The 226,007-nt window shown below is 60.2% G+C and carries 210 protein-coding genes, 6 tRNA genes, 12 pseudogenes and 1 riboswitch (2 of these 229 only partly in view); of the genes and pseudogenes, 124 read left to right on the forward strand and 104 right to left on the reverse strand.

Going from position 1 to position 226,007, the window contains the following annotated elements; genetic code table 11:
• The 11 genes and pseudogenes from QF045_RS06440 to sctU all read left to right on the forward strand — a co-directional run.
• A protein-coding gene (locus QF045_RS06440) for an HrpJ domain-containing protein (RefSeq protein WP_306491509.1) crosses the window boundary here: on the forward strand, positions 1–617 show its 3' portion. 448 nt of this gene lie to the left of the window's left edge; only the last 617 of its 1,065 coding nucleotides appear in the window; its start codon lies off the left edge, out of view; the stop codon is at positions 615–617.
• A pseudogene (gene sctV, locus QF045_RS06445) lies at positions 614–2,708 on the forward strand (type III secretion system export apparatus subunit SctV). The gene QF045_RS06440 and the pseudogene sctV overlap by 4 nt, the downstream one beginning before the upstream one ends.
• A gap of 37 nt (positions 2,709–2,745) precedes the next feature.
• On the forward strand, positions 2,746–3,645 hold the full coding sequence (locus QF045_RS06450; RefSeq protein ID WP_306494861.1) for an FHA domain-containing protein: 900 nt from the start codon (positions 2,746–2,748) through the stop codon (positions 3,643–3,645).
• Entirely contained in the window at positions 3,642–5,000 is a 1,359-nt protein-coding gene (locus tag QF045_RS06455; protein WP_306491510.1) for a FliI/YscN family ATPase, read from the forward strand. The genes QF045_RS06450 and QF045_RS06455 overlap by 4 nt, the downstream gene beginning before the upstream one ends.
• Positions 4,987–5,415 (forward strand): YscO family type III secretion system apparatus protein, encoded by a 429-nt coding sequence (locus QF045_RS06460; RefSeq protein WP_306491511.1) that lies wholly within the window; start codon positions 4,987–4,989, stop codon positions 5,413–5,415. The genes QF045_RS06455 and QF045_RS06460 overlap by 14 nt, the downstream gene beginning before the upstream one ends.
• On the forward strand, positions 5,412–5,870 hold the full coding sequence (locus tag QF045_RS06465; protein ID WP_306491512.1) for a type III secretion system HrpP C-terminal domain-containing protein: 459 nt from the start codon (positions 5,412–5,414) through the stop codon (positions 5,868–5,870). The genes QF045_RS06460 and QF045_RS06465 overlap by 4 nt, the downstream gene beginning before the upstream one ends.
• Positions 5,867–6,881, forward strand: a pseudogene (locus tag QF045_RS06470) (FliM/FliN family flagellar motor switch protein). The gene QF045_RS06465 and the pseudogene QF045_RS06470 overlap by 4 nt, the downstream one beginning before the upstream one ends.
• Positions 6,878–7,532 (forward strand): annotated as a pseudogene (gene sctR, locus QF045_RS06475) (type III secretion system export apparatus subunit SctR). Before QF045_RS06470 ends, sctR begins: the two co-directional pseudogenes overlap by 4 nt.
• Positions 7,533–7,539: 7 nt before the next feature.
• Positions 7,540–7,803, forward strand: coding sequence for a type III secretion system export apparatus subunit SctS (sctS, locus tag QF045_RS06480; protein ID WP_306491513.1), 264 nt, complete (start codon positions 7,540–7,542; stop codon positions 7,801–7,803).
• 10 nt (positions 7,804–7,813) lie between these two features.
• On the forward strand, positions 7,814–8,602 hold the full coding sequence (gene sctT / locus QF045_RS06485) for a type III secretion system export apparatus subunit SctT (RefSeq protein WP_306491514.1): 789 nt from the start codon (positions 7,814–7,816) through the stop codon (positions 8,600–8,602).
• Complete coding sequence (sctU, locus tag QF045_RS06490) at positions 8,599–9,696, forward strand: type III secretion system export apparatus subunit SctU (protein ID WP_306491515.1); 1,098 nt, start codon at positions 8,599–8,601, stop codon at positions 9,694–9,696. The genes sctT and sctU overlap by 4 nt, the downstream gene beginning before the upstream one ends.
• On the opposite strand, the gene QF045_RS06495 is transcribed toward sctU, so the two are convergent.
• The 17 genes from QF045_RS06495 to QF045_RS06575 all read right to left on the reverse strand — a co-directional run bounded on the left by QF045_RS06495 (position 9,697) and on the right by QF045_RS06575 (position 24,057).
• Positions 9,697–9,963: a hypothetical protein gene (locus QF045_RS06495; protein ID WP_306491516.1), complete on the reverse strand. Its 267-nt coding sequence runs from the start codon at positions 9,961–9,963 to the stop codon at positions 9,697–9,699.
• A gap of 95 nt (positions 9,964–10,058) precedes the next feature.
• Complete coding sequence (gene hrpT, locus QF045_RS06500) at positions 10,059–10,262, reverse strand: HrpT family type III secretion system protein (protein ID WP_306491517.1); 204 nt, start codon at positions 10,260–10,262, stop codon at positions 10,059–10,061.
• A complete protein-coding gene (gene sctC, locus QF045_RS06505; protein WP_306491518.1) occupies positions 10,259–12,403 on the reverse strand; it encodes a type III secretion system outer membrane ring subunit SctC in 2,145 nt (714 codons plus the stop codon). Before sctC ends, hrpT begins: the two co-directional genes overlap by 4 nt.
• A gap of 13 nt (positions 12,404–12,416) precedes the next feature.
• Positions 12,417–12,809, reverse strand: a complete 393-nt coding sequence (locus QF045_RS06510; RefSeq protein WP_306491519.1) for a type III secretion protein — start codon at positions 12,807–12,809, stop codon at positions 12,417–12,419.
• A gap of 1 nt (position 12,810) precedes the next feature.
• On the reverse strand, positions 12,811–13,026 hold the full coding sequence (locus tag QF045_RS06515; RefSeq protein WP_306491520.1) for a hypothetical protein: 216 nt from the start codon (positions 13,024–13,026) through the stop codon (positions 12,811–12,813).
• 107 nt (positions 13,027–13,133) lie between these two features.
• A complete protein-coding gene (gene sctL, locus QF045_RS06520) occupies positions 13,134–13,709 on the reverse strand; it encodes a type III secretion system stator protein SctL (protein WP_306491521.1) in 576 nt (191 codons plus the stop codon).
• Between the two features lie 567 nt (positions 13,710–14,276).
• A complete protein-coding gene (gene sctJ / locus QF045_RS06525) occupies positions 14,277–15,098 on the reverse strand; it encodes a type III secretion system inner membrane ring lipoprotein SctJ (RefSeq protein ID WP_306491522.1) in 822 nt (273 codons plus the stop codon).
• A 453-nt stretch (positions 15,099–15,551) separates the two neighbouring features.
• Complete coding sequence (locus tag QF045_RS06530) at positions 15,552–15,737, reverse strand: hypothetical protein (protein ID WP_306491523.1); 186 nt, start codon at positions 15,735–15,737, stop codon at positions 15,552–15,554.
• Positions 15,738–15,924: 187 nt separating this feature from the next.
• Positions 15,925–16,842 (reverse strand): sigma 54-interacting transcriptional regulator, encoded by a 918-nt coding sequence (locus tag QF045_RS06535; RefSeq protein ID WP_306491524.1) that lies wholly within the window; start codon positions 16,840–16,842, stop codon positions 15,925–15,927.
• Positions 16,843–17,144: 302 nt separating this feature from the next.
• Positions 17,145–18,245, reverse strand: coding sequence for a redox-regulated ATPase YchF (ychF, locus tag QF045_RS06540; RefSeq protein ID WP_306491525.1), 1,101 nt, complete (start codon positions 18,243–18,245; stop codon positions 17,145–17,147).
• 21 nt (positions 18,246–18,266) lie between these two features.
• On the reverse strand, positions 18,267–18,851 hold the full coding sequence (gene pth, locus QF045_RS06545) for an aminoacyl-tRNA hydrolase (RefSeq protein ID WP_003188350.1): 585 nt from the start codon (positions 18,849–18,851) through the stop codon (positions 18,267–18,269).
• Between the two features lie 166 nt (positions 18,852–19,017).
• Positions 19,018–19,620 (reverse strand): 50S ribosomal protein L25/general stress protein Ctc, encoded by a 603-nt coding sequence (locus QF045_RS06550; protein WP_306491526.1) that lies wholly within the window; start codon positions 19,618–19,620, stop codon positions 19,018–19,020.
• Positions 19,621–19,757: 137 nt separating this feature from the next.
• Positions 19,758–20,699, reverse strand: coding sequence for a ribose-phosphate pyrophosphokinase (locus QF045_RS06555; protein WP_003208392.1), 942 nt, complete (start codon positions 20,697–20,699; stop codon positions 19,758–19,760).
• Positions 20,700–20,745: 46 nt separating this feature from the next.
• Positions 20,746–20,820: transfer RNA gene (locus QF045_RS06560), tRNA-Gln, on the reverse strand.
• A 37-nt stretch (positions 20,821–20,857) separates the two neighbouring features.
• Positions 20,858–21,709, reverse strand: a complete 852-nt coding sequence (gene ispE, locus QF045_RS06565) for a 4-(cytidine 5'-diphospho)-2-C-methyl-D-erythritol kinase (protein ID WP_306491527.1) — start codon at positions 21,707–21,709, stop codon at positions 20,858–20,860.
• Between the two features lies 1 nt (position 21,710).
• Positions 21,711–22,328, reverse strand: coding sequence for a lipoprotein insertase outer membrane protein LolB (gene lolB, locus QF045_RS06570; protein WP_065891723.1), 618 nt, complete (start codon positions 22,326–22,328; stop codon positions 21,711–21,713).
• A 4-nt stretch (positions 22,329–22,332) separates the two neighbouring features.
• Complete coding sequence (locus QF045_RS06575; protein WP_306491528.1) at positions 22,333–24,057, reverse strand: tetratricopeptide repeat protein; 1,725 nt, start codon at positions 24,055–24,057, stop codon at positions 22,333–22,335.
• 310 nt (positions 24,058–24,367) lie between these two features.
• Here QF045_RS06575 and hemA point away from each other — a divergent pair, with 310 nt between their 5' ends.
• The 6 genes and pseudogenes from hemA (at position 24,368) to QF045_RS06605 (ending at position 29,722) form a co-directional block, all read left to right on the forward strand.
• A complete protein-coding gene (gene hemA, locus QF045_RS06580; protein ID WP_306491529.1) occupies positions 24,368–25,657 on the forward strand; it encodes a glutamyl-tRNA reductase in 1,290 nt (429 codons plus the stop codon).
• Positions 25,654–26,736 carry a peptide chain release factor 1 gene (gene prfA, locus QF045_RS06585; protein WP_124385032.1) on the forward strand — a complete coding sequence of 361 codons (1,083 nt, stop codon included), beginning with the start codon at positions 25,654–25,656 and terminating at the stop codon, positions 26,734–26,736. The genes hemA and prfA overlap by 4 nt, the downstream gene beginning before the upstream one ends.
• Positions 26,737–27,567, forward strand: coding sequence for a peptide chain release factor N(5)-glutamine methyltransferase (gene prmC, locus QF045_RS06590; protein ID WP_306491530.1), 831 nt, complete (start codon positions 26,737–26,739; stop codon positions 27,565–27,567). It begins immediately after the preceding gene.
• Positions 27,561–28,317 (forward strand): annotated as a pseudogene (locus tag QF045_RS06595) (molybdopterin-synthase adenylyltransferase MoeB). The gene prmC and the pseudogene QF045_RS06595 overlap by 7 nt, the downstream one beginning before the upstream one ends.
• Positions 28,310–29,104, forward strand: coding sequence for a glutamate racemase (murI, locus tag QF045_RS06600; protein ID WP_306491531.1), 795 nt, complete (start codon positions 28,310–28,312; stop codon positions 29,102–29,104). The pseudogene QF045_RS06595 and the gene murI overlap by 8 nt, the downstream one beginning before the upstream one ends.
• 99 nt (positions 29,105–29,203) lie before the next feature.
• Positions 29,204–29,722, forward strand: coding sequence for an acyloxyacyl hydrolase (locus QF045_RS06605; RefSeq protein ID WP_306491532.1), 519 nt, complete (start codon positions 29,204–29,206; stop codon positions 29,720–29,722).
• A gap of 66 nt (positions 29,723–29,788) precedes the next feature.
• Here QF045_RS06605 and QF045_RS06610 read toward each other — a convergent pair whose 3' ends face one another.
• The 12 genes from QF045_RS06610 to QF045_RS06665 form a co-directional block, all read right to left on the reverse strand.
• Positions 29,789–30,094 (reverse strand): YkgJ family cysteine cluster protein, encoded by a 306-nt coding sequence (locus QF045_RS06610; RefSeq protein ID WP_306491533.1) that lies wholly within the window; start codon positions 30,092–30,094, stop codon positions 29,789–29,791.
• A gap of 54 nt (positions 30,095–30,148) precedes the next feature.
• Positions 30,149–30,658 carry a DUF2878 domain-containing protein gene (locus QF045_RS06615; RefSeq protein ID WP_306491534.1) on the reverse strand — a complete coding sequence of 170 codons (510 nt, stop codon included), beginning with the start codon at positions 30,656–30,658 and terminating at the stop codon, positions 30,149–30,151.
• Positions 30,651–31,922 (reverse strand): cyclopropane-fatty-acyl-phospholipid synthase family protein, encoded by a 1,272-nt coding sequence (locus QF045_RS06620; protein WP_306491535.1) that lies wholly within the window; start codon positions 31,920–31,922, stop codon positions 30,651–30,653. Before QF045_RS06620 ends, QF045_RS06615 begins: the two co-directional genes overlap by 8 nt.
• A complete protein-coding gene (locus QF045_RS06625; RefSeq protein WP_306491536.1) occupies positions 31,909–32,718 on the reverse strand; it encodes a DUF1365 domain-containing protein in 810 nt (269 codons plus the stop codon). Before QF045_RS06625 ends, QF045_RS06620 begins: the two co-directional genes overlap by 14 nt.
• The gene (locus QF045_RS06630; protein WP_306491538.1) at positions 32,715–33,962 is read right to left on the reverse strand and encodes an NAD(P)/FAD-dependent oxidoreductase; all 1,248 of its coding nucleotides are present in this window, start codon (positions 33,960–33,962) and stop codon (positions 32,715–32,717) included. The genes QF045_RS06625 and QF045_RS06630 overlap by 4 nt, the downstream gene beginning before the upstream one ends.
• Positions 33,959–34,741, reverse strand: a complete 783-nt coding sequence (locus QF045_RS06635) for an SDR family oxidoreductase (RefSeq protein ID WP_306491539.1) — start codon at positions 34,739–34,741, stop codon at positions 33,959–33,961. Before QF045_RS06635 ends, QF045_RS06630 begins: the two co-directional genes overlap by 4 nt.
• The gene (locus QF045_RS06640; RefSeq protein WP_306491540.1) at positions 34,738–35,160 is read right to left on the reverse strand and encodes a nuclear transport factor 2 family protein; all 423 of its coding nucleotides are present in this window, start codon (positions 35,158–35,160) and stop codon (positions 34,738–34,740) included. Before QF045_RS06640 ends, QF045_RS06635 begins: the two co-directional genes overlap by 4 nt.
• A complete protein-coding gene (gene phrB, locus QF045_RS06645) occupies positions 35,153–36,595 on the reverse strand; it encodes a deoxyribodipyrimidine photo-lyase (protein ID WP_306491541.1) in 1,443 nt (480 codons plus the stop codon). Before phrB ends, QF045_RS06640 begins: the two co-directional genes overlap by 8 nt.
• Positions 36,596–37,525, reverse strand: a complete 930-nt coding sequence (locus QF045_RS06650) for a MerR family transcriptional regulator (RefSeq protein WP_306491542.1) — start codon at positions 37,523–37,525, stop codon at positions 36,596–36,598.
• A gap of 3 nt (positions 37,526–37,528) precedes the next feature.
• Positions 37,529–38,488: a DUF523 and DUF1722 domain-containing protein gene (locus QF045_RS06655; protein WP_306491543.1), complete on the reverse strand. Its 960-nt coding sequence runs from the start codon at positions 38,486–38,488 to the stop codon at positions 37,529–37,531.
• A gap of 112 nt (positions 38,489–38,600) precedes the next feature.
• Positions 38,601–38,816, reverse strand: coding sequence for a TIGR02450 family Trp-rich protein (locus QF045_RS06660; RefSeq protein WP_306491544.1), 216 nt, complete (start codon positions 38,814–38,816; stop codon positions 38,601–38,603).
• On the reverse strand, positions 38,813–39,799 hold the full coding sequence (locus tag QF045_RS06665) for an NAD(P)/FAD-dependent oxidoreductase (protein ID WP_306491545.1): 987 nt from the start codon (positions 39,797–39,799) through the stop codon (positions 38,813–38,815). The genes QF045_RS06660 and QF045_RS06665 overlap by 4 nt, the downstream gene beginning before the upstream one ends.
• 212 nt (positions 39,800–40,011) lie before the next feature.
• On the opposite strand from QF045_RS06665, the gene QF045_RS06670 reads away from it, so the two are divergent.
• Positions 40,012–40,911: a TIGR01777 family oxidoreductase gene (locus tag QF045_RS06670; protein WP_306491546.1), complete on the forward strand. Its 900-nt coding sequence runs from the start codon at positions 40,012–40,014 to the stop codon at positions 40,909–40,911.
• 14 nt (positions 40,912–40,925) lie between these two features.
• On the forward strand, positions 40,926–41,951 hold the full coding sequence (gene hemH / locus QF045_RS06675) for a ferrochelatase (RefSeq protein WP_306491547.1): 1,026 nt from the start codon (positions 40,926–40,928) through the stop codon (positions 41,949–41,951).
• Between the two features lie 128 nt (positions 41,952–42,079).
• On the opposite strand, the gene QF045_RS06680 is transcribed toward hemH, so the two are convergent.
• Together QF045_RS06680 and algW are read right to left on the reverse strand one after the other, a co-directional pair.
• Positions 42,080–44,176 (reverse strand): TonB-dependent siderophore receptor, encoded by a 2,097-nt coding sequence (locus tag QF045_RS06680; RefSeq protein WP_306491548.1) that lies wholly within the window; start codon positions 44,174–44,176, stop codon positions 42,080–42,082.
• Between the two features lie 111 nt (positions 44,177–44,287).
• On the reverse strand, positions 44,288–45,448 hold the full coding sequence (algW, locus tag QF045_RS06685; protein WP_124385052.1) for a Do family serine endopeptidase AlgW: 1,161 nt from the start codon (positions 45,446–45,448) through the stop codon (positions 44,288–44,290).
• A gap of 101 nt (positions 45,449–45,549) precedes the next feature.
• Here algW and QF045_RS06690 point away from each other — a divergent pair, with 101 nt between their 5' ends.
• The 4 genes from QF045_RS06690 (at position 45,550) to cysN (ending at position 49,882) form a co-directional block, all read left to right on the forward strand.
• Positions 45,550–46,308, forward strand: a complete 759-nt coding sequence (locus QF045_RS06690; RefSeq protein WP_306491549.1) for a Nif3-like dinuclear metal center hexameric protein — start codon at positions 45,550–45,552, stop codon at positions 46,306–46,308.
• A gap of 258 nt (positions 46,309–46,566) precedes the next feature.
• A complete protein-coding gene (cysD, locus tag QF045_RS06695; RefSeq protein ID WP_124385055.1) occupies positions 46,567–47,484 on the forward strand; it encodes a sulfate adenylyltransferase subunit CysD in 918 nt (305 codons plus the stop codon).
• 104 nt (positions 47,485–47,588) lie between these two features.
• Positions 47,589–47,930 carry a four helix bundle protein gene (locus QF045_RS06700; RefSeq protein WP_306491550.1) on the forward strand — a complete coding sequence of 114 codons (342 nt, stop codon included), beginning with the start codon at positions 47,589–47,591 and terminating at the stop codon, positions 47,928–47,930.
• A gap of 53 nt (positions 47,931–47,983) precedes the next feature.
• Positions 47,984–49,882 carry a sulfate adenylyltransferase subunit CysN gene (gene cysN / locus QF045_RS06705; RefSeq protein ID WP_306491551.1) on the forward strand — a complete coding sequence of 633 codons (1,899 nt, stop codon included), beginning with the start codon at positions 47,984–47,986 and terminating at the stop codon, positions 49,880–49,882.
• 115 nt (positions 49,883–49,997) lie between these two features.
• Here cysN and QF045_RS06710 read toward each other — a convergent pair whose 3' ends face one another.
• The 3 genes from QF045_RS06710 to QF045_RS06720 all read right to left on the reverse strand — a co-directional run bounded on the left by QF045_RS06710 (position 49,998) and on the right by QF045_RS06720 (position 53,395).
• Positions 49,998–50,894 (reverse strand): acyltransferase, encoded by an 897-nt coding sequence (locus QF045_RS06710; protein WP_306491552.1) that lies wholly within the window; start codon positions 50,892–50,894, stop codon positions 49,998–50,000.
• Positions 50,895–52,994 (reverse strand): phosphate acetyltransferase, encoded by a 2,100-nt coding sequence (gene pta / locus QF045_RS06715; RefSeq protein ID WP_306491553.1) that lies wholly within the window; start codon positions 52,992–52,994, stop codon positions 50,895–50,897. It lies immediately after the preceding gene.
• 80 nt (positions 52,995–53,074) lie between these two features.
• A complete protein-coding gene (locus tag QF045_RS06720) occupies positions 53,075–53,395 on the reverse strand; it encodes a DUF3565 domain-containing protein (RefSeq protein WP_306491554.1) in 321 nt (106 codons plus the stop codon).
• On the opposite strand from QF045_RS06720, the gene QF045_RS06725 reads away from it, so the two are divergent.
• A complete protein-coding gene (locus tag QF045_RS06725; protein ID WP_032886172.1) occupies positions 53,364–53,849 on the forward strand; it encodes a peptidylprolyl isomerase in 486 nt (161 codons plus the stop codon). The genes QF045_RS06720 and QF045_RS06725 overlap by 32 nt on opposite strands.
• Positions 53,850–54,125: 276 nt before the next feature.
• Here QF045_RS06725 and rpsT read toward each other — a convergent pair whose 3' ends face one another.
• Positions 54,126–54,404, reverse strand: coding sequence for a 30S ribosomal protein S20 (rpsT, locus tag QF045_RS06730; protein ID WP_306491555.1), 279 nt, complete (start codon positions 54,402–54,404; stop codon positions 54,126–54,128).
• 253 nt (positions 54,405–54,657) lie between these two features.
• On the opposite strand from rpsT, the gene murJ reads away from it, so the two are divergent.
• The 6 genes from murJ (at position 54,658) to ispH (ending at position 62,113) form a co-directional block, all read left to right on the forward strand.
• Complete coding sequence (murJ, locus tag QF045_RS06735) at positions 54,658–56,196, forward strand: murein biosynthesis integral membrane protein MurJ (RefSeq protein WP_306491556.1); 1,539 nt, start codon at positions 54,658–54,660, stop codon at positions 56,194–56,196.
• A gap of 119 nt (positions 56,197–56,315) precedes the next feature.
• Positions 56,316–57,254 (forward strand): bifunctional riboflavin kinase/FAD synthetase, encoded by a 939-nt coding sequence (gene ribF, locus QF045_RS06740; protein ID WP_306491557.1) that lies wholly within the window; start codon positions 56,316–56,318, stop codon positions 57,252–57,254.
• Positions 57,255–57,268: 14 nt separating this feature from the next.
• Positions 57,269–60,100, forward strand: coding sequence for an isoleucine--tRNA ligase (gene ileS, locus QF045_RS06745; RefSeq protein WP_306491558.1), 2,832 nt, complete (start codon positions 57,269–57,271; stop codon positions 60,098–60,100).
• 7 nt (positions 60,101–60,107) lie between these two features.
• Positions 60,108–60,617 carry a signal peptidase II gene (gene lspA, locus QF045_RS06750; RefSeq protein ID WP_124385062.1) on the forward strand — a complete coding sequence of 170 codons (510 nt, stop codon included), beginning with the start codon at positions 60,108–60,110 and terminating at the stop codon, positions 60,615–60,617.
• A gap of 7 nt (positions 60,618–60,624) precedes the next feature.
• A complete protein-coding gene (locus QF045_RS06755) occupies positions 60,625–61,065 on the forward strand; it encodes a peptidylprolyl isomerase (RefSeq protein WP_306494862.1) in 441 nt (146 codons plus the stop codon).
• Positions 61,066–61,165: 100 nt separating this feature from the next.
• Entirely contained in the window at positions 61,166–62,113 is a 948-nt protein-coding gene (gene ispH, locus QF045_RS06760; RefSeq protein ID WP_306491559.1) for a 4-hydroxy-3-methylbut-2-enyl diphosphate reductase, read from the forward strand.
• Between the two features lie 19 nt (positions 62,114–62,132).
• On the opposite strand, the pseudogene QF045_RS06765 reads toward ispH, so the two are convergent.
• Positions 62,133–62,648 (reverse strand): annotated as a pseudogene (locus QF045_RS06765) (GspH/FimT family pseudopilin); the annotation flags it as partial.
• A gap of 205 nt (positions 62,649–62,853) precedes the next feature.
• Here QF045_RS06765 and pilV point away from each other — a divergent pair.
• The 5 genes and pseudogenes from pilV (at position 62,854) to thiO (ending at position 66,164) form a co-directional block, all read left to right on the forward strand.
• Positions 62,854–63,339, forward strand: coding sequence for a type IV pilus modification protein PilV (gene pilV, locus QF045_RS06770; RefSeq protein WP_306491560.1), 486 nt, complete (start codon positions 62,854–62,856; stop codon positions 63,337–63,339).
• Positions 63,336–64,044, forward strand: a pseudogene (locus tag QF045_RS06775) (PilW family protein). Before pilV ends, QF045_RS06775 begins: the two are co-directional and overlap by 4 nt.
• Before the next feature lie 4 nt (positions 64,045–64,048).
• On the forward strand, positions 64,049–64,579 hold the full coding sequence (locus tag QF045_RS06780) for a PilX N-terminal domain-containing pilus assembly protein (protein WP_373424407.1): 531 nt from the start codon (positions 64,049–64,051) through the stop codon (positions 64,577–64,579).
• Positions 64,580–64,590: 11 nt separating this feature from the next.
• The gene (locus QF045_RS06785) at positions 64,591–64,992 is read left to right on the forward strand and encodes a type IV pilin protein (protein ID WP_306491561.1); all 402 of its coding nucleotides are present in this window, start codon (positions 64,591–64,593) and stop codon (positions 64,990–64,992) included.
• 62 nt (positions 64,993–65,054) lie between these two features.
• Entirely contained in the window at positions 65,055–66,164 is a 1,110-nt protein-coding gene (thiO, locus tag QF045_RS06790) for a glycine oxidase ThiO (RefSeq protein WP_306491562.1), read from the forward strand.
• On the opposite strand, the gene QF045_RS06795 is transcribed toward thiO, so the two are convergent.
• Together QF045_RS06795 and QF045_RS06800 are read right to left on the reverse strand one after the other, a co-directional pair.
• Positions 66,151–66,384: a PP0621 family protein gene (locus QF045_RS06795; protein ID WP_124385069.1), complete on the reverse strand. Its 234-nt coding sequence runs from the start codon at positions 66,382–66,384 to the stop codon at positions 66,151–66,153. The two genes, thiO and QF045_RS06795, sit on opposite strands and share 14 nt — an antisense overlap.
• A gap of 126 nt (positions 66,385–66,510) precedes the next feature.
• Positions 66,511–67,536, reverse strand: coding sequence for an outer membrane protein assembly factor BamD (locus QF045_RS06800; RefSeq protein WP_124356980.1), 1,026 nt, complete (start codon positions 67,534–67,536; stop codon positions 66,511–66,513).
• 149 nt (positions 67,537–67,685) lie between these two features.
• On the opposite strand from QF045_RS06800, the gene rluD reads away from it, so the two are divergent.
• The 7 genes from rluD (at position 67,686) to QF045_RS06835 (ending at position 72,783) form a co-directional block, all read left to right on the forward strand.
• Positions 67,686–68,648, forward strand: a complete 963-nt coding sequence (gene rluD / locus QF045_RS06805; protein WP_016976299.1) for a 23S rRNA pseudouridine(1911/1915/1917) synthase RluD — start codon at positions 67,686–67,688, stop codon at positions 68,646–68,648.
• Positions 68,645–69,370 carry a peptidoglycan editing factor PgeF gene (gene pgeF, locus QF045_RS06810; RefSeq protein ID WP_306491563.1) on the forward strand — a complete coding sequence of 242 codons (726 nt, stop codon included), beginning with the start codon at positions 68,645–68,647 and terminating at the stop codon, positions 69,368–69,370. The genes rluD and pgeF overlap by 4 nt, the downstream gene beginning before the upstream one ends.
• Positions 69,371–69,501: 131 nt before the next feature.
• Positions 69,502–72,066 (forward strand): ATP-dependent chaperone ClpB, encoded by a 2,565-nt coding sequence (gene clpB, locus QF045_RS06815; RefSeq protein WP_306491564.1) that lies wholly within the window; start codon positions 69,502–69,504, stop codon positions 72,064–72,066.
• 303 nt (positions 72,067–72,369) lie between these two features.
• A tRNA-Asn gene (locus QF045_RS06820) sits at positions 72,370–72,445 on the forward strand.
• A gap of 9 nt (positions 72,446–72,454) precedes the next feature.
• A tRNA-Pro gene (locus QF045_RS06825) sits at positions 72,455–72,531 on the forward strand.
• Positions 72,532–72,536: 5 nt separating this feature from the next.
• Positions 72,537–72,612 (forward strand) — tRNA-Lys (locus tag QF045_RS06830).
• 94 nt (positions 72,613–72,706) lie between these two features.
• Positions 72,707–72,783, forward strand: a tRNA-Pro gene (locus tag QF045_RS06835).
• 166 nt (positions 72,784–72,949) lie between these two features.
• On the opposite strand, the gene QF045_RS06840 is transcribed toward QF045_RS06835, so the two are convergent.
• Genes QF045_RS06840 through QF045_RS06850 form a run of 3 tightly spaced genes read right to left on the reverse strand, consistent with a single transcriptional unit; the run spans position 72,950 to position 75,164 of the window.
• Positions 72,950–74,248, reverse strand: coding sequence for an NAD(P)/FAD-dependent oxidoreductase (locus QF045_RS06840; protein ID WP_306491565.1), 1,299 nt, complete (start codon positions 74,246–74,248; stop codon positions 72,950–72,952).
• Between the two features lie 60 nt (positions 74,249–74,308).
• Entirely contained in the window at positions 74,309–74,482 is a 174-nt protein-coding gene (locus tag QF045_RS06845) for a DUF3094 family protein (protein WP_306491566.1), read from the reverse strand.
• A 52-nt stretch (positions 74,483–74,534) separates the two neighbouring features.
• Positions 74,535–75,164: a DUF1780 domain-containing protein gene (locus QF045_RS06850; protein ID WP_306491567.1), complete on the reverse strand. Its 630-nt coding sequence runs from the start codon at positions 75,162–75,164 to the stop codon at positions 74,535–74,537.
• A 216-nt stretch (positions 75,165–75,380) separates the two neighbouring features.
• Here QF045_RS06850 and QF045_RS06855 point away from each other — a divergent pair, with 216 nt between their 5' ends.
• Entirely contained in the window at positions 75,381–76,052 is a 672-nt protein-coding gene (locus tag QF045_RS06855) for an energy-coupling factor ABC transporter permease (protein ID WP_373424408.1), read from the forward strand.
• Positions 76,053–76,115: 63 nt separating this feature from the next.
• Positions 76,116–76,331 carry a hypothetical protein gene (locus QF045_RS06860; RefSeq protein WP_003171680.1) on the forward strand — a complete coding sequence of 72 codons (216 nt, stop codon included), beginning with the start codon at positions 76,116–76,118 and terminating at the stop codon, positions 76,329–76,331.
• Here QF045_RS06860 and yacG read toward each other — a convergent pair.
• From yacG to QF045_RS06880, 4 genes are read right to left on the reverse strand one after another with little or no spacing between them, the layout of a single operon-like run.
• Positions 76,328–76,528, reverse strand: coding sequence for a DNA gyrase inhibitor YacG (gene yacG / locus QF045_RS06865; protein ID WP_306491569.1), 201 nt, complete (start codon positions 76,526–76,528; stop codon positions 76,328–76,330). The two genes, QF045_RS06860 and yacG, sit on opposite strands and share 4 nt — an antisense overlap.
• Positions 76,525–77,148, reverse strand: a complete 624-nt coding sequence (gene coaE / locus QF045_RS06870; protein WP_306491570.1) for a dephospho-CoA kinase — start codon at positions 77,146–77,148, stop codon at positions 76,525–76,527. The genes yacG and coaE overlap by 4 nt, the downstream gene beginning before the upstream one ends.
• Complete coding sequence (locus QF045_RS06875) at positions 77,145–78,011, reverse strand: A24 family peptidase (RefSeq protein ID WP_306491571.1); 867 nt, start codon at positions 78,009–78,011, stop codon at positions 77,145–77,147. The genes coaE and QF045_RS06875 overlap by 4 nt, the downstream gene beginning before the upstream one ends.
• Positions 78,008–79,216, reverse strand: a complete 1,209-nt coding sequence (locus tag QF045_RS06880) for a type II secretion system F family protein (RefSeq protein WP_306491572.1) — start codon at positions 79,214–79,216, stop codon at positions 78,008–78,010. The genes QF045_RS06875 and QF045_RS06880 overlap by 4 nt, the downstream gene beginning before the upstream one ends.
• A 198-nt stretch (positions 79,217–79,414) precedes the next feature.
• On the opposite strand from QF045_RS06880, the gene QF045_RS06885 reads away from it, so the two are divergent.
• The 3 genes from QF045_RS06885 to QF045_RS06895 all read left to right on the forward strand — a co-directional run bounded on the left by QF045_RS06885 (position 79,415) and on the right by QF045_RS06895 (position 80,448).
• Positions 79,415–79,828, forward strand: a complete 414-nt coding sequence (locus QF045_RS06885) for a pilin (protein ID WP_306494864.1) — start codon at positions 79,415–79,417, stop codon at positions 79,826–79,828.
• 64 nt (positions 79,829–79,892) lie between these two features.
• Positions 79,893–79,968 (forward strand) — tRNA-Thr (locus tag QF045_RS06890).
• 174 nt (positions 79,969–80,142) lie between these two features.
• Positions 80,143–80,448 carry a DUF6388 family protein gene (locus QF045_RS06895; RefSeq protein WP_306491573.1) on the forward strand — a complete coding sequence of 102 codons (306 nt, stop codon included), beginning with the start codon at positions 80,143–80,145 and terminating at the stop codon, positions 80,446–80,448.
• A gap of 119 nt (positions 80,449–80,567) precedes the next feature.
• Here QF045_RS06895 and nadC read toward each other — a convergent pair whose 3' ends face one another.
• Complete coding sequence (nadC, locus tag QF045_RS06900) at positions 80,568–81,416, reverse strand: carboxylating nicotinate-nucleotide diphosphorylase (RefSeq protein ID WP_306491574.1); 849 nt, start codon at positions 81,414–81,416, stop codon at positions 80,568–80,570.
• Between the two features lie 246 nt (positions 81,417–81,662).
• On the opposite strand from nadC, the pseudogene QF045_RS06905 reads away from it, so the two are divergent.
• The 6 genes and pseudogenes from QF045_RS06905 to QF045_RS06925 all read left to right on the forward strand — a co-directional run bounded on the left by QF045_RS06905 (position 81,663) and on the right by QF045_RS06925 (position 87,990).
• Positions 81,663–83,820, forward strand: a pseudogene (locus tag QF045_RS06905) (DUF1631 domain-containing protein).
• 61 nt (positions 83,821–83,881) lie between these two features.
• Positions 83,882–84,446: pseudogene (gene ampD, locus QF045_RS06910) on the forward strand (1,6-anhydro-N-acetylmuramyl-L-alanine amidase AmpD).
• Complete coding sequence (gene ampE / locus QF045_RS06915; RefSeq protein ID WP_306491575.1) at positions 84,443–85,279, forward strand: regulatory signaling modulator protein AmpE; 837 nt, start codon at positions 84,443–84,445, stop codon at positions 85,277–85,279. Before ampD ends, ampE begins: the two are co-directional and overlap by 4 nt.
• Positions 85,280–85,424: 145 nt before the next feature.
• Positions 85,425–86,324, forward strand: a complete 900-nt coding sequence (locus QF045_RS27705) for a hypothetical protein (RefSeq protein WP_373424409.1) — start codon at positions 85,425–85,427, stop codon at positions 86,322–86,324.
• A 407-nt stretch (positions 86,325–86,731) separates the two neighbouring features.
• Positions 86,732–87,436: a methyl-accepting chemotaxis protein gene (locus QF045_RS27710; RefSeq protein WP_373424473.1), complete on the forward strand. Its 705-nt coding sequence runs from the start codon at positions 86,732–86,734 to the stop codon at positions 87,434–87,436.
• A gap of 125 nt (positions 87,437–87,561) precedes the next feature.
• Positions 87,562–87,990: a hypothetical protein gene (locus QF045_RS06925; protein ID WP_306491576.1), complete on the forward strand. Its 429-nt coding sequence runs from the start codon at positions 87,562–87,564 to the stop codon at positions 87,988–87,990.
• Here QF045_RS06925 and QF045_RS06930 read toward each other — a convergent pair.
• Together QF045_RS06930 and cra are read right to left on the reverse strand one after the other, a co-directional pair.
• Entirely contained in the window at positions 87,937–88,713 is a 777-nt protein-coding gene (locus QF045_RS06930; RefSeq protein WP_306491577.1) for a TatD family hydrolase, read from the reverse strand. The two genes, QF045_RS06925 and QF045_RS06930, sit on opposite strands and share 54 nt — an antisense overlap.
• Before the next feature lie 2 nt (positions 88,714–88,715).
• The gene (gene cra, locus QF045_RS06935) at positions 88,716–89,711 is read right to left on the reverse strand and encodes a catabolite repressor/activator (protein ID WP_306491578.1); all 996 of its coding nucleotides are present in this window, start codon (positions 89,709–89,711) and stop codon (positions 88,716–88,718) included.
• Positions 89,712–90,005: 294 nt separating this feature from the next.
• On the opposite strand from cra, the gene ptsP reads away from it, so the two are divergent.
• Genes ptsP through QF045_RS06950 form a run of 3 tightly spaced genes read left to right on the forward strand, consistent with a single transcriptional unit; the run spans position 90,006 to position 95,509 of the window.
• On the forward strand, positions 90,006–92,864 hold the full coding sequence (ptsP, locus tag QF045_RS06940) for a phosphoenolpyruvate--protein phosphotransferase (RefSeq protein ID WP_306491579.1): 2,859 nt from the start codon (positions 90,006–90,008) through the stop codon (positions 92,862–92,864).
• Positions 92,865–93,785, forward strand: coding sequence for a 1-phosphofructokinase (pfkB, locus tag QF045_RS06945; RefSeq protein WP_306491580.1), 921 nt, complete (start codon positions 92,865–92,867; stop codon positions 93,783–93,785).
• Positions 93,786–93,796: 11 nt separating this feature from the next.
• Positions 93,797–95,509, forward strand: a complete 1,713-nt coding sequence (locus QF045_RS06950) for a PTS fructose-like transporter subunit IIB (protein ID WP_306491581.1) — start codon at positions 93,797–93,799, stop codon at positions 95,507–95,509.
• Positions 95,510–95,640: 131 nt separating this feature from the next.
• Here QF045_RS06950 and QF045_RS06955 read toward each other — a convergent pair.
• Positions 95,641–96,790, reverse strand: a pseudogene (locus QF045_RS06955) (integrase core domain-containing protein).
• Between the two features lie 194 nt (positions 96,791–96,984).
• On the opposite strand from QF045_RS06955, the pseudogene QF045_RS06965 reads away from it, so the two are divergent.
• Positions 96,985–98,527 (forward strand): annotated as a pseudogene (locus QF045_RS06965) (alkaline phosphatase).
• A 133-nt stretch (positions 98,528–98,660) separates the two neighbouring features.
• Here the strand turns inward: QF045_RS06965 and QF045_RS06970 are convergent.
• Positions 98,661–101,186, reverse strand: a complete 2,526-nt coding sequence (locus QF045_RS06970; protein WP_306491584.1) for a sulfite reductase flavoprotein subunit alpha — start codon at positions 101,184–101,186, stop codon at positions 98,661–98,663.
• A gap of 135 nt (positions 101,187–101,321) precedes the next feature.
• Positions 101,322–103,613: a TonB-dependent siderophore receptor gene (locus tag QF045_RS06975; RefSeq protein ID WP_306491585.1), complete on the reverse strand. Its 2,292-nt coding sequence runs from the start codon at positions 103,611–103,613 to the stop codon at positions 101,322–101,324.
• Between the two features lie 205 nt (positions 103,614–103,818).
• Here QF045_RS06975 and QF045_RS06980 point away from each other — a divergent pair, with 205 nt between their 5' ends.
• Together QF045_RS06980 and QF045_RS06985 are read left to right on the forward strand one after the other, a co-directional pair.
• Positions 103,819–104,499 (forward strand): Fe2+-dependent dioxygenase, encoded by a 681-nt coding sequence (locus QF045_RS06980; RefSeq protein ID WP_306491586.1) that lies wholly within the window; start codon positions 103,819–103,821, stop codon positions 104,497–104,499.
• A 1-nt stretch (position 104,500) separates the two neighbouring features.
• Positions 104,501–105,250 carry a tetratricopeptide repeat protein gene (locus tag QF045_RS06985; RefSeq protein WP_306491587.1) on the forward strand — a complete coding sequence of 250 codons (750 nt, stop codon included), beginning with the start codon at positions 104,501–104,503 and terminating at the stop codon, positions 105,248–105,250.
• Between the two features lie 71 nt (positions 105,251–105,321).
• Here the strand turns inward: QF045_RS06985 and QF045_RS06990 are convergent, their stop codons facing one another.
• The 5 genes from QF045_RS06990 to QF045_RS07010 form a co-directional block, all read right to left on the reverse strand.
• Entirely contained in the window at positions 105,322–106,485 is a 1,164-nt protein-coding gene (locus QF045_RS06990) for a type III PLP-dependent enzyme (RefSeq protein ID WP_014716890.1), read from the reverse strand.
• A 474-nt stretch (positions 106,486–106,959) separates the two neighbouring features.
• A complete protein-coding gene (locus tag QF045_RS06995; protein ID WP_005784718.1) occupies positions 106,960–108,117 on the reverse strand; it encodes a betaine/proline/choline family ABC transporter ATP-binding protein in 1,158 nt (385 codons plus the stop codon).
• The gene (locus tag QF045_RS07000; protein ID WP_306491588.1) at positions 108,114–108,767 is read right to left on the reverse strand and encodes an ABC transporter permease; all 654 of its coding nucleotides are present in this window, start codon (positions 108,765–108,767) and stop codon (positions 108,114–108,116) included. Before QF045_RS07000 ends, QF045_RS06995 begins: the two co-directional genes overlap by 4 nt.
• Before the next feature lie 11 nt (positions 108,768–108,778).
• The gene (locus tag QF045_RS07005) at positions 108,779–109,675 is read right to left on the reverse strand and encodes a glycine betaine ABC transporter substrate-binding protein (RefSeq protein WP_306491589.1); all 897 of its coding nucleotides are present in this window, start codon (positions 109,673–109,675) and stop codon (positions 108,779–108,781) included.
• A 19-nt stretch (positions 109,676–109,694) separates the two neighbouring features.
• Positions 109,695–110,411 carry an ABC transporter permease gene (locus QF045_RS07010; protein WP_124385112.1) on the reverse strand — a complete coding sequence of 239 codons (717 nt, stop codon included), beginning with the start codon at positions 110,409–110,411 and terminating at the stop codon, positions 109,695–109,697.
• Between the two features lie 330 nt (positions 110,412–110,741).
• On the opposite strand from QF045_RS07010, the gene QF045_RS07015 reads away from it, so the two are divergent.
• From QF045_RS07015 to QF045_RS07035, 5 genes are all read left to right on the forward strand, one after another.
• Positions 110,742–112,325 (forward strand): peptide chain release factor 3, encoded by a 1,584-nt coding sequence (locus QF045_RS07015; protein ID WP_306491590.1) that lies wholly within the window; start codon positions 110,742–110,744, stop codon positions 112,323–112,325.
• Positions 112,326–112,618: 293 nt separating this feature from the next.
• Entirely contained in the window at positions 112,619–112,864 is a 246-nt protein-coding gene (locus QF045_RS07020; protein WP_306491591.1) for a hypothetical protein, read from the forward strand.
• Between the two features lie 94 nt (positions 112,865–112,958).
• Positions 112,959–113,216: a hypothetical protein gene (locus tag QF045_RS07025; RefSeq protein ID WP_306491592.1), complete on the forward strand. Its 258-nt coding sequence runs from the start codon at positions 112,959–112,961 to the stop codon at positions 113,214–113,216.
• 233 nt (positions 113,217–113,449) lie between these two features.
• Positions 113,450–113,746 (forward strand): transposase, encoded by a 297-nt coding sequence (locus QF045_RS07030; RefSeq protein ID WP_306491413.1) that lies wholly within the window; start codon positions 113,450–113,452, stop codon positions 113,744–113,746.
• On the forward strand, positions 113,743–114,576 hold the full coding sequence (locus QF045_RS07035; protein ID WP_306491412.1) for an IS3 family transposase: 834 nt from the start codon (positions 113,743–113,745) through the stop codon (positions 114,574–114,576). Before QF045_RS07030 ends, QF045_RS07035 begins: the two co-directional genes overlap by 4 nt.
• Before the next feature lie 70 nt (positions 114,577–114,646).
• Here QF045_RS07035 and QF045_RS07040 read toward each other — a convergent pair whose 3' ends face one another.
• The 11 genes and pseudogenes from QF045_RS07040 to QF045_RS07090 form a co-directional block, all read right to left on the reverse strand.
• The gene (locus QF045_RS07040) at positions 114,647–115,618 is read right to left on the reverse strand and encodes a peptide ABC transporter ATP-binding protein (RefSeq protein ID WP_124361269.1); all 972 of its coding nucleotides are present in this window, start codon (positions 115,616–115,618) and stop codon (positions 114,647–114,649) included.
• Complete coding sequence (locus tag QF045_RS07045) at positions 115,618–116,586, reverse strand: ABC transporter ATP-binding protein (RefSeq protein WP_306491593.1); 969 nt, start codon at positions 116,584–116,586, stop codon at positions 115,618–115,620. Before QF045_RS07045 ends, QF045_RS07040 begins: the two co-directional genes overlap by 1 nt.
• Before the next feature lie 10 nt (positions 116,587–116,596).
• Positions 116,597–117,508, reverse strand: a complete 912-nt coding sequence (locus QF045_RS07050) for an ABC transporter permease subunit (RefSeq protein WP_306491594.1) — start codon at positions 117,506–117,508, stop codon at positions 116,597–116,599.
• A gap of 10 nt (positions 117,509–117,518) precedes the next feature.
• Positions 117,519–118,529 carry an ABC transporter permease subunit gene (locus QF045_RS07055; protein ID WP_124385119.1) on the reverse strand — a complete coding sequence of 337 codons (1,011 nt, stop codon included), beginning with the start codon at positions 118,527–118,529 and terminating at the stop codon, positions 117,519–117,521.
• 75 nt (positions 118,530–118,604) lie between these two features.
• A complete protein-coding gene (locus QF045_RS07060) occupies positions 118,605–120,203 on the reverse strand; it encodes an ABC transporter substrate-binding protein (protein ID WP_306491595.1) in 1,599 nt (532 codons plus the stop codon).
• Positions 120,204–120,283: 80 nt separating this feature from the next.
• Entirely contained in the window at positions 120,284–121,678 is a 1,395-nt protein-coding gene (locus QF045_RS07065) for an OprD family outer membrane porin (protein WP_306491596.1), read from the reverse strand.
• Positions 121,679–121,849: 171 nt separating this feature from the next.
• Positions 121,850–123,455, reverse strand: a pseudogene (locus QF045_RS07070) (ABC transporter substrate-binding protein).
• A gap of 307 nt (positions 123,456–123,762) precedes the next feature.
• Positions 123,763–125,391 (reverse strand): ABC transporter substrate-binding protein, encoded by a 1,629-nt coding sequence (locus QF045_RS07075; protein ID WP_306491597.1) that lies wholly within the window; start codon positions 125,389–125,391, stop codon positions 123,763–123,765.
• Between the two features lie 258 nt (positions 125,392–125,649).
• Positions 125,650–127,251 (reverse strand): ABC transporter substrate-binding protein, encoded by a 1,602-nt coding sequence (locus QF045_RS07080; protein ID WP_306491598.1) that lies wholly within the window; start codon positions 127,249–127,251, stop codon positions 125,650–125,652.
• A 100-nt stretch (positions 127,252–127,351) separates the two neighbouring features.
• Entirely contained in the window at positions 127,352–130,147 is a 2,796-nt protein-coding gene (locus QF045_RS07085) for a hypothetical protein (protein WP_306491599.1), read from the reverse strand.
• Between the two features lie 236 nt (positions 130,148–130,383).
• Positions 130,384–131,097, reverse strand: a complete 714-nt coding sequence (locus QF045_RS07090; protein ID WP_306491600.1) for an SIMPL domain-containing protein — start codon at positions 131,095–131,097, stop codon at positions 130,384–130,386.
• 204 nt (positions 131,098–131,301) lie between these two features.
• Here QF045_RS07090 and QF045_RS07095 point away from each other — a divergent pair, with 204 nt between their 5' ends.
• The 3 genes from QF045_RS07095 to QF045_RS07105 all read left to right on the forward strand — a co-directional run bounded on the left by QF045_RS07095 (position 131,302) and on the right by QF045_RS07105 (position 134,941).
• Positions 131,302–132,564, forward strand: a complete 1,263-nt coding sequence (locus QF045_RS07095; RefSeq protein ID WP_306491601.1) for an ATP-binding protein — start codon at positions 131,302–131,304, stop codon at positions 132,562–132,564.
• Complete coding sequence (locus QF045_RS07100) at positions 132,557–133,117, forward strand: response regulator transcription factor (RefSeq protein ID WP_003171731.1); 561 nt, start codon at positions 132,557–132,559, stop codon at positions 133,115–133,117. Before QF045_RS07095 ends, QF045_RS07100 begins: the two co-directional genes overlap by 8 nt.
• Positions 133,118–133,216: 99 nt before the next feature.
• Positions 133,217–134,941 (forward strand): ABC transporter ATP-binding protein/permease, encoded by a 1,725-nt coding sequence (locus QF045_RS07105; RefSeq protein ID WP_306491602.1) that lies wholly within the window; start codon positions 133,217–133,219, stop codon positions 134,939–134,941.
• Positions 134,942–135,134: 193 nt separating this feature from the next.
• On the opposite strand, the gene QF045_RS07110 is transcribed toward QF045_RS07105, so the two are convergent.
• On the reverse strand, positions 135,135–135,572 hold the full coding sequence (locus tag QF045_RS07110) for a YhcB family protein (RefSeq protein ID WP_003171734.1): 438 nt from the start codon (positions 135,570–135,572) through the stop codon (positions 135,135–135,137).
• 146 nt (positions 135,573–135,718) lie between these two features.
• On the opposite strand from QF045_RS07110, the gene QF045_RS07115 reads away from it, so the two are divergent.
• From QF045_RS07115 to zapE, 3 genes are all read left to right on the forward strand, one after another.
• On the forward strand, positions 135,719–136,348 hold the full coding sequence (locus tag QF045_RS07115) for an alpha/beta hydrolase (protein ID WP_306491603.1): 630 nt from the start codon (positions 135,719–135,721) through the stop codon (positions 136,346–136,348).
• Between the two features lie 24 nt (positions 136,349–136,372).
• Positions 136,373–137,728 (forward strand): tryptophan--tRNA ligase, encoded by a 1,356-nt coding sequence (locus QF045_RS07120; protein WP_306491604.1) that lies wholly within the window; start codon positions 136,373–136,375, stop codon positions 137,726–137,728.
• 79 nt (positions 137,729–137,807) lie between these two features.
• On the forward strand, positions 137,808–138,902 hold the full coding sequence (gene zapE, locus QF045_RS07125; protein WP_306491605.1) for a cell division protein ZapE: 1,095 nt from the start codon (positions 137,808–137,810) through the stop codon (positions 138,900–138,902).
• A gap of 67 nt (positions 138,903–138,969) precedes the next feature.
• On the opposite strand, the gene QF045_RS07130 is transcribed toward zapE, so the two are convergent.
• Positions 138,970–139,890 (reverse strand): GlxA family transcriptional regulator, encoded by a 921-nt coding sequence (locus QF045_RS07130; RefSeq protein ID WP_175538057.1) that lies wholly within the window; start codon positions 139,888–139,890, stop codon positions 138,970–138,972.
• 220 nt (positions 139,891–140,110) lie between these two features.
• On the opposite strand from QF045_RS07130, the gene QF045_RS07135 reads away from it, so the two are divergent.
• Entirely contained in the window at positions 140,111–141,247 is a 1,137-nt protein-coding gene (locus QF045_RS07135; protein WP_306491606.1) for an acyl-CoA dehydrogenase family protein, read from the forward strand.
• 112 nt (positions 141,248–141,359) lie between these two features.
• Here the strand turns inward: QF045_RS07135 and QF045_RS07140 are convergent, their stop codons facing one another.
• Complete coding sequence (locus tag QF045_RS07140) at positions 141,360–142,400, reverse strand: NADP(H)-dependent aldo-keto reductase (RefSeq protein ID WP_306491607.1); 1,041 nt, start codon at positions 142,398–142,400, stop codon at positions 141,360–141,362.
• Positions 142,401–142,650: 250 nt separating this feature from the next.
• Here QF045_RS07140 and rplM point away from each other — a divergent pair, with 250 nt between their 5' ends.
• From rplM to QF045_RS07180, 8 genes are all read left to right on the forward strand, one after another.
• A complete protein-coding gene (gene rplM, locus QF045_RS07145; protein WP_003188508.1) occupies positions 142,651–143,079 on the forward strand; it encodes a 50S ribosomal protein L13 in 429 nt (142 codons plus the stop codon).
• A gap of 14 nt (positions 143,080–143,093) precedes the next feature.
• Positions 143,094–143,486 (forward strand): 30S ribosomal protein S9, encoded by a 393-nt coding sequence (gene rpsI / locus QF045_RS07150; protein ID WP_002555064.1) that lies wholly within the window; start codon positions 143,094–143,096, stop codon positions 143,484–143,486.
• Between the two features lie 267 nt (positions 143,487–143,753).
• A complete protein-coding gene (gene petA / locus QF045_RS07155; RefSeq protein ID WP_034118089.1) occupies positions 143,754–144,347 on the forward strand; it encodes a ubiquinol-cytochrome c reductase iron-sulfur subunit in 594 nt (197 codons plus the stop codon).
• Positions 144,347–145,558, forward strand: a complete 1,212-nt coding sequence (locus tag QF045_RS07160) for a cytochrome bc complex cytochrome b subunit (protein WP_306491608.1) — start codon at positions 144,347–144,349, stop codon at positions 145,556–145,558. Before petA ends, QF045_RS07160 begins: the two co-directional genes overlap by 1 nt.
• Positions 145,558–146,337: a cytochrome c1 gene (locus tag QF045_RS07165; protein ID WP_306491609.1), complete on the forward strand. Its 780-nt coding sequence runs from the start codon at positions 145,558–145,560 to the stop codon at positions 146,335–146,337. The genes QF045_RS07160 and QF045_RS07165 overlap by 1 nt, the downstream gene beginning before the upstream one ends.
• A 147-nt stretch (positions 146,338–146,484) precedes the next feature.
• Positions 146,485–147,102 carry a glutathione S-transferase N-terminal domain-containing protein gene (locus QF045_RS07170; protein ID WP_084376331.1) on the forward strand — a complete coding sequence of 206 codons (618 nt, stop codon included), beginning with the start codon at positions 146,485–146,487 and terminating at the stop codon, positions 147,100–147,102.
• A gap of 17 nt (positions 147,103–147,119) precedes the next feature.
• Positions 147,120–147,536 carry a ClpXP protease specificity-enhancing factor gene (locus QF045_RS07175; protein WP_306491610.1) on the forward strand — a complete coding sequence of 139 codons (417 nt, stop codon included), beginning with the start codon at positions 147,120–147,122 and terminating at the stop codon, positions 147,534–147,536.
• Positions 147,537–147,695: 159 nt separating this feature from the next.
• Positions 147,696–148,445: a FadR/GntR family transcriptional regulator gene (locus QF045_RS07180; protein ID WP_306491611.1), complete on the forward strand. Its 750-nt coding sequence runs from the start codon at positions 147,696–147,698 to the stop codon at positions 148,443–148,445.
• 124 nt (positions 148,446–148,569) lie between these two features.
• On the opposite strand, the gene QF045_RS07185 is transcribed toward QF045_RS07180, so the two are convergent.
• Positions 148,570–149,727, reverse strand: a complete 1,158-nt coding sequence (locus QF045_RS07185) for a phospholipase (RefSeq protein WP_306491613.1) — start codon at positions 149,725–149,727, stop codon at positions 148,570–148,572.
• Between the two features lie 235 nt (positions 149,728–149,962).
• Between QF045_RS07185 and kdgD the strand changes: the two genes are divergently transcribed.
• The 5 genes from kdgD to QF045_RS07210 all read left to right on the forward strand — a co-directional run bounded on the left by kdgD (position 149,963) and on the right by QF045_RS07210 (position 156,589).
• Positions 149,963–150,874 carry a 5-dehydro-4-deoxyglucarate dehydratase gene (kdgD, locus tag QF045_RS07190; RefSeq protein ID WP_306491614.1) on the forward strand — a complete coding sequence of 304 codons (912 nt, stop codon included), beginning with the start codon at positions 149,963–149,965 and terminating at the stop codon, positions 150,872–150,874.
• A gap of 54 nt (positions 150,875–150,928) precedes the next feature.
• The gene (locus QF045_RS07195) at positions 150,929–152,374 is read left to right on the forward strand and encodes an aldehyde dehydrogenase family protein (protein WP_306491615.1); all 1,446 of its coding nucleotides are present in this window, start codon (positions 150,929–150,931) and stop codon (positions 152,372–152,374) included.
• A 168-nt stretch (positions 152,375–152,542) separates the two neighbouring features.
• The gene (locus tag QF045_RS07200) at positions 152,543–153,907 is read left to right on the forward strand and encodes an MFS transporter (RefSeq protein ID WP_306491616.1); all 1,365 of its coding nucleotides are present in this window, start codon (positions 152,543–152,545) and stop codon (positions 153,905–153,907) included.
• Positions 153,908–153,917: 10 nt separating this feature from the next.
• The gene (garD, locus tag QF045_RS07205) at positions 153,918–155,471 is read left to right on the forward strand and encodes a galactarate dehydratase (RefSeq protein ID WP_306491617.1); all 1,554 of its coding nucleotides are present in this window, start codon (positions 153,918–153,920) and stop codon (positions 155,469–155,471) included.
• 176 nt (positions 155,472–155,647) lie between these two features.
• Positions 155,648–156,589 carry an AEC family transporter gene (locus QF045_RS07210; RefSeq protein ID WP_306491618.1) on the forward strand — a complete coding sequence of 314 codons (942 nt, stop codon included), beginning with the start codon at positions 155,648–155,650 and terminating at the stop codon, positions 156,587–156,589.
• Between the two features lie 16 nt (positions 156,590–156,605).
• On the opposite strand, the gene QF045_RS07215 is transcribed toward QF045_RS07210, so the two are convergent.
• The 5 genes from QF045_RS07215 to gatC form a co-directional block, all read right to left on the reverse strand.
• Entirely contained in the window at positions 156,606–157,652 is a 1,047-nt protein-coding gene (locus QF045_RS07215; RefSeq protein WP_306494865.1) for a calcium/sodium antiporter, read from the reverse strand.
• Between the two features lie 59 nt (positions 157,653–157,711).
• The gene (locus QF045_RS07220; protein WP_306491619.1) at positions 157,712–158,083 is read right to left on the reverse strand and encodes a septal ring lytic transglycosylase RlpA family protein; all 372 of its coding nucleotides are present in this window, start codon (positions 158,081–158,083) and stop codon (positions 157,712–157,714) included.
• A gap of 158 nt (positions 158,084–158,241) precedes the next feature.
• Positions 158,242–159,687: an Asp-tRNA(Asn)/Glu-tRNA(Gln) amidotransferase subunit GatB gene (gatB, locus tag QF045_RS07225; RefSeq protein WP_306491620.1), complete on the reverse strand. Its 1,446-nt coding sequence runs from the start codon at positions 159,685–159,687 to the stop codon at positions 158,242–158,244.
• 10 nt (positions 159,688–159,697) lie between these two features.
• Positions 159,698–161,149, reverse strand: coding sequence for an Asp-tRNA(Asn)/Glu-tRNA(Gln) amidotransferase subunit GatA (gene gatA / locus QF045_RS07230; RefSeq protein WP_306491621.1), 1,452 nt, complete (start codon positions 161,147–161,149; stop codon positions 159,698–159,700).
• Between the two features lie 16 nt (positions 161,150–161,165).
• Positions 161,166–161,453, reverse strand: coding sequence for an Asp-tRNA(Asn)/Glu-tRNA(Gln) amidotransferase subunit GatC (gene gatC / locus QF045_RS07235; RefSeq protein ID WP_124385147.1), 288 nt, complete (start codon positions 161,451–161,453; stop codon positions 161,166–161,168).
• A gap of 210 nt (positions 161,454–161,663) precedes the next feature.
• Between gatC and mreB the strand changes: the two genes are divergently transcribed.
• From mreB to tldD, 8 genes are all read left to right on the forward strand, one after another.
• Positions 161,664–162,701, forward strand: a complete 1,038-nt coding sequence (mreB, locus tag QF045_RS07240; protein WP_002555108.1) for a rod shape-determining protein MreB — start codon at positions 161,664–161,666, stop codon at positions 162,699–162,701.
• 139 nt (positions 162,702–162,840) lie between these two features.
• Positions 162,841–163,944 carry a rod shape-determining protein MreC gene (gene mreC, locus QF045_RS07245; protein ID WP_306494866.1) on the forward strand — a complete coding sequence of 368 codons (1,104 nt, stop codon included), beginning with the start codon at positions 162,841–162,843 and terminating at the stop codon, positions 163,942–163,944.
• Positions 163,944–164,432 (forward strand): rod shape-determining protein MreD, encoded by a 489-nt coding sequence (mreD, locus tag QF045_RS07250; protein ID WP_043048570.1) that lies wholly within the window; start codon positions 163,944–163,946, stop codon positions 164,430–164,432. The genes mreC and mreD overlap by 1 nt, the downstream gene beginning before the upstream one ends.
• A 50-nt stretch (positions 164,433–164,482) precedes the next feature.
• Positions 164,483–165,079, forward strand: coding sequence for a nucleoside triphosphate pyrophosphatase (locus QF045_RS07255; RefSeq protein ID WP_306491622.1), 597 nt, complete (start codon positions 164,483–164,485; stop codon positions 165,077–165,079).
• A 71-nt stretch (positions 165,080–165,150) separates the two neighbouring features.
• Positions 165,151–166,608 (forward strand): ribonuclease G, encoded by a 1,458-nt coding sequence (rng, locus tag QF045_RS07260; RefSeq protein ID WP_065885774.1) that lies wholly within the window; start codon positions 165,151–165,153, stop codon positions 166,606–166,608.
• Between the two features lie 76 nt (positions 166,609–166,684).
• Positions 166,685–170,500, forward strand: coding sequence for a YhdP family protein (locus tag QF045_RS07265; RefSeq protein ID WP_306491623.1), 3,816 nt, complete (start codon positions 166,685–166,687; stop codon positions 170,498–170,500).
• Positions 170,501–170,548: 48 nt separating this feature from the next.
• Positions 170,549–171,403 (forward strand): carbon-nitrogen hydrolase family protein, encoded by an 855-nt coding sequence (locus tag QF045_RS07270; protein ID WP_306491624.1) that lies wholly within the window; start codon positions 170,549–170,551, stop codon positions 171,401–171,403.
• Between the two features lie 10 nt (positions 171,404–171,413).
• Positions 171,414–172,856, forward strand: a complete 1,443-nt coding sequence (gene tldD, locus QF045_RS07275; RefSeq protein WP_306491625.1) for a metalloprotease TldD — start codon at positions 171,414–171,416, stop codon at positions 172,854–172,856.
• Positions 172,857–172,901: 45 nt separating this feature from the next.
• On the opposite strand, the gene yjgA is transcribed toward tldD, so the two are convergent.
• Complete coding sequence (yjgA, locus tag QF045_RS07280; protein ID WP_025856302.1) at positions 172,902–173,423, reverse strand: ribosome biogenesis factor YjgA; 522 nt, start codon at positions 173,421–173,423, stop codon at positions 172,902–172,904.
• Between the two features lie 108 nt (positions 173,424–173,531).
• On the opposite strand from yjgA, the gene pmbA reads away from it, so the two are divergent.
• From pmbA to QF045_RS07310, 6 genes are all read left to right on the forward strand, one after another.
• On the forward strand, positions 173,532–174,878 hold the full coding sequence (pmbA, locus tag QF045_RS07285; protein ID WP_306491626.1) for a metalloprotease PmbA: 1,347 nt from the start codon (positions 173,532–173,534) through the stop codon (positions 174,876–174,878).
• Between the two features lie 196 nt (positions 174,879–175,074).
• Positions 175,075–175,422 carry a FagA protein gene (locus QF045_RS07290; RefSeq protein WP_306491627.1) on the forward strand — a complete coding sequence of 116 codons (348 nt, stop codon included), beginning with the start codon at positions 175,075–175,077 and terminating at the stop codon, positions 175,420–175,422.
• Positions 175,415–176,788 carry an aspartate ammonia-lyase gene (locus QF045_RS07295; protein WP_306491628.1) on the forward strand — a complete coding sequence of 458 codons (1,374 nt, stop codon included), beginning with the start codon at positions 175,415–175,417 and terminating at the stop codon, positions 176,786–176,788. Before QF045_RS07290 ends, QF045_RS07295 begins: the two co-directional genes overlap by 8 nt.
• 27 nt (positions 176,789–176,815) lie before the next feature.
• Positions 176,816–177,244 (forward strand): hypothetical protein, encoded by a 429-nt coding sequence (locus tag QF045_RS07300; RefSeq protein WP_306491629.1) that lies wholly within the window; start codon positions 176,816–176,818, stop codon positions 177,242–177,244.
• A 1-nt stretch (position 177,245) separates the two neighbouring features.
• The gene (locus QF045_RS07305; RefSeq protein ID WP_306491630.1) at positions 177,246–177,857 is read left to right on the forward strand and encodes a superoxide dismutase; all 612 of its coding nucleotides are present in this window, start codon (positions 177,246–177,248) and stop codon (positions 177,855–177,857) included.
• A 32-nt stretch (positions 177,858–177,889) separates the two neighbouring features.
• On the forward strand, positions 177,890–178,783 hold the full coding sequence (locus QF045_RS07310; RefSeq protein WP_306491631.1) for a ZIP family metal transporter: 894 nt from the start codon (positions 177,890–177,892) through the stop codon (positions 178,781–178,783).
• Positions 178,784–178,808: 25 nt separating this feature from the next.
• On the opposite strand, the gene QF045_RS07315 is transcribed toward QF045_RS07310, so the two are convergent.
• The 10 genes from QF045_RS07315 to QF045_RS07360 form a co-directional block, all read right to left on the reverse strand.
• Positions 178,809–179,081 (reverse strand): HPr family phosphocarrier protein, encoded by a 273-nt coding sequence (locus tag QF045_RS07315; RefSeq protein WP_306491632.1) that lies wholly within the window; start codon positions 179,079–179,081, stop codon positions 178,809–178,811.
• A 16-nt stretch (positions 179,082–179,097) separates the two neighbouring features.
• The gene (gene rapZ, locus QF045_RS07320) at positions 179,098–179,955 is read right to left on the reverse strand and encodes an RNase adapter RapZ (protein WP_306491633.1); all 858 of its coding nucleotides are present in this window, start codon (positions 179,953–179,955) and stop codon (positions 179,098–179,100) included.
• 2 nt (positions 179,956–179,957) lie between these two features.
• The gene (ptsN, locus tag QF045_RS07325; protein ID WP_306491634.1) at positions 179,958–180,422 is read right to left on the reverse strand and encodes a PTS IIA-like nitrogen regulatory protein PtsN; all 465 of its coding nucleotides are present in this window, start codon (positions 180,420–180,422) and stop codon (positions 179,958–179,960) included.
• Positions 180,423–180,432: 10 nt separating this feature from the next.
• The gene (gene hpf / locus QF045_RS07330) at positions 180,433–180,738 is read right to left on the reverse strand and encodes a ribosome hibernation-promoting factor, HPF/YfiA family (protein ID WP_003171804.1); all 306 of its coding nucleotides are present in this window, start codon (positions 180,736–180,738) and stop codon (positions 180,433–180,435) included.
• A gap of 75 nt (positions 180,739–180,813) precedes the next feature.
• Entirely contained in the window at positions 180,814–182,307 is a 1,494-nt protein-coding gene (locus tag QF045_RS07335; protein WP_306491635.1) for an RNA polymerase factor sigma-54, read from the reverse strand.
• Between the two features lie 184 nt (positions 182,308–182,491).
• Positions 182,492–183,217, reverse strand: a complete 726-nt coding sequence (gene lptB / locus QF045_RS07340; RefSeq protein WP_003171806.1) for an LPS export ABC transporter ATP-binding protein — start codon at positions 183,215–183,217, stop codon at positions 182,492–182,494.
• Entirely contained in the window at positions 183,217–183,750 is a 534-nt protein-coding gene (gene lptA, locus QF045_RS07345) for a lipopolysaccharide transport periplasmic protein LptA (RefSeq protein ID WP_306491636.1), read from the reverse strand. The genes lptB and lptA overlap by 1 nt, the downstream gene beginning before the upstream one ends.
• On the reverse strand, positions 183,737–184,309 hold the full coding sequence (gene lptC, locus QF045_RS07350) for an LPS export ABC transporter periplasmic protein LptC (RefSeq protein ID WP_124385163.1): 573 nt from the start codon (positions 184,307–184,309) through the stop codon (positions 183,737–183,739). The genes lptA and lptC overlap by 14 nt, the downstream gene beginning before the upstream one ends.
• Before the next feature lie 8 nt (positions 184,310–184,317).
• On the reverse strand, positions 184,318–184,842 hold the full coding sequence (locus QF045_RS07355; RefSeq protein WP_306491637.1) for an HAD family hydrolase: 525 nt from the start codon (positions 184,840–184,842) through the stop codon (positions 184,318–184,320).
• Positions 184,842–185,816: a KpsF/GutQ family sugar-phosphate isomerase gene (locus QF045_RS07360; RefSeq protein ID WP_306491638.1), complete on the reverse strand. Its 975-nt coding sequence runs from the start codon at positions 185,814–185,816 to the stop codon at positions 184,842–184,844. The genes QF045_RS07355 and QF045_RS07360 overlap by 1 nt, the downstream gene beginning before the upstream one ends.
• Before the next feature lie 309 nt (positions 185,817–186,125).
• Here QF045_RS07360 and QF045_RS07365 point away from each other — a divergent pair, with 309 nt between their 5' ends.
• The 10 genes from QF045_RS07365 (at position 186,126) to hisC (ending at position 194,157) form a co-directional block, all read left to right on the forward strand.
• Entirely contained in the window at positions 186,126–186,935 is an 810-nt protein-coding gene (locus QF045_RS07365; protein WP_306491639.1) for an ATP-binding cassette domain-containing protein, read from the forward strand.
• Complete coding sequence (gene mlaE, locus QF045_RS07370) at positions 186,935–187,732, forward strand: lipid asymmetry maintenance ABC transporter permease subunit MlaE (RefSeq protein ID WP_124385165.1); 798 nt, start codon at positions 186,935–186,937, stop codon at positions 187,730–187,732. Before QF045_RS07365 ends, mlaE begins: the two co-directional genes overlap by 1 nt.
• Positions 187,732–188,199, forward strand: coding sequence for an outer membrane lipid asymmetry maintenance protein MlaD (gene mlaD / locus QF045_RS07375; protein WP_003171814.1), 468 nt, complete (start codon positions 187,732–187,734; stop codon positions 188,197–188,199). The genes mlaE and mlaD overlap by 1 nt, the downstream gene beginning before the upstream one ends.
• Positions 188,200–188,210: 11 nt before the next feature.
• Positions 188,211–188,858, forward strand: a complete 648-nt coding sequence (locus tag QF045_RS07380; RefSeq protein ID WP_306491640.1) for a phospholipid-binding protein MlaC — start codon at positions 188,211–188,213, stop codon at positions 188,856–188,858.
• The gene (locus tag QF045_RS07385; RefSeq protein WP_306491641.1) at positions 188,855–189,160 is read left to right on the forward strand and encodes a lipid asymmetry maintenance protein MlaB; all 306 of its coding nucleotides are present in this window, start codon (positions 188,855–188,857) and stop codon (positions 189,158–189,160) included. The genes QF045_RS07380 and QF045_RS07385 overlap by 4 nt, the downstream gene beginning before the upstream one ends.
• Before the next feature lie 115 nt (positions 189,161–189,275).
• Positions 189,276–189,515: a BolA family protein gene (locus QF045_RS07390; protein ID WP_003188597.1), complete on the forward strand. Its 240-nt coding sequence runs from the start codon at positions 189,276–189,278 to the stop codon at positions 189,513–189,515.
• A 23-nt stretch (positions 189,516–189,538) separates the two neighbouring features.
• Complete coding sequence (gene murA / locus QF045_RS07395) at positions 189,539–190,804, forward strand: UDP-N-acetylglucosamine 1-carboxyvinyltransferase (RefSeq protein WP_306491642.1); 1,266 nt, start codon at positions 189,539–189,541, stop codon at positions 190,802–190,804.
• Between the two features lie 213 nt (positions 190,805–191,017).
• Complete coding sequence (hisG, locus tag QF045_RS07400) at positions 191,018–191,653, forward strand: ATP phosphoribosyltransferase (RefSeq protein ID WP_083360118.1); 636 nt, start codon at positions 191,018–191,020, stop codon at positions 191,651–191,653.
• A gap of 128 nt (positions 191,654–191,781) precedes the next feature.
• Positions 191,782–193,101, forward strand: a complete 1,320-nt coding sequence (hisD, locus tag QF045_RS07405) for a histidinol dehydrogenase (protein ID WP_306491643.1) — start codon at positions 191,782–191,784, stop codon at positions 193,099–193,101.
• A gap of 3 nt (positions 193,102–193,104) precedes the next feature.
• Complete coding sequence (gene hisC, locus QF045_RS07410; protein ID WP_306491644.1) at positions 193,105–194,157, forward strand: histidinol-phosphate transaminase; 1,053 nt, start codon at positions 193,105–193,107, stop codon at positions 194,155–194,157.
• Positions 194,158–194,368: 211 nt separating this feature from the next.
• Here the strand turns inward: hisC and QF045_RS07415 are convergent, their stop codons facing one another.
• Together QF045_RS07415 and upp are read right to left on the reverse strand one after the other, a co-directional pair.
• Entirely contained in the window at positions 194,369–195,643 is a 1,275-nt protein-coding gene (locus tag QF045_RS07415) for a uracil-xanthine permease family protein (RefSeq protein ID WP_306491645.1), read from the reverse strand.
• 2 nt (positions 195,644–195,645) lie between these two features.
• Positions 195,646–196,284: a uracil phosphoribosyltransferase gene (gene upp / locus QF045_RS07420; RefSeq protein WP_003188608.1), complete on the reverse strand. Its 639-nt coding sequence runs from the start codon at positions 196,282–196,284 to the stop codon at positions 195,646–195,648.
• Positions 196,285–196,447: 163 nt separating this feature from the next.
• On the opposite strand from upp, the gene QF045_RS07425 reads away from it, so the two are divergent.
• From QF045_RS07425 to QF045_RS07435, 3 genes are all read left to right on the forward strand, one after another.
• The gene (locus QF045_RS07425) at positions 196,448–197,005 is read left to right on the forward strand and encodes a hypoxanthine-guanine phosphoribosyltransferase (protein WP_306491646.1); all 558 of its coding nucleotides are present in this window, start codon (positions 196,448–196,450) and stop codon (positions 197,003–197,005) included.
• Between the two features lie 3 nt (positions 197,006–197,008).
• Positions 197,009–197,476: a WbuC family cupin fold metalloprotein gene (locus tag QF045_RS07430; RefSeq protein WP_306491647.1), complete on the forward strand. Its 468-nt coding sequence runs from the start codon at positions 197,009–197,011 to the stop codon at positions 197,474–197,476.
• Positions 197,477–197,685: 209 nt separating this feature from the next.
• Positions 197,686–197,973 (forward strand): PA4642 family protein, encoded by a 288-nt coding sequence (locus tag QF045_RS07435; RefSeq protein WP_306491648.1) that lies wholly within the window; start codon positions 197,686–197,688, stop codon positions 197,971–197,973.
• Between the two features lie 103 nt (positions 197,974–198,076).
• Here the strand turns inward: QF045_RS07435 and mqo are convergent, their stop codons facing one another.
• A complete protein-coding gene (gene mqo, locus QF045_RS07440) occupies positions 198,077–199,615 on the reverse strand; it encodes a malate dehydrogenase (quinone) (protein WP_306491649.1) in 1,539 nt (512 codons plus the stop codon).
• A gap of 701 nt (positions 199,616–200,316) precedes the next feature.
• Positions 200,317–200,550 (reverse strand): hypothetical protein, encoded by a 234-nt coding sequence (locus tag QF045_RS07445; protein WP_306491650.1) that lies wholly within the window; start codon positions 200,548–200,550, stop codon positions 200,317–200,319.
• A 182-nt stretch (positions 200,551–200,732) separates the two neighbouring features.
• On the opposite strand from QF045_RS07445, the gene QF045_RS07450 reads away from it, so the two are divergent.
• Positions 200,733–201,317 (forward strand): YajG family lipoprotein, encoded by a 585-nt coding sequence (locus tag QF045_RS07450; protein ID WP_057724591.1) that lies wholly within the window; start codon positions 200,733–200,735, stop codon positions 201,315–201,317.
• A 55-nt stretch (positions 201,318–201,372) separates the two neighbouring features.
• Here the strand turns inward: QF045_RS07450 and QF045_RS07455 are convergent, their stop codons facing one another.
• Positions 201,373–201,582: a hypothetical protein gene (locus QF045_RS07455; RefSeq protein WP_306491651.1), complete on the reverse strand. Its 210-nt coding sequence runs from the start codon at positions 201,580–201,582 to the stop codon at positions 201,373–201,375.
• A gap of 182 nt (positions 201,583–201,764) precedes the next feature.
• Here QF045_RS07455 and QF045_RS07460 point away from each other — a divergent pair, with 182 nt between their 5' ends.
• Positions 201,765–202,022 carry a hypothetical protein gene (locus tag QF045_RS07460; RefSeq protein ID WP_306491652.1) on the forward strand — a complete coding sequence of 86 codons (258 nt, stop codon included), beginning with the start codon at positions 201,765–201,767 and terminating at the stop codon, positions 202,020–202,022.
• 123 nt (positions 202,023–202,145) lie between these two features.
• Here QF045_RS07460 and QF045_RS07465 read toward each other — a convergent pair whose 3' ends face one another.
• Positions 202,146–203,309, reverse strand: coding sequence for a 1-acyl-sn-glycerol-3-phosphate acyltransferase (locus tag QF045_RS07465; protein ID WP_306491653.1), 1,164 nt, complete (start codon positions 203,307–203,309; stop codon positions 202,146–202,148).
• Between the two features lie 132 nt (positions 203,310–203,441).
• Between QF045_RS07465 and QF045_RS07470 the strand changes: the two genes are divergently transcribed.
• The 4 genes from QF045_RS07470 (at position 203,442) to QF045_RS07485 (ending at position 205,491) form a co-directional block, all read left to right on the forward strand.
• The gene (locus QF045_RS07470) at positions 203,442–203,624 is read left to right on the forward strand and encodes a CPXCG motif-containing cysteine-rich protein (RefSeq protein WP_306491654.1); all 183 of its coding nucleotides are present in this window, start codon (positions 203,442–203,444) and stop codon (positions 203,622–203,624) included.
• A gap of 15 nt (positions 203,625–203,639) precedes the next feature.
• The gene (locus QF045_RS07475; RefSeq protein WP_083360103.1) at positions 203,640–203,900 is read left to right on the forward strand and encodes a putative signal transducing protein; all 261 of its coding nucleotides are present in this window, start codon (positions 203,640–203,642) and stop codon (positions 203,898–203,900) included.
• 37 nt (positions 203,901–203,937) lie between these two features.
• Positions 203,938–204,558, forward strand: a complete 621-nt coding sequence (locus QF045_RS07480; RefSeq protein WP_306491655.1) for an SOS response-associated peptidase — start codon at positions 203,938–203,940, stop codon at positions 204,556–204,558.
• A gap of 111 nt (positions 204,559–204,669) precedes the next feature.
• A complete protein-coding gene (locus QF045_RS07485) occupies positions 204,670–205,491 on the forward strand; it encodes a M48 family metallopeptidase (protein WP_306491656.1) in 822 nt (273 codons plus the stop codon).
• Positions 205,492–205,504: 13 nt separating this feature from the next.
• On the opposite strand, the gene QF045_RS07490 is transcribed toward QF045_RS07485, so the two are convergent.
• The 3 genes from QF045_RS07490 to QF045_RS07500 all read right to left on the reverse strand — a co-directional run bounded on the left by QF045_RS07490 (position 205,505) and on the right by QF045_RS07500 (position 208,381).
• Positions 205,505–206,125, reverse strand: coding sequence for a TMEM165/GDT1 family protein (locus QF045_RS07490; RefSeq protein WP_373424474.1), 621 nt, complete (start codon positions 206,123–206,125; stop codon positions 205,505–205,507).
• Between the two features lie 92 nt (positions 206,126–206,217).
• A riboswitch (yybP-ykoY riboswitch) is annotated at positions 206,218–206,337 on the reverse strand.
• Positions 206,338–206,388: 51 nt separating this feature from the next.
• The gene (locus QF045_RS07495) at positions 206,389–207,387 is read right to left on the reverse strand and encodes a class I SAM-dependent methyltransferase (RefSeq protein WP_306491657.1); all 999 of its coding nucleotides are present in this window, start codon (positions 207,385–207,387) and stop codon (positions 206,389–206,391) included.
• Positions 207,388–207,418: 31 nt separating this feature from the next.
• Positions 207,419–208,381, reverse strand: a complete 963-nt coding sequence (locus QF045_RS07500) for a 2-hydroxyacid dehydrogenase (protein ID WP_373424413.1) — start codon at positions 208,379–208,381, stop codon at positions 207,419–207,421.
• A gap of 87 nt (positions 208,382–208,468) precedes the next feature.
• On the opposite strand from QF045_RS07500, the gene QF045_RS07505 reads away from it, so the two are divergent.
• From QF045_RS07505 to QF045_RS07525, 5 genes are all read left to right on the forward strand, one after another.
• Positions 208,469–209,101 (forward strand): LysE family translocator, encoded by a 633-nt coding sequence (locus QF045_RS07505; RefSeq protein ID WP_014716957.1) that lies wholly within the window; start codon positions 208,469–208,471, stop codon positions 209,099–209,101.
• A gap of 267 nt (positions 209,102–209,368) precedes the next feature.
• Positions 209,369–211,051, forward strand: coding sequence for a fatty acid--CoA ligase (locus QF045_RS07510; RefSeq protein WP_306491658.1), 1,683 nt, complete (start codon positions 209,369–209,371; stop codon positions 211,049–211,051).
• Between the two features lie 334 nt (positions 211,052–211,385).
• Positions 211,386–213,248, forward strand: coding sequence for a DUF1302 domain-containing protein (locus QF045_RS07515; RefSeq protein WP_306491659.1), 1,863 nt, complete (start codon positions 211,386–211,388; stop codon positions 213,246–213,248).
• Between the two features lie 42 nt (positions 213,249–213,290).
• Positions 213,291–214,655, forward strand: a complete 1,365-nt coding sequence (locus tag QF045_RS07520) for a DUF1329 domain-containing protein (protein WP_306491660.1) — start codon at positions 213,291–213,293, stop codon at positions 214,653–214,655.
• Between the two features lie 253 nt (positions 214,656–214,908).
• A complete protein-coding gene (locus QF045_RS07525) occupies positions 214,909–217,638 on the forward strand; it encodes a LuxR C-terminal-related transcriptional regulator (protein ID WP_306491661.1) in 2,730 nt (909 codons plus the stop codon).
• A 12-nt stretch (positions 217,639–217,650) separates the two neighbouring features.
• Here QF045_RS07525 and QF045_RS07530 read toward each other — a convergent pair whose 3' ends face one another.
• The 4 genes from QF045_RS07530 to QF045_RS07545 are packed head-to-tail and all read right to left on the reverse strand — an operon-like array spanning position 217,651 to position 221,099.
• Positions 217,651–218,211: a membrane integrity-associated transporter subunit PqiC gene (locus QF045_RS07530; RefSeq protein ID WP_306491662.1), complete on the reverse strand. Its 561-nt coding sequence runs from the start codon at positions 218,209–218,211 to the stop codon at positions 217,651–217,653.
• Between the two features lie 14 nt (positions 218,212–218,225).
• Positions 218,226–219,887, reverse strand: coding sequence for an intermembrane transport protein PqiB (locus QF045_RS07535; protein WP_306491663.1), 1,662 nt, complete (start codon positions 219,885–219,887; stop codon positions 218,226–218,228).
• Positions 219,868–220,512, reverse strand: a complete 645-nt coding sequence (locus QF045_RS07540) for a paraquat-inducible protein A (protein ID WP_306491664.1) — start codon at positions 220,510–220,512, stop codon at positions 219,868–219,870. Before QF045_RS07540 ends, QF045_RS07535 begins: the two co-directional genes overlap by 20 nt.
• A complete protein-coding gene (locus tag QF045_RS07545) occupies positions 220,509–221,099 on the reverse strand; it encodes a paraquat-inducible protein A (protein WP_306491665.1) in 591 nt (196 codons plus the stop codon). Before QF045_RS07545 ends, QF045_RS07540 begins: the two co-directional genes overlap by 4 nt.
• Before the next feature lie 159 nt (positions 221,100–221,258).
• Between QF045_RS07545 and QF045_RS07550 the strand changes: the two genes are divergently transcribed.
• A complete protein-coding gene (locus tag QF045_RS07550) occupies positions 221,259–221,906 on the forward strand; it encodes an MBL fold metallo-hydrolase (protein WP_306491666.1) in 648 nt (215 codons plus the stop codon).
• A 246-nt stretch (positions 221,907–222,152) separates the two neighbouring features.
• On the forward strand, positions 222,153–222,926 hold the full coding sequence (locus tag QF045_RS07555) for an OmpA family protein (protein WP_124385191.1): 774 nt from the start codon (positions 222,153–222,155) through the stop codon (positions 222,924–222,926).
• Between the two features lie 68 nt (positions 222,927–222,994).
• On the opposite strand, the gene QF045_RS07560 is transcribed toward QF045_RS07555, so the two are convergent.
• From QF045_RS07560 to QF045_RS07575, 4 genes and pseudogenes are all read right to left on the reverse strand, one after another.
• Entirely contained in the window at positions 222,995–223,576 is a 582-nt protein-coding gene (locus QF045_RS07560; RefSeq protein WP_124385192.1) for a BON domain-containing protein, read from the reverse strand.
• The gene (locus QF045_RS07565) at positions 223,573–224,166 is read right to left on the reverse strand and encodes a phosphoheptose isomerase (RefSeq protein ID WP_007904374.1); all 594 of its coding nucleotides are present in this window, start codon (positions 224,164–224,166) and stop codon (positions 223,573–223,575) included. The genes QF045_RS07560 and QF045_RS07565 overlap by 4 nt, the downstream gene beginning before the upstream one ends.
• A gap of 92 nt (positions 224,167–224,258) precedes the next feature.
• Positions 224,259–224,630 carry a YraN family protein gene (locus tag QF045_RS07570; RefSeq protein ID WP_306491667.1) on the reverse strand — a complete coding sequence of 124 codons (372 nt, stop codon included), beginning with the start codon at positions 224,628–224,630 and terminating at the stop codon, positions 224,259–224,261.
• Positions 224,630–226,007, reverse strand: a pseudogene (locus QF045_RS07575) (penicillin-binding protein activator); it runs 435 nt beyond the window's last position. The gene QF045_RS07570 and the pseudogene QF045_RS07575 overlap by 1 nt, the downstream one beginning before the upstream one ends.

Genomic DNA, 226,007 nt, shown 5'->3' on the forward strand with positions numbered 1-226,007 from the left:
AGGCCGGCCTCAATATCGCCTTGGCATTGAAAGAAGCCAGCGCTGACCCGCAGGAACGTCAAGATGTGCGTGCGCTTTATTACGCCTGCGTGGTGGTCCGTCAATCGCTGGCATTGATGCTGCAAACGCTGTTGAAGATGTATGGCTTGGCCGAGTTTTCAAGAGGCGTCGACCTGATGACGCAGGCGCTCAATGGCGACATCGCGGCGCATACGCAGTCGGTGCCTACGGAAAAATTGCGCCTGCTGCTAAAGGGCTTGGCCCAGTGTCGCGAATTGCGCTCGGTGCTGGGCAACTGTGAGGCGTTGATCAAGCGCTTGAACGTCGATCAGGATGCGGTGAATTTGTTGCAGCGTTTTCTAGGTTACGCCAGTACCGGCATCGATTCGGCTGAGGTGCAAAGGCTGGCCAGTGAGTTTGGTGGCACGCTGCTTGCCGCCCGACTGCAATCGCTCAACGAATTGGCCACGCAGATAAAAGCGCTGCCCAAGGCCTGGTGGCTTGATGCTCAAGCCCAGGCGTCCGCCGTGAAAACCTTCAAGGACGTCATGGTTGAGTGGGCACGCGAAGACCGCGGTCACCTGAATTCTCCCGGCGAGACGAGGACGTACGGGTGACACTGCTGTCATCGATCAATGGCTTACTGCTCAAGGTCGCGCGGCGTGCCGAAGTGCTCGGCGCGGTGGTGGTCCTGGCCATCGTGTTCATCTTCATTGTGCCGCTGCCTACCTGGCTGGTGGACATCCTGATCGCGTTGAATATCTGTATTTCCTGCCTGTTGATCGTACTGGCGCTGTACTTGCCGGGGCCGTTGGCGTTCTCGTCGTTTCCCTCGATCCTGCTGCTGACCACCATGTTTCGTCTGGCCCTGTCGATTGCCACCACGCGCCTGATTCTACTGGAGCAGGACGCAGGCGACATTGTGGAAGCGTTTGGCAATTTCGTGGTGGGCGGCAACCTGGCAGTGGGTCTGGTGATCTTCATGATCCTGACCATCGTCAACTTCCTGGTGATCACTAAAGGTTCGGAGCGGGTCGCCGAAGTGGCTGCCCGCTTCAGTCTGGATGCGATGCCGGGTAAGCAGATGTCGATCGACAGCGATCTGCGCGCCGGTTTGATCGATGGTGCGCAGGCTCGCGACAAACGTGAGCAGCTGTCGCGCGAAAGCCAGCTGTTCGGGGCCATGGACGGGGCCATGAAGTTCGTCAAGGGCGACGCCGTTGCTGGTTTGATCATCGTGGTCATCAACCTGCTGGGGGGCTTTTCGACCGGCATGTTCCAGCACGGGATGAGCGCTGGCGAGTCAATGGCGCTGTATTCGGTACTGACCATCGGTGACGGCCTGATCGCGCAGATACCTGCGCTGCTGATTTCCCTGACGGCCGGCATGATCATTACCCGGGTGGCGCCGGACGGGCGCAAAGGCGTCAGCAACATGGGCGCCGAAATTGCGCGGCAAATGACCAGCGAACCCAAGAGCTGGATGATCGCGTCGGTGGGTATGTTGGCCTTTGCGACGCTCCCCGGCATGCCTACCATGGTGTTCATTCTGATTTCGCTGATGACCGGCAGCCTGGGTTACTACCTCATGCGCCAGCGTCAGCGCGAGGAGTCCCCAGAGGCGCCGGACGAGACAGCGGTCCGTCCGGAAGAGAACGGTGATGAAGACCTGCGTGGCTTCGACCCATCGCGGCCATATCTGCTGCAATTCAACAGTGAGAAGTATGGCGCTCCTGAAGTCATCGACATCGTTCATAAGATTCGTCAGACCCGCAATGCGCTGGTTGCCAATATCGGTTTGACGCTGCCGCCGTTCGAAGCCGAGTTCAGTGAGTCGCTGGCGGTCGATGAGATGCGCTTTTGCGTGCATGAGGTGCCAGTGGTGAAGGCAACGCTCAGCGACCGGGTGGCTGTCGAATACGCCGCCCTGGAGCCGCCCCCGGACAGGGGTGAACGAGGGCTGCCTGAGCGGGACGAAGCGGACTGGTTGTGGTTGGAGTCGGATGACCCGCTGCTTGAGGACCCCCAGGTTGAATATTTCACCGCACAGAGCCTGATCATCGAAGCGCATGAAGCGGGCAATGCTGCTGAGCGGGCCGCGGTTCCTCGGCATCCAGGAAAGCAAGTCGATCCTCAGCTGGCTTGAACACAACCAGCCGGAGCTGGTGCAGGAGCTGCAGCGCATCATGCCGCTTTCGCGCTTTTCGTCTGTGCTTCAGCGCCTGGCGGGCGAGGGCGTGCCACTGCGCGCCGTGCGCTTGATCGTGGAGTCATTGATCGAGTACGGCCAGCATGAGCGCGAACCGGACGCCCTGGCCGATTACGCACGTATTGCCCTCAAGTCCCAGATCTATCACCAGTACAGCGAGGCCGACGGCCTGCACGCGTGGCTGCTGTCGCCACAGACCGAGAACATACTGCGCGAAGCGTTGCGCCAGACCCAGAGCGGCGTGTTTTTCTCCCTCGATAACGACAGCAGTGCCGCCTTGGTCGGCCTGCTCAACCAGGCCTTTGTGCTCCGCCCGAAAGCCAAGAGCGTGCTGTTGGTGGCTCAGGATTTGCGCAGCCCGTTGCGCGCGCTTTTGCTGGATGAGTTCCACCATGTGCCAGTGATGTCGTTTGCCGAATTGGGGAGCAACTCCAAGGTCAAGGTCCTGGGCCGTTTCGACTTGGGTCAGGACGAACCGATGCGAGGAGCGGCGGCATGAGCGCTCAGTTCTTATCCGGATCGAGGGCGGCCCCATGATGTTCGAACTGCGGGTGCTGGATGGCTTGCATCAAGGCGCCGCGCTGCCGTTGTTTGGCGAACAGTGGAGCCTGGGTGCCAACGCGGACGCTGATCTGCTGTTGAACGATCCTGGGGTTGCTGAGCATCACGCGCGTTTACAATTGGCCGATGGCCGCTGGTCGGTGCAGGCCGAGGCGGGACTGCTTAAAGACAGCAATGGGCAAGTGCTGGCGCAGATCGGCGGGCTTGCGCTGAACACGGTCTTTTCGATCGGCTCCGTGCGCTTGTGCGTCAGCGCTGCCGATCAGCCTTGGCCACCGGCACCCGCACCTGCACCGCACGCTCCTGAGCCTGCGAGCCAGGCGCCGCTCGCCCTGACGCTGTCATCGATCCCAGCGTCCCAGCAAAAACGTCTGATTAGTCTGGTGCTTGCGTTCGCCGTGCTCACGGCGGTGGCTGGGATTATCTTCAGTGGAGAACGCAAGGCTCAGGCATCGCTGATGCCGCCAGTGATTCAGAAGCCCGAGCTGGGCTCGCCATTCGAGGTGCGCCAGCAACTGTTAAAGATGCTCAGTGAGCGCGAGTTGACCTCGCGGGTCAGCTTGCAAGTCATCAACGGCCAGATTTCGCTGAGCGGTGATGTTTCCCAGGATGACGCGGATCTGGTTGCGCGCATGCTCGACCGATTTGCCGGGCAGTTCGAAACCGCTGTGCCGGTGATCAGCCGCGTACGCATGCGCGACGGCGCATTGCCGTTCAAGATCGTGCAGATCATCAGCGGCCCGAACGGCCATGTTGTGCTGGACGAGGGTACCCGGCTGTTCGTGGGCGACGAAGTGAATGGTTTGCGCCTGGTGCTGATCGATAACAGCAAAGTGGTGTTCGACGGGGCGCAGCGCTATGAGGTGCGTTGGTGAGCGGCTCGTTGCAAGAGCGCCTGGAGGCCTGGCAACGCCGACAATTGGCGACGTTGGACGGCTTTGCGCCGGTCACGATGCGCGGTCGCATACAACGCGTCAACGGCATGCTGATGCAGTGCCGTCTGCCCCAGGCGCGCATTGGCGATCTGTGCGAAGTCGAAAAACAGCCCGGTGAGTACATGCTCGCCGAAATTATCGGTTTTGATCAACAGGATGCCGTACTCAGTGCCCTGGGCAATCTGGAAGGCGTGAGCGTGGGCGCCGGCGTAGAGCGCCTTGGCGTGCCGCACAGGGTTCGCGTGGGGGATGATTTGCTGGGCCAGGTGCTGGACGGTTTCGGTCGGCCGATTGGCGGCGACGGCCCCAGTGCGTTCGCCGAAGCGGATACGCCCGACGCAACCCCGGTACTGTGCGAGGCGCCGCTGCCCACGGAGCGACCGCGGATCAACCGCGCGTTGGCCACGGGGGTGCGTTCGATCGACGGCCTCATGACGCTGGGGGAAGGTCAGCGCGTCGGGCTATTCGCGGGGGCAGGTTGCGGGAAGACAACCTTGTTGGCCGAGATCGCCCGTAACGTGGAGTGCGATGTGATTGTGTTCGGTTTGATCGGCGAACGAGGCCGCGAGTTACGCGAGTTTCTTGACCATGAATTGGATGATCAGTTGCGTGCCAAGGCGGTGCTGGTGTGCTCCACCTCCGACCGTTCCAGCATGGAGCGTGCCCGCGCTGCATTTACCGCAACGGCGCTCGCCGAAGGCTTTCGACGTAAGGGCCAGCGTGTGCTTTTGCTGATCGATTCCTTGACGCGTTTTGCGCGGGCGCAGCGTGAGATCGGCCTGGCTGCGGGCGAGCCGCTGGGGCGCGGCGGCCTGCCGCCTTCGGTGTACAGCCTGTTGCCGCGCCTGGTGGAGCGCGCCGGGTTGACGCGTGAGGGCGTGATCACCGCGATCTACACGGTGCTGATCGAGCAGGACTCGATGAATGATCCGGTGGCCGACGAAGTTCGCTCGCTGCTGGACGGGCACATCGTGCTGTCACGCAAGTTGGCCGAGCGCGGTCATTATCCGGCCGTTGACGTGCTGGCCAGCCTGTCGCGAATTCTCACCAATGTCGCCGAGCCCAGGCATATTCAGGCCGGTACGGCATTGCGGCGCTTGTTGTCGGCCTACCAGCAGATCGAGCTGATGCTCAAGCTGGGCGAATACCAGGCGGGCAACGATGCCTTGACCGACATGGCGGTGAGCAGTCGTCAGGCGGTGGATAGTTTCCTGCGCCAAGACCTGCGTGAGCCTTCTGCGATCGATACGACCCTGGACCAACTGACGGAGCTGACTGCCTATGTCCCATTCTGAAATGTTGCCCGGTGAGTTCGAAACCTTGCGGCGTTTGCGGCGATACCGTGCCGATCGCGCCGAGCGTGCGCTGCGCGAGGCCAAACGGTTGCAGCAAGCGCTGGTGACGGACATCCAGCAGGCGCAAGACACGCTTGAGGAAACTCGTCGGGAAGAGGCGCGCCAATGTGCCCAACTGTTAAGCGAGCACCAGGGGCAGGTCGTGAGCTTTCAGGCGTTGAAGTACTGGAGCCTCAAGGAGCAGAGCCTGTCGGCCGGTACCCGGCGTGACGAAGGTCAGTTGCAACAGCTGCGAGGGCAGCAAGAACAGCGTGAAGCACAGGTAGGTATCGCGCAAAAGCACGCCACCCTGTGCCTGCGCCAAGTAGAAAAACTGCAGGAGCTGGTCAATTTACTCACCCAGGAACCGATATGACTCCCACCTCGGCCGGCACGCCTGAGCGCCAGCAGCGACGCGACCTTCGCGAGGACCGTGTCCACGAAATGGCTTCCCCGGTGCCTTGGGAGCAACGGCAGCTCTTTACCCAGTTGTTCTCTGATGACGAGCAGGACTTCGGCCGTAGCGCTTCACTGGCCGCAATCAAGGCATCCGGCGATGTTGCCATGGTCGAGGCGCTCACGGAGCAGTTGGTACCTCGTCTGCAAAGCCCTTCAACGTCTGCGCTGACGATGGCCATTTATTTTCCACGCCTGGGGCGGATCAACGCCCGTATCCGCCAGGAAAGGGCTGGGTGGAATATCGAGCTTGAGGCGGAACAGAAAGCCACAGCGCACTGGCTCTGTGGCGTACGCCATCAGTGTGAGCAACGGCTTGCCGCGAGTCTGGCGCTACCCGTGGCGCTATCCGTGGCGAATTTGGCGCCGGCATGATGTTGCCATCTCTGGCGTTGCGGACTGTGAGGGCTGATGCAGTGGCTGCCCGTCAGCGGCTGGGGCGTGGGTTACGTTTGCCATTCCAGGTCGCCGAGCAGTGTGGTGAATTACGTCTCGAGCCCGGTGTCGAGCCGGCTGGCGCTCAGTCGCTGTGCTTCGAAACCACGTGTGGGGTATTGGCGTTCAGCGAGCCGGGGGCCGCAGTTGAGCTTGATGGGCGAATGCCCGGTGACATTGGCCCAGGCCGGCAACGATCCGGAGTCGTGGTTCTGGGCATTGTTTCAGCATTACCTGAGCCCGCAGATACGTGATCTGTTCGGCTATGTGCGGCTGCTGGAAACCGATCGCCCCGACGAATTCGGTTGCCGACTCAGCGTTACCTTGGGGGCTTCGCGAGTCATGGGCTATGTGTGGCTGGCTCCTGAAAGTTTCCTGGCGTTGTGCGACGCCGCTCCATGGTGCTCTATCGCAGCCCCCTTGCCAGCGCAGTTCCAAGTGGCGGTTGCCGTCACCCTGGGGCGCATGCGCCTGGCGATCGCGCAAGTGCGCGGCCTGCGCGCCGGTGATGTGCTGGTTCCCGAACTCGCGCTGTTTCAGGCGCAGGGCAGTGGTTATGTCCAGGCGGGCAGACATCGGCTGCGGGGCAGTATTGACGATGAAAACGGGACTATGAGCCTGACCCTTTCTTCTATCGAGGACACGTCCGTGGACGAGAATTTTGCAGCGCAAGCCCACTCCGAGGATGCACAGGATGAACCGGTGGTGGATATCTTTGGCCACGAGCCATTTGACGAGTTGAGTATGGCGCTGAACGTTCGCTGCGGCACACTCAATCTTACGCTGGGCGAGTTGCGCAATCTGGGCCCTGGCTCCGTGCTGGGCATTACCGGTTACGCGCCTGGCCTGGCAGGCCTTTACTACGGCGATCGGCCAATTGGACAGGGTCAGTTGGTGGAAGTCGACGGCCGCCTGGGCTTGCAGCTGTCCCGCGTGCTTTTCGGTCGATGATACTTCAGGGGCTGGACCCCCTCGTTTTGGCACTGTTTCTGGCCACGCTGACGCTGATGCCGATGCTGTTGATCATCTGCACATCTTTTTTGAAGATCGTGATTGTGCTGATGATTACCCGTAATGCCATCGGTGTGCAGCAAGTGCCGCCAAGCATGGCTATCAACGGCATCGCATTGGCCGCGACCGCTGTTTATCATGGCGCCGGTGGGCTATGAGATCGCTGAAAGCCTCAAGACCACTCCGCTGGACACGAGCAGCTTACAGATGGTGCTGCAGACAGGCGCAGAAGCCATAAAGCCGTTGCGTGCATTCATGCTGCGCAATGTCGACCCCGACGTGCTCACTCACTTGCTGGACAACACGCACCGCCTCTGGCCTGCGCAAATGGCCCAGGAGGTCCAGCGTGAGGACCTGATCCTGCTGGTCCCTGCTTTTGTCTTGTCGCAACTGCAAGCGGGGTTCGAGATCGGGTTTCTGATCTACATCCCCTTTATCGTGATTGACCTGATTGTTTCCAACCTCTTATTGGCGCTGGGCATGCAGATGGTTTCGCCCATGACTATTTCCCTGCCGCTCAAATTGCTGCTGTTTGTGATGGTATCCGGCTGGTCGCGGCTGCTCGACAGCCTGTTCCTTTCTTATCTCTGAGCCGACTATGGAACCGATCCTATTGTTCAAGCAGGGCATGTTGCTGGTCGTGGTATTGACTGCCCCACCGCTGATCGTGGCTGTGGTGGTGGGCGTGCTGACCTCGCTGGTCCAGGCGCTGATGCAGGTGCAGGATCAGACGCTGCCGTTCGGCATCAAGCTAGTGGCGGTGGGGGTTACGCTTATCATGACCGGACGATGGATTGGCCTGGAGTTGATCCAACTGATCAACCTGACGTTCGACATGATCGGCCGCTCGGCCCTCCATTGAGGTTGCTCCTGTGCTGCTGTATCTCGAATTTCTGCCCAGTCTGCTGATCTCCATGGCGCGTATTTATCCCTGCGCTTTTCTGGTCGCAGCATTCAGTTTTCAACATATTCGTGGCATGCCCCGGCACACGATCGTGATGGTTATTGCACTGATCCCCGCACCAGGCATCCATGCAGCATTGGAGGGAATGGATTACTCGGCGCTCATGCTCGCCGCCCTGGCGCTCAAGGAGTTGGCCCTTGGGGTGTTGCTGGGCGTATTGCTGTCAATGCCGTTCTGGATGTTCGAGTCGGTGGGCGCGCTGCTGGATAACCAGCGAGGCGCGTTGGCCGGGGGCCAGCTCAACCCATCGCTGGGCCCGGATGCGACGCCGATCGGACACATGCTCAAGCAACTGGCGATTTTTCTGTTGATGATCAGTCTGGGGCTTGGCGCGCTGACCCAGGTGATCTGGGACAGCTACCTGATCTGGCCACCGACGGTGTGGTTTCCGCTGCCGGGACCCAATGGGTTCAGCGTATTTATCGCGCTGATCGGGGATACGTTCACGCACATGATGCTTTACGCCGCACCCTTTATCGCCGTGCTGCTGTTGCTGGAATTCGGCATCGCGCTGCTGGGGGTCTACAGTCAGCAATTGCAGGTGAGTACGCTGGCTCCGCCAATCAAGAGCCTGGCGGGTATCGGTGTCCTCTTGCTGTATTTTGCGTTGCTGCAAGACCTGATCGTCGGGCGCATGAGCCTGCTGGGTGACCTCAAGCATTCCCTTGGGCTGTTGTTCAAGGTCGCGATGCCATGAGTGACTCGGGAGAGAAAAAACACCCTGCCTCGGCCAAAAAACTGCGTGACCAGCGTAAGAAAGGCCAGGTTTCCCAGAGCCAGGATGTGGGTAAGTTACTGGCGCTGACAGCTATCAGCGAAATCGCGTTGTATACCGCCCAACGCAGTTTGCAACGCTTCGAACAGCTGATGGTGTTACCGATCTCACGCATCAATCAGCCCTTTGTGCGAGCGCTGGAAGAAGTGCTGTTCGACGCGATGGTGGTATTTTTATCGTTCGCCCTGTTGATGGCTGGGGTGGCAATTGCCATGAAGCTGATCAGCAGCTGGATGCAGATCGGCTTTCTGTTTGCCCCGGACGCCCTCAAGCTCGATTTCAATCGGGTCAACCCCATGACCCAGCTCAAGCAGATGTTCTCCGCCCAGTCGGTGATGAACCTGCTGATGAGCGTGGTCAAAGCGTTCCTGCTGGGGCTGGTTGTGTACCTGGTGGTCTGGCCCTCTCTGGGCGCTCTGATTAATCTGGCCAACAGCGATCTGCAAAGTTACCTGTTGGCGCTGATTGCGCTGTTTCGCTATCTGCTTCATGCCTGTCTCGGGTTGCTGCTGGTGTTGGCACTGATCGACCTGACAATGCAAAAGTACTTTTTCGCCAAGCGCATGCGCATGACCCAGGTCGAAGTGGTCAAAGAGTACAAGGACATGGAAGGTGACCCTCACGTCAAGGGACAGCGCCGCTCGCTGGCGTATCAGCTGGCGCAGGAAGAACCCAAGGTCAAGTTGCCCAAGCTGGAGGAGTCGGACATGCTGGTCGTCAACCCGACTCACTTTGCCGTCGCCTTGTATTACCGTCGCGGCAAGACGCCGTTGCCGCAGTTAGTGGCCAAGGGTACGGATGCACAGGCGCGCAAGCTGATCGATCGCGCCAAGGCGGCGGATGTTCCGGTCATTCAGTGCGTTTGGCTGGCCCGCACAATTTACGAGAAAAAGCTCGGTGCGCCGATTCCCCGCGAGACGTTGCAGGCCGTGGCGTTGATCTACCGCACCTTGCGTGAGCTTGACGATGAAGCCAAACGTGAAACCCTCACGCTGCCTGAACTCGATAAGCGCTGATCAGGGTGTAGCCCAGAGGTCCAGCGCTTGTAGGTTGGCCAGCGTCAGCATCCGGCTGAGGGTCTTGAGCACTGCCTGGCGCTGGGTGGGCAAGGCATGCCAGATAACCAGTGCGTCCGGTTTGTCCAGATAGAGGTAACAGCCGTCAAACGCCAGCGCCTGTTCAAAGCGACGCTCCAATACCCGTTCCAATTGCCCGGATTGCAGGGCCATGCTGGTGATTTGCAATGCCACGCCCTTGCGCGTGCCGACATCGCATGAACGCACTGTGACCCCCGCGCACAACTGCTGGTGAGCGGGGTGCCCGCTCACTAAGTCGTCGATGAGCATCTGGCGAGCGAGATGCTCATCTTTCCCCACACTCATCTCTCCAGAGACACGGTCTGATAGTCCGAGCGCCCTCCGGCCGGGCCCGGTTCGACGCGCATCTGTGGTGGCCACCAGATCACCATCTGGTCTTTGCTCGATTGCGGGCGAGAGCAGGAGTCGCCTTTGCAGGTCGGTGTACAACCGGAAACAAGCAGTACGGCAGCCATCAGCATGGCATGCAACAGTCGGTGGTTCATGGTGAAGGTGTCCGGGTTGGGGTTGGGGCGATCAGGGAAGGACGTGGCACGCTCAGATGCTCATCCTTGATGACGGGACGCATGGCGATAAACACTTCGGCTTCTTCACCAGGCTTGAGCCAGGCACGCGGCCAGACGGTGACGGCCAGCGTTTGCGAATTGCTGCATTCCTTCTCATCGATGCGCACATTGCGCTTGAACTGGTTGCGCAGAACCACTACCGCCACGTTGTACTGTGGGCCTGCATACCATTGGCTGCGTTCTGTATTGAGCGCCAGCAAATCGCGGGTGCTGCACAACGTGTTCAGCCCCAGCGGCATAGGCTCGGCTTTGAACGCCTTGGGCACCTCGCCGCTGACCAGATGGGCCAGGGTGTTGGTGATGTCGCTGCGGTTGATCACCGGCTGATGCGGGGCGTGGCGCCGCGCCAAGGGCTTGAGCGCGGCCTGCAACTCGAGTTGGTCGTCCTGAGGTAGGTAGCGCGAAGGATCAGACTGATCGCCGATCACTCGCGGAGTCAGGATGAACAGTCGCTCACGCCGATTGTTCTGCCGTTCGGTCGAGGAGAACAGTGCCTTGCCCAGCAACGGTATGTTGCCCAGCACAGGCACCTTGTTTTGTTTGTCGTTGCTTTCGGTGACGTGGAACCCACCCACTACCAGCGAACGTTTTTCTGCCATCACGGCTTGGGTGCTGACCTTGCCTCGGCGCACATCCGGGCCGAGGCGCTCGGGGTTGGACTCGTCGAAGTTACCGTCTTCGATGTCTATCGCCAGGTGAATCTGATGACCACCTCGACTGGTGATCACCCGAGGAACCACCTGAAAGCTGGTGCCCACGGTGATGGGCAGGATCGTCGCGTTCTCAGTACCGGCAGTCAGGTATTGAGTACGGTTGAAATCGATGACCGCTGGTTGGTTTTCCAGGGTCAGCACTGAGGGGTTGGATACCATGGTTGCCAGGCCGCGGGATTCCAGCGCGCGGATATCGGCATAAAAGCGATCACGGTGTCTGATCGATAATTGCGACGCGGTACCGGGCGCCATATTGACGTCGCCACGAAAACGACTGTTTTGAAAGCCCCACTTGATACCGAACTCATTTAATTGCGTGCGCTCGATGTCGAGAATGATCGCGTCGATTTCCACCAGCTTGCGCGCGACATCGAGTTGGCTGATCAACTCGCGATACATTGCTTGTCGCTCCGGCAAGTCATAAATCAGGATGGCGTTGTTACGCACATCCGCCTCTACGCGGATCCGGCTGGTGCCCACTGGCGCCCGAGGCGTAATCGACATGCCGGAATCCGGGGGCGTAGGCGCGCTGAGCATCTGCCCCAGCAGCGGGTTGCCCAGGCGTGCAAAGTTGGGCGTGATAGGTGCGGGCTGGGACTGGGATGGCGAACGTTGAGCCAGGCCGGAAAGCGTCGTGGCAGAGCGCGGCTCCAATAGCCCGCGCAGTATGCTGGCGACGCCAGGGATAACGATTTTTTCGCTGCGGTACTCTGTTTGGCGGTCCGCGGCATTGGCGAACTTCAGCGGGAATGTCAGCACGCTCTGTTTCTCATCCGGAGAGCGACGCTGGCTGCTGAATTGCTTGATCTGTTCGATGTAGCTTTTAGGACCGGAGACCAACACGATGCCATCTTCCGGCAACTCGCCCCAGCCGAATCGGCTATCGAGCAAGCCGATATCGGTGAGCGCTTGCTTGAGGTCGGAAACAGTCTCCGAGGACACTTCCAGGCGCGCGGATTGCTGTTGGTCCAGTGTGCTGACGAATAAGGTGTTGTTGTAGAGATACCACTGGAAGCGGTGCTCCACGGCCAGTCTGTCCAGCAACGATTGCGGCGTGTTCGCTCGGATCTTGCCGTTGACGTCCCCCTCCAGCAGGCCCTCTATTTGCAGTTGCGTTCCAAACGTCTGAGCGAAGTCTTCGAGTACTTCCCGTAGAGGTTTATGTTCGGCTTCATAGGCGTAGGCGGTGTTTTTCCATTCGGAGGGAATCGCCGCAAGAGAATGGTGCACCGGGGCCAGTGTGCAAGCGAAAAGAAACAGGACCGTGTATTGCCAGTTGGCGCGTTTGGATGAAGTTTCAGGCGGAACAATGTGCAAGCAGCTGTGCTTGTAGATGTTGTCATGCATAGGACTTTCCTGATTAGGGCCGCAACGAGCGTAGCAAGGTCGGTTGAAGCTGACGGACTGGCTTTTTCAGGCGTGCGTAAACGGCGCGCCAGGTATCACGTTGGTGAAGCAGCGATTCGATGCTACCGAGCACGCGAGGCGCTTCAGTTGCATCCTGAGGCCTTTGGATAATCCAAAGTGCGCCACTGCTGGGTGCTCGCGCCAGTGCGCCCTGAAAGTGCGTCAGACTCGCAGCGCCGAGCCGCACCCAGCTTTGCAGTTCGGTATTGCTAGGTGAGGTCGAAGTCAACGTGGCGCACATCAACACCTTATTACCTTGAAGGCGGAAGACAATTTCGTCTTGGTCTTCAAGCAGGATGAGATGCTCGTCGCCGCTCTTGAGCCAGTGAATAATGAGCTCTTTCAAGTCACTGAAAACTTTCGATGGTTGTTTTGATCATTTCATGTGCAAGGCGGCCTTGCTCAAAATAGGCAAAGTTGGCGAAGTCTTGCTTTATCATTAATGAATAGAATGCCTCAATGTCTTCCGATGTTGCAGAGTCCTCACCTGCTTGCGCGACTTTCTGGTTGGCGGTGTTGCTGCTTCTGGCAAGTTGCTCCGGTAAGCCGTTATAAAAGCGCATGATGATTCCTCAATGGTTTTTTGTGTTGTGGTTTGTAACCATCAGTCAGTTCCATGCACGCGAAACTATTTGATGCTAAGTGAACCATTGAGCAGGCGCTTTTAGTTTTATCGACTTTGTTTGATAAACATGTCGAGCATCGAGCGCCAGTTGATAACAAAATCTCCCTCATCCGTTCTTAGTGTCAGGGTTTGAGGGGGAACCGCGATGTCTGGCTGCAGCTTCCAGAGTGTCGCGCCGCGAGCAGCAAGGTTCTGCTTTACCTGCTCAAATTCGCTTGGGCAGCAGAGCAGGGTTGCGTTGACCGGCGGTATTTGGCTGGCCAGCAGCTGCTTTATGAGTGCCCCTAGGCGCCGCGGCTCGATCGCCTCATCAAATATGTGATTAATGGCCTGGTTAATGACCGCTGTTGCGTGGTGTTCAAGGCTTTCCAGCATTGCCTCACGCTCGTGCTCCCAAAGCTTGAGTTGCTTATCGGCGCGCTGCCAGATTTCCACGGCGGCTTTTTTCTGCATCGCCTCACATGCCTCCCCCGCTTTTCTTATCAGTTCGTCAGCCTCCGCTTGCGCATGCGTCAGCAGCTGATTGGCATTTTCGACATCTGCGAGTACTTCTCGAGGGATCAAGGCGTTTGGAGCGCTGGCAGCGCTCTGGTGCAACTCAATTTTGCGCAGTCGCAGCATCACCAATTTCCTGGCGTGTGCGTGTCAGGAAGCGTGTCATGGTCAGTCTTTGATGTGACACGCCAGACCACGGCTTGCCAGAGCGTGATCAATCGGCTGCACGCGTTTTCGAATACTGGAGATCGTTCTTCCACTGCCAGTACCCGCTCAAAGGGAAAGCGCAATCGAAGCCGCAGCCAGACAGTGGGCGACACCCAATTACAGAGTAATTGCAAAGGGTCTTCGGGAAGAAGCATGTCAGGTGAGAGAGCTTTGGAAAGGCTCATGCACCATAGGTCATCGCCTTCGCTCAAAGCGGGTGCGGATTCGGGAATGACAGTAAGGTGAATCAATTGGAGTGCGAGGTTGAGTTGTTCCGTTGAGGCAAGTGCCAGCCGAAGCACGGCAAACTGAGGTCGGGGAGGCAAGCAGGGGGCTGCACCTGCAAGCTCGTTCTTTATCAAGGCCTCACAGCAGTGAATCAACGCCATCTCAGGGTAAAAAAATCTCCAGCTTTCGTGGGACGCTCTCCATGGAAATGCCCACCACTGAGCCCAAGCCAGATGTTCACTCATTGATGGAGAATGGCTAATGATCACGCGCAGGACCTTCGTTTACTTCAGGTACAGGTATTACCTGCTTCAACCGCTGTCGCCGATTAAACAGGAACAGCGAGCCGGCCGCCGTCAAAATCAGGCCGCCAGGTACAATGACGAAGATGATCCACCAAAAATTGCGGTCATCTGCCGGAATCAGAAAAGGCCCGAAGTAGACCAATCGCCTTTGTTCTTGGTAAACGGCAGCAGGCACAAATATGACGGTGAGTTTTTGTTGGTTATCCACTGCCGTCGTCATCCCCGGAATACTGCTCGCGACCATTCGGCGCACACGCGCTCGGATATTATCGGGATCAAGGCGCGGGTCGTGTTTGATAAAAACGGAGGCGGATGCAGGCTGCACTGGCTCCCCTGGTGCAACGCGCTCGGGAAGCACGACGTGCACGCGGGCAACGGTGACACCATCGATGTTTGACAGGGTGGCTTCAAGCTCCTGAGATAAGGCGTAGATGTAGCGGGCGCGCTCTTCCAGTGGTGTAGAGATAACACCCTCTTTTCGAAACGTATCGCCTAGTGTGGCGCGAGCGAGTCTGGGCAGGCCTACAGCCTCCAAAGTGCGAACAGCTCGGCCTATGTCGCTGGTGTCGACACTTACCGTTACACCATCCTTGGCAGGAGTTTTTTGCGCTCGAATATGTTTGTCTGCCAGTTCAGCAATGACTTCATTGGCCTCTTGCTCGGAGAGTTGTCGATGCAGTTCGACACGGTCCCCGCAGCCACTCAATAGAAAGACGACGGTGAGCGCCAATAGACGGGATTGCGTAAAGCGTCTGGTTGCTACTGCAGATTGCATATTTTATCGATGCACTGAGTTGTTTTGCCGAGGGTTTTTACGAGGAAATGCGACATGAGCATTCCATTGGAAAGGTCATTTGGATATCTACGTAGTGCCTCTCGGTCGGTGCTTTTGCTGATTCTACTGAGGTCTCTCGTTATCTTGTTTTTTGTCGTGTCTAGCGCCGCTGCAGCGTTCGTTAGCACATTCATCGTTTCAAGTCGTGCTGTGGGCCTAGCCGAAATTGGACGTTCAAGTAGTGAGGCAAAAAAGTCAGCATCATTACTTGACGTTGAACGATCGGACGTCTGAACGGTGCTGTTAATAAGGCTCGCAGGTGCGATTGAGTTATCGTTTTCTACAAGCATTGGTGATCTCGATAGGTGAGGAATGGGGCTTTACGTTGGCTTGAAAATATTCGCTCAATATCAGAAACACCCCCTCGGCTGATGAGCCGAGGAGGTGCTTGCATTATCGCCTTTTCTCAGCAGCTGATTTAACGTTGCTATCTTGCGTGGCGTCGTTGCTCATCCTCAAGCCGTCTGCCTGTATCTGCTTCGCCCGCAGGGCTTCGGTATCGAGTGCAGGATTGTTGACGGTGTCGCCGGTGCCGTAGCTATAAGGGTTAGGGGAAGGGTAACCATTGATCTGAGACATTGATCTTCTCCACTTCATTAGTTCGAGGTGTGTTGCGTTACTAAGAACCCATGTATTTTCTTCGGTGTACAACATGGGGGGGCTTGCGCTAAGTGTGTGGCACTTGACAGTTAAGTGGTTCCAATTAATTACGAAAAAATCGACGGTCCCCAATACTGCTTGGCGCGCAACGGTTTCAAGTATCCGCTCAGCTAATCCCCAGTTGTTTCATCCGGTAATAAAATGTGCGTTTAGCAACCCTCAAATCAGCTGCTGCCAGATCCACATTGCCGCTGTGTCGGTGCAATGATTCTTCAATCAGTGATTTCTCAATACGTTGTAAGCGTTCCTTGAGGCTTGCTCCAGATACCACACGGTCTCTGCCGCTAACCGATAGTGGAGGAAGTCCCAATACAAATCGTTTAGCCGTAGAACTCAGCTCGCGAACGTTGCCAGGCCAGGGGTGGCATAACAATTGTTGAAACAACGAGCTTGGCGGCTGGGGAGGGGGGCATTTAAAGGACTCTGCTTCGTGTCTGATCATGGTCAGAAAAAGCGGAATTATTCGGTCTCTGCACTCTCGCAAAGACGGAAGCTGAATGTTAACGACACTCAAACGAAAATACAGGTCGCGCCGGAAGGTTCCTCGCTCCACCATTTCATACAACGATTGTTGGGCCGATGCGACGACTCGCATGTCTACTGGGATAAATCGGGTTGAACCCAGGCGCTCGACGCCACGCGACTCCAATGCCCGAAGTAGCTTGGCTTGTAGAGAAAGCGGCATGCTGTCGATTTCATCCAGGTACAGGGTGCCCAAGTGAGCGGCCTCGATAAAGCCCGCCCTGGACTGCACGGCGCCGGTGTATGCCCCGCTGTTGACGCCGAATAACTCGCTTTCCGCGAGCGTCTCTGGAATGGCCGCACAGTTCACTGCGACGAAGTTACCTCGTCGTCCTGATAAACGATGAATTCGCCGCGCCAGGGTGTCCTTGCCGGTGCCGGTCTCTCCCAGCAATAGAATGTCAATATTGAGCGGGGCCGTGCTGCTCAAGATACTTTCAATATCAGGGCCTTCAGGCAGCGAAATATCCGCGACATTAGCCATATGGTCAGAGGCCGACATTGAGTGATTACTCCATAATCGCTACTGCGTCACTATTGATGTGTAGGCCCTGTCTAGTAAATCGAAGATTACAAGTTTTGTCACTTGCCCTGAGTGAGGCTAAGTGTCTGTTCAATGTAGGAGAAATTTGTTTTTTAGTGATATATGGTTATTGTGATGAGTAATGAATAGAGTACATAGGATGATTCTGAAGTTGATCTGGCTTTTAGGTGAGGGCGTTCTTGATTTGGTGATCAGTCACCCACAAAAAAGCCGATGCATTGCATCGGCTTTTTATGGGTGGCGTATGCCGAAATTAATATTTATACGTTGAACCGGAAGTGCATCACATCGCCATCTTTCACGATGTATTCCTTACCTTCCAAACGCCACTTACCCGCTTCCTTGGCCCCCGCTTCACCCTTGTACTGAATGAAATCGTTGTAAGCGATCACTTCTGCGCGGATAAAGCCTTTTTCGAAGTCGGTGTGAATCACGCCGGCCGCCTGTGGCGCCGTGGCGCCGACCTTGACGGTCCAGGCACGTACTTCTTCGACACCGGCGGTGAAGTAGGTCTGCAGATTAAGCATCTCATAGCCAGCGCGGATCACGCGGTTCAGGCCAGGTTCTTCCAGGCCCAGGGCCTCAAGGAACATGTCCTTCTCTTCGCCGTCATCGAGTTCGGCGATTTCCGCTTCGATTTTGTTGCACACCGGTACCACGATGGCGCCTTCTTCGTCGGCGATGGCCTTGACCACGTCGAGCAGCGGGTTGTTCTCGAAGCCGTCTTCAGCGACGTTGGCGATGTACATCACGGGCTTGGTGGTCAGCAGGTGGAAACCCTTGATCACGGCCTTCTCGTCAGTGCCCATGTTCTTCATCAGGCTGCGAGCCGGCTTGCCTTCGGTGAAGTGAGCGATCAGTTGTTCCAACAGGCCTTTCTGGACCACCGCGTCTTTATCACCGCCCTTGGCGTTGCGCGCGACTTTCTGCAGTTGCTTTTCGCAGCTGTCGAGGTCAGCGAAGATCAGTTCCAGGTCGATGATTTCGATGTCGCGTTTAGGGTCGACGCTGTTGGAGACGTGAATCACGTTCTCGTCTTCGAAGCAGCGGACCACATGAGCGATGGCATCGGTTTCGCGGATGTTGGCCAGGAACTTGTTGCCCAGGCCTTCACCTTTCGACGCACCGGCGACCAAGCCCGCAATGTCGACGAATTCCATGGTGGTCGGCAGGATGCGCTTGGGGTTGACGATAGCTGCCAGCGCGTCCAGGCGTGGGTCCGGCATTGGCACGATACCGCTGTTGGGTTCGATGGTGCAGAAGGGAAAGTTCTCCGCCGCGATACCGGACTTGGTCAGGGCATTGAAAAGGGTGGATTTGCCGACGTTGGGCAGGCCGACGATGCCGCAATTGAATCCCATGGTGTTTCCCCTCGGTAAAAGTCAGGCCTTCTGGCTGTGCAGGTTTTTCATCGCACGGTTCCATTCACCGGCGAAGATATCCGGCAGCACGCCGAGGGCAAAATCGATGCTGGCATCGAGCTTTTCCTGTTCGGCGCGTGGCGCACGACCCAGGACGAAATTTGAAACCATACTGGCAACGCCTGGGTGGCCAATGCCGAGCCGCAGACGGTAGAAATTATTCTGATTACCCAGCTGCGCGATGATGTCGCGCAGGCCGTTGTGCCCGCCATGCCCGCCGCCCAGCTTGAGTTTGGCAACGCCGGGTGGCAAGTCCAGTTCGTCATGGGCCACCAGGATTTCTTCGGGCTTGATCCGGAAGAAGCCCGCAAGCGCCGCGACAGCCTGGCCGCTGCGGTTCATGTAGGTGGTGGGAATCAGCAGACGAACATCCTGACCCTGGTGCGAGAAACGCCCGGTCAGGCCAAAATATTTGCGATCGGCCACAAGATTGATGCCTTGGGCGTGGGCGATGCGCTCAACAAAAAGGGCCCCCGCGTTATGCCGGGTCTGTTCGTATTCGGCGCCTGGATTTCCCAGGCCAACGATCAGTTTAATGGCAGTCACGACAGGGGCCCTTCCTTTGGAGTTGTGGATAAGATCGCCAGACGGAGTGCGGCGAAAGTGGACAACACTACATCATTTACTCAAGAGTAAACGCCGCGTTATCGCCCGCTTTCTCGCTACGTTTCGGTCCGCGATGTTTCCTCAAGCTCCGACGTTACAGAGAGTATTACTCTGCAGCGGTTTCGCCTGCTTCATCTTCAGCTACAACACGTGGCGCGTGGACGTTGGCAACAGCCTTGTCATCGTTGTGAGCCAGTGCAACGAACTCAACGCCTTTAGGCGCTTTGAGGTCGGACAAGTGAATGATGGTGCCGATTTCAGCTGCCGACAGGTCGACTTCGATGAACTCAGGCAGATCTTTCGGCAGGCAGGTCACTTCGATCTCGGTGGCAGTGTGGGAAACAACGCCGCCTTTCTTGACCGGAGCTTCTTCACCAACAAAGTGCACAGGCACGATAGCGGTCAGTTTCTGGCCAGCTACAACGCGAACGAAGTCAGCGTGCATGATGAACTGCTTGGAAGGGTGACGCTGCATTGCTTTGACGATCACGTTCTGCTTGGCGCCATCGACGTTCAGCTCGATAACGTGGCTGTAGGCCGCTTCGTTTTCGAACAGCTTGGCGATTTCCTTGGCCAGAATGGTCACGGATTCAGCAGGCTTGTTACCACCGTAAACAACGGCTGGGATGTTGGCGGCGTGACGCAGGCGGCGGCTCGCACCTTTCCCCAGGTCAGTACGCGCTTGGGCGTTCAGAGTAAAATCGTTCATGTTGTATCTCCAATATAGCCATCATCGAGGGGCGTTTGCGACCAGCGCCGAACTCGACATGGGCAAAAAAGCCCCGCCCCAGCGGAATGCTGGGGCGGGGCGCTTTTCGTCAGTAAGATGCTCCGAAGGTTTGACCCTTAGCGGAACATCGCGCTGATCGATTCTTCGTTGCTGATGCGGCGAACCGCTTCGGCAACTACCGGTGCGATATCCAGTTGACGGATACGCGAACAGGCTTGAGCTGCAGCGGACAACGGGATGGTGTTAGTCACCACCAGTTCGTCCAGCATGGAGTTCTCGATGTTCTCGATCGCTCGGCCCGACAGCACAGGGTGTGTGCAGTAGGCGAAGACTTTTGCGGCACCGTGCTCTTTCAAGGCTTTCGCCGCGTGGCACAGAGTGCCGGCGGTGTCGACCATGTCATCAACCAGAATACAGGTACGCCCTTCGACATCACCGATGATATGCATCACTTCAGAGTGATTGGCTTTCTCGCGGCGTTTGTCGATGATACCGAGGTCCACGCCCAGGGATTTGGCAACAGCCCGTGCACGCACGACGCCGCCAATGTCCGGGGACACGATCATCAGGTTTTCAAAGCGCTGGTCTTCGATGTCATCCACCAGAACGGGGGAGCCGTAGATGTTATCTACCGGAATATCGAAGAACCCCTGGATTTGGTCAGCGTGCAGGTCAACCGTGAGAACACGATCGATACCTACCACGGTCAGCATGTCAGCAACGACTTTCGCGCTGATAGCCACACGTGCGGAGCGCGGACGGCGATCCTGACGGGCATAACCAAAGTAAGGGATTACAGCTGTGATTCGAGTCGCTGAGGAGCGGCGGAAGGCATCAGCCATCACGACGAGTTCCATCAGGTTATCGTTGGTCGGAGCGCAGGTCGGCTGAATAATGAAGACGTCTTTACCGCGAACGTTTTCATTGATCTCGGCTGTAATTTCGCCGTCGGAGAACTTACCGACAGAGATGTCACCGAGAGGGATATGCAGCTGACGTACGACACGTCGAGCCAGATCGGGGTTGGCATTCCCCGTAAAGACCATCATCTTGGACACGCGCAGTACCTAGAGGCTGAGGGTAACCTGGATGAGTATTAGAAAATGGCAGGGGCGGCTGGATTCGAACCAACGCATGGCAGGATCAAAACCTGCTGCCTTACCGCTTGGCGACGCCCCTGTATCTGTTGCAACGAGTGCCTAACACTCGATTCCTTTTAGAGCAGACTTTGCAGCTTGCGATGCAACATCGAAACGTTGCTTCCCTTTGCTACAAACCCTGTAAGGGTCTCTGTAAGAAGGGCCGAGACTTTATCAGCTTCAGCTTTGCTTGGGAAGCCCCCAAACACACAACTTCCAGTTCCGGTTAATTTTGCTTCGGTAAATTTACCTAACAAATTCAAAGCGTTACGTACCTCTGGATAACGCCTTGCTACAACCGGTAAGCAGTCATTTCGACTGTTTCCCTTGGGAACGGGGCGCACTTTAATGGGAGAAGAGTTACGTGTCAACAACGGATCTGAAAAAATTTCTGCTGTACTTACAGATACTTGCGGCACAAGCACGAGATACCACGGCTCCTCGGGCTCTACGGGGGTGAGTTTCTCACCCACACCCTCAGCAAATGCGGCGTGCCCGCGCACGAAAACCGGGACGTCGGCACCGAGTGTGAGGCCCAGTTCGGCGAGGCGATCATGGTTCCAGCCGAGCTGCCACACGTGGTTGAGACCGAGCAATGTGGTCGCGGCATTCGAGCTGCCGCCACCGATACCGCCGCCCATGGGCAGGATTTTATCGATCCAGATATCGATGCCGAGCGGGCAACCGGATTGCTGCTGAAGTTTTTTTGCGGCCTTCACGATCAGATTGCTGTCGTGGGGCACGCCATCGAATTCGGTATGCAGCTTGATCACGCCATCGTCACGCACGGCGAAGGTCAGTTCATCGCCGTAGTCGAGAAATTGAAACAGCGTCTGCAACTCGTGGTAGCCGTCTTCACGGCGCCCCAGGATGTGCAGCATCAGGTTTAGTTTGGCGGGGGAGGGTAGCGTGAGTTTTGCGACGGTCACGTTATTGCCCCAATTTACGCGGTTGCCAGTCCTTGATCACCAGCGTGACGTCAAGGTCGGTGCCGTGCAGTTTGATGCGCTCGGGCAGCCAGTAACCGTTCTGTTGTACGTAGCTCAAGTACTCGACCTGCCAGCCATCCTGCTCAAGGGACGCCAGGCGACTGTCGCCATTGAGGCTCAAGCGGCTCTTGCTATCAGGCGCCGGCAGGCCGCGCACCCACCAGACCAGGTGCGACACGGGCAGTTTCCAGCCGATCTGTTGCTCCAGCAGTTCTTCCGGGGATGTCGCTTCGTAGCGCCCCTGGTTGGCCACTTCCAGGCTGACTTGTCCCGGCCGGCCGGTCAGGCGAGCCGCACCGCGACCCAGCGGGCCAGACAGACGGATATCGTAATAGTCCTGGCGTTGCAGCCAGAACAGGGTGCCGCTGCCGGAGTCCTTGGGTGCACGCACCCCGACCTTGCCCTCGATCTGCCAGCCGTCGATGCTGCTGAGCTGATCCTTGTGTTGTTGCCATTGTGCCGGGTTGCCCTGGCCTTCAACGGATTCGCGGGAGCCAAAACCCGCGCAACCGGCGAGCAGGGCGATGAAGCTGAAAACGATAACGTGGCGCAGGAACATAAGCTTATAGGGTCTCGGATCCGGTCAGGCGCTTGATGGTGCCGCGCAGGATAGGGCTTTCGGGTTGTTCCTTGAGGAACTTCTCCCAGATTTGTCGCGCTTCGCGTTGCTTGCCATTGGCCCACAGCACTTCGCCCAGGTGCGCAGCGACTTCCTGGTCTGGAAAGCGCTCCAGCGCCTGACGCAGCAAACGCTCGGCCTCGTCGAGGTTGCCCAGGCGGTAATTGACCCAGCCCAGGCTGTCGAGCACGGCCGGATCTTCTGGGTTGAGCTTGTGGGCTTGTTCGATCAACACCTTGGCTTCAGCGTAGCGCGTCGTGCGGTCGGACAAGGTGTAACCCAAGGCGTTGAGGGCCATGGCATTGTCCGGGTCGCGCTTGATGATCAGGCGCAGGTCTTTTTCCATCTGTGCCAGGTCATTGCGTTTCTCTGCCTGCATGGCACGGGTGTAGAGCAGGTTCAGGTCGTCGGGGTATTGCAGCAAGGCTTGTTGCAACAACTTCCAGGCGCGTTCGCCCTGGTTATTGGCCGATAAGGTTTCCGCCTGGATCAGATACAGCTGGATCGCGTAGTCGGGTTCGGCATCACGGGCCGCGGCCAGGCGTTTCTCCGCCTCGTCCGTACGACCGTTGCTCATCAGAATATCGGCTTGGCGCAACTGGGCCGGCAGGTAATCATTGCCCGGGCCTACCTGGGCGTACTCAAGCAATGCGGCCTGCGGGTCGTTGCGCTCTTCAGCGATGCGGCCCAGGTTCAGGTGCGCCGAGTCCACATGGCTTTCGCGCGCAACCAACTCTTGCAGGTAACCCTTGGCCTCGTCCCACGCCTTGGCTTCCAGGCATACCAGTGCGAGGGAATAGCGCAGTTCGTCGTCATCCGGGTACTGCTGGACCAGATTGGCGAACTGCACTTTGGCGTCTTCCATGCGGTCTTGCTCAACCAGCATCCGTGCGTAAGTCAGGCGCAGACGCTTGTCGTCCGGATATTTCTTGATGCTTTTTTCCAGCAGCGGAATCGCTTCCTTGCCGCGGTTGAGGTTTTGCAGCAGGCGTGCGCGCAGCAGGATCGGTGCGATCTCACCTTCATCCGGCGGGTTCTGCTCCAGCAGCTTGAGCGCGGCGTCGGCTTCATCGTCCTGTTGCAGCAGCAAGGCCTTGCCGAAAATCAGTTGGCTGTTCTTGGGATGCTTTTGCAGCAGGCGGTCGAAACTCTTCATCAGGCCGTTGCGCGTGTCCTGATCGGTATCGGCGGCTGACAGCGCAAGGAAGTCGAAATGCGTGTCGCCCTTGCCCTGCAGGACTTTTTCCATATAGACCATGGAGTCGTCATAGCGCCCGGCGCGTGCCAACTGCACGGCGGCCGCACGTTGGGCTTCGAGATCTTCCGGGGCGTTTTTCGCCCAGATCAGCGAAGCGTCCAGCGCGGCCTGGTCTGCGCCCAAGTACTCGGCGATGCGAAACGCTCGCTCCGAGATACCGGGATCCTGGGTATTGATCGCCTGGGTGACGTAGTTATCCAGCGCGATATCGAAGCGGTTACGCTGGCCGGCGAGTTCCGCGGTCAGCAGGCTATAGACCGTTTCTTCGCTGAACGAGGAATAGACCTTGGGCTTTTCAGGGGCGGGCGTGTTGTCTTCCACCGGCGGTGTACTGTCCGGCGACACGGGGGCCATGGCCTGGCAGCCGCTGAGGAAGACAAAAGCAAGGAGCAACGCGGAAGATCTATTCATATAGGAAGAGGACGACTAACCTGCGGTCGGATCATCATGACACAAGCCTTCGGCCAAACATAACCGGGGCACTCGGAATACGACTATTGCTGCCTTTTGCCTTTGTAGGAGCGAGCTTGCTCGCGAAGAGGGTCAACGATAACGCGGGAAGCCTGGCACTCAGCGGTGTTCCTCGGTTTTTCGCGAGCAAGCTCGCTCCTACAGGGGGCCTTTATAGGCACAACGTATAGGGACAATAGACGACGGTGGTTGTTCTGGATCTTTCGAAGTAGGACAATTGTCGGCTTCCCGACATCATCAGCGATAGTGAATGGCCTTTCTCGCACTCGGTATTAACCACAAGACTGCCTCGGTAGACGTGCGCGAGCGCGTAGCGTTTACGCCAGAGCAGTTGGTTGAGGCCTTGCAGCAGCTCTGCCGGCTTACCGACAGCCGCGAAGCTGCAATCCTTTCGACCTGCAATCGCAGCGAGCTTTATATAGAGCAGGAACACCTGTCCGCGGACGACGTGCTGCGCTGGCTGGCCGATTACCACCATTTGAGCCTCGATGAGCTGCGCGCCAGTGCTTATGTGCATGAAGAGGATGCGGCCGTTCGTCACATGATGCGTGTGGCCTCCGGTCTCGACTCGCTGGTCCTGGGCGAGCCGCAGATCCTTGGCCAGATGAAATCAGCCTATGCCGTGGCTCGCGAGGCCGGCACGGTCGGCCCGCTGCTGGGCCGCCTGTTCCAGGCCACGTTCAATTCCGCCAAGCAGGTGCGCACCGACACCGCCATTGGCGAAAACCCGGTTTCCGTGGCGTTTGCCGCCGTCAGCCTGGCCAAACAGATCTTCAGCGACTTGCAGCGCAGCCAGGCGTTGCTGATCGGTGCCGGTGAAACCATTACCCTGGTTGCGCGGCACCTGCACGACCTGGGCGTGAAGCGTATCGTGGTGGCCAACCGCACGCTTGAGCGCGCGAGCACCCTGGCCGAGCAGTTCGGCGCGCATGCCGTGCTGCTGTCGGACATCCCGGCCGAGCTGGTGCGCAGCGACATTGTCATCAGCTCCACTGCCAGCCAGTTGCCGATCCTGGGCAAAGGCGCGGTCGAGAGTGCGCTGAAGCTGCGCAAGCACAAGCCGATCTTCATGGTGGACATTGCCGTTCCCCGAGATATCGAGCCTGAAGTCGGCGAGTTGGACGACGTTTACCTCTACAGCGTCGACGATTTGCACGAAGTGGTCGCCGAAAACCTCAAGAGTCGCCAGGGCGCTGCCCAGGCCGCAGAGGAGATGGTCAGCACCGGCGCTGAAGACTTCATGGTGCGCCTGCGCGAACTGGCGGCGGTGGATGTGCTCAAGGCGTATCGTCAGCAGGGCGAACGCCTGCGCGATGAGGAGCTGATCAAGGCCCAGCGCTTGTTGGCCAATGGCAGCAGCGCCGAAGACGTGCTGATGCAACTGGCCCGTGGCCTGACCAACAAACTGCTCCATGCTCCCAGCGTACAACTGAAAAAATTGACTGCCGAAGGCCGCCTCGATGCGCTGGCCATGGCTCAGGAACTCTTTGCCCTCGGTGAGGGCGCGTCAGATAGCTCTTCGGATAAAAAACCGCAATGAAAGCGTCACTGCTCAATAAACTGGATGTGCTCCAGGACCGTTTCGAAGAACTGACCGCCTTGCTCGGCGATGGTGAGATCATCTCCGATCAGACCAAGTTCCGTGCTTATTCCAAGGAATACGCCGAAGTCGAGCCCATCGTGGCCACCTACAAGAATCTGCTCAAAGTGCAGGCCGACCTCGAAGGCGCCCAGGCGCTGCTCAAGGACAGCGACCCCGACATGCGCGAAATGGCCGTGGAAGAAGTGCGCGAGGCCAAGGAAAAACTCGTCGAGCTCGAAGGCGACCTGCAACGCATGTTGCTGCCCAAAGACCCTAACGACGGGCGCAACGTGTTCCTCGAAATTCGCGCCGGCACCGGTGGCGACGAGGCGGCAATCTTTTCCGGCGACTTGTTCCGCATGTACTCGCGCTATGCCGAGCGTCGCGGCTGGCGGGTGGAAATCCTGTCCGAGAACGAAGGCGAGCACGGCGGCTATAAAGAAGTCATCGCCCGGGTTGAGGGCGATAACGTCTACGGCAAGCTGAAGTTCGAATCCGGCGTGCACCGTGTGCAGCGTGTTCCGGCGACCGAGTCCCAAGGCCGTATCCATACGTCGGCGTGCACCGTGGCCGTGTTGCCCGAGCCGGACGAGCAGGAAGCGATCGAGATCAACCCGGCGGACTTGCGGGTCGACACCTACCGCTCGTCGGGCGCGGGCGGCCAGCACGTCAACAAGACTGACTCGGCAATCCGTATCACCCACTTGCCGTCGGGCATCGTGGTGGAGTGCCAGGAGGAACGTTCCCAACACAAGAACCGTGCACGGGCGATGTCCTGGCTGTCGGCCAAGCTCAATGACCAGCAGACCAGCGCCGCCGCCAACGCGATTGCCAGTGAACGCAAGCTGCTGGTGGGTTCGGGCGACCGCTCCGAGCGCATCCGTACCTACAACTTTGCCCAGGGCCGGGTCACCGACCATCGGGTCAACCTCACCCTGTATTCCCTGGATGAAATCCTCGCCGGTGGCGTTGATGCGGTGATCGAGCCGCTGCTCGCCGAGTACCAGGCCGATCAATTGGCGGCAATAGGTGAATAAATGACCATCATCGCCAGCCTGCTGCGTGCCGCCGACTTGCCCGACTCGCCCACCGCGCGCCTGGATGCCGAATTGCTGCTGGCCGCTGCCTTGGGAAAATCCCGCAGCTACTTGCACACCTGGCCGGAAAAGATCGTCAGCAGTGAACACGCACTGACGTTTGCCGGCTTCCTGCAACGCCGTCGCGGCGGTGAGCCGGTGGCGTATATCCTCGGCCAGCAAGGCTTCTGGAAGCTGGACCTGGAGGTCGCTCCCCACACGCTGATCCCGCGTCCGGATACCGAGTTGCTGGTGGAAGCTGCCCTGGAATTGTTGCCGGCCATGCCCGCTCAGGTCCTGGACCTAGGCACCGGCAGCGGCGCCATCGCCTTGGCTCTGGCCAGTGAACGCCCGATGTGGCAAGTCACGGCCGTCGATCGCGTGATGGAAGCCGTGGCCCTGGCCGAGCGCAACCGCCAGCGGCTCCACCTCAATAACGCGGTGGTACTCAATAGCCATTGGTTCAGCGCGCTGCAAGGCCAGACCTATGACCTGATCATCAGCAACCCGCCGTACATCGCCGCCAACGATCCGCACCTGGTTGCGGGCGACGTGCGCTTCGAGCCGTCCAGCGCCTTGGTGGCCGGCGATGATGGCCTGGACGACCTGCGCCTGATCATCAAACAGGCCCCGGCCCATTTGAAGGCCGGTGGCCGCTTGTTGCTCGAGCATGGTTACGACCAGGCCCCAGCCGTGCGCGACCTGCTGCTCACTGAAGGCTTTGACGAGGTACACAGCCGCATCGACCTCGGCGGCCATGAACGCATCACCCTGGGACGCCGCCCGTGCTGACCGACCACGAACTGTTGCGCTACAGCCGACAGATTCTGCTGCAGCACGTCGACATCGAAGGCCAGTTGCGCTTGAAAAACAGCCGCGCCTTGATCGTCGGCCTGGGGGGGCTGGGTGCGCCAGTTGCGCTGTACCTGGCCGCTGCTGGGGTCGGCGAGTTGCATCTGGCGGATTTCGACACGGTCGACTTGACCAACCTGCAACGCCAGATCATTCACGACACCGACAGCGTCGGGCAGACCAAGGTCGATTCGGCCATGCGTCGACTGGTCGCCATCAATCCCGAGATCGCGCTGCTCGCCCATCGCACCGCGCTGGATGCCGATTCGCTGGCAGCGGCCGTCGCCGCCGTCGACGTGGTGCTCGATTGCAGCGACAACTTCTCAACCCGCGAAGCGGTCAATGCCGCTTGTGTCGCCGGCGGCAAACCGTTGATCAGTGGCGCGGCGATTCGCCTGGAGGGGCAGCTGTCGGTGTTCGATCCGCGTCGCCCCGACAGCCGCGTGCTACCACTGCTTGTACGGGCATGGCAGCGACACCGAACTGACCTGCAGCGAAGCTGGCGTCGTCGGGCCCTTGGTGGGCCTGGTCGGTAGCCTGCAGGCGTTGGAAGCCTTGAAGCTGCTGGCTGGCTTCGGTGAGCCGTTGGTGGGGCGCTTGTTGCTGATTGACGCATTGACCTCGCGGTTCCGTGAGTTGCGCGTCAAACGCGACCCGGGATGCAGCATATGCGGGACGCGACATGGTTGAGGACGCGCCCATCGGTGTGTTCGATTCCGGCGTCGGCGGCTTGTCGGTACTGGACGAAATCCAGCAACTGTTACCCCATGAGTCACTGCTGTACGTGGCCGACTGCGGGCATATTCCCTATGGCGAGAAAACCCCGGCCTTCATCCGCGAGCGCTCCCGCCTGGTCGCCGAGTTTTTTCGCGAACAGGGGGCCAAGGCGTTTGTGATTGCCTGTAACACCGCGACGGTCGCCGCCGTGGCCGATGTGCGCCAGGACTACCCCGACTGGCCCTTGGTCGGCATGGAGCCCGCGGTAAAGCCGGCGGCGGCTGCGACTCGCAGCGGCGTGGTCGGCGTGCTGGCCACCACCGGCACCCTGCAAAGTGCCAAGTTCGCCGCCTTGCTCGACCGCTTTGCCACCGACGTGCGGGTGATCACCCAACCGTGTCCTGGCCTGGTAGAGCTTATCGAAACCGGCGACCTGAACAGCCCGGCCCTGCGCCAGCTATTGCAGGGCTACATCGAACCGCTGCTCAGTGCCGGCTGCGACACCATCATCCTCGGCTGCACCCACTACCCCTTCCTCAAGCCACTTCTGGCGCAGATGCTACCGCCGAGCATCATCCTGATCGACACCGGCGCCGCCGTCGCACGCCAGCTCAAGCGTTTGCTGGGCGAACGGAGCTTGCTGTCCAGCGGCACGCCCGTGCCTGCGCAGTTCTGGACCAGCGGCGACGTGTATCACCTCAGAAATATCCTACCGACACTTTGGAAACATCCTGGAGTTGTGCGAAGCTTCGGCTCGTGAAAATTTCGTGAAATCTCGCTGAACTTCTGACTCTACGCAAGCTTCTATAGCGAGATGGCCTGTAAATAACCAACAACTTCGTTCGCAAAGGTAGGTTCTATGAAGCGCTTGTTCTGTGTGGCTGCGATTGCGGCTGTGATGTTGGGACACTCTATGACAACCCAGGCCGCCGGCCTGGAGTTCGGCCTTGGCAGCACCAGCGATTCAACGCTGACCTACCGTCTGGGCCTGACCTCGGATTGGGATAAGAGCTGGATGCAGAGCAATGTCGGTCGCCTGACGGGCTACTGGAGCGGCGCTTACACGTATTGGGAAGGGGATGACCGCGCAGGCGCCAGCAGCCTGTCGTTTTCGCCGGTGTTTGTGTATGAGTTTGCCGGGGAGTCGGTCAAGCCTTACATCGAGGCCGGGATCGGTGTGGCGTTGTTCTCCCGCACCCGGCTGGAAGACAACAACATTGGCCAGTCCTTCCAGTTCGAAGACCGTCTGGGTTTCGGCCTGCGGTTTGCCGGTGGGCATGAAGTGGGTATTCGTGCCACCCACTATTCCAACGCCGGGATCAGCAGCAATAACGATGGGGTAGAGAGCTACGCGCTGCACTACACCATGCCGCTGTAGGGCACAGCAAATCCATGTGGGAGGGGGCAAGCCCCTCCCACATTGGGATCTCTACTCATTTGAATATCAGCGATAGACCGTGGCAATGCCTGCGCGCTCTTCCAGGCACTCCGACGCTCCCATCTCGAACTCCCGACATATCAACGGCCGAAGCTCATAGATCGTGCACATCATCGTGTCCCGGTCCAGCGCCGCGCACCAGCCATCGTCCAGGCGCAGCATCACTTCACCACCCCAGTCATCGGTATCGATATAGCGCTGCGGCACGCCGGTGTCGGTGATCAGCATCACTTCCAACTGGCAGCAGCAGGCCGCGCACGTCGAGCAGGTGACGGCGGGTTCGGTGATCTGAGTGTGAGGGATGTTGGTCATAGGGCGGCAGCTTCAAGCTTTAAGCGGCAAGCTGCAAGCAGAAGCCGACCGGCTTCATCTTTTACGTGCCGTGCGAAATTCGCCGCGTGTAGCTGCCCCCGCCAGCAGCGTGAACACCACTGCCCAAAGTAGCGCCAGCCCGGCCATCGTGGGCACCAGGCCATAACCAAACTGCACGCCAGCCAATTGGCTGCCCGCGTAATACGACAACGGCCCACCGACGGCCCCCAACAGGGCGGCGCGCCACCAGGGGCGGGCGCTCCAGGCCAGGCAGTGACGCAACGTGGTCGCCAGCAATGCCCACAGCAGCATCAACCAGAATGGAATCAGCGGCCCCGGCTCGCTGAAGTGGAAAACCCCCAGCGTGCGCAGCAGTGTGTCCTGCACCGTGCCGGCGAGTGTCACGCTGACGATCAGGGCACCGTCATCGGCCAGCGAACTTATCCACAGCAGGTTAATGACCAGCACCGCCAGTCCCACCAGCAACCACGGGCCATCGCCGCCGAGCACGCAGGCGAACCAGCCGCATTGAAACAGCGCGGCATTCGCCAGGGTTTTAAGCACTGAAACGCCCTAGCAACGGCGGGTTGATTGCCGCCGGCTTGGCCAGCAGTAACTGCGCGGTGCCAATCGTGCGCTCCATGAAGCCGCCCTCGCAGTAGCACAGGTAGAACTCCCACAAGCGCAGGAAGTACTCGTCGTAGCCAAGCTCGGCAAGACGGCCATGGGCGCGGCGAAAGTTCTCATGCCACAGGCGCAGGGTTCGCGCGTAGTGCAGGCCGAAATCCTCCATGTGCAGCAGGTTCATGTCGGTGTCGCGGCAGACGATCTGCAGCATGTTTTGCACGCTGGGCAGGGCGCCGCCAGGGAAGATGTAGCGTTGGATGAAGTCGACGCTGTTCTTGGCCTGCTCAAAGCGCTGATCGCGGATAGTGATGGCTTGCAGCAGCATCAGGCCGTCGGGCTTGAGCAGGTGCGCGCACTGCTTGAAATACGTAGGCAGGAAGCGATGGCCGACCGCTTCGATCATTTCGATGGACACCAGCTTGTCGTACTCACCGGTAAGGTCGCGGTAGTCCTGCAGCAGCAATGTGACCTGATCCTGCAGGCCCAACGCCTCGATGCGCTTGGCGGTGTAGGCAAACTGCTCTTTGGACAAGGTGGTCGTAGTCACCTTGCAGCCGTAATGCTGCGCCGCGTACAGCGCCATGCTGCCCCATCCGGTACCGATTTCCAGCAGGTGATCGCTGGGTTTGAGCGACAATTTCTGGCAGATGCGTTCCAGCTTGTTCAGTTGCGCCTGTTCCAGGGTGTCGTCGGCGGTCAGAAATTGCGCCGCCGAATACATCATGGTCGGGTCAAGAAACTGCTCGAACAGGTCGTTGCCCAGGTCGTAATGGGCGGCGATGTTTTTCTGCGAGCCCTTGCGCGTATTGCGGTTGAGCCAGTGCAGGCCCTGGGTGAGCGGTCGCGCCAGACGTGCCAGGCCGCCCTCCATCGCATCGAGTACGTCCAGGTTGCTGACCATCACACGCACCACAGCGGTCAGGTCCGGGCTGCTCCAGTAGCCGTGGATAAACGCTTCGCCGGCACCGATCGAACCGTTGGCGGCCACCAGGCCCCACACCGCCGAGTCGAGGATCTGGATTTCCCCGAGCAGATGCGCTTCCCGTGCGCCAAACACTTGTCGCTCGCCGTCCTCGACGATCACCAATTGGCCATGGCGCAATTGGCTGAGTTGGCGCAACACGCCCTTGCGCAGCAGCGCGGCGGTCATGCCGTTGACGTTCAGGCGATTAGCCTTGACCGATAAGCTAGGGGATTTCATGGCGGCGATCCTTGGTATACCCGACTGCGGTGCTGGAGGCGCCATCGGCGGCCCGGTGGGAAAAAATCGGTGTGCGTTTGAGCAACAGGCGCAAGGCCTGCCAGTAAATCGCGAGGCAGGTCTTGGCGGTCATCCAGGGGAAGCGCCAAAGATAGCGATGCAGGCTGGCGCGGTTCAGGGCTTCCTTCTGCAAGCTCAAGGTTGCGTCGAAGACTTTATGCGCGCCTTGCCAGTCGGCCATGTGCACGCCGAGCCTGGCGGCGGGCGGGCTGAAGCTCATGCGGTATTCCAGATCACGCGGCAAGAAGGGCGACACATGGAACGCCTTGGCCACGGCAAAATGCTGATGCTCATCGCCAGCCTGCGCCTGGGCCGGCAGCACATAGTGATAGCGCTCGCGCCACGGTGTGTTGGTGACTTCGCACAGGATCGCCGCCAACTGCCCGTCGGCCTCGAAACAATAGAAAAAGCTCACCGGATTGAACGCCAGGCCCCAGCTGCGGGCCTGGGTCAGCAGGCAGATAGCGCCTTGCGGCGTGCGCCCAAGGGCCTTGCCGACTTCCTGGCGCACCGCGTCGCTCAAGCTCATGCCGTGGCGTGTGAATTGGCGCAGATAGTCCTGCTGGCGAAAGCCGAACGGCGCCAGGCGACTCGCGCCGGCCAGGGGCGAGAGCCCGAGCACGGCGTCCTGTTCGCTGAGGTCCAGGTACAGCAGGCCGATGCGGTAGCGAAAGGCATGGGCCTTTGGCGAAAACCGACGATGGGCGATCCAGCCGCTGTACAGGGCGCTGTTCACAGGGTTTCCCCAAAGGCCTGGGCCACGCGCAAGGCGCTGACCACGCCGTCTTCATGGAAACCGTTGGCCCAGTAGGCGCCGCAGTAGAACGTATTGCGCGCGCCATGCAATTCTTCCCAGCGCGCCTGTGCGGCCACCGCCGCCAGGCTGTACTGCGGATGAGCGTAGGTGTAGCGCGCCAGGATTTTCAGCGGGTTGATCATCGGCGTCTGGTTGAGGCTGACGCAAAAAGTGGTGGCGCTGTCGATGCCTTGCAGGATGTTCATGTCATAGGTGACGGCGGCTTGATGTTGCTGACTGCCGGTCAGCCGGTAATTCCAGCTGGCCCAGGCCAGCTTGCGGTCGGGCAGCAGTCGCGTGTCGGTGTGCAGCACCACGTCGTTGTCGGCGTAGGGCAGGGCACCGAGGATTTGCTGTTCGGCCTCGCTTGGGTCGTCGAGCAAGGCCAGGGCCTGGTCGCTGTGGCAGGCGAAGACCACGCGGTCGAACGTCTCGCTGCCCGCCGGGCTGTGGATAACCACGCCGTCATCGGTGCGCTGCACCTTATGCACAGGGCAATTGAGGCGTACCTGATCGCGAAAGCTGCGGCTCAGCGGTTCGATATAGCTGCTGGAGCCCCCTTCGATCACGCACCATTGCGGACGATTGCTCACCGACAGCAGGCCGTGATTCTTGAAGAAGCGCACGAAGAATTGCAGCGGAAAGCCAAGCATGTCGGCCAGCGACATCGACCAGATCGCCGCACCCATCGGCACGATGTAATGCTGGATAAATCGAGGGCCATAACCGCCGGCTTCGAGATAGTCGCCAAGGGTCATGTCCGCCTTGATGCGCTGCTCTTGCAGGTCCAGCGGCGCCTGGCGGTTGAAACGCAGGATATCGCGCAGCATGCCCCAGAACCCCGGCGACAGGATGTTGCGGCGCTGGGCAAACAAACTGTTGAGGTTATTGCCGTTGTATTCGAGGCCGGTGCTCTGGTCGCACACCGAAAAACTCATTTCGGTGGGTTTGAACCGCACCCCGATCTGCCCCAGCAAGCGGATGAAATTCGGGTAGGTCCAGTCGTTGAACACGATGAAACCGGTGTCCACCGCATAGCGCTTGCCCTCGACCGTTACGTTGGCCGTATGCGTGTGCCCGCCCAGGCAGTCACCCGCTTCGAACAGCGTAATGTCGTGGCGCCGACTGAGCAGGTAGGCGCTGGTCAGTCCGGCGATGCCGCTGCCGATAATGGCGATCTTCACAGGTCGTCCTTTTTCGGCGGCGGGCTGCGCAACATGCGCTTGCCGATGATCAGTTGTGCACGGTTAGGCAGCTTCGACAGCGGCCATAAGGTGGCGATGAACAGGGCCGGAAAGGCAATCTCCAGCGGGCGTTTTTCCAGCTTGGCGAAGATATGCCTGGCCGCCTTGTCGGCGGGCCAGCTCAGCGGCATGGGGAAGTCATTGCGTTCGGTCAGGGGCGTGTCGACGAACCCCGGGCTGATCACGGTAACGTCGATGTTCTCCGGTGACAGGCCAATGCGCAGGGATTCAAACAGGTAGCGCAGCCCCGCCTTCGATGCACCGTAGGCCTCGGCCCGTGGCATGGGCAGGTAGGTCACGGCGCTGGCCACGCCCACCAGATGCGGCGTATGCCCGGCACGCAAGAGTGGCAGCGCGGCTTCAATGCAATAACTGCTGGCCAGTAGGTTGGTGCGCACCACGTGTTCGATGATCGAGGCATCGAACTGCCTGGCGTCGACGTATTCACAGGTACCCGCGTTGAGGATCACCGTATCCAGCGCACCCCAGGCTTCGTCGATGCGTTCACCGATTTCGCGTACGGTCTGGCTGTTGGTCAGGTCGCCGTCCACCACCAGCACCTGCCCCGGATAACGCTGGGCGAGGGCTTGCAGCGGGCCTTTGCTGCGCGAGCTGAGCGCCACGTGGGCGCCGCTGTTGAGCAATTCCACGGCCAGCGCGGCACCGATGCCACTGCTGGCGCCGGTCAACCAATAACGACGGGGCGGTGTCAGGCTCATCCCATTCTCCTTTTCAGCCAACTGATGACGCCGCCGAGGACCGGCAGATGTTCATAAAGCAGAGCGCCGGCATCGAAATAATCGCGATGCCGGTAGACCTTCTCGCGCCACATCAAGTGGGAGCAACCGGGCACCTGGATCAGCTTGCCGCTGGCCAGGCGCGGGTGACGAAAACTCATGGTCCAGCGCAGGTAGCCTTCGCCTTCGGTCGTTTGGTCGAAACCGTGGAAATCAAAGCCAAGCTGGCTGACGTTGCTGTACAGCTGCGCAAAGTAGCGCTGCAGTTCAGGCAGCCCGTGGACTTCATGCAGCGGATCCGCGAATACGATGTCGTCGCTGTAGAGGCTGTCGAGCAGGTGCAGGTTGTGCGAGTCCAACGTGGCGAAGGTGTGGCCGAAGCGGCGCAGGAAGTCACTCATGCTCGGCCATCTCCTGACGCGCGGGCAGGCTGCGAAAGGCGGCAAGGGCGCGCTCGCGGGATTTTTTCAAGTCGACGATGGCGTTCGGGTAATCGGCCACGCCGAACAAGCCCCCGGCTGCTTGCGGGTTGTGGACTTCCTTTCTATTCAGCGCGGCCAGCTCGGGCAGCCAGTGCTTGATGAACAGGCCTTCGCTGTCGAATTTTTCCGACTGGCTCAGCGGGCTGAAGATCCGGAAGTACGGCGCGGAATCGGTGCCTGTTGACGAACTCCACTGCCAGCCGCCGTTATTGGCTGCCAGGTCGCCGTCGATCAGGTGGCGCATGAAGAAGCGCTCGCCCTCGCGCCAGTCGATCAGCAGGTTCTTGGTCAGGAACATCGCCACCACCATGCGCAGGCGGTTGTGCATCCAGCCGGTTTCGAGCAGTTGGCGCATGGCCGCATCGATAATCGGCAAGCCGGTGCGGGCTTGCTGCCAGGCCGCGAGGTCCTTGGGCGCATCACGCCAGGCCACGGCTTCGGTTTCGGGGCGGAACGCACGATGGCGCGAGACCCGCGGGTAACCCACCAGGATATGTTTGTAGAATTCGCGCCACAGCAGTTCGTTGATCCAGGTAATCGTGCCGATGTCGCCGCTTTCGAATTCGCCCTGATTGGCCTGCAACGCGGCGTGCAGGCACTGGCGTGGCGACACTACCCCGGCGGCGAGGTAGGCCGACAGCTGGCTGGTGCCAGGCTTGGCGGGAAAGTCGCGTTCGTCTTTGTAGTAGCTGATCTGCTCATCCGCGAAGGCGTCGAGGCGGCGGCGCGCTTCGTCTTCACCGGCCGGCCATAGCGCACGCAAGGTTTCGCTGGGCGGCTCGAAGCCTTCGACCGTGGTGGGGATGGCGTCGCTTTTCAGGTCAAGCCGGGCCTGGGCTTTTGGGCTTGCCACCAAGCGCGGCAAGGCGCTGTGCAGGCGGGTGTAGCAGACCTTGCGGAACTGGCTGAACACCTGGAAGTAAGTGCCGGACTTGGTCAGCACGCTGCCCGGCTGGAAAAACAGCTGGTCCAGGTAACTGTGGAAGGTTACGCCTTGCGCCTCCAGCGCCTGGCTCACCGCGCTGTCGCGACGGCTCTCATGGATACCGTATTCCTCGTTGACGTGCACCGACTCCACCTGGAGTTCGCGGCACAACTGGCTCACTACGTCCGGCGCCTGGTCCCAGGTGGCGGCGTGGCGGATCAGCAGCGGGATGTTCAGCTCCCCAAGCGCCTGGCTCAGTGTTTGCAAGTTGCGCAGCCAGAAATCCACTTTGCACGGCGCGTCGTCGTGAGCCAGCCATTGTTGCGGCGTGATCAGGTAAACGGCCGCAACCGGGCCTCGCTGGCTGGCGGCAGTCAGTGCGGTGTTGTCGTGAAGGCGCAGGTCGGTGCGCAGCCAGATCAAGTGCATTTAGACAATTCCACGCTGGATCAATATCTGGTGGGCCGACAACGGGTCTTCGGCGACGGACAACTTAGGGAAGTCAGTGGTTAATACGGCTAACTCGGCGTGATGGATGCATACCGTTGGTCCGGCAATCAGCAGTGGGCAGCCCACGCCGGCCAGCAGCTTTTTGAGGGCCGGTACCTGCAGAGCCTTGCTTGAATACAGCAGCACGGCTCGCGGTTGCAGATGTTCCACCGCCAGGGCCAGTTCGCCGGCGGGCAGCGGCCAATCGAACACCTCCACCGGGCAGTCGGCGCTGCTGGCCAGCCAGGCACTGAGCCACAGGTGCGGTTCCAACGGTAAGTCGGAGTGGTTGACCAACAACAGCGGGGCACCCTGGAGTTGACGATTGTTGTGGTAGATCCGCGCGCCAAATTTGCTGCGCAGCCATGACAGGAAAAATACCCGCTCCATCTGTGCGCCGAATTGACCTTGCCATTTCTGTTCCAGCTCGCTGAGCAGCGGCAGCATCAACTGTTCGCACAAGGTGCGTGGCGGGTAGAGCGCCATGGCTTGGTTGAAGGCATCGTCGACCCGGCGTTCAGCCAATTCGCTGATGGCGTTCACCAAGCCTTGGCGCAGAGCATGCCATTCGCTTTGCATCGACTCGGGGTTGGCTTGGGCGGAGTCGATCAAACCTTTGACCTGGCTGACCGGCACGCCTCGATTGAGCCAGGTGAGGATGGCGTGAATACGTTGCACATGTTCGGCGCTGAACAACCGATGCCCCTTGGGCGTGCGCTGAGGCACGATCAGGCCATACCGGCGCTCCCACGCGCGCAGGGTCACGGCGTTGACGCCGGTCTGGCGCGCCACTTCGCGGATCGGTAGCCAGCCATTTTCCAGGGCCAGGGCGATGTCTTCGCCGGGTTCGTCTTGCAGGGCAGCTTTCATGGTTTAGATCGCATTACGCAGGCTGAGGTTTTCCGGGTGCGGTTGCAGGTAGGCCTGCTGCGCAATGTAGCGGTCCGGGTGCTGACGAAAGTGATGTTTGAGCAGCGTGAGGGGCACCACCAGTGGCACGATGCCGTGGCGGTATTGGCCGATGACGGTTTGCATTTCCTGCTTGTCATCGGCGCTGATGGCCTCTTTCAAATAGCCGCTGATGTGTTGCAGCACATTGGTGTGGGTGCCGCGGGTGGCGCACTTTTTCAGACCCGTCATCAGTTCGCTGAAGTAGCCGCTGGCCAGTTCGTTGAGGTCGTCATCCTTGCCCATGGTGCCGAGCAACTGGCCAAGGCTCTTGTAGTGCGCCGGGCTGTGAGCCATCAGCAGATATTTGTAGCGTGAGTGAAACGCCAGCAGGCGATGGCGCGACAGCCCTTCGGCGAGCAACTGCTGCCAACTGGCGTAGACGAATACACGGGTAAGGAAATTTTCTCGCAAGACCGGGTCGTTCAGGCGGCCGTCCTCTTCCACCGGCAAGTTGGGGTGGCGCGCGCAGAACGCCTGGGCGTAGATACCGCGCCCACCGCCATCTACCGGTGCGCCGTTGTCACGGTAAACCTTGACCCGCTCCAGTCCACAGGACGGCGACTTCTGCATAAAGATGTAGCCACACAGGTCGGTGTGTTCGCGTGCCATCGCCTGCCCGTATTCATCCAGTGGCTGGGTCACGTTGAGTTCGCGGTGTACGGTGCCCACGGCTTGCGGGTTGGCGGCGTCGCCGACCAGGCGAATGGTTTCGCGCGGGATGCCCAGGCCGATCGCGACTTCAGGGCACAACGGCACGTAGTCGAAGTACTCGGCCAGGGTCTGGCTGCACAACAGGGATTGTTTATGCCCACCGTTGAAACGCACATTCTCGCCCAACAGGCAGGCGCTGATGCCGATCTTGGGTTTCACGGAATTGGACATGGGCAAACCTCTGCGAAATTCCTGTACAGCTTTGAATGGCTGTACAACTAAATCTCATCATAGATTTGATCTTGTACAAGTCAATTATTTTGTACAGGTATTTGCAAGAGGCTTACTGCCAACCCATTTTCCAGCTATCGACGTTGCGCAACGTTTGCCATTCCATGCGCTCGGTCCTGCGGGTCAGCACTGCTTGCAGCTCGATTTCCAGCACGGTGCCTTCCTCGTCACGGAACAGCTCTGTGACGAGGAAGTGTTTTTCCTTGTTTTTCGGCGACGTTGCTGTCCATTTTGACGGCAGCAATTTGGCCGGATTGATGCGGTTCATTGCAGGTGCTCGATCAACCGTCGCGCCGCCTCCTGGCCGCTGAGCCAAGCGCCTTCGACGCGGCCCGACAAGCACCAGTCGCCGCAGACGAACAAGCCCAGGTCGGCATCAGCCAGCACGCCGAACTCATGACTGCTTGACGGTCGGGCATAGAGCCATCGGTGTGCCAGGCTGAATGACGGGGCCGGCATGGCGCAATGCAGCAATTCGGCGAAGGCGCCGTGCAGGTGCTCGATCACGGCTTCTTTGGGCAGGTCCAGGTGGGCCTTGCTCCAAGCGCTGGTGGCATGCAGCACCCAGGTGTCGACGGCGACGTCACGTCCCGGTTTGCTGCGGTTGCGCGCCAGCCAGTCGAGGGCGCTGTCCTGGACGAAGCAGCCTTCCATCGGTGTATCCAGCGGCGTGTCGAAGGCCAGGGCGATGGCCCAGGTGGGGTCCATTTTAACCCCGGCCACGGCGCTCGCCAGCTTCGGTGCGGCCGCCAGCAAGGTGGTGGCCTGGGGCGCCGGTGTGGCGATGATCACATGACTGAACGGGCCGTGATTACCGCCATCGGCGTCGAGCAGGTTCCAGTGTTGCGTGCCTTGGAATACTTCGGTGATGCGGCAACCGAACTCCACCGGCAGGTCGTCGAGCAGGGCGCGAGTAATGGCGCTCATGCGCGGCGTACCGACCCAGCGGATCTGTTCGTCGGGGGAGGGCGTCAATTGGCCGGACTTGAAGTTGTACAGCTGGGGTTTCCACTGCTGCGCCCAGCCATGGCTTTGCCAGCGTTGTACTTCGTTGACGAAGCGCCGATCACGGGCAGTGAAGTACTGCGCGCCCATGTCCAGTGCGCCGGCATCGCTGCGCTTGCTGGACATACGGCCGCCGCTGCCGCGGCTTTTATCGAAGAGTTGAACAACGTGCCCCGCGTCTTGTAACGCTCGGGCGGCGGAGAGACCGGCAATGCCGGTGCCTATGATCGCGATGGGGACAGTCATGGGAGGCCTCGTTTTACCGTTGGGTACAGACTACGCCGACACCAATAGCTGTACAATATTGTTTTTTGGTATAAGTTTTGGCGTGCCTGATTGTGTGGCGTGACCTATGGTTAAGCGATGGCTTAAACGCCCGTCACGCTCGATTATCAAATTGATCCCTGCTTATAAAATAGACCAGTGAGCGGCGGCGAACGTTACATGAGGAGAGTCCCATGCATATTTTGCTGACCGGCGGTACCGGCTTGATCGGCCGTCAACTGTGCCGGCACTGGCTTGCCCAGGGCCACCACCTGACCGTATTGAGCCGCAAACCGGACTCCGTTGCGCGGTTGTGCGGCGCGCAAGTGGTGGGTGTCGCGCGCCTGCAAGACGTGAACGGCGTGGTGGATGCGGTGGTCAACCTCGCCGGCGCGCCCATCGCCGACCGCCCCTGGACCCACAAGCGCAAGGCGTTGCTGTGGAGCAGCCGCATCAGCCTGACCGAAACCCTGCTCGCGTGGCTGGAAAGCCTGGAGCACAAACCCGCCGTGCTGATCTCCGGGTCTGCGGTGGGTTGGTACGGCGACGGCGGCGAGCGTGAACTGACGGAAGCCAGCGGCCCGGTGCTGGACGATTTCCCTAGCCAGCTGTGTATTGCCTGGGAAGAAACCGCAACGCGTGCCGAAGCCTTGGGCATTCGCGTGGTGCTGGTGCGTACCGGCCTGGTGCTGGCCGCCGAGGGCGGCTTTTTGTCGCGCCTGCTGCTGCCGTTCAAACTGGCGCTGGGCGGGCCAATCGGCAATGGTCGGCAATGGATGCCGTGGGTGCATATTCAGGATCAAATCGCCCTGATTGATTTTCTTCTGCACAAGGCTGACGCCAGCGGTCCTTATAATGCGTGCGCGCCACACCCGGTGCGTAACCGCGAATTTGCCAAGACGCTGGGCCAGGTGCTGCACCGCCCGGCGTTCATGCCGATGCCGGCCTTTGCACTGAAGGTCGGCTTGGGCGAGTTGTCGGGTTTGTTGCTGGGTGGGCAAAAGGCATTGCCTGAGCGGCTGCTGGCTGCAGGTTTCACTTTCCAGTTCACTGAGTTGCGTGCGGCCCTGGACGACTTGTCCAGCCGCCTCTAGAGATAGGATGTTGCATGACCGATCACGCGTTGTTGCTGGTTAACCTGGGCTCGCCAAAGTCCACTTCGGTGGCCGATGTGCGCAGTTACCTCAATCAGTTTTTGATGGACCCTTATGTGATCGATCTGCCGTGGCCGGTGCGTCGCTTGCTGGTTTCGCTGATCCTGATCAAGCGCCCCGAGCAATCGGCGCATGCCTATGCGTCCATCTGGTGGGACGAGGGCTCGCCGCTGGTGGTCCTCAGCCGTCGCCTGCAGCAGCAGATGACCACGCAATGGACCCAAGGCCCGGTGGAGCTGGCGATGCGCTATGGCGAGCCCTCGCTCGAAACCGTGCTCACGCGCCTGGCCGCCCAGGGCATTGCGAAAGTGACCCTGGCGCCGCTGTACCCGCAGTTTGCCGACAGCACCGTGACCACGGTGATCGAGGAAGCCCGGCGTGTGGTGCGCGACAAGAAACTGAAGGTGCAATTCTCGATCCTGCAGCCGTTCTACGATCAACCTGAGTACCTCGATGCCCTGGCAGCCAGTGTGCGGCCGCATGTAGAGCAGGATTACGACCACCTGCTGCTGAGTTTCCACGGCTTGCCGGAGCGCCACCTGACAAAGCTTGACCCGACGGGCCAGCATTGTTTCAAAGACGCCGATTGCTGCAAGAACGCGTCGCCTGAAGTGCTCGCCACCTGTTATCGCGCGCAGTGTTTCAGCGTCGCCCGCGATGTGGCCGCGCGGCTGGGGCTGCCGGACGGCAAGTGGTCGGTGGCGTTCCAGTCTCGCCTGGGCCGCGCCAAGTGGATCGAACCCTACACCGAGGCGCGCCTTGAGGCACTGGCGCAACAAGGCGTGAAGAAACTGTTGGTGATGTGCCCGGCCTTTGTCGCCGATTGCATCGAGACCCTGGAGGAGATCGGCGATCGCGGGCTGGAGCAGTTCCGTGAGGCGGGGGGCGAGGAATTGGTGCTGGTGCCCTGCTTGAATGATGACCCGCAGTGGGCGGCGGCGCTTAATACCTTGTGTGAAAGGGCGCCTGTGTCGCTGTAATCGCTATAGATGCACATCTAACTGTGGGAGGGGGCTTGCTCCCGATAGCGATGTATCAGTCAGGAATGTTGAGACTGACACACTGCTATCGGGGGCAAGCCCCCACCCACATTGAGTACTGTGCCCGCTTAGAGATTGAGGGTCAGGCTGAGCGTCAAGTTGCGCGGCTCACCGGGGTTGACCCAGTAGCTGCTGTAGGAGCGCTCGTAATACCTTTCATCAAACAGGTTGTTGAGGTTCAAGCCCACGGTAACGTTCTGCGTCGCCTTGTAATGCGCCAGCAGATCGACCGTGTGGTAGGCGGGCAGTTCGAAGCCTGTTCCCGCTTCACCGGAGCGATTACCGACATAGGTAAACGCCGCACCCAGGTCCGAACCGCGCAATGCGCCGTCCTGGAACTCATACACGCCCAATAGACTGCCGCTGCGCTTGGCCACGCCGAGGATGCGGCTACCCGTTGGAATGGCTTTATCGCCCTTGGTCACTTCGGCGTCGATGTAGGCAAACGCGCCGATCACGCGAATGGCGTCGGTGACTTGCCCGGTCAGTTGCAGATCGAACCCCTGGCTGCGCGCCTTGCCCATTGCACGGTTGGTGTTGGTTGCCGGGTCCAGGGTCAGCACGTTTTCCTTTTCGATATGGAAGGCGGCGAGGGTGGCGCTGAGGCGGTCATCGAACAGCTCGCTCTTGATCCCCACTTCATAACCGACGCCTTCTTCGGGCTTGAAGGTCTTGCCGCCCGCATCCACGCCGCTGTTGGGCTTGAACGAGGTGGAGGCGTTGGCGAATACCCCCACCTGCGGCGTCAGTTGATAGAGCAGGCCGGCGCGCTGGGTCAGGGCGTCGTGGGTTTGCCGGCTTTTGGTGTGGTTGCGGGCAAAATCATCGGTGCTCTGTTCGAAATGCTCCAGACGCGCTCCCACCATGCCGCGCAGGCGGTCGGTAAAGACGATCTGGTCTTGCAGGTTCAGCGCCTGGCTTTTGGTATGTTCGAAGGTATCGGTGCCCGAGCGCGTGCCGTTGGGTTTTGGCTTGCCGTAGACCGGGTTGTAGATATCGATGGGGTAATTGGCGCCGCCAACGGTGGTCACGCGTTCCTTCTTGCGGTAGTCCTCGTACTCGGTGCCGATCAGCAGTTCATGTTGCCAGCTGCCCACGTCGAACAGGCCGCGCAGTTCCAGTTGGGTGATGCTGTCATGCCACCCGGTGGAGCGCTCGCGGTAGCGGCGATTGACGGTGTGACCATCGGGGTTCAGCGCGCGACTTTCCGAGGCGTCGCCCCACAGGCTGCCTTGTTTGTAGTGACTGGCCAGGCGCAGTTTCCAGGCATCGTTGAGGTGATGCTCCAATGCCACTTGGAGGCGGTTGTTGTGGTTGCGGATATTGCCGTCGTTGGGCTCGCCGAGGAAGGTGGACCGGGACATGCCGGTGTTGACGACGATACCTCGGTCGAAGGTAGAGCTGTGGCGCACGAATTCGCTTTCCACCAGCAGGCTGGTGTCCGGATCGAGTTGCCAACTGAAGGACGGCGCGACGAACACTCGCTTGGCGTCCACGTGATCACGAAAGCTGTGGTTGTCTTCAACCGCCAGGTTGACGCGGGATAACACTCGCCCCTCGCTGTCCAGCGGGGTATTCACATCCAGCGCCGTGCGATAGCGATCCCAACTGCCGGCGCTGGTCTGCAACGTGGTGAAGGCCTCCGGCTGAGGCTTCTTGCTGACGATATTCACCGTGCCGCCAGGATCGCCGCGGCCATACAGGCTGGCGGCAGGCCCCTTGAGCACTTCGATGCGTTCGATATTCGCGGCGTCCGGCGTGCTTGGGTAGCCCCGGTTGGCACTGAAGCCATCCTGATAGAACTCAGAGGTGGTGAAGCCGCGCACGCTGTATTCGTAGAGGGTCAGGCCGCCGAAGTTGTTCTGTTTTGAGACTCCGCCAGCAAACTCCAGGGCGCGCTCCACGCTGGTGCTGCCCAGGTCCTTGAGTACCGTGGCGGGAATCACGCTGATCGATTGCGGGATGTCGCGCAGGGCGGTGTCGGTCTTGGTGGCACTGGCGGAGCGGGTAGCACGGTAGCCCTGCACCGGGCCGGTCGCTGATTCATAAGCCTCGGTGGTGACGCTGATGGTGTCCAGCTCCAGCGTGTTTTCTTCGGCGTAAGCAGGGTCGAGCAGCAAGCCAAAGGCGAGGCCAGCCAGGGGCGCAAACTTTCGAGACGGCATGATAGAGCGTTCCAATGTCGATATTGAAACAATATAACATGACCAATGAGAAATATTTCTATGTAATCTATTTCTGCAAGTGCCCGCGAACGGGCACCTGGAGGATGCCGCTTATTCCTCTTCTTTTACGGGCGCCGTCGCCGGTGGCGGGCGCAGGCCGATTTCCGCCGACAGCTTGAGCTCCTTGCCGTTGCGCATCACCTGGATCGCCACCTTGTCGGTCGGCTTGATCCGCGCCACCTGGTTCATCGACTTGCGACCATCACCCGCCGGTGCGCCGTCGATGCTAAGGATCACGTCGCCCAATTGCAGGCCGGCTTTCTGCGCCGGACCGTCACGGAAGATCCCCGCGACCACGATGCCAGGACGTCCGGTCAGGCCGAACGACTCGGCCAGTTCCTTGGTCAAGGGCTGTACTTCAATGCCCAGCCAGCCGCGAATCACCTGGCCGTGTTCAATGATCGATTTCATCACTTCCATCGCCAGCTTCACCGGGATCGCAAAACCGATGCCCTGGGAGCCGCCGGACTTGGAGAAAATCGCCGTGTTGATGCCCGTCAGGTTGCCATTGGCATCCACCAGCGCGCCGCCGGAATTACCGGGGTTGATCGCCGCATCGGTCTGAATGAAGTCTTCATAGCTGTTAAGGCCCAACTGATTACGCCCAGTGGCGCTGATGATGCCCATGGTCACCGTCTGGCCCACGCCGAACGGGTTGCCGATGGCCAGCGCCACGTCGCCTACGCGCAGGCCGTCGGAGCGGCCCAGGGTGATCGAGGGCAGATTCTTCAGGTCGATTTTCAGCACGGCAAGATCGGTTTCCGGATCGCTGCCCACCACGCGGGCCAGGGTCTCGCGGCCGTCACGCAGGGCCACCACGATCTGGTCGGCACCGGTGGTCACGTGATTGTTGGTGAGGATGTAGCCTTCGGGGCTCATGATCACCCCGGAACCGAGGCTGGACTCCATGCGCCGTTGCTTGGGCCCGTTGTCACCGAAATAGCGGCGAAACTGCGGGTCTTCGAACAAGGGATGCGCCGGCTTGTTGATGACCTTGGTGGTGTACAGGTTGACCACGGCGGGAGCGGCAATAGTGACGGCGTCCGCGTAGGTCACCGGGCCTTGCACCACGGTGCTGGTTTGCGGGGCCTGTTGCAGGTTCACGTCGAGGCTGGGCAGGCCAACCCATTGTGGATAACGCTGAATGATCAGCATCGCAATCAGCACGCCAGCCAACAATGGCCATCCAAAAAAACGCAGTGCCTTGAGCATCAAGTAAGTCCTGACAGGTTGCAGGGGGCGCGGGAGCGACCATAATGTCGCGCATTATACGAGGCTGTGACGCCTGCGAACGGGATATTTAGGAGTCTTTTATGGCCGTCCCCCTTACCACCCTCGTCGAGGAAGCGGACCGCTACCTCGGCAGCTCGAAAATCGCTGACTATTGCCCCAACGGCCTGCAGGTCGAGGGCCGGCCCCAGGTGATGCGCATCGTCAGCGGCGTCACCGCCAGCCAGGCCCTGCTGGACGCTGCCGTCGAAGCCCAGGCCGACCTGATCCTGGTACACCACGGGTACTTCTGGAAGGGCGAGAACCCCTGTGTCACCGGCATGAAGCAGCGTCGCCTGAAAACCTTGCTCAAGCATGACATCAGCCTGCTGGCCTACCATCTACCCCTGGATCTGCATCCGGATGTCGGCAACAACGTGCAGCTTGCCAGGCACCTTGATATCACCGTCGAAGGCCCGCTGGACCCCGGCGATTCCAAGGTGGTGGGCCTGGTCGGCTCCCTCGACGAGCCGCTGTCACCGCGTGATTTTGCCCGTCGCGTGCAGGAGGTGATTGGCCGTGAGCCGCTGTTGATCGAAGGCAGCGAAATGATCCGCCGCGTGGGCTGGTGCACCGGCGGCGGCCAGGGCTATATCGACCAGGCGGTGGCTGCCGGTGTCGACCTGTACCTGAGCGGCGAAGCATCGGAGCAGACCTTCCACAGCGCGCGGGAAAACGACATCAGCTTCATCGCCGCCGGTCATCACGCCACCGAGCGCTACGGCGTGCAGGCGTTGGGGGATTACCTGGCACGCCGCTTCGCCCTGGAGCATATCTTCATCGATTGCCCGAACCCGATCTGAGGCCCACGGCCGAGCCAAATGTGGGAGGGGGCTTGCTCCCGATAGCGGTATGTCAGTCAATTCATCTGTTACTGATCCACCGCTATCGGGAGCAAGCCCCCTCCCACACTTGACCGAGTTCCAGGCCAAACTCAGCGGCATATCCATATACCGTTTCGATCTAGTTGGCGCCCTGAATAGAAGCAGGTGCTGTGCTAGCATGCCCCGCTCGAACACGGCCCGCTGGCCGTCCATACGATCGTTTTTCCGTGAGTAGCTATGGTCGACAAACTGACGCATCTGAAACAGCTGGAGGCGGAAAGCATCCACATCATCCGCGAGGTCGCCGCCGAGTTCGACAACCCGGTGATGCTCTACTCGATCGGTAAAGACTCCGCCGTGATGCTGCACCTGGCACGCAAGGCCTTCTTCCCGGGCAAGTTGCCGTTTCCAGTGATGCACGTCGACACCCGCTGGAAATTCCAGGAGATGTACACGTTCCGCGACAAGATGGTCGAAGAGCTGGGCCTGGACCTGATCACCCACATCAACCCCGATGGCGTGGCGCAGAACATCAACCCATTCACCCACGGCAGCGCCAAGCACACCGACATCATGAAGACCGAGGGCCTCAAACAGGCTTTGGACAAGCATGGTTTCGACGCAGCTTTTGGCGGTGCCCGTCGCGATGAAGAGAAATCCCGCGCCAAAGAGCGCGTGTACTCGTTCCGCGACAGCAAGCACCGCTGGGACCCGAAGAACCAGCGCCCGGAGTTGTGGAACGTCTACAACGGCAACGTCAACAAGGGCGAATCCATCCGTGTGTTCCCGCTGTCGAACTGGACCGAGCTGGACATCTGGCAGTACATCTATCTGGAAGGCATCCCGATCGTGCCGCTGTATTTTGCCGCCGAACGCGACGTAATCGAGAAGAACGGCACGTTGATCATGATCGACGACGACCGCATCCTCGAGCATCTGTCCGACGAAGACAAAGCCCGCATCGTCAAAAAGAAAGTCCGTTTCCGCACCCTTGGCTGCTACCCGTTGACGGGCGCGGTGGAGTCCGAAGCCGAAACGCTCACGGACATCATTCAGGAAATGCTCCTGACGCGAACTTCCGAGCGCCAGGGCCGGGTCATCGACCACGATGGCGCCGGCTCCATGGAAGATAAAAAACGGCAGGGGTACTTTTAAGCTTCGAGTTACAAGCGGCAAGCTGCAAGTTAAGGGCGGTATGCGTAATTTTGCAGTTTGGTGCTTGCAGCCGGTTGTTGCGAGCCGTTATCGAGTGACTCGTAATGGACTTCGAGAAGTTGGTCGTGTGGCAAAGAAGCAAGTGTTTGGCGGTGGGAATTTATAGAGAGTTTGCGGATTGCCGGGATCTTGGCTTCAAAGACCAAATCACCCGCTCGGCGCTTTCAGTGCCCTCCAACATTGCTGAAGGCATGGAGCGTTGCAGCTCTAAAGAAAAGGTGCGCTTTCTCTGGATTGCGAAGGCTTCTTGTGGAGAGTTACGTACACAAATTCTTATCGGTAGTGACATTGCTTACATCGCCCCTTCGCTGGCTGAAAACTGGATTACAGAAACTCGCGAGCTCTCAAAAATGCTCTGCGGCCTGATCAACAAAATTTCTGACTAGCTGTACGCCGACAAGCTTGCCGCTTGAAGCTTACAGCTCGGAGCTTGAACGCAATGAGCCATCAATCTGATTTGATCAGCGAGGACATCCTCGCCTACCTGGGCCAGCACGAGCGCAAGGAAATGTTGCGCTTCCTGACCTGCGGCAACGTCGACGACGGCAAGAGCACCCTGATCGGGCGCCTGCTGCACGACTCCAAGATGATCTACGAAGATCACCTGGAAGCCATCACCCGCGATTCGAAGAAGTCCGGCACCACTGGCGATGACATCGACCTGGCGCTGCTCGTTGACGGCCTGCAGGCCGAGCGCGAGCAGGGCATCACCATCGATGTTGCCTACCGCTACTTTTCCACCGCCAAGCGCAAATTCATCATTGCCGATACCCCAGGCCACGAGCAGTACACCCGCAACATGGCCACCGGGGCGTCCACCTGTGACCTGGCGATTATCCTGATCGACGCCCGCTACGGCGTGCAGACCCAGACCCGTCGCCACAGCTTTATCGCCTCGTTGCTGGGCATCAAACACATCGTGGTGGCCGTCAACAAGATGGACATCAATGGCTTTGACCAGAGCGTATTCGAGTCGATCAAGGCCGATTACCTGAAGTTCGCCGACGGTATCGCCTTCAAGCCGAGCACCCTGGCCTTCGTGCCGATGTCGGCGCTCAAGGGCGACAACGTGGTGAACAAGAGCGAGCGTTCGCCGTGGTACACCGGGCAGTCGCTGATGGAGATCCTGGAAACTGTCGAGATCGCCAACGACCGCAACTACACCGACCTGCGTTTCCCGGTGCAGTACGTCAACCGTCCGAACCTGAACTTCCGTGGTTTTGCCGGCACCCTGGCCAGCGGCATCGTGCACAAGGGCGACGAGGTTGTGGTGTTGCCGTCGGGCAAGAGCAGCCGCGTCAAATCCATCGTCACCTTCGAGGGTGAGTTGGAACACGCGGGCCCAGGTCAGGCCGTGACCCTGACCATGGAAGACGAGATCGACATCTCCCGTGGCGACCTGCTGGTGCATGCCGACAACGTGCCGCAAGTGACCGACGCCTTCGACGCCATGCTGGTGTGGATGGCCGAAGAACCGATGCTGCCGGGCAAGAAATACGACATCAAGCGCGCCACCAGCTATGTGCCGGGTTCCATCACCAGCATCGTGCACCGCGTGGACGTGAACACCCTGGCCGAAGGTCCGGCGAGTTCGCTGCAGTTGAACGAGATTGGCCGGGTCAAGGTCAGCCTTGACGCGGCTATCGCGCTGGACGGCTACGACAGCAACCGCACCACCGGCGCGTTTATCGTCATTGACCGTCTGACCAATGGCACCGTCGCGGCAGGCATGATCATCGCCCCGCCAGTCAGCCATGGCAGCGCGGCGCAGCACGGCAAGCTGGCCCATGTGTCCACCGAAGAGCGCGCCCTGCGTTTCGGCCAGCAACCAGCCACCGTGTTGTTCAGCGGCCTGTCTGGCGCCGGCAAGAGCACGTTGGCCTATGCAGTCGAGCGCCGGTTGTTCGACATGGGCCGTGCGGTGTTCGTGCTGGACGGCCAGAACTTGCGTCACGACCTGAACAAGGGGTTGCCGCAGGACCGTGCCGGGCGCACCGAGAACTGGCGTCGTGCCGCTCACGTGGCGCGCCAGTTCAACGAAGCCGGCCTGCTGACCCTGGCGGCCTTCGTTGCGCCGGATGCCGAAGGACGCGAACAGGCCAAGGCGCTGATCGGCAGCGACCGTCTGCTGACGGTGTACGTGCAGGCGTCGCCGCTGGTGTGTGCCGAGCGTGATCCGCAAGGGCTGTATGCCGCCGGTGGGGATAACATCCCGGGTGAGTCGTTTCCGTACGACGTGCCGTTGAATGCAGATCTGGTAATCGACACCCAGTCTCTGTCGCTTGAAGACAGCGTCAAGCAGGTGCTGGAGCTGTTGCGTCAGCGCGGTGCGATCTAAACCGCGCCGCAATTAAATGTGGGAGGGGGCTTGCTCCCGATGGCGGTGTGTCAGTCAGTACATCTGTCACTGATTCGCCGCTATCGGGAGCAAGCCCCCTCCCACATTTTGAGCATCACTTGTCTGGGAAATCTTTGTGCAACTGCTGAAGCAGCGCATCCTTGTCTTCCCACAACCGGTTGATCCACCCCTGAAACGCCAACCGATACTCTCCATCCTGCTCATAATTCTTGCCGATAAACTCCGGCGGAATCCGCACCTCGTCAAAGTGCACCACCACATCCTTCACATTCCCGCACAGCAAATCCCAATACCCCGGACGCCCGGCTGGGTAGTGGATGGTCACGTTCACCAGTGACTTCAACTGCTCGCCCATCGCATCCAGCACAAACGCGATACCACCGGCCTTGGGCTTGAGCAGATAGCGAAAGGGAGACTGCTGCTGCGCGTGCTTGCCCGGCGTAAACCGTGTGCCTTCGGCAAAATTGAAGATGCCCACCGGGTTGGCGCGAAACTTCGCACAGGTCTTGCGGGTGGTTTCCAGGTCCTTGCCTTTCTTCTCCGGGTGTTTTTCCAGGTAAGCCTTGGTGTAGCGCTTCATGAACGGGAAACCCAGTGCCCACCACGCCAGGCCAATCACCGGCACCCAGATCAGCTCCTGCTTGAGGAAGAACTTCAGCGGGCGAATGCGACGGTTGAGTACGTATTGCAGCACCATGATGTCGACCCAGCTCTGGTGGTTGCTGGTCACCAGGTAGGAATGCTGATAATCGAGGCCTTCAAGGCCGCTCAGGTGCCAGCGGGTGCGCCGTACCAGGTTCATCCAGCCCTTGTTGTTGGTGACCCAGGCTTCGTGCGTGTGGTTCATCAACCATTCGCTGAAGCGTTTGGCGAAGGGCAGGGCCTTGAACAGCGCCACGATAAACAGGAACGAGCACAGCAGGATCGTGTTCAGCGCCAGCAGCAGGGAAGCGATCACCCCGCGCACGGCGGCAGGTAGAAAATCCAGCATTTAGATATCCATAGGTCGGTTGGCGGCTTGGATCGCAGTCAGCGCGATGGTGTACACAATGTCGTCCACCTGAGCGCCGCGCGGCAGGTCGTTGACCGGTTTGCGCAGGCCCTGGAGCATCGGCCCCAGGCTTACGCAATCGGCGCTGCGCTGCACGGCTTTGTAGGTGGTGTTGCCGGTATTCAGGTCGGGGAACACGAACACCGTGGCCTTACCGGCGACCTGGCTGTTGGGAGCCAGTTGCCGGGCGACGCTTTCGTTGGCGGCGGCGTCGTATTGCAGCGGGCCGTCGATCAGCAGCGAGCCCTGTTGCTCGTGGGCCAGCAGGGTGGCTTCGCGGACTTTTTCCACTTCTTCGCCGCTGGCGGAGTCGCCGCTGGAATAACTGATCATCGCCACGCGCGGGACGATGCCGAACGCGGCCGCCGAATCGGCGCTTTGCAGGGCGATTTCCGCCAGCTCCGCAGCGCTCGGGTGCGGGTTCATCACGCAATCGCCATACACCAGCACCTGCTCGGGGAACAGCATGAAGAACACCGATGACACCAGCGTGCAGCCCGGTGCCGTCTTGATCAGCTGCAAGGCCGGGCGGATGGTGTTGGCGGTGGAGTGAATCACTCCGGACACCAGGCCGTCGACTTCGTCCAGGGCGAGCATCATGGTGGCGATCACCACGGTGTCCTCCAGTTGCTGCTCGGCCATCGGCGCATTCAGGCTCTTGCTCTTGCGCAGGGCCACCATGGGCTCAACGTAGCGCTGACGGATCAGGTCCGGGTCGAGTATCTCCAGGCCTTCCGGCAGTTCGATACCCTGGGCGCGAGCCACAGCTTCCACGTCCGCCGGTTTGGCCAGCAGCACACAGCGAGCAATGCCGCGCGCCTGGCAGATCGCAGCGGCCTGTACGGTCAGCGGTTCGCTGCCTTCGGGCAGCACGATGCGCTTGTTGGCGGCCTGGGCGCGCTGGATCAACTGGTAGCGGAATACCGCGGGTGACAGGCGCATCTCCCGTGGGGTGCCGCAGCGTTGGTGCAGCCAGCGCGCATCGAGGTGGCTGGCGACGAAGTCGGTGATGATCTCCGCGCGCTCGCGGTCATCGATGGGGATTTCCTTGTTGAGGCTATTGAGCTGGTTGGCGGTGTCGTAGGAGCCCGTGCTCACCGAGAGTACCGGCAACCCGGCCTGGAACGCGCCACGGCACAAATCCATGATGCGCGGGTCGGGCAGGGTGTCGCTGGTCAGCAACAGGCCGGCCAGCGGAACACCGTTGATGGCGGCCAGGCTGACGGCAAGGATGATGTCGTCGCGATCGCCCGGAGTCACCACCAGCACGCCGGGCTTGAGCAGCTCCACGGTGTTGCGCATGGTGCGGGCGCAGATAATGATCTTGGTCATGCGCCGGGTTTCGTAGTCGCCGGCGTTGAGGATTTGCGCGCCCATCAGGTCGGCCACGTCGCGGGTGCGCGGCGCGTTGAGCTCAGGCTGGTAGGGGATGCAGCCGAGCAGGCGGAAATCACCGCTGCGCAATAACGGCGAGTGCTCCTTGAGGCGCGCCGAGAAGGCCTCCATGCTTTCGTCGGTGCGCACCTTGTTGAGGATCACGCCCAGTACTTTCGGGTCTTTCGGGCCGCCAAACAGTTGGGCCTGCAATTCCACGCGGCCGGACAGCTCGGTGAGCACTTCATTTTCCGGGGCCGAGACCAGGATCACTTCCGCATCCAGGCTCTTGGCCAGGTGCAGGTTGACCCGTGCCGCATAGCTGGCGCTGCGGGTCGGCACCATGCCTTCGACGATCAGCACGTCCTTGCCCACGGCGGCTTGCTGGTACAGCGTGATGATCTCTTCGAGCAACTCATCGAGCTGGCCATCGCCGAGCATGCGCTCCACATGGGCCAGGCCCAGGGGGTGTGGCGGCTTCAGGCCGTGGGTGCGCGCCACCAGTTCGGTAGAGCGCTCGGGGCCGGTGTCGCCAGGGTGTGGCTGGGCAATCGGCTTGAAGAAACCGACTTTCAGCCCGGCGCGTTCCAGGGTGCGCACCAGCCCAAGGCTGATGGAGGTCAGACCCACACCAAAATCGGTGGGCGCGATAAAAAAAGTCTGCATGCGAATTCTCTGGAGGTGCATGGCTTGGGTGGCGCTCTATGTGTGAGTGCCTACCGCGAATCAGGCGCCAAGGTTAATCGTTATTCGGGCTGTTGCGCACACCAGCCGCACGCAAAGGGTTGGCCTATTTTTTCAAGGCGTTGCGCGGGGTCAAGTACCCAGGCGCGTGACTGCCAGGGCGGCTGGTGGCGCAGATGCTGGGTGTGGCCGCAGGACAGCTCGGCGACCCAGTGCAGGTCGTCGTCCTGGTGGAAACCGCAGATCGTCGTGACCGTTGGTCGGCCCCGTCTGTCCGGGTTCTGTTCGCTTTCGGGCAAATCCTTGTTTAGACTTGTCCGTTCTTCATTCTTATGCAAAAGGTCTCGCCCCATGACGATCGCCGCTAACAAGGCTGTCTCCATCGACTATACCCTGACCAACGACGCTGGTGAGGTCATCGACAGCTCCGCCGGCGGCGCGCCGCTGGTCTACCTGCAAGGCGCGGGTAATATCATCCCAGGCCTGGAAAAGGCTCTGGAAGGCAAGGCGGTTGGTGATGAACTGACCGTGGCCGTAGAACCTGAAGACGCGTACGGCGAATACTCCGCCGAACTGGTCAGCACCCTGAGCCGCAGCATGTTCGAAGGCGTTGATGAGCTGGAAGTGGGCATGCAGTTCCACGCTTCCGCGCCGGACGGCCAAATGCAGATCGTGACCATCCGCGACCTGGACGGCGACGATGTGACCGTTGACGGTAACCACCCTCTGGCTGGCCAGCGTCTGAACTTCCAGGTGAAGATCGTTGCGATCCGCGACGCTTCCCAGGAAGAAGTAGCTCACGGCCACGTTCACGGTGAAGGCGGTCATCAGCACTGATTGTGGTTTGATCAATAGCTGACAAAAACGCCCCGACTGGTTCGGGGCGTTTTTTTTGCGCTTGAAAATGCACCACGTATCAAATGTGGGAGGGGGCTTGCTCCCGATTGCTGAGCGTCAGGCACTGTATATGGCGACTGATCCACCGCTATCGGGAGCAAGCCCCGTCACAGTGTGAATAGTAATCTGCACACAAACAAAAATGCCCCGGACCTTTCGGTACGGGGCATTTTTTAACTGTTACGCAACCTCAGGTCGCTTGGCAGTTGTTACCACTTAGGCTGCAGCAGAAACGCTCAGAGCCTTGATGTGGCCATTCAGGCGGCTCTTATGACGAGCGGCCTTGTTCTTGTGGATGATGCCTTTATCGGCCATACGGTCGATAACTGGCACGGCCAGAACGTAAGCTGCTTGAGCTTTTTCAGCGTCTTTGGTGTCGATGGCTTTAACTACATTCTTGATGTAGGTACGAACCATGGAACGCAGGCTGGCGTTGTGGCTGCGACGCTTCTCAGCCTGTTTTGCACGTTTTTTGGCGGAAGGTGTGTTGGCCACCGTCGAGCTCCTCGAAAGACTTTTTAGGAAATAGCAAACAAAATAGGCCGCGAATCATGCCGATGACTTGATGGGTTGTCAAGGGCGGCTGATGCGAACTGCTGAGTGGTCGATCTGAAGAGGCGGGTGATTTATTTCCGGCGCTTGACCTGTAAACTCGCGAGCTTTGGCTCTGTGCTGTTGCAGGCGCGCAGTATCGCATAAGTAGGCGCTTTGTTCGCCTGCTCTTTATCTATAGGCGCAAACTCTTTCAATGAATCTGCTCAAATCGTTGGCTGCCGTCAGCTCTATCACGATGATCTCCCGGGTTTTGGGGTTTGTGCGTGACACCCTGCTGGCGCGTATTTTTGGCGCCAGCATGGCCACGGATGCCTTCTTCATTGCCTTTAAATTGCCCAACCTGCTGCGCAGGATCTTCGCCGAAGGCGCGTTTTCCCAGGCATTCGTGCCGATCCTGGCTGAATACAAGACTCAGCACGGCGAGGAGGCAACCCGCACATTCATTGCCTACGTCTCTGGCCTGTTGACCCTGGTGCTGATGCTGGTGACCTTCGTCGGCATACTCGCCGCGCCCTGGGTGATCTGGGCCACGGCCCCCGGCTTTGCCAATACCCCGGAGAAATTCGCGCTGACCACTGATCTGCTGCGCGTGACCTTTCCTTATATATTGCTGATCTCGCTGTCATCGCTCGCCGGGGCGATTCTCAATACCTGGAACCGGTTCTCGGTGCCGGCCTTCGTGCCGACGCTGCTTAACGTCAGCATGATTATCTTCGCGCTGTTCCTCACGCCGTACTTCGATCCGCCGGTGATGGCCCTTGGTTGGGCCGTCCTGGCCGGCGGCCTGGCGCAGTTGCTCTATCAACTGCCGCATCTGAAAAAGATCGGCATGCTTGTGCTGCCGCGCCTGAACCTAAAGGACACCGGCGTCTGGCGCGTGATGCGCAATATGTTGCCAGCGATCCTCGGGGTGTCGGTCAGTCAGATTTCCCTGATCATCAACACCGCCTTCGCTTCGCTGCTGGTGTCCGGCTCGGTGTCGTGGATGTACTACGCCGACCGTCTGATGGAATTGCCATCCGGCGTGCTCGGGGTAGCCTTGGGCACAATCCTGTTGCCGACCCTGGCGCGCACCTATGCGAGCAAGGACCGCCAGGAATATTCGCGCATTCTCGACTGGGGCCTGCGCCTGTGCTTCCTGCTGGTGCTGCCATGCGCGCTGGCCCTGGGGATCCTGGCTGAACCTTTGACGGTCTCGCTGTTTCAATACGGACAATTCGACGCCCATGACGCCTTGATGACCCAGCATGCGCTGGTGGCCTACTCCGTCGGCTTGCTCGGTATTATCGTGATCAAGGTGCTCGCGCCGGGCTTCTATGCCCAGCAGAACATCCGCACGCCGGTGAAGATCGCGATTTTCACACTGATCGTCACACAACTGCTCAACCTGATTTTTATCGGCCCGCTGGCCCATGCCGGCCTGGCGTTGGCGATCAGTGCCGGCGCCTGCATCAATGCTGGCCTGCTGTTCTACCAGTTGCGCAAGCAGCAGATGTACCAGCCGCAGCCAGGCTGGGGTGCGTTCACCTTCAAGTTGCTGGTGGCGGTGGCCGCGATGTCTGCCGTGTTGCTTGGCTTGATGCACGTGATGCCGGCCTGGGACCAGGGCCACATGCTGGAGCGCTTCCTGCGCCTTGGCGTGCTGGTGGTGGCTGGCGTGGTGGTGTACTTCGGGATGTTGCTGCTGCAGGGTTTCCGCCTGCGCGATTTCAATCGCAAGTCGCTGGGATAGACAGTTTGCGGCGGTAAAACGGCTGTTTTATCGAATCGATCCATTTGGCCTGCGCTGTTGCCTGTCGTCCGGGGCCGGGTGTGGTTATAATCGACCACTTTATGAGCAAGAAGCGCGTTATGCAGCTGGTTCGAGGTCTCCACAACCTGCGCCCCGAGCACCGGGGCTGCGTCGCCACTATTGGCAACTTTGACGGTGTTCACCGTGGCCACCAGGCTATCCTGGCCAGGCTGCGCGAGCGTGCGGTCGAGTTGGGCGTGCCCAGCTGCGTGGTGATTTTTGAGCCACAGCCGCGGGAATTCTTTACCCCGCAAACAGCGCCGGCCCGTCTGGCCCGCCTGCGGGACAAACTGCAGTTGCTGGCTGAAGAAGGCGTGGACCGCGTCCTCTGCCTGGCTTTCAACCAGCGTCTGCAAAGCCTTAGCGCCGCCGAGTTCGTCGACCGCATTCTCGTTGATGGCCTGGGCGTACAGCATCTGGAGGTCGGCGACGACTTCCGTTTCGGTTGCGACCGCGTCGGCGATTTCGATTTCCTGCAACACGCCGGCGTCAACCAGGGTTTTACCGTCGAAGCCGCGCAAACCGTCGAACTGGACGGTCTGCGCGTGAGCAGCACCCAGGTGCGTAACGCCCTGGCCGCTGCCGACTTCGCCTTGGCCGAGCGTTTGCTCGGTCGCCCGTTCCGCATCGCCGGACGGGTACTGCACGGCCAGAAGCTGGCGCGCCAACTGGGCACGCCAACCGCCAACGTGCAACTCAAGCGCCGTCGTGTGCCGCTGACCGGGGTTTACCTGGTGAGTGTCGACATCGACGGCCAATCGTGGCCGGGAGTCGCCAACATAGGCGTCAGGCCCACGGTTGCAGGTGATGGCAAGGCCCACCTGGAAGTTCATCTTCTGGATTTTGCCGGTGATTTATACGACCGGCGTTTAACGGTGGTTTTCCACCAGAAGCTGCGTGAAGAGCAGCGATTTGCCTCCCTTGAGGCATTGAAAACGGCGATCAATGCGGATGTCGCCGCCGCCCGTGCACTAGCCGCACCTAGCGCCCATCGCTAACCGAAGAGCCTTAAATGACCGACTATAAAGCCACGCTAAACCTTCCGGACACCGCCTTCCCAATGAAGGCCGGCCTGCCACAGCGCGAACCGCAGATCCTGCAGCGCTGGGACAGTATTGGCCTGTACGGAAAGTTGCGCGAAATTGGCAAGGATCGTCCGAAATTCGTCCTGCACGACGGCCCTCCTTATGCCAACGGCACGATTCACATCGGTCATGCGCTGAACAAGATTCTCAAGGACATGATCCTGCGTTCGAAAACCCTGTCGGGCTTCGACGCACCCTATGTTCCGGGTTGGGACTGCCACGGCCTGCCGATCGAACACAAAGTCGAAGTGACCTACGGCAAGAACCTGGGCGCGGATAAAACCCGCGAACTGTGCCGTGCCTACGCCACCGAGCAGATCGAAGGGCAGAAATCCGAATTCATCCGTCTGGGTGTGTTGGCCGAGTGGGACAACCCTTACAAAACCATGAGCTTCAAGAACGAGGCCGGTGAAATCCGTGCCTTGGCCGAAATCGTCAAGGGTGGTTTCGTGTTCAAGGGCCTCAAGCCCGTGAACTGGTGCTTCGACTGCGGCTCGGCCCTGGCCGAGGCGGAAGTCGAGTACGAAGAAAAGAAATCTTCGACCATCGACGTGGCCTTCCCGGTCGCCGACGACGCCAAGCTGGCCGAGGCCTTCGGCCTGGCATCGCTGGCCAAGCCCGCGGCCATCGTAATCTGGACCACCACGCCATGGACCATTCCTGCCAACCAGGCGCTGAACGTGCACCCGGAGTTCACCTACGCGCTGGTTGACGTGGGTGACCGCCTGCTGGTGCTGGCCGAAGAAATGGTCGAGTCGTGCCTGGCGCGTTACGAACTGCAAGGTTCGGTGATCGCCACCACTACCGGCTCCGCGCTGGAACTGATCAACTTCCGTCATCCGTTCTATGACCGTCTGTCGCCCGTCTACATGGCCGACTACGTTGAGCTGGGTTCGGGCACGGGCATCGTTCATTGCTCGCCTGCCTACGGCGTGGACGACTTCGTGACCTGCAAGAAGTACGGCATGGTCAACGACGACATCATCAACCCGGTGCAGAGCAACGGCGTGTATGTGCCGTCGCTGGAGTTCTTCGGCGGGCAGTTCATCTTCAAGGCCGACCAGCCGATCATCGACAAGCTGCGTGAAGTCGGCGCGTTGATGCAGGCCGACACCATCAAGCACAGCTACATGCACTGCTGGCGCCACAAGACCCCGTTGATCTACCGCGCCACCGCGCAGTGGTTTATTGGCATGGACAAAGAACCGACCAACGGCGAGACCCTGCGCGTACGCTCGCTCAAAGCCATCGAAGACACCCAGTTCGTCCCGGCCTGGGGCCAGGCGCGCCTGCACTCGATGATCGCCAACCGTCCGGACTGGTGCATCTCCCGCCAGCGCAACTGGGGCGTGCCGATTCCGTTCTTCCTGAACAAGGAAAGCGGCGAGCTGCACCCACGCACCGTCGAATTGATGGAAGAAGTGGCCCAGCGCGTTGAACAGGAAGGCATCGAAGCCTGGTTCAAGCTGGACGCCGCCGAGTTGCTGGGTGACGAAGCGCCGCAGTACGACAAAATCAGCGACACCCTCGACGTGTGGTTCGATTCGGGCACCACCCATTGGCACGTCCTGCGCGGTTCGCACCCGATGGGCCACGAAACCGGCCCGCGTGCCGACCTGTACCTGGAAGGTTCGGACCAGCACCGTGGCTGGTTCCACTCCTCGTTGCTGACCGGTTGCGCCATTGATGGCCATGCGCCGTACCGCGAACTGTTGACCCACGGCTTCACCGTCGACGAAAACGGTCGCAAGATGTCCAAGTCGCTGAAAAACGTGATCGAGCCGAAAAAAATCAACGACACCCTGGGCGCCGACATCATGCGTCTGTGGGTCGCGTCGACCGATTATTCGGGCGAAATCGCCGTGTCGGACCAAATCCTGGCCCGCAGCGCCGATGCCTACCGTCGCATCCGTAATACCGCACGCTTCCTGCTGTCGAACCTGACCGGCTTCAACCCGGCCACCGACCTGCTGCCGGCCGAGGACATGCTCGCCCTCGACCGTTGGGCCGTGGACCGTACCCTGTTGCTGCAACGCGAGTTGCAGGAACACTACGGCGAGTACCGCTTCTGGAACGTGTATTCGAAGATCCACAACTTCTGCGTGCAGGAGCTGGGTGGTTTCTACCTCGACATCATCAAGGACCGCCAGTACACCACCGCCGCCAACAGCAAGGCGCGCCGCTCGGCGCAGACCGCGCTGTATCACATCAGCGAAGCGCTGGTGCGCTGGATCGCCCCGATCCTGGCGTTCACCGCCGACGAGCTGTGGGAGTACCTGCCGGGCGAGCGTAACGAGTCCGTCATGCTCAATACCTGGTACGAAGGCCTGACCGAACTGCCGGCCGACTTCGAACTGGGCCGCGAGTATTGGGAAGGCGTGATGGCCGTGAAGGTTGCGGTGAACAAGGAGCTGGAAGTGCAGCGCGCGGCCAAGGCCGTGGGTGGCAACCTGCAAGCCGAAGTCACCCTGTTTGCCGAGGAAGGCTTGACCGCCGACCTGGCCAAGCTGAGCAACGAGCTGCGCTTTGTGTTGATCACCTCTACCGCAAGCCTGGCACCATTCACCCAGGCGCCGGCGGACGCCGTGGCGACCGAAGTGCCGGGCCTGAAGCTCAAAGTGGTCAAGTCGGCCTTCCCCAAGTGCGCCCGTTGCTGGCACTGCCGTGAAGATGTCGGCGTGAACCCTGAACACCCGGAAATCTGCGGTCGCTGCGTGGATAACATCAGCGGTGAAGGCGAGGTTCGCCACTATGCCTAGTCAAAGCATGCCTAACGCCGGCCGTTTCGGACGTCTTGGCTGGCTCGTACTGAGCGTGCTGGTCCTGGTCATCGACCAGGTCAGCAAGGCTCATTTCGAAGGCACCCTGGAAATGTTCCAGCAGATCGTGGTGATCCCGGACTACTTCAGCTGGACCCTGGCCTACAACACCGGCGCGGCCTTCAGCTTCCTCGCCGATGGCGGCGGCTGGCAGCGTTGGTTGTTCGCGCTGATCGCCGTGGTGGTCAGTGCGGTGCTGGTTGTCTGGCTAAAGCGCCTGGGCCGCGATGATACCTGGCTGGCCATTGCGCTCGCCCTGGTGCTGGGCGGCGCGCTGGGCAACCTGTACGACCGCATTGCCCTGGGCCATGTGATCGACTTCATCCTAGTGCACTGGCAGAACCGTCATTATTTCCCGGCGTTCAATTTCGCCGACAGTGCCATCACCGTCGGTGCAATCATGCTGGCGCTGGATATGTTCAAGAGCAAGAAAACCGGAGAGACCGTCAATGACTGATCAGGTATTGGCTGAGCAACGCATCGGCCAGAACACGGAAGTCACGTTGCATTTCGCATTGCGCCTGGAGAATGGCGATACGGTCGACAGCACCTTCGACAAGGCCCCGGCGACCTTCAAGGTCGGCGATGGCAACCTGCTGCCGGGTTTTGAAGCGGCTTTGTTCGGGTTCAAGGCTGGGGATAAGCGCAACTTGCAGATCCTGCCGGAAAATGCCTTTGGCCAGCCAAATCCGCAGAACGTGCAGATCATTCCACGCTCGCAATTCGAAGGCATGGACCTGTCGGAAGGCCTGCTGGTGATTTTCAATGATGCGGCAAATACCGAATTGCCCGGCGTGGTCAAAGCCTTCGATGACATACAAGTGACCATCGACTTCAACCACCCGTTGGCCGGTAAGACACTGACCTTTGATGTCGAGATTATCAGCGTCAAGGCGCTGGTCTAGAATGTGGGAGGGGGCGATCCCCCTCCCACCTTTGATCCCCATTGTCCCTTCGGTCAGCAACAAACCTGACCCTAAGTGGCTGCAAGACACGAGGCACAGCATGCAAATCAAACTCGCCAATCCCCGTGGCTTCTGTGCCGGTGTGGACCGGGCGATCGAAATCGTCAACCGCGCCCTGGAAGTCTTCGGGCCGCCGATTTACGTGCGGCATGAAGTGGTCCACAACAAGTTCGTGGTTGAAGACCTGCGCGCGCGCGGCGCCATCTTCGTCGAAGAACTGGACCAAGTGCCTGATGATGTCATCGTCATCTTCAGCGCCCACGGCGTTTCCCAGGCTGTACGCACCGAAGCGGCCGGCCGCGGCCTGAAAGTCTTCGATGCCACCTGCCCGCTGGTGACCAAGGTGCACATCGAAGTGGCACGCTACAGCCGTGATGGCCGTGAATGCATCCTGATCGGCCACGCCGGCCATCCGGAAGTCGAAGGCACCATGGGCCAGTACGACGCCAGCAATGGCGGCGCCATCTACCTGGTGGAAGACGAAAAAGACGTCGCCAACTTGCAGGTTCAAAACCCCGAGCGCTTGGCCTTTGTGACCCAGACCACCTTGTCCATGGACGACACCAGTCGCGTTATCGATGCCCTGCGCACGCGGTTCCCGGCCATTGGCGGCCCACGTAAGGACGACATCTGCTACGCCACGCAAAACCGCCAGGACGCCGTCAAGCAACTGGCCGATGAGTGTGATGTGGTGCTGGTGGTCGGCAGCCCCAACAGCTCCAACTCCAACCGCTTGCGTGAGTTGGCCGAGCGCATGGCGACGCCGGCGTACCTGATCGACGGCGCCGAGGACATGCAGCGCAGTTGGTTCGATGGTATCGAGCGCATCGGCATCACCGCTGGCGCCTCGGCCCCGGAAGTGCTGGTGCGTGGTGTGATCCAGCAATTGCACGCCTGGGGTGCCACCGGCGCCGATGAATTGGCGGGCCGGGAAGAAAACATTACGTTTTCCATGCCCAAGGAGTTGCGGGTTCGCTCACTGCTCTGAATTCCAGCGGGCTGGATCAGCCTCGGCATAACGCCTGCTCAGCTTTCTCGCTGCGCAGGCTGATACGCCCGCTGGGCGCCAGCACTACCTGATACAAGCTCTGTGCCTGCTTCGTGTCGCACACATGCACGGTGCCAGCACGAAACCCCCCGCCTGCGAACACCGGCTCTCCCAGACCGCTGAAACGAACCTGGCTGCTGACCGGGCCATTACCTGCAACCGGTACACGCCCGCTGTCCTGTCGCTCCAGCAGCACGGGATTGTCCTCGTCCAAATGGCCGCGCCCGCTAAGGTCCAATATCACCCGCCAGCCTTGGCTCCAGTTTTCGTCCCGTGCATGCATGACCACCGCACGATTGCGTGCGATCGCTTCGGTGCGTGCGTAACGCAGCCCTTCGGCCAGTGACTGGGCCACACTTTGCCGCTGCTGCGACTCCAGCAAACCCTTGAAGTTAGGTACGGCCAGTTGTGCCAGGAAACCCGTCACGATCAGCCCCAACAGTAATTCGATCAGGGTGAATCCTCGTTGTGTCATGTGCGCTCCGATCCGTGGATGCCAGTGATCTTTAAGTGGCAGGTATAGGTATAGCGCTTGGTCCCTGGGGCTGAATGATGGCCTTTACATCCAATGTATTTCCCTTTGTTCCGATAGCAGCGCCTGTCAAAAACCGACGCTAGTCTTGGGCTGCACAACAGGGTTTCCCTGTTTTCTAAGACCTTCGACAGGGATGACGACGGTAATGCTTTTGCGCCGAAATACCTTTTCTCTACGCGTTTCCCGCCGACGCCAATCCGGCATGGCACTGGTCGAGGTGCTGGTAGCGGTGTTGGTCCTGGCGCTCGGGATGCTGGGCGCCGCGGCGATCCAGCTCAACGCCCTGAAGTACACCGACAGCGCACGGATGACCAGCCAAGCCAGTTTTATTGCCTACGACATGCTCGACCGTATTCGCGCCAACGCCGGCGCCGATTACGCCTGGGGTCGAACCGAGCGGGCTCCGCCCAGTACTTCGACAGCCAGCGTGCGTGACCTGGACCTGCATGACTTCGAGGCCAACATCATGGGTTTTGCCGGCAAGGAGGCCAAGGGTGCCGTAGCGGTCAGCGGTGACGAGGTCACTATCAGCATCAGTTGGGAAGATGCCAGGAGCGCGGGCAGCCTCGGTGCCCGGGAGTCCTTCACCCTGACCAGTCGAATTGCCAACGGGCAAGGGAGATTGCAATGATCCGCCCGGCGCGGGGGTTCGGTCTGGTGGAGTTGCTGCTGGCATTGGCCATCGGGCTGGTCGTGGTGCTGGGTGCAAGCCAGGTGCTGATCAGTTCGCGATTGACCCAAACCAGCCAGCAGGCGGCCATGGTGCTGCAGGACGATGCGCGGTTCGTGCTGAGCAAGATGACTCAGGATATTCGCCAGGCCGGCATGCTGGGGTGTTTGGCGACGGCGTCTATCGACAACGCCCCCGGCGGCGTTTGATCGGCCGATCAGCTGGGAGGTATCGGCAGGCGCGAAGGCCCTGACGCTGGTGACCGCCCACGCCGGCGACGGTGCTGGCAAACCTGACTGGACGGTGGTGTCCGACTGCAAGGAGGCCGCTCAGGCTTACACCGGAACAGCGCCTGCAGTCGCGCCCGGCCAGATTCGTTTTGCAATACGCGAGCTTACCTATACCTACGAAACGGGCCAGTTGAAGATCAGTACACCGTCGGCACCGGCCAAGGCGGTACTGATGGATAACGTACGAGCATTCGACCTCAGCTTTGGCGTGGCGGCCGGGCCTGAGTCGACGGACGTAGTGCGTTACGACAGCCACCCGGCCGACGCATCGTTGATACGCAGCGCGCGCATCCTCATGACCCTGCAAGACCCGACTGGGCGCGTGAAGGATCAGTCTTATAGCGTTGTGGCTGCACTGCGCAACCGGTTGGAGTAGGGCGATGACGATGGTTATGGGTAGCCAGATGCGGCAGACGGGAATGGTGCTGCTGATCAGCTTGGTATTTTTGCTGTTGTTGTCGTTGCTGGGGTTGTCATCGATGCAAGGCGCAATCTCGCAGCAGAAGGCCGCAAGCAGCCTGTGGCAGCGTGTTCAATCGTTCCAGACTGCCGAAAGTGGCCTTCGGCTCGGGGAGGCAGCGGTGCGCAGGGGCGGGCATGCGCTGCCGGTTTGTCACTCGTTCATCAGTTGCGCGCCCCCCAATGAAGCGTTTTCGTTAGTGGGCGCTGGGCCCAATCCGGTTTCGGGAGTGACTTGGGTGGCGTTCAAGAGTGGGGTATATGGCGTTCAATCCCTGGGAGTGGGTGTGGGCCAGGCGCATTTGCCGCCGCATGCCCCAGCCGCGCTTTTTCGGGTGACGGCCGTCGGGCTGGATGGCCAATCGCGCACGGTGCTGGAGACCGTGTACGCGCGGGTGGAGGAGGGCGGCGGCAATAGGTTTCGGCGCGTCTTATGGCGGCAACTTCAATAAGGAACAATCAAATGGGCATGGATAGCCAGGGCTTTACCCTGATCGAGTTATTGATCGCCGTGGCGATCATTGCGCTGCTGGGCGGCATCGCTTACCCCGCCTACACCAGCCAAGTGAAAAAGGTGTATCGGGTGCAAATCGTCGCGCTGCTGACCGAGCAAGCTCAGCATCTGGAGCGCTTTTACACACGCAACGGCAGTTTTATTGATGCAGGCGGCGTCAGTACAGGCAATGATCACTATAGAATCAGCGCAGTATTGAACCCCCAGGATTTTGCCCTGCTCGCCACGCCTGCCACCGACTCAGTCATGGCGGACGACGCTTGCGGCCAATTCCGCTTGACCAGCTCCGGGATGCGAAGCAATCCGGGTGCTGCACCGCAGATGCCGCTCAAGGCATGCTGGGGGCAGTGATGAGAGTGCTGGATGAATGGGCGCCGGGTGCGCTTCTCCCTTTTTATCGGCTGGATCAAATGATGGCAAAGCAACAGCGAGTAGTGATTGTCGGCGGCGGCGTAATGGGCTTGTTGACGGCATACAACCTGGCAAACCGGGGGCAGGCGGTCACCTTGTTGGAGCGCGCCTGGCTTGGCCAGGAATCGTCCTGGGCTGGCGGCGGGATTGTTTCGCCGCTGTATCCGTGGCGCTACAGCCCGGCGGTGACGGCCTTGGCCCACTGGTCCCAGGATTTCTACCCGCAACTGGCGCAACGGCTGTTCGCCGCCACCGGTGTTGACCCCGAGGTTCATACCACGGGCCTGTATTGGCTCGATCTGGATGACGAAGCCGATGCGCTGGCCTGGGCTGCGCGTGAGGGGCGGCCCTTGAGCAAAGTGGACGTTTCTGCGGCCCATGATGCGGTTCCGGTGCTGGGCAGCGGTTATTCGCGGGCGATCTACATGGCCAACGTGGCCAATGTGCGCAATCCGCGTCTGGTCAAATCACTCAAGGCGGCGTTGTCGGCGCTGCCCGATGTGACGATTCACGAGCAGTGCGAAGTCGATGGATTTATTTTGCAAGGCGATACCGTGGTGGGCGTGAATACGGCTGCTGGCGCCATGCTGGGCGATCAGGTGGTGCTCGCAGCGGGTGCCTGGAGCGGCGAGTTGCTGGGAAAACTGGGCTTGACGCTGCCCGTGGAGCCGGTCAAGGGCCAGATGATCCTCTACAAGTGTGCGTCTGACTTCCTGTCGAGCATGGTCCTGGCAAAAGGGCGCTATGCGATACCGCGGCGTGATGGGCACATCCTGATTGGCAGCACCCTGGAGCACGAAGGGTTCGATAAAACGCCGACCGACACCGCGCTGGAAAGTCTCAAAGCGTCCGCGGTGGAGCTGTTGCCCGCCCTGGCGGACGCCGAGGTGGTGGGGCATTGGGCGGGGCTGCGGCCCGGCTCGCCGGAAGGCATTCCCTATATTGGCGAGGTGCCGGGCTTTAAGGGCCTGTGGCTCAATTGCGGGCATTACCGCAATGGCCTGGTGCTTGCTCCGGCGTCCTGCCAGTTGTTTGCCGACTTGCTGCTGGGGCAGGCACCGATCATCGATCCGGCACCTTACGCCCCCGCCGGTCGACTCAACGCTGAATAGACTTCGGCCCTTGCTGCAGGTGCGCCTGGGTGCAATACCAGGCCTGGCCCGAGCTGAGCGCACGATCCTGCGGCACATGCACGCCGCAGTGGGCGCAGCGCACCATCAAAGCGGCATCTGGCTCGCCGGTGCGGCGTTGGCTGGCAGCAGGGCTTTTAAATTTGCGCCAGAGCCATACCGCGGCGGCAATGACGGCGATCCAGAACAATAGACGAAGCATGATGGGCAGTTTCTCGATAAGGAATGCGCCAGTTTAGCCAAGGTCGCCATGGGCGCACAGCGCAATAAATACTCGCCCATGAAAAAGGGAGCTCCTGAGAGCTCCCTTTTGCGTTGCGTCGAACAATCAGTCGAACACACCGAAGGTCATGTAGCTGAACCACGAGCGGTCCTGGTTGTTGCCCAGGGCTTGCGGCTCTTCTTCTTCGATCACGTCGCCGTTTTCGTCGTGCGGCTTGAGGTCCGAAGGGATCGCGTCCTTGGCGTCCTGGTACTGCTTGATCACGTCCTGGTTGGCACGTGTTTCACCTGGCGGCAGCGGTGGACGGGACTCGATCAGGCCCAGCGTGTACTTGCTCAACCACGAACGGTTGTCGGCTTCGTCAACCTGAGGCACGAACTGGCCGTCTTTCAGGCTTGGGTGGTCCGGGTAGTTGAGCTTCAGGGTTTCCAGGCTGGTGCTCGCCAGTTCGTCCAGGTGCAAGCGCTGGTAAGCCTCGGTCATCACGGCCAGGCCGTCACCCACCGAAGGGGTTTCCTGGAAGTTCTCCACCACGTAGCGGCCACGGTTGGCGGCGGCCACGTATGCCTGACGGGTCAGGTAGTAGTGGGCCACGTGGATCTCGTAGGAGGCCAGCAGGTTGCGCAGGTAGATCATGCGCTGCTTGGCGTCCGGCGCGTAGCGGCTGTTCGGGTAGCGGCTGGTCAGCTGGGCGAACTCGTTGTAGGAGTCGCGAGCGGCACCCGGGTCACGCTTGGTCATGTCCAGCGGCAGGAAGCGCGCCAGCAGGCCAACGTCCTGGTCGAACGAGGTCAGGCCCTTCATGTAGTAGGCGTAGTCCACGTTCGGGTGCTGCGGGTGAAGGCGGATAAAACGCTCGGCGGCGGACTTGGCAGCTTCCGGCTCGGCGTTCTTGTAGTTGGCGTAGATCAGCTCGAGCTGGGCCTGGTCGGCATAGCGTCCGAACGGATAGCGCGACTCCAGTGCCTTCAGCTTCGCTGTGGCGCTGGTGTAGCTATTATTATCCAAGTCTGTCTGAGCTTGCTGGTACAGCTCGACTTCGCTCAGGTTTTCGTCGACGACGTCCTTTGTTGACGAGCAAGCAGCAGTCATGGCGAGGATGGCGATCAGCAGCAGGTGTTTCACTTGCATGGCGGCTTGCGTCCCTATGACGGCCGCTGTCTTGGGCGGGGCCGTCCTGTTATGATGAGCGCCCCGTTGAAAGCCTCGGGGCAAAAGACGCCGTATTTAACCACAAGCGCGCAGCCGAAACCAAAGGCTGTGCCACGCCTAGTCTGAGCATGTCCGATAAAATTGAACTTCGCGCAGAGGTGCCGTCCGAATTGGGCGGCCAACGCCTCGATCAAGTCGCCGCACAATTATTCGCTGAGCACTCGCGCTCGCGCCTTTCCGCCTGGATCAAAGACGGCCGCCTGACTGTGGATGGAGCGGTTATCCGCCCGCGAGACATAGTGCATGGCGGTGCGATTCTTGAGCTGACTGCCGAGCAGGAAGCCCAGGGAGAATGGGTCGCCCAGGACATCGAGCTGGATATCGTCTATGAAGACGACGACATCCTGGTCATCAACAAACCCGCAGGCCTGGTGGTTCACCCGGCTGCCGGGCACGCTGATGGCACCTTGCTCAATGCCTTGCTGCACCACGTGCCAGACATCATCAATGTGCCGCGTTGCGGCATCGTGCACCGTCTGGACAAGGACACCACCGGCTTGATGGTGGTGGCCAAGACCATTCAGGCGCAGACGCAGCTTGTTACTCAATTGCAGAGTCGCAGCGTCAGCCGGATCTACGAATGCATCGTGATCGGTGTCGTGGTGGCGGGGGGCAAGATCAACGCCCCCATCGGTCGCCACGGCCAGCAGCGTCAGCGCATGGCGGTGATGGAGGGCGGCAAGCAGGCCGTCAGCCACTATCGCGTGCTGGAGCGTTTCCGTTCCCACACTCACGTGCGGGTCAAGCTGGAAACCGGTCGTACTCACCAGATCCGCGTGCACATGGCCCACATCAACTTCCCGTTGGTCGGCGATCCGGCCTACGGTGGCCGCTTCCGCATTCCGCCTGCGGCCAGCCAGACCATGGTTGAATCGCTCAAGACGTTCCCGCGCCAGGCGCTGCATGCACGCTTCCTGGAACTGGATCATCCGACGAGCGGTAAGCGCATGAGCTGGGAATCGCCGCTTCCGGACGATCTGGTCTGGTTGTTGTCGCTGCTTAAACAGGATCGCGAGGCGTTTATCGGATGAATGACTGGCTGATTCCGGACTGGCCCGCGCCGTCTCGGGTCAAAGCCTGCGTCACCACCCGTGCGGGCGGCGTCAGTGTGGCGCCGTTCGACAGCCTCAACCTGGGCGATCATGTCGAGGACAGCCTTGAGGCCGTTCTGGAAAATCGTCGTCGCCTTACCGATGCCTTCGATATTCAGCCGGCCTGGTTGCGCCAAGTCCACGGGGTCAGCGTGGTCGAGGCCGATCCGGGCCGTATCGCCGAAGCCGATGGCGCCTGGACCAGTACCCCCGGTATCGCCTGCACATCAATGACGGCTGACTGCTTGCCTGCATTGTTCTGCAATCGAGCGGGCACCCGCGTTGCGGCGGCTCATGCCGGTTGGCGTGGGCTGGCGGCCGGCGTGCTGGAGGCCGCTTTTGAAAGCCTTGAGAGCGACCCCGCCAACGTTCTGGTCTGGCTCGGCCCGGCCATTGGCCCGCAGGCCTTTGAAGTCGGCCCCGAGGTGCGTGAAGCTTTCATGCAGCAACTGCCGGCGGCTGCCCAAGCCTTCGTTCCCGGCCGCAATCCCGGCAAGTTCATGGCCGACATCTATCAGCTCGCCCGCCTGCGCCTTGCCGCGCGGGGCATTAGCGCTGTGTATGGTGGCGGCTTTTGCACCGTGACCGACCCGCGCTTCTTTTCTTACCGCCGCAGCCCGCGTACGGGCCGATTCGCCTCCCTTATCTGGCTTGAACGCTAGACTGTCCTGACCTGTATCAACCCACAGCTGCTTGAATCCCGCAAAATCCACCCCATCTATAAGGGTATCTGGCAGGTTTCTTCATTCAGGATGTGTTTACAGCTCCGGCCTGCTCAAAAGGAAGGTGACTAATGCGTATTGATCGTTTAACCAGCAAATTGCAGTTGGCCTTATCGGATTCCCAGTCCCTGGCGGTCGGCCTCGACCACCCGGCGATTGAACCGGCGCACTTGATGCAAGCGCTCCTGGAGCAACAAGGTGGTTCTATCAAGCCCTTGTTGATGCAGGTGGGCTTTGACGTCAACAGCCTGCGCAAGGAGTTGAGCAAAGAGCTCGACCAACTGCCGAAAATCCAAAACCCTACCGGCGACGTGAATATGTCGCAGGACTTGGCACGCCTGCTGAACCAGGCAGACCGCCTGGCCCAGCAGAAAGGTGACCAGTTCATCTCCAGCGAGCTGGTGTTGCTCGCCGCGATGGACGACAACAGCAAGCTCGGCAAATTGTTGCTTGGCCAGGGCGTGAGCAAGAAAGCCCTGGAAAACGCCATCAACAACCTGCGCGGCGGCGAGGCGGTGAATGACCCCAATCACGAGGAGTCGCGCCAAGCCCTGGATAAGTACACCGTCGACCTGACCAAGCGTGCCGAAGAGGGCAAGCTTGACCCGGTGATCGGCCGTGACGATGAGATTCGTCGCACCATTCAGGTGCTGCAGCGTCGCACCAAGAACAACCCGGTACTGATCGGTGAGCCTGGCGTGGGTAAAACCGCGATCGCGGAGGGCCTGGCCCAGCGCATCATCAATGGTGAAGTACCGGACGGCCTGAAAGGCAAGCGCCTGCTGTCCCTGGACATGGGGTCGTTGATTGCCGGCGCCAAGTTCCGTGGCGAGTTCGAAGAGCGTCTGAAATCCCTGCTCAATGAATTGTCCAAGCAGGAAGGGCAGATCATTCTGTTTATCGACGAACTGCACACCATGGTCGGCGCGGGTAAGGGCGAGGGCTCGATGGATGCCGGCAACATGCTCAAGCCTGCCTTGGCGCGAGGCGAGTTGCATTGCGTCGGTGCCACCACGCTCAACGAATACCGTCAGTACATCGAAAAGGATGCGGCGCTTGAGCGGCGCTTCCAGAAAGTGCTGGTGGAAGAACCGAGCGAAGAGGACACCATTGCCATCCTGCGTGGCCTGAAAGAACGCTATGAGGTTCACCATAAAGTCGCGATCACCGACGGCGCGATCATTGCCGCGGCCAAGTTGAGCCATCGCTATATCACTGATCGGCAGTTGCCCGACAAGGCCATCGACTTGATCGACGAAGCGGCCAGCCGCATTCGCATGGAGATCGACTCCAAGCCGGAAGTGCTCGACCGCCTGGATCGCCGCCTGATTCAACTGAAAGTCGAATCCCAGGCGCTGAAGAAAGAAGAAGACGAGGCGGCGAAGAAGCGCCTGGAAAAACTCCAGGAGGAAATCGTGCGCCTGGAGCGGGAGTATTCGGACCTCGAAGAAATCTGGACCTCGGAAAAAGCTGAGGTGCAGGGTTCTGCGCAGATCCAGCAGAAAATCGAGCAATCCCGCCAGGAACTGGAAGCTGCGCGCCGCAAAGGCGACCTTAACCGCATGGCCGAGTTGCAGTACGGGGTCATCCCGGACCTGGAACGTAGCCTGCAGATGGTCGACCAGCATGGGCACAGCGAGAACCAGTTGCTGCGCAGCAAGGTGACTGAGGAAGAAATTGCCGAAGTGGTCTCCAAGTGGACCGGGATTCCCGTGTCGAAAATGCTGGAAGGCGAGCGCGACAAGCTGTTGAAGATGGAAAACCTGTTGCACCAGCGCGTTATTGGCCAGGAAGAGGCCGTGGTGGCGGTGTCCAACGCGGTGCGGCGTTCGCGCGCCGGGTTGTCCGACCCGAATCGTCCGAGTGGTTCGTTCATGTTCCTCGGCCCGACCGGTGTGGGTAAGACCGAGCTGTGCAAGGCCTTGGCTGAATTCCTCTTTGATACTGAAGAGGCGATGGTGCGCATCGACATGTCCGAGTTCATGGAAAAACACTCGGTGGCTCGCCTGATCGGCGCACCACCAGGCTATGTGGGCTACGAGGAGGGTGGTTACCTGACCGAAGCCGTGCGGCGCAAGCCTTACTCGGTGATCTTGCTCGATGAGGTCGAGAAGGCGCACCCGGATGTGTTCAACATCCTGCTGCAAGTGCTGGAGGATGGCCGCCTCACCGACAGCCACGGCCGTACGGTGGATTTTCGCAACACGGTGATCGTGATGACCTCCAACCTGGGCTCGATGCAGATCCAGGAACTGGTGGGCGATCGCGAGGCCCAGCGCGCAGCGGTAATGGATGCGCTGACCACGCACTTCCGGCCGGAATTTATCAACCGGGTGGATGAAGTGGTGATCTTCGAGCCGCTGGCGCGGGATCAGATCGCCGGTATCACCGAGATCCAGCTGGGGCGTCTGCGTGCACGCCTGGCCGAGCGCGAACTGGCGCTGGGCCTGAGCAGCGAGGCGTTGGACAAGCTGATCGCGGTGGGTTACGACCCGGTGTATGGCGCACGGCCGTTGAAGCGTGCGATCCAGCGCTGGATCGAAAACCCGCTGGCACAGCTGATTCTGTCGGGCAGCTTCATGCCGGGTACCAGCGTCGAGGCAACTGTGGAGAACGACGAGATCGTCTTCCACTAAGCCTGGTTAGCGCTGCTATAAGAGGAGGCCCCGCATTGCGGGGCCTTTTTTTTCGATAGGGCGTTGAACTGTAAGGCAAAGGCTTGTAAAGTGCGCCCCGCAGCAACGTCAGCCCACGGGTTTCTTCTCCCCAAGAAGAAATCAGAAAGAAGCGCAAATCATTGTCTTAAAAGCAATTTAAAGGGTTGACAGGGGTTTTTAAGATTGTAGAATAGCGCGCCTCAGAGACGCTAACGTAGCGATACGGACAGGGTCGAAGAGAAGGTTGTAATGCAGTAAAAGTTGTACTTTGAAATATGTAGTTCCGTGATAGCTCAGTCGGTAGAGCAAATGACTGTTAATCATTGGGTCCCAGGTTCGAGTCCTGGTCACGGAGCCAATTTCAAACCGGGGTATAGCGCAGTCCGGTAGCGCGCCTGCTTTGGGAGCAGGATGTCGGGAGTTCGAATCCCCCTACCCCGACCATATTTGGGTCGTTAGCTCAGTTGGTAGAGCAGTTGGCTTTTAACCAATTGGTCGTAGGTTCGAATCCCACACGACCCACCATTTTTGAGACCAGTTAACGCTGGAATCAGATCTTAAGATCAGAGGCCAAAAGCGCTGATCGAAGAAGGCGACTGAAAGGTCGCCTTTTTATTACCGGGGTATAGCGCAGTCCGGTAGCGCGCCTGCTTTGGGAGCAGGATGTCGGGAGTTCGAATCCCCCTACCCCGACCATATTAAAAATCCTCGTATCGAAAGATACGGGGATTTTTTTTGCCTGCGAAATTCCAAAAGCACCACAAAACAAATGTGGGAGGGGGCTTGCCCCCGATAGCGGTGGGTCAGGTAAAAATACTTAACTGATCCGCCGCCATCGGGAGCAAGCCCCCTCCCACATTTTTTAGTGCAGTTTCAGGCGCGGCTCAGTTCCACGTCCAATCTTGCTGCCCAGCATCAGCATCGCCGTGCGGAAAACGCCATACAGCGCCATCTGGTGCATGCGGTAAAGCGATACATAAAACATCCGCGCCAACCAACCTTCCAGCATCACACTGCCGGTCAGGTTGCCCATCAAGTTGCCCACCGCGGAAAAGCGCGACAGCGAGATCAGCGAGCCGTAGTCGGTGTACTTGTAGGCCGGCAGCTCCTTGCCTTCAATCAGCAGTTTCAGCGACTTGGCGAGCAATGAGGCCTGTTGGTGAGCGGCTTGCGCACGCGGTGGCACATTACGGTCGGTGCCCGGTTGCGGGCAGGCAGCGCAGTCGCCAAAGGCAAAGATGTTTTCGTCGCGGGTGGTCTGCAGTGTCGGCAGCACCTGCAGTTGGTTGATACGGTTGGTTTCCAGGCCGTCGATGTCCTTGAGAAAGCCCGGTGCGCGAATCCCGGCGGCCCACACTTTGAGGCTGGCCGGGATTACCTGTCCGCTGCTGGTGATCAGCGCGTCGGCGGTCACTTCGCTGACGGCCGAGTTGGTCAGCACCGTCACCCCTAGCTTTTCCAGGGTTTTATGCACAGGCCCGCTGATCCGCTCCGGCAGCGCGGGCAATACCCGTGGGCCGGCTTCGATCAGGGTGATGTGCATGTTTTCCGGCTTGATACGGTCCAGGCCGTACGCGGCCAACTCGTGGGCAGCGTTATGCAGTTCGGCGGCCAGTTCCACGCCGGTGGCGCCGGCGCCGACGATGGCGACGCTGATCTGCTCAATCGTGTCGGTTTGCCCGGCGTGGGCGCGCAAGTAATGGTTGAGCAGTTGCTGATGGAAGCGCTCGGCCTGCTTGCGGGTGTCGAGGAACAGGCAATGCTGCGCCGCGCCCTCGGTGCCGAAATCGTTCGTGGTGCTGCCCACCGCAATCACCAGGCTGTCATAGCCCAGCACACGCGCAGGCACCAGTTCGCGGCCTTCTTCATCAAGGGTGGCGGCCAGTTGGATTTTTTTCTGCTCACGGTCGAGTCCGCTCATACGCCCCAGTTGGAACTCGAAGTGGTTCCATTTCGCCTGGGCGACGTAATTGAGTTCGTCTTCCGAAGAGTTCAGCGAGCCGGCCGCTACTTCGTGCAGCAGCGGTTTCCAGATGTGCGTCAGGTTGGCGTCCACCAGCGTGATGCTGGCTTTGCCGCGTTTGCCCAGGGTCTTACCCAGGCGGGTCGCTAGCTCCAGACCGCCGGCACCGCCGCCGACGACAATAATACGATGGGTCATGGGAGTATCTCGCAAGGCTAAAAGAAATCGGAGCAGTTACCCCCGCGAGCGCCAGGCAGCTCATAGCGTCAGGTAACTCAAAAGGCGGCTCAGCAGACCGAGCCCGATCACCACCACCAGCACCACACCCAGGAGCAGCCACGGCCTGAAAGGCTTGCGCTCGACTTTGTGTTGGGAGAGTTGCAGATACTCTTCGACATGCTGTTGGTCATCGGGGTTCAGGCGGCTGGTCATAAAGGCCTCGTCAGGTAGACGTTGCAAAAGGGCGCCACGTTACAGCCGGGCATCAAAGGCTGATGCCCACATCGAACACTATGCTGCGGCCCAGGTTGTTGCGCAAGAAATCCGGCGCGTCCGGGTGTGCGAACAGTACCCGCGCAAAGGTTGGCCCCACCAGCGACAGGGAGCGCCAGCCCTGGCGCAGATATTCGGTGGGCGGCGGAAAATGGCTGTTGAGGTCCAGCACTTCGCGCTTGAGGCTGGTAAAGGCGATGAGGTCCAATTCCCCCAGATCTATTCCGCGTTCTTTGTAGTTATGCGCTTTTTTGCGCAGTGTCGGTGCCAGGCGCAACAGAAACTCATGGGCGGGAATGCGCCTTGGCTTGGCTTCGCGTCGCACCAGTTGGCTCAGGGAGAAGGCGCTGCGCCTGCGCAGCAGTTCGTCGCGCCATTCGTCGTTCAGTCGACGGCCTTCGTCCAAGACAAAGAACACTTCAAAACTGGCGTCGCGAAACAGCACGTCGGGCGGTTCCTGGCCGGCGGCGTGGAACTCCTCGGCGCGATAGGGCACGTTCAAGCCTTGCAACAGGCGCTGGCAGACCCAACGCTCACGCTCCCATTTGCGGGCATTGGACAGGAATGCGTTGGCTTGTTCGGCCGCTACGGTGAGCAGGCGCAAATAATCTGAGTCATCCATAGGCGTAGCTTAGCGTTCAAATGATGACCGCAGGAAGACTTGCTGCGGTTCCAGCCTTGCAACAGGCTACGCTGCAACTTGGACCTTGGCGATGTAGTCTCCAGTATCCACCAGCGACTCCGGGAACGAGGCGTTTATGTACAGAATCAACGCAACCAGCCCCATCACGGGCTGCGAGGCGGCGAGGCAGGTGAAGCGGTGATCGGCGCGCAGGTCATGACATCACCCACCCTGGGCACCGGCTGGCTGTTGTACGTCCCCGTGCTGGTGTGGGCGATCTTGCGCGCGCCCTGGGTCGAGTTGTTTGCCGACCGACGGCGCCAGCATTTGCTGTTCGGCACGGTGTTCGCGCTGTTCATGTTGTGGCTGGTGCGGCGGGATTTCGACACAGGGGTGTCTTACCATTTTATCGGCATGACCGCGGTGACCCTGCTGCTGGACTGGCCGCTGGCAATCGTCGGTGGGTTTGCCGCGCAGTGCGGGTTGGTTTGGCTGGGGCGCCAGGACCTTGCTGCTGTGGGCGTCAACGGGTTGTTGTTGATCGTGCTGCCGGTGTTGGTAACCGAGACCTGCGCGGTACTGGTAGAACGGGCGCAGCCGCGCAACCCCTTCGTGTACATCTTCTGTTCCGGTTTTTTTGCTGCCGCTTTGTCGGCGTTACTGTGCCTGCTGGCCGGCCTGGGGCTGCTGTGGTTCGATGGGCGATTCGCGATGCCGGAATGGCTCGAGGACTTCGTAGGCTACCTATGGCTGATCATCTTTCCCGAAGCGTTTATCAACGGCATGGTGATCAGTGCCCTGGTGGTGTTCTGCCCGGAATGGCTGGAGACGTTCAACCGCACCCGCTACCTTTCGGCACCGTGGAAGGACGACGATTCGCAGCGTTGATCCAGGTCAAAAAGCGGATGACCCCACAGGCCCATGCTCTGCGAAATTTCAGGAGCGTGAATCATGAGTGTGTACGAATGGGCACGGCAGGAACTGCGCAGAAGCCAGGATGCAGCACAGGAAATCGGTTTTGATCCAGGCTTGACCCTGCGCGCCATGCTCAGCGCGGTGGTGCAGCAGAGCAAGGGTGTGCGCAGCTTTGAAGACTTGGCCGACGAGTTGCAATACCTTGCGGAAAACCTCGACGACCAGCAGGAGTACGCCTTTATGCGGCCTTAGTGGCGCGGCGTCAGGTCTTCGGAAAACAACTCATCTTCGGCATCCGGCGCTACTGGGATTTTGTGCTCTTCAGCGGCCCAGGCGCCCAGGTCGATGAGTTTGCAACGGTCCGAGCAGAACGGCCGGTTGAGGTTGTCGGGTTTCCATTCCACGGGGGCGCCGCAGGTTGGGCAATCGACTGTCAAGGGTTGGCTCATGTTCGGCCTCCACGCAAAGTAAGGTAAAAGTGGTGCAGTCGCTCGACCTCGCCGTGCAGCCAGGCAAGGTCCTGGTCATTGACCAGTACGTCATCGGCATGGTTCAGGCGGTCTTCGCGGCTCGACTGGGCCTTGAGAATGGCCTGTACCTGTTGCTCGCTGATGCCGTCGCGCTGCAGGGTACGCTGAATCTGCAGCGATTGGGGCACATCGATCACCAGGATGCGCTGGGTCATGCTGTACTGGCCGGACTCGATCAGCAGCGGTGACACCAGAATCGCGTAAGGCGACCGGGCGCGTGCCAGGTGGTCGCGAATCTCTTCAGCGATCAGCGGGTGCAACAAGCCTTCCAGCCAGAGACGTTCCTGCGGTACTTCAAAGATCAATTTGCGCAACGCGGCGCGGTCGAGCTGACCGTCCGGCTGCAGCACGCCGTTGCCGAAATGTTCGGCAATGCGCGCCAGCGCCGGTCGGCCGGGCTCAACCACCCAACGAGCGGCATGATCGGCGTCGACCAGGTCGACACCCAGTCGGGTGAAGTGCTCGGCCGCAGCGCTTTTACCGCTGCCGATGCCGCCTGTGAGGCCTAGAATCCAGGGTGTTGCAACAGGAGTGGTCATCTGAAACCAACAGACTGCAAATAGAAGTCGGTTATTTGACCACCCCAGAGCAATGCAATCCAGCCGGCAATTGCCAGGCAGGGCCCAAATGGCATCGGTGTGGACACTCGCGTCTTGCGCCAGCGCATCAGCAGCAGACCAGCGAACACCCCGAGCAGTGACGCCATCAGCAGCGTCAACGGCAGTATCTGCCAGCCACCCCAGGCGCCTAGCAACGCCAAAAGCTTGAAGTCGCCATGGCCCATGCCATCCTTGCCGGTGATTAGCTTGAACAGCCAGAACACGCTCCACAGGCTCATGTAGCCAGATACCGCGCCCCATAACGCCTCGGGCAATGTCACCAGCAGGCCCATGCTGTTGACGATAAGCCCCAGCCATAAGAGCGGCAGCACGATGACATCCGGCAGCAGCTGGTGGTCCACATCGATCAGGCTCATGCCCAGCAACCCGCAACTGAGCAGCATCACCGCGCCCGCCTGCCAGCTGAAACCGAAGTGCCAGGCGACAGTGGCGCAAATCAGCGCACATGCCAGTTCGGTGACGGGGTAACGCGCGCCGATGGTTTCATGGCAATGGGCGCAACGCCCCCTGAGCATCAGGTAGCTAAGCAGGGGAATGTTTTCCCAGGGGCGAATCTGCTGGTCGCAGCGTGGGCAGCGGGAAGCGGGGCGCATCAGGTTGTACACCGGCCCCGCTGGCTCTGCGGGCAGGTCGAGGATCTCATGGGCCTGGGCGCGCCATTCGCGCTCGAGCATTTTGGGCAGGCGCCACACCAGCACATTCAGAAAACTGCCAACGATCAGGCCCAGCACCAGCGCCAGGCCAATAAACGCCCAGGGTTGCTCACCCAGCAACGCGATCAAAATGCGGCGCCTAGTTGAAACACCGGCAGGTACATGGCAATCACCAGTGCACCGACGATGCTCCCCAGTACGACCATGATCAGCGGCTCCATGAGACTGGTGAGGTTATCGACGAGGGTCTCTACGTCAGCCTCGTAATGGTTCGCGACCTTTTCCAGCATGTGCTCCAGCGTGCCGGACTCTTCGCCGATCGCCGTCATCTGGATCGCCATGCCTGGAAACAGTCCGCTGCTGGCCATGGACTGATTCAACTGCATGCCTGTGGATACATCGTGGCGCATATGTTCGATTGCCTGTCTGAAAGGGCCATTTCCGACGGCGCCGGCCACTGAGCCCAGTGCCTGCACCAGGGGAACACCTGCCGCAAATGTGGTTGAAAGCGTGCGGGCGAAGCGGGCGACGGCAGCTTTATTCGACAGTTTGCCTGCCAGGGGGACTTTCAACAAACCCGCCTCCAGAGCATGGCGAAAACCAGGCGAAACACGGTAGGCATGACGCAGCCCGCCTATTCCCGCACCCAGGCTCAGCGCCAGCACCCACCAGGCGCGTTGCAGGAAGTCGGAGAGGGCGATGACTCCCAAGGTAAAGCCGGGCAATTGGCTGCCGACCCCGGCGAACAGGGTCTGGAACTGCGGCACCACATGCATCAGTAACACTGCGCTGACCAGGCTGGCCACCACCAGCACTGCGATAGGGTAAGTCATGGCTTTCTTGATTCTGGTCTTGAGCCGTTGGCTTTTTTCCAGGTGAATGGCCACTCGCTCCAGCAGTGTTTCCAGGGCGCCAGCCTGTTCACCCGCGGCGATCAGGTTGCAGTAAAGGTCATCGAAATAACGGGGGAACTGGCGCAGCGTGCTGGCCAGGCTATTGCCGCTGGCGACGTGTTGTTTCAAGCCCTTGATCAGCTCACGCAGTTGCCGGTTTTCGACACCCTCGCCGATGATATCGAAGGCTTGCAGCAGCGGGATGCCCGCTTTCAACAGCGTCGCCAACTGGCGAGTGAAAAGGGCAATGTCAGCGGGCTGTATCGGTGGAACCAGACTTGGCAGGCCTGACGATTTCTTGCGCACACGCTCGGGGCAGATCCCTTGCTGGCGCAGTTGTGCCTTGACCCGTGCAAGGTCATGCCCCGTGGTTTGCCCGCACACCCTGCGGCCTTTGCGGTTGATGCCTTGCCAGGTATAGATCGTTGAGGTGTCGTTCATATCGCGTTCGCACAGGCCGTTTGGGAATTGATAGCTTAGTCAGGTGGCGGATGCGCGCAGGCGGGTGTTGAGCGATAAAATGTCAGATTGTGCGTCTTGTATGCGATTGGCCGCGCTGGGATGAGTACACTGGCGCCGCTGCACAACACGGGGCGCAGGACGCGCCTTGTCATGGTTCTATTCTGGAGAGTGAAAGTGATGCGTCAGAAAGGCTTTACCTTGATCGAATTGTTGATCGTCGTGGCAATCATCGGCATTTTGGCCACGATTGGCCTGCCCATGTACACCAAGCACCAGGCCAAGGCCAAGTTCACTGCGGGGTTGGCTGAAATCAGCGCGTTGAAGGCCGGCTACGAAGATGTCATCAACCAGGGCACTGTGCCCAAGCTCGATCTGATCGGCGGCAACAGCCCCACCGCCAATTGCAAAATCGATGTGACAGGAGACGTCGCCACCGGCAGCGGCTCCATCAGCTGTGAAATCCTCGATGCGCCTGCGCCCGTACTCGGCAAGACCATCACCTTGACTCGCAGCGCCACCACCGGCTGGACCTGTGCTACCACGGCCGATGCGCAATACGTCGCCAAGGGTTGTGGCGCCAACGGCGCATGACGCCTATCGGGCGGTGAGCGAGCTGGTTGCCGCATGCCCGATGCGGTGCTAGCTTTAGCCCACCGCCCGTGTAGCTCAGCCGGTAGAGCAGCGCACTCGTAACGCGAAGGTCGCAGGTTCGATTCCTGTCTCGGGCACCAAGGCAACACTGTTTCAAAGGCCTGTTTTCAAAGGCCTGTTTCAAAGGCACTGTTTTCAGATGATCCCAGAATGGTTCTGAAGGCCAGACGAGCCGGCATTCGCGCCTGCTCTTTTGTATCTGCGCAACCTTGATGACCCAGATGCATCCCCATTCCTCGATCTAAGAGAACGACATGACCACGACTGAGATGACCCAGGAAGTTCGGCACCAAGCAGCCCTCGACAAATACCTCGAGGCAACGCCGCAGCTTAAAGAAGAGATCAAGGACCTGAGCGCTGACGACCAGCGTGACCAGATTCAGTGGGCATTCGAGGACGAGGCGGAGAGCCAGAATCTCCAGCCTTGGGAACTGACCCTCAAGTACACCTCTACACCGGAAGAATTCGAAACCGCACGCCTGGCTTTGCACAAGGAAGCCGCTGAAGTGCTGGGTGTCGAATGGGATGAATACTGCGAGATGAACAATCTTGTAGTCTGAAAGCAGCCTGTAGGAGCGAGCTTGCTCGCGAAAAACGCAAAGGCGCCGCGTGCACTCAACGTTCACGCGTTATCGTTAATGTTTTTTCGCGAGCAAGCTCGCTCCTACAATTAAAGCTCTTAGATACTCAACCGCATCGACAAATCCACGGCCTTCACGTCCTTGGTCATCGCGCCGATGGAGATGTAGTCCACGCCGGTCTCGGCGATGGGCAGCAGGGTGCTTTCATTGATCCCGCCGCTGGCTTCCAGCTTGGCCTTGCCCGCGTTCAGCCGCACGGCTTCGCGCATGTCTTCCAGGCTCAATTCATCGAGCATGATGATGTCGGCACCCGCCGCCAATGCTTCGCGCAACTCTTGCAGGCTTTCCACTTCGATTTCCACCGGTTTGCCCGGGGCGATCTTGTGGGCGGTGTTGATTGCCTGGGCAATGCCCCCGCATGCAGCGATATGGTTTTCCTTGATCAGGAACGCGTCATACAAGCCGATGCGATGGTTGTGGCAACCGCCGCAGGTGACTGCGTATTTCTGCGCCAAACGCAGGCCCGGCAGTGTCTTGCGGGTGTCCAGCAGCTTGACCTGAGTGCTGGCGACGAAGTCCGCCAGGTACTGGGCGCGTGTGGCGACGCCTGACAGCATCTGCAGGAAATTCAGCGCACTGCGTTCACCGGTAAGCAGCGAACGCGCCGGTCCCTCAAGGTGAAACAGCGGCTGGTTGGGACTGACGCGTTCCCCATCGGCCACCTGCCAATGCACGGCGACGCGCGGGTCCAGTTGGCGGAACACCGTATCCACCCAGGCGGTACCGGCGATAACCGCCGTATCGCGGGTAATGATCGTGGCCTTGGCCAGCCGTTCGGCCGGGATCAACTGTGCGGTGATGTCACCGCTGCCGATGTCTTCCAGCAGGGCGCGGCGCACGTTGGCTTCGATTTCGGCGGTGAGATCGGCAAGACGCAGGTTCGGCATAACAGGCTCCACAGACAAAGTGCCGCGATTATAGGGGCTGTGTGGATCTGAACCCAGACGCCTCGCTCATTTATCGCGCAGGGGCAGAGTTTGCTGGCGCAACCACCCTCATTTGCCAGATAATCCCGCGCCTTGCAATTGGCGTCATAGCTTTGACGTCGTGATGGTGACCGGGTATTCGCAGCGCCCAGATGGCCTGCTTGCGGTCAATGCCCATCTCAACACCCGCCGTTTCAGGAGGCCAGGATGCACAATGACGGGAAGGTGGTGCCTATCAAGCAGGCACAGGCCACGCCATCGCCGCTTGCACGCCTACCAGTGGTGGTTTTGCAGGTGCGCGACAAAGCGGCGCAGCAGTTGCAACAGGGGTTGCAGGAACTGTTCGATAACGCCGACGACACCCTGTTCGAAATGGCCGACAAGGCCCGTAGCACCGTTGACCAGCATATTTTCTTCGAGGCCATGCGTGACCTGCGCCTCAAGCGCAAGAACTTCGAGCGCGTGTTCATGGAGCAACTGTTTGCCGCCTTCGCCAATCTGGGCCTGGCCCATAGCGACGAGTTGCATCCGGTGCCGGTGGTGTCCTATGAGGTACCTTGCAGTACGCAGGCCGATGAGCGGGAAAAGGCCGTGGCGCTCGAAGCGATGCTCGGTCGGGGTGCAACACCGTGACGGTCTGGCACTTGGGCAATTGAACATGCGGTTGAGCGAGGTGTTGGGCCGGCGCATGAACGATCAGCAAAACCCTCTGGGCCCCGCATTGCTGTGCCGGTTTTTTCTGCAGGCGGGCCGTAGCCTGGGGGTGGAGATCCGGGTCAAGCTGATCATGCTCAAGCTGTTTGAGAAATACGTTCTCAGCGATGCCGACCAGCTCTTTGGCGAAGCCAATCAACTGCTCGTGGCCACCGGGGTTCTGCCCGAACTCAAAAGCGTACCGTCCCGTCGCGCGGGTGGACGTGCGGCGCGTGAGCTGGAGCACCAGGCCCGTCCACCGGCCGCTGAACCGGCGTGCGACGAAAGCGGCCAGCAAGCCTTTACCGCGTTGCAGGGATTGCTGGTCGCGGTGCGCGGCAGCGTAGCGCCGACCCTTGAAGCCAGTGCGCAACCGCAACCCATCGCCACCCGAGACCTGCTACGCCTGCTTTCGCATTTGCAACAATATGTACCGGAGCCTGAGGCCGAGGACGATTTCGACCTGCGCAATCAACTTGAACAGTTGCTGACCCGGGTCAGCGTCAAGAGCGGCAAGTCGCGGGTGGTGGAGACGGCGGACGAGGACGTGATCAACCTTGTCGCCCTGCTTTTTGAGTTCATCTTCAATGATGGCAGTGTGCCCCACGCCTTCAAAGCCCTGATTGCACGCTTGCAGATCCCGATATTGAAAGTCGCCGTGCTGGACAAGAGCCTGTTCAACTGCCCCGGGCATCCGGCACGACGCCTGCTCAATGAAATCGCCAGCGCTGCGATGGGTTGCAGCCCGCAGAGTGACTATCAGCAGGACAGCCTGTACGTGCGTATCGAACAGGTCATCCAGCGCCTGTTGAATGAGTTCGGTGAAGATCCGGCAATTTTTTCGCAACTTCTGGGGCAATTCAGCGCATTCGTTAAAGAAGAGCGCCAGCGCAGTGAGTTGCTCGAACAGCACACCCGTGATGTCGAGGAGGGCCGCCTGCGTACCGATGTGGCCCGCCAGCGCGTGGCGCAGGTGCTCAATCGACGATTGCTGGGCAAAGCCTTGCCACCGTTCGTGGTGCAGTTTGTGCAACACACCTGGAGCCAGGTACTGCTGCTGGCCTACCTCAAGCATGGTGAACAATCGGTGCAATGGCAGACCGGACTGCGCACCCTGGATGAATTGGTCTGGAGTGTCGGCCTGCGCGAAGACACCGAGGCGGGCCGGCACTTGCTGGAGCAATTGCCCGTGTTGCTCAAGTCGTTGCGCGACGGGTTGGCGAGTGCGGCGTTCGATCCTTTCAGCACCCGTGAATTCTTTTTGCGCTTGCAGGCCGTGCATGTCCAGACCTGCGAAGGCGAAGGTGGCGATGGCCTGATTGAAGTTTGCGAGCCCTTCGTTCTCAGCGCCAGCTTGTCGGACGCGCTCGAAGACCTGCCGCAGGATGATCCGGACGTGCGCAAGGTTCATCAGTTGCGGGTCGGTGGGTGGGTGGAGTTCCGGCAGGGCGAGGACAGCCGGCTGCGGTGCAAGCTGACCGCGATCATGGCACCGACCCAACGTTATATTTTCGTCAGCCGCACAGGGCTCAAGGTTCTGGAGAAAAGCGCCGGCCAATTGGCCATGGCGTTCAAGCAGGACACCCTGCGCTGCCTGGACGAGGGTTTGCTGTTCGACCGTGCGCTGGCTGCCGTGGTAGGCAACCTGCGTCAACTCAATCACGGCAAGTGATCGCAACCGCAGGGCGGAACGCGGCATACTGGTAACACGTCGTCTTATTCAAGGAGCCTGTATGCAGTTGGACCCCGTCAGCGGTTGGTTCGAGGGCATCCGTCATTGCCCTTCGCCCAACTTCAACGAGCGCCCGGCAGGCGAGATATCGCTGTTGGTGGTACATAACATCAGCCTGCCACCGGCGCAGTTCGCCACCGGCAAAGTCCAGGCGTTTTTCCAGAATCGCCTGGATATCTCGGAACACCCCTACCTTTGAAGGGATTGCCAGCCTACGGGTGTCTGCGCATTTTCTGATTGAGCGCGACGGCACGATCACGCAATTTGTGGCCTGCCAGGACCGGGCCTGGCATGCAGGCGTGTCCAGCTTCGACGGACGTGAAGTGTGCAATGACTTCTCACTGGGGGTCGAGCTGGAAGGCACGGACGAGTTGCCATTCACCGATGCCCAGTACGAGGCGCTGATTGACCTTACCCGCCAGTTGCTCGCAGCCTACCCGGCGATCACCCCCCAACGTATCTGCGGTCACAGCGACATCGCCCCAGGCCGCAAAACCGACCCGGGCCCGGCTTTTGATTGGATGCGCTTTCGCAGCGCGCTGCAGGATGGAGGACACACACAATGAGTTTCCTGGTGCTGGTACTGGCGGTGTGGATCGAGAAGTTCTCGGCCTTGCGGCAGCGGTTGCAGCGTGACGGCGGGTGGCTGCGCGAGCTGGCCAAGCTTGAGTCGAGCCCGCGCATGGGCAAGCGGCCCTGGCTGATCCTGTTGGTACTCGTGGCACTGCCCGTGGCGTTGCTGGGCTTGTTGCTGCTGGTGCTGGAGCCCGTGGCCTATGGCTTGCTGGCACTGCCGGTGCATCTGTTGGTGGTGATCTACAGCCTGGGCCGTGGCGATCTGCTTGCAGGGCTGGGACCGTTCCGTGATGCCTGGCGTCGTGGTGACCTGCAAGCCGCCGAGCATGTGGCCGAACGTGACCTGAAGCTGGGTGCCGACAGTGGCGAACAATTGCTGGAGCGCGTTCAAGGCCATCTGCTGTGGCAGGCATACCAGAGCTTTTTTGCGGTGATTTTCTGGTATTTCCTGCTCGGTCCAGTGGCCGCTCTGGCCTACCGCCTGCTGGCGCTGGCCAGCGAATACAGCCAGAACCCCCTGGTGGCCGAGCGCGCCACGCAATTGCGGCATGCCTTTGACTGGCTACCGGTGCGTCTGCTGGCGGCGAGCTTTGCCCTGGTGGGCAACTTCGTCGCGGTTAGCCGGGTGATGCTCCACGAATTGCTGAGCTGGGATATCAGCGCTGCACAGTTGGTGGAGAAAGTCGGCCTGGCTGCCGCGGAAATACCGCCGCCGGTGGTGGGCGCGGAGGGCATCGTCAGTCTTGATCGCTTGTGGGAGCTGCTGCTGCGCGCGGCGGTGCTGTGGTACGCCGGGTTTGCAATCTGGACCGTGTTGCCCTGAGCACTTCGGCAGGGGCTACACCCCTGCCGTTAACCTTACGTTACAAAACTCCCTTTCAAATTGAGCTATACAGGCAGAGCGCCAAATAGTGGCTATCTGCCGCCGCCCTGCGCCTCAATAAAAATAAAAGAAAGGGAGATCGCCCGTGAAGAGCTTGCTCTATCCCGCTGTCGCGCTGATGAATCGCCTGAGTTTCGGCATGAAGTTCAGCCTGATCAGTGTGCTGTTCCTGCTGCCGATGCTGGCGACCAACTATTTTCTGGTGCGTGACGCCTGGGCTGAATTCCAGGGCACCCGCATCGAACTGCAAAGCCTGGATCTGCTCGGCAGCAGCCTGGTGGTGCGGCGCGAGCTGGAAGCGCTGAATAACCAGGTGCAGATCAATGCGACCCTAGGCCAATCCGGCAAGGCCGGCGACCTTGAAGCCAGGATCGGCGCTCTGGAGCAGAGTGTTCTCGACCGCGTGCAGGGGCTCAGCGCGATGACTACCCAGCCCGAGCAGGTTGCAGCCTTTGATACCAAACGCGACGAACTGATCGCCGCGTTCAAGGTCCAGCAACAGGAAACCTCACTGCTCAACAAAAGCGCGCTGATTGGCAAGTTGCTCAATCAGGCCCAGATACTCAGCCAGATCATCGCCAGTCAGTCCGGCTTGAGCCGAGATTCGCAGAGCGACCTGCGCCAGCTCAGCGACCTGATCACCGCCGTCACTCCACAAGTCACCCAGCTGTTGGGGGAAGGGCGTGCGATGGGCGCGTATTCCCTGGGGCAGGGCTTTATCAATTCTTCCTCCAGCACACGGTTTGACGAACTGTTACAACAGCTGGAAAAACTCCAGGGCGAATATGCCTTGAAACTGCAGGATGCGCTCGGCGCCAGCCACGCCGCGCAGGCGGCACTCGACAGCGCGGCGCAGGCCAGCCGGGCCAGCCTCAAGCAGGGCGCAGAGGTGTTCGAAGAACAGGTGGTGGTGGCTGAGACCCTGGACACACCCTGGCAGGGCTTCTACGACACAAAACCTATCAACTCGACGACGCCAGCCTGACATTCCTCAAGCAGCAACTGGAGCAACGCCTGGCCCAAAAGCGCCTGCACATGGTGCTGCTGGTCACGGCGTTGGTGGCGGTGTTTGCGCTGATTTTCTATCTGTATGCAGGCTTCTATGCCTCAACGCGCAGCACTTTGCGCAGCCTTGGGACGATGATGGACAAGGTGGCGGCTGGCGATATGACGGTCAGCTTCGTTGCCCAAAGCCGTGATGAACTGGGGGATCTGGGTCAGGTATTCAATGGAACAGTGGCCAAGATTCATGACCTGATCGAACGCGTCGGGCACACCGTTTCCCAGGTCGAATTGCAAGCCGGGCAAGTACAAGTGGTTTCGGCGCAGAGCAATCAGGCGGTGTCCGGCCAGCGCAGCCAGATCGAGCAAGTGGCGACGGCGATGAACCAGATGTCGTCCACTGCCCAGGAAGTGGCGCGCAGCGCCGCAGCGGCCGTCAGCAGTGCCCGCAGTGTCAACGATGAAACGGTCAGCGGCCGTGGGCTGGTGCAGTCCCAGCAAGGCAGCATTGCGCGCCTGGCCTCGGAGATCGATGAGTCGGTGCGAGTGATCAACCAGTTGGCTGCCGACAGCCAGTCCATCAGCGGCGTATTGGAAGTCATCAAGAGCATTGCCGAGCAAACCAACTTACTGGCGCTCAACGCGGCGATCGAGGCCGCGCGCGCCGGTGAGCAGGGGCGTGGATTTGCCGTGGTGGCCGATGAGGTGCGCACCCTGGCTCGGCGTACCCAGCGCTCCACCGAAGAAATCGAACAGATGATCGGCCGCTTGCACAGCGGCGTCGGCGCAGCCGTAAAGGCCATGGGCGCCAGTCATGACATGGCCAGTGGCACGGTAGGGCAGTCGGAAAAAGTCCAGCAAGCCCTGGAGAACATCCTCGGTGCGGTAGGGATGATCGTCGATCAGAACCAGCAGATCGCCGCCGCCGTGGAGCAGCAAACGGCCGTCGCCCAGGAGATCGACCAGAATATCGTCGCCATCAATCGTGCCGGTGAAGACGCGGCGCAGGGCGCCGGCCAGACCGAGGCGGCCAGCCATCAGTTGTCGCAGCAGGTGAGGGAACTGAAGCAATTGATTGGCGCGTTTCGCGTGTAGGAATGGTCGTTCGGATTTGATTCTGTCTGGCGTGGCCCTTGTCCTGATTTCACTGACAGCCTTTCAAAGCGCTGTGAATAGGCGAAGATTTTGTCACCTGGTCACGGTCTCAAGGAGGCACGGCGATGGCCGCTGTAATCGGCATCAAAGGGCATTGCGCCCAGTGCGACATGACGTTCGAACTCAAGCCTTGGCAACTGAACGCCATTGCCATCGATGAACCCTTTGTCTGTACGTATTGCCACGCCTGCCTGCAGCTGTGTTGCCAGAAACAGCTACGTCAATTCCGCGCCCTGGACCATTGGGCTCTGGTGCGGCCGAGCATGATCATGCTGACCTGCGCGACCCTGCTGGCGGCGCTGTTTGCCGAGTGGCTGGGGCTGCTCAGTGTGATCGGGCAGTTCAATATTTCACTGATGACGCTGCTGATCCACTTTCTGGTGCTGCGCTACGCCCGTCATCGGCAAAAGATGACATTGAATCTGCAAGCCGTCAGCCGGCTACCACTGGAACAGCTCGCACGCATTGCGTGTGCTCGCCTCAGCCAGCCGTGAAGCACTGATGCCCATCCGCTCGGCCAGGGCGGCACAGATGTCCGGCAAGTGCTGCGGGCTGTTGCGCTGGCCCGGGTACATGGCCGGGGCCATATCCGGCGCGTCGGTTTCCAGCACCACGGCGTCCAGCGGTAATTGAGCCAGCACCCTGTGCATGCGCAGCGCCTGCGGCCAGGTGGCGGCGCCGCCCAGGCCCAGCTTGAAGCCGAGCTTGATGTACTCGCGGGCTTCTTCCTGGCTGCCGGCGAACGCATGGATAATGCCGCCCCGCGGCACCCGAATGCGCTTGAGCGTGGCGATCACCGCCGCGTGGCTGCGGCGGACGTGAAGCAAGGCCGGCAGTTGGAAGTCCACCGCGAGTTGCAGTTGGGCCTCGAACAGCGCTTGCTGGCGTTCACGGCCCAGGTGCTGCACAAAGTAATCCAGGCCGATTTCACCCACGGCACACAGTTGTCGGTGGCCATGCAAGCGCGTCAGCCAGTCGCCCAACTCCAGCAGGTCGGCAGGGCGGTGCTCATCGAGATACACCGGGTGCAGGCCGAAGGCGGCGAACAAGCCTTCATCCGCTAGCACCAAATCCCACAATCGTTGCCAATTGCGCTGATAAACACCGAGCACCACCATGCGCCGTACCCCGAGTTCACGGCTGTGGGCGAGGACCTGCGCACGATCACTGTCGAAGTCCGCAAAGTCCAGGTGCGTGTGGGTGTCGATCAGCTCCACGCTCAGGCCTCGTGAATGCGCTGCTTGAAGGTTCGGCTGATCCCGTGCACGCCGGGCTGGTAGTGTTCCTCTTCGATGGCGGCCAGGGCCAGGCGCAGCGCGGTCTCGGCGATCAGTTGATGCTGCTGGGCCATGGCATTGACCGGCAGCGGCAGGAAATCCAGCAACTGGGTATCGCCGAAAGTGCCCAGACGCAGGGGACGCGACTTGAGTGGGAAGTCGTGCAGTGCGTCGAACACGCCTTGCAGCAGCACGTAGGACGTGGTCACCAGGGCGTCAGGCAAATGCCCCAGGCGTTGCAGTAATTGCTCCATCAGCTGTCGGCCGCAGTCTCGGCTGAAGGCTTCGCCCTGTTCGATGATCACCTCACCGGCGAAGCCATCCAGGGCTTCACGGAACCCCGCGGCACGTTCCTGGCTGATGCTCAGCTCCGGGCGTGCGCCGATCAGTGCGATTTGCTTGGGCAGCGGTTGCAGCAGGCTGCTGGTGAGTTGCTGGCAGGCCTGGCGGTCATCGCTGACCACCGAGCAAAACTGGCTGGGCTCCATGACCCGGTCGATGGCGATCACCGGCAAGCCTTTGGCTTGCAGCTCGCGATAGCTGTCGTCGCTGTCCGGCAGGCAGCTGGCGACAAACAGCGCATCGCAACGCCGCGCGCGGAACAGTTGCAGCAGCTGGCGCTCGCTGTCGGCTTCATCATCGGAGCTGGCGATCAACAACTGATAACCGCGCGCCCGCGCCCCTTGTTCGAGCAATTTGGCAATCCGTGCGTAACTGGGGTTTTCCAGATCCGGCAGGATAAAGCCCAGGGTGCGCGTGTGCCGGCTGCGCAAGCCGGCGGCTTGTGGGTTAGGCGTAAAACCATGGGCCTGGACCACGGCCCGCACGCGCTCCACCGTCGCGTGACTGATGCGCTGTTGTTCGGCCTTGCCATTGATGACATAGCTGGCGGTGGTTACGGACACACCGGCCAGACGTGCGATATCACTGAGTTTCAAACCGGGTTTTCCTTGTTTTTTAGAGCGTGCCCCGACATTTTGTCCAATCCTAACCGATTACAGCCTACGACCAATGTGCCACAGCAGGCGCCGAGTGGCCCTTCAAGCTTGCGCAATTACCGCGTAATCTGCCATAAATTCTAGATTAAACGTTTCAGCAAGCGTATTTTTACGATGTTCGCCGCTGAGTGGCTACTGCCAATTGACTGCTCAGTCAGTTGTTTTCGAACACCGCTAAGCTGATTTATTCAAAACAATACCTAGTGCGCACCCCGCACTAACTAGGAGAACGGCATGCTCGAGCTCACTGTTGAGCAGATATCCATGGGCCAGGTGGCTGTGGATAAATCTGCTGCCTTGCACCTGCTCGCTGAAAAACTGGTGGCCGATGGCCTGGTCGCCGACGGCTATCTCAGTGGCTTGCAAGCCCGTGAAGCCCAAGGCTCGACCTTTCTCGGCCAAGGCATCGCCATTCCACACGGCACCCCGGAAACCCGCGACCAGGTATTTTCCACCGGCGTGCGCCTGCTGCAATTTCCCGAAGGCGTGGACTGGGGCGACGGCCAGGTGGTGTACCTGGCGATCGGCATCGCCGCCAAATCCGATGAACACCTGCGCCTGCTGCAACTGCTCACCCGCGCCCTGGGTGAAACCGACCTCGGCCAGGCGCTGCGCCGTGCCGGTACCGCCGAGGCCTTGCTCAAACTGCTGCAAGGCGCGCCGCAGGAGCTGGCCCTGGATGCGCAGATGATCAGCCTGGGTGTGTCGGCCGATGATTTCGAAGAACTGGTGTGGCGCGGCGCGCGCCTATTGCGCCAGGCCGACTGCGTGAGCAACGGGTTTGCCGCGGTGTTGCAGCAAGTCGATGCGCTGCCCCTGGGTGATGGCCTGTGGTGGCTGCACAGCGAGCAGACGGTCAAGCGTCCGGGCCTGGCATTCGTCACGCCGGACAAACCCATGCGCTATCTGGGCCAGCCACTCAATGGCCTGTTCTGCCTGGCCAGCCTGGGCGAAGCGCATCAGGCATTGCTTGAGCGCCTGTGCGCGTTGCTGATCGAAGGGCGCGGCCAGGAATTGGGCCGCGCTACCAGCAGTCGCGCAGTGCTTGAAGTGCTGGGTGGCGAACTGCCGCCCGATTGGCCCAGCGCCCGCGTCACCCTGGCCAATGCCCACGGCCTGCATGCGCGCCCGGCGAAGATCCTCGCCCAACTGGCCAAGGGCTTTGACGGCGATATCCGCGTACGCATTGTCGACGGCCCGGTCGGCGCGGTATCGGTGAAAAGCCTGAGCAAACTGTTGAGCCTCGGCGCACGGCGCGGCCAGGTGCTGGAGTTTATCGCCGAGCCGACCATCGCTGGCGATGCGCTGCCTGCCCTGTTGGCTGCGGTTGAAGAAGGCCTGGGCGAAGCGGTCGAGCCGTTGCCGACGGTGAGCGCCCAGGCCGTCAGCGTCGATATCGAACCGGTTATCAGCGCGCCGCTGCCCGGCAGCCAGATTCAGGCGATTGCCGCAGCGCCAGGGATCGCCATCGGCCCCGCACATATCCAAGTGCAACAGGTCTTCGACTACCCCTTGCGCGGCGAGTCCTGCGCCGTCGAGCGCCAACGCCTGCACAGCGCGCTGGGAGACGTACGTCGCGATATCGAAGGCCTGATCGCACGCAGCACTTCCAAGGCCATCCGCGAGATTTTCATTACCCACCAGGAAATGCTCGACGACCCGGAACTCACCGACGAAGTCGACACCCGCCTCAAGCAGGGCGAAAGCGCTGAAGCCGCCTGGATGAGCGTGATCGAAGCCGCCGCCAGGCAGCAGGAGTCGTTGCAGGATGCCTTGCTCGCCGAACGCGCGGCCGACCTGCGCGATATTGGCCGCCGCGTATTGGCGCAACTGTGTGGCGTTCAAACCACTCAGGAACCCACTGAACCCTACATTCTAGTGATGGACGAAGTCGGCCCTTCGGACGTCGCACGCCTGGACCCGGCTCGCGTCGCCGGCATCCTCACGGCCCGTGGCGGCGCCACGGCCCACAGCGCCATCGTCGCGCGTGCCCTCGGCATTCCGGCGTTGGTCGGTGCCGGGGCGGCGGTGTTGCTGCTTGGCGCCGGCACGCCGCTGTTGCTCGACGGCCAGCGCGGTCGCCTGCATGTCGACCCCGACGCCGCCACCCTGCAACGCGCCACGGTCGAGCGCGACACCCGCGAACAACGTCTGCAAGCCGCGTCTGCGCAACGCCACGAACCGGCGCTGACCCGCGACGGCCATGCCGTGGAAGTGTTCGCCAACATCGGCGAAAGCGCAGGCGTTGCCGCTGCGGTGGAGCAGGGCGCCGAGGGCATCGGGCTGTTGCGCACTGAACTGATTTTCATGGCCCACCCGCAAGCGCCCGACGAAGCCACCCAGGAAGCCGAATACCGTCGCGTACTCGACGGCCTCGACGGGCGGCCGCTGGTGGTGCGCACCCTTGATGTGGGCGGCGATAAACCGCTGCCGTATTGGCCGATTGCCGAAGAAGAAAACCCCTTCCTCGGGGTACGCGGCATTCGCCTGACCTTGCAACGCCCGCACATCATGGAAGCGCAATTGCGCGCACTGTTGCGTTCCGCCGATAACCGCCCGTTGCGCATCATGTTCCCGATGGTCGGCAGCGTGGATGAATGGCGCGCCGCCCGCGACATGACCGAACGTCTGCGCCTGGAAATTCCGGTGGCCGACCTGCAACTGGGGATCATGATCGAAGTGCCGTCGGCCGCGCTGCTGGCGCCGGTACTCGCCAGGGAGGTCGACTTTTTCAGCGTCGGCACTAACGACCTGACCCAGTACACCTTGGCCATCGACCGTGGTCACCCGACATTGTCGGCCCAGGCCGATGGCCTGCATCCGGCCGTGCTGCAGCTGATCGACATCACCGTGAGCGCCGCCCATGCCCATGGCAAATGGGTCGGCGTGTGCGGCGAGTTGGCGGCCGACCCGCTGGCCGTGCCGGTGCTGGTCGGCTTGGGGGTGGATGAGTTGAGCGTGTCGGCGCGCAGCATCCCCGAAGTGAAGGCGCGGGTGCGTGAATTCAGTCTGAGCCAGGCCCAGGGCCTGGCGCAAAAAGCACTGGCGGTGGGTTCCCCCGCCGAGGTGCGTGCTTTAGTGGAGGCCGTGTAAATGGCAAGGATTTTGACCCTGACGCTGAACCCGGCGTTGGACCTCACGGTACGCTTGGCGCGCCTGGAACCAGGCGATGTCAACCGCAGCGAAACCCTGCTCACCCATGCCGCCGGCAAGGGCGTGAACGTGGCGCAGGTGTTGGCGGACCTTGGCCACCAGGTGAGCGTCGGCGGCTTTCTCGGCGCGGATAACCCCCAGGCGTTCGAGGCGCTGATCGCCAGCCGCCAGTTTGGCAACGCGTTCATCCACGTGCCGGGCGAAACCCGCAGCAACATCAAGATTGCCGAGCAGGATGGCCGGGTGACCGACATCAATGCACCGGGGCCGCTGGTGAGCGAGCACGCGCAAAATGAGCTGCTCAAATTGATCAGCGCCATTGGTGGCGAATTCGACGCGGTGGTGGTCGCCGGCAGCTTGCCGCGCGGCGTCAGCCCGCAGTGGTTTCAGCACCTGCTCGAACTGTTGAAAAGCCTCGGTTTGAAAGTGGCCCTCGACACCAGTGGCGAAGCACTGCGCGCCGGTTTGAAGGCCGGGCCCTGGATGGTCAAACCCAATACGCAGGAACTCGCCGAAGCGCTGGACAACGCCCCGGATGCCATCCGCCAGTTGCATCAACAGGGGGTGGAACATGTGGTGGTCTCCGACGGTGCCGCCGGCGTGACCTGGTACCGCTCGGGTACGGCCTTGCATGCCACGCCGCCGACGGTGACGGTTGCCAGCACCGTAGGCGCCGGCGACTCGTTACTCGCTGGCATGCTGCACGGCTTGCTCAGTGGCGACACGCCCGAACAGACCCTGCGCCGCGCCACGGCGATTGCCGCGATGGCGGTGACGCAAATCGGTTTTGGCATCAGCGATGACGCGCAGTTGGCGCGACTCGAAAGCGGCGTTGATGTGCGCGCGCTGACAGAACAATAAGAGGGTTTGTGATGAAGTTAGCCATTGTTACCGCCTGCCCGAACGGCATGGTCACCAGTGTGCTGTGCGCTCGCTTGCTGGACGCCGCCGCACAGCGCCAGGGCTGGAGCACCAGTGTTGAAGTGGTGGATGTGCAACGCCCGGACAGCCAGCTGTCCCAGGCGACCATCGATGACGCCGAGTGGGTGCTGCTGGTCAGCAGCACGCCGGTGGATATGCAGCGCTTTGTTGGCAAACGTGTGTTCCAGAGCACGCCGGCCCAGGCGTTGGCGGATGTCGATGCGGTGATGCGCCGGGGTGCCGAAGAGGCGCAGGTGCAGGTGGCGAGCCAGGCACCTACCCAACAGGCGGCGCGCATTGTTGCAATTACCGCCTGCCCTACCGGCGTGGCCCACACGTTCATGGCCGCCGAGGCCTTGCAGCAGACCGCCAAGCGCCTGGGCTATGACTTGCAGGTCGAGACCCAGGGCTCGGTCGGTGCGCGCACGCCGTTGAGCCCGGAGGCCATCGCCAACGCCGACGTGGTGTTGCTGGCGGCGGACATTGAAGTGGCCACCGAACGCTTCGCCGGCAAGAAGATTTACCGCTGTGGCACCGGCATCGCCCTCAAGCAATCCGAAGCCACGCTGAACAAGGCGCTGGCCGAGGGCGCGGTGGAAAACGCGGCCAGCGGTGCGGTGGCCAAATCGGAAAAAACCGGGGTGTATAAACACCTGCTCACCGGGGTGTCGTTCATGCTGCCGATGGTGGTGGCGGGCGGCTTGTTGATTGCCTTGTCCTTCGTGTTCGGCATCCATGCTTTCGAGGAAAAAGGCACCCTGGCGGCGGCGCTCAAAACCGTCGGCGACCAGGCCTTCATGCTGATGGTGCCGCTGCTGGCGGGCTATATCGCGTATTCGATTGCCGACCGTCCTGGCCTGGCGCCGGGCATGATCGGCGGTTTGCTCGCGGGCACACTGGGGGCCGGTTTCATTGGCGGGATCTTCGCCGGTTTCCTGGCCGGCTACAGCGTCAAGTTGATCTCACGCGCGGTGCGATTGCCGCAAAGCCTGGAGGCCCTCAAGCCGATCCTGATCATTCCGTTGCTGGCGAGTCTGTTCACCGGCCTTGCGATGATCTACCTGGTGGGCCCTCCGGTGGCGCAGCTGCTCACGGGGCTGACGGATTTTCTCAGCACCATGGGCACCACCAACGCGGTGCTGTTGGGCATCCTGTTGGGCGGCATGATGTGTGTCGACCTGGGCGGTCCGATCAACAAGGCCGCGTATGCGTTTTCCGTCGGGCTGCTGGCAGCGTCGAGCGGTGCGCCGATGGCCGCGACCATGGCGGCCGGCATGGTGCCGCCGATTGGCATGGGCATTGCCACCTTCCTGGCCCGGCGCAAGTTCGCCCAGACTGAACGCGAAGCCGGCAAGGCCGCGATGATTCTCGGGCTGTGCTTCATTTCCGAAGGTGCCATTCCGTTTGCGGCCAAGGACCCATTGCGGGTGATCCCGGCCAGCATTGCCGGCGGTGCGCTGACGGGGGCGCTGTCGATGTACTTCGGTTGCAAACTGGCTGCGCCCCACGGAGGTTTGTTTGTGCTGGTGATTCCGAACGCGATGAACCATGCGCTGCTGTACCTGCTGGCGATTGTGGCCGGCAGTGTGCTGACCGGGTTGGTGTATGCGCTGATCAAGCGTCCGGAAGCGGCGGAACTGAAGGTCACTGCCGCCACGGCCTGATGAGGTTTGAAAATGTGGGAGGGGGCTTGCTCCCGATAGCGGTGTGTCAACCAGTACATCTGGTGCCTGACACACTGCCATCGGGGTGTAGAACCGTAGACATCGTTTACATCTGAAACCGGGGACATCGTTTACACTTTTGAGGCCTGGACGCGCGTCATACCTCGTCCAAGCCTCCCCAAGGGATAATCACACAAGTACAAATCCCAAACATCCTCGTCAGCTTCTTTGAGCCCTATCCGTTCCCCAGATAGCGCCTCGCTAATAAATACCAACTTGCCGTTCCATTTGATCGATCCATCCTGTCTGACGCTGCGAACCTTCATTTCCGCGGGATACTCCACATCGGGCAAGCATCCTGGGTAAGGTCGGGTAGACGGTACATACAAATCTCCCGGACGTTTCATACCGAGTGCTTCATGAGGGCGTACGTAATTGAACTCATGCCTGAAGTGCTCCAGCAAAAGCTGCTGCTCGACCAAGTTTTTCCCTAAGGGCAGCTCAAGCTTCAAGCTGCGGTGCATTCGCTCATGGCGACCATTCTGCGCGGGTCTTCCGGGCATGGTGCGCTCCGGATAGATGCCGAGGCGAATCCACCAAACTGCCAGGGTGGACATTCGTGCCAGGCCAGGAGAGGCGAACGGAACCCCGTTGTCCGAACGGATAACTTCTGGCATGCCGTACTCCAGAAAAAGCCTCTCAAATGCTTGTTTTACCGGCTGGGTCTTGATCTTGGGGTGGGCCCTGCATGCCAGAATCAGCCGAGACGCGTGGTCTGTAACGGTCAGAGGGAAGCACATCTGCGCGTTAAGCATCTTGAATTGCCCTTTGTAGTCGGCGCACCACGTCTCGTTAGGTTCGTTGGCCTCTCGCATTTCTGCGTGGGAAATAGTGTGCCGACGCTTGAAGCGTCGCTTGTTGACGAGCCCGAGCCGATCAAGCCATTGGCCTGCTGTACTCGGAGAAGGCCAGGCGACTGAGGGATCTTCAAGCCGTAATAGCTCGAGGAGCTTCTTTGGCCCCCATTTATCGTGAGCCTGCTTCATCGCCATAACGCGGGGCCAAGATCTCGTCGTCGGTTTTATTGGGGCTGTTGTGAGGTCGCCGGGACAGTTCGGATAAGGATTTTAAATCGCCGTTGTGCCGGGCAATCCATTTGTCGACGGTAGGCCGACTAACGTCAAAGCGACGCGCCAATTGGCTTTTGGTGTAGTTGCCAGAAAGCCAGTCGGCGACCAGTCTGATTCGTTGATTCATCGGAGACTCTTGGTTCCAGGGCATGATCAGTTACCTCCTGATCATGCGTATTAACCTGTAAACCATGTCCCCGGTTAGAAATGTAAACGATGTCCCCGGTTTGTACCGGGGCAAGCCCCCTCCCACATTTGGATTTCTATTGGCTGTGATATCGGTGTCATAACTGTTTCATCGCCGCATGCTTAAGTGGCCCTTTTGATACTCAAGAGGGCACCCGCATGAGCCACTTCGACCTCGGCCGTCGCCGTGTAATGCAAGCTGTCGGCGCCGGCCTGCTGCTGCCGGGCCTGGCGCCGGCGGTGATTGCCTCGGTCAAGGACCGCCCGCAGCTCACCGACGGTGTGCAGTCCGGCGACCTGCTGGGCGACCGGGCGATGATCTGGAGCCGCAGCGACCGCCCGGCGCGGATGGTGGTGGAGTGGGACACCCGCAGTGTGTTCAGCAACCCGCGTCGTTTCGTCTCGCCCCTGGCCGATAACCGCAGTGATTTCACGGCCCGCGTCGAACTCACCGGGCTGCCCGCCGACCAGGCGATTTTCTACCGCGTGCATTTCGAAGACGCCCAGACCGGCATCGCCAGCGAGCCGTGGTTCGGCCACCTGCGCAGCGTGCCGCAACAGCGCCGCGACATTCGCTTTGTGTGGAGTGGCGACACCGTCGGCCAGGGCTTCGGCATCAACCCGGACATCGGCGGCATGCGCATCTATGAGGCCATGCGCCTGCGCCTGCCGGACTTCTTTATCCACAGTGGCGACACCATCTACGCCGACGGCCCGGTGCCGGCGCAACTGACCACCGAGGGCGGGGCGCATCTGGCGCAATATCACCACCGAAGCCAAGAGCAAGGTCGCCGAAACCCTCGATGAATATCGCGGCAACTACCGTTACAACCTGCTGGACGAAAACGTGCGGCGCTTCAATGCCGAGGTGCCGCAGATCTGGCAGTGGGACGACCACGAGGTGATCAACAACTGGTCATCGAGCAAACAGTTGGACGAGCGTTACCAGACCCGCGACATCAACACCCTGGTCGGTCGTGCACGCCAGGCCTGGCTGGAATATTCACCGATGCGCCGGCAAAGCGCCGACGCTGGCGGGCGGATTTATCGCAAGCTCAGCTATGGGCCGCTGCTGGATGTGTTCGTGCTGGACATGCGCAGCTATCGCGGGCCTAACGACGATAACCTGGGCGCTGAGAAACCCTTCCTCGGACGCGAGCAACTGGACTGGCTCAAGCGCGAACTCAAGGCCTCCCAGGCGCAGTGGAAGGTGGTCGCGGCCGACATGCCGATCGGGTTGGGCGTGCCGGACGGTGAGGTCAGCCCTGGCGTGCCACGCTGGGAAGCCATCGCCAACGGTGACCCCGGCGCGCCCCAGGGGCGTGAGCTGGAAATTGCCGAGCTGCTGGGATTCCTGCGGGCGCACAAGGTGCGTAACCACGTCTGGCTGACCGCTGACGTGCACTATTGCGCCGCGCATCACTACCACCCGGATCGGGCGGCGTTCCAGGATTTCGAACCGTTCTGGGAGTTTGTCGCGGGGCCCTTGAATGCCGGCAGCTTCGGGCCCAACCCGCTGGACAAGACCTTTGGGCCGCAGGTGGTGTTCGAGAAGGCGCCGCCTGCGCAAAACACTTCGCCGTTTGCCGGGTTTCAGTTTTTTGGCGAGGTGCAGATTGATGGGCAGACGGCGGAGTTGACGGTGATTCTTCGCGACTTGGACGGCGTCTCGGTGTTCGAACAAAAGCTGCAGCCCACCTGACTTGGAACACTGTAAAAACTGTGGGAGGGGGCTTGCTCCCGATAGCGGTGGATCAGCCAGCCTATTTTTAGCTGGTCCACCGCCATCGGGAGCAAGCCCCCTCCCACATTTGATCTTCAGTGCCTGTGAGGGATCAGTACACATCCCGGCGATAGCGGCCTTGTTCTATCAGGCGCTCCACCGCTTCACTGCCGAGGATATCCATCAGCGCCTGGTCCACACCCGTCGCCATTCCCTGCAAACTGCCGCACACATAAATTGCTGCACCTTCGGCCAGCCATTTGCGCAACACATCCGCTGACTCACGCAGGCGATCCTGCACGTAGATTTTCTCTGCCTGATCCCGCGAGAACGCCAGGTCCAGCAGGGCCAGGTCACCGCTGGCCAGCCAGCCTTGCAGTTGTTCCTGGCACAGGTAGTCGTGGGCGATATGGCGTTCGCCGAACAGCAGCCAGTTACGCTGCTGACCGTCGGCAATGCGCGCCTTGAGCAAGCTGCGCAGGCCGGCCAGGCCAGTGCCGTTGCCCAGCAGGATCAGCGGCACCGGCGCATCGGGCAGGTGGAAGCCGCTGTTGCGGCGCAGGCGCAGGCTGATGCCCGCGCCGATGGCGGCGTGTTCGGTCAGCCAGCCGGAACCCAGGCCGAGGCTGCCGTCTGCGTGCCGCTCCTGACGCACGATCAGCTCCAGCACGCCGTCGCTGGCAATCGAGGCGATGGAATATTCCCGCAGGCTCAGCGGTATCAGCGCATCGACCAGGGCCTGGGCGTGCAGGCCGACCAAGTGTGTGCGGTTGTCCGGCAATTGGCGCGTGGCCAGGGCCTGGTTGAGCGTTTGCGACAGGCCTTCGATCAACACGCCGTCGCTGCCCAAGAGGCCAAGCCCTTCCAGGAAGTGTTCGACGGCCTGCGGGCCATTGCGCGGCAGGATTTCCACCAGGTCACCGGCCAGCCAACTGACCGGTGCGGGCGGCGTGAGGCCCAGCAGGTACACGGCGGAACCGACGCTGCCAGGGTTGAGCAGGCTGCGTTGGCTCAGGGTCCAGGTTTCAAACCGGGCCGCTTGCCAGGCGGCAGCCGGCGCGTGACCGGTGAGCTGGCCGAGCTGTTGTTGCCAGGTCAGCAAGGCGTCGGTGTCGCCGCTGTCGACCTCCACCGGCGCAAACAGCGGGTTGCCGCCCTGGTGGGTCAGCCAGAAATGCAGGCGCCGGGCAAAGCCGCAGAAGTGCTCGTACTGCCGGTCACCCAGGGCCAGCACCGAGTAGTTCAAACCCTTGAGCGACACATCCTGACCCAGCACGCTGCGTTCAAAGCCACGGGCGCTGTCCGGCGCTTCACCGTCGCCGAACGTGCTGACCACGAACAGCGCATTTTCTGACTGGCTCAGGTCGCGCTGGCTAAGACTGCCCAAGGGCTGAACCTTCACTGGCAATCCTGCCGCCTGCAACTGACCGGCCGTCTGCCAGGCCAATTGTTCGGCGAAACCGCTCTGGCTGGCAAAGCCGATCAGCCAGGCCGGGGCATCGCTTGCGTGGGCCTCAAGACCCTTGCGCGCGTCCCTGACCTGGCGTTTCTTGCGGCGTCGATCAAGGTAGAGCAACCAGCCGGTAATGAAGAACAGTGGCATGCACAACGCGCTCACGGTGAGCACGATCCGTCCTGCCAGGCCCCAATAGCTGCCGGTGTGCAGGGCATAGACGCTGGTCAGCAACTGCGCCTTGTAGCTTTTGCTGGCGTAGCGGTCATGGGATTTGACCTCGCCGGTGGCCGGGTCCAGGTTGATCTGGTTCAGCGCACGGTCATGGGGCGAGTCTTCCAGCAGGTAAAACACCGTGGCCGGTTGCCCGGCGATGGCCGGCATGCGGATGTTGTAGGCGCTCAAACCCGGGCCTGCGTTGCTGTAGATGCTGCTCCACATCGCTTCGTAGTTGGCCACGGGTGCCGGGCCTGCGGGCGGCGGGCCGCGCTTGCGCATGCGCTCGTTCTGCGGTGCATCGGAGAGCAGTTGGGTCACGCCACGGTTGAACCAGTCGTAGGACCAATACAGCCCGGTCAGCGCGGCCAGCAGGTAGAACAGCAGGCACCAGGTGCCGAACACCGAGTGCAGGTCCCAATTGAAGCTGCGGCCCTTCTTGCGCCAGTCCAGGGTCAACCACACGCGCCAGTTGGTGACCTGGCGCGGCCAGCGCAGGTACAGGCCGGAAAGGCAGAAGAACAGCAGGATCAGGGTGCAGGCGCCGGTGATGTTGCGGCCGGTGTCGCCGATGGCGAGGAAGCGGTGCAATTGCAGGATAAAGCCGAAGACATCCTGGCCGACGGCGTCGCCCATGTAATCGCCGGTATACGGGTCGAAGTAGCGCATCTGGCCACGGCGCTCGCCCGGTAGTGGGGTGAAGGACACACGGCCGGCGTTGCCGCTTTCGCTTTCCACCCACAGCATCGCGACGGTCTTGCCTTCGGTAGCTTCCAGCTTACGTACCAGCTCGGCGGGCGGCAGTACACCCGCCTCACGTTTTTGCACGTTCAAGACCGTGGGGTTGAGCGCCCGCAGGATTTCATCCTGGAACGAGTACGCGGCCCCGGTGACCCCCATCAAGGCCAGCACCAGCCCGGCCGTGATGCCGAAGAACCAATGCAACTGGAACAGGGTTTTCTTCAACACGTCGGAGCGCCTCGCTTAGCTGGATATAGGTGTCACGGCGCGCATTATGCCGTGGGTTATCAAGAAAAATTCTGTTTTACACACAAAAGCCCCACGCATCCGATGCGTGGGGCCTTGGGCGAACATTGACTGCTTTTAGAAGTGGAAGCTGGTGGTCAACAGCGCCGTGCGACCGGCCGCCTGGTTGGCGAAGTGCGCCGAGTAGGCCTTGTCGTAGTAGGTTTTGTCGGTCAGGTTCTGCACGTTCAACTGCAGGTCAACGTTCTTTGTCAGCTTGTAGCTGGCCATGGCGTCGTAGCGGGTGTAGGACGGCACGTATACGGTGTTGCCCGCATCGCCGTACACCTCGTCGACGTAGAAGGCGCCGCCGCCGACGGTCAACTTGGGCGTGATGTCATAGGTGGTCCACAGGCTGAAGGAGTTCTTCGGTGTGTTGGGCATTTGGTTGCCTTTGTTAGAGCCGGCAGCGACGACGTTTTGACGGTTGCCGATTTTGCCCGGGTCTACCAGCTCGCTTTTCAGATAGCTGTAGCCAGCAAATACTTGCCACTGATCAGTGATTTTGCCGCTGGCCGACAACTCCAGGCCATCGACTCGGGATTCGCCGCCGTTTTCGAAGGTGTTGGAATTCACCAGGATCCGTGTGTTTTTCTTCTCGGTGCGGAATACGGCAGCCGTTAAGGACAGGCGGTTGTGAAACAGATCCCACTTGGTGCCCAGCTCATAGTTGACGGTCTCTTCGGGTTTCAGATCGCTGGTGTTGATGCCGGTGACGAAACCATTGGTTTCCTGACCTTCACCGACCAAGCCGCCAACTGGCGAGGCCGATGTGGCGTAGGACGTGTAGACGCTACCGTTTTCCAAGGGCTTCCAGACAAGCCCGGCCTGCCAGTTGAAAAACTGACTGTCATCCTTGAGCTTGGTACGGCCCGTCGTGGCATTGGTGTTGGCTTGCGTGTCGAAGGTGTCGTAGCGCAGGCCAACGTTGAGCAGCCATTTAGGATCGAGTTCGATGGTGTCGAATGCGTAGGCAGCACGGCTGGTGGCCTTGGTGTTGGTGCCGTTGTAGTTGCGCGCGATGCTGCCGTTCCAGGCATCGTCCGGATTTGGGTTGCTCAGCGAGGTGCAATTACCGCCCACGCCGCCTTTGCCCACATTGCACACCGGGTTGCTGTTAGGGCTGACGGTGTAGCCACTGACACGGGTTTCTTCACCGGTGAATTCCAGGCCGGTGGAGTAGGAGTGCTTCATACCCGCCAGTTGGAAGTTACCAAACAGATCGGTCTGGTTAGTGGTAGTTGTGGTGGTGGACACACGACTGTTGGCGCGACGCCATACGGTGCCAAACTGGTTGACGTTGTGCTGGCTGTCATCAGGTTGCGTCAATACATAGTCCTGACCGGTGCTGCCATGGCGCAGTGTGTTTTTCAGCGTCATGTTGTCGCTCAGGTCGTGCTCGATGGAGAACGTGCTGATGTCGGCGCGGGTCTTGCGGAAGTCACGGCTTTTTAAGCCGTAGAAGTTACTGCCGTCGCCGCCATCGGTAGGTTTGTCGTGAACGTGCACGGCATTTGGGGCTTTGCTGCCATAGCCATAGGGAACCCCCGAATCCGGCAGGTCGTCGCTTTCCATGTGGTAGTAGCTGAGGTTGACGCGGGTCGGTGTGCCCAGGCCGAAAGTCAGCGACGGTGCCACACCCCAACGGTCATAGTTCACCGCGTCGCGGCCGGCCACGTTCTGTTCGTGGCTCATCAGGTTCAGGCGGAACGCGGCGCTGTCGTCGAGGAACTGGCGGTTCACGTCCAGCACATAGCGGCGCGTCTGGTCGGAACCGTAAGTGAAGCCACCGTTGGTGAAGTCCCGCGCTTGCGGGGTTTTGCTCACCAGGTTGAGGCTGCCACCGGCTGAGCCACGCCCGCCGAACGATGAGTTCGGGCCCTTGCTCACTTCGATGGACTCGATGTCGAAGATCTCCCGGCTCTGGCCGCCCGTATCACGCACGCCGTCCAGGTAGGTGTCGCCCTGGGCGTCGAAACCGCGGATGAACGGACGGTCGCCCTGAGGGTTGCCGCCTTCACCGGCGCCGAAGGTAATGCCCGGTACGGTGCGCAAGGCATCTTGCAGCGAGGTGGCGGCGGTGTCCTTGAGCACTTGTTGCGGGACAACGGTGACCGAGCGCGGTGTGTCCACCAGCGGTGCGGTGTATTTCTGCGAAGAGGCTTTTTCCACCTGGTAGGAGGGGGTGTCCTGCTCCTGACCGGTAATGTTGGTGGCGCCGAGGGAAATAGGGGTGCGCTCGCCTTGTGGTTCGGTATTTTCAGCCGCCTGCGCCAAATGGGCGGCAGAGCTGGCGCTGAGGGCAACGCCGATGGCCGAAGCCAGCATGCGTGGTGAACTGGCGGTTGTTGTTGGTTTAGTGCGCGACATGACGTGTCCTTTCCCCAAGGATGTGAGGTCGCGGAATATAGGGCTAACAAGACTTTCTATCAATTGCGATACATTGCTATTCGCATTGAATTTACATTCTTTACACTTTCGGCTTACGGTTTTTACGCGCTGCTTCGTCCCGGCGTTTTACAGGGAGGATAAGAATCAATACCATTGGCGCCTCTCTGATCACAGGTATTGCCCCATGTTGCTGCACATTCCCGGCCTGTTCTCTCGCGAGGAGGTGCAGCGCATTCGCCAAGCCCTGGAAGAGGCCGAATGGGCCGACGGCAAAGTCACCGCCGGGCATCAATCGGCCAAAGCCAAGCACAACCTGCAATTGCCCGAGGGCCATCCGTTGGCCAAGGAAATCGGCGCGGCGATGCTCGAGCGCCTGTGGAGCAACCCGCTGTTTATGTCAGCGGCGTTACCGCACAAGGTGTTTCCGCCGTTGCTCAACTGCTACACCGCGGGTGGCAGTTTCGACTTTCATATCGACAACGCCGTGCGCCAACCCAAAGGCAGCCACGAGCGCGTGCGCACCGACCTGTCATCCACGCTGTTCTTCAGCGACCCCGACGAATACGACGGCGGCGAACTGGAGATCCAGGACACCTTCGGCCTGCAGCGCGTCAAGCTGCCCGCCGGCGACATGGTGCTGTATCCCGGCTCCAGCCTGCACAAGGTCAATGCCGTAACCCGTGGTACGCGCTACGCCTCGTTCTTCTGGACCCAAAGCCTGGTGCGTGAAGACAGCCAGCGCACCCTGCTGTTTGAAATGGACGGCGCCATCCAGCAACTGAGCCGCGACGTGCCGGACCATCCGGCGCTGATCCAGCTCACCGGCACCTACCACAACCTGTTGCGTCGCTGGGTCGAGGTCTGAGATGGGATTCCTGTTGCGTCGCCAGGAAGTGCTCAACGTCGAGCAACTGCAATCGATGCTCGATGATTCGCCGGTGCGCGCTGCCCAGGCGATCCTGATCGCGGCCAGGGAAGGCGTGGTGGATGCCCAGGCCCTGCTCGGGCAGATCCTGCTGGAAGGACGTGGCATCGCCCGCGATGAAGCGCTGGCGCTGCGCTGGTTCCGTATTGCCGCGCAGGGCGGGCACTTGATGGCGCGCAATATGGCCGGGCGTTGCCTGGAGCACGGTTGGGGCTGCGCGGCCGATGAAGCGGCGGCTGCGCGGGAATACCGGCTGGCAGCAGCGGCCGGGTTGGATTGGGGGCAGTACAACTATGCCAATCTTCTGGCAACCGGTCGCGGAGTCGCTGAGAACCAGGTTCAGGCACTGGCGCTGTATCGCCAGGCCGCCGAGCAGGGTCACGCCAAGTCGATGAACCTGCTTGGGCGTTACCTGGAAGACGGACAGCATTGCGCCAAAGACCTCGAGGCGGCTGTCGAGTGGTATCGCCGTTCAGCCCACGCTGGGGATTTCCGCGGGCAATTCAGCCATGCGGCGGTGCTGGCCGACAGCGGCCAGATCGACGCGGCGCTGGAGTGGTTGCACAAGGCGCTGGCAGGCGGGAATCTCACATTCCTGCGAACGGCACACAAGGCGTTGGCACTGGCGGATGATCCGCGAATTCGCGCCATGGCCCAGGCTTACCAACAACGAGCCGCAGCCTTTTCCTGAGCCATAAAAAAAGCCCATGACAGGTCATGGGCTTTTTCTTGCAGCTTGTAGCTTAAAACTCAGCGCTGCTCTTAAACATAAAACGACTTCAACGGCGGAAACCCGTTGAACTCCACCGCGCTGTAGCTGGTGGTGTAGGCACCGGTCGACAGCCAGTACAAACGGTCACCGATCGCCAGGTTCAGCGGCAGGCCGTACTTATAGTTTTCGTACATGATGTCGGCGCTGTCGCAGGTCGGGCCGGCGATGACCACTTCTTCCATCTCGCCTTTCTTCTCGGTCCAGATCGGGAACTTGATGGCTTCGTCCATGGTTTCGATCAGGCCGGAGAATTTGCCCACATCCGTGTACACCCAGCGCTCGACGGCGGTGCGCGACTTACGCGCCACCAGCACCACTTCGCTGACCAGGATGCCGGCGTTGGCAATCAACGAGCGGCCGGGTTCCAGGATGATTTCCGGCAAGTCGTCACCGAAGTCTTCCTTGAGGAAACGGATGATTTCTTCCGCGTAGGTTTCCAGGCTGTTGGTGCGGGTGATGTAGTTGGCCGGGAAGCCACCGCCCATGTTGATCAGCTTCAGGTGAATGCCGTCTTCTTCCTTCAGGCGTTCGAAGATCACTTTGACCTTGGCGATCGCCGCGTCCCACACGCTGATGTCGCGCTGCTGGGAACCGACGTGGAACGAGATGCCGTAAGGCACCAGACCCAGGTCACGGGCAAGGATCAGCAGGTCCATGGCCATGTCGGTCTGGCAGCCGAACTTGCGCGACAAAGGCCAGTCAGCCGTGGTCGAACCTTCGGTGAGGATGCGCACATAGACTTTCGAGCCCGGCGCGGCCTTGGCGATGTTGCGCAGGTCGGCTTCGGAGTCGGTGGAGAACAGGCGCACGCCTTTCTCGTAGAAGTAGCGGATGTCCTTGGATTTCTTGATGGTGTTGCCGTAGCTGATACGGTCGGCGCTGACGCCGCGGTCCATGACCTTGTCCAGCTCGTAGATCGACGCGATGTCGAAGCTCGAACCCTTGTCTTTCAACAGGTCGATGATCTCGACGGCCGGGTTGGCCTTGACCGCGTAATACACCTTGGCGAATTCGAAACCGGCGCGCAGGTCATCGTAGGCCTGGCTGATCATCGCGGTGTCGATCACCACGAACGGGGTTTCCTGTTTGTCGGCGAACGCCTTCATTTTGTCAAAAGTGGCGCGTGCGAAGTAGTCTTCGACGTTGATCGACATGCTGGGAACTCCTAAGGGCAAACTGTAGTAATCAATGGGTGCAACTGAACGTCCTCCGTATCCCCACTTTGGTTCGCCTACTTCCCAAGGCATGTCGCCGAAAGCAAAAAGGCCATGGGCTACGCTGCCCTTGGCCTTGCTGTCTCGTCGTCAGTACTTGAGCCGGATGGATCGTTTCCAGCATGGACGTTCGGCGCGAACTTTAGGGCTTGACGGGCGTGGGATCAACTAAAAATGTCGCGTTTTTGCACGCGTTCGTCGCGCGGCCGCGTGCAGCTCCTTATGTAACCGACCGGTGTGACGGATTGATGTTCCCCGCAGAAGGGAAATTGAGGGTGCCTATCTGATTCACCACAGGGCAAATGTGGGAGGGGGCTTGCTCCCGATAGCGGTGTGTCAGTCACGTCATCAGTCACTGAACCATCGCCATCGGGAGCAAGCCCCCTCCCACATTTTTAACCTCTGGGTGTCAGGTCAGGCCAGGGCGGTCTCGGCCGGGGAGACGATACTGGTCTTGCCCCCACGCGACTTGCCGGAGCTCAAATACTCGGCAATCGACTCCTGGGTCACTTCACCCAGGAACACACGCTCGGCATCCATCACCGGCAACCACGAACGGTTGAACTCGTACATGCGCGACAGCAGGATGCGCAGGTGCTCGTCATACGCCGCCGTGGCGTTGAACTCACGCAGATACTGGCCGCAGGTACCGGTCTGACGGTGCAAGTCGCGACGGCGTACGTAGCCCAGCGCCTTGTTCTCGGCGCAGGTGACCACCACATAGCGGCGGTCATGCTCGTCCATCAGCTCCAGCGCATCGGCCACTGGCGTTTCCGGGCTCACCGATGGCGCGTTGTCCGCGGCATCTTCGGCCTTCACCAACAGCAGGCGCTTGAGGGTGCTGTCCTGACCGACGAAGTTGCTCACGAACTCGTCCGCCGGGTGTGCCAGCAGCGTATCGGGATGGTCGATCTGCAGCAGCTTGCCAGCACGGAAGATCGCGATCTTGTCGCCCAGCTTGATGGCCTCGTCGATGTCGTGGCTGACCATGATCACGGTCTTGTTCAGCGCGCGCTGCATCTCGAAGAACTCGTTCTGGATCATCTCGCGGTTGATCGGGTCGACCGCCCCGAACGGTTCGTCCATCAGCAGCAACGGCGCATCAGCCGCCAGGGCGCGAATCACGCCGATGCGCTGTTGCTGACCACCGGACAGTTCACGCGGATAGCGGTGCAGGTACTGCTTGGGCTCCAGCTTGATCATGCTCATCAGTTCGCGAGCGCGGTCGTGACATTTCTGCTTGTCCCAGCCGAGCAGCTTGGGCACCACCACGATGTTTTCTTCGATGGTCATGTTCGGGAACAGGCCGATCTGCTGGATCACGTAGCCGATATTACGGCGCAGGGTCACTTCGTCGAGGTCGGTGGTGTCTTCGCCGTTGATCAGGATCTTGCCCGAGCTGGGCTTGATCAGGCGGTTGATCATTTTCAACGTCGTACTCTTGCCGCAGCCCGACGGGCCGAGGAATACGCAAATTTCGCCTTCGTTGACGGTCAGGCTTACATCGTTGACGGCGGTGACAGTCTTGCCGTTGCTTTGAAAAGTCTTGGACAGATTTTGAAGTTCGATCATTTGAGCAATCCTTTTGGAGTCAGCGAGCGTTGCAGCCATTGCAGGAGCAGGTCGGCGAAGATGGCCAGGAGACTGACCAGCACGGCGCCGACGATCAGCATCGACATGTCGCTGCGGCTGATGGAAGCCAGAATAAGTACACCCAGGCCACCGGCGCCGATGGTGGCGGCGATGGTCATCACACCGATGTTCATCACCACCGCGGTGCGCACGCCGGCGAGGATCACTGGCACGGCAATCGGCAGTTCGACCATGCGCAGGCGCTGGCCAAAGGTCATGCCGATGCCCTTGGCGGCCTCGCGAATACCCGGTTCGACACCGGTGAGCGCCAGGTAGGTGTTACGCATGATCGGCAGCAGGGAGTAGAGGAACACGGCGGTAATCGCCGGCATCGGCCCCAGGCCCTGGCCGAACTTGGAGTAGAACGGCAGCAGCAGGCCGAACAGCGCGATGGACGGTACGGTCAGCAGCACCGTGGCACTGGCCTGCAGCGGGCCGGCCAGGGTGGGGAAACGCGTCATCAGGATGCCCAGGGGCACGCCGATCAGGATCGCGAGGATAACCGCGATGCCGACCAGGGTGATGTGCTGCCAGGTCAGGTGCAGGACTTGGGTCCAATCAAGGTGGGAAAAGGCGTTCAAAAATTCCATGTCTTTTCCTCTTATTGATTGATCGGATGCTGGCGCAGGAAATCTGCGGCAACAGCGGATGGGCTTTCATGGTCGACATCGACCCGCGCATTCAGCTGGCGCATGGTTTCGTCATCGAACAGCGCGGCCAGCGGCTTGAGCTCGGCAGCCAGTTGCGGGTGCTGGTCGAGGTATTCCTGGCGGATCACCGGGGCGGCGGTGTAGTCCGGGAAGTAGTGCTTGTCGTCTTCCAGCAACTTCAACTTGAAGGCGTTCAGGCGACCGTCGGTGGTGTAGACCAAACCGGCAAACACTTGGCCATTGCGCAGCGCGGTGTAGACCAGCCCGGCGTCCATCTGCCGAGTGTTGTTGCGCGTGAGGTTCATGTCATACAGCTTGACCATGCCCGCCAGGCCGTCGGAACGGTTGGCGAACTCGGTGTCCAGGGCGACCAGGCGATGTTCCTGGGTATCGGCGGCCATGGCGCGGGTGAGGTCACTGATGCTGTTGATCTCGGGATGTTCCTGCGCGACTTTCTCCGGCAACGCCAGGGCGTAGGTGTTGCTGAAGCGCGACGGCGACAGCCAGACCAGGCCTTTTTTCGCGTCGAGTTCCTTCACCCGTGCGTAGGACTGTGCGCTGTCGAGTTTCTCGTCGATGTGGTTGTACGCCACCAGCGACACGCCGGTGTATTCCCAGATCAGGTCCAGCTGACCGCTTTCCTGAGCGCTGCGCGCCAGGTTACTGCCCAGGCCACCGGTCACCTGGGCGTCGTAGCCCTTGGTGCGCAGGTACTGGGAGGTGATTTCGGCCAGCAGGGTCTGTTCGGTGAACACCCGGGCGCCGATGCGGATCAGCGGTTTTTCAGCGGCTTGCGCAATACCTGCAAACAGCAGGACGCAGCCTAGTATCAAGCTCAATTTTTTCATGTCGATTCCTTACCAGGCCTTAAGACGGGCGCAACCCACGTTCCAGCCAGAGGCGGCTGGCCAGGGTGACCAGGCCATCGAGCAGCAGTGCCAGCAGCGCGGTGCACGCGGCGCCGAGCAGCAGTTGCGGCTGGTTGTTCAGGGCGATGCCGGGGAAGATCAGGCTGCCGAGGCTGTTGGCGCCGATCAGGAATGCCAGCGGTGCGGTACCGACGTTGATCGCCAGCGCCACACGCACGCCACCGATAATGATCGGCACGGCGTTGGGCAATTCCACGCGAAACAGCACCTGGCGCGGCGTCATGCCAATGCCGGTAGCGGCTTCCTTGAGTGAGCCCTGCACATTTTTCAGGCCCTCGTAGGTGTTACGCACAATGGGCAGGAGGGAGGCGAGGAACAGCGCGAAAATCGCCGGGCCGCTGCCGATGCCGAGGACGCCGAGGGCGATGGCCAGTACGGCCAGGGGAGGGACGGTGTTGCCGATGTTGAAGATCTGCATGAAACGTTCTGCGCGCCCGACCATGTTCGGGCGGCTGAGCAGGATGCCAGCGGGGAGGCCCACAATCAGGGCGGCCAGCATGGACACTAAAACCAGAATCAGATGAGCTTGCAGGTAAAACAACAAATCGTCGCGGTACAGTTCGATCGTGTTGATGCCGATCCAGTGGACCAGCAGGGCCAGGAGCGCGACGACAACCGCGCCTCCTATCAGCCCTTTGCCATAGCGAATAGCCACAGGCGGACTCCTTTTTTCTTTTGTCGGCGAACACATTTCCGAGCGGCAATGCCATTCCTGGCTGTCGGCAATGAGTTCGCGAAAAGCAGCTCGCCGATACTGGCAATGCAGTATGCGATCGAGCCATGAGCGCAGCCTCGTCAGGCTAACTTGCTGATTTTTCAGCCCCTGTTCCGAGTGCGTTAGCAGGGGAGTGGACGTCTCGACCTTTTAAAAGGTTCCACACTTGGCACCATTTAGCCACCCCTAATCGGGTGAACGGTGGTCCGGCGCCTGGGGTTTGCGCTATACTCGCCGCCCTTTTTTGACTCACCTGCCAGGCGATTTCCCATGACCCACCAGGCCGCCGAAGTCGCGAAACGCCGCACTTTCGCCATTATTTCCCACCCCGATGCCGGTAAAACCACCATCACCGAAAAGCTCCTGCTGATGGGCAAGGCAATCGCGGTGGCCGGCACGGTGAAGTCCCGCAAATCCGACCGCCATGCCACGTCCGACTGGATGGAGATGGAGAAGCAACGGGGTATTTCCATTACCACGTCGGTCATGCAGTTCCCGTATCGCGACCACATGATCAACCTGCTCGACACCCCGGGCCACGAAGACTTTTCCGAAGACACCTACCGCACCCTCACCGCGGTGGACTCGGCGTTGATGGTCCTGGACGGCGGTAAAGGCGTCGAGCCACGCACCATCGCGCTGATGGACGTGTGCCGTCTGCGCGACACGCCGATTGTCAGCTTCATCAACAAACTCGACCGCGATATCCGCGACCCCATCGAGCTGCTGGATGAAATCGAAGCCGTCCTGAAGATCAAGGCCGCGCCGATCACCTGGCCGATTGGCTGCTACCGTGATTTCAAGGGCGTGTACCACCTGGCCGATGACTACATCATTGTCTACACCGCCGGCCACGGCCATGAACGCACCGATGTGAAAATCATCGAGAAGCTCGACTCCGACGAAGCGCGTGCGCACCTGGGCGACGAGTACGACCGTTTTGTCGATCAGCTGGAACTGGTGCAGGGCGCCTGTCATGAGTTCAATCAGCAGGAATTCCTCGACGGCCAATTGACCCCGGTGTTCTTCGGGACGGCCTTGGGCAACTTCGGTGTCGACCATGTGCTCGACGCCGTCGTGAACTGGGCGCCAAAGCCCCTTGCCCGCGTTGCCAACGAGCGCACCGTGGAACCGGTCGAAGAGAAATTCACCGGCTTTGTGTTCAAGATCCAGGCGAACATGGACCCCAAGCACCGCGACCGCATCGCCTTCATGCGTATCTGCTCAGGCCGTTACGAAAAAGGCATGAAGATGCGCCACGTGCGCACCGGCAAGGACGTGCGCATCGGCGATGCCCTGACGTTCTTCTCCTCCGAGCGTGAACAGCTCGAAGAAGCCTACGCCGGCGACATCATCGGCCTGCACAACCACGGCACCATCCAGATCGGCGACACCTTCACCGAAGGCGAAGCGCTGGGCTTCACCGGTATCCCGCACTTCGCCCCGGAACTGTTCCGCCGAGTACGCCTGCGCGACCCGCTCAAATCCAAGCAACTGCGCCAGGGCTTGCAGCAATTGGCGGAAGAGGGCGCCACCCAGGTGTTCTTCCCCGAGCGCAGCAACGACATCATCCTCGGCGCCGTGGGTGTGCTGCAGTTCGACGTGGTCGCCAGCCGCTTGAAGGAAGAATACAAAGTGGAGTGCTCCTACGAGCCGATCACCGTGTATTCGGCGCGCTGGATCGATTGCAGCGACAAGAAGAAGTTGGAAGAGTTTTCCAATAAAGCCGTGGAAAACCTGGCGATCGACGGCGGTGGCCATCTGACCTACCTGGCCCCGACGCGGGTCAACCTGGCGCTGATGGAAGAGCGCTGGCCGGATGTGAAATTCCGGGCGACGCGTGAGCACCATTAAGCGCTGAGCGGTAAAGAAGAGGGCGAAGCTGTCATGGCTTCGCCCTTTTTCATGCCCGCTGCAGTCCCAAATGTGGGAGGGGGCTCAATGTAGGAGCGAGCTTGCTCGCGAAAAACGTCCAGGCAACGCGTTCATTCTGGATAAACGCGGGGGCCCTGAGTTCTTCGCGAGCAAGCTCGCTCCTACATTATTGAGGGCTTGCCCCTCCCGCATTTGATCTTCATAACGCCATGAATTGGCGAGAACTCCGCTTCGGGTCTAGCGTTTACCCACCGACCGTAAAGGAGACTACCGTGCGAAACGCTCAAAGTGCCATCATCCTGGTGTTGCTGGCCGCCCTGGGGCTGACAAGCTTTCCGGCATGGGCCGACGCCGGAGCGCCCCAGTGGAAAGACACCGGCCCGGTCACCAAGAGAAAGCAGAACGAGGTCAATTCTGGCAGCTGGCAACCGCAGCCTCAGCCCACAGACGTCAAAGACCCGGAAAACCCCATCAACGAAGGGGAAGACAGTGTGACCTTCGACGACGGCGAAACCTGATATCTGGCGCGAATCGGGCATTGGGACTAGCTTTTATCCTGGCGACGGTAACCGCTGTCGCGCGGGTTCACCTACTGACTGGATGGAATCGACCATGAGCATTTTTCAGCGCGGGGTGTTGTTGATCAAGGTACTGGTGCTGCTGTCGTTGGGGATGTCGACGGCCTGGGCGCATAACCCGGCGCAGGGTGGGGCTGCGTTGCAGGGGGCTCAGAGCATGGATTTGCAGTTGGCCAAGTCTGAAGCCGAGCCTGGCGATCAGGGTCAGGGCGGCAGCGAAGATGACGATGACTCGACGACCGACGAGCCGGACAGCGACAATCCGGACGATGAAGGCGACAGCCAGACATAAATCGTGCGCAAAAAAGAAGCCCCTCCCGCCCGGCTGATGCGCAACCTGGCGGGAAGGGCTGTAGAACTCATTTACACCGCAGGCCCCCTGTAGGAGCGAGCTTGCTCGCGAAGAACGCACGGGCAACGCGTAAAACCGGATGCCTGCGTTTTCGTTGACGCTTTTCGCGAGCAAGCTGTTGTGGCTCAATATTTATGGACCATGATGTAGGAGTATCAACCTAAGGAAGCGTCATGGGATTTCGGATCGTTACAGCCGAAGAAAAAGCCGAAGCGATTCGTCTGGTCGTTGAGTTGAACTACTCAGTGCCTAAGGCGTGCGAGCAAACGGGTGTGGGGCCGACGGCGCTGCGACGCTGGGTTTCGCGATGGCGCAAGGAGCAGGTAGGAGCAGCGCAAACGACGCGTCCTCAGGATCAGGATCTGATTGATTCGCTGCAGGCCAGGTTGGCGTTGCTGGAAGCCGAGAACGATGTCCTAAAAAAGCAGTTGCCCTCTCATCTAAAGGTGCTGTTTGGCCGAAGAAAATGATTGAGGGCGCCACAAAAAAGCTGTCGGTGCGACGTCTATGCCGCTTGCTGGGCGTGCCTCGCAGCAGCTATTACGCGATGCGCCAGCCCAAACCTGAGCGCAGAATTGAGCCCCAACTGGAAAAGAAAATCCGGCTATTACACCGAGAGCATCGCGGAGCGCTGGGCAGTCGTGGGTTTACAAAAGTCCTGAAAACACAGGGCGTAGTGGTCGGGCGCCATCGTATGCGCAGCTTGATGAAGAGTTTGGGCCTGGTGAGACGTCGGGCCCAGTATGCGCACTATCGGCGAGCCACCAAAGTGTCCAACATCGCGCCCAATGTACTGGAGCGACGCTTTAATCCGGAACAACCCAACACGTTCTGGGCGGGAGATATTACCTATATCCGTGTCGGTGGCAGTTGGTTGTATCTAGCCATTGTGATGGATCTTTTTTCGCGCAGAATCGTTGGTTGGGCATTTTCAAGGACGGCTGATACCGAGCTTTCATTGCAGGCTTTACGACTTGCTGTGGGGCTGCGTCGACCTTCCTCCGAGCTGGTGTTTCACTCGGACCAGGGATGCCAATACACAGCTGAGCGCTTCGTCAGCTACTTGGCTGAAAAGCAGATCGTGCAGAGCATGAGTCGGCGCGGGAACTGTTGGGACAATGCGGTTGTGGAGCGCTATTTCAGATCGCAAAAACACGATTGGTCACCTGAAAATGGTTACTCAACTCACTTCGAAGCAGAGCGGGACGTGATGGACTTCATTGCTCATTACAACCATCGACGCTGTCACTCTGCCTCGAACAACCTGCCGCCAGCCATTTTTGAAAAGCTGGCGGCCTAATACTCCTACAGAATGGTCCAAAAAAACTGGACCGCTACAAGCACGCTCCTACAGGGGCAATCGTCTCGCCTCAGGCGACGAATTGCTCCGCGTAGTGGCAAGCCACCTGGCGGTTATCCAGCGGCCGCAACAGCGGCTCCTCGGTGCTGCAGCGTGCCGTTGCATACGGGCAACGCTTGTGGAAAGCACAGCCAGACGGCGGGTTCAGCGGGTTGGGCAGCTCGCCGACGATCTTGATCTTCGGCTTGTTCGGGTCCGGGTGGATGGTCGGGGTCGCCGATAGCAGCGCCTGGGTGTACGGGTGCAGGGGGCGAGCGTAGATGTCTTCCTTGGGGCCCACTTCTACCGGGCGCCCGAGGTACATCACCATCACGTCGTCGGCAACGTGTTGCACCACCGCCAGGTTGTGGGAGATGAACACGTAGGCGGTGTTGAATTCCTGCTGCAGGTCCATGAACAGGTTGAGCACCTGGGCCTGAATCGACACGTCCAGCGCCGAGGTCGGTTCATCCGCCACCAGCACTTTGGGTTGCAGCATCATCGCCCGCGCCAGGGCGATACGCTGGCGCTGGCCACCGGAGAACATGTGCGGGTAGCGCTGATAGTGCTCGGGGCGCAGGCCCACTTGCTTCATCATTGCCTGCACTTTCTCGCGGCGTTCGGCGGCGGACAGGTTGGTGTTGATCAACAGCGGCTCGCCGAGTTGGTCACCGACCTTCTGCCGTGGGTTCAATGAAGCGTACGGGCTCTGGAACACCATCTGCACGTCTTTGCGCAATTGCTTGCGCTGGGCCTTGTCGGCGCCGGCCACTTCCTGGCCGGCGATTTTCAGGGAGCCTGAAGACGGTTCTTCGATCAGCGTCAGGGCACGGGCCAGGGTGGACTTGCCGCAACCCGACTCGCCCACAACAGCGAGGGTCTTGCCGGCTTCCAGTTCGAAGGACACACCATTGAGGGCACGCACGGTGGCGTGGCCCTTGAACAGGCCACGGGACACTTCGTAGTGACGGGTCAGGTCGCGGGCGGTAAGAACGACGGCCATTACGCCACCTCCTGGTTCAAGGGGTAGAAGCAGCGCGCAAGGCTGTTGGTTTTCGGATCAAGACCGGGACGCTGGGTGCGGCAGTTGTCTTGCACGTACGGGCAGCGCGGCGACAGCAGGCAACCTTGCGGGCGGTCATAGCGGCCCGGCACGATGCCCGGCAGCGTGGCCAGCCGCGTGGCGCCCAGGCTGTGTTCCGGAATCGCCTTGAGCAGCGCTTCGCTGTAAGGGTGCGCCGGAATGTCGAACAGTTGTGGCACCTGGCCCACTTCCACGGCTTGGCCGGCGTACATCACGCAGACGCGCTGGGCGGTTTCAGCCACCACCGCGAGGTCGTGAGTGATCAGCACCAGGCCCATGTTCTGTTCTTTCTGCAAGGCCAGCAGCAGTTCCATGATCTGCGCCTGGATGGTTACGTCCAGGGCAGTGGTCGGTTCGTCGGCGATCAGCAGTTTCGGCTCGCCGGCAATCGCCATGGCAATTGCCACGCGCTGGCTCATACCGCCGGACAGCTGGTGCGGGTAGGCATCCATACGGCTGGCGGCGCCAGGGATTTCCACCTTTTCCAGCAGTTCGATGGCGCGCTTGCGTGCTTGCTTGCCGGACATTTTCAGGTGCAGGCGCAGCACTTCTTCGATCTGGAAACCCACGGTGTAGCTGGGGTTCAGCGCGGTCATCGGGTCCTGGAATACCATCGCCAGGTCTTTGCCGACGATTTGGCGGCGCTGACGGTTGCTCAGCTTGAGCATGTCCCTGCCGTCAAAGGTCAGCGCATCGGCGGTGACGATGCCGGGATGCTCGATCAGGCCCATCAGCGCCATCATGGTCACGGATTTACCCGAGCCCGACTCGCCAACGATCGCCAGCACTTCGCCCTTGTCGACTGAAATGTCGAGGCCATCGACCACCGGCACGGCGGTCTTGTCGCCGAAGCGAACGTTGAGATTCTTGATTTCTAACAGTGACATGGGAATCTCCTCAGGCGGCGTTCTTGAGTTTCGGGTCCAGCGCGTCGCGCAGGCCGTCACCCATCAAGTTGATTGCCAGCACGCTGAGCAAAATGGTCAAGCCAGGCAGGCTCACTACCCACCAGGCGCGTTCGATGTAGTCGCGGGCCGAAGCCAGCATGGTGCCCCACTCCGGGGTTGGCGGTTGTACGCCAAGGCCGAGGAAGCCCAGCGCCGCGGCATCGAGAATCGCCGACGAAAAGCTCAAGGTCGCTTGGACGATCAGCGGCGCCATGCAGTTGGGCAGCACGGTAACGAACATCAGGCGCGGCAGGCCGGCACCGGCCAGGCGCGCAGCGGTCACGTAGTCGCGGTTCAGTTCGCCCATCACCGCGGCGCGGGTCAGACGTACGTAGGACGGCAGCGACACGATGGCGATGGCGATCACGGTGTTGATCAGGCCAGGGCCGAGGATCGCGACGATGGCCACAGCCAGCAGCAGCGACGGCAGGGCCAGCATGATGTCCATCAAACGCATGATGGTCGGGCCGAGCAAGCGCGGGAAGAACCCGGCGAACAGGCCCAGCAGGATGCCCGGGATCAGCGACATCACCACCGATGACAAACCGATCAGCAGCGACAGGCGCGAGCCCTGGATCAGGCGCGAGAGCAGATCGCGGCCGAGTTCGTCGGTGCCCAGCAGGAACTGCAGTTGCCCACCTTCCAGCCAGGCCGGAGGGGTCAGCAGGAAGTCGCGGTACTGCTCGCTGGGGTTATGCGGGGTCACCCACGGGGCGAAGATCGCGCAGAACACGATTACCAGCATGAACAGCAGGCCGGCAACCGCGCCTTTGTTCTTGGAGAAGGCTTGCCAGAATTCTTTGTACGGGGACGGGTACAGCAGGCTTTGATCGACTGCTGACACTTGAGTAGGTGTGGTCATGGTCATGATCTCAGCGCTGGTGACGGATGCGTGGGTTGGCGAAGCCGTAGAGGACATCCACGACGAAGTTCACCAGGATCACCAGGCAGGCGATCAACAGAATGCCGTTCTGCACCACCGGGTAGTCCCGCGCGCCAATGGCTTCGATCAGCCATTTGCCGATGCCGGGCCACGAGAAGATGGTTTCGGTCAGTACCGCACCGGCCAGCAGTGTGCCGACCTGCAGGCCGACCACGGTGAGCACCGGAATCAGCGCGTTGCGCAGGCCGTGAACGAAGACCACGCGTGCCGGCGACAGGCCCTTGGCCTTGGCGGTACGGATGTAGTCTTCACGCAATACTTCGAGCATTGAGGAACGGGTCATCCGCGCAATCACCGCCAGCGGGATGGTGCCGAGCACGATGGCCGGCAGGATCAGGTGGTGCAGGGCGTCCCAGAACGCGTCCGGCTCGTCGGCCAGCAGCGTGTCGATCAGCATGAAGCCGGTGCGCGGCTCGATGTCATAGAGCAGGTCGATACGCCCGGAAACCGGGGTCCAGCCCAGGCTCACCGAGAAGAACATGATCAGGATCAGGCCCCACCAGAAGATCGGCATCGAATATCCCGCCAGGGAGATGCCCATCACCCCGTGGTCGAACAGGGATCCTCGTTTCAAGGCCGCGATCACCCCGGCCAGCAGGCCCAGGATACCGGCGAACAGCAGGGCGGCCATGGACAGTTCCAGGGTCGCCGGGAAGAGTGCGGTGAACTCGGTCCACACGCTGGTACGGGTACGCAGCGATTCGCCAAGGTCGCCTTGGGCGAGCTTGCCGACGTAATCCAGGTATTGCGCATACAGCGGCTTGTTAAGGCCAAGGCGCTCCATTGCCTGTGCGTGCATCTCGGGGTCGACGCGGCGTTCGCCCATCATGACTTCTACGGGGTCGCCGGGGATCATGCGAATCAACGCAAACGTCAGCAACGTGATGCCGAAGAACGTGGGGATCAACAACCCCAGTCGGCGGGCAATAAAACTAAACATCTTGGTGTGTACCTCAATCAGCCGGTTAGGCAGGTTCGGCACCGTCAGGGTCGACGGCGCCGAGCGTTTTTCTTATTACTTCACCTGGGTGGTGGCGAAGTTATTGGTCCCCAGAGGGCTTTGGGTGAAGCCTTCTACGTTCTTGCGCATGGCGGTGAACAGTTTTGGATAAGCCATGGGTAGCCATGGTTGGTCCTTATCGAATACATCCTGTGCTTGTTCATAGAGTGCAGCGCGCTCGGCCGGTTCAGCGATGGCGCGGGCTTTGTCGATCAAGTCCTGGAATTCCTTGTTACACCAGCGCGCGTAGTTTTCGCCGTTTTTCGCTGCATCGCAACTCAGGTTTGGCGTAAGGAAGTTGTCAGGGTCGCCGTTATCACCGACCCAGCCCGCCGAAACCATGTCGTGCTCGCCGTTTTTGGCGCGCTTGAGCATTTCGCCCCATTCCATGACCCTGATGTTGACCTTCAGGCCAATCTGCGCCAGATCCGCCTGCATGCGCTGGGCGCCGAGCATCGGGTTGGGGTTGGTCGGGCCGCCGCCATTACGGGTGAACAGGGTGAATTCGGTGCCTTCCGGTACGCCAGCTTCCTTGAGCAGGGCGCGGGCCTTGTCCAGGTCGCGGGGCGGGTTCTTCAGCTTGTCGCTGAAACCCAGCAAGGTCGGCGGATACGGGCCGGTACCCACCACGGCGTTGCCTTTGCCGAACAAGGCTTCGGTATAGCCTGCCTTGTCGAACGCGATGTTGATCGCGTGACGCACCCGCGCGTCGCTCATGTATTTGTGGGTCGTGTTCAGCGCGGTGTAGCTGGTGGTCATCGCCGCCATTTCATCGACTTTCAGGTTTGGGTCTTTCTTGATGCTTGGGATGTCATCCGGCTTGGGGAACAGCGCGATCTGACATTCATTGGCCTTGAGCTTTTGCAGGCGCACATTGTTATCGGTGCTGATCGCCAGGATCAGCGGGTCGACTGCCGGTTTGCCGCGGAAGTAGTCGGGGTTGGCCTTGAAGCGCGCCTGGGCGTCTTTCTGATAACGGGTGAAGATGAACGGGCCAGTGCCGATGGGCTTGGCGTTGAGGTCTTCGGTCTTGCCGGATTTGAGCAACTGGTCGGCGTATTCCTTCGAATGGATTGAAGAGAATGCCATGCCCAGGTCAGCCAGGAACGGTGCTTCAGGACGAGTCAGGGTAAAGACGACGGTGTGATCGTCGATCTTCTCTACGCTCTTGAGCAGTTCCTTGAAGCCCATGCTTTCGAAGTACGGATAGCCCACGAGGGACTTTTTATGCCAAGGGTGATTCGGGTCCAGCTGACGCTGGAAACTCCAGAGCACGTCGTCGGCATTCATGTTGCGCGTGGGTTTGAAATAGTCGGTGGTGTGGAACTTGATGTCTTCACGCAGGTGGAACGTGTAGGTCAGGCCATCGGCGCTGATTTGCGGCAGGTCCTTGGCCAGGGCCGGGACCACTTCGGTGGTGCCAGGCTTGAAATCCACCAGGCGGTTGAACATCGTCTCCGCAGCGGCGTCAGCGGTTACGGCGGTGGTGTACAGGACCGGGTCAAAACCCTCGGGACTGGCTTCGGTGCAGACCACCAGCGGTTTGGCCGAAACGCCGATCGCCACGCTCAGCAGCGCAGCGGCCATGGCAGCTTGTAACGGGAGCATTTTCATTCAGAGCCCTCTGCAATCGATGGAGCCAGAAACACGTAGACGGCGGGCTCGTCCTGAGCCCGCCGTCTGCCTGGCGCTAATTAAAGAATGTTGAACGGGATGGTGGTGACCAGACGGAACTCTTTGATGCTGCCGTCGGACTGGAACTCGCTGCCACGGTGCTCAACATAGGTTGCACGCACGGTGGTGGCTTTGAGTGGGCCGCTTTGCAGCGCGTAAGAGGCGCCTACACCGTATTCCTGGTGCTTCTCGCCGTCCTGGGACTGGATACCGTCGTAGGCGAACTTGGCCCGGCCGTTGTTGCCGGTGTAGTGGGTACCGTCGATGTCCCAGCCGCGCGCCGAGTAGGCGTTGAACTTCAGGCCTGGCACGCCGTATTCAGCCATGTTGATGGCATAGGCGATCTGGAAGGACTTCTCGTTCGGGCCGTTGAAGTCCGAGGTCAGGGAGTTGGCCAGGTAGATGCCGTTGGTTTCGTGCAGATAGTCGAAGTACTCGTTACCGTTCACTTGCTGGTAAGCGAAGGTCAGGCTGTGTGCCTGGTGAGTCAGGCCCAGGGAGAGGGAGAAGGTATCGTTGTCGATTTCCCCCATCTCTTTTTTGCCTTCATCGACGGTTTTGTAATAGTTGAAGCCGGTGGTCAGGCCCAGCTGCTGAGCATCGCCCAGCTCGTGGGTTGCGCCGAAGTAGTACTGGTTCCAGAAGTCCTTCACGTTGGCGGCGAAGAAGCTGGTCTTCAGGCTTTTCAGCGGCTGGTAGTTCACACCCAGGGTCGACACTTTGTCGGTTTCTGCGCCATTGCCGTATTCGCTGCGGAATTTCGACAGGCTCTGTTCGGTACGCGGTGAAACGCGATCGAAGATACCGCCCTGGAACGACAGGTTGCTGAACTCTTCGCTGTTGAAGCTCACACCCTGGAAGCTGGAAGGCAGCGCACGGTTGCCGATGGTGTCGACGATGCCGCTGCTGAAGTTCTGGCGACCGGCGGTCAGCGTGGTGTTGGACACGCGGAACTGCACGTTGGCCAGGCCCAGTTTGCTCCACTGGTCTACGGCGTTGCCGTCGGAATCGGCCAGGGTGCGGTTGGAGCCGCCCTTGATATCACGCTTGCTGCGGTCCAGCACCAGCGCGTTGTATACCGCCACTTCGGTCTTGACCCCTACGGTGCCCTGGGTGAAACCCGAGCTGGCGTTGAGGATGGTGCCCTGTACCCAGTTGGTACGGTTGCGGTCGGTACGGGTTTCGCCGTGCTTCTGGTACGAGAAGGTGCCCCCACGGTATTTGCTTTCATGGGAGTACCAGTTACGCGTGGTGCCGCCCAGGCTGAAATCTTCGATAAAGCCTTTGGCCTCGCTTTGGGCGCTGGTGCCGGCCAGGGTGGTAGGAACGAAGTCCTGGCTCTGCGTTTCAGCGTAGGCGGTGGCCGTGATGCTGCTGATGGCCAAGGCCAGAAGCGCTTTGCTGCTCAGTTTCATGGGTGAAGCTCCTTTGGTTCTCTTTTTAATGCCGGCCTTTTTTAGGTGAACCGGCTATTGGGTGTGTAACTCGTTCAAGCTGTTGCAAACGTTTGGCGTAGGAAAAATCCCAACAAAAGGCTGCACGTTTGCCCGGGAGCCAACTTCGCTCCCTGCAATCCGGTTATTTTCTTATGGGGTGATACTGACGCCCGAGAACACGTTGCGGCCGAAGGGGCTCACCTTGAAGCCTTCGACTTTGGCGCTTAACGGCTGGTTGACCGTCGAGTGGGCGACTGGCGTGATCGGCACCTGCTGTTTGAGCAGTTGCTGCGCCTGTTTGTACAGAACAGTCCTTTGTTCACGGTCGGTCACGACCTTGGCTTGCTTGATCAGCTTGTCGTACGCCGGGTCCACACCACATGGAGTAGTTGTTCCCACCGATGGCGTCGCAGCTGTAGAGGGTACCCAGCCAGTTGTCCGGGTCACCGTTGTCACCGGTCCAGCCGATCAGGCTGATATCGTGCTCACCGTTCTTGGTGCGCTTGATGTACTCGCCCCATTCGTAGCTGACGATCTTCACTTTCAAGCCGATCTTGGCCCAATCGTTCTGCAGCATTTCGGCCATCAGCTTGGCGTTGGGGTTGTACGGACGTTGTACCGGCATCGCCCAGAGGGTGATCTCGGTGCCTTCCTTAACGCCGGCGGCCTTGAGCAGTTCCTTGGCTTTTTCCGGGTTGTAGGCGGCGTCCTTGATGCTGTCGTCGTAGGACCACTGGGTCGGCGGCATGGCGTTGACCGCCAGTTGCCCGGCGCCCTGGTACACCGCATTGAGGATGCTCTGCTTGTTGACCGCCATGTCCAGCGCCTGGCGCACTTCGAGCTGGTCGAAAGGCTTGTGGCGCACGTTGTAGGCGATATAGCCGAGGTTGAAGCCGGGCTTGGTCAGCAGTTGCAGGTTCGGGTCGGCCTTGAGCGCGTCGACATCGGCGGGGCGCGGGTGCAGGGTGACCTGGCACTCGCCGGCCTTGAGCTTCTGCACGCGCACGGAAGCGTCGGTGTTGATGGCGAAGATCAACTGGTCGAGCTTGACCCTGCTCGGGTCCCAGTACTGTTTGTTCGCCACGTAACGAATCTGCGAGTCTTTCTGATAACGCTGGAACACAAACGGACCAGTGCCGATTGGCTTCTGGTTGATATCGCTGGGTTTGCCTTCCTTGAGCAACTGCTCGGCATATTCGGCGGAGAGGATCGCGGCGAAACTCATGGCGATGTTTTGCACGAACGCGGCATCGACCGTGTTCAAGGTCATCACCACGGTGTGCGGGTCGGTTTTCTCGACCTTGGCAATGTTCTTGTTCAGGCTCATGCCGTTGAAGTATGGAAACTCGGTAGGGTAGGCCTTGCGAAACGGATGATCGGGGTCAAGCATGCGGTTGAACGTGAACAGCACGTCGTCGGCATTGAAGTCCCGCGTGGGCTTGAACTCCTTGCTGCTGTGAAACTTCACCCCTTCACGCAGGTGGAAGGTGTACGTCAAGCCGTCTTCGGAGATATCCCACTTGGTTGCCAGCCCAGGCACTACATCAGTCGCACCTTTTTCGAACTCGACCAGGCGGTTGTACAGCGGCTCCGCGGCATCGTTGTCGGTGGCGGTGGTGTATTGCGCTGTGTCAAAGCCTGCCGGGCTGCCTTCGGAGCAGAACACCAGGCTCTTCTTGTCGGCGGCCTGAGCGGTCGTGGCCACAGCCAGCAGGCTGGCGGCAAACATTGCGGATAGAACGAGGGTATGGCGCATGACGATTCCGATCCTTGTCTGTAGTTATCAACAGCGAGCAATCCCTCAGGCGTGTAGCCAGGGGGGACAACGCTGGTTCCCACATGCGGTAAGTGCCTTTCCCAACTTGGCGCCTCTGCAGTCCTACGACGTTATGGGTCGCGGACTTCGCAGTAAATGCGCCAAATCAGATTGACCCTGTAGGCAACGGAGGCACGAAGCGCAGTTCATTGCTGTACGACGGCAATGCTTACGAACGTGGTCTGTTTCCTACGGGCCGGGCAGATGCAATAACGGCGACGTTGTGAAACGTCGCCGTTATTGACCCTTACTTGCCGCTTACGCTGACGCCGTAGAAGGAGTTCAAGCCAAACGGGCTGATCTTGAAGTCCTGCACGGTGTTGCGCATGGGTTGATACACCGTCGAGTGCGCGATAGGTGTCATCGGAACTGCATCTTTGAGTACATGTTGCGCCTGCTTGTACAGCTCGGTGCGTTTGGCGACATCCGAAGTGGCCTTGGCTTCTTTCACGATGCCGTCGAATTTCTTGTCACACCATTTGGAGAAGTTGTTACCCGACAGCGAGTCGCAGCCGAACAGCACGTTCAGCCAGTTGTCCGGGTCACCATTGTCACCGCTCCAGCCAATGATCATGGCCTGGTTCTCGCCGCCTTTGGAGCGCTTGATGTACTCGCCCCACTCGTAGCTGGTGATCTTGACCTTCAGGCCGATCTTGGACCAGTCGTTCTGCAGCATCTCGGCCATCAGCTTGGCGTTCGGGTTGTACGGACGCTGAACCGGCATGGCCCATAGGACGATCTCGGTACCTTCCTTGACGCCGGCTTCCTTGAGCAGCGCCTTGGCTTTTTCAGGGTTGTACGCCGCGTCCTTGATCGTGGTGTCGTAGGACCACTGGGTTGGCGGCATGGCGTTGACGGCCAGTTGGCCGGCGCCCTGGTACACGGAGTCGATGATCTGCTGCTTGTTCACCGACATGTCCAGCGCCTGACGGACGCGCAGGTCAGCCAGAGGGTTTGGCTGATCGCTGCCCTTGACCTTGTCCATCACGTTGTAGGCAACGTAACCGAGGTTGAAACCGGCCTGGTGTGGCAGCTTCAGGTCTTTGTCTTCGCCCAGCGCCTTCAGGTCGGCCGGACGTGGGAACAGGGTGACCTGGCATTCGTTTTTCTTGAGCTTCTGGATACGTACCGACGGGTCGGTGGTGATGGCGAAGATCAGGTTATCGATCTTCACGTCTTCAGGTTTCCAGTAGTCCTTGTTGCCGGTGTAACGGATGTTCGAGTCTTTCTGATAGCTCTTGAATACGAACGGGCCGGTGCCGACTGGTTTCTGGTTGATGTCGGCGGGTTTGCCTTCCTTCAACAGTTGGGCTGCGTATTCAGCGGACTGGATCGAGGCGAAGCTCATTGCCAGGTTCTGGATGAACGCGGCGTCCACGGTGCCAAGGGTGAACTTGACGGTGTGGTCATCCAGTTTTTCGATGTTCTTGATGTTGGTGTCCATCCCCATGTCCGTGAAATACGGGAACTCGGTGGGGTAGGCCTTACGGAATGGATCGTCTTTATTGATCATCCGGTTAAACGTGAACAGTACGTCGTCGGCCGAGAATTCACGAGTCGGCTTGAAGTACGGGGTGGTGTGGAACTTGACGCCTTCACGAAGGTGGAAGGTGTAGGTCAGGCCGTCCGGGGACACGTCCCAGCTGGTGGCGAGGCCAGGAACCACGGCGGTGCCGCCACGTTCGAACTGGCTCAGGCGGTTGAACATGGTTTCGGCCGAGGCATCGAAGTCTGTTCCGGTGGTGTACTGGCCTGGGTCAAAACCGGCCGGGCTCCCTTCGGAGCAGAACACCAGGTTAGTTGCCGCTTGGGCAAAAGGGGCTGCGGCCATAAGGCCAGCGCTCACTAATAACGGAAGGACTGCGTGTTTAAGCATGTTGGCCTCATGATTTGTTGTCATTTTTGGTGGTGAGGGCGACCTCGTGAGTCGGCCTGCGGATACTTATGCAGGCGCCATACCCATTGCAAGATGTTGAGCGGTTGCGAGCGTCAAACAGTGGGACGGGCGTACAAGAATGTCGCATTTATGAAAGTTTGGACACAAATGCGTCAGTTTGGCGGGTTTTTTCGGTGCGCAGTCCGCACCGAAAAAGCCCAATCGAGGTGTCTAGCGCACTCGATTGGGGCGTTGTTGTTACTTATCTAGACTCACGCCGTAGAACGGTGTGAGCCCAAACGGGCTGATCTTGAAGTCGCGAACTTCCTTGCGCAGGGGTTGGAAAACCGTCGAGTTCGCAATAGGCGTTATAGGTACTTGTTCCTTAAGGATTTGTTGCGCTTGCTGATACCACTTGATGCGCTGTTCGCGGTCGTTGCTGACCTTGGCCTGCTGCACCAGCTTGTCATAGGCCGGGTTACACCATTTGGCGTAATTGCTGCCCTTGACCGCGGCACAACTGTAGAGCACGCCGAGCCAGTTATCCGGGTCACCGTTGTCGCCGGTCCAGCCGTAGATCATCGCGTCATGTTCGCCATTTTTGGCACGCTTGATGTACTCGCCCCACTCATAGCTGACGATGTTGGCCTTGATGCCGACCTTGGCCCAATCCTGCTGAATCATCTGCGCGGACATGCGCGCGTTCGGGTTGGAAGCGCGTTGCACGGTCATTGCCCACAGGTTGATGGTGGTACCTGGTGCAACCCCTGCTTCTTTTAGTAGCGCCCTGGCCTTGGTCGGGTCATAGGGGGCGTCCTTGATGTTCGGGTCATAAGACCACTGCGCGGGGGGCAGGGCGTTCTGCGCCAATTGTCCGGCGCTTTGGTAAACGGCCTTGATGATGGCCGGTTTGTCGATGGCCATGTCCAGAGCCTGGCGCACCTTGAGCTGGTCCAGCGGCGGGTGGGTGACGTTGTACGCCAGGAAGCCCAGGTTGAAACCGGCCTGCTGCAGCACGCGCAGGTCAGGGTCCTGCTTCATCACCTCAATGTCGGATGGGCGCGGGTAGCCGCTGACCTGGCATTCGCCTGCCTTGAGTTTCTGCAGACGCGCAGCGGCGTCAGGGGTGATGGCGAACACCAGGTTGTCGAGTTTCACGTCCTCGGGTTTCCAGTACTGCTTATTGGCGACGTAGCGGATCTGCGCGTCTTTCTGGTAGCGCTTGAACACGAACGGGCCGGTGCCGACCGGTTTCTGGTTGATGTCCTGGGCCTTGCCTTGCTTGAGGAGCTGGTCGGCATATTCGGCCGATTGTACCGAAGCGAAACTCATCGCCAGGTTCTGCACGAACGAGGCGTCAACGTTGTTCAGGTTGAAGCGCACGGTGTGGTCGTCGAGCTTGTCGATGTGCTTGATCGTGGTGTTCAGGCCCATGTCGGTGAAGTACGGCGATTCGGAAGGGTAGGCCTTGCGAAACGGACTCTCGGCATCCAGCAGCCGGTTGAAGGTAAACAGCACATCATCGGCGTTGAAGTCACGGGTTGGGGTGAAGTAATCGGTGGTGTGGAACTTCACGCCGTCGCGCAGGTGGAAGGTATAGGTCAGACCGTCGTCGGACACCTCCCAGCGGGTGGCAAGGCCGGGCTCGACTTCGGTACCGCCGCGCTTGAACTGGGTAAGGCGGTTGAACACGGTTTCGGCGGAGGCGTCAAAATCGGTGCCGCTGGTGTACTGGCTGGGGTCGAAGCCGGCGGGGCTGGCTTCGGAGCAGTAGACCAGGGTGGACGACGCGTGGGCGAGAGGCATAAAAGCCAGGAGGCTTGCTGCCAGGAGCAGCGGTTTCAAGGCGGTTTTTTCCATGGAAACTCCTGAAATAGCAGGCATACAACAGCTGCCAAAAAAACGGCGGTCATCGAGATTACCGCCGTTCTGAAGTCGCTGATAGGGCAGGAGCGTTTATTTAGTCTAGTTTAGGTGTGACTTCTATACGGATAGGCGCTGATTTTTTAATGGTGTAACCGTCTGAATCAATTTCATTGCTGGCGCGAATAGTTATAGTCCTCGATGTGTTTATATTTATATCTTTAATGGTCTCAAGTTCGGGAATATCGTTGGTATTAGGATTATCGATCAGTCGGGTGAGATTGAAGCCGGATTTTGATGTGACCGTTGTGTCATCGCTCGCGGGGTCATAGTTAATATAATAATGGGGGTCGGTCCCGCTGCTGAATACGTCGCCCTTGAAGCGTGCCCGAATCTCCTCTGGGATAGGGCCTTGCAACCACTGATTGGCTACTTGAGAAATTCGAGCCCTTAGCGCCGGGTCAGGAATGAAGCTTTCAAGTGCCAGGATATTTCTTTGTTTGATTGCCTCTATCTCTTCCTCCGACGCCGGCTTGCCATTTGAATGTTCGAAAGATTTTATATCTGCGCCAACATCAAATTCAAGTTTGGTGCCATCCGGCTTTTCAAATGTGAACTTACTACGATTTAAGTCATCGATAAATTGGTTATCATAACTGCTCGTCCCGAATTTAATCGTAGGCAGGTCTGGCGGAGGGGTAGCGTTGGCTGGGTTTTCCTCAACTGTCCAGGAAACTTGCGGCATGTTCTCACCTTTATCGTTTACGGCGATACCATAGACATACTCGTGTTTCTCAGTCTCGAGGTATTTATCCAGTGTTGTTGCGCCTTTCATTTTTGTTCCGTCTATTTCTAGAAACTGCTCCGACATCAGTGGGATCTTGGCTTCGATACTTGGGCTTGGCGATGCTGGGCGCTGCCATGGCCATCTTCCTCCGCCGACTTCACCGCGTCGCTTCCATACCCCGGCGTCATTAGGGCTTGCAATAATTGCACTACTGGCTAATTTCGATGGGTCGTTGGGGTCCCGTACACGCAACAGGTAGTTTACTTCGTCGCCGGCATCAGGCTTTTCGGCCACAAAATACTGGCGCCCGTTGAATTCTATTTCGCGCATTCCCGCAAAGGATGCAGCCTGTGGCGTTGATGCCACGTCAGGTGGCTGTTTGGGCGTGACTGGATGCTCATCCGTATGACTTGTCGACTTGGGAGCGCGCTCCAGTTCAAACGCGCTGGTCTGCGAGTTGTATCGCCAATTGAAACGTTCGTTGCCGGAGGCGTTAAAGTTCAGGGGCGCGTCGCCCAGTCCTGCCTCTAACCCCGCTGGTATAACTTCGTGTGCCAGCATCAGGCCTGATATCACCGCCCCGGCGGTGCCTCCAACGCGATCGCTGGCCGTCATGCCATGGTTGGCGTCATGCACGCCGAAAACAATATTGCCAGCGTTGCCGATGATGGGTAGGTAACCAAACGTATTGCCCCATACTTCTTTTGCGTTCTTCCAGCCTTGTTCCACTGCGCCAAACACCTTAGTTTGATCGGCCCAGACTGCATTCTTAGCGTTCACCTCCTGATAGTGGGAAGCTATACCATTGTTTAGATCGCCAAATTTCAGTTCGTAACCACTGTCTCGCGCCTCGGTATAGTTAAACAATTCTCGAACAGGTACGGACTTGTCGCTTATCAACGTGCTTCGCCCAGGATAGTGAGATCTATTATCTTGGATCAGATTATCAAGTAGCCCCGAGGCCGATGGCCAATGCGCATCTTTCCCTCCTTGAAGGTCGCTGGCATTGAAACGACTTATCAGCTCATTACGATTGTCTTTGGCCCACGCCGCAAAGTCGTTATCGCCCTTTATCTCGCGGACAGCGCCGTTCTTCAAATCAACCATGACGCCCTGATTGGGCCGGTGTTCGCGACTGCCGTCATAGGGCGTGTTGGGAATAAAAGCGTACCCGCTCAGGGGGTAACCGTAGATATTAGGGAGGATCACTTGCCCATTCTTATCCAGCGTGCGGCTAACCGCTTCTTGGCCGGCAGCGCTTAATTTTTCAAAGGCCCCTTTGTCGCCACGCAGACTCTCCAATGCGCCCCGCGCCACATAGGCGTCTGCCTTTGCGGAGCGTTCAGGTATTACCATTGATCGTTGTTTGGGCTTGGGTAGGAACACTCCAGGCGAAAGGAATTGAGCAATCTCTTGAATAGAGTTATCTGCAGCACTGCCACGCATGGGTGTGGCTATATCACGTTCCCAGTAGTTTTGAAGTCGTTTTCCAAACGATTGCAAGTCATTGATCTTGGTTCTATCTTTTTGGTCAATTTCCATTTCATTGAAATTGACAATCCCACTCTTGGCAGGTTTGTCATGCTCAAGGGCACCTGCTGCGATTTCCCAGGCAAAGTAGGTACGTTTTTCGGTATTGGACAGATTTTTGCCTGTTCCCATACCGACGTAGGAATTAAACGTGACCGTGATTTTTTCATGCGGGTCGTACCCTGCCGCTAGCAACCCGCCGCTGAAGTAGCCCGCCGGTTCCATAAATAGGCGCACATTCTGGAACTTGACGTTTCGTTCGCCTTCGCTGCCACTTTCTACCTGCTCAATCTGTGTTTTTACGCGATCAGCAAAGGCGTCAATATGATGCTCGCGCTCCTGGGACGTGTAGTGGGTTTCCGGCGCGGGCGCGGGGTCTGATCCATAAATAGTTGCCTTGTAGGTGTCAGATTGACGCTTTGCAATAGGAGCATCGTTAGTGGTTTTATTAGCTTCGTTACTATTGAGTAACGACGACGATGTTTTTTCCAGTACGTGGGTAAGTTCTTTTTGAACCGCTTCTGGCATTAGTGTGGGTTGGTAACGAACAGTATTGACTATGGTTAAGTTGGACATTTTCGATTACCTGACAAAGATAATTGGCTTATTTGTGCAAGGTAGGTGGCCTATTTCAAAATAGGCGTTCCACTTTCTAATCAGGAAAGTGTAAGTGGCTTACTAAATGTCTATCTGGTTCGCTGGTACAGGACGCCTATTGCGACGGCGGCGGGCGACTAAGGTGAGGTAATGGCGAAGCAGCGGCAAAAAAAATGGCGCAAGCCGTTACGGCCGCGCCATTGTTTCTTTAACGATTATTGCTGAACCTCAATCACTCCGTCCGCGCTCATGCTCACCTGACTGGTGCCGGCCTCCACTTCGGGTGTCGGTGCCGAATCCATCATGGCCGTCTTCATCATCATCCCGCCATTGCGGGCGAATGGTTGTGGGTAGCCGTTAGTATTGAAGTTCAGGTTGACGATCTTGTAACCCTTGCCGCCCAGCGCATCGGTGGCCAGTTGCGCACGGGCCTTGAACGCGGCGACTGCGTCCTTGAGCAAGGCGTCTTCGCTGGCCTTGCGCGTGCTGTCCGCGATGGCGAAGTTCATGTTGTCCATTTTCAGCGAGTTCAGCAGCTCGCCAGTGAGCTTGGACAGCGCCGGGAAGTCCGCGCTTTCCAGGCGCAGTTCGGCGCGCTCACGCCAGCCGGTAATTTTCTGGTTCTTGCTGTCGTAGATCGGGTAGCTGTTGCGGCTGCCCTGGCTCAGGGTAACGGCCTTGATTTCGCGCGCCTGACCCAGCGCCGTGTTCATCGTATTGGTGATCTCGGCGGCAAGCTTGGCCGGGTCCGAGTTCTGCGATTCGGTGTAGAGGGTGACGATCATCTTGTCGCGCGCCACTTCCTGGCTGACTTCGGCGCGCAGGGAGATCTGGTTGTAATGCAGTTCATCGGCGGCCATGGCCGGCAAGCTGGCCAGGGCGCTGGCGCCGAGAGTGAGAACAGCGGCACTGCGAGTGAAACGAGACATGAAAGCTCCTTGGGGTTGTCGTGTTCGGTATGACTGTAGACGGTGGCATCGGGTTCTTCGGGTTTACACATTCCCTACAACATGTAGTAACGGCGACGAACGGTCATCTGCTCGCCTGCGTCAAAGAGCCACACGCGCCATGCCAGCCGGTCTGCTTCGTTTATACTCGTGCCGATCCGCCTGCAGCGCTCATCGGGAGAGCTCATGCTCGCCGCCGTAAAACTGACTTCCGCCACCCGCCAGAACCTCTGGCGCCTGACGTTCATCCGCACCCTGGTACTGGCCGCACAGGCCGGTTCCGTCGGGCTCGCCTATTGGTTCGACCTGCTGCCGCTGCCCTGGCTGCAACTGGCCGTGACCCTCGGCTTCTCCACCGTGCTCTGTGCCTTTACCGCCATCCGCTTGCGCACCACATGGCCGGTCACCGAGCTGGAATATGCCCTGCAATTGGCCTGCGACCTGTTTATCCACAGTGTGTTGCTGTATTTCTCCGGTGGTTCCACCAACCCGTTCGTTTCTTATTACCTGGTGCCGCTGACCATTGCCGCCGTGACGTTGCCGTGGCGCTATTCGGTGGTGCTGTCGGGCATCGCGCTGACGCTGTACACCCTGTTGCTGGCGCAGTTCTATCCGTTGCAGACGTTTCCCATCGCCCGGGAAAACCTGCAGATCTACGGAATGTGGCTGAGCTTTGCGCTGTCCGCCGCCGTGATCACCTTTTTTGCCGCGCGCATGGCCGAAGAGTTGCGCCGCCAGGAAGAATTGCGCGCCATTCGCCGCGAAGAAGGCTTGCGCGACCAGCAGTTGCTGGCCGTCGCCACCCAGGCTGCCGGTGCCGCCCATGAGCTGGGCACACCGCTGGCGACCATGAGCGTACTGCTCAAGGAGATGACCCAGGACCACCATGACCCGGCGTTGCAGGATGACCTCAGCGTGCTGCAGGAACAGGTCAAGCAGTGCAAACTGACCCTGCAGCAGTTGGTACGCGCCGCTGAGGCCAATCGGCGTCTGGCCGTAGAGATGCAGGATGTCACCCAGTGGCTCGACGAAGCGCTGAACCGTTGGCACCTGATGCGCCCCGAGGCCAGTTACCGTTTCAGCCTGTTGGGCCAGGAAAGCGTGCCGCGCATGGCGCCGCCGCCAGACCTCACCCAGGCCTTGCTCAACCTGCTGAACAATGCCGCCGACGCCTGTCCTGATGGCCTGGGCGTGCAGCTGGACTGGGACGCGGAAAACGTCACCATCAGCATTCGTGACCACGGCGCGGGCGTGCCGCTGGCCATTGCCGAGCAGATCGGCAAACCGTTCTTTACCACCAAGGGCAAAGGCTTCGGCCTCGGCCTGTTTTTGAGCAAGGCCAGCGTGACCCGCGCGGGCGGCTCAGTGAAGCTCTATAGTCATGAGGAAGGTGGCACGCTTACCGAGCTGCGCCTGCCCCGTGTCGCACGAGGAGATATCGATGAGTGACGAGATCCAAGTCGAAGGCGAAGAACTGCCGCATTTGTTGCTGGTAGATGATGACGCCACTTTTACCCGCGTGATGGCCCGCGCCATGAGCCGTCGCGGCTTTCGCGTCAGCACCGCGGGCTCGGCCGAGGAAGGCCTGACCATCGCCCAGGCCGACCTGCCGGACTACGCCGCGCTCGACCTGAAAATGGACGGCGACTCGGGCCTGGTGCTGTTGCCCAAGCTGCTCGAACTCGACCCGGAAATGCGCGTGGTGATCCTCACCGGCTATTCCAGCATCGCCACTGCGGTCGAAGCCATCAAGCGTGGCGCCTGCAACTACCTGTGCAAGCCGGCGGATGCCGACGACGTGCTCGCCGCGCTGCTCTCCGAGCACGCCGACCTCGACACCCTGGTGCCGGAAAACCCGATGTCGGTTGACCGCCTGCAGTGGGAACACATTCAGCGCGTACTGACAGAGCACGAAGGCAACATCTCCGCCACCGCCCGCGCCCTTGGCATGCACCGCCGCACGCTGCAGCGCAAACTGCAGAAGCGCCCGGTGCGGCGCTGAACGAAGACTGAACAATCCGCTTCAGGCTGCACGGAGCCCTGAACCGATCGCCTATGATCGGTTCAAACGCCTGCCATAATTCCCTGACGAGCCTGAACGATGAATCAGAACGCTGAATACTCCGCGGTCAACGATGCGGTGCATGGGCAATTCTTTCGCCGAACCTGGGCGATGATCACGCCCTATTGGCGCAGTGAAGAGAAGGGCAAGGCCTGGTTGCTGCTGGCTGCCGTGATTGGTTTGTCATTGTTCAGCGTGGCGATCTCTGTGTGGATCAACCACTGGTACAAAGATTTCTACAACGCCCTGCAGAAAAAGGACACGGTCGCCTTCTGGCAGTTGATCGGTTACTTCGGCGGCATTGCGGCCGTGGCGATTCTTGGCGCGGTGTACCGCCTGTACCTGACCCAGATGCTCACCATCCGCTGGCGTGCGTGGCTGACCGAAAAGCACTTCGCACGCTGGCTCGCCCACAAGAATTACTACCAGCTGGAGCAGGGCGGTTACACCGATAACCCTGACCAGCGGATTTCCGAAGACCTCAACACCTTCACCTCCAGCACCTTGAGCCTGGGCCTGGGGCTGCTGCGCAACGTGGTCAGCCTGGTGTCGTTCTCGATCATCCTGTGGGGTGTGTCGGGCAGCATCGAGGTGTTTGGCATCACCATTCCTGGCTACATGTTCTGGTGTGCGCTGTTGTATGCGGCTGTGGGCAGTTGGCTGACGCACCTGATCGGGCGTCGCTTGATCGGCTTGAGCAACCAGCAGCAGCGCTTCGAAGCGGACCTGCGTTTCTCCATGGTACGGGTGCGCGAAAACGCCGAAAGCATCGCGCTGTACAACGGCGAACCGAACGAAAAGCAGCGCCTGAGCTCGCGTTTCGGCAAGGTCTGGCACAACTTCTGGGACATCATGAAAGTGTCCAAGCGCCTGACGTTCTTCACCGCCGGCTACAGCCAGATCGCGATCATCTTTCCGTTTATCGTCGCCGCGCCACGCTACTTCACCGGCAAGATCGAACTGGGCGAGCTGATGCAAATCAACTCGGCGTTCGGCAATGTGCAAGAAAACTTCAGCTGGTTCATCAACGCCTATTCGGAGCTGGCGTCGTGGCGTGCCACCAGCGATCGTCTGCTGAGCTTCCGTCAGGCCATGACCGACAACGAGCAACGCGTGCCGGCCATCGATGTTCGCCCCGAAGGTGAGCGCCTGGTGGTGCAGGGCCTTGGCATGGACCTGGCCGACGGCCGTCACTTGCTCACCGACGCCGACATGAGCGTGGAGCCGGGTCAGCGCGTGATGCTCAGCGGGCGTTCCGGCAGTGGTAAAAGTACGCTGCTGCGCGCAATGGGGCATTTGTGGCCGGCGGGGCATGGCAGCATTCGTCTGCCGGCGGCACGTTATCTGTTTCTGCCGCAGAAGCCTTATTTGCCGATTGGCACGTTGAAGGCCGTGTTGAGTTACCCACAAGAGGACAGCGTCTATCCGGCACAACGTTATGCACAGGTGCTGGAAACCTGCCGCTTGCCGCATCTGGTCAACCGTCTTGATGAAGCCAACCACTGGCAGCGCATGCTCTCGCCGGGCGAACAGCAACGCCTGGCCTTCGCCCGCGCCCTATTGTTCGCGCCGCAGTGGCTGTACATGGACGAAGCCACCTCGGCGATGGATGAAGAGGATGAGGCGACGTTGTACCAGGCGCTGATCGATGAACTGCCGGGGTTGAGCATCGTCAGTGTCGGGCATCGCAGCAGCCTCAAGCGCTTTCATGGACGGCATGTGCGGATCGAGGCTGGACGGTTGCAGGAGCAGACCGTGTCCTGAGGCCAGGCTAGGTCAATGTGGGAGGGGGCTTGCCCCCGATAGCGGTCTGTCAGTCACAGATGCATTGGCTGATCCACCGGAATCGGGGGCAAGCCCCCTCCCACATTGGATCTCCATTGTCAGAAAAATTGAGCCGCAACAAAAAGCCCGTCTGATCATCGATCAGCCGGGCTTTTTGATGCTTGAAGAGGAATTACTTCTTCAAGCCGTAGTGCTCATCCAGCATGCCTGGGGCGTTCGGGGTTTTTGGCGCGTAGTCCCGTGGCGGTTCCTGGTTTTCCCGAGGCGGGGTCAGGCGCTCGCGGGGTGTTTGCGGTGCATCGGAATGCAGCGCGGCCAGCAGCCGCTGGCGGGTGATGTCGTCGAGGGCCAGGCGGTTAGCGCCATCGGCGAGATGATCCTGTACTTCCTGGTAGCTCTGGGTGAGCTTCTTGACCAGGGTCGCGGTGCTGTTGAAGTGGGTAACAACCTCGTTCTGATAACTGTCAAAACGTTCCTGAATGTCATCCAGCTGACGCTGCGTGCGGTTAGGCGCGGCGTTGGGCAGCAGGCGGGCAACCAGGAAACCAATGGCGACACCGGCAACCAGGGCAAGAGTCGGCAACAACCAAACTAAGAGCGAGTGTTCCACGAGTCCTTCCTCTATAAACGGCTTTGCTTTACGTTAACGGCTCAAACCTGCGCTGTATACCGCGATTAAGCTCGCAATGATGCCATGCACAGACTTTTAGCTAGACGAGTCGACCCCTTGAGAGGTCACGGAGTTCATCCTTGCTCATGCGTGAAACCCCCGTTTTGATCGATGGCCCGGTGGGTCAACTGGAAGCCCTGTACCTGGATCACCCCGAACCACGTGGCCTGGCGCTGATCTGCCACCCTAACCCGGTGCAGGGTGGGACCATGCTCAATAAAGTGGTATCGACCCTGCAACGCACCGCCCGCGATGCCGGTTTGATTACTTTGCGTTTCAATTATCGTGGCGTTGGTGCGAGTGCCGGTAGCCATGACATGGCCACTGGTGAAGTCGACGATGCCGAAGCAGCCGCCACCTGGCTGCGGGAAAAACACCCCGAGCTGCCGATCACCCTGCTGGGCTTCTCGTTTGGTGGCTATGTGGCCGCCAGCCTCGGTGGACGCCTGGAAGCCAAGGGTGAAAAGTTGGCGCACCTGTTCATGGTGGCTGCCGCGGTGATGCGTCTGCGTGATTCGGATGTTCTGCCACACAATTGCCCGTTGACCCTGATCCAGCCGGAAACCGACGAAGTGGTCGACCCGCAAGTCGTCTACGACTGGTCCGCCGCCCTGAAACGCCCCCATGAGCTGCTGAAAGTGGCAGAATGCGGACACTTTTTTCACGGCAAGCTCACCGATCTGAAGGATCTGGTGCTGCCGCGCCTTTCGAATTGATAGCAGTCTGATAAGCGATTACCCATGACGACGCGTACCCGTATCCTCACCGGCATCACCACCACCGGCACGCCGCACCTGGGCAACTACGCTGGCGCGATCCGCCCGGCGATCCTTGCCAGCCAGGACGCCAACGCCGATTCCTTCTACTTCCTGGCCGACTACCACGCCCTGATCAAGTGCGATGACCCGCAGCGCATCCAGCGCTCGCGCATGGAAATTGCCGCGACCTGGCTGGCCGGTGGCCTGGATGTAAACCGGGTGACTTTCTATCGCCAGTCCGATATCCCGGAAATCCCCGAACTGACCTGGCTGCTGACATGCGTGGCTGCCAAGGGCTTGCTTAACCGCGCCCACGCCTACAAAGCCTCGGTGGACAAAAACGTCGAAGCCGGCGAAGACCCGGATGCGGGCATCAGCATGGGCCTGTACAGCTACCCGGTGCTGATGGCGGCGGACATTCTGATGTTCAACGCGCACAAGGTGCCGGTGGGCCGCGACCAGATCCAGCACGTGGAAATGGCGCGTGATATCGGCCAGCGCTTCAACCACCTGTTCGGCAATGGTAAAGAATTCTTCACCATGCCCGAGGCGCTGATCGAAGAAAGCGTCGCCACCTTGCCGGGCCTGGATGGCCGCAAGATGTCCAAGAGCTATGACAACACCATCCCGTTGTTCACCAGCGCCAAGGACATGAAAGACGCGATCTCGCGGATCGTCACCGACTCGCGCGCGCCCGGCGAGGCGAAAGACCCGGACAATTCCCACCTGTTCACCCTGTACCAGGCATTTGCGAGCAAGGACCAGGTAGAAGCGTTCCGCAGTGAACTGTTGCAAGGCCTGGGCTGGGGCGAGGCGAAGAACCGTCTGTTCCAGTTGCTGGACGGCCAGTTGGGTGAAGCGCGCGAGCGTTACCATCAACTGATGTCACGCCCCTCGGACATGGAAGACCTGCTGTTGGTCGGCGCCAAGAAAGCCCGTGCCGTCGCGGCGCCGTTCCTGGCAGATCTGCGCGAAGCAGTGGGCCTGCGTTCGTTCGTCAACCAGGCTGCAGCGCCGGTCGCCACCAAGAAAAAGGCCGCGAAGGCCGCACGCTTCGTGAGCTTTCGTGAAGACGACGGCAGCTTCCGCTTCCGCCTGCTGGCGGCCGATGGCGAGCAATTGCTGCTGTCGCGCAACTTCGCCGACGGCAAAGCGGCGGGTGCGGTGACCAAGCAATTGCAAAACGGCGACGCGTTGGATGTACGCACCGAGGCCCTGAGCTTCAGCGTATGGCTGGACGACGCTGCCGTGGCCGACAGCGCAGAGTTCGCCGACAGCGCCACCCGTGATGCCGCCATCGCCGCCTTGCGCGTCGCGCTGACCCCTGCGGAGGATTAACCCGACCAAGGGTTGATTGCCATTATCCAGGGCCGTCGTTACAGTGACGGCCCGTTTTTGTTGCCTTGCTAACGAAATTATGACGCCCCTAGAACGATATCAAGCTGATCTGAAACGCCCTGACTTCTTCCATGACGCGGCCCAGGAAAACGCGGTGCGTCATTTGCAGCGCCTGTACGAAGACCTGGTCGCGGCCTCGCAAACCAAACCGGGGATGTTCAGCAAGCTGTTTGGCAAAAAAGACCACACGCCGGTCAAGGGCCTGTACTTCTGGGGTGGCGTCGGCCGGGGCAAGACGTACCTGGTGGACACCTTCTTTGAAGCGCTGCCGTTCAAGGAAAAGGTCCGCACTCACTTCCACCGCTTCATGAAGCGCGTGCACGAAGAGATGAAAACCCTGCCGGGGGAAAAGAATCCGCTGACGATCATCGCCAAGCGTTTTTCCGAAGAAGCGCGGGTGATCTGCTTCGATGAGTTCTTCGTCTCCGACATCACCGATGCCATGATCCTCGGCACCTTGATGGAAGAGCTGTTCAAGAACGGCGTGACCCTGGTCGCCACCTCGAACATCGTGCCAGACGGTCTCTACAAGGACGGCCTGCAGCGTGCACGCTTCCTGCCGGCCATTGCGTTGATCAAACAGCACACTGATATCGTCAACGTCGACAGCGGTGTCGACTACCGTCTGCGCCACCTCGAACAAGCGGAGCTGTTCCACTTTCCGCTCAACGAAGCGGCCCACGACAGCCTGAAAAAAAGCTTCCGCGCGTTGACGCCGGAATGCACCCAGGCCGTGGAAAACGACAAGTTGATGATCGAGAACCGCGAAATCATCGCCTTGCGCACCTGCGATGACGTGGCCTGGTTCGAATTCCGCCAACTGTGCGACGGCCCGCGTAGCCAGAACGACTACATCGAACTGGGCAAGATCTTCCATGCCGTGATCTTGAGCGGTGTGGAGCAGATGGGCGTGACCACCGACGACATCGCGCGGCGCTTTATCAACATGGTCGACGAGTTCTATGACCGTAACGTCAAGCTGATCATCTCGGCGGAAGTCGAGCTCAAGGACCTCTACACGGGTGGTCGCTTGAACTTTGAATTCCAGCGCACCCTGAGCCGCCTGCTGGAAATGCAGTCCCACGAGTTCCTGTCGCGCGGGCACAAACCTTAAAAGCGATGTAGATCAAAATGTGGGAGGGGCAAGCCCCCTCCCACATTTGTCCTGTATGAATCCCTGCTTACGCGGCCTGCTGGAACTGTTGACGATACTGGTTCGGTGACAGCTCCGTGTGCTGCCTGAACAACCGCGCAAAGAAACTCGCATCGTCGTAACCCACCTCATAACTGATGGTCTTGATGCTCTTGCGGCTACCCGACAGCAGGCCCTTGGCCGTCTCGATGCGCAAGCGTTGCAGGTAATGCAGTGGCTTATCGCCGGTAGCGGTTTGGAAGCGGCGCATGAAGTTACGGATGCTCATGCCGTGTTCCCGCGCGACGTCTTCGAAGCGGAATTTGTCGGCAAAGTGTTCTTCGAGCCAATGCTGGATCTGAAGGATGATCACATCCTGGTGTAATTTCTGCCCGCCAAAACCGATGCGTCCCGGCGAATAGCTGCGTTGCACTTCATACAGAATGTCGCGGGCCACCGCCTGGGCGATGTTGGCGCCGCAGAAGCGTTCGATCAGATAAATATAGAGGTCGCAGGCTGAAGTGGTACCGCCGGCGCAGTAGAGGTTATCGGCGTCGGTCAGGTGCTTGTCCTGGTTGAGCTGCACCTTGGGGAAGCGTTCGCTGAAGGCGTTGAAGAAGCGCCAGTAGGTGGTCGCCTCCTTGCCATCGAGCAGGCCGGCTTCGGCCAGCCAGAACACCCCGGTGGCTTCTCCGCACAACACGGCGCCGCGTGCGTGCTGTTCACGCAACCACGGCAGCACCTGGGGGTAGCGCGTGCACAAGGCATCGAAGTCGTCCCAGAAGGCCGGTAATACGATGATGTCGGCGTCTTCCAGGCCGCCGTCCACCGGCATGATCACATCGCTGAAACTGCAGACCGACTGTCCGTCAGGGCTGACCAGACGGGTTTCAAACGCAGGGGTCAGGCCCAGGCCTTGTTGTTTGCCATAACGCAGGCTGGCGAGATGAAAAAAGTCCTTGGCTTGCATGAGGGTTGAAGCGAATACCCGATCAATGGCCAGAACGCTGACGCGCCGCAAGGGCGTGGAGATTTGGTTAGACATAATTTCATTTATTCTTATAGGGGAAAGTGGTCACCAGACGGCTGGATCGTCTTATTTTTTGTCGCATGTGTCCAGTGTCCTGTCACGCCTTCGCGGCATAGGCTCTGTGGGCTCGTCCTTGTCCGGCAATCCACGCAGGTGACTCATGATTCCCAGAACCTTGTTCAGCCCCGAGCACGAACTCTTTCGCGAAAGCGTGCGCACCTTCCTGGAAAGAGACGCCGCGCCATTTCACGGGCAGTGGGAAAAGCAGGGTTATATCGACCGCAGCCTCTGGACCAAGGCAGGGGAGGCCGGGATGCTGTGTTCGCACATGCCGGAAGAATACGGTGGGCTGGGCGCGGATTTTCTTTACAGCGCGGTCGTGATCGAAGAGATCAGCCGCCTGGGCTTGACCGGCATCGGTTTCTCACTGCATTCGGACATCGTCGCGCCGTACCTCCTGCATTACGGCAGCGAAGCGCTGAAACACAAATACCTGCCCAAGTTGATCTCCGGCGAGATGGTCACGGCCATTGCCATGACCGAGCCGGGGGCCGGTTCCGACCTGCAAGGGGTGAAGACCACGGCGGTGCTGGACGGTGACGCGTATGTGATCAACGGCTCCAAGACGTTTATCACCAACGGTTACCTGGCCGAATTGGTCATCGTGGTGGCCAAGACCGACCCCAAGGCCGGCGCCAAGGGCACCAGCCTGTTCCTGGTCGAGGCGGCTACGCCGGGCTTCGACAAAGGCAAGCGCCTGGAGAAGGTCGGCATGAAGGCCCAGGACACCTCGGAGTTGTTCTTCCAGGATGTGCGCGTGCCCAAGGAAAACCTGCTGGGCCAGGCGGGCATGGGCTTTGCCTACCTGATGCAGGAGCTGCCCCAGGAGCGGCTGACCGTCGCGATTGGCGCGCTGTCTTCGGCTGAAGCGGCGTTGCAATGGACGCTGGATTACACCCGCGAGCGCAAGGCGTTTGGCAAGGCAATTGCCGACTTCCAGAACACCCGGTTCAAGCTGGCCGAGATGGCCACCGAGATTCAGATTGGCCGCGTGTTCGTGGATAAATGCATGGCGCTGCACCTGGAAGGCAAGCTGGATGTGCCCACTGCGGCAATGGCCAAGTACTGGGCTACGGACCTGCAATGCAAGGTGCTCGATGAGTGCGTGCAACTGCACGGCGGGTACGGCTTCATGTGGGAATACCCGATTGCTCGGGCGTGGGCGGATGCGCGGGTGCAGCGGATTTACGCGGGGACCAACGAGATCATGAAGGAGATCATTGCGCGGGCGCTTTGATCTGCGGTGTTACTGATGGCCTCATCGGGGGCAAGTCCCCTCCCACCTTTGACTGTGTTCACAAGTCCAAGTGTGGGAGGGGGCTTGCCCCCGATAGCGGCCTAAAGATCAATCAAGGCGCCGGATTCGGATGATCCTTCTGAATCGCCTCAATCCCGTCCAGCACTTCCTTGGACAGTTTCAGATCAGCACTGGCAATGTTGCTGTCCAACTGCTCCAGCGACGTGGCGCCAATGATATTGCTGGTCACGAACGGCTGCTGCGTCACGAAGGCCAAGGCCATCTGCGCCGGGTCTAGGCCGTGTTCCCGCGCCAGAGCCACATAACGGCTGCACGCTGCTTCCGACTGCGGGTTGAAATAACGACTGAAACGGCTGTATTCCGTCAGGCGCGCCTTGGCTGGGCGTGCACCGCCCTCGTACTTGCCGCTGAGCATACCGAACGCCAGTGGCGAGTAGGCCAGCAAGCCGCATTGTTCGCGAATCGCGATTTCTGCCAGGCCCACTTCAAAGCTGCGGTTGAGCAGGTTGTAGGGGTTCTGGATCGACACCGCGCGGGTCCAGCCACGGGCTTCGGCCAGGGCCAGGAATTTCATGGTGCCCCACGGCGTTTCGTTGGACAGGCCGATGTGGCGGATCTTGCCGGCCTTGACCTGTTCGTCCAGCGCTTCGAGGGTTTCTTCCAGGGGCGTGAGGTCGTCTTCGTCCTTGTGCTTGTAGCTCAATTGGCCAAAGAAGTTGGTGCTGCGCTCGGGCCAATGCAACTGGTAGAGGTCGATCCAGTCGGTCTGCAGGCGCTTGAGGCTGGCGTCCAGGGCCTGAACGATGTGCTTGCGGTTATGACGCAGGTAGCCATCGCGGATGTAATCGATGGTGTTGCCGGGGCCGGCGATCTTGCTGGCGAGGATCCAGTCGGCGCGGTCGCCACGGCTCTTGAAGTAATTACCGATATAACGCTCGGTGGTGGCATAGGTGTCGGCCTTGGGCGGTACCGGGTACATTTCCGCCGTGTCGAGGAAGTTGATTCCCGCGGCCTTGGCCCGTTCGATCTGTGCGAAGGCCTCTGCCTCGCTGTTCTGCTCGCCCCAGGTCATGGTGCCCAAGGCAATCGCGCTTACGTTCAGATCGGTCCGGCCCAGCTGTCGATAATCCATCGGGTACTCCTTCAGGGGAAAACAATCATAAAAGCAGGTTGAATTTTTTTTCGCAATCTGCATAATTGCCCACCTCTTTCTGCAGTGGAAGTGATGCGCCGCCTGCCGAAGAATCTTGCCGTTGAACGGACGCGCTGACCCGAGCCCCCGATAGCGTCTGTATCCGGCTGCCTTTGACCTTGTCAAAGTACGCACTATTCAGTAAGATCCGCCGTCTAAATTTACAGGCGGCCCCTGAGGCTATTAAAGAATGACAACTTTTACTGCAAAACCGGAAACAGTTCAGCGCGACTGGTTTGTCGTCGACGCCGCTGGTCAGACCCTGGGTCGTCTGGCCACTGAAGTCGCCAGCCGTCTGCGTGGCAAGCACAAGCCTGAATACACCCCGCACGTTGATACCGGTGACTACATTGTCATCATCAACGCTGAGCAGGTTCGTGTGACCGGCAACAAAGCAAGCGACAAAATGTACTACCGTCACTCCGGTTTCCCAGGCGGTATCAAGTCTTCCAACTTCGAAGGCCTGATTGCCAAGAAGCCTGAAGCCCCGATCGAAATCGCGGTCAAAGGCATGCTGCCTAAGGGCCCACTGGGTCGCGATATGTTTCGCAAGCTGAAAGTCTATGCGGGCGCTGTACACCCTCATGCTGCTCAGCAGCCCCAAGAACTGAAGTTTTAACGGAATAGTTCATTATGTCGGCGACTCAAAATTACGGCACTGGCCGTCGCAAAACCGCAACCGCACGCGTTTTCCTGCGTCCGGGCACTGGTAACATCTCGATCAACAACCGCTCCCTGGACAACTTCTTCGGCCGCGAAACTGCCCGCATGGTAGTTCGTCAGCCGCTTGAATTGACCGAGACCGTTGAAAAGTTCGACATCTACGTCACCGTTATCGGTGGCGGTGTAAGTGGTCAAGCTGGCGCAATCCGCCACGGTATCACTCGCGCTCTGATGCAGTACGACGAAACCCTGCGTGGCGCTCTGCGCAAAGCTGGCTTCGTAACTCGCGATGCTCGTGAAGTTGAACGTAAGAAAGTCGGTCTGCGTAAAGCGCGTAAGCGTCCGCAGTACTCGAAGCGTTAATTCGCTTTACGTTCCACAAAAACGCCCAGCCTCCTCACGGAGCTGGGCGTTTTTTATTGCCTGCGATTTATGCACATTTTTCGCCGTGACAACTTGCCACATCCGTAGACCCCCTATACTACAAGGCCTAGGGGTGGAGGCCCGGGCAATTCCCTTGTCATACGTGGGGCTTTTCATTACCATCCGGTCAAAATTTTTATAAGTAAAGATTCAATACTTAGTAGACGCCTGATTTAACAGGCCAAAAAGCTGATGGGAGAGGACTGAATGAGCAATGACGGCGTGAATGCAGGCCGGCGTCGCTTCTTGGTAGCAGCCACATCCGTGGTGGGTGCTGCAGGAGCGGTGGGGGCTGCGGTCCCGTTCGTGGGGTCATGGTTTCCCAGTGCCAAGGCGAAAGCCGCAGGTGCACCGGTGAAGGTGAATGTCAGCAAGATCGAGCCAGGGCAGCAGATGATTGCTGAATGGCGCGGCCAGCCAGTATTCATTGTTCGTCGTACCGAGGAAATCCTGGGGAATCTGAAAAAGATCGAAGGCCAATTGTCTGACCCGAAATCCGAAAATTCCGACCAGCCCGCCTACGCCAAGAACGAAGTGCGCTCCATCAAACCAGAGATTCTGCTGCTGGTTGGCCTCTGTACCCACCTGGGTTGCTCACCGACCTTTCGCCCGGAAGTCGCTCCCGTCGACTTGGGCAAGGATTGGGTCGGCGGTTATTTCTGCCCGTGTCACGGTTCTCACTACGACCTCGCCGGCCGGGTCTACAAGTCCCAGCCCGCGCCCCTGAACCTGCCAGTGCCTCCGCATACCTACGAAACTGACGACCTTATTGTCATTGGCCTCGATAAGGAGAACGCGTGATGAGCAAGTTCATGGATTGGGTGGATGCGCGCTTCCCCGCTACCAAAATGTGGGAAGACCATCTCAGCAAATATTACGCGCCAAAAAATTTCAATTTCTTCTACTTCTTCGGCTCCCTTGCACTGCTGGTGCTGGTCAACCAGATCGTCACCGGCGTGTGGTTGACGATGAGCTACACGCCGTCGGCGGAAGAGGCGTTTGCCTCCGTCGAATACATCATGCGTGACGTCGAATACGGTTCGATCCTGCGCCTGCTGCACTCCACCGGCGCATCGGCGTTCTTCATCGTCGTCTATCTGCACATGTTCCGTGGTCTGCTCTACGGCTCGTACCAGAAGCCCCGCGAGCTGGTGTGGGTGTTCGGCATGCTGATCTATCTGGCGCTGATGGCCGAAGCCTTTATGGGTTACCTGCTGCCCTGGGGCCAGATGTCGTACTGGGGCGCCCAGGTGATCATCTCGCTGTTCGGTGCAATCCCGGTAATCGGCAATGACCTGACGCAGTGGATCCGCGGTGATTACCTGATCTCCGGCATCACCCTGAACCGCTTCTTCGCCTTGCACGTGGTCGCCTTGCCGATCGTGATTCTGGGCCTGGTGGTGTTGCACATTCTGGCGCTGCACGAAGTGGGTTCCAACAACCCGGATGGTGTGGATATCAAGAAGCATAAGGACGAGAACGGCATCCCATTGGATGGCATTCCATTCCACCCTTACTACACCGTGAAAGACATTGTCGGCGTGGTGGTGTTCCTGTTCGTGTTCTGCTCGATCGTGTTCTTTTTCCCGGAGATGGGTGGTTATTTCCTGGAGAAGCCTAACTTCGAACAAGCCAACGCCTTCAAGACGCCGGAGCACATTGCCCCGGTCTGGTACTTCACGCCGTTCTACGCAATCCTGCGGGCGATCCCCGACAAACTCATGGGTGTGATCGCCATGGGCGCGGCGATTGCGGTGCTGTTCGTGCTGCCGTGGCTGGACCGCAGCCCAGTCAAGTCCATGCGCTACAAGGGCTGGCTGAGCAAGATCTGGCTCTGGGTGTTCTGCATTTCGTTCGTGATCCTGGGTGTGCTGGGCGTCTTGGCGCCGACCCCTGAGCGTACGTTGCTGTCGCAGCTCTGCACCTTCCTGTACTTCGCCTACTTTATTCTGATGCCGTTCTATACCCGGCTCGAGAAGACCAAACCGGTTCCGGAAAGGGTGACTGGCTGATGAAAAAATTATTTGTTGCACTCGTGCTTGCGGCGCTGCCGCTACTGTCTTTTGCTGCTGAGCATGGCGCGGAACTGGAAAAAGTCGACATCGACGTCTCCGATAAAGCCGCCCTGCAAGATGGCGCACGCACCTTCGCCAACTACTGCATGGGCTGCCACAGCGCCAAGTTCCAGCGCTATGAACGGGTTGCCGATGACTTGGGTATTCCCCATGAGTTGATGTTGGAAAAATTGGTGTTCACCGGGGCCAAGATTGGCGACCACATGAACATCGGCATGAAACCGGCGGACGCCAAGGCCTGGTTCGGCGCAGCACCGCCCGACCTGACCCTGGTGGCGCGCGTGCGTGGCACCGACTGGCTGTTTGGCTACCTCAAGTCCTTCTACGAAGACCCGGCCCGCCCCTGGGGCGTGAACAACAAAGTGTTCCCGAATGTCGGCATGCCTAACGTTCTGGTCGGCCTGCAGGGGCGCCAAGTGGTAGGATGCAAGCAGGTTCAGGTCGTTGAAAACGGCAAGAAGCAATATGATCCGTTGACCGGCACGCCGCTGACTCATGAAGCGTGCGACCAACTGACCATCGTGCCCAAGACCGGTACGCTGAACGACGAGCAGTTCGACGAGAAGGTCAAGAATCTGGTGACCTTCCTGGCCTACTCGGCCAACCCGGTCAAACTGCAGCACCAGCGCATCGGTACTTACGTCTTGCTGTACCTGGCTTTCTTCTTCGTATTCGCCTATCTGCTCAAACGCGAGTACTGGAAGGACGTGCATTGATCCAACCGTAAGCAATTGCTGTTAATCTTGCGCGCCCAGCGGCATCTCTGAACACGTAGCGCCGGTTTTACCGGACGTTACAGAGATGCTCTCTGGGCGCGCTCGTTTTTGAGCTTTCGATAATTTCAACAAGCGAGGAGGACCGCCATGGGCGTGACCAATCGGTTGGCCTGTTACTCCGACCCCGCCGACCACTATTCCCACCGAGTACGCATCGTGCTCGCAGAGAAGGGTGTCAGCGCCGAGATCATCAGTGTGGAGGCGGGCCGTCAGCCGCCGAAACTGATCGAAGTGAACCCTTACGGCAGCTTGCCCACCCTGGTCGATCGTGACCTGGCGTTGTGGGAGTCGACCGTGGTGATGGAATACTTGGATGAGCGTTACCCGCATCCGCCTTTGCTGCCGGTGTACCCGGTGGCGCGTGCCAACAGCCGCCTGCTGATCCATCGGATCCAGCGTGACTGGTGTGGCCTGGTGGATGTGATTCTGGATTCGCGTTCCAAAGAGGCTGCTCGGGTACAGGCGCGTAAGGAATTGCGCGAGAGCCTGACCGGCGTTTCGCCGCTGTTCGCCGATAAACCTTTTTTCCTCAGCGAGGAACAAAGCTTGGTGGATTGCTGCCTATTACCCATACTCTGGCGCTTGCCGATTCTGGGCATTGAACTGCCACGGCCGGCCAAGCCGTTGCTTGATTACATGGAGCGCCAGTTCGCGCGTGAGGCTTTCCAGGCGAGTCTGTCTGGTGTCGAACGCGACATGCGCTAAGGCTTAAGGAGCCGCTGATGAACTCCAGTCGACCCTACCTGGTCCGCGCGCTCTATGAGTGGATTGTGGACAACGATTGCACCCCGCACATGCTGGTCAATTCCGAATTTCCTGCGGTTCAGGTTCCGCAGGGTTTTGCCAGTGACGGGCAGATTGTCTTGAACGTATCGCCCAGCGCCGTGCGCCACCTGCACATGGACAACGAAGCGGTCAGCTTCGAAGGGCGTTTCGGCGGCGTGCCGCATACGCTGTTCGTGCCGATCGGCGCCATCCTTGGGATTTATGCCCGTGAAAACGGCCAAGGCATGGTGTTCGATCTGGAGTCGCCTTTCGAGGACGATGAAACGATCGGAGACGAAGGCGGCGATGATCTGCCACCGGATAACGAGCCGCCGCGCCCTACCGGCCGGCCGAGCTTGAAAGTGGTGAAGTAAGCGGCTGTTGCCTTAGGGCGAGCCTGAAAAATGCCTCGGCGGTTGCCGGGGCATTTTTTTGCCTGCCGGGCAGAGAATGAAAGTCACGACAGGAACGGTGATCGTACAACCGCCATGGGCTATGATGCGTCTTCAGTTCGCCGAGAAAGATGATTCATCATGGAAAACGCCAGCGCTGCCCCACGTCTGCCCCGCAAGCGCCGTAGTCTTGCCCAGGAATTGGTCACGGTGTTGTCCGAACAAATCCGCGACGGTCAGCTTAAGCGTGGCGACAAGCTGCCCACCGAGTCGGCAATCATGGAGGCCCATGGTGTCAGCCGCACCGTGGTGCGCGAGGCTATTTCGCGCTTGCAGGCGGCGGGGCAGGTGGAGACGCGGCACGGTATCGGCACCTTTGTGCTGGATACACCAAGCCCGAGCGGTTTCCGAATCGACCCGGCCACTGTGGTGACGTTGCGTGATGTGCTGGCGATCCTGGAGCTGCGTATCAGCCTGGAAGTGGAGTCTGCCGGTCTGGCTGCTTTACGCCGCAGCGACGAGCAGCTCAGCGCCATGCGCGCGGCCCTCGATGCGCTTAATGAAAGCGCGGCGCATGCTGGCGATGCAGTCGCCTCCGACTTCGCTTTCCACCTGGAAATTGCACTCTCTACCGGCAACCGTTACTTCACCGACATCATGACCCACCTGGGCACCAGCATCATTCCGCGTACCCGCCTGAATTCAGCGCGCCTGGCCCATGATGACCAGCAGCATTACATGGGCCGCCTGAGCCGCGAGCACGAAGAGATTTATGAGGCAATTGCGCGCCAGGATTCGGATGCGGCGCGTGCGGCGATGCGCCTGCATTTGACTAATAGCCGCGAGCGGCTGCGCCATGCTCATGAAGAGGCGCAGGCGCAGCGCGGTTGAACCATTGATCTGTAGGAGCGAGCTTGCTCGCGAAAGCTTCAAGGACACCGCGTTTTATTCAGAATGTGCGCTCTGGCCCTAGGTTCTTCGCGAGTAAGCTCGCTCCTGCAGAAGGTATCAACCGTTAGCGGGTGGGTTGATTGGGTGTGTAGTCCTTGAGCAGCAGGTACGTACTCCACCCCCACCAGTCATTCGTCCAGTGCTTGTCGTTCAGATCATTCACCTCTTTGCGCCGCAACACCTTGTCCCCCTCCATCTTGAACAGCGGCGAGAAGTTATTCGCCGGGTTCTGCACGGCATTCAGGTCCGGCACATACAACGGTGCCTTGAAGGTGGCCGGTGAGGGCGCCACGCCGCTGAGGAAAGTCTCGAAAATCTCATCGGCTGAGGCTTGTACCGCCTGCTTAACCTGGGCTCGGTTGTCCTCATCGATCGTATCGAAGTAGCGTTTATCGCCATAGGCGTGCCATTGAGCCCCCATGGCATTGCGCACCTTGAGGCCGAATTTGCTGTCTTCATCATGCATGAAGCGGCTGATAAGAGACCCCAGCTCTCCTGGCGTGACCACCGCTGCCAGTTGCTTGCGTGGGACGCGCAAATGGCCGGCGGAAAACAGGTCGGTGAGGAAGTGATCGGCAAAGCTGTTCATGGCGTACGCCAATTCCAGTGCCTGGTCGGTGCCGGTTTGGTGCGCGACGACCGCCTGCTGCAACGCCGCAGTGTGGCCGGCCAGGTAGGCGGACAAGGCCCATTCGCCAAAATGATCGGCATTGTCCGCTGCCAGTTTCAGGTAGCGCCCCAGCGGGATCAGTGCCGAAACCGCACTGCCGCCACCGGTGATGCGGTTCCACTCTTCGGACAACGTATCACCCAAGGCATCATAGGCTTCGTGCGCTTGCTTACCGTCCTTGATGGCCTGTTTGACCGCGTTGATCTCTTTTTGCATGACCGTCAGGATCTTGCCGGCTTCCTCCCGCGAAGCAGGCAGTGCCGCCAGCGAATTGAAGGCTGCGGTGAAACGTTGCACGCGGTCGGTGGGGGAGGCGCCATCGCTGATAGGTTGACCGGGGATACCGTAGAAGTCGCCACCCAAGGCAATCACCTGGCCATAGGTCAGCGCCAGCCCGTTGGGCAAATGCAGTTCCACTTGCCGCGCAGGGATCGCTGCGGCGTCCTTGGCAAAACGCAACAGCGTGTCGTCGCCGATGGCGGTGTGTTCGCCCCCTTCGAAACGCAGGGTAGGGCGGTTATTGGTGGGTACGGCGTATTCAAGACCTGACATGTTAGCTCCTTGCTATGTCGTAAGAATCTTCCTTGATTGCTGTATGTATATACAGCTAACGAGAGCATAGAGCGGAAATTTCTTACGTCAAGGAGAGGCATGTAAACGGCCAGCCTGGAGGAACGTGATGAATTGCTGTTGACGAATCTTTTTATAGTTGTACGATGACGTACGACATCATCTAAACCAACAACAACGCTTTCCTCAGAAAGTCTTCGCCCAGGGTGTTCGAATAATGAATCCACAAGAACTGAAGTCCATCCTCTCCCACGGTCTGCTGTCTTTTCCGGTGACCGATTTCAATGCCCAGGGTGACTTTCACCAGGCGGGCTATATCAAGCGTCTGGAATGGCTTGCCCCGTATGGCGCCACGGCGCTGTTCGCAGCAGGCGGCACCGGTGAGTTTTTCTCCCTGGCCGCCAGCGAATACTCCCAAGTGGTGAAGACCGCTGTTGATACCTGCGCCACCAGCGTGCCGATTCTTGCCGGTGTCGGTGGTGCCACCCGCCAGGCCATCGAGTACGCTCAAGAGGCCGAACGCCTGGGGGCCAAAGGCCTGTTGCTGCTGCCGCACTACCTGACTGAAGCCAGCCAGGACGGTGTTGCCGCCCACGTTGAAGCCGTGTGCAAATCGGTCAAGATCGGCGTGGTGGTGTACAACCGCAATGTCTGCCGCCTGACCGCGCCACTGCTCGAACGCCTCGCCGAGCGCTGCCCGAACCTGATCGGTTACAAGGATGGCCTGGGTGACATCGAGTTGATGGTGTCGATCCGCCGTCGTCTCGGCGACCGTTTCAGCTACCTCGGCGGCCTGCCGACCGCAGAAGTTTACGCCGCTGCCTACAAGGCCCTGGGCGTGCCGGTGTACTCCTCGGCAGTGTTCAACTTCATTCCGAAAACCGCGATGGATTTCTACCACGCGATTGCCAAGGATGATCACGCCACCGTCGCCAAGATCATCGACGATTTCTTCCTGCCTTACCTGGACATCCGTAACCGCAAGGCCGGCTACGCCGTGAGCATCGTCAAGGCGGGTGCGAAGATCGCCGGCTACGATGCCGGCTCGGTGCGCACTCCGCTGACTGACCTGCTGCCAGAAGAATACGAAGCCCTGGCCGCGCTGATCGACAAGCAAGGCGCGCAATAACTTATCAACAAGGCCGCTGAGCAATCAGCGGCCTTTTGCGTCAGGAGAAGATTCGTGTCCCAAGCAAAGCGTTTCGAGAACTACATCAACGGCGAATGGGTAACCGGCGCTGACTACTGCAGCAATATCAATCCGTCGGACCTTTCCGATGTGATTGGCGAATACGCCAAGGCAGACGTCGCCCAAGTCAACGCCGCTATCGAGGCCGCACGTGCCGCCTTCCCGGCCTGGTCTACCTCCGGTATCCAGGCGCGTCACGATGCGTTGGATAAAGTCGGCAGCGAAATCCTCGCCCGCCGCGAAGAGCTCGGTACCCTGCTGGCCCGGGAAGAGGGCAAGACCCTGCCCGAAGCCATCGGCGAAGTGACCCGCGCCGGTAACATCTTCAAGTTCTTCGCTGGCGAATGCCTGCGCCTGTCTGGCGACTACGTGCCGTCGGTGCGTCCGGGCGTCAACGTGGAAGTCACCCGTGAAGCCCTCGGCGTGGTTGGCTTGATCACCCCCTGGAACTTCCCGATCGCCATCCCGGCCTGGAAAATTGCCCCGGCCCTGGCCTATGGCAACTGTGTGGTGATCAAGCCGGCCGAACTGGTACCCGGCTGTGCCTGGGCCCTGGCTGAAATCATCTCCCGCGCCGGTTTCCCGGCCGGGGTGTTCAACTTGGTGATGGGCAGCGGCCACGTCGTCGGCGATGTGTTGGTCAACAGCCCCAAAGTCGACGGCATCAGCTTCACCGGCTCGGTGGGCGTGGGCCGTCAGATCGCGGTCAGTTGCGTGTCGCGCCAGGCCAAGGTGCAGTTGGAAATGGGCGGCAAGAACCCGCAGATCATTCTCGACGACGCCGACCTCAAGCAAGCCGTCGAGCTGTCGGTACAGAGCGCGTTCTACTCCACCGGCCAGCGTTGCACCGCGTCGAGCCGCCTGATCGTTACTGCCGGCATCCACGACCAGTTCGTCGCGGCCATGGCCGAGCGCATGAAGTCCATCAAGGTCGGCCACGCACTCACCAGCGGCACCGACATTGGCCCGGTGGTTTCCCAGGCCCAGTTGGACCAGGACATGAAGTACATCGACATCGGCCAAAGCGAAGGTGCGCGGCTGGTCAGCGGTGGCGGTCTGGTGACCTGCGACACCGAAGGCTACTACCTGGCACCGACGCTGTTTGCCGACAGCGAAGCCGCCATGCGCATCAGCCGTGAAGAGATCTTCGGCCCGGTGGCCAACGTGGTGCGCGTGGCCGACTACGAGGCAGCGCTGGCCATGGCCAACGACACCGAGTTCGGCCTGTCGGCAGGTATCGCCACCACGTCGTTGAAGTACGCCAACCACTTCAAGCGTCACTCCCAGGCCGGGATGGTCATGGTCAACCTGCCGACCGCCGGCGTGGACTACCACGTTCCGTTCGGTGGCCGTAAGGGTTCATCCTACGGTTCGCGTGAGCAGGGTCGCTATGCGCAAGAGTTCTACACCGTGGTGAAAACCAGCTACATCGGTTCGTAACCTGTAGGAGCGAGCTTGCTCGCGAAAAACTCAAGGACACCGCGTGCACCCTGAATGCCTGCGTATTCGTTGAGGCTTTTCGCGAGCAAGCTCGCTCCTACAAGGGGCAGCATCAAGCAACACACAACTATTACCCGCAAAAAAAATAATTAGTGGGAGTACTTCTACATGCAAGCGACCAAGCCGACCCACGTCCGCTATTTGATCCTGCTCATGCTGTTCCTGGTGACCACGATCAACTACGCCGACCGTGCCACTATCGCCATCGCCGGCTCCAGCCTGCAAAAAGACCTCGGCATCGACGCGGTCACCCTTGGTTATATCTTCTCTGCATTCGGTTGGGCCTACGTCGCCGGTCAAATTCCCGGTGGCTGGCTGCTCGACCGATTCGGCTCGAAAAAAGTCTATGCCCTGAGCATCTTCACCTGGTCACTGTTCACCGTGCTGCAAGGCTATGTCGGTGAGTTCGGCGTCTCCACCGCAGTCGTCGCGCTGTTCATGCTGCGCTTTCTGGTGGGCTTGGCCGAAGCGCCTTCGTTCCCGGGCAATGCGCGCATCGTGGCGGCGTGGTTCCCCACGGCTGAACGCGGCACGGCATCGGCGATCTTCAACTCTGCGCAATACTTCGCCACCGTGCTGTTTGCACCGTTGATGGGCTGGATCGTCTACAGCTTCGGCTGGCAGCACGTGTTTATCGTGATGGGCGCAATTGGCATCGTCTTCTCGCTGGTCTGGCTGAAAGTTATCCACAGCCCGCGCCAGCATCCGATGATTAACGAGGCCGAGTTCAATCACATCGCCGCCAATGGCGCGATGGTCGACATGGACCAGGACAAAGGCAAAGGTAAGAAAACCGACGGACCGAAGTGGGATTACATTCGGCAGTTGCTGACCAATCGCATGATGCTCGGCGTTTACCTGGGCCAGTACTGCATCAACGGCATCACGTATTTCTTCCTGACGTGGTTCCCGGTGTACCTGGTGCAGGACCGTGGCATGACCATCCTCAAGGCCGGTTTCATCGCTTCGCTGCCGGCGATCTGCGGGTTTATCGGCGGTGTGCTCGGCGGGGTGATTTCCGACTACCTGCTGCGCAAGGGCCACTCCCTGACCTTCGCTCGCAAGGCGCCGATCATTGCCGGTCTGTTGGTCTCCAGCAGTATCATTGCGTGTAACTACGTGGACGTTGAGTGGATGGTGGTGGGCTTCATGGCTTTGGCCTTCTTCGGCAAAGGCGTTGGCGCACTCGGTTGGGCGGTGGTTTCCGACACCTCGCCGAAACAGATCGCCGGCCTCAGTGGTGGCTTGTTCAATACCTTCGGTAACCTGGCCTCCATCACCACGCCGATTGTGATTGGCTACATCATCAGCACCACCGGCTCGTTCAAATGGGCCCTGGTGTTCGTGGGTGCCAACGCGTTGGTGGCGGTGTTCAGCTACCTGGTCATTGTCGGCCCGATCAAGCGCGTGGTGCTCAAGGAGCCGCCAAGCAAAGGGCCTGAGTTGACCAACCTTTCCCAAGCGCATTCTTGAGGTTCGTGTGATGCAGTTGATTGAACATGCCGACTCGCCGCGCTCGATTCGTTTGCACGAGCGCGACAATGTGGTGATCGTGGTGAATGATCAGGGCGTACCGGCCGGGACCGAATTCCCGGACGGCCTGGTCACGGTGGATTTCATCCCCCAGAGCCACAAGGTGACCCTGGAAGATATCCCCGAAGGCGGCCAGATCATTCGCTACGGCCAGACGATTGGCTACGCGCTGGCGCCGATCCCGCGTGGCAGCTGGGTGCAGGAAGACCAACTGCGCATGCCCACCGCGCCGCCGCTGGACAGCCTTCCGTTGTCTACCGAGGTGCCTGAAACCCAGGCGCCGCTGGAGGGGTTTACCTTCGAGGGTTACCGCAACGCCGACGGCACCGTGGGCACGCGCAATATCCTGGGTATCACCACCACGGTGCAGTGCGTGACCGGCGTGCTGGACCATGCCGTCAAGCGCATCAAGGACGAGTTGCTGCCCAAGTACCCCCACGTCGATGACGTGGTGGCGCTGACCCATAGCTACGGCTGCGGCGTGGCGATCACGGCGACCGATGCCTACATCCCGATCCGTACCGTGCGCAACCTGGCGCGCAACCCGAACCTGGGCGGCGAAGCCCTGGTGATCAGCCTGGGCTGCGAGAAATTGCAGGCCGGGCAGGTGATGCACGACAACGACAGCTCCGTCGACCTGAGCGAGCCCTGGCTGTATCGGTTGCAGGATTCCAGCCACGGCTTTACCGAGATGATCGAACAGATCATGGCGCTGGCCGAGGTGCGCTTGAAAAAGCTCGACCAGCGCCGCCGCGAAACGGTGCCGGCGTCCGAGCTGATCCTGGGCATGCAATGCGGTGGCAGTGATGCGTTTTCCGGCATCACCGCCAACCCGGCGCTGGGTTACGCGTCAGACCTGTTGCTGCGGGCCGGGTCGACGGTGATGTTTTCCGAAGTGACCGAAGTCCGGGACGCGATTTACCTGCTGACGTCTCGGGCTGAGAGCAAGGAAGTGGCTCAGGAACTGGTCAGGGAGATGGACTGGTACGACCGTTACCTGGCCAAGGGCGAGGCGGATCGCAGTGCCAATACCACGCCGGGCAACAAGAAGGGCGGGCTGTCGAATATCGTCGAGAAGTCGTTGGGCTCTATCGTCAAATCCGGCAGCAGCGCGATCAACGGTGTGCTCGGCCCCGGCGAGCGCTTCAAGGGCAAGGGCCTGATTTTTTGCGCAACCCCGGCCAGTGACTTCGTGTGCGGCACCTTGCAACTGGCGGCGGGCATGAACCTGCACGTGTTCACCACTGGACGTGGCACGCCTTACGGCCTGGCGATGGCGCCGGTGGTGAAGGTGTCGACGCGCACTGAGCTGGCGCAGCGCTGGCCGGACCTGATCGATATCGACGCCGGGCGCATCGCCACCGGGCGCGCGAGCATCGAGGAACTGGGCTGGGAGCTGTTTCACTTCTATCTGGATGTGGCGAGCGGCAAGAAGCAGACGTGGGCGGAGCGGCACAAGCTGCACAACGACATCACCCTGTTCAACCCGGCGCCGATTACCTGAGACCGGGTCGTCTGCATCGGGGGCAAGCCCCCTCCCACATTTTGACCGCGTTCAGCCTGCAGGAATGCGGTCAAGTGTGGGAGGGGGCTTGCCCCCGATAGCGGTCTATCAGGCACCCTCGAGCTGTATGGCTTATCATTAGCCCACTCACGACGCTCACCAAGGTTCCCCCCGGCATGCTGGCAATTTTCCTCACCACGCTCACCATCACCGCGCCGGTGTTCGCCATGCTGTTTCTCGGTGTGCTGCTCAAGCGCATCAACTGGATCAACGACAACTTTATCCACACCGCTTCGTCCCTGGTGTTCAACGTCACCATGCCCGCGCTGCTGTTTCTCGGCATCCTGCATGCCGACCTGCATTCAGCGCTCAAACCCGGTTTGCTGATCTACTTTGCCCTGGCCACATTGGTGAGCTTTGCCATGGCGTGGGGCTGGGCGATTCTGCGCTGCAAGCGCGAAGACCGGGGGATCTATACCCAGGGCGCGTTTCGTGGCAACAACGGGGTGATCGGCCTGGCGCTGGCTGCCAGCATGTACGGCGACTACGGCATTTCCCTCGGTGCGATCCTCGCGGCGTTGGTGATCCTGTTCTACAACACCTTGTCGACCATCGTGCTGGCGGTGTACAGCCCGGTGATCAAATCCGACCCGTGGAGCATCTTCAAGAGTGTGGTGGCCAACCCGCTGATCATCAGCGTGATCGTCGCTGCGCCGTTTGCCTATTTCCAGATTGGCCTGCCGGGCTGGCTGGAAAAATCCATGCAGTATCTGGCGGACACCACCTTACCCTTGGCGCTGATCTGCATTGGCGGCACCTTGTCCCTGGCGGCGCTGCGCAAGAGCGGAAAAATGGCCTTGAGCGCCAGCCTGATGAAGATGGTCTGGCTGCCGGTGATCGCCACCTTGGGCGCATGGCTGCTGGGGTTCCGTGGGCCGGAGCTGGGCATTCTGTTTCTGTACTTCGGCGCGCCGACGGCCGCGGCAAGCTTCGTGATGGCCAGGGCGGCCGAGGGCAATCATGAACTGGCGGCGGCGATTATCGTGATCACCACGCTGATGGCGGCGGTGACCACGAATATCGGCATCTTCGTGTTGCAGGCGGGTGGCTGGATCTAAGCTTTTTCCTGATCGGTCATTGCGACTCCCTCTTGTGTTGGCGGTGCCACGCGCGCAGCGACGTGAACAGCAGCACCACCACTAACGCTGGCAGGACGTAAAACAGCATCAGTTGTTCCAGCCTGGCGGCCAGGGGCATGCCAGTGGTAAACGCCATCACATGCAGGCCGTACGCCAGGTAGAGCCCCAGCAACACCAGGCCTTCGACGCGCGTGACGCGGTAGCCGGTATAGAACACGGGCAGGCACAGGACAATGGCGCCGAGCATGACCGGTAGGTCGAAGTCCAGGGCGTTGGGTGAGACCGACAGCGGCGATGGCGCTACCAGTGCGGTAAAGCCCAGCACGCCAAGCAGGTTGAACAGGTTGCTGCCGATCACATTGCCCACGGCAATTTCCCGCTCGCCGCGCAAGGCGGCAATCAGCGAGGTCGCCAGGCAGGGCAGCGAGGTGCCGACGCCGATCAGCGTCAGGCCGATGATGCGCTCCGACAAGCCCAGATCGCTCGCCACCTCCACGGCCGCACCCAGCAGCAAGTGCCCGGCCAGCACCAGCACCAGCAATCCGCCCAGCATCAACAGCACGCTGCTCAGCCAGGGCGCCCGGGTCACGGTGGCGAGGGTGCGAGGACGACGGGAGTGGCGCGTCTGGTAGTGCAGCACGCCGAGGTAGGCCAGCAGTGCAACCAGCAGCATCAGCCCGTCGAACGGCGTCAGTGCCTCATTGGCCGCCAGGACGAACACCAACAGGCCGGCGACGATCATGACCGGGATGTCCAGGCGCACCAGTTGCCGTGACACCCGTAACGGAATGATCAGCGCGGACAAACCCAGGGTGACGAGGATATTGAAGATGCTGCTGCCGATCACGCTGCCCACGGCAATGTCGGTGTTGCCGGCCAGGGTGGCCTGCAGGCTGACGGCCATCTGCGGTGCGCTGCTGCCGAAGGCCACGATGCTCAGGCCGATGATCAGCGGTCGCACCTTGAGGCTGGCGGCCAGGCGCACCGCAGCCCGTACCAGCACTTCAGCGCCGACGATCAACAGCAGTAGGCCGCTGACCAGTTCCAGCAGGCTCCACGGCGAGAGGGCGTTCAATCCAAAAATGCTCAAGGCGGCCTCTATCAGTTGTTCAGGGCTTGCACCCGCACCCGCGCGGTGCCGCTGCCCAGCATACGCAATTGCTCGGCGGCTTTGCGGGAAAGGTCGATCAGTCGCCCACGGGTATGCGGGCCGCGATCATTGATACGCACTACGACAGATCGGTTGTTGTCGAGATTGGTGACCTTGACCTGGGTGCCGAAGGGCAGGCGCCGATGGGCGGCGGTCAGGGCGCTCTGGTTGAAGGCTTCACCGCTGGCGGTTCTTTTGCCATGGTGTTTGGCACCGTAATAGGAAGCGGTGCCGGTTTCGTCGTAGCCGTTGGGGTCGATGACGCCGCTGGCACAACCGGTCAGCAGGGAGAACAGGGCCAGAAGGCCGAGTAGACGCTTCATTGATCAAGGTACCCATAACAAATGTGGGAGGGGGCTTGCTCCCGATAGCGGTGAGCCAGTCACTGATGTGTTGACTGAATCACCGCTATCGGGAGCAAGCCCCCTCCCACAGGGTGGCCGGGTCGAGCATGAAATCCCGTCCGGCCCGTTCATCGTTGTCAGCCTTCGAGCTTGCTTTTGAGCAGTTCATTGACTTGTTGCGGGTTGGCTTTGCCCTTGGAGGCTTTCATCGCCTGGCCAACAAAGAAGCCGAACATCTTGCCGCGCTTGGCTTCGTCAGCGGCGCGATATTGTTCGACCTGCTCGGCGTTCGCCGCGAGCATTTCATCGAGCACGGCGGAAATGGCGCCGCTGTCGGTGACTTGCTTGAGGCCGCGCTTCTCGATGATCTCATCGGCGCTGCCTTCACCGGCGGACATCGCTTCGAACACCGTCTTGGCGATTTTGCCGGAGATGGTGTTGTCCTTGATGCGCAGCAACATGCCGCCCAGTTGTTCGGCGCTCACCGGTGCTTCGTCGATTTCCAGGCCTTGCTTGTTCAACAGGCTGCCCAGCTCGACCATGACCCAGTTCGCCGCCAGTTTGGCGTCGCCGGCAATGCTCACGACCTTTTCGAAGTAGTTGGCTTGCTCGCGGCTGGACGCCAATACGCTGGCATCGTAGACCGACAGGCCGAACTGCTCCTGGAACCGTTCGCGTTTTTGCTGCGGCAACTCTGGCAGGGTGGCGCGGATATCGTTGAGGAACGAATCTTCCAGCACCACGGGCAGCAGGTCCGGATCGGGGAAGTAACGGTAGTCGTTGGCTTCCTCCTTGCTGCGCATGGCGCGGGTCTCGTCTTTGTTCGGGTCGTACAGGCGCGTTTGCTGGATCACCTTGCCGCCGTCTTCGATCAGTTCGATCTGGCGACGGACTTCGCTGTTGATCGCCTTCTCGATGAAACGGAACGAGTTGACGTTCTTGATCTCGCAGCGGGTGCCGTACTCGGCCTGGCCCTTGGGACGGATCGACACGTTGCAGTCGCAACGCAGCGAGCCTTCGGCCATGTTGCCGTCGCAGATGCCCAGGTAGCGGACCAGCGCGTGGATGGTCTTGACGTAGGCCACGGCTTCCTTGGCACTGCGCATGTCCGGCTCGGACACGATCTCCAGCAAGGGCGTACCGGCCCGGTTCAGGTCGATACCGGTGGCGCCGGGGAATTCTTCGTGCAGGCTCTTGCCGGCGTCTTCTTCAAGGTGCGCACGGGTTACACCGACGCGCTTGATGGTGCCGTCTTCCAGGGGAATGTCCAGGTGGCCCTTGCCGACGATCGGCAGTTCCATCTGGCTGATCTGGTAGCCCTTGGGCAGGTCCGGGTAGAAGTAGTTCTTGCGCGCGAACACGTTGTGCTGGCCGATTTCGGCGTCGATCGCCAGGCCGAACATCACCGCCATGCGCACCGCTTCCTGGTTCAGCACCGGCAGCACGCCGGGCATGCCCAGGTCGACCAGGCTGGCCTGGGTGTTGGGCTCGGAGCCGAACGTGGTGGCACTACCGGAGAAAATCTTCGATTGGGTGGCGAGCTGGGTATGAATCTCCAGCCCGATCACAACTTCCCATTGCATAGTGTTCTCCTCAGAAGCCGGTAGGGGTGCGGGTGTGCCAGTCGGTGTTCAACTGGTACTGGTGCGCCACATTGAGCAGGCGGCCTTCCTGGAAATACGGGGCGAGCAGTTGCACGCCAACCGGCAGGCCATCGACGAAACCGGCGGGCATGGACAATCCCGGCAAGCCCGCGAGGTTGGCGGTGATGGTGTAGAGGTCTTCCAGGTACTCGGCGATTGGGTCGCCGGTCTTGGCGCCGATCTTCCAGGCCGGGTTCGGCGTGGTTGGGCCGAGGATCACGTCGACTTCTTCGAAGGCAGCCATGAAGTCGTTCTTGATCAGGCGACGGATCTTCTGCGCCTTGAGGTAGTACGCGTCGTAATAGCCGGCTGACAGGGCATAGGCACCGACCATGATCCGGCGCTGTACTTCCGGGCCGAAGCCTTCGCCACGGGAGCGCTTGTACAGGTCGGTGAGGTCTTTCGGGTTTTCGCAGCGATAGCCGAAGCGCACGCCGTCGAACCGCGACAGGTTGGAGGAGGCTTCGGCCGGGGCGATCACGTAGTAGGCAGGGATCGCGTGCTGGTTGTTCGGCAGGCTGATTTCCTTGATCACCGCACCGAGCTTTTCAAGCTCCTTGATGCTGTTGTGCACCAACTCGGCGATCCGCGGGTCGAGGCCTGCGCTGAAGTATTCCTTGGGTACGCCGATGCGCAGGCCCTTGAGCGAAGTATTCAGGCTGGCGCTGTAGTCCGGCACCGGCTCATCGATGCTGGTGGAGTCCTGTTTATCGAAGCCGGCCATACCTTGTAACAATATTGCGCAGTCTTCAGCCGTGCGCGCCAGCGGGCCGCCCTGATCGAGGCTCGAGGCGTAGGCAATCATGCCCCAACGGGAAACGCGACCGTAGGTCGGCTTCAAACCGGTGAGGTTGGTGAACGCGGCTGGTTGGCGGATCGAGCCGCCGGTGTCGGTGGCCGTGGCGGCCGGCAGGAAGCGCGCGGCAACGGCAGCGGCCGAACCACCGGACGAACCGCCCGGTACGTGGTCCAGGTTCCACGGGTTTTTCACGGCGCCGTAGTAGCTCGACTCGTTGGCCGAACCCATGGCGAACTCGTCCATGTTGGTCTTGCCCAGGGTCACGGCCCCGGCGGCGGCCAGCTTGGAGACCACGGTGGCGTCGTAGGGCGCCTTGAAGTTGTCGAGCATCTTCGAGCCGCAGCTGGTGCGAATGCCCTGGGTGCAGAACAGGTCTTTGTGGGCGATCGGGGCGCCGAGCAGGGCGCTGTTCTCACCGTTGGCGCGACGTACGTCGGCGGCCTTGGCCTGGCTCAGGGCCAGCTCCGGGGTGAGGCTGATGAAGCTGTTGACCTTCGGGTCCAGCTCGGCGATACGCGCCAGCAGGGTCGTGGTCAGCTCTTCGGAAGAAAACGTTTTGTCGGCGAGACCGCGGGCGATCTCGGCCAGAGTCATGTGATGCATGAAAGGCTCTTTCCCTTTAGTCGATGACTTTCGGAACCAGGTACAGGCCGTTTTCGACCGCTGGCGCGATGGACTGGTAGGCCTCGCGGTGATTGCGCTCGGTCACGACGTCGGCGCGCAGGCGCTGACTGGCTTCCAGCGGGTGAGCCAGGGGCTCGATGCCGTCGGTGTCGACGGCCTGCATTTGGTCAACCAGCCCGAGAATGCTGTTCAGGGCTGCGGTGGTCTGTGGAAGATCGGCGTCATTGAGGCCAAGCGAGGCCAGATGCGCGATTTTTTCCACGTCGGAGCGTTCAAGCGCCATGGGATTCTCCAGTGGAAAACAGAACGGAGGGCGTCCGTGTGTTAGATTGTCGGAACACTACCGCATTTCTACGGTCATAAGGCCGCGATTGTGGGGGTTGGTGCACAGAAAGTCGGCCAATTTAGCACATTGGCGCCTTGCCCAAAATCCCTGTCGTTGTTAGAGTTTGCCGCACTTTTTTACCCACGCGTTGCCTAGGGTCCCTTTCCCATGTTCAAGAAACTGCGTGGCATGTTTTCCAGCGATCTTTCCATTGACCTGGGCACTGCCAACACCCTTATTTACGTGCGCGAGCGCGGTATCGTTCTGAATGAGCCATCGGTTGTGGCCATTCGGACCCATGGTAATCAGAAAAGTGTCGTTGCCGTTGGCACCGAGGCCAAGCGCATGCTCGGCCGTACACCAGGCAATATTGCTGCCATTCGTCCGATGAAAGACGGCGTGATCGCCGACTTCAGTGTCTGCGAGAAGATGCTGCAGTACTTCATCAACAAGGTTCACGAAAACAGTTTCCTGCAGCCCAGCCCTCGTGTGCTGATCTGCGTCCCGTGCAAATCCACCCAGGTGGAGCGTCGTGCCATCCGTGAATCGGCCCTTGGTGCCGGTGCCCGCGAAGTGTTCCTGATCGAAGAGCCGATGGCCGCCGCAATCGGCGCCGGCCTGCCGGTTGAAGAAGCCCGCGGCTCGATGGTGGTGGATATCGGTGGTGGTACCACCGAGATCGCCCTGATTTCCCTGAACGGTGTGGTGTATGCCGAGTCCGTGCGTGTGGGCGGCGACCGTTTCGACGAAGCGATCATCACTTATGTGCGTCGTAACTACGGCAGCCTGATCGGCGAATCCACCGCCGAGCGCATCAAGCAGGAAATCGGTACCGCTTACCCGGGTGGCGAAGTTCGCGAAGTCGATGTTCGCGGTCGCAACCTGGCCGAAGGTGTGCCGCGTGCCTTCACCCTGAACTCCAATGAAGTGCTGGAAGCTCTGCAAGAGTCCCTGGCCACCATCGTTCAGGCTGTGAAGAGCGCCCTGGAGCAATCGCCGCCGGAGCTGGCTTCCGATATCGCCGAGCGTGGCCTGGTGCTGACCGGTGGTGGCGCCTTGTTGCGCGACCTCGACAAGCTGCTGGCCCAGGAAACCGGCCTGCCGGTGATCGTCGCCGAAGACCCGCTGACCTGCGTGGCTCGTGGCGGTGGTCGTGCACTGGAAATGATGGATAAACACACCATGGACCTGCTCTCCAGCGAATAAGATCGCCTGGACGGTTCATGCTGGGTCGGCAGGCAGCACTTTGCAGTGCTGCCTGTTGGCGTTTATCTTCTTCAATCTGCATCCAGGCCGGTTTGATGCCGTATGAATAAAGAGAACATTTGCCTGGGAGGAGCGGCCTATTAAACCGCTCTTCGCCAAAGGCCCCTCACTGGGCGTGCGCTTGTTGGTGCTGACCGTGCTTTCGGTCGCGCTGATGGTGGTCGATGCCCGCTTTTCGCTGCTCAAGCCGGTGCGTAGCCAGATGTCGCTGGTATTGATGCAGACCTACTGGATCACCGACCTGCCGCAACGTCTCTACCAGGGCGTGGCCAGCCAATTCGGCAGCCGCACCGAACTGGTCGCCGAGAATGAAAAACTCAAGACCGAAAACCTGCTGTTGCAGGGCCGCATGCAAAAGCTCGCCGCCCTCACCGAGCAGAACGTTCGGCTGCGCGAATTGCTCAACTCCTCGGCATTGGTCAACGAAAAGGTCGAAGTGGCCGAGTTGATCGGCATGGACCCCAACCCCTTTACCCATCGCATCATCATCAACAAGGGTGAGCGCGACGGTGTGGTGCTCGGTCAGCCGGTGCTCGACGCCCGCGGCCTGATGGGCCAGGTGGTTGAATTGATGCCCTACACCTCGCGCGTCTTGCTGCTGACCGACACCACCCACAGCATTCCTGTGCAGGTCAATCGCAACGGCTTGCGTGCGATTGCCAGCGGTACCGGTAACCCGGAGCGCCTGGAGTTGCGGCACGTGGCCGACACCGCCGACATCAAGGAAGGCGACCTGCTGGTCAGCTCCGGCCTGGGTCAGCGTTTCCCGGCGGGCTACCCGGTGGCGACGGTCAAGGAGGTGATCCACGATTCCGGCCAGCCGTTTGCCATTGTGCGTGCCGTGCCGACGGCCGCACTGAACCGCAGCCGCTATCTGCTGCTGGTGTTCAGCGACAACCGCACGCCGGAAGAGCGCGCCAATGACGCCGCGCAGGCCCAGGAAGCCGAAGACAAACGGAACGGCACCGCGCCGGTAATTCCCGCCACCGTGCCGAAACCGGCTTTTGTTGGGCCACCAGCGCCTGCGGCCGCGCCGGCTGCACCGGCAACCGCAGCGCCTGTCGCCACCCCGGCCAAGCCGGCGGTACACAGCGCACGTCCGGCTAAACCGGCTGCCACCACCGCGCCTGCCGCGAGGCCCGCGGCGACCGCCCCGGCCACTGCGCGGCAGAGGGAGGAATAATGGCCAGTACTCATTCGCGCAATGGCTGGATTGTCTGGCTGACCTTTGCCATCGGCTTGCTGCTCAGCGTTTCGCCGTTGCCGCAATTCATGGAAATCCTGCGCCCGCTGTGGCTGGCGTTGCTGCTGGCGTTCTGGTCGTTGAACCTGCCGCACAAGGTGGGCATGGTCACGGCCATGTGCCTGGGCTTGGCCGAGGATGTGCTCTATGGCACTTTGCTAGGTCAGAACGCGCTGATCCTGACCCTGATCACCTTCCTGGTGCTGTCATTGCAGCAGCGTTTGCGCATGTTCCCGATGTGGCAGCAGTGCCTGGTGATCCTGGTGATCTTCGGCCTGGCGCAGTTGGTTCAGCTCTGGCTCAGCGCCTTGACCGGCAATCGCCAACCCACCCTGGCGCTGGTGCTGCCGGCGCTGGTCAGTGCCTTGCTGTGGCCCTGGATCAGTTTCGGCCTGCGTGGGTTACGTCGTCGCTATAAAATCAATTGATGGATTGCGAGGCTCTGCCTGGTCATCGAACCCTACAGGGAGAGTCTGCAATGAATGTGCTTTATCTGGCCTCGGGCTCACCGCGGCGACGCGAGTTGTTGACCCAGATCGGCGTGCCTTTCACCGTGGTCAGCGCCGCTATCGATGAAACTCCTCTTCCCAACGAAACCCCCGTCGCCTATGTCGAGCGCCTGGCTCGAAGCAAGGCTGCGGCGGGTTTGGCTGCGCTCGAAAAAACCGCTGGCGTCTGCGTATTGGGTGCCGATACCGCCGTTATCGTGGACGGCAAGATTCTCGGCAAACCAGTGGACCAGGCCGATGCCTTGGCCATGTTGATGGCCTTGGCGGGGCGCGAGCATGAAGTCTTCACGGCCATTGCCCTCACCGATGGCCAGCGCTGTGAATGCCGATATGTAAGCAGTCGTGTCGCTTTTCGCGAAATCTCTGTCGAGGAAGCTACGACTTACTGGCACAGTGGTGAACCCGTGGACAAGGCGGGCGGCTACGCTATTCAAGGGCTTGGCGCGGTGTTCGTGTCCGGACTCAACGGCAGCTATTCCGCCGTGGTTGGCCTGCCAGTCTGCGAAACCGCGCAACTGCTGGGCCAATTCGGCATACCCTGTTGGCAAAACCTTACCGTGCGCTGAACGCCTTTATTTTCGCGCCAAGCCCTAAGTGATCGGTCACTATTGTGAAAACGCCTGAACGAGACCCAGCCATGAGTGAAGAGATTCTGATCAATATCACGCCGATGGAATCGCGCGTGGCGGTGGTAGAGAACGGTGTTCTGCAAGAAGTGCACGTAGAGCGCACCCAGAAGCGCGGGATCGTCGGCAACATCTACAAAGGCAAGGTGGTGCGCGTATTGCCGGGTATGCAGGCGGCGTTCGTCGACATCGGCCTGGACCGCGCCGCGTTTATCCATGCTTCGGAAATTTCCCTGCGCGAAGGCCCAGCGGTGGAAAGCATCAGCGCGCTGGTGCATGAAGGGCAGAGCCTGGTGGTGCAGGTCACCAAGGACCCCATCGGATCCAAGGGCGCACGGCTGACCACCCAACTGTCGATTCCTTCGCGTTACCTGGTGTACATGCCGCGTACCGCCCATGTTGGTATTTCCCTCAAAATCGAGGACGAGGCCGAACGCGAGCGCCTGAAGAAAGTAGTCAGCGATTGTGTCGCCGCCGAGGGCATCAAGGAAGCCGGTGGTTTTATCCTGCGCACTGCCGCCGAGGGCGCGGGCGCCGATGAAATCCTCATGGATATCCGCTACCTGCGACGGCTATGGGACCAGATCGCGGCGCAGATCCAGACCATTGGCGCGCCAAGCGTGATCTATGAAGACCTGGGCTTGGCGCTGCGCACCTTGCGCGACCTGGTCAGCCCGAAAATCGAGAAAATTCGCATCGACTCGCGGGAGACCTTCCAGCGCACAACGCAATTTGTCGCCGAGCTGATGCCGGAAATTGCCGACCGCCTTGAGCACTATCCCGGCGAGCGCCCGATATTCGACCTGTATGGCGTCGAAGACGAAATCCAGAAAGCCCTGGAGCGCAAGGTCCCGCTCAAGTCCGGTGGCTACCTGGTGGTGGACCCGGCGGAAGCCATGACCACCATCGACGTCAACACGGGCGCGTTCGTGGGGCACCGCAACCTCGAAGAGACCATCTTCAAGACCAACCTCGAAGCCGCCACTGCGATAGCGCGCCAACTGCGCCTGCGCAACCTGGGCGGCATCATCATCATCGACTTCATCGACATGGAAGACGGCGAGCATCAACGCCAGGTGCTGCGCACCCTTGAAAAGCAGCTGGAGCGCGACCACGCCAAGACCAACATCATCGGCATCACCGAACTGGGCCTGGTGCAGATGACCCGCAAGCGCACCCGCGAAAGCCTTGAGCAAGTGCTGTGTGAGCCCTGCAGCAGTTGCCAGGGGCGCGGTAAATTGAAGACCCCGGAAACGGTTTGCTACGAGATTTTCCGCGAAATTCTACGAGAGGCACGCGCCTATCAGGCCGAAGGTTATAGAGTGCTGGCCAACCAAAAAGTGGTCGATCGCCTCCTCGATGAAGAGTCGGGTAACGTCGCTGAGCTGGAGGGGTTTATTGGTCGCACTATTCGTTTTCAGGTCGAAACTATGTATTCCCAGGAACAATACGACGTGGTGCTGCTCTGATCCCCATTCGTTTTTCCTTTACGAGAGCGACAGGCATTGACCTATCGTCCGACTACCGCTTTGAGGGTCGCCTGACATGGAGCGTCTGATACGCTTTTTTGCCGCTTTGACCCGTTGGGGGCTGGGCCTGTGTGCGTTGCTGCTGGTATTGGCGGCGGTGTACGTAAGCCTGGGGCGTGAATTGACCCCGCTGGTGGCCGAATACCGCGCTGAAGTCCAAGCCAAAGCCCAGGCCGCGGTGCAGATGCCCGTGCACATCGGTAGCCTCGAAGGCCGCTGGAGCGGCTTTGCGCCCATCTTGCTGGCCCATGACGTGATGGTGGGCGAGGGCAACAGCGCCTTGCGCCTGGATCAGGTCGAGGTGGTGCCCGACCTCTGGGCCAGCCTGATGGCACGCGAAGTGCGTATCGCCCATCTGCAGGTCAGCGGATTGCAGTTGAGCGTCAAGGAAGACAAGGACGGCCATTGGGAACTGCAGGGCTTGCCGGTGCAGGACGACCAGCCCCTGGATCCGCAACAATTGCTCACCCGCATGCAGATGGTCAAGCGCGTATCGGTACTCGACAGCCAGGTGACCCTGCAACCGTTCGACCGGGCGCCGGTGACCGTGACTTATGTCGGCCTGAGCCTGCACACCGGTATGAACCAGCAACGCCTGGACGCGCGCCTGACCTTGCCCGATGGTCAACCGCTCGCCTTGAGCCTGCGCAGCCGCATCCGCGCCAGCCAATGGAAAGACGCTGAGGTCGAGGCCTACCTGAGTCTTCCGCAAAGCGACTGGGCCAAGTGGATTCCGTCCACGTTGACCCAACAATGGAAGCTCACCCAGCTCAAGGCCGGCGGTGAGTTCTGGCTCAACTGGGCCAACGGCGCCGTGCAAAGCGCGGTGGTGCGCCTCAACTCGCCGCAGGTAAAAGGCAGCTACGCCGAACGCAAGCCGGTGCATATCGAAAACCTGGCCCTTACCGCTTATGTGCAACGCAGCGACAGCGGTCTTAAAGTGCTGCTTGATTCGCTGGCGATGAACATCGGGGAAACCCGCTGGGAATCGCGTCTGCAACTGCAGCAGAGCCTGGCGACCGATAAAGATCAGGAAGTGTGGAAGCTGCAGGCCGACCGGCTCGACCTGACGCCCATCACGCCTTTGCTCAATGCCCTGGCACCGTTGCCGGAAGGCTTCGCCAAGGCCGTCGAGCAGTTGAAAGCCACTGGCCGGTTGCGCAATGTGCTGGTCGACTTCCGCCCGCAGGACACCACCGATCAAAAAGTCAGTTTTGCCGCCAACCTTGAGCGCGTCGGTTTTGATGCGTACTTCGGCGCGCCGGCTGCGCGCAATGTGTCCGGCAGCATCAGTGGCGACCTGGGCCATGGCGAGTTGCGCATGGACAGCAAAGACTTTTCCCTGCACCTGTTCCCTATCTTCGCCAAGCCATGGCAGTACATCCAGGCTAATGCGCGCCTGACCTGGACGCTGGACAAGCAGGGCTTCACCCTGGTCGCGCCGTATATCAAGGTGCTGGGCGAGGAAGGCAACGTCGCGGCGGACTTCCTGATTCGCCTGCATTTCGACCATAGCCAGGAGGACTACATGGACCTGCGGGTCGGCATGGTCAATGGCGATGGTCGTTTTACCCCCAAGTACTTACCGGCGGTGTTGAGCCCGGCGCTGGATGAGTGGTTGCGCACGGCGATCCTCAAGGGCGCTGTAGATGAAGGTTTTTTCCAGTACCAGGGTTCCTTGAGCCACAACGCGCTGCCGGCCTCGCGCAATATCAGCCTGTTCTTCAAGGTGCATGATGCCGAGCTGGCGTTCCAGCCGGGTTGGCCCCATGTGAGCAAGGTCAACGGTGAGGTGTTCGTCGAGGAGAGCGGTGTGCGCATTCTGGCCAGCAAAGGCCAATTGCTCGATACCCAGGTCAAGGACGTCTACGTCAACATCCCCCACGCGCCAGCCGGCAAGGACAGCCACCTGTTGCTCACCGGCGGGTTTTCCGGTGGGTTGGGCGATGGTTTGAAAATCCTCCAGGAAGCGCCTATTGGCACCGCATCCACCTTCGCCGGCTGGAAGGGCGAGGGCGACCTGCAAGGTAGCCTGGACCTCGACGTGCCGCTGGCCAAGGGCACCGAGCCCAAGATTGTGGTCGACTTCAAGACCGACAAGGCGCGTCTGCAGCTGGCGGAGCCTACGCTGGACCTGACCCAGCTCAAGGGAGACTTCCGTTTCGACAGCGCCAAGGGCTTGAGCGGCCAGAACATATCGGCCCAGGCGTTCGACCGCCCGGTCAGCGCGCAGATTTTTGCCGAGGGCAAGCCGGGCGCCATCAACACCCGTGTGACCGCCAAGGGGCAAGTGACGGTCAAGCGGCTCACCGACTGGTTGAAAATCAGCCAGCCGCTGCCGGTGTCCGGCGATATCCCGTACCAGCTGCAAGTGATTCTGGACGGCGCGGACAGTCAGCTGATGGTCAACTCCAATCTCAAGGGCGTCGCGGTGGACCTGCCGGCGCCGTTTGGCATGCCGGCGAGCCAGGGCCGTGACAGCACATTCCGCATGACCTTGCAGGGCGCGGAGCGACGTTACTGGTTCGATTACGGCGAGCTGGCGAATTTCACGTTTGCGGCGCCGCCGGATAACTTCAATGAAGGGCGCGGCGAACTGTTCCTTGGTGATGGCGATGCGGTTTTACCCGGCGCGAAGGGCCTGCGCGTACGCGGGGTGCTCTCCGAGTTGGATATCGACCCCTGGAAAAAACTCGCGAATCGTTACGCGGGTAATGATCCGGGCGGTAGCGCCAAGCAACTGCTCAGCGGCGCCGATTTCAAGGTAGGCAAGCTGACCGGTTTTGGCACGCAGTTCGACCAGGTCAAACTGCAACTGGACCGCAAGCCCGTGGCCTGGGGGCTGCAGTTCGACAGCCAGCAAGCCAAGGGCACGGTGAATCTGCCGGACGCCAAGGGCGCGCCTATTGCCATCAACCTGCAGTACGTGAAGCTGCCTGCGGTCGATCCGACCGTACAGGCGGACGAGAACGCGCCGGACCCGCTGGCCGATATCGACCCCAAGGATATTCCAGCAATGGATATCGCCATCAATCAACTGTTCCAGGGCCCGGACCTGGTTGGCGCGTGGTCGCTGAAAATCCGGCCGACCGCCAAGGGCCTGGCCTTCAACAACCTGGACCTGGGCCTCAAAGGCATGCAGCTCAACGGTGCCGGTGGTTGGGAAGGCGCGCCGGGGGCCAGCAGCAGTTGGTACAAAGGGCGGTTGGACGGCAAGAACATTGCCGACGTGCTCAAGGGTTGGGGCTTTGCGCCCACAGTCACCAGCGAGGACTTCCATCTGGACGTGGATGGCCGTTGGCCGGGTTCGCCTGCCTGGGTCGGGCCCAAGCGGTTCTCCGGTAGCCTGGATGCAGCGTTCCGTAAAGGCCAGTTCGTGGAAGTGGAAGGCGGCGCCCAGGCATTGCGTGTGTTCGGCCTGCTTAACTTCAACTCCATCGGCCGCCGTTTGCGCCTGGACTTCTCCGACCTGCTCGGCAAGGGGCTGAGCTACGACCGGGTCAAGGGCTTGCTGGCGGCCAGCGATGGTGTGTTCGTGACCCGTGAACCCATCACCATGACCGGGCCGTCCACTAACCTTGAGCTGAACGGCACCCTGGACCTGGTGGCCGATCGCGTTGATGCCAAGTTGCTGGTGACGCTGCCGGTCACCAACAACCTGCCGATCGCGGCGCTGATTGTCGGCGCACCGGCCATTGGCGGCGCGTTGTTCCTGATCGATAAGTTGATCGGCGACCGGGTATCGCGCTTCGCCAGTGTGCAGTACACCGTGCAAGGCCCATGGAAGGACCCGAAAATCACCTTTGACAAGCCATTTGAAAAGCCAAACTGAGAGGCTGTGGAGTAGCATGACCGCATGCCCTTTACGGAGTGTCGGCCCATGTCCTTTGCGGTAATCCAAATGGTCAGCCAGAGTGACGTGCTGGCAAACCTGGCTCAGGCACGCTGCCTGCTGGAGCGAGCGGCGGCGGATGGCGCCAGGCTTGCGGTACTGCCGGAAAATTTCGCCGCCATGGGCCGCCGTGACATGGCCGACATCGGTCGCGCCGAGGCCTTGAGTGAAGGTCCGATCCTTCCATGGTTGAAACAGACCGCTCGCGACCTCACCTTATGGATAGTGGCCGGTACTGTGCCGTTGCCCCCCAGGGACCAACCGAACGCCAAACCCAACGCCTGTTCGCTGCTGATCGACGACCGCGGTGAAATCGCCGCTCGCTATGACAAGCTGCACTTGTTCGATGTGGATGTGGCGGATGCCCGGGGTCGTTATCGCGAATCCGACGACTATGCTTTCGGAAGCAACGTGGTGGTGGCAGATACGCCAGTGGGGCGCCTGGGGCTGACGGTGTGTTACGACCTGCGCTTTCCTGAGCTGTACAGTGAGTTGCGTGCGGCGGGGGCTGAGTTGATCAGCGCGCCCTCGGCGTTTACGGCGGTGACGGGTGCTGCGCATTGGGATGTGCTGATTCGTGCACGGGCCATCGAAACCCAGTGTTATCTGCTGGCGGCTGCCCAGGGCGGTGTGCATCCGGGGCCCAGGGAAACCCATGGGCATGCAGCGATTATCGACCCCTGGGGACGTGTGCTGGCCCAACAGGATCAAGGCGAAGCGGTGTTAATGGCCGAACGCGACAGCAATGAACAGGCGTCGATACGGGCGCGCATGCCGGTGGTCAATCACCGGCGCTTTTTCTCGCAGGGCGCACAGCGACCTGCTTCAGAACGACGAATTTAAGGCCAAACCTATGAGCGAGTTGTTGTCCTCAGTCAGTGAACACCTTCTGGCACCCGGTGGCGTGACCATCGAAAATCTGCAAACCGTGCTGGGCGACCTGGCCGGTCCAGGGATCGACGCGGCCGACCTGTACTTCCAGGGGCAAATATCCGAGTCCTGGGCGTTGGAAGATGGCATCGTCAAGGAAGGCAGTTTCAACCTTGACCAGGGCGTAGGCGTACGCGCGCAATCCGGGGAAAAGACCGGTTTTGCCTACAGCAACGCGATTACCCTGGAAGCCCTGGGGCTAGCCGCTCGCGCGGCGCGCTCGATTTCCCGCGCCGGTCAGAACGGCACGGTGCAGGCGTTCACCACCCAGGACGTGGCGCAGTTGTATGCGCCGGATAATCCATTGGAAGTGATCAGCCGCGCCGAAAAAGTCGAGCTGCTCAAGCGTGTTGACGCGGCTACCCGCGCTCTGGACCCGCGTATCCAGCAAGTCACCGTGAGCATGGCCGGTGTGTGGGAACGCATCCTCGTAGCCTCTACCGATGGCGGGCTGGCGGCAGATGTACGGCCACTGGTGCGTTTCAACGTCAGTGTGATCGTCGAGCAGAACGGTCGCCGCGAGCGCGGCGGCCATGGCGGCGGCGGGCGTACCGACTATCGTTATTTCCTCGCCGAAGACCGTGCCATGGGCTATGCGCGTGAAGCGCTGCGCCAGGCGCTGGTCAACCTGGAAGCGATTCCCGCGCCGGCCGGTACCTTACCGGTGGTGCTGGGCTCGGGTTGGTCCGGTGTGCTGCTGCACGAAGCCGTTGGTCACGGGCTGGAAGGCGACTTCAACCGCAAGGGCAGTTCCGCCTACAGTGGGCGCATGGGCGAGATGGTCGCGTCCAAGCTGTGCACTATTGTCGACGACGGCACCCTGGCCGGTCGCCGTGGTTCGTTGAGTGTGGACGATGAAGGTACGCCTACCGAGTGCACCACCCTGATCGAAAACGGCGTGCTCAAAGGTTATATGCAAGACAAACTCAACGCCCGCCTGATGGGCGTGGCGCGCACCGGTAACGGTCGTCGTGAGTCCTACGCGCACCTGCCTATGCCCCGTATGACCAACACCTACATGCTCGGTGGCCAAAGCGATCCGGCAGAAATCATTGCTTCGGTGAAGCGCGGCATCTACTGCGCCAACCTTGGCGGCGGGCAGGTGGATATCACCAGCGGCAAGTTCGTGTTCTCCACCAGCGAGGCGTACTTGATCGAAGACGGCAAGATTACCGCGCCGGTCAAGGGGGCGACGTTGATTGGCAATGGGCCGGAGGCCATGAGCAAGGTATCGATGGTCGGTAATGACCTGTCGCTGGACAGCGGCGTGGGTACGTGCGGGAAGGATGGACAGTCGGTACCGGTAGGCGTGGGCCAGCCGACGTTGAAGATCGATGCGATCACCGTGGGTGGCACGGGGTCGTAAGCCCGAGAGCTTCGGGTGGCGAAGGCCGCCACCCGGGGAAGAGGATCAGCGCAGGCCGCGTTGAGTCTCGTCCAGCTCACGGATGTATTTGAAGATTTTACGGCTGGTGGCCGGCGCCTTGTTATGCGCCAGTTCGTGTTGGGCCTGACGGATCAGGGAGCGCAATTGCTGGCGGTCCGCGTCCGGGTAGTCCAAGACGAATTTTTCCAGCACGGCGTCATCGCCCGAGATCAGGCGGTCACGCCAGCGCTCCAGGTTATGAAAGCGTTCGTTGTACTGGCGAGTGGAGGCATCGGTTTGATCGAGCAGGGCCAGAATGGCGTCGGTGTCCTGATCGCGCATCAGCTTGCCGATAAACATGATGTGCCGTTTGCGCGCGATATTCGCGGTGTGCTTGGGCGCATCGGCCAGAGCCCGGCGCATTTCGTCGGTCAGTGGCAGTTTGGCAATCAAGTCCTTTTTGAGCGTTGTAAGACGCTCGCCAAGGTCAACCAGAGCATGCAGCTCACGTTTGACCTGGGTTTTGCTTTTCTCCCCATCGAGGGAGTCGTCGTAAGAATCAACCATGGTGGCAGTCCGCAAAGAAACGCCGCCATGATAACCAGTCGGGGGCCGCTTGTCCGGCCCGGTCGCTCGATGGCCTTAACCGAGAGCAGAATTTGAGTGGAGAAAACCATGAGTGCAGCCCAAAGCGTCGGTCCGCAAGCGTTACCGGCACTGCAGGAACAAGTCGAGCAGATCCTTGCCGAGGCCAAGCGTCAGGGCGCCAGCGCCTGTGAAGTCGCGGTGTCGCTGGAGCAGGGGCTGTCGACTTCGGTGCGTCAGCGGGAAGTTGAGACCGTAGAATTCAATCGCGACCAGGGGTTTGGCATCACCTTGTATGTGGGCCAGCGCAAAGGTTCGGCCAGTACGTCGGCCAGTGGCCCGGAAGCGATTCGTGAAACCGTCGCCGCCGCGTTGGCAATCGCCAAGCACACCTCCGAAGATGAAAGCTCAGGCTTGGCCGACAAAGCATTGATGGCCAAGGATCTGCAGGATTTCGATTTGTTCCACGCCTGGGACATCACGCCTGAGCAAGCCATCGAGCAGGCGCTGACCTGCGAAGCAGCGGCGTTCGACGCCGATGCGCGGATCAAAAACGCCGACGGCACCACGCTGAGTACTCACCAGGGTTGCCGTGTCTACGGCAACAGCCATGGTTTTATCGGTGGCTACGCCTCCACACGCCATAGCCTCAGTTGCGTCATGATCGCCGAAGCCAACGGCCAGATGCAGCGCGACTACTGGTACGACGTGAACCGTCAAGGCGAGTTGCTGGCAGACCCGGCAAGCATTGGTCAACGTGCTGCGCAGCGTGCAGCCAGCCGTCTGGGTGCGCGCCCGGTGCCCACGTGCGAAGTGCCGGTGCTGTTTTCCGCCGAATTGGCCGGTGGCTTGTTCGGCAGTTTTCTCGGGGCGATTTCCGGTGGCAACCTTTACCGAAAATCGTCATTCCTGGAAGGTGCGATTGGCCAGAAGCTGTTTCCTGAGTGGCTGACCATCGATGAGCGTCCGCACCTTATGCGCGCCATGGGCAGCGCCTCGTTCGACGGCGATGGGCTGGCCACGTATGCCAAGCCGTTCGTCGAGAAGGGCGAGCTGGTGTCTTATGTGCTGGGCACCTACGCAGGCCGCAAGCTTGGCCTGCCCAGCACCGCCAACTCCGGCGGCGTGCATAACCTGTTCGTGACCCACGGCGATGAAGACCAGGCGGCGCTGTTGCGTCAGATGGGGCGCGGCTTGCTGGTGACCGAATTGATGGGCCATGGCCTGAACATGGTGACCGGTGACTATTCCCGCGGTGCGGCGGGGTTCTGGGTCGAAAACGGTGAGATTCAGTTCGCCGTCCAGGAAGTGACCATCGCCGGCAACATGCGCGATATGTTCAAGCAGATCGTCGCTGTGGGTAACGACCTGGAGCTGCGCAGCAATATCCGCACGGGCTCCGTGTTGATCGAGCGGATGACGGTCGCCGGCAGCTGACCCGCGACGCTTCACCGAAAAAGGCGCGCCATCTGGATGATGGCGCGCCTTTTTTTGTGGCTCCGATAGACAGGATTCATTCCGCCATCCTTGTTTTGATTCTTAATATCACTTAATAATGAATCTCATTACTGGATGAGTGTGGACCATGAGTTCTGTCTTGCATGAGGACCCGTACCTTGAGAGTTAGCGGTGGATGAGTCGCCAGATCCGCTGCGGGCTTGATCCCGATGAACCTCGCCTGATCGAACATTACCTCAGTGAGGGGCGATACCTGGCGTGTTGCACCGCGACCCACCCGTGGACCATCGCCGAAACGTCATTTCGCCTGCTCGTCGACACCGCCAACGACATCGCGCTGCCCTGGCATTGGCGCTCCCTGTGCCTGGACCAGGCCTGGCGCCCGCTGCGCGATCTGGAAAAACTCTCCCTCTGCGCCTGCCGCCTCAAGCGCTGGCAGAGCTTTGCCTGGCAACTGGCGACGTGCCAATTGCTGCCGTCTCTCTCTCACTCCGACTGGGTACAAGGATCTAACGATGAATAGCCGTATCGAACGCGACAGCATGGGCGAACTGCAAGTGCCCGCCGAGGCCTTATACGGTGCGCAGACCCAGCGTGCGGTCAATAACTTTCCTATCAGCCATCAGCGCATGCCGGCGCAGTTCATCCGCGCACTCATCCTGGCCAAGGCCGCTGCTGCCAGGGCCAACGTCGACCTCAAGCAGATCAGCGAAGGGCAGGGCAAGGCCATTGTCGATGCCGCCCAAGGCTTGCTGGAAGGCGATTATATGCAGCACTTCCCGGTGGATATCTTCCAGACCGGCTCCGGCACCAGCTCCAACATGAACGCCAACGAAGTGATCGCGACCCTGGCCAGCCGCTTGCTGGGTGAGGTGGTAAACCCCAACGACCACGTCAACTGTGGGCAAAGCAGCAACGACATCATCCCGACCACCATTCACGTCAGCGCCGCGCTGGTGCTGCACGAGCAAACACTGCCGGCCTTGCTGCACCTGGTGCAGGTGATCGAGCAAAAGGCCGAAGCGGTTCACCCGTTCATCAAGACCGGTCGTACCCACCTGATGGACGCCATGCCGGTGCGCATGAGCCAGGTGCTCAATGGCTGGGCGCAGCAGCTCAAGGCCAATATCGGCCACCTGCAAGACCTGTTGCCGGCGTTGCAGGCGCTGGCCCAGGGTGGCACGGCGGTAGGCACCGGCATCAACGCACACCCTGAATTTTCCGCACGCTTCAGCCAGCACCTGAGCCAGCTGACCCAGGTGAAGTTCACCCCGGGCAAGAACCTGTTTGCGTTGATGGGTTCCCAGGACACTGCCGTCGCCGTCTCCGGCCAGTTGAAAGCGACTGCTGTATCGCTGATGAAGATCGCCAACGACCTGCGCTGGATGAACTCCGGCCCGCTGGCCGGCCTCGGCGAAATAGAGCTGGAAGGCCTGCAACCGGGTTCATCGATCATGCCGGGCAAGGTCAACCCTGTGATTCCCGAAGCCACGGCCATGGTGGCCGCCCAGGTCATCGGTAACGACACGGTGATCACCGTCGCCGGTCAATCAGGCAACTTCGAACTGAACGTGATGCTGCCGATCATCGCCCAAAACCTGCTCAGTAGCCTGCAATTGCTGGCCAATGCCAGCCGTTTGCTGGCGGACAAGGCCATTGCCAGCTTCAAGGTCAACGAAGCGAAGCTAAAGGAAGCGCTGTCACGCAACCCGATTCTGGTCACTGCCCTCAATCCGATCATTGGTTACCAGAAGGCCGCCGAAATCGCCAAGCAGGCGTATCAGCAGGGTCGTCCGGTAATTGATGTCGCCCTCGAACACACCGACCTGCCTCGCAGCCAACTGGAAGTCCTGCTGGACCCGGAAAAGCTCACGGCTGGCGGCGTGTAATCACTGACCCTGCTTTGGAGGTTCACCATGGAGCACTGGAAACGCACAATCGAACGGGCCAATCGCTGCTTTATGGCGGGCGAGCTGGTAGACGCCCGCGAGGCCTACCTGCAAGCCCTGGCACTGGCCCAAGTGCTGTTCGAACGCTGGGCGGATGCCGACGAAGCAGTGGCGGCTTGCGTCATTTCTCATCACAACCTGGCAGACCTGCACTTGCGCCTCAACCAGCCTGAGGAAAGTGCGGAATATCTTTGCGCCATTCATCAGCGCCTGCTGCAGACCATGCAGGACCCCCGGCTCAGCGCGCAGTTGCGCGAGGCAGCGTTGCGCCAGAGCAGCAAAACCTACGTCGAGCTGTTGAACTTCATCAGCGATCACGGCGAATACCCACGCACCCATCGCTTGCTGGGCGCCGCCGCGAAGCAACCGACCCCCTCTCAATATGGAGCACATTGATATGACCTACACCCTGCCGGCTTTGCCTTATGCCTACGATGCGCTTGAACCCCATATCGATGCGCAGACCATGGAAATCCATTACACCAAGCACCATCAGACTTACATCAATAACCTTAATGCTGCAGTTGACGGCACTGAGTACGCAGGCTGGCCGGTGGAGAAGTTGGTTTCCAGCGTTGAAAAATTGCCGGAGCAATTACGCGCTGCTGTGGTCAACCAAGGAGGCGGTCATGCCAACCACTCGCTTTTTTGGGCGGTCATGTCGCCGGCAGGTGGCGGCAAGCCCGAGGGGGTGCTGGGCAAAGCTATCGACGAGCAATTGGGTGGCTTCGACCGTTTCAAGGAGGCCTTTACCAAGGCGGCGCTGACCCGTTTCGGTAGCGGTTGGGCCTGGCTGAGTGTCACCCCGCAGAAGACCTTGGTGGTGGAAAGCAGCGGCAACCAGGACAGCCCGCTGATGAACGGCAACACGCCGATCCTCGGTCTGGACGTCTGGGAGCACGCCTACTACCTGCTGTACCAAAACCGACGACCGGAGTACATCAATGCATTCTATAGCGTCATCAACTGGCCGGAGGTTGCCGCACGCTACCAGGCTGCCTTGGCCTGACATTCACTCTAAAACAAGATCTAAGGCCGACTATGGGTACTGAAACACTGGCGATTAGCAGCGTGCGATTATTTCGTTACGCGTTTGGCTCCCTGCTTCTCTTAGTCGGTACGGCATTGCTGGTGGCCAACGGGTTGGCCTGGCTCGACTTGGAACCACGCATCCTGCGTGCGCTGCAGGGCGGGTCGATTTGCGCACTCGGCACCGCGCTGGGCGCCGTGCCGGTGCTGGTGATTCGCCGGATGCCGGCGGCGCTGAGCGATACCTTGCTGGGTTTTGGCGCCGGGGTCATGCTGGCGGCGACCGCCTTTTCGCTGGTGGTGCCGGGTATTGCTGCCGCTGAAAGCCTGGGGCTCTCGCCCTGGGGCGCGGGCGGCTTGATCAGCTTCGGCATCATGCTGGGTGCCTTCGGGCTGTATCTGGTGGACCGAAAGGTCTCCGGCGCCAGCCCGGAAATGCTGGTAGGTACGCCGGATAAGCCAGTCATCCCGCCGCGCATCTGGCTCTTTGTGTTTGCCATCATTGCCCATAACATCCCCGAAGGCATGGCCGTGGGCGTCTCTGCTGGCGGCGGCATGGCAGATGCGGACAGCCTCGCCATGGGCATTGCCCTGCAGGACGTACCGGAAGGCTTGGTGATCGCGCTGGTATTGGCGGGGGCGGGGATGTCGCGGATCAAGGCGTTTCTGATCGGTGCTGCATCGGGTTTGGTGGAGCCCGTATTTGCCGTGCTCTGCGCGTGGCTGGTAAGCCTTGCCGAAGTGCTGTTGCCCTTGGGGCTGGCGCTGGCGGCGGGCGCAATGCTGTTGGTGGTGACCCATGAGGTCATTCCCGAGTCACGCCGAAATGGTCACGATAAGCTCGCCAGCCTGGGGCTGTGCATCGGGTTTTGCTTGATGATGGTGATGGATACGGCGTTGGGGTAGGGCTTACTCCTACAGAGCGAGCGAGTTATTCGCCTTCATCAAAGTAGTTATTGATCAGCGCGACCAATGCGTCCATCGCTTCCTGTTCTTGTTCGCCCTCGGTTTTGAGGTGGATCTTGGTGCCCTTGCCTGCGGCAAGCATCATCATTGCCATGATGCTTTTACCGTCGACCATCGATTCCGGACTGCGCCCGGCGCGTATCTGGCAGGGGAACTTACCGGCGACACCGACGAATTTGGCTGACGCCCGGGCATGCAAGCCCAGCTTGTTGATGATTTCAATTTCCAGAGCGGGCATCGCGGGGGTGTTCCTTTCAGCTAAGGTCGCGGTGGCGAACCTGGACGTTCTTGAGGGTTTGTTGCAACACTTGGCCGAGTCGTTCCGTCAGGTAGACAGAGCGGTGGTGACCACCGGTGCAGCCAATGGCAATGGTGACGTAGGCGCGATTGCTCGCGGCAAAGCGTGGCAACCACTTGAGCAGGTAAGTAGAGATATCCTGGAACATCTCTTCCACATCCGCTTGTGCGGCCAGGTAGTCGATCACCGGCTGATCGAGCCCTGACTGATCACGCAGCTCCGGTTTCCAGTAAGGGTTGGGCAGGCAGCGCACGTCAAATACCAGGTCGGCATCCACCGGCATGCCACGCTTGAAGCCAAACGATTCGACCAGGAACGCTGTGCCAGGCTCCGGCTGGTTGAGCAATCGCAGCTTGATCGCGTCGCGCAGCTGGTAGAGGTTCAGGTTGGTGGTGTTGATTTTCAGGTCGGCCAGATCAATGATCGGCCCCAGCAACTTGGTCTCGTCCTCGATGGCCTCCGCCAGGGAGCGGTTGGCGGTGCTGAGCGGGTGGCGTCGGCGGGTTTCGGAGAACCGCTTGAGCAGGGTTTCTTCGTCGGCATCCAAATACAACACGTCGCAATGAATATGCTTGGCGCGCACTTCCTCAAGCAGTTCGGGGAACCGCGAGAGGTGGCTGGGAAGGTTGCGAGCGTCTATCGACACGGCGACCAGCGGTTGTGCCAGTTCGGTGTGGATCAGGGCGCGTTCCGCCAATTCCGGCAGCAGTCCGGCGGGCAGGTTGTCGATGCAGTAGAAACCGCTGTCCTCGAGAACGTTGAGAGCAGTGCTTTTACCCGAGCCGGAGCGGCCGCTGACGATGATCAAACGCATGATTATTGCCCGCTTTGTTCATCCAGGACGACCTGATACAACGCCTCATTGCTGGTGGCACTGCGCAGTTTTTCGCGTACTTCTTTGCGATCGAGCATGCTGGCGATCTGCCGGAGCAGTTCCAGGTGCGCATCGGTAGCCGCTTGCGGGACCAGCAGAACGAACAGCAGGTCGACCGGGGCGCCGTCGATGGCGTCGAAATCAATGGGGTGATCCAGGTGCAGCAGGGCGCTGACCGGTGTTTCGCAGCCTTTGAGACGACAGTGGGGGATGGCGATGCCGTTGCCAAAACCGGTCGAGCCGAGTTTTTCACGGGCAATCAGGGCTTCGAAGACATCTTGCATCTCCAGTTCAGGCACTTGGCTACTGATCAGGTTGGCAATTTCTTCGAGGGCTTTTTTCTTGCTGCCGCCCGGCACGTTCACGAGGGAACGGCCGGGGGTCAGGATGGTTTCAAGTCGGATCATGGGGGGAGAGTTAACGACCTGTACCTTGCATCAGGTGCAGATTCTTTTCCTTATGCTTTATGAGTTGGCGGTCGAGCTTGTCGTAGAGCGAGTCGATCGCCGCGTACATGTCTTCATGTTCCGCATTGGCGACGAGCTTGGCATTCGGTACGTGCAGGGTGGCCTCGATTTTCTGCTTGAGCTTGTCGACCTCCATGATGACCTGCACGTTGGTGATCTTGTCAAAATGCCCCGCAAGCTTGTTCAGCTTGCTCTCGGTGTACTCACGCAGGGGTTTGGTGACTTCCAGCTGGTGTCCACTGATGTTGACTTGCATACAGCTTCTCCTTCGTTGCCAGTGCATAAAGCGGTGGGCAGAAATACCCACCACTGGAACGCTGTGGCCCGCCCGTCACATCAAACGCTTTCGCTCGCTGGAAGGCGCGATCCCAAGGGATTCGCGGTACTTGGCGACGGTTCGACGGGCGACCTGAATGCCTTGTGCCTCCAGTAAACCAGCGATCTTGCTGTCACTCAACGGCTTTTTCTGATTTTCCGCGGCAACCAGTTTTTTGATGATCGCGCGGATCGCCGTGGACGAGCATTCACCGCCTTCGGAGGTGCTTACGTGGCTGGAGAAAAAGTATTTCAGCTCATAAATACCCCGTGGGGTATGCATGAATTTTTGCGTGGTCACCCGTGAAATCGTCGATTCGTGCATACCCACCGCCTCAGCGATGTCATGCAGTACGAGGGGCTTCATCGCTTCGTCGCCGTATTCCAGGAAACCGCGCTGGTGCTCGACGATCTGGGTCGCCACTTTCATCAGGGTTTCGTTGCGGCTTTGCAGGCTCTTGATGAACCAGCGGGCTTCCTGCAACTGGTTGCGCATGAAGGTATTGTCAGCGCTGGTGTCGGCGCGGCGCACGAAGCCTGCGTATTGCGGGTTGACCCGCAGGCGCGGCACCGATTCCTGGTTCAGTTCCACCAGCCAGCGTTCGTTGTCCTTGCGCACGATCACGTCGGGCACCACGTATTCGGCTTCGCTGGACTCGATCTGCGAGCCCGGGCGAGGGTTGAGACTCTGAACCAGCTCGATGACTTGGCGCAGTTCATCTTCCTTGAGCTTCATGCGACGCATCAGTTGGCTATAGTCGCGGCTGCCCAACAGGTCGATGTAGTCGCTGACCAGGCGCTTGGCTTCAGCCAGCCAGGCGGTCTTGGCCGGCAGTTGGCGCAGTTGCAGCAGCAGGCACTCGCTGAGCGTGCGCGCGCCAATGCCAGCGGGCTCGAATTGCTGGATGCGGTGCAGGACGGCTTCGATCTCGTCCAGCTCGATATCCAGTTCCGGGTCGAAGGCTTCAAGAATTTCTTCGAGCGTTTCGTCCAGGTAGCCCTGATTATTGATGCAGTCGATCAGGGTGACGGCGATCAAGCGATCGGTGTCGGACATCGGCGCCAGGTTCAATTGCCACAACAAGTGGCTCTGCAGGCTCTCGCCGACAGACGTACGGGTGGTGAAATCCCATTCGTCATCATCGTTGCTGGGCAGGCTGCTGGCGCTCGTCTGGTAAACGTCTTCCCATGCCGTGTCCACGGGAAGCTCGTTGGGAATGCGTTCGTTCCATTCGCCATCCTCGAGGTTGTCCACCGTAGGGGCGGTTTCCTGATAGGACGGTTCCTGTACGTCGGGATTGGGCTTTTGCTCGATGTTGTCGGCCAAGGGGTCGGTATTGTCGAAGTCGTCGCCTTCTTCCTGGCGTTCGAGCATCGGATTGGACTCCAGGGCCTCCTGGATTTCCTGTTGCAGGTCCAGGGTCGACAATTGGAGCAGGCGGATGGCCTGTTGCAGCTGCGGTGTCATCGTCAGCTGCTGGCCCATTCTCAGGACTAGCGATGGTTTCATGGCAGGGGCTTAACACCTTATTCGCCGGCGCAATGCGCCATCCACGACAGGGCGCGTGAGCGCCAAACATAAGCAAATTATATGCCTGATATCGGGGCCTTTGCCTAGAGCACGGTAACAATAAAAAGGCTGAGGTTTTTATTGACTCGCTCGTGCTCTTGGGAATGGCCCGATATCACCGTGCTTACAGGCGGAACTCGTGACCCAGGTAAACTTCTTTAACCAGTTCGTTGGCCAGGATTGTCGCGGAATCACCTTCGGCAATCAGCTGCCCATCGTTGACGATGTAGGCGGTTTCGCAGATATCAAGCGTTTCACGGACGTTGTGGTCGGTAATCAGCACACCAATGCCCTTGGCCTTGAGGTGATGAATGATCTGCTTGATGTCGCCCACCGAAATCGGGTCAACACCCGCGAACGGTTCGTCCAGCAGGATGAACTTGGGTGCAGTTGCCAGGGCGCGGGCGATCTCCACACGGCGACGCTCGCCCCCGGACAAGCTCATGCCGAGGTTGTCGCGAATGTGGTTGATGTGGAATTCCTGCAGCAGGCTTTCCAGCTCCTTGCGACGGCCGTCGCGGTCGAGCTCCTTGCGGGTCTCGAGGATGGCCATGATGTTGTCGGCCACCGATAATTTGCGGAAGATCGACGCTTCTTGCGGAAGATAGCCGATACCGGCGCGTGCGCGACCGTGCATCGGCTGGTGGCTGACGTCCAGGTCGTCGATCAATACACGGCCCTGATCCGCCTGGACCAGCCCGACGATCATGTAGAAACATGTGGTCTTGCCGGCGCCGTTGGGGCCGAGCAGGCCGACGATCTGGCCGCTGTCGATCGACAGGCTGACATCGCGTACCACCTGGCGGCTTTTATAGGCCTTGGCCAGATGCTGGGCTTTCAGGGTTGCCATTACTCGGCCTTCTTCTTCGGCTGGATGACCATGTCGATACGTGGGCGAGGCGCGGTGACCTTGTTGCCATTGGCGCGACCCGCCTGGGCGACCTGGGTCTGGGTGTTGTAGACGATTTTCTCGCCTTCGGTAGAGTTACCGTCGGCACTGAGCACCTTGGCCTGGTCAATCAATACGATGCGATTTTGCTGGGCATGGTACTGAATGGTCTTGCCGTAGCCTTTCATCGGGCCCGGGTCTTCAGCCTTCTGCTTCTGCTCGAAGTAAGCCAGGTTGCCCACGGAGGTCACCACATCGATATCGCCAGCCGCGGTGCGAGTCAGGGTCACGGTATTGCCAGTGATCTTCATCGAGCCTTGGGTGATGATCACGCCACCGGTGTAGGTCGCGACGCCTTGCTTGTCGTCGAGCTGCGCATCGTCAGCCGAGATGTGGATCGGTTGCTGGCTATCGTTCGGCAGAGCCCAGGCGCTCACGCTTCCCAGTGCTGCGCCCAGACCGAGCAAAATAGGGAGGGTTTTAACGAGCCTCATACTGTCCTCTTACGTTCGATAGCAGGTGTATCCTGCTTTCTTTCAAATACGCTTTCATTCCCTTGCCAGTCGATACACCGCCAGCGCCGTCGATTCTAACGTCTTGCTCGGTCTGCGCATATTCCTTCTGTGGGAATACCGTCATGCGACTGCTGGTAATGATGGTGTCACGGTTCTGGGCGTCTGTACGTGCGACGCGTACCGAGTCGATCAGTTCGATTTCAGTGCCGTCCGGATTGACCTCGCCACGCAGGCTGGTGACATGCCAGGGCTGTTCGGTGCCACGGTAGAGGTTCAGGTCCGGGTTGGTCAGCAGGCTGACTTCCGAAGCTTTCAGGCGCTCGACTTTATCGGAGACCAGCACGTACTGCACCTTGCCATCGGGCAGGAACTGCACGGTGTGGGTGTTGGTGGCAAAGTTGTCGATGATGCTTTCATCCACCTGCACGACAGGTTTGTCGAGAAAGCGCTCCGGGCTGATATTCCAGTAGCCCACCGCGAGGAGCAGCGCGGCGATGACCCCGAATAGCAGGAAATTGCGAATCTTTTTGCTCAGCATATAACGCTCTATAAGTAGGCGGCGTGGGCCGCTTCAAGGCTGCCTTGGGCGCGCAGGATCAATTCGCAGAACTCGCGCGCGGCACCTTCGCCGCCGCGGGCGGTGGTAATGCCATGGGCATGTTCTCGCACAAACGCTGCGGCATTGGCTACGGCCATGCCCAGGCCGACCCGGCGGATTACCGGCAGGTCAGGCAGATCGTCACCCAGATAGGCAACCTGTTCATAGCTTAGGTTGAGTTGGCCAAGAAGCTCGTCCAATACCACCAGTTTATCCTCGCGCCCCTGATACAGGTGAGGAATCCCCAGGTTTTGTGCGCGGCGTTCCACAACCGGTGTCTTTCGACCGCTGATAATCGCGGTTTGCACGCCTGCTGCCATCAACATCTTGATGCCCTGGCCGTCGAGCGTGTTGAAAGTCTTGAACTCGCTGCCGTCTTCGAGGAAGTACAGGCGGCCATCGGTCAGCACGCCATCGACGTCGAATATCGCCAGCTTGATGTTTTTACCGCGTTGCAACAGGTCGCTGTTCATTACATCACTCCCGCACGCAACAAGTCGTGCATGTTCAGGGCGCCAATCGGGCGGTCATCCTCATCGATTACCACCAGCGCGCCGATCTTGTGGTCTTCCATGATCTTCAGGGCTTCGGCGGCAAGCATCTCGGGGCGGGCGGTCTTGCCGTGGGGCGTCATTACCGCATCGATGGTTGCGGTATGGATGTCGATGGTGCGGTCCAGGGTGCGACGCAAATCACCGTCTGTGAACACGCCGGCCAGTCGCCCGTCGGTTTCCAGGATCACGGTCATGCCCAAGCCTTTGCGGGTCATCTCCATCAACGCGTCCTTGAGCAAGGTGCCGCGCGGCACGTGAGGCAGTTCATCGCCGGCATGCATGACGTTTTCCACTTTAAGCAGCAAACGACGGCCCAAGGCACCGCCCGGGTGGGAAAACGCGAAATCTTCAGCCGTGAACCCGCGTGCCTCCAGCAGCGCGACGGCCAGGGCGTCGCCCATGACCAGTGCAGCGGTAGTGGAGGAGGTAGGTGCCAGGTTCAGCGGGCAGGCTTCATGGGCGACATGCACGTTCAAGTTCACTTCGGCGGCCTTGGCCAGGGTCGACTCAGGGTTGCCGGTGACGCTGATCATCTTGATGCCCAGGCGCTTGATCAGCGGCAGCAGGGTCACGATCTCGTTGGTGGTGCCGGAGTTGGACAGAGCCAGGATCACGTCATCCTTGGTGATCATGCCCATATCACCATGGCTGGCTTCGGCCGGGTGCACGAAGAATGCCGTGGTTCCGGTGCTCGCCAGCGTCGCGGCGATCTTGTTGCCGACGTGGCCGGACTTGCCCATGCCAACCACGACTACGCGGCCCTTGCTGGCCAGAATCATCTCGCAGGCGCGTACGAAATCCGCGTCGATATGGGCCAGCAAACCTTCTACGGCTTCCAGCTCGAGGCGGATGGTGCGTTGTGCGGATTGAATAAGGTCGCTGGATTGGCTCATGTCTGAAATCGTATAGCCTGACGAAAAGTCGGCGATTATAGCGGTAATGATCAATTCCCTCACGCAAGTTCGTCAGGCTTTATTCAGCAGGGGCACGCAATCGTCTGGATAACATGGCCGGCAACGGTTTTTCGCTGTCCTGAATCTGAACAAGCGCTGTTCCGGCCTTGGGGGCTCTGTACCAGCAGTGATATAGTTCGCGGCCAGTTCGGTCCGGCCCACCCATGGTGCCAACTATTGCGCATCCCTGTGCAAACGAAAGTCGCATGCATGGTGTCTGAGTGAAAGGCTGCATCCCAAGGAGATTAGATGAGTGCCGATAACGCCTACGCGGTCGAGCTGAAGGGCCTTTCCTTCAAGCGCGGTGCGCGCAGCATCTTCAATAACGTCGATATTCGCATTCCTCGCGGAAAAGTCACGGGCATCATGGGGCCTTCCGGTTGCGGCAAGACCACCCTGTTGCGCCTGATGGGCATGCAATTGCGCCCCAGTGCCGGTGAAGTGTGGGTCAACGGCCAGAACTTGCCGACGCTGTCGCGCAGCGACCTGTTCGATGCGCGCAAGCACATGGGCGTGCTGTTCCAGAGCGGCGCGCTGTTTACCGACCTCGATGTGTTCGAAAACGTAGCGTTCCCGCTGCGGGTGCATACTCAGCTGTCCGATGAGATGATTCGCGACATCGTGTTGCTGAAGCTCCAGGCCGTAGGGCTTCGCGGGGCCATCGACCTGATGCCTGACGAATTGTCCGGCGGCATGAAGCGCCGTGTCGCCCTGGCGCGAGCCATCGCCCTCGACCCGCAGATCCTCATGTACGACGAGCCTTTCGTGGGCCAGGACCCAATCGCCATGGGCGTATTGGTGCGCCTGATCCGTCTGCTCAACGACGCACTGGGAATTACCAGCATCGTGGTGTCTCACGACCTGGCCGAAACCGCGAGCATCGCTGACTACCTTTATGTAGTGGGTGATGGTCAGGTGCTGGGCCAGGGCACGCCGGAAGAACTGATGAACGCCGATAACCCGCGCATTCGCCAGTTCATGACCGGCGATCCTGATGGCCCGGTGCCTTTTCACTTTCCGGCAGCGGATTACCGCTCAGATCTCCTGGGGAAGCGCTGATGCGCAAAACATCTCTTGTCGAAAAGGTTCGCCTTTTCGGTCGCTCGGGCATCGACATCGTCGAAGTCCTGGGGCGTTCGACCATCTTCCTGTTTCACGCCTTGCTCGGCCGCGGCGGCATCGGCGGCGGCTTTGGCCTGCTGCTCAAGCAGCTGCATGCGGTCGGCGTGATGTCCCTGGTGATCATCGTGGTCTCCGGGGTGTTCATCGGCATGGTGCTGGCGCTGCAAGGCTTCAATATCCTGTCCAGCTACGGTTCCGAGCAGGCGGTAGGGCAGATGGTGGCCCTGACGCTGTTGCGGGAACTGGGGCCGGTGGTCACCGCCTTGTTGTTTGCCGGGCGTGCCGGTTCTGCGCTGACGGCTGAAATCGGTAACATGAAGTCCACCGAACAGCTGTCCAGCCTGGAAATGATCGGCGTGGACCCGCTCAAGTACATTGTTGCCCCGCGCCTGTGGGCCGGCTTCATTTCCCTGCCGCTGCTGGCGATGATCTTCAGCGTGGTCGGGATCTGGGGCGGTTCGTGGGTGGCGGTGGACTGGCTGGGGGTCTATGACGGCTCCTACTGGGCCAACATGCAAAACAGCGTGACCTTCACGGGCGACGTGCTCAACGGCATCATTAAGAGCATCGTCTTCGCCTTTGTAGTGACCTGGATCGCCGTATTCCAAGGCTATGACTGTGAACCCACCTCAGAAGGGATCAGTCGCGCCACCACCAAGACCGTTGTGTACGCCTCGCTGGCGGTACTGGGCCTTGACTTCATTTTGACCGCCTTGATGTTTGGAGATTTCTGATGCAAAACCGCACTGTGGAAATCGGTGTCGGCCTTTTCTTGCTGGCTGGCATCTTGGCTTTACTGTTGCTGGCCCTGCGGGTCAGTGGCCTGTCGGCCAGCCCCACCGCCGACACTTATAAACTTTATGCGTACTTCGACAATATCGCCGGTTTGACGGTCAGAGCTAAAGTGACCATGGCCGGTGTGACCATCGGCAAGGTCACGGCAATCGATCTGGATCGCGACAGCTTCACCGGTCGGGTGACGATGCAACTGGACAAGAAGGTGGATAATCTGCCGACCGACTCCACGGCGTCTATCCTCACCGCGGGCCTGCTGGGCGAGAAGTACATCGGTGTCAGCGTGGGCGGGGAAACAGCCCTGCTCAAGGATGGCTCGACCATCCACGACACACAGTCGTCGTTGGTACTTGAAGACCTGATCGGTAAATTCCTGCTCAATACGGTCAATAAAGACGCCAAATGAGGAATCTGTTCATGATCTCTACCTTGCGACGTGGCCTTCTGGTCCTGCTTGCAGCGCTGCCGTTGATGGCCAACGCAGCCGGTTCTGCCCACGAACTGGTGCAGGACACGACCAACAAAATGTTGGCTGACCTGTCGGCCAACAAGGAAAAGTACAAACAAGACCCAAGCCAGTTCTACGACGCGCTCAATACCATCGTCGGTCCAGTGGTCGATGCCGAAGGCATCTCCCGCAGCATCATGACCGTCAAGTATTCGCGCAAGGCGACGCCTGCGCAGATGCAGCGTTTCCAGGAAAACTTCAAGCGTGGCCTGTTCCAGTTCTACGGCAACGCCTTGCTCGAGTACAACAACCAGGGCATCACCGTCGCTCCGGCCGGTGACGAGTCGGGTGATCGCACCAGCGTGAACATGACCGTCAAGGGCAACAATGGCGCCGTGTACCCTGTGCAGTACACGCTGGAGAAGGTCAACGGCGAGTGGAAACTGCGCAATGTGATCATTAACGGCATCAATATCGGCAAGCTGTTCCGTGATCAGTTCGCCGACGCCATGCAGCGCAACGGCAACGACCTGGACAAGACCATCAATGGTTGGGCCGGCGAAGTGGCCAAAGCCAAGGAAACTTCCGATAAGGAAGCCGGGAAGTCCGCACAATGACCGAGTCGGCTGTTCGTATCGGCGAAGCCGGCGAGCTGTTCTTAAGCGGCGTGCTGGATTACCGCACCGGGCCTGACCTGCGCAAGCAGGGCCAGGCGCTGATCAAGGCCAGCGCCGCGCCGGCGCTGGTGCTCGATTGTTCAGCGGTGACCAAGTCCAGCAGCGTCGGCTTGTCGTTGCTGCTGTGCTTTATGCGCGATGCCCAAGCGGCAAAAAAACCGTTCAGTATCCGTGCCTTGCCTGAAGACATGCGCGAGATCGCCGAGGTTTCCGGCTTGACCGAGCTGTTGGCACACCCTTAATACACATTTATCAGAGAGGCCCCCCGTCAGAGTCCTGCTATGCGGGGTTCGCAGGCGCGGGGCTTTTTTGTATGATGTGCGACCCGTGCGCACTGGGCGCCGATAGAGGTTGAGCATGCAGGCCCTAGAAGTTAAGAGCTTCCTTGAAGGAAAGCTGCCGGAAACGACTGTTGAAGTTGAAGGCGAAGGCTGCAATTTCCAGCTGAACGTGATTAGCGATGAACTGGCGGCATTGAGCCCGGTCAAGCGTCAGCAGCAGATCTATGCCCATTTGAACCCGTGGATCACCGATGGCAGCATCCATGCGGTCACTATGAAATTTTTCAGCCGCGCGGCCTGGGCCGAGCGCACCTGAGCCCCCAAGGCGTCGAGATTCTTATGGATAAATTGATTATTACCGGCGGTGCCCGCCTCGATGGCGAGATCCGCATCTCCGGTGCGAAAAACTCCGCCTTGCCGATCCTGGCAGCGACCCTGCTGTGCGATGGCCCGGTTACCGTGGCCAACCTGCCGCACCTGCACGACATCACCACCATGATCGAGCTGTTCGGTCGCATGGGCATTGAGCCTGTGATCGACGAGAAATTGTCCGTCGAAATCGACCCACGCACCATCAAGACCCTGATCGCCCCGTACGAACTGGTGAAAACCATGCGTGCGTCGATCCTGGTGCTCGGCCCGATGGTCGCGCGTTTCGGCGAAGCCGAAGTCGCTCTGCCTGGCGGTTGCGCCATTGGTTCGCGTCCGGTCGACCTGCACATCCGTGGCCTCGAAGCCATGGGCGCTGTGATCGACGTCGAAGGCGGCTACATCAAGGCCAAGGCGCCGGAAGGCGGTTTGCGTGGTGCGAACTTCTTCTTTGATACCGTCAGCGTGACCGGTACCGAGAACATCATGATGGCCGCTGCCCTGGCCAACGGCCGCAGCGTGCTGCAAAACGCAGCGCGCGAGCCTGAAGTGGTCGACCTGGCCAACTTCCTGATCGCCATGGGCGCCAACATCAGCGGTGCGGGCACCGACACCATCACCATCGACGGTGTGAAGCGTCTGCACTCGGCCACTTATAAAGTGATGCCGGACCGTATCGAGACCGGCACCTACCTCGTCGCCGCGGCCGTTACCGGTGGTCGCGTGAAGGTCAAGGACACCGATCCGACCATCCTCGAAGCCGTCCTCGAAAAACTCAAGGAAGCCGGCGCCGAAATCACCACCGGTGAAGACTGGATCGAGCTGAACATGCACGGCAAGCGGCCAAAAGCCGTCAATGTGCGTACCGCTCCGTACCCGGCATTCCCGACCGACATGCAGGCGCAGTTCATTTCCCTGAACGCGATTGCTGAAGGCACCGGTGCCGTGATCGAGACCATCTTCGAAAACCGCTTCATGCATGTGTACGAGTTGCACCGCATGGGCGCCAAGATCCAGGTCGAGGGCAACACCGCCATCGTGACCGGCATCGACAAGCTCAAGGGCGCGCCAGTGATGGCGACCGACCTGCGTGCTTCGGCCAGCCTGGTGATTTCGGCACTCTGCGCCGAAGGCGATACCCTGATCGACCGCATCTACCACATAGACCGTGGCTACGAGTGCATCGAAGAAAAGCTGCAGATGCTCGGCGCTAAAATCCGCCGCGTTCCGGGCTAACCCCCACTGCATTGTAGGAGCGAGCTTGCTCGCGAAGAACTCATGAGCCCCGCGTTGTGTCTGAATAAACGCGTTATCGTTGACGCTCTTCGCGAGCAAGCTCGCTCCTACACACACCGGTTTGTTTCAAATCGAGGCTGTAAAGGCCTCGATCTGTGTCTGGCGCCGTTTGCGACCGGACAGCAATAGCCTGATGAAGGACTGACATTTCCCATGTTGACCATCGCACTGTCCAAGGGCCGCATCCTTGACGACACGTTGCCGCTTCTGGCTGAAGCGGGCATCGTGCCGACCGAGAATCCGGACAAGAGCCGCAAGCTGATCATCCCCACGACCCAGGACGACGTTCGCCTGTTGATCGTGCGGGCTACCGACGTGCCGACCTACGTTGAACATGGCGCTGCCGACCTGGGTGTCGCCGGCAAGGACGTGCTGATGGAATACGGTGGCCAGGGTCTCTACGAGCCACTGGACCTGCGTATCGCCCTGTGCAAGTTGATGACCGCTGGCCGTGTTGGCGATGTCGAGCCCAAGGGCCGCCTGCGGGTGGCGACCAAGTTCGTCAACGTCGCCAAGCGCTACTACGCCGAACAAGGCCGTCAGGTCGATATCATCAAGCTCTATGGCTCGATGGAGCTGGCGCCGCTGATCGGCCTGGCTGACAAGATCATCGACGTGGTCGACACCGGCAACACCCTGCGCGCCAACGGGTTGGAGCCGCAGGATTTCATTGCTGACATCAGCTCGCGCCTGGTCGTCAACAAAGCGTCGATGAAAATGCAGCACGCCCGTATCCAGGCGTTGATCGACACCCTGCGCAAGGCAGTGGAGTCGCGACACCGCGGTTGACTCACCCGCGTAGCTGAAACGCTGCGCTCGTCTATCCGCCTCATAGCCAGAATTCTCAGGTGCCCAAGCGGAAACGACTGCTAGTTTAGGGCGCCTGAGTTTTTGCCAATTCTATTGAGGCCCTCGCTATGACTACGTCCACTGCAATTGCCCGACTCAACGCTGCCGACCCGGATTTCGCCCATCATCTGGATCATCTGCTGAGCTGGGAAAGCGTGTCCGACGACTCGGTCAACCAGCGGGTGCTCGGCATCATCAAAGCCGTGCGCGAGCGCGGTGACGCGGCACTGGTGGATTTCACCCGCCAGTTCGACGGCCTGGACGTGCAGTCCATGGCGGACTTGATTCTGCCCCGCGAACGTCTGGAGCTGGCCCTGACGCGCATCACCGCGCCCCAGCGTGAAGCCCTGGAAGTGGCGGCGGCGCGGGTGCGCAGCTATCACGAAAAACAGAAGCAGGATTCCTGGAGCTACACCGAGGCCGACGGCACCGTGCTGGGCCAGAAGGTCACGCCGCTGGACCGCGCCGGCCTGTATGTTCCCGGCGGCAAAGCCTCGTACCCGTCGTCGGTATTGATGAACGCGATTCCAGCCAAAGTGGCAGGCGTGATTGAAGTGGTCATGGTGGTGCCGACCCCTCGTGGCGAAATCAACGAGCTGGTACTGGCTGCGGCCTGCATCGCCGGGGTCGACCGGGTGTTCACCATCGGTGGCGCGCAAGCGGTTGCCGCGCTGGCCTATGGCACCGAAAGCGTGCCGAAGGTCGACAAAGTGGTGGGGCCGGGCAATATCTACGTGGCCACCGCCAAGCGTCACGTGTTTGGCCAGGTCGGCATCGACATGATCGCCGGCCCCTCGGAAATTCTCGTGGTGTGTGACGGTCAGACCGATCCGGACTGGATCGCCATGGACCTGTTTTCCCAGGCCGAGCACGACGAAGACGCCCAGGCGATCCTGGTCAGCCCCGATGCTGCGTTCCTCGATCAGGTCGCCGCCAGCATCGATAAGCTGTTGCCGACCATGGAGCGCGCCGAGATCATCGAGAAGTCGATCAATGGCCGTGGCGCACTGATTCTGGTCAGCGACATGGAGCAAGCCATCGAAGTGGCCAACCGTATCGCGCCGGAGCACCTGGAGTTGTCTGTTGCCGACCCACAAGCCTGGCTGCCGTCGATCCGTCATGCCGGTGCGATCTTCATGGGCCGTCACACCAGTGAAGCCCTGGGCGACTACTGCGCCGGCCCCAATCACGTGCTGCCGACCTCCGGCACCGCGCGTTTTTCATCGCCGCTGGGGGTGTATGACTTCCAGAAGCGTTCGTCGATCATCTTCTGTTCGCCCCAGGGCGCGTCCGAATTGGGCAAGACCGCCTCGGTGCTGGCCCGCGGCGAGTCGCTGAGCGCCCACGCGCGCAGCGCTGAATACCGCATTCTTGAAGAGGGGAAATGAGGCATGAGCAAATTCTGGAGCCCTTTCGTCAAGGACCTCGTGCCTTACGTACCCGGTGAACAGCCGAAGCTGACCAAACTGGTCAAGCTCAACACCAACGAAAACCCCTACGGCCCATCGCCCAAGGCGCTGGCGGCAATGCAGGCCGAATTGAACGACAACCTGCGTTTGTACCCGGACCCGAACAGCGACCTGCTCAAGCAGGCCGTGGCCAGCTATTACGGGATCGATGCGGGCAAGGTATTCCTCGGCAACGGTTCCGACGAAGTCCTGGCGCACATTTTTTACGGCTTGTTCCAGCATGACCTGCCGCTGCTGTTTCCGGACATCAGCTACAGCTTCTATCCGGTGTACTGCGGCCTCTACGGCATCACCTTCGACGCCGTGCCGTTGGACGAGCGCTTCCAGATTCGCGTAGCTGACTATGCGCGGCCCAATGGCGGGATCATCTTCCCCAACCCGAACGCGCCGACTGGCTGCGTGCTGGCGCTGGACGCGGTGGAGCAGATCCTCAAGGCCAGCCCGGACTCGGTGGTGGTGGTCGATGAAGCCTATATCGACTTCGGTGGCGAAACCGCCATCAGCCTGGTGGATCGTTATCCGAACCTGCTGGTGACGCAGACCCTGTCCAAGTCGCGCTCACTGGCCGGGCTGCGCGTGGGGTTGGCGGTAGGTCACCCGGACCTGATCGAGGCGTTGGAGCGGGTCAAGAACAGCTTCAACTCCTATCCGCTGGATCGGCTGGCAATTGTCGGTGCGGCGGCGGCGTTTGAGGACCGTGAGTATTTCGAGAAAACCTGCCAACGGGTGATCGACAGCCGCGACAAGCTCGTCGCGCAACTGGAAGGCAAAGGGTTTGAGGTGTTGCCGTCAGCGGCCAACTTCATCTTCGCGCGCCATCCACGGCACGACGCTGCTGGCCTGGCGGCCAAACTGCGTGAGCAAGGCGTGATCGTGCGGCACTTCAAGCAGGAGCGGATTGCCCAGTTCCTGCGGATCAGCATCGGTACGCCGGAGCAGAACCAGGCGCTGATCGAGGGGCTTGGTGAGCTTTAAGCCACACTGAAGATCAAAAAAATGTGGGAGGGGGCCTGCCAGTCAGTTAAGGCTTTTTGTAGGAGCGAGGCGGGCGGCTAGCCCTTGCTCGCGAAGAACTCAGGGCCATCGCGTTCAACCAGAATGAACGCGTTGCCTGGACGTTTTTCGCGAGCAAGCTCGCTCCTACAGTGGGCCCCGCCCCCTCCCACATTGGGTTTTGCGGTGTTGGTTAGATCAGCGGTTCATCCGGCTTCTTGTTCTTCCAGCCATCGTTGCCCGGCAGCAGCAGGTTCAAACCAATCGCTACTACCGCACACAGGGCGATGCCCTTGAGGCCGAAATCATCCGGGCCGGTGCCGGTACCCACCAGCACGCCACCAATCCCGAATACCAGGGTCACCGACACAATCACCAGATTGCGCGCTTCACCCAGGTCGATCCTGTGGCGAATCAGCGTGTTCATCCCCACCGCCGCAATCGAGCCGAACAGCAGGCACAGGATCCCGCCCATCACCGGCACCGGGATGCTCTGCAGCAGTGCGCCGAACTTGCCGATAAACGCCAGGCTGATGGCAAACACCGCAGCCCACGTCATGATTTTCGGGTTGTAGTTCTTGGTCAGCATCACCGCGCCCGTCACTTCGGCGTAGGTGGTGTTCGGCGGGCCGCCGAACAGGCCTGCGGCCGTGGTGGCAATCCCGTCACCCAGCAGCGTGCGGTGCAGGCCGGGTTTCTTCAGGTAGTCGCGACCGGTCACGCTGCCGACCGCAATCACGCCGCCAATGTGTTCGATCGCAGGGGCCAGGGCCACCGGTACGATAAACAGGATCGCCTGCCAGTTGAACTCTGGCGCGGTGAAGTGGGGCAGGGCGAACCACGGTGCGGCGGCGATCTTGGCGGTGTCTACCACGCCGAAATAAAACGACATGGCAAAACCCACCAGCACGCCGGAGATAATCGGCACCAGGCGGAAGATGCCTTTACCGAACACCGCCACGATCAAGGTGGTCAGCAGCGCGGGCATGGAGATCAGCATGGCTGTCTGGTAATGAATCAGCTCGCTGCCATCACCGGCTTTGCCCATCGCCATGTTGGCGGCAATCGGCGCCATGGCCAGGCCGATGGAAATGATCACCGGGCCGATCACCACCGGCGGCAGCAGTCGGTCGATAAAACCAGTGCCTTTGACCTTCACGGCAAGGCCCAGGAAGGTATAGACGAAACCCGCTGCCATTACCCCGCCCATGGTCGCGGCCAGGCCGAATTGGCCCTTGGCGAGAATGATCGGGGTGATGAATGCAAAGCTCGATGCCAGGAACACCGGCACCTGTCGCCCGGTCACCACCTGGAACAGCAACGTGCCCAGGCCAGCGGTGAACAGTGCGACGTTTGGATCAAGACCTGTGATCAGCGGCATCAACACCAACGCGCCAAATGCTACGAAGAGCATTTGTGCGCCAGACAGGATCTGGCGCCAAAGCGGGTCGTTGAATTCATCCTGCATGCTCAGGCGTCCTTCTGCTTGGTGCCGAAGATCTTGTCACCGGCATCGCCCAGGCCTGGGATGATGTAGCCGTGTTCGTTCAGGCGCTCGTCGATCGAGGCGGTGTAGATCTGCACGTCAGGGTGCGCTTTCTCGACGGCGGCGATGCCTTCGGGCGCGGCAACCAGCACCATGGCGCGGATGTCGCGGCAGCCGGCTTTTTTCAGCAGGTCGATGGTGGCGACCATGGAACTGCCGGTGGCCAGCATCGGGTCGATGATCATGGCCAGGCGCTCGTTGATTTCCGGGACGAGTTTTTCCAGGTAGGTGTGGGCCTGCAGGGTTTCCTCGTTGCGGGCTACGCCAACGGCGCTGACCTTGGCGCCCGGGATCAGGCTGAGTACGCCTTCGAGCATGCCGATGCCGGCACGCAGGATCGGTACCACGGTAATTTTCTTACCGGCGATTTTCTCGACTTGTACGGGACCGGCCCAACCGGGGATCTCGTAGGTTTCCAGGGGTAAATCCTTGGTGGCTTCGTAAGTGAGCAGCGCTCCGACTTCCTGAGCAAGCTCACGGAAATTCTTGGTGCTGATGTCGGCACGGCGCATAAGGCCGAGTTTGTGTCGGATCAGCGGGTGGCGGATCTCGCGAGTGGGCATGGGAAAGGCTCCGGCGGCGGGCAAAAAAACCGGCCTAGATTAATCTATCCGAGAGTGTTGTCCTATAGACATCAAGTACGTTAGTCCATAAAGGCTTGATTGGAGCGCACGAGAAGCGTACCTTCGCCCGCTTTTCTTGCCACAGCACCCCTTGGAGAGCGCCATGTCCGCTGATCTCGAGCATATCCGTCAAATCATGCACGAGGCTGACTGCCTGTACACCGAAGCGCAAGTCGAAGCAGCGATCGCCAAGGTCGGCGAGCACATCACCCGCGAAATGGCCGACACCAATCCGGTGGTCTTCTGCGTGATGAACGGTGGCCTGATCTTCGCCGGCAAATTGCTCACCCACTTGCAGTTCCCGCTGGAAGCTTCCTACCTGCACGCTACCCGCTATCGCAACGAAACCAGTGGCGGCGACCTGTTCTGGAAGGCCAAGCCGGAAGTGTCGTTTATCGACCGTGACGTGCTGATCATCGATGACATCCTCGACGAAGGGCACACCCTGGGCGCGATCATCGACTTTTGCAAACACGCCGGCGCGCGCAAAGTGCACACCGCCGTGCTGATCGACAAAGACCACGACCGCAAGGCTCGCCCTGAGCTCAAGGCCGATTTCGTCGGCCTGCCGTGCATCGACCGCTATATCTTCGGTTATGGCATGGACTACAAGGGCTACTGGCGTAATGCCAATGGCATCTACGCCGTTAAAGGAATGTAATCGATGGCCCGCTTTCTTGATCAGACCTTATTTGCAGAGTTGGCCGAGAAAGCGGGCGACAGTCCCCGTGGCCGGCACCATCACAACTTCCACCAGATGGAAGAACCCTGTCATCGCCTCGCCGTGGCCCTGCAACCGAGTACCTATGTGCCGCCGCACCGGCACTTGAGTGTGGACAAGGCGGAAACCTTGCTGGTACTTCAGGGCAGACTGGGCTTGCTGATCTTCAGCGACACCGGTGAAGTCATCGCCAAGCGCGTCATGCAGGCAGGGGGCGAGTGTGCAGGCGTCGATCTGCCGCCGGGTGTGTTCCATGGCCTGGTGGTGCTGGAGCCAGACACGGTGATGTTCGAATGCAAGGCCGGCCCCTATCGGCCGGTGGGCGAGGGTGAACTGGCCGATTGGGCGCCGCGCGAAGGTGAGGCCGGTGTGGCCGACTACCAGCGCTGGTTGCTCGCCCAGTTCGATTGAGCTGCAGTGTTGCGGTAGCCTGAACGCAGAAGATCAAAGTGTGGGAGGGGCTTGCTCCCGATGGCGGTCTTTCAGTCAATATATCTGTGACTGACACCCCGCTATCGGGAGCAAGCCCCCTCCCACATTGGCTCTTCAACGCTTTCGAAGCCTGTGCACCACAGGTAGACTTCAAACCCCGTATCAATGTCTGCAGGCTGGAGTCGGTAATGCGTAAAGATAAAAAACAGGTGATCGGTGACGAGATCGGCGACGACCAGATCAAGTTGTTCCTGAACTTCGAGCCGGTCGATGCGACTTCTCCCTCCCTGCACAAACTGATCAAGGCCTATCGTGGCCTGCGTATCGACGACTTCGAGCGCTTCCTGGGATTCTTCAAGGAAGCCGGCCTGGACCTGGATGGCAAGGATGAGCATGGCCAGACTTTCGTCGAGCTGATCAAGGACCAGCGCAACGCCGCCGAGTACATCGAGCTGATCGACAAAGCCCGCCGCTGATTATTCGAGCCATAAAAAAACGCCCCGGCCTCATAAGAGCCCGGGGCGTTTCGCTTTTAGCGGTTGGGGCGAGCTTGCTCGCGAAGAACCTGAGAGCGCCGCGTCAAACCAGATGCGCTGCGCTATCGTTATCGTTTTTCGCGAGCGAGCTCGCTCCTGCAGCATCCACCAGCTCCAGGCTGATGTTGTTCTGCGTATTGATTTTGCGATACAGCTCGGCATCCGTTTCCAGCACTTTCTCGCGTGCCGGGAAGATCTCGTGCAGCTTGGCTACCCATTCGCCGGCCGCTTTCTCCGGGAAGCAGCGCTCGATCAGCTCCAGCATGATCGACACCGTCACCGAAGCGCCCGGCGAGGCACCCAGCAGCGCCGCCAGCGAACCGTCTTTTGCGGCCACAAGCTCAGTGCCGAACTGCAGCACACCGCCTTTCTTCGGATCTTTCTTGATGATCTGCACCCGTTGGCCGGCCACTTCCAGGCGCCAGTCTTCGGCTTTCGCCTCGGGGTAGAAGCGGCGCAGGGATTCCAGGCGCTGCTCCATGGACTGACGCACTTCGCTGACCAGGTACTTGGTCAGGTCCATGTTGTCGCGAGCCACGGCCAGCATCGGCCCGATGTTGCCGGCACGAATCGACATCGGCAGGTCCAGGAACGAGCCGTGCTTGAGGAATTTGGTGGTGAACCCGGCATAAGGCCCGAACAACAGGGACTTCTTGCCATCGACTACGCGGGTGTCCAGGTGCGGCACCGACATCGGTGGCGAACCCACCGCAGCCTGGCTGTACACCTTGGCCTGGTGCTGCTTGACCACTTCCGGGTTATCGCAACGCAGCCACTGGCCGCTGACCGGGAAACCGCCGAAGCCTTTGCTTTCTTCAATGCCCGAAGCCTGCAGCAACGGCAGTGCCGCACCGCCGGCGCCGAGGAAGACGAACTTGGCATCCACTTCGCGGCTGTTGCCGCTGTTGACGTCCTTGATGCTCACGGTCCAGCCGGCGCCATTGCGCTTGAGGCCGGTGACGCGCTTGCAGTACTTGACCTGGGCGTCCGCCGAACTGGTCAGGTGGTTGAGCAGTTGGTTGGTCAGGGCGCCAAAGTTGACGTCAGTACCGTTCATCACACGGGTCGCGGCGATTTTTTCGTCCAGCGGGCGGCCCGGCATCATCAGCGGCATCCACTCGGCCATCTCGCTGCGGTCTTCGGTGTAGTGCATGTCCGAAAACGCATGGTGCTGGCTGAGGCTTTCAAAACGCTTCTTGAGGAAGGCAACGCCGTTGTCGCCCTGCACGAAACTCAGGTGCGGAACCGGGCTGATAAAGGACTTGGACGAGCCAAAGGTGCCTTTTTTGGTGAGGTATGCCCAGAACTGCTTCGACACCTCGAACTGGGTGTTGATGTGCACGGCTTTCTTGATGTCGATGGAGCCATCGGCGGCCTGCGGCGTGTAGTTCAGCTCACACAGCCCGGCGTGGCCGGTACCGGCGTTGTTCCACGGGTTGGAACTCTCCGCGGCACCCGAATCCATCAGCTCAACGACTTCCAGCTTGAGGCCGGGGTCGAGCTCTTTGAGCAGTACGGCCAGGGTGGCACTCATGATGCCGGCCCCTACCAGAACTACGTCGACTGCTTCGTTATGCGCCATTTAACGCGTCTCCAAAATCTGCAGCACCAAATTGACGGCATGGCTGCCAGGAGTGACGGGGCGGTTCACGTGTTGCCCCAGATTACCCATGGCCAGGATCGCCATGTCCGTTTCGCAATTCCTTGCAACTTCAGCGCACGCTTCCTGCCCGGCGATTCTGCCTATGAACGCATTCATGGGCGCCTGTGGCAATTCGACTTATGGTCAACGCGTGCGATCCGTGCAATCAATCCGTAGCGGACAGGCTCAAGCTCCGGTTGTTGAGGAGTACTCGGTCCTGTGTTGGGCTGTTCCAGACGCTGATGGTGCTTGTACAAACGCAAAACTATTCATTTGCTCGCCACACTCTTGTGAAGTTGTGAAAACCCGTTTTTTCACGCTCTTTTGAAGACGTGAACCTCAAAAAAGGGCTGCCCCAGCTTGGCACCTGGCCCGCTAAACGGGCAAAAAACTCAAGTGGCCGAGCGCAATGGCAGCTCTGGCAGATTCGATAAAGACGGGTGGTTTGCAAAGGAAACAGCAAGCACGCCAGCTTCACTCGATCTGTGTGGGCGGCTCTCTGTGGGCGATTGGGGGGTTAATGCCGAGGCAATAACGATGCTGCGGGGCCCGATCAGGAGACGTCCTTATAATCGGGGGGAGATTGTAGCGAAGAACGCCGTGGAAATGGGCGTGTTTTATGACTTTTATTAGTGCGCTGGTCAGGAGGCCAACGCTTGTCGCGATTGTGCACGTACAAACTGAGGGCTGACCCTGGCGCTGGCCGGTAGCGGGCGGTGCATCCAGCCCAGGTGTGTCTCCGCGACTTCGACCCAGCCTTCACCGACGGGCGGCGAGCTGCATTGCTTGAATGCCAGGCAGTGGCCGTGGGCATCGAGCAGGGCAAAGTGGCGATGGCGGGGGTGTGACAGGAACAATGACTTGAGAAGGCGCATGGCTGTGTACCGGTTGCGTTACATGCTTGAAGGTTCTCAGTCTGCCATGACATTGGAATGACGATTTTATGCGAAATTGTAATTTGCCCATGCCTTCAGCTGCGGTTCAGGATTGCTGGTGAGTGATGCGCGTGCACCGTTATACTGGCCGCCTGTCTGCGCCTAGTCCTGGAGAAATGAGTATGTTGCAACGCCTGTTGTTCGGTTTGATCACTGTGACCAGTTTGGCTTTGGTTGGCTGCGCCAACAGCCCGCAACAACTCAGCCCGCAACCCAAAGTCACGGCGCAGCTGGCCCCGGTCGGTCATGGCCAGCCCGTGTCGGTGCGTGTGGTGGACGGCCGTCCGTCACCTACCCTCGGTTCGCGTGGCGGCCTGTACCCGGAGACCGCGCTGATTTCGGTGACCGGCCAGGACGTACTGCCCAAGCTGCAGGCCCAGGCTGAAGCCGCGGTGCGCTTGTTGGGCTTCACCCCGACCAACTCGCCAGGTGCGCCGCAACTGACCGTGACCCTGGCTGAACTGAAATACCAGTCGCCCAAGGAAGGCCTGTACGTGACCGAGGCGTCCATCGGCGCAACGTTCAAGTCCGACGTCAGCGCCGGTACCCGTCGCTACAGCGGCCGCTATGCGGCCTCCCTGAACCAGCGCTTCGGCATGTCGCCGAACCAGGAAACCAACACCAAGTTGGTCAGTGACGTGCTCAGCGATGCCTTGACCCGTCTGTTCAAGGATCCAAGCATCGGCCAGTTGCTCAGTTCGCAATAAGCGGTTCAAAAAAACCGGGCTCAGTGATGAGCCCGGTTTTTTTATGCCTGCGCTTTCACGCCGCTGTATCGACATAAAAATCCAGCATGCTCACGCCAGTGAATAGATCCAGCTCCGGCAGGTCGGCGTGCGGCTGTCCGGCGAGGGCGCAATACACCAGCCAATGGCGGTCCTGGACGTTGAACGCGAGGCTGCCGATCAATGCCTCCTGCTCGTCGCTCTGGGCGATCAGGTACAGCCGGTCCTGGTTCTGTGCATGCAACATGACAAGCTCCTCAAGCGTCGAAGGGCAACAGAGTGGCTTGTTAAGGTGACGTTCAGGTGACGCTGTAAATTACTGGATACATTAGCCGTCAACGGGGAGGGAGCATTAAAGGCGCAGGAAGCCACTATCGTTCAGGTTTGTATCTGGACCGGTACCCGAATACTGTTCCGCCGAGGTTTGCGATGGCGTGGCCCGCACTGCTCATCAATGCTGTTGCCCTACTGACTGCCTGCTCGGGCGCCGTAGTGCTGTTCATCACCCGCCTGCGTGCGCAACGTGCGATGGCCGACCTGGCCGTGCGCAGCGAGGAACGGGCCATTGACCAGCCAATGCTGTTTCTGGATACGCGCACCGAACGGGCGTATCGCCACGCTTACCGCATCGGGTTCGCCGGCCTGGGGTTGGCGCTGGTTCTATCCTGGCTCAGCACCCACCTTTAAAGAACACCGGAGCAAATGTGGGAGGGGGCTTGCCCCCGATGACGGTGTGCCAGTCAATATATCCACTGGCTGATCCACCGCTATCGGGAGCAAGCCCCCTCCCACATTGTTTGATCGGTGTTTTTACAACGGGATTCCGGCTTTGACCCGATACTGATTACGCACCGGCGTCGCATATTGCACCACCAGGTACGGACGGTGCTCGGACGGGCACTCGTTCAAGCGCCGCTCCCATTCTGCCTTGGCCTTGGCCAGCTCATCGGCCGGGAATAGGTCCGCAGCCTTGGGCACTTCAAGTTGCGGGTCGGCGTCATTCCATTGGGCGTACGCCAGGTAGTGCACCGGGAACAACCGATAACCACCCAGAATCTGCCGGTCCATCTCGGCCGCTAGCAGCTTGGTGTCTTCGAAGCGCTCGGTAATCGGCGGCGCGAAGTTCACGTGCACCCGGCCTTTATAACCGGTGATGCCCAGCGCAATGCTCACGTCATCCTCGCCCGGCGCCTTGCTGTAGGTGCCGGTGGTGGCGCGGATGTACAACTCGCGGGCCTTGGCGGCGTCGCACGGGTCATACTCATAGCTGATCGACACCGGCGTCAGGTTCAACGACTGGATGACTTCGGCGAATGGCTCGTCCTTGCGGCTGACATGGAACATCTTGAGGATCGCCGACTCGGTGCGATCATCCCCATCCTTTGCCCGGCCTTCGGCCTGGGCGATCCAGATGGACTGGCAATCCTTGCGGATTGAATGGTTGATGTAGGCCGACAGCAGCTGGTAAGCCGCCATCTTTTCCTTTCGTCCGGTGATCGAGCGGTGCACGATGAAGCTCTTGTTCAAGCGCATCAGGTCGCTGACAAACGGTTTTTGCAGCAGGTTGTCACCGATGGCGATGCGCGGCGTCGGCAGGCCGGCATGGTAGACGGCGTAGTTGACGAAGGCCGGGTCCATCACGATGTCGCGGTGGTTGGCCAGAAACAGGTAGGCGCTGCCGGATTTCAGTTGCTCGACGCCGGTATAGGTCACGCCGTCAGTCGCGCGGTCGATGGTATGGTCGACGTAGTACTCGACTTTATCCTGCAGCGTCGCCACGGTGGTGACGCCGGCGAATTCACGGCGCAGCTTGCGTGCGATCATCGGCTTGAGCAGCCAGCCCAGCGTGCCGGCAAAACGCGGGAAGCGGAAGTGGGTCAGGATGTCCAGAAAGGCCTTGTCACTGAACAGCCGGTCCAGCACTGCCGGGACTTCGCTGTCATTGTAAGGTCGGATGGTATCGAATTCGCCCATCATGCTCTCTTGTTAGAAACGGCTAGGGTAAGTAGAGGAAATACCAGGGTGCGGTCCAGGTAATTGGCCTGGCCGGAAATAGCCCTGTAAATAGACCGGCGATTATACGCACAAGTCACTCGGGAGACTGCGATGCTGGAACCTGCGCTGTACGATTGTCCTTATTGTGGTGAAGCGGTTGAGACGACGGTGGATTTGTCCGGCGGTGATCAGGTTTACATAGAAGACTGTCAGGTGTGCTGCAAACCGATCACTTTCAGTCTGCAGGTTGATGGTGACGAGTGGATGCTCGAAACCCGCAGCGAGAACGAATAAACAACGGGTACCTCCATGCAGCGAATCTACGAACCGGAAAACCTCATGGAAGGCGAGCTGCTGCAACAGATGCTTGCCAGCGAAGGGATCGAAGCGCACCTGGTGGGGCGCCACTTGCTCGGTGGCACGGGTGAGCTGCCGATTTTCGGCTTGCTGGGGCTGGAGGTCGATAATGACCAGGCTGCCTGTGCCCGCGAGCTCATCACCGCCTATAACGGTGCGCAACCCTTGCCCGGCGACGAACCCGACAGCTTCCCCGACGTATTGGTCTGTTAGGCTGTCGGTCGGTTTACCCCAAGAGTCGTGTTGCCCCATGTGTGGACGTTATGCCCTGTTTCGCTGGAACCCCGCGTTTGCTGCCCTGCCGGGTTTTCCGGCCGACCAGAAAGCCCAGTGGAATATTTCCCCGAATGATTCGGTGCTGATCCAGCGCACCATCGACGGCCAGCCCACCCTGGCGCGTGCGCGTTGGGGCCTGACGCCGCCCTGGCTCACCGACCTGTCCCGCACCCCGGCCCATGCCCGCGCCGAAACCCTGGCCGAGCAACCGATGTTTCGCGAAGCGTTCCGCCAGCGCCGCTGCCTGCTGCCGGCCAACGGGTTTTACGAATGGCGCGGCACCCAGCGCAAACGCCCGTACTGGCTGACGCCGGGAGAGGGCTCCACGTTGTTTTTCGCGGCGATCTGGGAAGCGTATCCGGTACAGGAACAGGTGTGGTTGAGTACGGCGGTGGTCACCCAGGCTGCGCAGGCTCAGCGTCGACCGTTGATCCTGGATGAGGCAGGGCAAGCCGCTTGGCTCAATCCCGAAACGCCGCTGCCGGTACTGCAAAGCCTTCTGGCCAGTGAACCCGCCGCGTTGCGCGAGCGGGTGCTGGCCAACATGGTCAACGATCCCAAGCTCAATGGGCCGGAGTGCCTCACCCCGGCTTGAGCCGGAGGGTTGTGAGATGCGTCCGAAATTAAGCACTTAAACCTCTGATGTATCTGGCGCTGATACAAATGTGCGCCTACGATACGCGCCACGTTTTCAGGGAGAGTGTTCATGATTAAGAAGTCATTGGCGGTAAGCGGGTTGGTCGCAGCGATGCTGCTGGCCGGGTGTCAGTCGGTCAACACCACCAGCGGCGGCGCGGTTGGGGTTGAGCGCAAGCAGTACATGTTCAGCATGCTGTCGAGCCAGGAAGTTGATCAGATGTACGCCCAGTCCTACCAGCAGACCCTGGGCGAAGCCAGTGGCAAAGGCCTGGTGGACAAAACCAGCGCCAACGCCAAGCGCGTGCAGGCCATCGCCAAGCGCCTGATTGCCCAGGCGCCCACCTTCCGCCCGGATGCGGCGCAATGGCAGTGGGAAGTGAACCTGATCAAGAGCGATGAGATGAACGCCAACTGCGGGCCGGGTGGCAAGATCCTGGTGTACAGCGCATTGATCGACAACCTCAAGCTCACCGATGACGAACTGGCTGCGGTGATGGGCCATGAAATCGCCCACGCCTTGCGTGAACACGGCCGCGAAGCCATGTCCAAGGCCTACGGCATCGAAATGGCCAAGCAGGGCGCCGGCGCGTTGTTCGGCCTGGGCCAGGACAGCCTGGCGTTGGCCGATACCGTGGCCAACTACGGCATGACCTTGCCCAACAGCCGCAGCAATGAGAACGAAGCCGACCTGATCGGCCTGGAGCTGGCCGCCCGCGCCGGCTACAACCCGAATGCGGCGATCACGCTGTGGAACAAGATGGCCAAAGCCTCGGAAGGCGCACCGCCGGAGTTCATGAGCACGCACCCGGCTTCAGACAGCCGTATCGCCTCGTTGCAGGCGGCGATTCCGAAGGTGATGCCGCTCTACCAGCAGGCCAAAAAATCCTGAGGCCTGACTGAGATCAAAATGTGGGAGGGGGCAAGCCCCCTCCCACATGGATTAGATCCAGCCACTGCTTTGCATGGCTTTTGTACACCGCCACGATTGCCAGCACGAAAAACGCCGTAGCCGCCAATCGGCGAATCAACGTCAGCGGCAGTTTCTCCGCCGCAAAATTCCCCGCCAGCACCACCGGCACGTTAGCAATCAACATGCCCAGGGTGGTGCCGATAATCACCAGCCACAATTCCGGATACTGAGCCGCCAGCATCACCGTGGCGATCTGGGTCTTGTCACCGATTTCCGCGATAAAAAACGCAATCAACGTGGTCAGGAACGGCCCGAACTTGCGTGTGGTGCTGGCTTCGTCATCGTCGAGTTTGTCCGGCACCAGGGTCCAGAGTGCCGTGGCACAGAAGCTCGCCGCGAGAATCCAGTGCAGCACCGCATCGGAGAAAAAACTCCCGAACCAGGCACCCACAGCGCCGGCGGCCGCATGGTTGGCCAGGGTCGCGGCGACGATGCCGGCGATGATGGGCCAGGGCTTGCGAAAGCGAGCAGCGAGAATAAGCGCGAGCAGTTGCGTCTTGTCGCCGATTTCGGCCAGGGCAACGATTGCGGTAGGAACGAGCAGTGAATCCAGCATCAGGTAGGTTTCCAGGGGCGGGTCGACACGGCTATGACACGTACAGCCTTCCCGCCCCGGGTAAGGTGTGCGTGTCATAGGTCTTGTCAAACCCCGGTCCGTCTGTGCGGACTCCTGGGTCGCATACGCCATGGTCTGCTGACCAAGTATGTTGACGTATGCCGGATGAGCGTGGGGCTCAAAGGAGACTACTCCCCTAGGACGGAGCGGATTCTGCCTAGGCAAAACCCATTCGGCAAGCGTTCTTTTTCAAGCGCCTGTCAGGGACGCTTGGCCCGATAAATGCGGAAACCGTTGCCTTCGGCCTTGACGGCGCAGATGCCCAGATGCTCTTCGATCAGCGGCTGATACTTCAGGAAGCTGTTGGCGACCAGGCGCAGTTCGCCGCCTTTTGCCAGATGTTTGCCTGCTTTTCGCAGCAGGTTTTCCGTGGCGAAGTAATCGGTGTGCACCCCGACATGGAACGGCGGGTTGCTCAGGATCGCGTTCAAACCCATCGGTGCGGCGTCGATGCCGTCGCCGGTCAACACCTCGGCTTCCAGGCCATTGGCAGACAGGGTCAGGCGGCTGCTGGCAGCGGCGAAGGCATCCACGTCCAGCATCGTGACGGTGTTATGCGGGTAGCGACGTTTCACCGCGGCGCCCAAAACGCCGGCTCCGCAACCGAAGTCGAGCAAATGCCCGCTGGGCAGCTTGTCCAGATGCTCCAGCAACAGTTCGGTGCCACGGTCCAGGCGGCCGTGACTGAACACGCCCGGCAGGCTCACCACCTTGAGCGGCCCGTCCACCAGCGGTACTTCGAAGGTCTGCGCCAGGCTTTCCAGTTCGCGCGCTTGCGGCGCGTTGCTCACGGTGGCCTGCCAGAGCTGACAGTGCCGCGCGTTATCCAGCTTGCGCGGTTTGCCGAAGGGAATCATTTGCTTGGCCGCACTTTCGATGCCGGCTTTTTTCTCGCCCACCAGGAACAGCTCGGCGCCGGGCAGGCGTGCGGCCACGGCGTTGAGCAGGTAGTCGGTGAGGTCTTTGGATTTGGGCAGGAAAATCACTGCCGCATCAAACCCGCGCTCGGGCACATTCACACCGAACTGGCTGCGCTCGGGAAAACGCGCCTCAAGCGCCGCCTGGTCACCGGCATGCCAGCACCAGCCGTGGGCGTTGGGCAGGCGCCCGAGCAGATCGTCGGCAGGCAGGCCGACCAGCAACAGGTTGCCTTGAAAAAGTTCGGCCTGGCGAAGCAGTACTTCACTGCGCGGATCCATGGTCTGCTCCTTGAAAAAGGGACGCAGTTTATCAACTGACGACGCGCAGCGGGGCGCCGTTGAAAAAGCCCAGCGCGTTTTCACTCAATTGCCCGACGATCCGTTGCCGCGCCTCACGGCTGCCCCAGGCGTTGTGGGGCGTAACGATCAGTCGAGGAATATCACCGGCCAGCAGCGGGTTGCCGTTGACCGGAGGCTCCACACTCAACACATCGGTGGCCGCTCCACCCAAATGCCCACTGCGCAGCGCATCGGCCAGTGCCTGTTCGTTGATCAAGCCACCGCGTGCGGTGTTGACGATAAACGCGCCGGGCTTGAGCAATGCCAGCTCGCGCGCACCGATAAAGTCGCGGGTGTGCTCGTTGAGCGGGCAATGCAGGGTCAGCGCATCGACCTGCGCCAGCAGTTCATCCAACGGCACGCGGTCGGCGCGGGCAGGGCGCCCAGGAATCGCGCCAAGCAGCACGCGCATGCCGAACGCTTCGGCCAGGCGTGCCACGGCGCCGCCCAACTCGCCATGCCCGAGCAGGCCGAGGGTTTTGCCCTCCAGCTCGACAATCGGGTAGTCCAGCAGGCAGAACTGCTTGGCCTGCTGCCATTTGCCTGCGGCCACATCCCCTTGATAGTCCTTCAGACGCGTGGCGAGGTTGAGCAACAGCATGATCGTGTGCTGGGCCACCGACGGTGTGCCGTAGCCCTGGCAGTTGCTCACCGTGATGCCGTGGGCGCGGGCGGCCTCAAGGTCGATGTTGTTGGTGCCGGTGGCCGACACCAGGATCAGCTTGAGCTCAGGGCAAGCCGCCAGGGTCTCGGCGCTGAGCGGGATTTTGTTGCTGATGGCCACCTGAGCGCCCTGCAAGCGTTCGAGCACATTCTGCGGCGTGGTCTGCTCGAACAACTGCAGTTCGCTGAAGCAGGCGCGCAAGCCGCTGAGGTCGAGATCGCCAAGGTCCAGGGAGGGGTGATCGAGGAAGACGGCGCGGCGATTGTTCATGATCAACTGTACCTTTTGCGTCGAGGTTCGAAGGCGTAATCTGCTGAGCCTATCAGATCAAATAAACAGCTACTTAATGGAGTGCGCATGTACGTCGCCGAGTTTTTGACCGTAGCCTTGATTCACTTGTTGGCGGTGGCCAGCCCCGGGCCGGACTTCGCCGTGGTGGTGCGTGAAAGCGTGACCCATGGCCGTCGCGCCGGTACCTGGACGGCGCTGGGCGTCGGTTCGGCGATTTTTCTGCACGTCGGTTACTCGTTGCTGGGCATCGGTTTGATCGTGTCCCAGTCCATCGTGCTGTTCAATGCGCTGAAATGGGCGGCAGCGGCATACCTGCTGTATATCGGCTTCAAGGCGCTGCGCGCGCAACCGGCCAAGCCTGCCGCCGAAGGCGAGCTGCATCGCGAGGCGGGCGAACGCACCCCTCGCGGCGCGTTCACGGCGGGTTTTGTGACCAACGGCTTGAACCCCAAGGCGACGCTGTTTTTCCTGTCGCTGTTCACAGTGGTCATCAACCCGCACACGCCGTTGGCGGTGCAGGCCGGTTATGGCGTGTACCTGGCGGTGGCGACGGCGCTGTGGTTTTGCCTGGTGGCGATGCTGTTCAGCCAGCAGCGCGTGCGCGCCGGCTTTGCGAAGATGGGGCATTGGTTCGATCGCACCATGGGCGCGGTGCTGATAGCGATTGGGGTGAAACTGGCGTTTACCAGCATGAAGTAATCGCCGCTCACTCAAGCCGGCACGGTCAAAATGTGGGAGGGGGCTTGCCCCCGATAGCGGTGTTTCAGCCAAGTATTTATCAGCTGATCCACCGCCATCGAGGGCAAGCCCCCTCCCACATTGGATCTCCATGAGTTCAAGATGATGGCGCAAAGCTAGCATTTGCTGGGCTTTACAAATCATTCCTTTGGCTGATTTGGCTGAAACATAACGTCTCTACAGTGCAGGTCTTCAAGCCAAGACCGCGCAGTCATAAAAGGGATTCGTATGTTGCAGACCCGTGTCATCCCACCCGCCGAAGGCGCTTACCAATACCCGCTGTTGATCAAGCGCCTGTTGATGTCCGGTACCCGTTACGAAAAGACCCGGGAAATCATCTACCGCGACAGACTGCGCTACACCTACCCTACCTTGATCGAACGCGTCGCGCGCCTGGCCAACGTGCTGACCGAAGCCGGGGTCAAGGCCGGTGACACGGTGGCGGTGATGGACTGGGACAGCCACCGTTACCTGGAGTGCATGTTCGCCATTCCGATGATCGGCGCGGTGATCCATACCATCAATGTGCGCCTGTCGCCGGAGCAGATCCTCTACACCATGAACCACGCCGACGATCGCTTCGTGCTGGTCAACAGCGAGTTCGTGGGGCTTTACCAGGCGATCGCCGGGCAACTCACCAGTGTCGACAAGACTTTGCTGATCACTGACGGCGAGAGCAAGACGGCCGATCTACCCAACCTGGTGGGCGAGTACGAAACCCTGCTGGCCGCTGCGAGCCCGACGTACCACTTCGAGGACTTCGACGAAAACTCCGTCGCCACCACCTTCTACACCACCGGCACCACCGGCAACCCCAAGGGCGTGTATTTCACCCACCGCCAACTGGTGCTGCACACCATCGGCGTGGCGACCATCATGGGCAGCGTCGACAGCGTGCGCTTGCTGGGCACCAACGATGTGTACATGCCGATCACGCCGATGTTCCACGTGCATGCTTGGGGCCTGCCGTATGTGGCGACCATGCTCGGCCTCAAACAGGTCTACCCCGGTCGATACGACCCGGAATACCTGGTGGAGCTGTGGCGCAAGGAAAAAGTCACCTTTTCTCATTGTGTGCCGACCATCCTGCAAATGGTGCTCAACGCCAAGGCTGCACAGGGCGTGGATTTCGGCGGTTGGAAAATCGTCATCGGCGGCAGCGCGCTCAACCGTTCGCTGTACGAAGCCGCCAAGGCCCGTGGCATTCAATTGACCGCCGCGTACGGCATGTCCGAGACCGGGCCGCTGGTGTCCTGTGCCCACCTCAATGCCGAGCTGATGGCCGGCAGCGAAGACGAACGCACCACCTATCGCATCAAGGCCGGCGTGCCCGGCCCGTTGGTGGAGGCGGCGATCATGGACGCCGACGGCAACTTCTTGCCTGCCGATGGCGAATCCCAGGGCGAGCTGGTATTGCGCGCACCCTGGCTTACCGAGGGCTATTACAACGAGCCGCAAAAGGGCGCCGAGCTGTGGGCCGGGGGCTGGATGCACACCGGTGATGTCGCCACCCTGGACGCGTTCGGCGTGATCGACATCCGTGACCGCATCAAGGATGTGATCAAGACCGGTGGCGAATGGATCTCGTCCCTTGCCCTGGAAGACCTGGTCAGTCGTCACCCGGCGGTACGCGAAGTAGCGGTGGTGGGGATTGCCGACCCGCAGTGGGGCGAGCGTCCGTTTGCGCTGTTGGTGTTGCGTGATGGCCATGTGATAGGCGCCCGAGAGCTCAAGGAGCACCTCAAGCCGTTCGTTGAATTGGGCCACCTAAGCAAGTGGGCGATTCCGAGTCAGATCGCCGTTGTTACTGAAATTCCCAAGACCAGCGTCGGCAAGCTCGACAAAAAACGTATCCGCATCGACATCATTGAATGGCAGGCCAACAACAGCACCTTCCTGTCGACCCTCTGACGCTGCCTGCCGCGCCTGTTCGGGCGCGGAGCTGCTCTATCTCAAGCCTTTACTTGTGATTTGCCGAATTTCAGCCATCCTTCCCGCGTCGACCTTCGTCGGCGTGGCGAAAGGGTCGTGGCAGACGGGTTGGTGATGCAAATCACACTTTAGAGGGATCAAGCACTACCCCCTGCTGGCTATAGTCCCTTCCAGAGTTTTTCGTAGATGGTGCGCTTCGGGTGAGGGTGGCCCGGTTGTCGCTCGGCATTGGAATCGTTGTATCCCGGCCGTTACCTGCATCTTCAGAAAGAGCTCACTGCCATAACAATAAAATGCACATGGAGTAGCGTCGATGACCTCAGTAAACCAGTTCTGGCGCCGGGCACGACTGCCTTTGGCCGTCAGTCTCGCTTCTACGCTCGCCGGGCCCGCATTCGGCGTCAGTTTCAACATCGGTGAAATCGAGGGGAGTTTCGACTCGTCGCTTTCCGTGGGGGCGAGCTGGTCGACGGCCAAGCCCAACAAAGACCTGATTGGTGTCAACAACGGGGGGCGTGGCTTGTCCCAAACTTCCGATGATGGTCACCTCAACTTCAAGCGCGGTGAGACTTTCTCGAAGATCTTCAAGGGCATTCATGACCTGGAACTGAAGTACGGCGACACCGGCGTGTTCGTGCGTGGCAAGTATTGGTACGACTTCGAACTCAAGGATGAAAGCCGTGAGTTCAAGGACATCAGCGACAGCAACCGTAAAGAGGGCGCCAAGTCCTCGGGCGGGCAGATTCTCGATGCGTTCGTCTACCACAACTACTCGATCGCCGATGCGCCGGGTTCCGTGCGTTTTGGTAAGCAGGTAGTGAGCTGGGGCGAAAGTACCTTCATTGGCGGCGGTATCAACTCCATCAACCCGATCGACGTGTCTGCGTTCCGTCGTCCGGGGGCTGAGATCAAGGAAGGCTTGATTCCGGTCAACATGTTCTATGTGTCGCAGACACTGACCGATAACCTGTCGGCCGAAGCGTTCTACCAGTTGGAGTGGGACCAGACCGTTACAGATAACTGCGGCACGTTCTTCTCTCAGCCTGATGTCATTTCCGATGGCTGCAGTAACAATTTGCGGGTGTTGAACAGCCGTCGCTTCCTGCCCGCCGCAGTATTGCCAGGGCTTGCCGCAAATGGCGTCGACGTCAATAACGAAGGTGTATTGGTTCGTCGAGGCCCGGATCGTGATGCGCGCGACAGCGGTCAGTTCGGTGTAGCGTTCCATTACAACTTTGAGCCGCTGGACACAGAGTTCGGCGCTTACTTCATGAACTACCACAGCCGTGCACCGATCTTCAGTGCCCAGGGCGCACCGCAATCGAAATACACCGGTGCAACGCCTGGTGTGCCTGCCCAGTTGCGTCCATTGGTGGTCGCGGGTAACTCCAACTACTACGTTGAATACCCGGAAGACATTCGTCTCTATGGCTTGAGTTTCTCCACCACCTTGCCAACGGGGACCGCGTGGAGCGGCGAGTTGAGCTATCGTCCGAATGCACCGGTACAACTGAGCACGACAGACATTCTGTTCGCTGGCGTAACGCCACTTCCGCCTTTCAACAATGCGTCTGTGCTGAAGGGTAATCCGGGCCAGGACTTGCACGGCTATAACCGTAAGGAAGTCACTCAGTTTCAAACCACTTTTACGCACTTCTTCGACCAGGTCATGGGTGCCAGCCGCTTGACCACCGTCGGTGAAATCGGCGTGACCCACGTCGGCGGACTGGAGAGCAAATCCGAGGCACGTTATGGTCGTGACCCTGTTTTTGGTCCGGGTTCGCTGCCTGGGGGGTTCTGCAATGCGCTCAACAACTCCACAGCACAAGGCGGTGGTTTGGCTAATGCCGCCAGCCTGAACACCAACTGCAACAACGACGGCTACACCACCGCCACCTCCTGGGGCTACCGCGCCCGCGCCATTTGGGAATACCCGGACGTGTTCGCGGGCGTCAACCTCAAGCCCAACGTGGCCTGGTCCCATGACGTCAAAGGTTACTCGCCAGGCCCTGGCGGCAACTTCGAAGAAGGGCGCAAGGCGGTCAGCCTGGGCCTGGACGCCGAATACCAGAACACCTACACCGCGAGCCTGGCCTACACCAATTTCTTTGGTGGCAAGTTCAGCACTGTGGATGACCGGGATTTTGTCGCGTTGAGCTTTGGCGCCAACTTCTAAGCACACTCTTTCCAAGTGGCATGTATTCAGGAAGACCAGAGTATGAAAATAACAAAAAGTCTGTTGCACGTGGGTGTGCTTGGGCTGTCGATCCTGGCGAGCAACGTCATGGCGGCAGTCTCGGCGGATGAAGCGGCCAAGCTGGGCACCAGCCTGACCCCGATGGGCGCCGAAATGGCCGGTAACGCAGCGGGCACCATTCCGAAATGGACGCCGCTGCCGACCAATGCGGGCGCCGTGGATGCCAAAGGTTTCCTGGCCAACCCTTACGCCAGCGAACAACCGCAGTTCACCATCACCGCGCAGAACGTGGAGCAATACAAAGACAAGCTGGCGCCGGGGCAGTACGCGATGTTCAAGCGTTACCCGGACTCGTTCAAGATGCCGGTCTACCCGACCCATCGTGGCGCCACGGTGCCGGCGGATGTGTTCGCCGCTATCAAGAAAAACGCCACCACCACCAACCTGGTGTCTGGCGGCAACGGCCTGGAAAACTTCGAGACCGCCGTACCGTTCCCGATTCCCAAAAGCGGCGTTGAAGTCATCTGGAACCACATCACCCGTTATCGCGGCGGCAGCGTGACCCGCCTGGTCACCCAGGCCACGCCGCAAACCAACGGTTCCTACAGCCTGGTGTACTTCCGCGACCAGTTCGTGTTCCGCGACAAGATGAAGGACTTCGACCCGAAAAACCCAGGCAACGTGCTGTTCTACTTCAAGCAGCAAGTCACCGCGCCGGCGCGTCTGGCCGGTGGTGTACTGCTGGTGCATGAAACCCTCGACCAGGTTAAGGAACCGCGTTCGGCGTGGGTCTATAACGCCGGTCAGCGCCGTGTGCGTCGGGCGCCGCAAGTGTCGTACGACGGGCCGGGGACGGCTGCCGATGGCCTGCGTACCTCCGACAACCTGGACATGTACAACGGCGCGCCGGACCGCTACGACTGGAAGCTGGAAGGCAAGAAGGAAATCTACATCGCCTCCAACAGCTACAAGATCGACGATCCGAAGCTCAAGTACGCCGACATCATCAAGGCCGGCCACATCAACCAGGACCTCACGCGCTATGAACTGCGTCGCGTCTGGCATGTGGTCGCTACCTTGAAGGAAGGCCAGCGCCACATCTACGCCAAGCGTGACTTCTTCATCGACGAAGACACCTGGCAAGCGGCGGTGATCGACCACTACGATGGCCGTGGCCAACTGTGGCGCGTCGCCGAAGCCCATGCCGAGAACTACTACGACAAGCAAGTGCCGTGGTACGCCCTCGAAACCCTCTACGACCTGCAGTCCGGACGCTACCTGGCCCTGGGCATGAAGAACGAAGAGAAACAGGCCTATGACTTCGGCTTTACCGCCACCACCAGCGACTTCACCCCGGCAGCCCTGCGCCAGGACGGTGTTCGCTAACCTGAACCTATTTTGATACCCCTGTGGGAGGGGGCTTGCTCCCGATGGCGGTTGTTCAGTCAACTAAGCGTTGGCTGACACACCGGCATCGGGAGCAAGCCCCCTCCCACTTTTGTTTGTGGCGTGTGCAGGGATATTTCTTGTCGCAGTTCTTTTTCAGGCATTTGTTGCAAAGATCTACAATCCCGCCGCTTTTACCGCTAGTCTGCGGACATCTGCAGTGCCGACAACAGCCTTCTACAAGAGCCCGGCGATGACTGATCTGTCCCGAATCCAAGGGCCTGCCAGCGCGGTAATTCCGTCCCTGGAAGGTCGTTTCTACAGGCCGCCGCTGCCTGACGGCTACGTGCTGCGCCCGCGCCTGTGTGAGCGCCTGGGTGCCGGCCTGGATGGGCGATTGCTGCTGGTCAGCGCGCCGGCCGGGTTTGGCAAGAGTTCGCTGGCGGTTGAGTTCTGCCAGAGCCTGCCCGGCCACTGGCAAAACCTGTGGCTCGGCTTGAGCCCAAGGGACAACGACCCTGGCCGTTTTCTTGAGCGTTTGCTTGAAGGCTTGCGGCAGTATTTCCCGCAACTCGGCGCCCAGTCCCTGGGCCTGTTGAAAATGCGTCAGCGTCACCAACCCTTCGCCTTTGAAGAATGGCTCGATGGCCTGCTCGATGAGCTGACCGTGCACTTGTCCATCCAGGCGCCGCTGTTGTTGGTGCTGGATGACTACCACTTGGCCCAGGGGCCGGTGCTGGACCGTTGCCTGCAATTTTTCCTCAATCATTTACCCGACGGCCTGGTGGTGCTGGTGACCAGTCGCCAGCGACCGGACTGGCACCTGGCGCGCCTGCGCCTGTCGCGGCACCTATTGGAGCTGCATGAACAAGACCTGCGCCTGACCCATGACGAATCGCTGGCCGTGCTTCACCGGCATAGCAGTTCGTTGCGCGGTGAGGCCTTGGAAAACCTGATTCGCCGCAGCGAGGGCTGGGTCGCCGGCCTGCGTTTCTGGCTGTTGGCCGCCTCCGAAGCCGGCAGTGAAAGCGCTCTGCCCCAGGGCCTGAACGGCGGCGAAGGGCTGATTCGCGATTACCTGCTCGAAGAAGTCATCGACTGCCTGCCGGCGGAGGTGCAAGCGTTCCTGTATGACACCGCGCCCCAGGAGCGTTTTTGCAGCGAGTTGTGCGACGCGGTTCGCGAAGCCCATGACAGCCCGGAAATCCTGCGCTACCTGCGGGCGCATCAAGTGTTCCTGGTGCCGTTGGATGAACAGGGACACTGGTACCGTTATCACCATCTGTTTTCCGACCTGCTGCGTGCCCGGCGCGAAAAGAGCGCCACGCTGCCGCTGGCCAGTCTGCACTTGCGGGCCTGCCGCTGGTTCAACGCCCAGGGCTTGATCGACGAGGCGGTGGAGCAGGCGCTACGGGCCGGTCATCTGGATGTGGCGGCGAACCTGGTGCAAAACCTCTCCGAGGAACAGCTGCTGGCCGAACAGAATATCGGCATGCTGCTGCGCTGGAAGATGGACTTGCCCGATAGCCTGCTGATCAGCACGCCGCGATTGATCGTGCTCTACAGCTGGGCGCTGGGCCTGGCGTGCCAGCTGGATGCCGCGCAGGAGCTGTCCGGCTACCTCAGTCGCTTCCTGCCGGCACCGTCGGCCACCGCGCAAAAATCCATGTTGGCCCAATGGCTGGCACTGAGCGGGATCATCGCCCGTGGGCGAGGGGACCGCGAGCTGACCCAGCGCTATTGCAACGAGGCGCTGGAGAGCCTGCCGCACAAGCGCTACGGCCAGCGTTTGATGTGCCTGTCGACCCTTTCAAACCTGGCGATCGCCGATGGCGATCTGTGGCGCGCCCGTGGCCTGAACCGCGAATCCCTGGAGTTGGCGCAGCGCGTGGGCAACCCGCTGTTTGAAGCGCTGGCCCATTACGACCGTGCCCGGGTGCTGCAGGCGCGCGGCGAAATCCTGCGCGCTCTGGAGGAAGTACGCCAGGGCCTGCAGCGCCTGCAAGGGCTGGCGTCGCAGCGACTGTACGCCGTGCGTGCGCGGTTGTGGCTGTATGAAGGCTACCTGCTGCTGGTGCGTCACCAGCCCGATGCCGGGCTTGCGCGGTTGCGCGCCGGCCTGAATGAAGCCCGTGCCTGCCGTGACATCAGCGTGCTGATCGGGCATTGCGTGATCGCCAGCTTCGAAGGGCGGCGAGGCGACTTCTCCAACGCCTTCGCCGAGTTGGCCGAAGCCGAGCGCTTGATGCACATCTGGGACGTGCCGCCGATCTACTACCTGGCGATGATCACCTTGATCAAGTGCGAGCTGTGGCTGGCCCAGGGCCGTACCGACCTGGCCGATGCCTGGCTGATCCGACTGGGGCAGACCTACACGGGCGAGCAGGCTGCCGCCGCGCCGGAGTTTCATCCGCACTTGCCACAACATGTGGAGCTGCAACAGGCCGCGCTGGATGCCATTCGCCATCAACCCGAGGTGGCGCTGCAACGGCTTGAGGACCTGGCGCAACAGGCGCTCGACAGCGGGCGCCAGATGATCGCCCTGATGGCGCTGGCCCAGCAGGCGCAGTTGCTGCTGGCGCGTGGTCAGGAAGCCAAGGCCAAGCCGGTACTGGCCCGCGCACTCGAAGCCGGCGCGGGCGGCGCGTTACAACCGTTTCAGCGTTTGCTCGAGCAATACCCGGATTGGATGCGCGAGCAGTTGGGCAAGCGTCCACATGACGCGCTGAATCAGGCGTTGCTCGCGCTGCTACCGGTCATCGTTGCCGTCGAAACCTCGCCTAGCGCTGAAACCCTGAGCACCCGGGAGTTGGCGGTACTGCAACTGATCGCTCAGGGGTGTTCAAACCAGGAAATCAGCAATCAGCTGTTCATTTCCCTGCACACCGTGAAAACCCACGCCAGCCATATCAACAGCAAGCTCGGCGTGGAGCGCCGCACCCAGGCGGTGGCGCGGGCCAAGTCGATGGGCTTGCTGGGCTGACCCCGCCGCCGCTTATTGCGCGCGCGGGCACTGCTGCAGGGACGACCCGGCCGCGCTGCTGATCAGTGCGGCGAAGCGCTTGAGGTTGTTCTGGTGCGCCAACACCACGTCATCGATGCTCGGGCCGGCGGGCGACTGCAAGGTAGAGCGGCAGCTCAGCGCAGGACGATCACCGCCGCCGGCCGGCCTCAGGCGCCAGCGCACGTCGAGCAGCGCGTACTGCCCGGGCACCGAATCAAAGCGCTGCACCTCGACACGCAACGACACCGCTTGCCGTGCATCGCTGCTGGCCAGCTGGTCCACCAGCGCGCTTCTCAGCTCGTCGGCAAGGGTGGCGGCCCACCACTGGGTTTCCAGGATCGCCAGGCCGCTGTCGCCCTGGCGGACCACGATCTGCGCGCGGTCGACCTGAGGCGGCACGGTGATGCTTTCGATACGGACCGAATCGGCATCCGCCCGTGTGGTGTTATTCAAGTGCGCCGGGGTCAAGGTGTGGAATGCAATCGGCTCGCTGCGGCAGGCCGCGAGCACCAGCAGGGCGGTCACCAGGGTGATTTTCAACGGCAATGTCATGGCGGCTCCAATGGTCATTTGCGGGGTGGCCCTTGCAGGTCAAGCGGCGCGGCGTTATCGGCGCGACCGCGAATCAGCGATTCCGGATGCCGGCCCAGGTAATCCGAAAGCTCGCGCAAGGAGCGCGACATGCGCGCCAGTTCATCCAGGGTCTGGGTCAGTTGCTCGCGCTGCGGCGAGTCTTCGGCCAGGGTAGAACTGGCCGACTGCAGGGTCTTGCTCACGTCGGCCAGCGTGGTCTGCACGCCGGGCAGGGTCTTGGCGTTGAACTGTGCCAGGCCCTTGCGCAACTCGACCAGGCTGGCGTCCAGATTGCCGGCTATACGCTCGACAGGCAGTTGGCTGATCTTGTTGACGATGGCTTCGAATTTTTCCTGCAGTTGCTCCAGGTTGCCGGGGATGGTGGGAATGCCCACGGGGCGCTGGTTCGGGTCAAACGCGACTTTGTCGGCCTTGGGGTAGAAGTCCAAGGCGATGTACAACTGGCCGGTCAGCAGGTTGCCGCTGCGCGCCTGGGCGCGCAGGCCGTTTTCGATGAAGCTGCCGATCAGGCGCACGCCCGCCGCCTCATCGTTGGGGTTGTGGTTCATTGCCTTGAGCAGCTTGGTGTGCGCCTGGCCGAGCAGTTGTGGGTAAATCACGATGCCGACGTTGACCGGGAAGCTGCGCTTCTTGGCATCGAAGTCCAGGTTGATCGAGACCACCTTGCCGAACTCGACCCCGAGGAATTCAACCGGTGCGCCGACTCTCAGCCCGCGCAGGGCCTGGTCAAAACGCAGCACCATGTATTGCCCTTCGCCATTGGGCGGGGCGAGGGCACTTTGCTGGTCGTCGAACAGTTCAAAGTTGCGATTCTCCTCGGCGGGCTTGTCGTTGGGGCTGTAGGGCGGTGCCTGGAAGGAGATCCCACCCATCAACATCGACGACAACGATTCGGTCTTCAGTTCGAAGCCATTGGCCCCGACATTGAGGTCGACACCGCTGGCGTTCCAGAAGCGTGTGTTTTCGGTGACGTACGCGTCATTGGGCGCGTGCACGAACACCTCGATATTCACGCCCTTGCCCTCGCTGTCCAGTTCGTAGGCAACCACCTGGCCGACCGGGATCTTGCGGTAATAGATGGGCGAGCCGATATCCAGCGAACCCAGGCCCTGAGTGTGCAGGGTGAAGCGTTTGCCTGGCTCGCCATAGGTGATGGGTGGCGGGTTTTCCAGGCCTTTGAACTGTTTGGCGCGGGTGTTGGATTGGCCGATATCGGCACCGATGTAGTCGCCGGACAGCAGGGTGTCGATGCCGGACACGCCGCCTGCGCCGATGCGCGGGCGGACCACCCAGAACTTCGAATCTTCGCGGGTGAAACTTTCTGCCTGCTTGGCCAGTTCAACGGTGGCGTTGACGCTTTTCTGGTCATCGCTCAAGTCGACACCGGTGACGTGGCCGATGACCACGCTGCGGTACTTGACCTCGGTCTTGTTGGCCACCAGCCCGCTGCCGGTCTTGAAGTTGAGGGTGATGGTCGGGCCCTGTTGCAGCACGCTATGAACCACCAGCGAAACACCCACCAGCACGGCGACAATCGGCACGATCCATACCAGCGAAACGCTGAAGCGGCGTGTCTTGATCTCGGGTTGCCCCGCAGGCTTGTCAATATCAGCGTCAGCCTTGGATGAGCTCATCCGAGGTCTCCTCAATGTGTGAATTTTCCCAAATCAGACGGGGATCGAAACTCATGGCCGCCAGCATCGTGAACACGACCACCAGCCCAAAAAACAGAATGCCCAGGCGCGGCTCGATATTGCCCAGGGCCTGGAACTTCACCAGCGCGGCCACGAGTGCCACCACGATCACGTCCAGCATCGACCAGTAACCGATCAGCTCGATAAACCGAAACAGCTTGGAGCGCTCCTTGCGCGCCCAGCCGCTATTGCGCTGCACGGTGATCAGCAGCAACCCCAGTGACAGGAACTTGATGCCAGGCACGGCAATACTGGCAATAAAAATGATCAAGGCGATGTCCCAGGCGCCATGCTGCCAGAACTCCAGCACGCCGCTCATGATGGTGCTGTCCGCCCCGGAGCCGAGCATGGTGGTGTTCATCACCGGCAACACATTCGCCGGCACATAAAAGGCCAGAGCCGTGAGCAGGTAGGCCCAGGTGCGGGTCAGGGACTGCGCTTTGCGGCGGTGCAGGGGCGCGCCGCAGCGATCGCACTCGGTGGGTTCGTTGCGCATGTCGCAAGGCTGGCCGCAGGTGTGGCACAAGCACAGGTTGAGCTCGCGGGCGGTGGGTGGTGAGGTCATAGGGTGTCCCACAGGTCGCGCACATCGCGCCCGGCGATGCGGATCAGCAAAAGGCTAAGGGTGGCCAGCGCGAACAGGCCGATGCCGGGTATCACGTCGAGCATGCCGGCCAGCTTGATCACCGCCACCATCGCGCCCAGCAGGCACACCTCCAGCATGCTCCACGGCCTGAGTGCTTCCAGCCAGCGCATGCACAGCTTGAAAGCTGGCGAGCGTTTGCCATTGAGGGCGAAACTCAGTACCCAGATCAGCAGCAGCAACTGGAACACCGGCGCGATGATGATAGCAATCGCCGCTACCAAGGCGATAAACGTGATGGGGCCCAGGCTCAGCGCGACTACCGAATCCCAGAGCGTCGCGCTGTTCTTCAGGCCCTGCAGGCTGATGCTCATCACCGGATAGAAATTGGCGAACGCCCACAGCACGGCAGCCGTGACGGTCAAGGCGAGGCGCTGTTGCACGGACAGGCCGTTATAGCGCTGCAATACCCCGTCGCAGCGCGTGCACAGGGCTTTTTGATGCTTGGCGAGCGTGACTTTCTGGTACACGCAGTCACAGTGTTCGCAGATGACCTGTTGGTTCGCCATACGTGTTGCTCCAGATGCGACTGACTGCCGTGTTGTCGTTGCCGTGGGTTAAATGGCGTTTGCGTAGCTTAGCAGTAGCGCAGCCTTGATCGCTTCCAGCGGGGGGGCAAGCTCCACCATACTGTACTTGGAACGTGCCTTAGAGTTTGCAGGACACTTATGAATACCGAAAAAAAACCAGCGCTGATTCGCGAAACCTTCCCCGTCGGCCCGCTGCAGTGCAACTGCACCATCATTGGCGACCCGGTTACCAAAAAAGCCATCGTCGTCGATCCAGGGGGCAACCACGAACTGATCCTGGCGCGTCTTGAAGTGCTGGGTCTGAAGGTGGTGAGCATTATCCACACCCATGCCCATCTCGATCACTTTCTGGCGTCCGGCCAATTGAAGGAAAAGACCGGCGCCACCTTGCACCTGCACAAGGAAGACCAATTCCTGTGGGATAACCTGGAAATGCAATGCCAGATGTTCCGCGTGCCCTATACGCCCGTGCCGTCCCCGGACCGCTGGCTGCAAGACGATGAAGAACTGGCCTGTGGTTGCGGCGTGGCGCTGCACACGCCAGGGCATACCCCAGGCTCGATGAGTTTCTGGTTTGCCGACGCCAAACTGTTGATCGCCGGCGATACCTTGTTCCGGCGTGGGGTAGGGCGTACGGATTTGTGGGGCGGTGATCAGGCAACCATCGTGCGCTCGATCAAGCAGCGCCTCTATACGCTGGATGAAGGCGCCACCGTGGTGGCCGGGCACGGGCCGGATACGTGCCTGGGCGATGAGATGCGGGAGAACCCTTTTGTGCGGGCTTGACGGGGCTGGCGTCGCATCGGTGGGAGGGGGCTTGCTCCCGATATTGGTGTGTCGGCTATAGTTGAGTTGACTGACCTAACGCTATCGGGAGCAAGCCCCCTCCCACACTTGGATTTTCCATGGCTTAGATGAATCCCCTTTGCGTCTCGCCCATGGAATTTTTACCGCTTGTCGTGTTCCAAACCCGGCACAGGTCCATTGCCCATGTCCTCTGCATCTCAGAATGCAAAAGTAGGAGCTTCCTTCATGTTCACTCCGCGTCGTCTGCTTGTTGTCGCCACCGCCGTAGCCCTGTTGTCCGGCTGCGCTTCCCCTAATCCTTATGACGGCAGCCAGGGACAGGCCAGCAATGGTTCCGAAAGCGGCATGAGCAAGACCGCCAAGTACGGCGGCCTCGGCGCGCTCGCTGGCGCATTGGCCGGTGCGGCCATTGACCATAACAACCGTGGCAAGGGCGCGCTGATTGGCGCCGTCGTGGCCGGTGCTGGCGCTGCCGGCTACGGTTATTACGCCGACCAGCAAGAGAAAAAACTGCGCGAAAGCATGGCCAACACCGGGGTTGAAGTGCAGCGCCAGGGTGACCAGATCAAATTGATCATGCCGGGCAATATCACCTTCGCCACCAACTCCGACGCGATCTCCAGCAGCTTCTACACGCCGCTGAACAACCTGGCCAATTCCCTCAAGCAGTTCAACCAGAACACCATCCAGATCGTTGGCTACACCGACAGCACCGGCAGCCGTCAGCTGAACATGGACCTATCCCAGCGCCGTGCGCAGAGCGTGGCCAACTACCTGACCTCCCAGGGTGTGAGTGCCGCCAACCTGAGCGCACGGGGCGCCGGCCCGGATAACCCGATTGCCAGCAACGCAGACGTGAATGGCCGTGCCCAGAACCGTCGCGTCGAAGTCAACCTTGGCCCGATCCCAGGCCAGCAGTACGGCCAGCCAGGTGCCCAGCAACAGGCGCCACAACAGAACAATCAGTTCCAGGGCAACCCGTACTCGCAGTACCAGTAAACAATCGCCACAAAAAAGGGCGCCGTGCAGTCCATGCACGGCGCCCTTTTTTGTGGGTGACGGTTACATCAGTCGATGTATTCGAACACCTTGACGATTTTCTGTACGCCGGACACGCCCTGTACCAGGTTGGCCGCGCGGGTGGCCTCAGCCTGGGTCAGCAGGCCCATCATGTAGACGATGCCGTTGTCGGTAACGATCTTGATGCGTGAGCCCGGAACAGCGCTGTCGGTAAGCATCTGGGCCTTGATCTTGGTGGTCAGCAGGGCATCGTTGCTGATGGCCAGCAGGGTGATCGGGTCCATGACCTGCAGCTCGTTGTGAACCTTCTTGACCCGCTGCACCGTCGAGGCGGCTTGTTCAGCCTGGGCCTTGAGTTCGGCACGCGGGGTTTGCCCGGCCAGCAGCACGACGCCGTTGAAGCTGGTGACCACAATGCGCGATGCGCCATTGCCCAGGTCTGTAGCCGCTTTGGCAACGTTGACCTTGACCTTGGTTTCGATCAGCGAGTCATCGATGGTGCTGCCGAAGGTGCGTGTGCCCCTGTCGTCCTGGATGGGGGTGTCCCGTGTGGCGGTGATTGCCGTGCTGCAGCCGCTGATGGCGAGGCACAGCGTGATGGCCAAAAGGCTGAGGCGGTTAACGGTCATTCTTCACTCCCGAACAGTTGGCTGTCGATCAGATCGCACAGGCAGTGGATCGCCAGCAGGTGGACTTCTTGAATGCGTGCAGTGACATTGGCCGGAACGCGAATCTCCACGTCCTCAGGCAGCAGCAGCGAGGCCATGCCGCCGCCATCGCGCCCGGTCAATGCTACGACAATCATTTCGCGATCATGTGCGGCCTGGATCGCTTGAATGATGTTTGCCGAGTTGCCGCTGGTGGAAATCGCCAGCAGCACATCGCCCGGCTGGCCGAGGGCGCGGATCTGTTTGGAGAAGATTTCGTTGTAGCTGTAGTCGTTGGCGATCGAGGTGATCGTCGACGAATCGGTGGTCAGGGCGATCGCCGGCAGGCTTGGGCGCTCGCGCTCGAAGCGGTTGAGTAGCTCCGAGGAAAAGTGCTGGGCGTCGCCGGCCGAGCCGCCGTTACCGCACGAAAGCATTTTGCCTTCGTTGAGCAAGGCGTTGACCATGACCTGACTGGCTTGCTCGATGTGCGGTGCAAGTACGTCCATCGCCTGTTGCTTGGTGTCGATGCTGGCCTGGAAAAGCTGGCGAATTCGGGATTGCATGTCCATCTGTGTGACCTTAATTAGCGCGGCTGTTTGGCACAGAAATGTGCAGCCCGCAAAGCAAAGAGCAAAAGTGTGGGGTGAAGGTGCCGGGTGAGTCAGCTGTCGAAGGCATCTTTGAGCCAATTCAGATCAGCGGGGCCCGACGGTGTGCTTTCTATGGCAACCACATCGAAACGGCAGGGGCTGTCGGCCCAGCGATGCTCTTTTTGCAGAAAAAACTGCGCGGCGAGTATCAGCTTCTGACGCTTGCGCCCGTCGATACTGGCGAGCGCGCCACCCCATTGTGCGTGTTTCCTGTAGCGGACTTCGACGAATACTACTGTATCGCCGTCAAGCATGACCAGATCAAGCTCGCCGCGTTTACATAACCAGTTCTGCGCCAGAAGGCGCAGACCCTGTTGTTGCAGATAGCCCAGCGCGTGGAGTTCGGCATCCTTGCCGCTTTGTGCGCGGGACCGCTCGGGCATCAGCGCGGGGTGTCCGGCAGGCGCTGGATTTCGCCGCCAACGAACTTCGCCCACGGCATCTGGCGGTCAACGCGCTGGTTGGCGCTGATGCCCAGGTTGCCGGAGAGACCGTCGACACGGGTGTCCGGCAGCGCCTTGAGCTGGCCCAGGCGTGGCGCCAGGCGATAGGCATCGACGCCCATCGCATACAGGCGGCCCAGGCTGCCATTGGCTTGCGGCCATTGCGCGGCGACCTGGTTGCGCAGCGGGTCGGTGGTGTTGAGCAACCAGGGGGTTTCGCAGAACATCACGTTGGTCATGTCCAGGTACTGGTTGCGGTCGCCACTGGCGCTGAACACGTGGGAGGTCGCATAGACGGGCACATCGCCGGCGTACTGGAAGTTCAGGGTCGGCTTGATCTGCTGGGCCAGTTGCGGGGTGACGGCCAGGAAGATGAACTCGATGTCCTGGCGACGCGAAGGCTGGGCCGCAACGTCAGTGCCGACAGTGCTTTGCAGGCTCTTGGCGCGACCTTCGCTTTTGCGCAACTGGAACAGGTCGGCGATCTGCTGGGCCAGTGCCACGGGCTGATCAACGTACTCGACGCCCATTACGGTGCCGCCATTGGCTTCCCAGTCCTGGCGGAAGGCTTTGTAGACACGTTCGCCCCACTCGCCACGCGGCACCATGGCGGCGGCGCGATGCAAGCCGTCGGCACGGGCACGGCGTGACACTTCACGGGCTTCGTCTTCAGCGGCCAGACCGAACTGGAACAACTGCGCCGGGGCTTGATCGGTCTCGCTATAGTTCAGGGCCAGGGTGGTGATCGGCAACTGCGGGCGTGCGCTGAGCTGTTTGACCAGCGGCTTTTCCAGCGGGCCGACCACCAGTTGCACGCCGGCGGCCTGAGCCTTGGCGTAGAAGTCGTCGATGGAGGTCAGGCGCGAGCTGTCGTAAAACTCAATCACTGGCGGCTTCTGCCCGGCTTGTTCGGCCTGGTAGTGAGCAGCCATGAAGCCTTCACGCAGCGCCTTGCCGACCGACGCCAGGGCGCCTTCCTGCGGCAGCAGCAGGGCGATCTTGGTCAGCGGCTGGCTGGCCAGTTCCTTGAGCTTGGTCAAGGGCGTCGGCAACTGCACGGCTGCCGGATGGCCCGGATTGCGTGCGCGCCAGGTGTCGATAGCGGCTTGTTGCTGCTCCAGCGTGCCGGCGCCCTTGACCGCCTGGGCCAGGGAGATCCAGCCGTCGAGTGTCGGGTTACCGCTGGCTTGCAGCTGCTCGGTCGGCAGCGCGGCGATCAAGACCCAGATCGCTTCGTGGTTGCTGTTGGCCGCGTCGCCGGTGAGCAGGGGCGCCATGTCGACACGCTCCCGAGCCGCCGCCAGGGTCTGGCCGTCG

Source organism: Pseudomonas sp. W4I3 (assembly GCF_030816195.1).
Taxonomy (GTDB): domain Bacteria; phylum Pseudomonadota; class Gammaproteobacteria; order Pseudomonadales; family Pseudomonadaceae; genus Aquipseudomonas.

Bases quoted from the DNA above. Each gene is read 5' to 3' on its own strand.
- QF045_RS06450 (WP_306494861.1), top strand. From the start codon at position 2,746: ATGTTCGAACTGCGGGTGCTGGATGGCTTGCATCAAGGCGCCGCGCTG.
- QF045_RS06460 (WP_306491511.1), top strand. From the start codon at position 4,987: ATGTCCCATTCTGAAATGTTGCCCGGTGAGTTCGAAACCTTGCGGCGT.
- QF045_RS06465 (WP_306491512.1), top strand. From the start codon at position 5,412: ATGACTCCCACCTCGGCCGGCACGCCTGAGCGCCAGCAGCGACGCGAC.
- sctS (WP_306491513.1), top strand. From the start codon at position 7,540: ATGGAACCGATCCTATTGTTCAAGCAGGGCATGTTGCTGGTCGTGGTA.
- sctU (WP_306491515.1), top strand. From the start codon at position 8,599: ATGAGTGACTCGGGAGAGAAAAAACACCCTGCCTCGGCCAAAAAACTG.
- hrpT (WP_306491517.1), bottom strand. From the start codon at position 10,262: ATGAACCACCGACTGTTGCATGCCATGCTGATGGCTGCCGTACTGCTT.
- sctC (WP_306491518.1), bottom strand. From the start codon at position 12,403: ATGCATGACAACATCTACAAGCACAGCTGCTTGCACATTGTTCCGCCT.
- QF045_RS06515 (WP_306491520.1), bottom strand. From the start codon at position 13,026: ATGCGCTTTTATAACGGCTTACCGGAGCAACTTGCCAGAAGCAGCAAC.
- sctL (WP_306491521.1), bottom strand. From the start codon at position 13,709: ATGCTGCGACTGCGCAAAATTGAGTTGCACCAGAGCGCTGCCAGCGCT.
- sctJ (WP_306491522.1), bottom strand. From the start codon at position 15,098: ATGCAATCTGCAGTAGCAACCAGACGCTTTACGCAATCCCGTCTATTG.
- QF045_RS06530 (WP_306491523.1), bottom strand. From the start codon at position 15,737: ATGTCTCAGATCAATGGTTACCCTTCCCCTAACCCTTATAGCTACGGC.
- QF045_RS06535 (WP_306491524.1), bottom strand. From the start codon at position 16,842: ATGTCGGCCTCTGACCATATGGCTAATGTCGCGGATATTTCGCTGCCT.
- ychF (WP_306491525.1), bottom strand. From the start codon at position 18,245: ATGGGATTCAATTGCGGCATCGTCGGCCTGCCCAACGTCGGCAAATCC.
- QF045_RS06550 (WP_306491526.1), bottom strand. From the start codon at position 19,620: ATGAACGATTTTACTCTGAACGCCCAAGCGCGTACTGACCTGGGGAAA.
- lolB (WP_065891723.1), bottom strand. From the start codon at position 22,328: ATGTTCCTGCGCCACGTTATCGTTTTCAGCTTCATCGCCCTGCTCGCC.
- QF045_RS06575 (WP_306491528.1), bottom strand. From the start codon at position 24,057: ATGAATAGATCTTCCGCGTTGCTCCTTGCTTTTGTCTTCCTCAGCGGC.
- hemA (WP_306491529.1), top strand. From the start codon at position 24,368: ATGGCCTTTCTCGCACTCGGTATTAACCACAAGACTGCCTCGGTAGAC.
- prfA (WP_124385032.1), top strand. From the start codon at position 25,654: ATGAAAGCGTCACTGCTCAATAAACTGGATGTGCTCCAGGACCGTTTC.
- prmC (WP_306491530.1), top strand. From the start codon at position 26,737: ATGACCATCATCGCCAGCCTGCTGCGTGCCGCCGACTTGCCCGACTCG.
- murI (WP_306491531.1), top strand. From the start codon at position 28,310: ATGGTTGAGGACGCGCCCATCGGTGTGTTCGATTCCGGCGTCGGCGGC.
- QF045_RS06605 (WP_306491532.1), top strand. From the start codon at position 29,204: ATGAAGCGCTTGTTCTGTGTGGCTGCGATTGCGGCTGTGATGTTGGGA.
- QF045_RS06610 (WP_306491533.1), bottom strand. From the start codon at position 30,094: ATGACCAACATCCCTCACACTCAGATCACCGAACCCGCCGTCACCTGC.
- QF045_RS06620 (WP_306491535.1), bottom strand. From the start codon at position 31,922: ATGAAATCCCCTAGCTTATCGGTCAAGGCTAATCGCCTGAACGTCAAC.
- QF045_RS06635 (WP_306491539.1), bottom strand. From the start codon at position 34,741: ATGAGCCTGACACCGCCCCGTCGTTATTGGTTGACCGGCGCCAGCAGT.
- QF045_RS06640 (WP_306491540.1), bottom strand. From the start codon at position 35,160: ATGAGTGACTTCCTGCGCCGCTTCGGCCACACCTTCGCCACGTTGGAC.
- phrB (WP_306491541.1), bottom strand. From the start codon at position 36,595: ATGCACTTGATCTGGCTGCGCACCGACCTGCGCCTTCACGACAACACC.
- QF045_RS06650 (WP_306491542.1), bottom strand. From the start codon at position 37,525: ATGAAAGCTGCCCTGCAAGACGAACCCGGCGAAGACATCGCCCTGGCC.
- QF045_RS06655 (WP_306491543.1), bottom strand. From the start codon at position 38,488: ATGTCCAATTCCGTGAAACCCAAGATCGGCATCAGCGCCTGCCTGTTG.
- QF045_RS06660 (WP_306491544.1), bottom strand. From the start codon at position 38,816: ATGAACCGCATCAATCCGGCCAAATTGCTGCCGTCAAAATGGACAGCA.
- QF045_RS06665 (WP_306491545.1), bottom strand. From the start codon at position 39,799: ATGACTGTCCCCATCGCGATCATAGGCACCGGCATTGCCGGTCTCTCC.
- QF045_RS06670 (WP_306491546.1), top strand. From the start codon at position 40,012: ATGCATATTTTGCTGACCGGCGGTACCGGCTTGATCGGCCGTCAACTG.
- hemH (WP_306491547.1), top strand. From the start codon at position 40,926: ATGACCGATCACGCGTTGTTGCTGGTTAACCTGGGCTCGCCAAAGTCC.
- QF045_RS06680 (WP_306491548.1), bottom strand. From the start codon at position 44,176: ATGCCGTCTCGAAAGTTTGCGCCCCTGGCTGGCCTCGCCTTTGGCTTG.
- algW (WP_124385052.1), bottom strand. From the start codon at position 45,448: ATGCTCAAGGCACTGCGTTTTTTTGGATGGCCATTGTTGGCTGGCGTG.
- QF045_RS06690 (WP_306491549.1), top strand. From the start codon at position 45,550: ATGGCCGTCCCCCTTACCACCCTCGTCGAGGAAGCGGACCGCTACCTC.
- cysD (WP_124385055.1), top strand. From the start codon at position 46,567: ATGGTCGACAAACTGACGCATCTGAAACAGCTGGAGGCGGAAAGCATC.
- QF045_RS06700 (WP_306491550.1), top strand. From the start codon at position 47,589: ATGGACTTCGAGAAGTTGGTCGTGTGGCAAAGAAGCAAGTGTTTGGCG.
- cysN (WP_306491551.1), top strand. From the start codon at position 47,984: ATGAGCCATCAATCTGATTTGATCAGCGAGGACATCCTCGCCTACCTG.
- QF045_RS06710 (WP_306491552.1), bottom strand. From the start codon at position 50,894: ATGCTGGATTTTCTACCTGCCGCCGTGCGCGGGGTGATCGCTTCCCTG.
- pta (WP_306491553.1), bottom strand. From the start codon at position 52,994: ATGCAGACTTTTTTTATCGCGCCCACCGATTTTGGTGTGGGTCTGACC.
- QF045_RS06725 (WP_032886172.1), top strand. From the start codon at position 53,364: ATGACGATCGCCGCTAACAAGGCTGTCTCCATCGACTATACCCTGACC.
- QF045_RS06720 (WP_306491554.1), bottom strand. From the start codon at position 53,395: ATGGAGACAGCCTTGTTAGCGGCGATCGTCATGGGGCGAGACCTTTTG.
- murJ (WP_306491556.1), top strand. From the start codon at position 54,658: ATGAATCTGCTCAAATCGTTGGCTGCCGTCAGCTCTATCACGATGATC.
- ribF (WP_306491557.1), top strand. From the start codon at position 56,316: ATGCAGCTGGTTCGAGGTCTCCACAACCTGCGCCCCGAGCACCGGGGC.
- ileS (WP_306491558.1), top strand. From the start codon at position 57,269: ATGACCGACTATAAAGCCACGCTAAACCTTCCGGACACCGCCTTCCCA.
- lspA (WP_124385062.1), top strand. From the start codon at position 60,108: ATGCCTAACGCCGGCCGTTTCGGACGTCTTGGCTGGCTCGTACTGAGC.
- ispH (WP_306491559.1), top strand. From the start codon at position 61,166: ATGCAAATCAAACTCGCCAATCCCCGTGGCTTCTGTGCCGGTGTGGAC.
- pilV (WP_306491560.1), top strand. From the start codon at position 62,854: ATGCTTTTGCGCCGAAATACCTTTTCTCTACGCGTTTCCCGCCGACGC.
- QF045_RS06780 (WP_373424407.1), top strand. From the start codon at position 64,049: ATGACGATGGTTATGGGTAGCCAGATGCGGCAGACGGGAATGGTGCTG.
- QF045_RS06785 (WP_306491561.1), top strand. From the start codon at position 64,591: ATGGGCATGGATAGCCAGGGCTTTACCCTGATCGAGTTATTGATCGCC.
- thiO (WP_306491562.1), top strand. From the start codon at position 65,055: ATGGCAAAGCAACAGCGAGTAGTGATTGTCGGCGGCGGCGTAATGGGC.
- QF045_RS06795 (WP_124385069.1), bottom strand. From the start codon at position 66,384: ATGCTTCGTCTATTGTTCTGGATCGCCGTCATTGCCGCCGCGGTATGG.
- QF045_RS06800 (WP_124356980.1), bottom strand. From the start codon at position 67,536: ATGCAAGTGAAACACCTGCTGCTGATCGCCATCCTCGCCATGACTGCT.
- rluD (WP_016976299.1), top strand. From the start codon at position 67,686: ATGTCCGATAAAATTGAACTTCGCGCAGAGGTGCCGTCCGAATTGGGC.
- pgeF (WP_306491563.1), top strand. From the start codon at position 68,645: ATGAATGACTGGCTGATTCCGGACTGGCCCGCGCCGTCTCGGGTCAAA.
- clpB (WP_306491564.1), top strand. From the start codon at position 69,502: ATGCGTATTGATCGTTTAACCAGCAAATTGCAGTTGGCCTTATCGGAT.
- QF045_RS06840 (WP_306491565.1), bottom strand. From the start codon at position 74,248: ATGACCCATCGTATTATTGTCGTCGGCGGCGGTGCCGGCGGTCTGGAG.
- QF045_RS06845 (WP_306491566.1), bottom strand. From the start codon at position 74,482: ATGACCAGCCGCCTGAACCCCGATGACCAACAGCATGTCGAAGAGTAT.
- QF045_RS06850 (WP_306491567.1), bottom strand. From the start codon at position 75,164: ATGGATGACTCAGATTATTTGCGCCTGCTCACCGTAGCGGCCGAACAA.
- QF045_RS06855 (WP_373424408.1), top strand. From the start codon at position 75,381: ATGACATCACCCACCCTGGGCACCGGCTGGCTGTTGTACGTCCCCGTG.
- QF045_RS06860 (WP_003171680.1), top strand. From the start codon at position 76,116: ATGAGTGTGTACGAATGGGCACGGCAGGAACTGCGCAGAAGCCAGGAT.
- yacG (WP_306491569.1), bottom strand. From the start codon at position 76,528: ATGAGCCAACCCTTGACAGTCGATTGCCCAACCTGCGGCGCCCCCGTG.
- coaE (WP_306491570.1), bottom strand. From the start codon at position 77,148: ATGACCACTCCTGTTGCAACACCCTGGATTCTAGGCCTCACAGGCGGC.
- QF045_RS06880 (WP_306491572.1), bottom strand. From the start codon at position 79,216: ATGAACGACACCTCAACGATCTATACCTGGCAAGGCATCAACCGCAAA.
- QF045_RS06885 (WP_306494864.1), top strand. From the start codon at position 79,415: ATGCGTCAGAAAGGCTTTACCTTGATCGAATTGTTGATCGTCGTGGCA.
- QF045_RS06895 (WP_306491573.1), top strand. From the start codon at position 80,143: ATGACCACGACTGAGATGACCCAGGAAGTTCGGCACCAAGCAGCCCTC.
- nadC (WP_306491574.1), bottom strand. From the start codon at position 81,416: ATGCCGAACCTGCGTCTTGCCGATCTCACCGCCGAAATCGAAGCCAAC.
- ampE (WP_306491575.1), top strand. From the start codon at position 84,443: ATGAGTTTCCTGGTGCTGGTACTGGCGGTGTGGATCGAGAAGTTCTCG.
- QF045_RS27710 (WP_373424473.1), top strand. From the start codon at position 86,732: ATGTCGTCCACTGCCCAGGAAGTGGCGCGCAGCGCCGCAGCGGCCGTC.
- QF045_RS06925 (WP_306491576.1), top strand. From the start codon at position 87,562: ATGGCCGCTGTAATCGGCATCAAAGGGCATTGCGCCCAGTGCGACATG.
- ptsP (WP_306491579.1), top strand. From the start codon at position 90,006: ATGCTCGAGCTCACTGTTGAGCAGATATCCATGGGCCAGGTGGCTGTG.
- pfkB (WP_306491580.1), top strand. From the start codon at position 92,865: ATGGCAAGGATTTTGACCCTGACGCTGAACCCGGCGTTGGACCTCACG.
- QF045_RS06950 (WP_306491581.1), top strand. From the start codon at position 93,797: ATGAAGTTAGCCATTGTTACCGCCTGCCCGAACGGCATGGTCACCAGT.
- QF045_RS06975 (WP_306491585.1), bottom strand. From the start codon at position 103,613: ATGTCGCGCACTAAACCAACAACAACCGCCAGTTCACCACGCATGCTG.
- QF045_RS06980 (WP_306491586.1), top strand. From the start codon at position 103,819: ATGTTGCTGCACATTCCCGGCCTGTTCTCTCGCGAGGAGGTGCAGCGC.
- QF045_RS06985 (WP_306491587.1), top strand. From the start codon at position 104,501: ATGGGATTCCTGTTGCGTCGCCAGGAAGTGCTCAACGTCGAGCAACTG.
- QF045_RS06990 (WP_014716890.1), bottom strand. From the start codon at position 106,485: ATGTCGATCAACGTCGAAGACTACTTCGCACGCGCCACTTTTGACAAA.
- QF045_RS06995 (WP_005784718.1), bottom strand. From the start codon at position 108,117: ATGATCGAACTTCAAAATCTGTCCAAGACTTTTCAAAGCAACGGCAAG.
- QF045_RS07000 (WP_306491588.1), bottom strand. From the start codon at position 108,767: ATGGAATTTTTGAACGCCTTTTCCCACCTTGATTGGACCCAAGTCCTG.
- QF045_RS07005 (WP_306491589.1), bottom strand. From the start codon at position 109,675: ATGAAAAAATTGAGCTTGATACTAGGCTGCGTCCTGCTGTTTGCAGGT.
- QF045_RS07015 (WP_306491590.1), top strand. From the start codon at position 110,742: ATGACCCACCAGGCCGCCGAAGTCGCGAAACGCCGCACTTTCGCCATT.
- QF045_RS07025 (WP_306491592.1), top strand. From the start codon at position 112,959: ATGAGCATTTTTCAGCGCGGGGTGTTGTTGATCAAGGTACTGGTGCTG.
- QF045_RS07030 (WP_306491413.1), top strand. From the start codon at position 113,450: ATGGGATTTCGGATCGTTACAGCCGAAGAAAAAGCCGAAGCGATTCGT.
- QF045_RS07035 (WP_306491412.1), top strand. From the start codon at position 113,743: ATGATTGAGGGCGCCACAAAAAAGCTGTCGGTGCGACGTCTATGCCGC.
- QF045_RS07040 (WP_124361269.1), bottom strand. From the start codon at position 115,618: ATGGCCGTCGTTCTTACCGCCCGCGACCTGACCCGTCACTACGAAGTG.
- QF045_RS07045 (WP_306491593.1), bottom strand. From the start codon at position 116,586: ATGTCACTGTTAGAAATCAAGAATCTCAACGTTCGCTTCGGCGACAAG.
- QF045_RS07050 (WP_306491594.1), bottom strand. From the start codon at position 117,508: ATGACCACACCTACTCAAGTGTCAGCAGTCGATCAAAGCCTGCTGTAC.
- QF045_RS07055 (WP_124385119.1), bottom strand. From the start codon at position 118,529: ATGTTTAGTTTTATTGCCCGCCGACTGGGGTTGTTGATCCCCACGTTC.
- QF045_RS07060 (WP_306491595.1), bottom strand. From the start codon at position 120,203: ATGAAAATGCTCCCGTTACAAGCTGCCATGGCCGCTGCGCTGCTGAGC.
- QF045_RS07065 (WP_306491596.1), bottom strand. From the start codon at position 121,678: ATGAAACTGAGCAGCAAAGCGCTTCTGGCCTTGGCCATCAGCAGCATC.
- QF045_RS07075 (WP_306491597.1), bottom strand. From the start codon at position 125,391: ATGCTTAAACACGCAGTCCTTCCGTTATTAGTGAGCGCTGGCCTTATG.
- QF045_RS07080 (WP_306491598.1), bottom strand. From the start codon at position 127,251: ATGGAAAAAACCGCCTTGAAACCGCTGCTCCTGGCAGCAAGCCTCCTG.
- QF045_RS07085 (WP_306491599.1), bottom strand. From the start codon at position 130,147: ATGTCCAACTTAACCATAGTCAATACTGTTCGTTACCAACCCACACTA.
- QF045_RS07090 (WP_306491600.1), bottom strand. From the start codon at position 131,097: ATGTCTCGTTTCACTCGCAGTGCCGCTGTTCTCACTCTCGGCGCCAGC.
- QF045_RS07095 (WP_306491601.1), top strand. From the start codon at position 131,302: ATGCTCGCCGCCGTAAAACTGACTTCCGCCACCCGCCAGAACCTCTGG.
- QF045_RS07100 (WP_003171731.1), top strand. From the start codon at position 132,557: ATGAGTGACGAGATCCAAGTCGAAGGCGAAGAACTGCCGCATTTGTTG.
- QF045_RS07105 (WP_306491602.1), top strand. From the start codon at position 133,217: ATGAATCAGAACGCTGAATACTCCGCGGTCAACGATGCGGTGCATGGG.
- QF045_RS07115 (WP_306491603.1), top strand. From the start codon at position 135,719: ATGCGTGAAACCCCCGTTTTGATCGATGGCCCGGTGGGTCAACTGGAA.
- QF045_RS07120 (WP_306491604.1), top strand. From the start codon at position 136,373: ATGACGACGCGTACCCGTATCCTCACCGGCATCACCACCACCGGCACG.
- zapE (WP_306491605.1), top strand. From the start codon at position 137,808: ATGACGCCCCTAGAACGATATCAAGCTGATCTGAAACGCCCTGACTTC.
- QF045_RS07130 (WP_175538057.1), bottom strand. From the start codon at position 139,890: ATGCAAGCCAAGGACTTTTTTCATCTCGCCAGCCTGCGTTATGGCAAA.
- QF045_RS07135 (WP_306491606.1), top strand. From the start codon at position 140,111: ATGATTCCCAGAACCTTGTTCAGCCCCGAGCACGAACTCTTTCGCGAA.
- QF045_RS07140 (WP_306491607.1), bottom strand. From the start codon at position 142,400: ATGGATTATCGACAGCTGGGCCGGACCGATCTGAACGTAAGCGCGATT.
- rplM (WP_003188508.1), top strand. From the start codon at position 142,651: ATGACAACTTTTACTGCAAAACCGGAAACAGTTCAGCGCGACTGGTTT.
- rpsI (WP_002555064.1), top strand. From the start codon at position 143,094: ATGTCGGCGACTCAAAATTACGGCACTGGCCGTCGCAAAACCGCAACC.
- petA (WP_034118089.1), top strand. From the start codon at position 143,754: ATGAGCAATGACGGCGTGAATGCAGGCCGGCGTCGCTTCTTGGTAGCA.
- QF045_RS07160 (WP_306491608.1), top strand. From the start codon at position 144,347: ATGAGCAAGTTCATGGATTGGGTGGATGCGCGCTTCCCCGCTACCAAA.
- QF045_RS07165 (WP_306491609.1), top strand. From the start codon at position 145,558: ATGAAAAAATTATTTGTTGCACTCGTGCTTGCGGCGCTGCCGCTACTG.
- QF045_RS07170 (WP_084376331.1), top strand. From the start codon at position 146,485: ATGGGCGTGACCAATCGGTTGGCCTGTTACTCCGACCCCGCCGACCAC.
- QF045_RS07175 (WP_306491610.1), top strand. From the start codon at position 147,120: ATGAACTCCAGTCGACCCTACCTGGTCCGCGCGCTCTATGAGTGGATT.
- QF045_RS07180 (WP_306491611.1), top strand. From the start codon at position 147,696: ATGGAAAACGCCAGCGCTGCCCCACGTCTGCCCCGCAAGCGCCGTAGT.
- QF045_RS07185 (WP_306491613.1), bottom strand. From the start codon at position 149,727: ATGTCAGGTCTTGAATACGCCGTACCCACCAATAACCGCCCTACCCTG.
- kdgD (WP_306491614.1), top strand. From the start codon at position 149,963: ATGAATCCACAAGAACTGAAGTCCATCCTCTCCCACGGTCTGCTGTCT.
- QF045_RS07200 (WP_306491616.1), top strand. From the start codon at position 152,543: ATGCAAGCGACCAAGCCGACCCACGTCCGCTATTTGATCCTGCTCATG.
- garD (WP_306491617.1), top strand. From the start codon at position 153,918: ATGCAGTTGATTGAACATGCCGACTCGCCGCGCTCGATTCGTTTGCAC.
- QF045_RS07210 (WP_306491618.1), top strand. From the start codon at position 155,648: ATGCTGGCAATTTTCCTCACCACGCTCACCATCACCGCGCCGGTGTTC.
- QF045_RS07220 (WP_306491619.1), bottom strand. From the start codon at position 158,083: ATGAAGCGTCTACTCGGCCTTCTGGCCCTGTTCTCCCTGCTGACCGGT.
- gatB (WP_306491620.1), bottom strand. From the start codon at position 159,687: ATGCAATGGGAAGTTGTGATCGGGCTGGAGATTCATACCCAGCTCGCC.
- gatA (WP_306491621.1), bottom strand. From the start codon at position 161,149: ATGCATCACATGACTCTGGCCGAGATCGCCCGCGGTCTCGCCGACAAA.
- gatC (WP_124385147.1), bottom strand. From the start codon at position 161,453: ATGGCGCTTGAACGCTCCGACGTGGAAAAAATCGCGCATCTGGCCTCG.
- mreB (WP_002555108.1), top strand. From the start codon at position 161,664: ATGTTCAAGAAACTGCGTGGCATGTTTTCCAGCGATCTTTCCATTGAC.
- mreD (WP_043048570.1), top strand. From the start codon at position 163,944: ATGGCCAGTACTCATTCGCGCAATGGCTGGATTGTCTGGCTGACCTTT.
- QF045_RS07255 (WP_306491622.1), top strand. From the start codon at position 164,483: ATGAATGTGCTTTATCTGGCCTCGGGCTCACCGCGGCGACGCGAGTTG.
- rng (WP_065885774.1), top strand. From the start codon at position 165,151: ATGAGTGAAGAGATTCTGATCAATATCACGCCGATGGAATCGCGCGTG.
- QF045_RS07265 (WP_306491623.1), top strand. From the start codon at position 166,685: ATGGAGCGTCTGATACGCTTTTTTGCCGCTTTGACCCGTTGGGGGCTG.
- QF045_RS07270 (WP_306491624.1), top strand. From the start codon at position 170,549: ATGTCCTTTGCGGTAATCCAAATGGTCAGCCAGAGTGACGTGCTGGCA.
- tldD (WP_306491625.1), top strand. From the start codon at position 171,414: ATGAGCGAGTTGTTGTCCTCAGTCAGTGAACACCTTCTGGCACCCGGT.
- yjgA (WP_025856302.1), bottom strand. From the start codon at position 173,423: ATGGTTGATTCTTACGACGACTCCCTCGATGGGGAGAAAAGCAAAACC.
- pmbA (WP_306491626.1), top strand. From the start codon at position 173,532: ATGAGTGCAGCCCAAAGCGTCGGTCCGCAAGCGTTACCGGCACTGCAG.
- QF045_RS07290 (WP_306491627.1), top strand. From the start codon at position 175,075: ATGAGTCGCCAGATCCGCTGCGGGCTTGATCCCGATGAACCTCGCCTG.
- QF045_RS07295 (WP_306491628.1), top strand. From the start codon at position 175,415: ATGAATAGCCGTATCGAACGCGACAGCATGGGCGAACTGCAAGTGCCC.
- QF045_RS07300 (WP_306491629.1), top strand. From the start codon at position 176,816: ATGGAGCACTGGAAACGCACAATCGAACGGGCCAATCGCTGCTTTATG.
- QF045_RS07305 (WP_306491630.1), top strand. From the start codon at position 177,246: ATGACCTACACCCTGCCGGCTTTGCCTTATGCCTACGATGCGCTTGAA.
- QF045_RS07310 (WP_306491631.1), top strand. From the start codon at position 177,890: ATGGGTACTGAAACACTGGCGATTAGCAGCGTGCGATTATTTCGTTAC.
- QF045_RS07315 (WP_306491632.1), bottom strand. From the start codon at position 179,081: ATGCCCGCTCTGGAAATTGAAATCATCAACAAGCTGGGCTTGCATGCC.
- rapZ (WP_306491633.1), bottom strand. From the start codon at position 179,955: ATGCGTTTGATCATCGTCAGCGGCCGCTCCGGCTCGGGTAAAAGCACT.
- ptsN (WP_306491634.1), bottom strand. From the start codon at position 180,422: ATGATCCGACTTGAAACCATCCTGACCCCCGGCCGTTCCCTCGTGAAC.
- hpf (WP_003171804.1), bottom strand. From the start codon at position 180,738: ATGCAAGTCAACATCAGTGGACACCAGCTGGAAGTCACCAAACCCCTG.
- QF045_RS07335 (WP_306491635.1), bottom strand. From the start codon at position 182,307: ATGAAACCATCGCTAGTCCTGAGAATGGGCCAGCAGCTGACGATGACA.
- lptB (WP_003171806.1), bottom strand. From the start codon at position 183,217: ATGGCAACCCTGAAAGCCCAGCATCTGGCCAAGGCCTATAAAAGCCGC.
- lptA (WP_306491636.1), bottom strand. From the start codon at position 183,750: ATGAGGCTCGTTAAAACCCTCCCTATTTTGCTCGGTCTGGGCGCAGCA.
- lptC (WP_124385163.1), bottom strand. From the start codon at position 184,309: ATGCTGAGCAAAAAGATTCGCAATTTCCTGCTATTCGGGGTCATCGCC.
- QF045_RS07355 (WP_306491637.1), bottom strand. From the start codon at position 184,842: ATGAACAGCGACCTGTTGCAACGCGGTAAAAACATCAAGCTGGCGATA.
- QF045_RS07360 (WP_306491638.1), bottom strand. From the start codon at position 185,816: ATGAGCCAATCCAGCGACCTTATTCAATCCGCACAACGCACCATCCGC.
- QF045_RS07365 (WP_306491639.1), top strand. From the start codon at position 186,126: ATGAGTGCCGATAACGCCTACGCGGTCGAGCTGAAGGGCCTTTCCTTC.
- mlaE (WP_124385165.1), top strand. From the start codon at position 186,935: ATGCGCAAAACATCTCTTGTCGAAAAGGTTCGCCTTTTCGGTCGCTCG.
- mlaD (WP_003171814.1), top strand. From the start codon at position 187,732: ATGCAAAACCGCACTGTGGAAATCGGTGTCGGCCTTTTCTTGCTGGCT.
- QF045_RS07380 (WP_306491640.1), top strand. From the start codon at position 188,211: ATGATCTCTACCTTGCGACGTGGCCTTCTGGTCCTGCTTGCAGCGCTG.
- QF045_RS07385 (WP_306491641.1), top strand. From the start codon at position 188,855: ATGACCGAGTCGGCTGTTCGTATCGGCGAAGCCGGCGAGCTGTTCTTA.
- QF045_RS07390 (WP_003188597.1), top strand. From the start codon at position 189,276: ATGCAGGCCCTAGAAGTTAAGAGCTTCCTTGAAGGAAAGCTGCCGGAA.
- murA (WP_306491642.1), top strand. From the start codon at position 189,539: ATGGATAAATTGATTATTACCGGCGGTGCCCGCCTCGATGGCGAGATC.
- hisG (WP_083360118.1), top strand. From the start codon at position 191,018: ATGTTGACCATCGCACTGTCCAAGGGCCGCATCCTTGACGACACGTTG.
- hisD (WP_306491643.1), top strand. From the start codon at position 191,782: ATGACTACGTCCACTGCAATTGCCCGACTCAACGCTGCCGACCCGGAT.
- hisC (WP_306491644.1), top strand. From the start codon at position 193,105: ATGAGCAAATTCTGGAGCCCTTTCGTCAAGGACCTCGTGCCTTACGTA.
- QF045_RS07415 (WP_306491645.1), bottom strand. From the start codon at position 195,643: ATGCAGGATGAATTCAACGACCCGCTTTGGCGCCAGATCCTGTCTGGC.
- upp (WP_003188608.1), bottom strand. From the start codon at position 196,284: ATGCCCACTCGCGAGATCCGCCACCCGCTGATCCGACACAAACTCGGC.
- QF045_RS07425 (WP_306491646.1), top strand. From the start codon at position 196,448: ATGTCCGCTGATCTCGAGCATATCCGTCAAATCATGCACGAGGCTGAC.
- QF045_RS07430 (WP_306491647.1), top strand. From the start codon at position 197,009: ATGGCCCGCTTTCTTGATCAGACCTTATTTGCAGAGTTGGCCGAGAAA.
- QF045_RS07435 (WP_306491648.1), top strand. From the start codon at position 197,686: ATGCGTAAAGATAAAAAACAGGTGATCGGTGACGAGATCGGCGACGAC.
- mqo (WP_306491649.1), bottom strand. From the start codon at position 199,615: ATGGCGCATAACGAAGCAGTCGACGTAGTTCTGGTAGGGGCCGGCATC.
- QF045_RS07445 (WP_306491650.1), bottom strand. From the start codon at position 200,550: ATGCGCCTTCTCAAGTCATTGTTCCTGTCACACCCCCGCCATCGCCAC.
- QF045_RS07450 (WP_057724591.1), top strand. From the start codon at position 200,733: ATGTTGCAACGCCTGTTGTTCGGTTTGATCACTGTGACCAGTTTGGCT.
- QF045_RS07455 (WP_306491651.1), bottom strand. From the start codon at position 201,582: ATGTTGCATGCACAGAACCAGGACCGGCTGTACCTGATCGCCCAGAGC.
- QF045_RS07460 (WP_306491652.1), top strand. From the start codon at position 201,765: ATGGCGTGGCCCGCACTGCTCATCAATGCTGTTGCCCTACTGACTGCC.
- QF045_RS07465 (WP_306491653.1), bottom strand. From the start codon at position 203,309: ATGGGCGAATTCGATACCATCCGACCTTACAATGACAGCGAAGTCCCG.
- QF045_RS07470 (WP_306491654.1), top strand. From the start codon at position 203,442: ATGCTGGAACCTGCGCTGTACGATTGTCCTTATTGTGGTGAAGCGGTT.
- QF045_RS07475 (WP_083360103.1), top strand. From the start codon at position 203,640: ATGCAGCGAATCTACGAACCGGAAAACCTCATGGAAGGCGAGCTGCTG.
- QF045_RS07480 (WP_306491655.1), top strand. From the start codon at position 203,938: ATGTGTGGACGTTATGCCCTGTTTCGCTGGAACCCCGCGTTTGCTGCC.
- QF045_RS07485 (WP_306491656.1), top strand. From the start codon at position 204,670: ATGATTAAGAAGTCATTGGCGGTAAGCGGGTTGGTCGCAGCGATGCTG.
- QF045_RS07495 (WP_306491657.1), bottom strand. From the start codon at position 207,387: ATGGATCCGCGCAGTGAAGTACTGCTTCGCCAGGCCGAACTTTTTCAA.
- QF045_RS07500 (WP_373424413.1), bottom strand. From the start codon at position 208,381: ATGAACAATCGCCGCGCCGTCTTCCTCGATCACCCCTCCCTGGACCTT.
- QF045_RS07505 (WP_014716957.1), top strand. From the start codon at position 208,469: ATGTACGTCGCCGAGTTTTTGACCGTAGCCTTGATTCACTTGTTGGCG.
- QF045_RS07510 (WP_306491658.1), top strand. From the start codon at position 209,369: ATGTTGCAGACCCGTGTCATCCCACCCGCCGAAGGCGCTTACCAATAC.
- QF045_RS07515 (WP_306491659.1), top strand. From the start codon at position 211,386: ATGACCTCAGTAAACCAGTTCTGGCGCCGGGCACGACTGCCTTTGGCC.
- QF045_RS07520 (WP_306491660.1), top strand. From the start codon at position 213,291: ATGAAAATAACAAAAAGTCTGTTGCACGTGGGTGTGCTTGGGCTGTCG.
- QF045_RS07525 (WP_306491661.1), top strand. From the start codon at position 214,909: ATGACTGATCTGTCCCGAATCCAAGGGCCTGCCAGCGCGGTAATTCCG.
- QF045_RS07530 (WP_306491662.1), bottom strand. From the start codon at position 218,211: ATGACATTGCCGTTGAAAATCACCCTGGTGACCGCCCTGCTGGTGCTC.
- QF045_RS07535 (WP_306491663.1), bottom strand. From the start codon at position 219,887: ATGAGCTCATCCAAGGCTGACGCTGATATTGACAAGCCTGCGGGGCAA.
- QF045_RS07540 (WP_306491664.1), bottom strand. From the start codon at position 220,512: ATGACCTCACCACCCACCGCCCGCGAGCTCAACCTGTGCTTGTGCCAC.
- QF045_RS07545 (WP_306491665.1), bottom strand. From the start codon at position 221,099: ATGGCGAACCAACAGGTCATCTGCGAACACTGTGACTGCGTGTACCAG.
- QF045_RS07550 (WP_306491666.1), top strand. From the start codon at position 221,259: ATGAATACCGAAAAAAAACCAGCGCTGATTCGCGAAACCTTCCCCGTC.
- QF045_RS07555 (WP_124385191.1), top strand. From the start codon at position 222,153: ATGTTCACTCCGCGTCGTCTGCTTGTTGTCGCCACCGCCGTAGCCCTG.
- QF045_RS07560 (WP_124385192.1), bottom strand. From the start codon at position 223,576: ATGACCGTTAACCGCCTCAGCCTTTTGGCCATCACGCTGTGCCTCGCC.
- QF045_RS07565 (WP_007904374.1), bottom strand. From the start codon at position 224,166: ATGGACATGCAATCCCGAATTCGCCAGCTTTTCCAGGCCAGCATCGAC.
- QF045_RS07570 (WP_306491667.1), bottom strand. From the start codon at position 224,630: ATGCCCGAGCGGTCCCGCGCACAAAGCGGCAAGGATGCCGAACTCCAC.